162 protein-coding genes, 1 pseudogene and 1 riboswitch (1 of these 164 only partly in view) are annotated in these 181533 nt (G+C 66.3%); of the genes and pseudogenes, 54 read left to right on the top strand and 109 right to left on the bottom strand.

Features of this window, described 5'->3' with window-relative positions; genetic code table 11:
* Positions 1–668, top strand: a 668-nt coding sequence (locus tag WKB88_RS13645; RefSeq protein ID WP_341395079.1) for an HNH endonuclease signature motif containing protein, incomplete at its 5' end; no start/stop codon positions are given.
* 266 nt (positions 669–934) lie between these two features.
* On the opposite strand, the gene WKB88_RS13640 is transcribed toward WKB88_RS13645, so the two are convergent.
* The 8 genes from WKB88_RS13640 to WKB88_RS13605 all read right to left on the bottom strand — a co-directional run bounded on the left by WKB88_RS13640 (position 935) and on the right by WKB88_RS13605 (position 9918).
* Entirely contained in the window at positions 935–1486 is a 552-nt protein-coding gene (locus WKB88_RS13640) for a MarR family winged helix-turn-helix transcriptional regulator (RefSeq protein WP_341395078.1), read from the bottom strand.
* Between the two features lie 11 nt (positions 1487–1497).
* Entirely contained in the window at positions 1498–3249 is a 1752-nt protein-coding gene (locus WKB88_RS13635; protein ID WP_341395077.1) for an AMP-binding protein, read from the bottom strand.
* On the bottom strand, positions 3246–4178 hold the full coding sequence (locus WKB88_RS13630) for an enoyl-CoA hydratase/isomerase family protein (protein WP_341395076.1): 933 nt from the start codon (positions 4176–4178) through the stop codon (positions 3246–3248). The genes WKB88_RS13635 and WKB88_RS13630 overlap by 4 nt, the downstream gene beginning before the upstream one ends.
* An 8-nt stretch (positions 4179–4186) precedes the next feature.
* Complete coding sequence (locus WKB88_RS13625) at positions 4187–5728, bottom strand: aldehyde dehydrogenase family protein (RefSeq protein WP_445818923.1); 1542 nt, start codon at positions 5726–5728, stop codon at positions 4187–4189.
* A 105-nt stretch (positions 5729–5833) separates the two neighbouring features.
* Positions 5834–6610, bottom strand: coding sequence for an enoyl-CoA hydratase (locus tag WKB88_RS13620; RefSeq protein WP_341395075.1), 777 nt, complete (start codon positions 6608–6610; stop codon positions 5834–5836).
* Positions 6607–7665, bottom strand: coding sequence for a 3-hydroxyisobutyrate dehydrogenase (gene mmsB, locus WKB88_RS13615; RefSeq protein WP_341395074.1), 1059 nt, complete (start codon positions 7663–7665; stop codon positions 6607–6609). The genes WKB88_RS13620 and mmsB overlap by 4 nt, the downstream gene beginning before the upstream one ends.
* Positions 7662–8780 carry an enoyl-CoA hydratase/isomerase family protein gene (locus WKB88_RS13610; protein ID WP_341395073.1) on the bottom strand — a complete coding sequence of 373 codons (1119 nt, stop codon included), beginning with the start codon at positions 8778–8780 and terminating at the stop codon, positions 7662–7664. Before WKB88_RS13610 ends, mmsB begins: the two co-directional genes overlap by 4 nt.
* Before the next feature lies 1 nt (position 8781).
* Positions 8782–9918 (bottom strand): acyl-CoA dehydrogenase family protein, encoded by a 1137-nt coding sequence (locus tag WKB88_RS13605; RefSeq protein WP_341395072.1) that lies wholly within the window; start codon positions 9916–9918, stop codon positions 8782–8784.
* Positions 9919–10171: 253 nt separating this feature from the next.
* On the opposite strand from WKB88_RS13605, the gene WKB88_RS13600 reads away from it, so the two are divergent.
* Together WKB88_RS13600 and WKB88_RS13595 are read left to right on the top strand one after the other, a co-directional pair.
* Positions 10172–11257, top strand: a complete 1086-nt coding sequence (locus WKB88_RS13600; RefSeq protein ID WP_341395071.1) for a YeeE/YedE family protein — start codon at positions 10172–10174, stop codon at positions 11255–11257.
* Positions 11258–11405: 148 nt separating this feature from the next.
* On the top strand, positions 11406–11633 hold the full coding sequence (locus WKB88_RS13595) for a sulfurtransferase TusA family protein (RefSeq protein ID WP_341395070.1): 228 nt from the start codon (positions 11406–11408) through the stop codon (positions 11631–11633).
* A 57-nt stretch (positions 11634–11690) separates the two neighbouring features.
* On the opposite strand, the gene WKB88_RS18240 is transcribed toward WKB88_RS13595, so the two are convergent.
* Positions 11691–11885: a hypothetical protein gene (locus WKB88_RS18240; protein ID WP_445818922.1), complete on the bottom strand. Its 195-nt coding sequence runs from the start codon at positions 11883–11885 to the stop codon at positions 11691–11693.
* A 130-nt stretch (positions 11886–12015) separates the two neighbouring features.
* Between WKB88_RS18240 and WKB88_RS13590 the strand changes: the two are divergent.
* Positions 12016–13602, top strand: a pseudogene (locus tag WKB88_RS13590) (acyl-CoA synthetase); the annotation flags it as partial.
* Between the two features lie 135 nt (positions 13603–13737).
* Here the strand turns inward: WKB88_RS13590 and WKB88_RS13585 are convergent.
* Positions 13738–14715, bottom strand: coding sequence for a helix-turn-helix transcriptional regulator (locus WKB88_RS13585; RefSeq protein ID WP_341395068.1), 978 nt, complete (start codon positions 14713–14715; stop codon positions 13738–13740).
* 106 nt (positions 14716–14821) lie between these two features.
* Between WKB88_RS13585 and WKB88_RS13580 the strand changes: the two genes are divergently transcribed.
* Complete coding sequence (locus WKB88_RS13580; RefSeq protein WP_341395067.1) at positions 14822–15247, top strand: VOC family protein; 426 nt, start codon at positions 14822–14824, stop codon at positions 15245–15247.
* Here the strand turns inward: WKB88_RS13580 and WKB88_RS13575 are convergent.
* On the bottom strand, positions 15244–16176 hold the full coding sequence (locus WKB88_RS13575) for an AlkA N-terminal domain-containing protein (protein ID WP_341395066.1): 933 nt from the start codon (positions 16174–16176) through the stop codon (positions 15244–15246). The two genes, WKB88_RS13580 and WKB88_RS13575, sit on opposite strands and share 4 nt — an antisense overlap.
* 149 nt (positions 16177–16325) lie before the next feature.
* Here WKB88_RS13575 and WKB88_RS13570 point away from each other — a divergent pair, with 149 nt between their 5' ends.
* Positions 16326–17330 carry an aldo/keto reductase family protein gene (locus WKB88_RS13570; protein ID WP_341395065.1) on the top strand — a complete coding sequence of 335 codons (1005 nt, stop codon included), beginning with the start codon at positions 16326–16328 and terminating at the stop codon, positions 17328–17330.
* A 56-nt stretch (positions 17331–17386) separates the two neighbouring features.
* On the opposite strand, the gene WKB88_RS13565 is transcribed toward WKB88_RS13570, so the two are convergent.
* The 8 genes from WKB88_RS13565 to WKB88_RS13530 form a co-directional block, all read right to left on the bottom strand.
* Positions 17387–18301, bottom strand: a complete 915-nt coding sequence (locus WKB88_RS13565; protein ID WP_341395064.1) for an ROK family protein — start codon at positions 18299–18301, stop codon at positions 17387–17389.
* On the bottom strand, positions 18298–21042 hold the full coding sequence (locus tag WKB88_RS13560) for a glycoside hydrolase family 2 protein (protein WP_341395063.1): 2745 nt from the start codon (positions 21040–21042) through the stop codon (positions 18298–18300). The genes WKB88_RS13565 and WKB88_RS13560 overlap by 4 nt, the downstream gene beginning before the upstream one ends.
* Positions 21043–21189: 147 nt before the next feature.
* On the bottom strand, positions 21190–21981 hold the full coding sequence (locus tag WKB88_RS13555; RefSeq protein ID WP_341395062.1) for an ABC transporter ATP-binding protein: 792 nt from the start codon (positions 21979–21981) through the stop codon (positions 21190–21192).
* Positions 21978–22802, bottom strand: coding sequence for an ABC transporter ATP-binding protein (locus tag WKB88_RS13550; protein WP_341395101.1), 825 nt, complete (start codon positions 22800–22802; stop codon positions 21978–21980). The genes WKB88_RS13555 and WKB88_RS13550 overlap by 4 nt, the downstream gene beginning before the upstream one ends.
* Before the next feature lie 110 nt (positions 22803–22912).
* Positions 22913–23872, bottom strand: a complete 960-nt coding sequence (locus tag WKB88_RS13545; RefSeq protein WP_341395061.1) for an ABC transporter permease — start codon at positions 23870–23872, stop codon at positions 22913–22915.
* Positions 23873–23882: 10 nt separating this feature from the next.
* Positions 23883–24872: an ABC transporter permease gene (locus WKB88_RS13540; protein WP_341395060.1), complete on the bottom strand. Its 990-nt coding sequence runs from the start codon at positions 24870–24872 to the stop codon at positions 23883–23885.
* A 77-nt stretch (positions 24873–24949) separates the two neighbouring features.
* Positions 24950–26656: an ABC transporter substrate-binding protein gene (locus tag WKB88_RS13535; RefSeq protein ID WP_341395059.1), complete on the bottom strand. Its 1707-nt coding sequence runs from the start codon at positions 26654–26656 to the stop codon at positions 24950–24952.
* Between the two features lie 168 nt (positions 26657–26824).
* Entirely contained in the window at positions 26825–29041 is a 2217-nt protein-coding gene (locus tag WKB88_RS13530) for an alpha-galactosidase (RefSeq protein ID WP_341395058.1), read from the bottom strand.
* 90 nt (positions 29042–29131) lie between these two features.
* Here WKB88_RS13530 and WKB88_RS13525 point away from each other — a divergent pair, with 90 nt between their 5' ends.
* From WKB88_RS13525 to WKB88_RS13505, 5 genes are all read left to right on the top strand, one after another.
* A complete protein-coding gene (locus tag WKB88_RS13525; protein WP_341395057.1) occupies positions 29132–29761 on the top strand; it encodes an SGNH/GDSL hydrolase family protein in 630 nt (209 codons plus the stop codon).
* A 48-nt stretch (positions 29762–29809) separates the two neighbouring features.
* Positions 29810–31021: an ROK family transcriptional regulator gene (locus tag WKB88_RS13520; RefSeq protein ID WP_341395056.1), complete on the top strand. Its 1212-nt coding sequence runs from the start codon at positions 29810–29812 to the stop codon at positions 31019–31021.
* Positions 31022–31096: 75 nt separating this feature from the next.
* Entirely contained in the window at positions 31097–31918 is an 822-nt protein-coding gene (locus WKB88_RS13515) for an SDR family oxidoreductase (RefSeq protein WP_341395055.1), read from the top strand.
* Between the two features lie 20 nt (positions 31919–31938).
* Complete coding sequence (locus WKB88_RS13510; RefSeq protein WP_341395054.1) at positions 31939–32463, top strand: NUDIX hydrolase; 525 nt, start codon at positions 31939–31941, stop codon at positions 32461–32463.
* A 193-nt stretch (positions 32464–32656) separates the two neighbouring features.
* The gene (locus WKB88_RS13505) at positions 32657–33112 is read left to right on the top strand and encodes a hypothetical protein (RefSeq protein ID WP_341395053.1); all 456 of its coding nucleotides are present in this window, start codon (positions 32657–32659) and stop codon (positions 33110–33112) included.
* A gap of 115 nt (positions 33113–33227) precedes the next feature.
* On the opposite strand, the gene bsh is transcribed toward WKB88_RS13505, so the two are convergent.
* On the bottom strand, positions 33228–34175 hold the full coding sequence (bsh, locus tag WKB88_RS13500) for a choloylglycine hydrolase (RefSeq protein ID WP_341395052.1): 948 nt from the start codon (positions 34173–34175) through the stop codon (positions 33228–33230).
* Between the two features lie 217 nt (positions 34176–34392).
* The gene (locus tag WKB88_RS13495; RefSeq protein ID WP_341395051.1) at positions 34393–35709 is read right to left on the bottom strand and encodes an MFS transporter; all 1317 of its coding nucleotides are present in this window, start codon (positions 35707–35709) and stop codon (positions 34393–34395) included.
* A 142-nt stretch (positions 35710–35851) separates the two neighbouring features.
* On the opposite strand from WKB88_RS13495, the gene WKB88_RS13490 reads away from it, so the two are divergent.
* On the top strand, positions 35852–36190 hold the full coding sequence (locus WKB88_RS13490; RefSeq protein ID WP_341395050.1) for an L-rhamnose mutarotase: 339 nt from the start codon (positions 35852–35854) through the stop codon (positions 36188–36190).
* A gap of 17 nt (positions 36191–36207) precedes the next feature.
* Here WKB88_RS13490 and WKB88_RS13485 read toward each other — a convergent pair whose 3' ends face one another.
* Positions 36208–37239 (bottom strand): NAD(P)-dependent alcohol dehydrogenase, encoded by a 1032-nt coding sequence (locus WKB88_RS13485; RefSeq protein WP_341395049.1) that lies wholly within the window; start codon positions 37237–37239, stop codon positions 36208–36210.
* Between the two features lie 123 nt (positions 37240–37362).
* Between WKB88_RS13485 and WKB88_RS13480 the strand changes: the two genes are divergently transcribed.
* Positions 37363–37962, top strand: coding sequence for a TetR/AcrR family transcriptional regulator (locus WKB88_RS13480; RefSeq protein WP_341395048.1), 600 nt, complete (start codon positions 37363–37365; stop codon positions 37960–37962).
* Between the two features lie 75 nt (positions 37963–38037).
* On the opposite strand, the gene WKB88_RS13475 is transcribed toward WKB88_RS13480, so the two are convergent.
* Entirely contained in the window at positions 38038–39519 is a 1482-nt protein-coding gene (locus WKB88_RS13475; protein ID WP_341395047.1) for an MFS transporter, read from the bottom strand.
* 57 nt (positions 39520–39576) lie between these two features.
* On the opposite strand from WKB88_RS13475, the gene WKB88_RS13470 reads away from it, so the two are divergent.
* Positions 39577–40170: a TetR family transcriptional regulator gene (locus WKB88_RS13470; RefSeq protein ID WP_341395046.1), complete on the top strand. Its 594-nt coding sequence runs from the start codon at positions 39577–39579 to the stop codon at positions 40168–40170.
* Between the two features lie 100 nt (positions 40171–40270).
* The gene (locus tag WKB88_RS13465; protein WP_341395045.1) at positions 40271–41104 is read left to right on the top strand and encodes an SDR family NAD(P)-dependent oxidoreductase; all 834 of its coding nucleotides are present in this window, start codon (positions 40271–40273) and stop codon (positions 41102–41104) included.
* Here WKB88_RS13465 and WKB88_RS13460 read toward each other — a convergent pair.
* From WKB88_RS13460 to rhaI, 3 genes are read right to left on the bottom strand one after another with little or no spacing between them, the layout of a single operon-like run.
* A complete protein-coding gene (locus tag WKB88_RS13460; protein ID WP_341395044.1) occupies positions 41032–42537 on the bottom strand; it encodes a rhamnulokinase in 1506 nt (501 codons plus the stop codon). The genes WKB88_RS13465 and WKB88_RS13460 overlap by 73 nt on opposite strands.
* Entirely contained in the window at positions 42534–44570 is a 2037-nt protein-coding gene (locus WKB88_RS13455; protein WP_341395043.1) for a bifunctional aldolase/short-chain dehydrogenase, read from the bottom strand. The genes WKB88_RS13460 and WKB88_RS13455 overlap by 4 nt, the downstream gene beginning before the upstream one ends.
* A gap of 4 nt (positions 44571–44574) precedes the next feature.
* Entirely contained in the window at positions 44575–45741 is a 1167-nt protein-coding gene (gene rhaI, locus WKB88_RS13450) for an L-rhamnose isomerase (protein ID WP_341395042.1), read from the bottom strand.
* 291 nt (positions 45742–46032) lie between these two features.
* Here rhaI and WKB88_RS13445 point away from each other — a divergent pair, with 291 nt between their 5' ends.
* The 3 genes from WKB88_RS13445 to WKB88_RS13435 all read left to right on the top strand — a co-directional run bounded on the left by WKB88_RS13445 (position 46033) and on the right by WKB88_RS13435 (position 48626).
* A complete protein-coding gene (locus WKB88_RS13445) occupies positions 46033–47052 on the top strand; it encodes a LacI family DNA-binding transcriptional regulator (protein ID WP_341395041.1) in 1020 nt (339 codons plus the stop codon).
* A gap of 181 nt (positions 47053–47233) precedes the next feature.
* Positions 47234–47584, top strand: a complete 351-nt coding sequence (locus tag WKB88_RS13440; RefSeq protein WP_341395040.1) for a UBP-type zinc finger domain-containing protein — start codon at positions 47234–47236, stop codon at positions 47582–47584.
* 232 nt (positions 47585–47816) lie between these two features.
* The gene (locus WKB88_RS13435; RefSeq protein WP_341395039.1) at positions 47817–48626 is read left to right on the top strand and encodes an SDR family oxidoreductase; all 810 of its coding nucleotides are present in this window, start codon (positions 47817–47819) and stop codon (positions 48624–48626) included.
* Between the two features lie 60 nt (positions 48627–48686).
* Here WKB88_RS13435 and WKB88_RS13430 read toward each other — a convergent pair whose 3' ends face one another.
* Positions 48687–49784: a lysylphosphatidylglycerol synthase transmembrane domain-containing protein gene (locus WKB88_RS13430; RefSeq protein WP_341395038.1), complete on the bottom strand. Its 1098-nt coding sequence runs from the start codon at positions 49782–49784 to the stop codon at positions 48687–48689.
* A 170-nt stretch (positions 49785–49954) separates the two neighbouring features.
* Between WKB88_RS13430 and WKB88_RS13425 the strand changes: the two genes are divergently transcribed.
* The 5 genes from WKB88_RS13425 to WKB88_RS13405 are packed head-to-tail and all read left to right on the top strand — an operon-like array spanning position 49955 to position 53185.
* Positions 49955–51100, top strand: a complete 1146-nt coding sequence (locus WKB88_RS13425) for an ABC transporter permease (RefSeq protein ID WP_341395037.1) — start codon at positions 49955–49957, stop codon at positions 51098–51100.
* A complete protein-coding gene (locus tag WKB88_RS13420) occupies positions 51097–51795 on the top strand; it encodes an ABC transporter ATP-binding protein (RefSeq protein ID WP_341395036.1) in 699 nt (232 codons plus the stop codon). Before WKB88_RS13425 ends, WKB88_RS13420 begins: the two co-directional genes overlap by 4 nt.
* A gap of 21 nt (positions 51796–51816) precedes the next feature.
* Positions 51817–52422 carry a TetR/AcrR family transcriptional regulator gene (locus tag WKB88_RS13415; RefSeq protein WP_341395035.1) on the top strand — a complete coding sequence of 202 codons (606 nt, stop codon included), beginning with the start codon at positions 51817–51819 and terminating at the stop codon, positions 52420–52422.
* Positions 52419–52865: a DUF3054 domain-containing protein gene (locus WKB88_RS13410; RefSeq protein WP_341395034.1), complete on the top strand. Its 447-nt coding sequence runs from the start codon at positions 52419–52421 to the stop codon at positions 52863–52865. The genes WKB88_RS13415 and WKB88_RS13410 overlap by 4 nt, the downstream gene beginning before the upstream one ends.
* A 38-nt stretch (positions 52866–52903) precedes the next feature.
* On the top strand, positions 52904–53185 hold the full coding sequence (locus WKB88_RS13405) for an Lrp/AsnC family transcriptional regulator (RefSeq protein ID WP_229965623.1): 282 nt from the start codon (positions 52904–52906) through the stop codon (positions 53183–53185).
* 365 nt (positions 53186–53550) lie between these two features.
* Here the strand turns inward: WKB88_RS13405 and trpD are convergent, their stop codons facing one another.
* A complete protein-coding gene (gene trpD / locus WKB88_RS13400; RefSeq protein WP_341395033.1) occupies positions 53551–54597 on the bottom strand; it encodes an anthranilate phosphoribosyltransferase in 1047 nt (348 codons plus the stop codon).
* Positions 54598–54756: 159 nt separating this feature from the next.
* Here trpD and ctaE point away from each other — a divergent pair, with 159 nt between their 5' ends.
* The 4 genes from ctaE to qcrB all read left to right on the top strand — a co-directional run bounded on the left by ctaE (position 54757) and on the right by qcrB (position 59076).
* Positions 54757–55395 carry an aa3-type cytochrome oxidase subunit III gene (gene ctaE / locus WKB88_RS13395; RefSeq protein WP_229965621.1) on the top strand — a complete coding sequence of 213 codons (639 nt, stop codon included), beginning with the start codon at positions 54757–54759 and terminating at the stop codon, positions 55393–55395.
* Positions 55396–55475: 80 nt separating this feature from the next.
* On the top strand, positions 55476–56270 hold the full coding sequence (gene qcrC, locus WKB88_RS13390; protein ID WP_341395032.1) for a cytochrome bc1 complex diheme cytochrome c subunit: 795 nt from the start codon (positions 55476–55478) through the stop codon (positions 56268–56270).
* Between the two features lie 86 nt (positions 56271–56356).
* On the top strand, positions 56357–57388 hold the full coding sequence (qcrA, locus tag WKB88_RS13385; RefSeq protein ID WP_341395031.1) for a cytochrome bc1 complex Rieske iron-sulfur subunit: 1032 nt from the start codon (positions 56357–56359) through the stop codon (positions 57386–57388).
* 2 nt (positions 57389–57390) lie between these two features.
* Positions 57391–59076 carry a cytochrome bc1 complex cytochrome b subunit gene (gene qcrB / locus WKB88_RS13380; protein ID WP_341395030.1) on the top strand — a complete coding sequence of 562 codons (1686 nt, stop codon included), beginning with the start codon at positions 57391–57393 and terminating at the stop codon, positions 59074–59076.
* 178 nt (positions 59077–59254) lie between these two features.
* Here the strand turns inward: qcrB and WKB88_RS13375 are convergent, their stop codons facing one another.
* The 7 genes from WKB88_RS13375 to WKB88_RS13345 all read right to left on the bottom strand — a co-directional run bounded on the left by WKB88_RS13375 (position 59255) and on the right by WKB88_RS13345 (position 66211).
* On the bottom strand, positions 59255–59818 hold the full coding sequence (locus WKB88_RS13375; RefSeq protein WP_341395029.1) for a hypothetical protein: 564 nt from the start codon (positions 59816–59818) through the stop codon (positions 59255–59257).
* Between the two features lie 124 nt (positions 59819–59942).
* A complete protein-coding gene (locus WKB88_RS13370) occupies positions 59943–60686 on the bottom strand; it encodes a GntR family transcriptional regulator (protein ID WP_341395028.1) in 744 nt (247 codons plus the stop codon).
* Positions 60687–61021: 335 nt separating this feature from the next.
* Positions 61022–61423 carry a cytochrome c oxidase subunit 4 gene (locus WKB88_RS13365; RefSeq protein WP_341395027.1) on the bottom strand — a complete coding sequence of 134 codons (402 nt, stop codon included), beginning with the start codon at positions 61421–61423 and terminating at the stop codon, positions 61022–61024.
* A complete protein-coding gene (gene ctaD / locus WKB88_RS13360; RefSeq protein ID WP_341395026.1) occupies positions 61420–63141 on the bottom strand; it encodes an aa3-type cytochrome oxidase subunit I in 1722 nt (573 codons plus the stop codon). Before ctaD ends, WKB88_RS13365 begins: the two co-directional genes overlap by 4 nt.
* Positions 63142–63151: 10 nt before the next feature.
* On the bottom strand, positions 63152–64006 hold the full coding sequence (ctaC, locus tag WKB88_RS13355; RefSeq protein WP_341395025.1) for an aa3-type cytochrome oxidase subunit II: 855 nt from the start codon (positions 64004–64006) through the stop codon (positions 63152–63154).
* A gap of 215 nt (positions 64007–64221) precedes the next feature.
* Complete coding sequence (locus WKB88_RS13350) at positions 64222–64623, bottom strand: HesB/IscA family protein (RefSeq protein ID WP_341395024.1); 402 nt, start codon at positions 64621–64623, stop codon at positions 64222–64224.
* Positions 64624–64804: 181 nt separating this feature from the next.
* Positions 64805–66211: a dipeptidase gene (locus WKB88_RS13345; protein WP_341395023.1), complete on the bottom strand. Its 1407-nt coding sequence runs from the start codon at positions 66209–66211 to the stop codon at positions 64805–64807.
* 61 nt (positions 66212–66272) lie between these two features.
* Here WKB88_RS13345 and WKB88_RS13340 point away from each other — a divergent pair, with 61 nt between their 5' ends.
* Positions 66273–66872, top strand: a complete 600-nt coding sequence (locus WKB88_RS13340; RefSeq protein WP_341395022.1) for a DUF3043 domain-containing protein — start codon at positions 66273–66275, stop codon at positions 66870–66872.
* Between the two features lie 138 nt (positions 66873–67010).
* Here WKB88_RS13340 and WKB88_RS13335 read toward each other — a convergent pair whose 3' ends face one another.
* Complete coding sequence (locus WKB88_RS13335) at positions 67011–68081, bottom strand: quinone-dependent dihydroorotate dehydrogenase (protein WP_341395021.1); 1071 nt, start codon at positions 68079–68081, stop codon at positions 67011–67013.
* 183 nt (positions 68082–68264) lie between these two features.
* On the opposite strand from WKB88_RS13335, the gene WKB88_RS13330 reads away from it, so the two are divergent.
* Positions 68265–69338, top strand: a complete 1074-nt coding sequence (locus tag WKB88_RS13330; protein ID WP_341395020.1) for an alpha/beta hydrolase — start codon at positions 68265–68267, stop codon at positions 69336–69338.
* Positions 69339–69368: 30 nt separating this feature from the next.
* Here the strand turns inward: WKB88_RS13330 and WKB88_RS13325 are convergent, their stop codons facing one another.
* The 9 genes from WKB88_RS13325 to WKB88_RS13285 all read right to left on the bottom strand — a co-directional run bounded on the left by WKB88_RS13325 (position 69369) and on the right by WKB88_RS13285 (position 79250).
* Entirely contained in the window at positions 69369–70124 is a 756-nt protein-coding gene (locus WKB88_RS13325; protein ID WP_341395019.1) for a class I SAM-dependent methyltransferase, read from the bottom strand.
* A gap of 134 nt (positions 70125–70258) precedes the next feature.
* A complete protein-coding gene (locus WKB88_RS13320; RefSeq protein ID WP_445818921.1) occupies positions 70259–71122 on the bottom strand; it encodes an isoprenyl transferase in 864 nt (287 codons plus the stop codon).
* Positions 71071–71823, bottom strand: a complete 753-nt coding sequence (gene recO, locus WKB88_RS13315) for a DNA repair protein RecO (RefSeq protein ID WP_341395017.1) — start codon at positions 71821–71823, stop codon at positions 71071–71073. Before recO ends, WKB88_RS13320 begins: the two co-directional genes overlap by 52 nt.
* A gap of 87 nt (positions 71824–71910) precedes the next feature.
* On the bottom strand, positions 71911–73653 hold the full coding sequence (leuA, locus tag WKB88_RS13310) for a 2-isopropylmalate synthase (RefSeq protein WP_341395016.1): 1743 nt from the start codon (positions 73651–73653) through the stop codon (positions 71911–71913).
* A 166-nt stretch (positions 73654–73819) separates the two neighbouring features.
* Positions 73820–75352 carry an LCP family protein gene (locus WKB88_RS13305; protein WP_341395015.1) on the bottom strand — a complete coding sequence of 511 codons (1533 nt, stop codon included), beginning with the start codon at positions 75350–75352 and terminating at the stop codon, positions 73820–73822.
* 125 nt (positions 75353–75477) lie between these two features.
* A complete protein-coding gene (era, locus tag WKB88_RS13300; RefSeq protein WP_341395014.1) occupies positions 75478–76407 on the bottom strand; it encodes a GTPase Era in 930 nt (309 codons plus the stop codon).
* The gene (locus WKB88_RS13295; protein WP_341395013.1) at positions 76400–77737 is read right to left on the bottom strand and encodes a hemolysin family protein; all 1338 of its coding nucleotides are present in this window, start codon (positions 77735–77737) and stop codon (positions 76400–76402) included. The genes era and WKB88_RS13295 overlap by 8 nt, the downstream gene beginning before the upstream one ends.
* Positions 77734–78207 (bottom strand): rRNA maturation RNase YbeY, encoded by a 474-nt coding sequence (ybeY, locus tag WKB88_RS13290; protein WP_341395012.1) that lies wholly within the window; start codon positions 78205–78207, stop codon positions 77734–77736. The genes WKB88_RS13295 and ybeY overlap by 4 nt, the downstream gene beginning before the upstream one ends.
* Complete coding sequence (locus WKB88_RS13285) at positions 78204–79250, bottom strand: PhoH family protein (protein ID WP_341395011.1); 1047 nt, start codon at positions 79248–79250, stop codon at positions 78204–78206. Before WKB88_RS13285 ends, ybeY begins: the two co-directional genes overlap by 4 nt.
* A gap of 327 nt (positions 79251–79577) precedes the next feature.
* On the opposite strand from WKB88_RS13285, the gene WKB88_RS13280 reads away from it, so the two are divergent.
* A complete protein-coding gene (locus tag WKB88_RS13280) occupies positions 79578–80519 on the top strand; it encodes a GerMN domain-containing protein (RefSeq protein ID WP_341395010.1) in 942 nt (313 codons plus the stop codon).
* Between the two features lie 34 nt (positions 80520–80553).
* Here WKB88_RS13280 and WKB88_RS13275 read toward each other — a convergent pair whose 3' ends face one another.
* The 3 genes from WKB88_RS13275 to hrcA all read right to left on the bottom strand — a co-directional run bounded on the left by WKB88_RS13275 (position 80554) and on the right by hrcA (position 83612).
* A complete protein-coding gene (locus WKB88_RS13275; RefSeq protein ID WP_341395009.1) occupies positions 80554–81318 on the bottom strand; it encodes a 16S rRNA (uracil(1498)-N(3))-methyltransferase in 765 nt (254 codons plus the stop codon).
* Between the two features lie 2 nt (positions 81319–81320).
* The gene (gene dnaJ / locus WKB88_RS13270) at positions 81321–82463 is read right to left on the bottom strand and encodes a molecular chaperone DnaJ (RefSeq protein ID WP_341395008.1); all 1143 of its coding nucleotides are present in this window, start codon (positions 82461–82463) and stop codon (positions 81321–81323) included.
* 135 nt (positions 82464–82598) lie between these two features.
* Positions 82599–83612: a heat-inducible transcriptional repressor HrcA gene (hrcA, locus tag WKB88_RS13265; RefSeq protein WP_341395007.1), complete on the bottom strand. Its 1014-nt coding sequence runs from the start codon at positions 83610–83612 to the stop codon at positions 82599–82601.
* Between the two features lie 190 nt (positions 83613–83802).
* Between hrcA and WKB88_RS13260 the strand changes: the two genes are divergently transcribed.
* Both WKB88_RS13260 and WKB88_RS13255 read left to right on the top strand, forming a co-directional pair.
* Positions 83803–84645, top strand: a complete 843-nt coding sequence (locus WKB88_RS13260) for a DUF3097 domain-containing protein (protein WP_341395006.1) — start codon at positions 83803–83805, stop codon at positions 84643–84645.
* Between the two features lie 123 nt (positions 84646–84768).
* A complete protein-coding gene (locus WKB88_RS13255) occupies positions 84769–85188 on the top strand; it encodes a DUF4870 domain-containing protein (protein WP_341395100.1) in 420 nt (139 codons plus the stop codon).
* A 121-nt stretch (positions 85189–85309) separates the two neighbouring features.
* Here the strand turns inward: WKB88_RS13255 and hemW are convergent, their stop codons facing one another.
* Both hemW and lepA read right to left on the bottom strand, forming a co-directional pair.
* Entirely contained in the window at positions 85310–86542 is a 1233-nt protein-coding gene (gene hemW, locus WKB88_RS13250; protein ID WP_341395005.1) for a radical SAM family heme chaperone HemW, read from the bottom strand.
* Positions 86539–88392, bottom strand: coding sequence for a translation elongation factor 4 (lepA, locus tag WKB88_RS13245; RefSeq protein WP_341395004.1), 1854 nt, complete (start codon positions 88390–88392; stop codon positions 86539–86541). Before lepA ends, hemW begins: the two co-directional genes overlap by 4 nt.
* A 176-nt stretch (positions 88393–88568) precedes the next feature.
* On the opposite strand from lepA, the gene WKB88_RS13240 reads away from it, so the two are divergent.
* Complete coding sequence (locus tag WKB88_RS13240; protein ID WP_341395003.1) at positions 88569–89231, top strand: type II toxin-antitoxin system PemK/MazF family toxin; 663 nt, start codon at positions 88569–88571, stop codon at positions 89229–89231.
* A 218-nt stretch (positions 89232–89449) separates the two neighbouring features.
* Positions 89450–89710: a 30S ribosomal protein S20 gene (gene rpsT, locus WKB88_RS13235; protein ID WP_341395002.1), complete on the top strand. Its 261-nt coding sequence runs from the start codon at positions 89450–89452 to the stop codon at positions 89708–89710.
* Between the two features lie 167 nt (positions 89711–89877).
* On the opposite strand, the gene holA is transcribed toward rpsT, so the two are convergent.
* Entirely contained in the window at positions 89878–90915 is a 1038-nt protein-coding gene (holA, locus tag WKB88_RS13230) for a DNA polymerase III subunit delta (protein WP_445818920.1), read from the bottom strand.
* A gap of 219 nt (positions 90916–91134) precedes the next feature.
* Here holA and WKB88_RS13225 point away from each other — a divergent pair, with 219 nt between their 5' ends.
* Positions 91135–91782 (top strand): hypothetical protein, encoded by a 648-nt coding sequence (locus WKB88_RS13225; protein WP_341395001.1) that lies wholly within the window; start codon positions 91135–91137, stop codon positions 91780–91782.
* Between the two features lie 134 nt (positions 91783–91916).
* On the opposite strand, the gene WKB88_RS13220 is transcribed toward WKB88_RS13225, so the two are convergent.
* The 5 genes from WKB88_RS13220 to WKB88_RS13200 all read right to left on the bottom strand — a co-directional run bounded on the left by WKB88_RS13220 (position 91917) and on the right by WKB88_RS13200 (position 100357).
* On the bottom strand, positions 91917–94724 hold the full coding sequence (locus tag WKB88_RS13220; RefSeq protein WP_341395000.1) for a ComEC/Rec2 family competence protein: 2808 nt from the start codon (positions 94722–94724) through the stop codon (positions 91917–91919).
* Positions 94725–94737: 13 nt separating this feature from the next.
* Entirely contained in the window at positions 94738–95721 is a 984-nt protein-coding gene (locus WKB88_RS13215; protein WP_341394999.1) for a helix-hairpin-helix domain-containing protein, read from the bottom strand.
* A gap of 155 nt (positions 95722–95876) precedes the next feature.
* Positions 95877–96899 carry a DegV family protein gene (locus WKB88_RS13210; protein ID WP_341394998.1) on the bottom strand — a complete coding sequence of 341 codons (1023 nt, stop codon included), beginning with the start codon at positions 96897–96899 and terminating at the stop codon, positions 95877–95879.
* A 61-nt stretch (positions 96900–96960) separates the two neighbouring features.
* Positions 96961–99459, bottom strand: a complete 2499-nt coding sequence (gene leuS, locus WKB88_RS13205; protein WP_445818919.1) for a leucine--tRNA ligase — start codon at positions 99457–99459, stop codon at positions 96961–96963.
* A gap of 193 nt (positions 99460–99652) precedes the next feature.
* The gene (locus WKB88_RS13200) at positions 99653–100357 is read right to left on the bottom strand and encodes a GNAT family N-acetyltransferase (protein ID WP_341394996.1); all 705 of its coding nucleotides are present in this window, start codon (positions 100355–100357) and stop codon (positions 99653–99655) included.
* Between the two features lie 145 nt (positions 100358–100502).
* Here WKB88_RS13200 and WKB88_RS13195 point away from each other — a divergent pair, with 145 nt between their 5' ends.
* The gene (locus WKB88_RS13195; RefSeq protein WP_341394995.1) at positions 100503–101522 is read left to right on the top strand and encodes an RNA polymerase sigma factor; all 1020 of its coding nucleotides are present in this window, start codon (positions 100503–100505) and stop codon (positions 101520–101522) included.
* A 103-nt stretch (positions 101523–101625) separates the two neighbouring features.
* On the opposite strand, the gene glpK is transcribed toward WKB88_RS13195, so the two are convergent.
* Positions 101626–103146, bottom strand: coding sequence for a glycerol kinase GlpK (glpK, locus tag WKB88_RS13190; RefSeq protein ID WP_341394994.1), 1521 nt, complete (start codon positions 103144–103146; stop codon positions 101626–101628).
* A 65-nt stretch (positions 103147–103211) separates the two neighbouring features.
* Positions 103212–103949, bottom strand: a complete 738-nt coding sequence (locus WKB88_RS13185) for an MIP/aquaporin family protein (RefSeq protein WP_341395098.1) — start codon at positions 103947–103949, stop codon at positions 103212–103214.
* Positions 103950–104233: 284 nt separating this feature from the next.
* Here WKB88_RS13185 and WKB88_RS13180 point away from each other — a divergent pair, with 284 nt between their 5' ends.
* Genes WKB88_RS13180 through WKB88_RS13170 form a run of 3 tightly spaced genes read left to right on the top strand, consistent with a single transcriptional unit; the run spans position 104234 to position 107111 of the window.
* Entirely contained in the window at positions 104234–105070 is an 837-nt protein-coding gene (locus WKB88_RS13180) for an aldo/keto reductase (protein WP_341394993.1), read from the top strand.
* Positions 105070–106008, top strand: a complete 939-nt coding sequence (locus WKB88_RS13175) for an alpha/beta fold hydrolase (RefSeq protein ID WP_341394992.1) — start codon at positions 105070–105072, stop codon at positions 106006–106008. The genes WKB88_RS13180 and WKB88_RS13175 overlap by 1 nt, the downstream gene beginning before the upstream one ends.
* Before the next feature lie 2 nt (positions 106009–106010).
* Positions 106011–107111, top strand: coding sequence for a glycosyltransferase family 4 protein (locus WKB88_RS13170; protein ID WP_341395097.1), 1101 nt, complete (start codon positions 106011–106013; stop codon positions 107109–107111).
* Here the strand turns inward: WKB88_RS13170 and WKB88_RS13165 are convergent.
* Both WKB88_RS13165 and WKB88_RS13160 read right to left on the bottom strand, forming a co-directional pair.
* Complete coding sequence (locus WKB88_RS13165; RefSeq protein ID WP_341394991.1) at positions 107095–108114, bottom strand: NADP-dependent oxidoreductase; 1020 nt, start codon at positions 108112–108114, stop codon at positions 107095–107097. The two genes, WKB88_RS13170 and WKB88_RS13165, sit on opposite strands and share 17 nt — an antisense overlap.
* 59 nt (positions 108115–108173) lie before the next feature.
* Positions 108174–108605, bottom strand: a complete 432-nt coding sequence (locus tag WKB88_RS13160) for a MarR family winged helix-turn-helix transcriptional regulator (RefSeq protein ID WP_341394990.1) — start codon at positions 108603–108605, stop codon at positions 108174–108176.
* A gap of 152 nt (positions 108606–108757) precedes the next feature.
* Between WKB88_RS13160 and WKB88_RS13155 the strand changes: the two genes are divergently transcribed.
* Entirely contained in the window at positions 108758–109183 is a 426-nt protein-coding gene (locus tag WKB88_RS13155; protein ID WP_341394989.1) for an Hsp20/alpha crystallin family protein, read from the top strand.
* A 34-nt stretch (positions 109184–109217) separates the two neighbouring features.
* On the opposite strand, the gene WKB88_RS13150 is transcribed toward WKB88_RS13155, so the two are convergent.
* The 13 genes from WKB88_RS13150 to pyrR all read right to left on the bottom strand — a co-directional run bounded on the left by WKB88_RS13150 (position 109218) and on the right by pyrR (position 124438).
* Positions 109218–111416 (bottom strand): primosomal protein N', encoded by a 2199-nt coding sequence (locus WKB88_RS13150; protein WP_341394988.1) that lies wholly within the window; start codon positions 111414–111416, stop codon positions 109218–109220.
* A 7-nt stretch (positions 111417–111423) separates the two neighbouring features.
* Complete coding sequence (metK, locus tag WKB88_RS13145) at positions 111424–112656, bottom strand: methionine adenosyltransferase (protein WP_341394987.1); 1233 nt, start codon at positions 112654–112656, stop codon at positions 111424–111426.
* Positions 112657–112740: 84 nt separating this feature from the next.
* On the bottom strand, positions 112741–114087 hold the full coding sequence (locus WKB88_RS13140) for a bifunctional phosphopantothenoylcysteine decarboxylase/phosphopantothenate synthase (protein ID WP_341394986.1): 1347 nt from the start codon (positions 114085–114087) through the stop codon (positions 112741–112743).
* Between the two features lie 91 nt (positions 114088–114178).
* On the bottom strand, positions 114179–114439 hold the full coding sequence (gene rpoZ / locus WKB88_RS13135) for a DNA-directed RNA polymerase subunit omega (RefSeq protein ID WP_152217989.1): 261 nt from the start codon (positions 114437–114439) through the stop codon (positions 114179–114181).
* A gap of 39 nt (positions 114440–114478) precedes the next feature.
* On the bottom strand, positions 114479–115060 hold the full coding sequence (gene gmk, locus WKB88_RS13130) for a guanylate kinase (protein WP_341394985.1): 582 nt from the start codon (positions 115058–115060) through the stop codon (positions 114479–114481).
* Between the two features lie 52 nt (positions 115061–115112).
* On the bottom strand, positions 115113–115430 hold the full coding sequence (mihF, locus tag WKB88_RS13125) for an integration host factor, actinobacterial type (RefSeq protein WP_152217987.1): 318 nt from the start codon (positions 115428–115430) through the stop codon (positions 115113–115115).
* Between the two features lie 186 nt (positions 115431–115616).
* Positions 115617–116501 (bottom strand): orotidine-5'-phosphate decarboxylase, encoded by an 885-nt coding sequence (pyrF, locus tag WKB88_RS13120; protein WP_341394984.1) that lies wholly within the window; start codon positions 116499–116501, stop codon positions 115617–115619.
* Entirely contained in the window at positions 116494–119790 is a 3297-nt protein-coding gene (gene carB, locus WKB88_RS13115; RefSeq protein WP_341394983.1) for a carbamoyl-phosphate synthase large subunit, read from the bottom strand. The genes pyrF and carB overlap by 8 nt, the downstream gene beginning before the upstream one ends.
* Positions 119790–120941, bottom strand: a complete 1152-nt coding sequence (carA, locus tag WKB88_RS13110; protein ID WP_341395096.1) for a glutamine-hydrolyzing carbamoyl-phosphate synthase small subunit — start codon at positions 120939–120941, stop codon at positions 119790–119792. Before carA ends, carB begins: the two co-directional genes overlap by 1 nt.
* Positions 120942–120979: 38 nt before the next feature.
* Positions 120980–121498, bottom strand: a complete 519-nt coding sequence (locus WKB88_RS13105; protein ID WP_341394982.1) for a PH-like domain-containing protein — start codon at positions 121496–121498, stop codon at positions 120980–120982.
* Complete coding sequence (locus WKB88_RS13100) at positions 121486–122865, bottom strand: dihydroorotase (RefSeq protein WP_341394981.1); 1380 nt, start codon at positions 122863–122865, stop codon at positions 121486–121488. The genes WKB88_RS13105 and WKB88_RS13100 overlap by 13 nt, the downstream gene beginning before the upstream one ends.
* Positions 122862–123860: an aspartate carbamoyltransferase catalytic subunit gene (locus tag WKB88_RS13095; RefSeq protein WP_341394980.1), complete on the bottom strand. Its 999-nt coding sequence runs from the start codon at positions 123858–123860 to the stop codon at positions 122862–122864. The genes WKB88_RS13100 and WKB88_RS13095 overlap by 4 nt, the downstream gene beginning before the upstream one ends.
* The gene (gene pyrR, locus WKB88_RS13090) at positions 123857–124438 is read right to left on the bottom strand and encodes a bifunctional pyr operon transcriptional regulator/uracil phosphoribosyltransferase PyrR (RefSeq protein WP_341394979.1); all 582 of its coding nucleotides are present in this window, start codon (positions 124436–124438) and stop codon (positions 123857–123859) included. Before pyrR ends, WKB88_RS13095 begins: the two co-directional genes overlap by 4 nt.
* 201 nt (positions 124439–124639) lie before the next feature.
* On the opposite strand from pyrR, the gene WKB88_RS13085 reads away from it, so the two are divergent.
* Positions 124640–125884, top strand: coding sequence for a PrsW family intramembrane metalloprotease (locus tag WKB88_RS13085; RefSeq protein ID WP_341394978.1), 1245 nt, complete (start codon positions 124640–124642; stop codon positions 125882–125884).
* A gap of 97 nt (positions 125885–125981) precedes the next feature.
* Here the strand turns inward: WKB88_RS13085 and nusB are convergent, their stop codons facing one another.
* The 13 genes from nusB to WKB88_RS13020 all read right to left on the bottom strand — a co-directional run bounded on the left by nusB (position 125982) and on the right by WKB88_RS13020 (position 138610).
* Positions 125982–126392: a transcription antitermination factor NusB gene (nusB, locus tag WKB88_RS13080; protein WP_341394977.1), complete on the bottom strand. Its 411-nt coding sequence runs from the start codon at positions 126390–126392 to the stop codon at positions 125982–125984.
* Positions 126389–126952: an elongation factor P gene (efp, locus tag WKB88_RS13075; RefSeq protein WP_341394976.1), complete on the bottom strand. Its 564-nt coding sequence runs from the start codon at positions 126950–126952 to the stop codon at positions 126389–126391. The genes nusB and efp overlap by 4 nt, the downstream gene beginning before the upstream one ends.
* Before the next feature lie 68 nt (positions 126953–127020).
* Positions 127021–128142 carry a 3-dehydroquinate synthase gene (gene aroB / locus WKB88_RS13070; protein WP_341394975.1) on the bottom strand — a complete coding sequence of 374 codons (1122 nt, stop codon included), beginning with the start codon at positions 128140–128142 and terminating at the stop codon, positions 127021–127023.
* A gap of 4 nt (positions 128143–128146) precedes the next feature.
* Positions 128147–128674 carry a shikimate kinase gene (locus WKB88_RS13065; RefSeq protein ID WP_341394974.1) on the bottom strand — a complete coding sequence of 176 codons (528 nt, stop codon included), beginning with the start codon at positions 128672–128674 and terminating at the stop codon, positions 128147–128149.
* The gene (gene aroC / locus WKB88_RS13060; RefSeq protein ID WP_341394973.1) at positions 128658–129872 is read right to left on the bottom strand and encodes a chorismate synthase; all 1215 of its coding nucleotides are present in this window, start codon (positions 129870–129872) and stop codon (positions 128658–128660) included. The genes WKB88_RS13065 and aroC overlap by 17 nt, the downstream gene beginning before the upstream one ends.
* A gap of 32 nt (positions 129873–129904) precedes the next feature.
* Complete coding sequence (locus WKB88_RS13055) at positions 129905–130801, bottom strand: shikimate dehydrogenase family protein (protein WP_341394972.1); 897 nt, start codon at positions 130799–130801, stop codon at positions 129905–129907.
* Positions 130802–132016, bottom strand: a complete 1215-nt coding sequence (mltG, locus tag WKB88_RS13050; protein WP_341394971.1) for an endolytic transglycosylase MltG — start codon at positions 132014–132016, stop codon at positions 130802–130804.
* Between the two features lie 26 nt (positions 132017–132042).
* Complete coding sequence (ruvX, locus tag WKB88_RS13045) at positions 132043–132624, bottom strand: Holliday junction resolvase RuvX (protein WP_341394970.1); 582 nt, start codon at positions 132622–132624, stop codon at positions 132043–132045.
* 1 nt (position 132625) lies between these two features.
* Positions 132626–135307 (bottom strand): alanine--tRNA ligase, encoded by a 2682-nt coding sequence (gene alaS, locus WKB88_RS13040; protein WP_341394969.1) that lies wholly within the window; start codon positions 135305–135307, stop codon positions 132626–132628.
* Between the two features lie 84 nt (positions 135308–135391).
* Entirely contained in the window at positions 135392–135646 is a 255-nt protein-coding gene (locus WKB88_RS13035) for a hypothetical protein (protein ID WP_341394968.1), read from the bottom strand.
* A 28-nt stretch (positions 135647–135674) separates the two neighbouring features.
* Positions 135675–136046 carry a DUF948 domain-containing protein gene (locus WKB88_RS13030; RefSeq protein ID WP_341394967.1) on the bottom strand — a complete coding sequence of 124 codons (372 nt, stop codon included), beginning with the start codon at positions 136044–136046 and terminating at the stop codon, positions 135675–135677.
* Positions 136047–136278: 232 nt separating this feature from the next.
* Complete coding sequence (rpsD, locus tag WKB88_RS13025) at positions 136279–136905, bottom strand: 30S ribosomal protein S4 (RefSeq protein WP_104054795.1); 627 nt, start codon at positions 136903–136905, stop codon at positions 136279–136281.
* A 262-nt stretch (positions 136906–137167) separates the two neighbouring features.
* On the bottom strand, positions 137168–138610 hold the full coding sequence (locus WKB88_RS13020; protein ID WP_341394966.1) for a replication-associated recombination protein A: 1443 nt from the start codon (positions 138608–138610) through the stop codon (positions 137168–137170).
* 76 nt (positions 138611–138686) lie between these two features.
* Between WKB88_RS13020 and WKB88_RS13015 the strand changes: the two genes are divergently transcribed.
* The gene (locus WKB88_RS13015; protein ID WP_341394965.1) at positions 138687–139322 is read left to right on the top strand and encodes an acVLRF1 family peptidyl-tRNA hydrolase; all 636 of its coding nucleotides are present in this window, start codon (positions 138687–138689) and stop codon (positions 139320–139322) included.
* Between the two features lie 40 nt (positions 139323–139362).
* Here the strand turns inward: WKB88_RS13015 and WKB88_RS13010 are convergent, their stop codons facing one another.
* Both WKB88_RS13010 and WKB88_RS13005 read right to left on the bottom strand, forming a co-directional pair.
* The gene (locus WKB88_RS13010) at positions 139363–140436 is read right to left on the bottom strand and encodes a nitronate monooxygenase (protein WP_341394964.1); all 1074 of its coding nucleotides are present in this window, start codon (positions 140434–140436) and stop codon (positions 139363–139365) included.
* Positions 140437–140454: 18 nt separating this feature from the next.
* On the bottom strand, positions 140455–141291 hold the full coding sequence (locus tag WKB88_RS13005) for a PhzF family phenazine biosynthesis protein (protein ID WP_341394963.1): 837 nt from the start codon (positions 141289–141291) through the stop codon (positions 140455–140457).
* Positions 141292–141396: 105 nt separating this feature from the next.
* A riboswitch (SAM riboswitch) is annotated at positions 141397–141518 on the top strand.
* Positions 141519–141579: 61 nt separating this feature from the next.
* On the opposite strand from WKB88_RS13005, the gene WKB88_RS13000 reads away from it, so the two are divergent.
* Together WKB88_RS13000 and WKB88_RS12995 are read left to right on the top strand one after the other, a co-directional pair.
* A complete protein-coding gene (locus WKB88_RS13000) occupies positions 141580–142086 on the top strand; it encodes a flavin reductase family protein (protein ID WP_341394962.1) in 507 nt (168 codons plus the stop codon).
* 511 nt (positions 142087–142597) lie between these two features.
* Positions 142598–142966, top strand: a complete 369-nt coding sequence (locus WKB88_RS12995) for a hypothetical protein (protein ID WP_341394961.1) — start codon at positions 142598–142600, stop codon at positions 142964–142966.
* Positions 142967–143092: 126 nt separating this feature from the next.
* Here WKB88_RS12995 and aspS read toward each other — a convergent pair whose 3' ends face one another.
* A complete protein-coding gene (gene aspS, locus WKB88_RS12990) occupies positions 143093–144898 on the bottom strand; it encodes an aspartate--tRNA ligase (protein WP_341394960.1) in 1806 nt (601 codons plus the stop codon).
* Positions 144899–145063: 165 nt separating this feature from the next.
* Between aspS and WKB88_RS12985 the strand changes: the two genes are divergently transcribed.
* The gene (locus WKB88_RS12985) at positions 145064–146338 is read left to right on the top strand and encodes an APC family permease (RefSeq protein WP_341394959.1); all 1275 of its coding nucleotides are present in this window, start codon (positions 145064–145066) and stop codon (positions 146336–146338) included.
* Here the strand turns inward: WKB88_RS12985 and WKB88_RS12980 are convergent.
* Positions 146335–147357 (bottom strand): adenosine deaminase, encoded by a 1023-nt coding sequence (locus WKB88_RS12980; RefSeq protein ID WP_341394958.1) that lies wholly within the window; start codon positions 147355–147357, stop codon positions 146335–146337. The genes WKB88_RS12985 and WKB88_RS12980 overlap by 4 nt on opposite strands.
* 189 nt (positions 147358–147546) lie before the next feature.
* Here WKB88_RS12980 and WKB88_RS12975 point away from each other — a divergent pair, with 189 nt between their 5' ends.
* Positions 147547–148935 carry a histidine kinase gene (locus WKB88_RS12975; protein WP_341394957.1) on the top strand — a complete coding sequence of 463 codons (1389 nt, stop codon included), beginning with the start codon at positions 147547–147549 and terminating at the stop codon, positions 148933–148935.
* Positions 148932–149720, top strand: a complete 789-nt coding sequence (locus WKB88_RS12970) for a response regulator transcription factor (protein ID WP_341394956.1) — start codon at positions 148932–148934, stop codon at positions 149718–149720. The genes WKB88_RS12975 and WKB88_RS12970 overlap by 4 nt, the downstream gene beginning before the upstream one ends.
* Here WKB88_RS12970 and hisS read toward each other — a convergent pair.
* Positions 149689–151047 carry a histidine--tRNA ligase gene (hisS, locus tag WKB88_RS12965; RefSeq protein ID WP_341394955.1) on the bottom strand — a complete coding sequence of 453 codons (1359 nt, stop codon included), beginning with the start codon at positions 151045–151047 and terminating at the stop codon, positions 149689–149691. The genes WKB88_RS12970 and hisS overlap by 32 nt on opposite strands.
* 242 nt (positions 151048–151289) lie before the next feature.
* On the opposite strand from hisS, the gene WKB88_RS12960 reads away from it, so the two are divergent.
* The 3 genes from WKB88_RS12960 to WKB88_RS12950 all read left to right on the top strand — a co-directional run bounded on the left by WKB88_RS12960 (position 151290) and on the right by WKB88_RS12950 (position 154329).
* Positions 151290–152105 carry a peptidylprolyl isomerase gene (locus WKB88_RS12960; RefSeq protein WP_341394954.1) on the top strand — a complete coding sequence of 272 codons (816 nt, stop codon included), beginning with the start codon at positions 151290–151292 and terminating at the stop codon, positions 152103–152105.
* A gap of 52 nt (positions 152106–152157) precedes the next feature.
* On the top strand, positions 152158–153594 hold the full coding sequence (locus tag WKB88_RS12955; protein ID WP_341394953.1) for a DUF349 domain-containing protein: 1437 nt from the start codon (positions 152158–152160) through the stop codon (positions 153592–153594).
* 93 nt (positions 153595–153687) lie between these two features.
* Positions 153688–154329 (top strand): hypothetical protein, encoded by a 642-nt coding sequence (locus WKB88_RS12950; RefSeq protein WP_341394952.1) that lies wholly within the window; start codon positions 153688–153690, stop codon positions 154327–154329.
* Here WKB88_RS12950 and WKB88_RS12945 read toward each other — a convergent pair.
* The 9 genes from WKB88_RS12945 to pdxT form a co-directional block, all read right to left on the bottom strand.
* Positions 154314–156485, bottom strand: a complete 2172-nt coding sequence (locus tag WKB88_RS12945) for a RelA/SpoT family protein (RefSeq protein WP_341395095.1) — start codon at positions 156483–156485, stop codon at positions 154314–154316. The genes WKB88_RS12950 and WKB88_RS12945 overlap by 16 nt on opposite strands.
* Before the next feature lie 511 nt (positions 156486–156996).
* Positions 156997–158049 (bottom strand): protein translocase subunit SecF, encoded by a 1053-nt coding sequence (secF, locus tag WKB88_RS12940; RefSeq protein WP_445818918.1) that lies wholly within the window; start codon positions 158047–158049, stop codon positions 156997–156999.
* Positions 158050–158051: 2 nt separating this feature from the next.
* A complete protein-coding gene (gene secD, locus WKB88_RS12935) occupies positions 158052–159767 on the bottom strand; it encodes a protein translocase subunit SecD (protein WP_341394951.1) in 1716 nt (571 codons plus the stop codon).
* Positions 159768–159858: 91 nt separating this feature from the next.
* Entirely contained in the window at positions 159859–160341 is a 483-nt protein-coding gene (gene yajC, locus WKB88_RS12930) for a preprotein translocase subunit YajC (RefSeq protein WP_341395093.1), read from the bottom strand.
* A gap of 306 nt (positions 160342–160647) precedes the next feature.
* Positions 160648–161730, bottom strand: coding sequence for a Holliday junction branch migration DNA helicase RuvB (gene ruvB, locus WKB88_RS12925; protein ID WP_341395092.1), 1083 nt, complete (start codon positions 161728–161730; stop codon positions 160648–160650).
* A 10-nt stretch (positions 161731–161740) separates the two neighbouring features.
* Positions 161741–162370: a Holliday junction branch migration protein RuvA gene (ruvA, locus tag WKB88_RS12920; RefSeq protein WP_341394950.1), complete on the bottom strand. Its 630-nt coding sequence runs from the start codon at positions 162368–162370 to the stop codon at positions 161741–161743.
* Positions 162371–162491: 121 nt separating this feature from the next.
* Positions 162492–163097 carry a crossover junction endodeoxyribonuclease RuvC gene (gene ruvC / locus WKB88_RS12915; protein ID WP_341394949.1) on the bottom strand — a complete coding sequence of 202 codons (606 nt, stop codon included), beginning with the start codon at positions 163095–163097 and terminating at the stop codon, positions 162492–162494.
* Positions 163098–163100: 3 nt separating this feature from the next.
* Positions 163101–163856: a YebC/PmpR family DNA-binding transcriptional regulator gene (locus WKB88_RS12910; RefSeq protein ID WP_341394948.1), complete on the bottom strand. Its 756-nt coding sequence runs from the start codon at positions 163854–163856 to the stop codon at positions 163101–163103.
* A 3-nt stretch (positions 163857–163859) separates the two neighbouring features.
* Positions 163860–164570, bottom strand: a complete 711-nt coding sequence (gene pdxT, locus WKB88_RS12905; protein ID WP_341394947.1) for a pyridoxal 5'-phosphate synthase glutaminase subunit PdxT — start codon at positions 164568–164570, stop codon at positions 163860–163862.
* An 81-nt stretch (positions 164571–164651) separates the two neighbouring features.
* On the opposite strand from pdxT, the gene WKB88_RS12900 reads away from it, so the two are divergent.
* On the top strand, positions 164652–165923 hold the full coding sequence (locus WKB88_RS12900) for a MurT ligase domain-containing protein (RefSeq protein ID WP_341394946.1): 1272 nt from the start codon (positions 164652–164654) through the stop codon (positions 165921–165923).
* Entirely contained in the window at positions 165920–166684 is a 765-nt protein-coding gene (locus WKB88_RS12895; protein ID WP_341394945.1) for a type 1 glutamine amidotransferase, read from the top strand. Before WKB88_RS12900 ends, WKB88_RS12895 begins: the two co-directional genes overlap by 4 nt.
* Positions 166685–166690: 6 nt before the next feature.
* Here WKB88_RS12895 and WKB88_RS12890 read toward each other — a convergent pair whose 3' ends face one another.
* The gene (locus WKB88_RS12890) at positions 166691–167947 is read right to left on the bottom strand and encodes a CapA family protein (RefSeq protein ID WP_341394944.1); all 1257 of its coding nucleotides are present in this window, start codon (positions 167945–167947) and stop codon (positions 166691–166693) included.
* Positions 167948–168049: 102 nt separating this feature from the next.
* On the opposite strand from WKB88_RS12890, the gene WKB88_RS12885 reads away from it, so the two are divergent.
* Complete coding sequence (locus tag WKB88_RS12885) at positions 168050–170071, top strand: M3 family metallopeptidase (RefSeq protein WP_341394943.1); 2022 nt, start codon at positions 168050–168052, stop codon at positions 170069–170071.
* Between the two features lie 6 nt (positions 170072–170077).
* On the top strand, positions 170078–170920 hold the full coding sequence (locus WKB88_RS12880; RefSeq protein ID WP_341394942.1) for a GNAT family N-acetyltransferase: 843 nt from the start codon (positions 170078–170080) through the stop codon (positions 170918–170920).
* Between the two features lie 50 nt (positions 170921–170970).
* On the opposite strand, the gene pdxS is transcribed toward WKB88_RS12880, so the two are convergent.
* From pdxS to WKB88_RS12840, 8 genes are all read right to left on the bottom strand, one after another.
* Entirely contained in the window at positions 170971–171912 is a 942-nt protein-coding gene (gene pdxS / locus WKB88_RS12875) for a pyridoxal 5'-phosphate synthase lyase subunit PdxS (protein WP_341394941.1), read from the bottom strand.
* A 148-nt stretch (positions 171913–172060) separates the two neighbouring features.
* Complete coding sequence (gene pgsA / locus WKB88_RS12870) at positions 172061–172663, bottom strand: phosphatidylinositol phosphate synthase (protein WP_341394940.1); 603 nt, start codon at positions 172661–172663, stop codon at positions 172061–172063.
* 3 nt (positions 172664–172666) lie between these two features.
* A complete protein-coding gene (locus WKB88_RS12865; protein WP_341394939.1) occupies positions 172667–173278 on the bottom strand; it encodes an HIT family protein in 612 nt (203 codons plus the stop codon).
* Positions 173279–173318: 40 nt separating this feature from the next.
* On the bottom strand, positions 173319–175331 hold the full coding sequence (gene thrS / locus WKB88_RS12860; RefSeq protein WP_341394938.1) for a threonine--tRNA ligase: 2013 nt from the start codon (positions 175329–175331) through the stop codon (positions 173319–173321).
* A 77-nt stretch (positions 175332–175408) separates the two neighbouring features.
* A complete protein-coding gene (locus WKB88_RS12855) occupies positions 175409–178876 on the bottom strand; it encodes a DNA polymerase III subunit alpha (protein ID WP_341394937.1) in 3468 nt (1155 codons plus the stop codon).
* Positions 178877–178884: 8 nt separating this feature from the next.
* Complete coding sequence (locus tag WKB88_RS12850; RefSeq protein ID WP_341394936.1) at positions 178885–179196, bottom strand: DUF6504 family protein; 312 nt, start codon at positions 179194–179196, stop codon at positions 178885–178887.
* A gap of 184 nt (positions 179197–179380) precedes the next feature.
* On the bottom strand, positions 179381–181120 hold the full coding sequence (locus WKB88_RS12845) for an MDR family MFS transporter (RefSeq protein ID WP_341394935.1): 1740 nt from the start codon (positions 181118–181120) through the stop codon (positions 179381–179383).
* 131 nt (positions 181121–181251) lie between these two features.
* A protein-coding gene (locus WKB88_RS12840; RefSeq protein WP_341394934.1) for a DUF2087 domain-containing protein crosses the window boundary here: on the bottom strand, positions 181252–181533 show its 3' portion. 285 nt of this gene lie beyond the right edge of the window; only the last 282 of its 567 coding nucleotides appear in the window; the start codon falls outside the window, past its right edge; it ends in the stop codon at positions 181252–181254.

The raw sequence follows: 181533 nt of genomic DNA, 5'->3' as shown, positions 1-181533 counted from the left end.
GCTCCCGGGCCCGGACCGAGATCCTGGTCCTGATCAGCGCCGAAACCCTCCTGGGCGCCGACGACCAGCCCGCGGAACTGCACGGCTACGGACCCATCAGCCCCGAAACGGCACGGCGGATGGCCCGTGAAGCGGCGAAGTGGACACCGGTGGAACGGAACCCGGACACCGAGGAAGTCCTGCGGGTGGGTAAGCGGCGGAAAGTACCGGACGGGTTAAAGCAGTTGCTGCGGGTCCGGGACGGGACGTGCCGGTTCCCGGGCTGCCGGACCAATGCGGTGATCTCCGAAATCGACCACACCAAACCCTGGGCGCAGGGCGGCGCCACCGATCACGACAACCTGGAGCATTTATGCCGGCGGCACCACATGTTCAAAACCAAAGGATTCTGGAAAGCCTGCCAGCCCAGCCCCGGAATCATTGAGTGGACCTCGCCGGGAGGACGAAAGTACCGCACCGAACCACGCCTCGCCCTGGCCCGGGACACAGCACCAGCCCCAGCCCCGACCACCCAGGCGCCCCTGGAACCTGCAGCTGTCACGGCGGAAAACGGGACGGAGAGTGCGGCATGTACTGCGCATGTTGCGGGGTCGGGGGCGGAGCATGCCGCAGGTGCTGTGGGTTTCGGCGACCCGGACGACTACGGAGACGACCCACCACCCTTCTAGACACAGCCAACCGCTCATGGTCATCACATAATGACCACTGTTTAGGCGGGCCCAGTTCGGGTCGTGCCCGACTTTCCTGCCAGCCCTTGGCGTGCGGAGTCTGATGAGTATCTGAACCCATCACTCCTGTCCCAGGCCCGAGCCCGGGTGGTGCCAATCCCGGTGGCATCATTCGGTCCCGGGGCCCGAGCCCGGGTGGGCTGCCTGAACCCGCGGCCCAAACCCGGGTGGCCCAACCCGGATGACACAAACCCGGGTGGCCTGCATCAATCGGAGAAATCCCCGGCATCACGACGGAACCGGGTCAGAATTTCCGTTAGCTCGGCCAAGTCATTCGGTGCAAACCCGGAGCGGGAAAAAACTTCGCTATTCAAAGCCGACGCGGCAAGGGGGACAAGCTTCCGACCTGCCGGAGTGATCTCCACCAAAACAGTACGACCATCAGAGGGATGCTTCCGGCGCTCCACCAGACCCGCCTGCTCCAGACGGTCCACAGCATTGGTCACTGACGTCGGATGCACCTGAAGCCGCGCACCGGCTTTAGCCATCGGCAAGGCACCGCTGGCCGTGAAGCTCAGCAGAGCCAGAAGCTCGAACCGGGCGAATGTCAGGCTAAAGGGCTTGAGTACATTCTCCACTCGCGTCAGCAGGATCTGATGGGTCCGCATCACCGCGGTGACAGCCGCCATGCCCGCGGCCGCGTCACCCCATCCATGTTCTTCCCAGTGTCTGCGGGCTTCCGCGATGGGATCCTGGGGTAGGGGCTGTGAGCCCTGGCACTCCGGCTTCCCGGACTCCGACTTGGAAGCCCCGGGCATCGGCACAGACGTCACCGGCGCAGCTCCGGAAATTCATCGTCCCGAAACTCTACGCGATCTCCTACCGGTCTGCTGTTCCCCCCGGCGTCCGCCTCGGTCTCCAGAGCCCGCAGCTGCACCCTGCGGATTTTGCCGGACATGGTCTTGGGCAACTCATGGAATTCCAGCCGCCGCACCCGCAGGTACGGAGCCAAATGCTCCCGTGCATAGGTCAGGATGGACAGCGCTGTCTCGCGGTTCGGTTCCCATCCCTCGGCTAGAGCAACATAGGCCTTGGGAACTGCGAGCCTCAGCTCGTCGGGAGCGGGCACGACGGCGGCCTCAGCCACCGCAGGGTGTTCGATCAGGACACTCTCGAGTTCAAACGGACTGATCTTGTAGTCGGAAGCCTTGAAGACGTCGTCGGTGCGGCCGATATAGGTGATGTAACCGGCCTCGTCCCGCACCGCTATGTCGCCGGTATGGAAGTAGCCGCCGTCCATGGCTGCCTTCGTACGCTCGGGATCGCCGCGGTAGCCGGTCATCAGGTTCAGCGGCCGGCGGGACAGATCCAGGCAAATCTCGCCTTCGTCAGCGCTCAGACCGGTTGCCGGATCAATCAGAACCACCGGAACTCCGGGCAGCGGACGGCCCATCGATCCCGGATGCAGCTCAGCACCGGGGGTGTTCCCCACCAGAGCCGTAGTTTCCGTCTGCCCGAAACCGTCACGGATGGACAGCCCCCACGCGGACTCGACCTTGGAAATCACTTCCGGATTCAGCGGTTCGCCGGCACCGATGAGTTCCCGCAGCAGGGCAGGCCGTTCCCCGAGGTTGGACTGGATCATCATCCGCCACACAGTCGGGGGCGCACACAGACTGGTGACACCCGCCCGATGCAGCTGCTCCAACAAAGCCTCGGGCCGGAACCGTGCGTAGTTGTAGATGAAGACTGTCGCCTCCGCATTCCACGGAGCAAAGAAACTGCTCCAGGCGTGCTTGGCCCAACCCGGAGAACTGATGTTCAGGTGGACGTCCCCCGGCTGCAGGCCGAGAAAGTACATCGTGGAAAGGTGCCCCACCGGATAGGACACCTGGGTGTGTTCCACCAGCTTCGGCCGGTTGGTGGTGCCGGACGTGAAATAGAACAGCAGCGGATCAGCGGCATCGGTGACCGTCTGCTGCTGCACCGGATCACTCGCATACGCGTCCGCATAGTCCAGCCATCCGGTAGCCGGCTGCACGTCTGAGCCGCCCGGTGAGCCGCCCGGTTGGCCGCCGACCAGAATCCTGCCGTAGCCGCCGGGTACGTCGTCGAACTTTCCGGCATCGGCTGCATTGGCGATAACCCACCGGGCGCCTCCGCGGCTGATCCGGTCGGCAAGGTCCGCACTGCCGGCAGCGGAAGCAGTGGGCATAATGACGGCGCCGAGCTTCATGGCGGCGAGCATGCTCTCCCAGAGTTCCACTTGGTTGCCGAGCATCAGCATCACGGGATCTCCCCGGTTGACTCCACAGGCAGCAAGCCAGGCGGCGACCTGGTCGGAACGGTGCACCATGTCGTCGAAGCTGTACTTCCGCTCCGATCCGTCCTCTTCCACGATCCACAGGGCGCAGGCATCATTGCCGCGCGCCATGGCGTCGAAATAGTCCACCGCCCAGTTGAACCGGCCGTCCAGCCGGGGCCAGGTGAAGGTGTCCACCGCTTTCTCGTAGCTGCCGGCGAGGGCAAGCAGCTCATCGCGGGCGGCACGGAACATAGTAGTGGCGCTGTCCTGGTTCATTGTTCCTCTTTCGAATCATGCGCCCTGCGGGCTGTGCTCGAACCGCGCGCAGCGTCGGCGCTGCGCGGGCTGACGGGGCCGGTCCAGGTGAAGGCCGGCTCTGCCTTCGCAAGAAAGGCGCGGACACCGATAACGGGATCCGCAGCTGCAGCCATTTCCTGCTGCCAGCGGTAGCTGGCCTGTTCCAAGCTGCGCTGCTCCTCGCTGGCCTGTTCCTCGCTGTGCTGCTCCACGCTGGCCGAGGCATCGGCAGCATTACCGGAATCCACAGAGGCAATGATGTCGACGAGTTCCTTCATGGCCTGCAGCGAAAGCTGGGACCGTCCGGCAAGGCGCCGGGCGAAGGACGCGACGTCGGTCCAGAAGTCCGCCTGCGGAATGACCCGTTCCACGAGTCCCAGGCGCAGTGCCTGCTCGGCGGGAACAAAATCCCCGCTGAACAGCAGATATTTTGCAGCCCCGGGCCCTGCAAGCCGAACCAGCCGCTTGATCCCGGACAGCGGATAAACAATGCCGATCTTGGCCGGAGTGATGCCGAAGACGGCACGGTCGGAAGCGAGGCGGAAATCGCAGGCTCCCGCGACCTGCCAGGCACCGCCGAGGCAGTACCCGTCGACGGCGGCAATCACCGGTTTGGGGAAGGCCGCTATCGCTTCCTCCCCCGCCGTGACGTCACCGCCGTCGTGCAGTCCGTTGTCCGGATTGTGCAGGATGGCCCGCAGGTCGGAAATGTCCGCACCGGCGGAAAAATCCTCCCCGTCGCCGCGGATAATCACCACCTTGACGCTGTCGTCATGCTCCAGCGGTGCGAGTACGACGGCGAACTCCCGCCACATCGCAGCGGTCAGCGTGTTGCGGCGCCCGGGATTGGCCAGCAGCACAGTTGCCACCGGACCGTCCCGGGTGACCTTGAGGGACCCTTTGCTCATTTGCGGCCTCAGCCGCGCAGCTTGACGTTAATCTGCTTTGTCTGGGTGAACCCCGCGAGCATGCCCTCCAGCGACACCTCCCGGCCGATACCGCTTTGCTTGTAGCCGCCGTAGGACTGCCCCACCACCTGGCCTCCGCCCTGGTTCACCTGCACCCAGCCGGCGTCCACGCGGTGCGCAGTGTTCAGCGCATTGTCCAGGTTATGCGACCACACGTAGGCGGCCAGTCCGTAGTGGGACTCGTTCGCCATGCGGATGACGTCCTCGGTGTCCCGCCACGGAATGGCAACCAGGACCGGGCCGAAAATCTCCTCCTGCGCCAGCCGGAAATCGTTCCGGCCGCCGCCGAACACCGTCGGCAGATGGAAGTAGCCCTCCGTCAGCGGACCCTCCTCCGGAACGGAGCCGCCGAGGATCGTGGCCATGGAACCGCGGCCCTCCTCAAGATAACCGCTGATGGAGGAGAACTGGCTGTTGTTAATGACAGCACCCATGTCGGTGGCCTCATCCAGCGGGTCGCCCACGGTCAGGGCACCGAGCTTTGCCGAGAGCCGTTCGAGGACCTCGTCGTAAATGTCCTCGTGCAGGAACAGCCGGGAACCGGCAGTGCAGCTCTGGCCCTGCCGGGTGAACCGGGAAGCGAGCAGCAGTCCGTCAATCAGTTCCTCGTCGACTGCGTCCGGGAAGACAATCGAAGGATTCTTTCCGCCCAGCTCCAGGGACACGTGGGCCAGCCGCTCTCCGGCGGTGCGGGCGACACCGCGGCCAACTTCCGTGGATCCGGTGAAGGAGACCTTGTCAACGCCGGGGTGCTCGGCCAGGGCAGCACCAATGACGCTTCCCCGCCCGGTCAGGGCATTGACGGTTCCAGCCGGCAGGTGCTTTCCGCAGATTTCGGCCAGCAGCAGGATGGTCAGCGGCGCGTCGTCGGCCGCCTTCAAGATGACGGTGTTGCCCGCGGCCAGGGCTGCCGGAAGCTTGAACCCGGCAATCATAAGCGGCGAGTTCCAGGGCAGGATGCACGCCACCACGCCAAGCGGTTCCAGCCGCGTGTACTGCAGCTGCCCCTCGCCGGCGGGCAGGGTCACGCCCTTGGCCTCACCGGCAATTCCGGCGAAGTACCGGAACAGGGAGACCAGCGTGGTGACTTCAGGCCGCGCCTGGGTGCGCAGAGCGTTCCCGGTATCCAGGGCCGTGAGCCGCGCGAAGTCTTCGGCACGGGCTTCGATCTCGTCGGCGATGAGGGACAGCGCCCGGGAGCGGACGGTGAAGTGGGCGCTGCGCCAGCCGGGAAATGCAGCCCGGGCAGCGGAAACGGCGCGGTCCACGTCTTCGGGACCGCCTGCCGGGACCCGTGCAATGACGGTTTCCCGGCGTGCCGGATTCATGACGTCCCGCCACTGCCCCGACGCAGCCTGAACCGGCTCGCCGCTGATCCACATTGGCTGGTCGACCCCGGACAGGAAGGAACTGTAATCGGAACGCTCTGCGCTGCTGTCGGCGCTGTCAGCGCTGCGCTCCGCTTCCGAGGGAATGTTGAGCTGGGTCATGATGCCTCGTTTTCTCGGTCGTCGTACTCGGATTGCTCGGGTGGTGCGGTGCTGCTGGGGTGGTGCGGTGCTGCTGGGGTGGCGCGGGATTCTTGGTGTCCAGGCTCAGCGGTGCTTGAAATCGGGCTTGCGCTTCTCGATGAAGGCCGCCATGCCTTCCTTCTGGTCCTCCAGACCAAAGACGGAATGGAAAACCCGGCGCTCGAACCGGATGCCGGATTCCAGCGTGGTTTCGAAGGCGGCGTTGACGAGTTCCTTGCCGAGCATTGCTACCGGGGCGGACATGGAGGCGATGGTCTCTGCGGTGGAACGGGCGTCGGCGAGCAGATCGGCAGCAGGCACAACACGTGCCACCATGCCTGCCCTTTCGGCTTCCTCGGCACCGATGGTCCGGCCGGTGAGGATCATTTCCATGGCCTTGGCCTTGCCCACTGCACGGGTCAACCGCTGTGAGCCGCCGATTCCGGGTATGACCCCGAGCTTGATTTCCGGCTGCCCGAACGTAGCCGTATCGGAGGCAATGATGAAGTCGCACAGCAACGCCAGTTCACAGCCGCCGCCCAGGGCGTGGCCGGAGACGGCTGCAATCACCGGGGTACGTACGGCAGCGAGGGTGTCCCAGCCGCGGAACCAGTTGCCGAGATACATGTCCATATACGATTTTTCGGACATTTCCTTGATATCGGCTCCGGCAGCGAAGGCCCGTTCGGAACCGGTAATGATGATGGCTCCGATTTCCGGATCGCTGTCCAGCTCCGTTGCTGCCGAGACCACATCCTGCATCAGCCCGTAGTTCAGCGCATTCAGTGCTTTGGGGCGGTTCAGCGTGATGATGCCAACCCGTCCGCTGCGCTCCAGGAGGATGTTCTCGTACTCGCTCATACTGCTCCGCTCTGTTCTGCCGGCAGCTGTCCTGCCGGCTGTGTCTGTCCTGCCGGCTGTTCCGCCGGGTAGTGTCCGTCCGTGGGGTGCCGGTGCTGTCCGGCATCTGCTTCCGAGGCCGAGGTAGCGGCCCGGATGGAACTGATGACGGAGGAAAAGTCCTGTCCTCCGCCGCCGGACGCCGTGAGGTCCCGGTAGATTTCTCCCGCCCGCCGCCCCAGTTCCGCGCGGACTCCGGTGGAATCCAAGGCGTCCGCGGCAAGGCCCAGGTCCTTGGCCATCAGCGCCGCGGCAAAGCCGGGCTGGTAGTCCCGGTTGGCGGGACTGGCAGGAACCGGGCCGGGAACCGGACAGTTGGTGGTTAGAGCCCAGCACTGCCCTGATGCGGCGGAGGCGACGTCGAACAGCGCCTCGTGGGTCAGGCCCAGTTCTTCCCCAAGTACAAAGGCCTCGCTGACCGCAATCATGGAGACGCCGAGGATCATGTTGTTGCAGATCTTGGCTGCCTGTCCCGCCCCGGCATCGCCGCAGTGCACCACGCGTCCGCCCATGATTTCGAGCAGGGGCAGCGCTGCCGCGAAATCATCCGCGGCCCCGCCGGCCATGAAGGTCAGGGTGCCCGCTTCGGCGCCCACCACGCCCCCGGAGACGGGAGCATCCAGTCCGCGGTGCCCGGTCTCGAGCATCAGTGCATGGGCTGTGCGGGCATCGTCAACGGAGATGGTCGAGCACTCCAGGAACAGGGCATCCGGCGCAGCGGCCGCGAGCAGTCCCAAAGCGTCACCGTCACCGGACAGGACATTGAGCACATGCTGGCCGGTGGGCAGCATGGTGATGACGACGTCGGCCTCCGCCACGGCCTGATCTGCAGTGGCCGCCATGCGGATGCCCTTGGCTGCGGCCCGCTCCGCTGCAGCGGGAACCGGGTCGAAGCCGCTCACCGGGTACCCGGCGGCCACCAGATTCGCAGCCATCGGCCCGCCCATGTTGCCCAGCCCAATGAAGCCGACCCTGGTGTCCCGGCCCGGGCCTTGCTGCTGCGGTTCCTGCGTCATATCTGCTCCTGGCTGGTAGTGAAAACGTCGCGCCGGCCCTGGACGGGTTCGAAGTACGCGTCCACGTCGGCCTGGCGCACATCCTCAAGGGCGGCCGGCTGCCAGCGCGGCTCACGGTCCTTGTCGATCACCTGTGCCCGGACGCCCTCGGCGAAGTCGGGTGCGGCAAGGGCATGCAGGGAGACGCGGTACTCCTGCACCAGGACGCTGACCAGGTCCGGAAGCTCGCGCGCCCGGCGCAGCGACTGCAGCGTCACTTTCAACGCGGTCGGGGATTTGGCGCTGATCGATCCGGCGGCGGAGTTGGCGTCCGTCTCCCCGGAACGGAGCAGGGCATCAATGATGGTTTCGACGTCGTCGTGGCCGTAGCACTCGTCGATCCAGTGCTGCGCAGCCGCCAGCGGGGCCTCCGGAGCCTCCTGCGCAAAGTCCTGCAGGACCTCCCCGGCCGGCCTTTCCGCGAGCGCGGCGGCCAGGTCCTCCAAGCGGCTGCTGTCCATGTACAGGTCCGCCAGCCCCAGGAGCAGTGCATCCGGGCCGGTCATCATTCCGGCGGTGAGGGCGGCATGCGTGCCCAGCTCTCCGGGGGCACGGGAGAGCAGGTAGGTGCCGCCGACGTCGGGAACAAAACCAATGCCGGTTTCCGGCATGCCCACCTTTGTGCGCTCGGTGACGATCCGGTGGCTGCCGTGGGCGGAAACGCCGACGCCGCCGCCCAGGACAATTCCGTCCATCAGCGCCACATAGGGCTTGGGATAGCTGCTGATGCGGGCGTTGAGTTCGTATTCCTCTGCCCAGAACCGGGCGGATTCAGCGCCGCCGTTGCCCGCGTCCCGGTAGATGGCCACGATGTCACCCCCGGCGCAGAGTCCGCGCTCGCCGGCGCCGGACAGCAGGACGGTCGCCACGGCGTCGTCGTGCTCCCACTGGTCCAGTGCTCCGCGGATCAGGGCAACCATGCTGGCCGTGAGCGCGTTGATGGCCCGCGGGCGGTTCAGGATGATCCGGCCCAGGTGACCGCTGCGTTCAATCAGGACCTCGGGCTCGGCGTTCTCCGCCGGCGCCGGAGAGGTCGCCGCTGCCAGAGACTGCTCGGGTGCGCTGCTTTTCGTCATCTCAGGCCTCCGCCAGCGTCCGGCCCACAATGAGCTGCATGATTTCGTTGGAGCCTTCCAGTATTTGGTGGACCCTCAGGTCCCGGACAATCTTTTCCAGGCCGTACTCCGAGAGGTAGCCGTAGCCGCCGTGCAGCTGCAGCGCCTCGTTCGCCACCGCGAAACCGTTGTCGGTGGCCACCCGCTTGGCAGTGGCGCAGAGCGTGACGACGTCGGGCGCCCCCCGGTCCAGCGCATCCGCGGCCCGCCGGAGCATCGTCCGGGCTACTTGGAGCTTCATTTCCATGTCGGCGAGCCGGAAAAGGAGCGAGGACTGCTCAATGAGCGGCTTGCCGAAAGCGGTGCGCTGCTTCAGATGCGCCACGGTCTGGTCCAGGGCAGCCTGTGCACCGCCCAGCGAGCACGCTCCCATGTTCAGGCGTCCGCCGTTCAGGCCCTTCATGGCAATCCCGAAACCGGAGCCCTCCTCCCCCAGCCGGTTAGACACGGGAACCCGCAGGTCGGTGAAGATTACCTGGCCCGTGGGCTGCGCATTCCAGCCCATCTTGCGCTCGGCAGGGCCAAAGGACAGTCCCGGGGTGTCCGCCGGAACAACAATGGCGCTGATGCCCCGGGCACCGGCACCACTGGTGCGTGCCATGACGATGTAATACGCGGAGCTGCCGGCGCCGGAGATGAACTGCTTGACGCCGTTCAGTACGTAATGGTCGCCGTCCCGTTCAGCCTTGGTCGTCAGGGCCGCGGCGTCGGAGCCTGCGCCCGGCTCGGTGAGGCAATAGCTGCCCAGCGACTGCATGGAAGCGAGTTCGGGAACCCAGCGCGCACGCTGGTCCTCGGTACCGAAGGAGTCGATCATCCAAACCACCATGTTGTGGATGGAAATGTAGGCCGCGATGGACGGATCCGCCTTGGACAGTTCCTCAAAGATCACGACGGCGTCGGTGCGTGAAAGGCCGGCACCGCCGTGTTCCTCCGCCGCGTAGATTCCGCCCATGCCGAGCTCACCGGCCTGCGCCAGGACGTCCACCGGAAAGTGCTTGGTTTCATCCCATTTGGCGGCGTTGGGCGCCAGGGCCCCGGCGGCGAAGTCCCGCACCATGTCCCTGATTGCTTGTTGATCTTCCGTGAGTTCGAACATGCCCCGCCCTTCATTGGTACCGTGGACGCCAATTTACTTGGACTACCTAGTAATTGCTAGGGGCAGGCTGGGAGAGATTTTATTCCCTTTGCGTCACCGGGCTTCACTACTCTTCACGCGGCGCCACATTCTTTGCCCGGCTTCACCCCGGACCAATAGCGTTGATGTCTCCCGGCTTACCCGCCCTCCTGGATTTCCGCCCTTATCCATCGCGGATTTTCCACCCTTACTCACCCCGGAAGGGGACACTTCCATGCTTATTTCCGGCCTCTTTGTCGGCATGGCGCTTGGCTTCGTGATGCAGCGCGGACGTTTTTGCGTCACGGGTGCCTTCCGCGACATCTGGGTGACCCGCAATACGCGGTGGCTCACCGCGTTCATGGTGGTTGTTGCCGTACAGAGCATCGGAGTTTTCGCTCTCGATGCGGCCGGTGTCATTTCCCTGGAATCGGGACCGTTCCCGTGGCTTGCCACGGTAGTGGGCGGTTTAATCTTCGGGTTTGCCATTGTCCTGGCCGGAGGCTGCGCCACCGGAACGTATTACCGTGCCGGTGAAGGGCTGGTGGGCAGCTGGCTGGCCCTGATCACGTACGCCCTGTTTGCCGCCGTGATGAAAACCGGACCGCTGTCCGGGTTCACCTCATCCATGCGGTCGGTCACCGTGGAGCAGAGCACCTTCCACTCGGTCCTGAATGTCTCGCCGTGGGTGTTCGTGGCCATCCTGACGGGGGCGGTGGCCCTGGCGGTACGCCATCACCTGAGCAAGCCGAAGTTCACCATGGCAACCCCGCCGGCCTCGAAGTCCGGGCTGGCACATCTGTTGTTTGAGAAGCCCTGGAATGCCTTCGCCACGGCGGTGGTCATCGGTTTGATCGCCATCATCGCGTGGCCGCTGAGCTGGGCCACCGGCCGCGAAGCGGGCCTGGGCATCACCACGCCGTCCTCTAACGCGGTTAACTACCTGGTGACCGGGGATCCGGAACTGGTCGACTGGGGTGTCTTCCTCGTCCTCGGAATTCTCGTGGGTTCCTTCATCGCGGCGAAGGGCAGCGGTGAATTCCGGATCCGCATTCCCGACGCGCCCACCGTCCTCAAGAGCCTTGGCGGCGGCGCAATGATGGGCGTCGGTGCCGCGCTTGCCGGCGGCTGCACCATCGGAAATGCCATGGTCGAGACGGCCCAGTTCAGCTTCCAGGGCTGGACCGCCCTGGTATGCATGATCCTGGGTACGGGCCTTGCCGCGAGGATGACCATCATGAAGCGCCGTCCTGCGTCTTCCGGGAGCAGCGGAGCAGCCGGTGCCGCCGGGGCTTCCGCTGCCGCCGGCGTCCGCAGCTAGGTTCGCAACACCGGACTTATTAAAATTCCGAGCCCCTTCCCGATCCGCAGGCATCCCTGCCTGCATCCCCGGCATCCCCGCCGGCATCCCGCCCAAAACCCTCCTCAAAACCCTCCTCAAGAATCCCTTCCCGAAAGGAAGAATCCACATGGCACAGGTAACCCTTGAAACCAACGGGCAGGTCTGCCCCTTCCCCCTGGTCGAAGCCAAGGACGCAATGACTACGCTGGCAGCCGGCGATGAATTGGTCATCCACTTCGACTGCACCCAGGCCACTGACGCCATTCCGCGCTGGGCTGCCGAAAGCGGCTACCCGGTCACCGACTTTTCCAAAATTGGTCCGGCGGAATGGTCCATCACGGTACAGAAAGCCTAAGGACGGCCCGGCTCAGGGGTGCTTCCCCTGAGCCTCCGGGTGGGACAGACTGTGGGCCTACAGATCCGCGCTCACCACGTGCAGCAGCGGAAAACGTCTACCCCGGGGGTTCCGCGTGTCCGCTCCACTGTCTTCCACGTCCGGCAAGTCAGCGTTTGGCAACCTAGAGTCCGGCAAGTCAGCTCCCGGCAACTTAGAGTCCGGCAAGTCAGCTCCCGGCAACTTAGAGTCCGGCAAGACGGCGCCCGGCACGTTAGAGTCCGGCAAGTCAGCTCCCGGCAACTTAGAGTCCGGCAAGACGGCGCCCGGCACGTTAGAGTCCGGCGCCACGCCTGCCGGTGCCGCACCCTCCGTCAGCACACCTTCCGGCAGCCAAGCCCGCAGCCAGACACTCGGAGACCTGCCGCGACGCAGCGCACAGCGGTATCCGCGCCGCACGGCCCTCGTTGACGGAAGCACCCGGCTGACTTTCGCGGAATTCGAGCAGGCCGTGGCCGCAGCAGCATCCGCCCTGCACGGCAGCGGCATAAAGCCCGGTGACCGCCTGGCACTGCTGTGCCGCAATACCTGGCAGTTTGCAGTCCTGGCCTTCGCAACCGCACGGGCCGGCGTGGTGCTGGTTCCCATCAACTTCATGCTCGGACCGGACGAGGTTGCCTACGTCCTGGATCACAGCGGCGCCAGCGCCTTCGTTGTTCAGGACGCCCTCGTTCCGGTAGCCGAGGCCGCCATGGCCGCCGCCGAAACGGACGCCGTCGTCGTGCGTTCCTGCGTCTGCAGCGGGACAGACGCTCCGCCGGCCGGGTGGACCGATGTGCAGGACTGGTTCGAGTTCGACAGCGCCGGTCCTGACGCTCTCCCGGGTGGCGCCCACGTGGGCGACGACGATCCGGTGCGCCTCATGTACACCTCAGGCACGGAGTCCCGCCCCAAAGGTGCCCTGATGTCCAGCCGGTCGCTGCTGTGGGAGTACGTCTCGGCCGTGGTGGACGGTGACATGAGTTCCGACGACGTCGACCTGCACACCCTTCCGCTGTACCACTGCGCCCAGTTGGACTGCTTCCTCGGACCGGACATTTATCTGGGGGCCACCAGCATCATCCTGCCAGCACCGGATCCCGCCGCCATCCTGGCAACCATTGAGCGGGAGAAAGTCACTAAGTTTTTTGCCCCGCCCACGGTGTGGATTTCCCTCCTGCGTTCGCCGCACTTTGACGCCGCTGATCTCTCCTCCCTGCGCAAGGGCTATTACGGAGCGTCCGCCATGCCGGTGCAGGTCCTCAAGGAACTGCAGCAGCGCCTGCCCGGCGTCCGCTTCTGGAACTTTTACGGGCAAACAGAGATGGCTCCGGTGGCCACCATCCTGGGCCCGGAGGACCAATTGATGCACGCCGGTTCAGCCGGCCGGCCCTCCCTGAACGTGGAAACCGCAGTGGTCGGCGAAGACGGCAGTCCGCTTCCGGCCGGGAGCGTGGGTGAGATCGTGCACCGCAGCCCGCATGCAACCCTGGGCTACTACCGGGACCCCGAGCGCACAGCCGACGCGTTTGCGGGCGGCTGGTTCCATTCCGGGGACCTGGGGTACTTCGACGACGAAGGGTACCTCACCGTGGTGGACCGCAAGAAGGACATGATCAAAACCGGCGGGGAAAACGTTGCCAGCCGGGAGGTGGAGGAAGCGGTTTACCTGCTTGACGGCGTGGCCGAGGCGGCGGTGTTCGGCGTTCCCCATCCGCACTGGGTGGAGGCGGTGGCCGTTGTGGTGGTTCCGAAGTCCGGAGCCGCATTGACGCCGGAAGCAGTGATGGCCCACACACGGGGACTGCTGGCGGGCTATAAGACGCCCAAATATGTGGTCATCGCCGACTCCCTGCCCAAGAATCCCAGCGGAAAGATCGTCAAGCGGCAGCTCCGGGAGGAGCACAGCGGGCTCGGCCAGCCGGCCACGTCCAACCCGGCGGGGGTTTAGGGAAGGGCCAGCGGGGTTAGGGAAGCGCCAGCGGGGGTTTAGGAAAGGGCCAGCGGGGGTTTAGGGAAGAGCCAGCGGGGGTTTAGGGAAGGGCAGCGGGGTTTGGGAACGTGTGGGCTCTGGGACGTGCGGGGTCTAGAGACCAGGCCGGGTGCCGGCAGCAGCTGCCGCGAAACGGTCCGCCAGCCGGCTGAATGCTGCTGTCAGCTCGGGCGGGGACTCGACGTAGATGTCGGCGTCGAACCGCCCGAGGGACGCGGCGAGCGCCTCCCAGGACCAGGATCCGGACGTCAGCCGGCACCGGTCCGCACCCAGGGGTTCAACGCTCCCGTCCCCGGCAAACGGCAGCACCTCGTGGGCCGGAAGCAACAGAATGACGGTGCCCCGGCACGGCCAGGCGTTTTCCTCAGCTGACCCGCGAAACCTTGCCCGGACAAAATCATGCACGTTGCCGCCGGGAACCGTGCGTTCGGCAAAGCGCGGACCGGTAGGGACATGAGGAGTGATCCGGTCAGCCCGGAAGATCCGCCAGTTCCCGCGCTCGAGGTCCCAGGCGACGAGATACCAGCGTCCGCGGGAGGCCACCAGGTGGTGCGGTTCCACCCGCCGGCGGTGCAGTGGACCTGCATGCTCCGCATAGTCGAACCGCAGCACCTCGCGTGCACGGATGGAAGCGGACAGGGCCAGCAGGACCCCCGGCGCTGCCTGCGCGGTTCCCTCCCGACGGGCGGGAAGGGTGGTGAAACGGAGCGAGTCGAGGCGGCGACGCAGGCGGGTAGGCATTACCTGGCTAATTGTCGCCAGCGCACGGCCGGCTGCTTCCTCAATGCCCGCACCCGTAGACGTTGCGCTCCGCAGCGCGACCGCCAGCGCGATCACCTGGTCATCGTCGAAAAGAAGCGGCGGGAGCTCGGCTCCGGCATCGAGCCGGTAGCCGCCGTGCGGTCCCTTCACCGCCCGGATGGCATACCCCAGTTCCCGGAGCCGGTCCACGTCACGGCGGACAGTGCGGTGGCTGATATCCAGACGCTCGGCCAGGACCTCGCCGGGCCACTCGCGGCGCGCCTGCAGGAGGGAGAGCAGCATCAGCAGGCGCGAAGTTGTCGACGGCATGTTTTTGATACTAGGCGGAATAGAGGACGGAAATAGACCTCTACTGGGAGAAGAGTGGCTGTTGCCGGAGAAATTCCCCGGCCTGCAAGCACTCAGGAGAACAACCATGAGCGTCACCACCACTCCCCATCTCAATTTCCGCGGCGAAGCCCGGGAGGCCCTCGAGTTTTACACTTCCGTGTTCGGCGGGCAGCTCCTGGTCATCAGCAACCAGGATGCCGGCAGCACGGAACGCCCGGAGGAGGCGGACCAGGTTAAGTTCGGCCAGGTGACCGGCGTAAACGGGTTCCGGGTCATGGCCTACGATGTGCCGGCAAGCGTCCCCCTCGACCGGGGCGACAAGCCCTTCTTCGTGTCGGTGCGGGCCGATTCGGAGCAGGAGGTTTCGGAACTCTGGGACCGCCTGGCGGAAGGATCAACCATCATGGCCGACCTCGCGCCGTCCGCGTTCTCCCCCGCCTACGGAATGCTGGCGGACCGTTTCGGCGTCGTCTGGGTACTGGACGTTGCCGTGGCCTACAACCCGGCCTAGGCAGCCTGCCACAGGTGCATCGCCGCGTAGGAGCGCCACGGCGCCCAGTCCCCCGCGCGGTCGGCAAGGACCCGGTGTGCTGCCGCTTTGCCGATGCCTTCCTCCAACACCCCTGCCGCCTTCGCACCCGCAACAAGGGCAACGTCTCCGGTGAGCCACGCATCTGAATCGCCGAGTACGCGCATGGCTATGTAGGCCGCGGTCCAGGGGCCGATCCGCGGACGGGAAAGCAGCCGGGCACGCAGAGTGTCCGAATCCGACCCCGCCTGCACATCCAGTTCCCCGCTCGCCAGGTCCCGTGCCGCAGCGATTACGGCACGGACTGCCTGTCCGGGCAGCCGGAGCGGACGGTCCGGGTCCGGCTGCCCGCCCGGGACGGGCTCCGGCACCCGGGCGAGGATGTCAGCCGGTGCGGGAAACAGGCGGTCCAGGCCGGGGAATGCGGAAGCGAAGGGAGCCCCGGCCTCCGTCGTGAGGCGGCTGAGGTGGGTCCGGGCGGCAGCCACGGAGATTTGCTGGCCCACGAGCGCGCGCACCACCAGTTCGTGCGGATCAACGGCTCCGGGGACCCGGATCCCCGGGGTGCGCTCCACCAGCGGGGCAAGCGCGGGATCGGCCGACAGTGCGGTGTCGACGGCGGAGGGATCGGCGCCGAGGTCCAGCAGGCGCCGCACCCGCTGCAGTGCGTGCTCGGCATCGGCGGGCGAGGCCAGTTCCAGCTGCACGCTCAGCTCCCAGCCTCCGCCGGCGGCAGCAGCAGCGATGCTGATTGCTCCCGGCCCGTGCGGAAGCGAAAGCGTGCGGGCATACCGCAGTTCTTTCGGGTCGCTGAGCTCCGCGGCCTCCACCCCGCGTACCGCGCGGACCGCCAGGAACCGGAAGATCCCCGGCGCGTCAAAGGGTTGCCGGACGGGCAGGTTGATTATCACCGCTCCAGTACAGCATGGCGGAAAGATCTGCCTGACCGGCTTAGTCCTGCAGACACTGCGTAGCGAACACAGGATCCGAAACCTTTGACCGAGTTGCAAAGCTGCCTTAGTTTTGCTCGTACACGTCATTCGAAGAGAGAGCGCAGCAGATGGAACACAGGTACCTCGGCAACAGCGGACTTAAAATCTCCGAAATCATTTACGGCAACTGGCTGACCCACGGCTCCCAGGTGGAGAACGACGTCGCTGCCTCCTGTGTGCGGGCGGCGCTCGACGCCGGCATCAGCACTTTCGACACCGCCGACGCTTACGCCAACACCATTGCGGAGGGAGTCCTGGGCGCGGCGCTGAAGAATGAACGCCGCGAGTCCCTGGAGATTCTCACCAAGGTGTACTGGCCCACCGGTCCGGGCGGCCACAATGACTCCGGCCTGTCCCGCAAGCACATCATGGAGTCCATCAACGGCTCCCTGCAGCGGCTGCAGACTGATTACGTCGACCTGTACCAGGCCCACCGGTACGACTACGAGACGCCGCTGGAGGAAACGATGCAGGCGTTCGCCGACGTCGTGCGCCAGGGCAAGGCCCTGTACATCGGCGTCAGCGAATGGAACGCCGAGCAGCTCCGCGCCGGCCAGGACCTTGCCCGGCAGCTCGGCTTCGCGCTGATTTCCAACCAGCCGCAGTACAACATGCTGTGGCGGGTCATCGAAGCCGACGTCGTGCCGGCCTCCGAGGAACTGGGCATCTCCCAGATCGTCTTCTCCCCGATGGCGCAGGGAGTGCTCAGCGGCAAGTACAAGCCCGGCGCCGAGCTTCCCGAAGGCAGCCGTGCCACGGACGCCAAGGGCGGGGCGAAGATGATCGGCCGCTGGATGGATGACGAGGTCCTGGCCGGGGTGCAGAAGCTTCAGCCCATTGCCGACGAGACGGGCCTGACCATGGGGCAGCTGGCTGTTGCCTGGGTTCTGCAGAACCCGAACGTGGCCGGGGCCATCATCGGTGCCTCCCGGCCGGAGCAGGTCACTTCCAACGTGCTGGCCGCCGGCGTTGAACTCAAGCCGGACGTGCTGGCCCGCATCGACGAGGCCGTGGGCGGACTTGCGGAACGGGATCCGGCGAAGACCCAGTCGCCGGAGTCCCGTCCGTCCTAGCTGCTAAATCCTGCTCACTACTCTGAGGGCCGGGTCTTTGATTCCAGACCCGGCCCTCAGACTGCGCTCAGCGGAGCCCTGTTTCCTGCCAGATCATGGGCAAGATACAGGGCTCCGTGCACGCCGGCCAGATCCGCGAGCGCCGGACTGCAGATGTAGCCGCTGTCGGGACGGGTCAGCGGATGCCCTTCCAGAGCCCCGCCCACGACTTCCGCAAGCTGCTCCCGGGAGGCCTGCAGCAGGCCGGGAAGCTTCAGGACGCCGCCTCCGAGGATGATGCGGTCGGGAGCAACGGTGTAGGTAACTGCAGCCAGCAGCTGGGCCAGATAGAAGCCCAGCAGGGGCACGGCTTCCCGCTGCAGGGCGCCGAGCTGTTCCCCGGGGCGGCCCCAGCGGGCGCGGACGGCCGGTCCGGATGCCAGTCCTTCGAGGCAATCACCGTGGAACGGACAGGTTCCGGGGAAGTCATCGCCGGGATAGCGGCGCACCGGCAGATGCCCCATTTCAGGATGGCTGCGCTGCAGGAACGGAACTCCGTCGGCAGCGAAACCCGCGCCAACCCCCGTTCCGACCGTCACGTAGGCCACGTTCCGCAGACCCGCTCCCGCCCCCGACCGCTGCTCCCCCACGGCGGAGCCGGTCACGTCGGTAACCACCTGGAGCGGCATGGCATCCCCCAGGCCCAGGGCACGGGGAATGTCGGTGTTGCGCCATCCCGCTTTGGGAGTGGACGTGATCCACCCGTAGGACGGCGAGGAGCTGTCCACGTTGACCGGGCCAAACGCGGCCAGGCCGACGGCCTCCAGCACACCTGCCGAGGCGTAGCCGTCCAGGAAGGACCGCACCGCGCCCAGGGTCTCAGCCGGAGAGGTAGTGGGAATCCGAAGCCGGTCCACAATGGTGCCGGGTGCGCCGGTCTCGGCAACGGCGCAGATGACTTTAGTACCCCCGGTCTCGATCCCGGCGATCACAGCGGCCGTCCCAGGGAGCCCGCCGGCACTGCCGCACCCGCATCCGCTGCCGCACCCGCATCCACATCCGCACCGGCACCGTGGGCGACCCCGTCCGGCTCCGGGGCGCTGTCTCCGATGCTGCGCAGCACCGGCCAGGCACCTGCCGACGGCGGCGCAGTGAGCAGCGCCCCGCCATCGCGCCGCGAGACGGTGAAGGTTACCGATTCTCCGGGCAGGAGGGTGCGCATCATGTCATCGACCTGCAGCAGCGAAGCCGGAACATCCAGGTCAGCGGCCAGCCGGTCGGCAAAGAGGCAGAGATCGCGCAGCAGCGTTTCAGCGCGGACCGTCACCTGCAGCGCACCCCCGGAGAGCTCCACCGAGGACTCAAAGCGCGGAGTTTTCGTGTCGAAGGCCGCATCCGGCACAAAGAACCACAGAGCGCGCTGCTCCTGTCCGGCAGAACCATAGTCGGCCACCAGGAACTCTTCTCCCCCGTTCCCGGAAGACGCCAGCACGGAGTCAAGCTGCACTCGGGACGTTGAATCGGCAGCCGTCTCCAGCCGATAGTGTCCGCTCGCCACTTCGGTGCCGTCGACACGCAGCCGCCGGACGCGTATCTCGGCCTGCCAGGGCCCGGTGCCGTCATTGACGGCCACGAGTTCCAGTCCGCCGGTTCCGGCGGGATCGTCAGTGCCTCCCGGGGTTACGGGCACAATGGTCACCAGTTCCGGAGCGAAAGAACGCCGCAGCCCGTAGAACACCGGCTTTTCGATTCCGGCGCCGTCCACAGCGGACCAGCTGAGTACGGGCCAGCAGTCGTTCAGCTGCCAGATCACCACGCCGGCGCAGCGCTCGCGGGAGCGCAGCCATTCCGCACCCGCGCTCTGCGACCGGGCCTGGACCACCTGGGTCAGGTAATGCCAGTCCTCCGCCGTGTCCGGAGTACCGAAGTAGGGCTCCAACCCGCGGGCGAGCTTTTCCATGCCGCGGTCGGCACGCATATGGTGGGCCACCTGCGGGTTGTCCGGCAGCAGCTCCCCCTCCGTCACCGCGGCCCGCAGCGTGCTCCATGCCGGAGGTGCGCACCAGCCCATTTCGGAGACAAAGGCCGGGTCGACGTCGCGGTAGTGGGTGTAGTCCTGGTCATTCCAGACGGTCCAGATGTGCACCGGACCGCTGGCCGGATCGTTGGGATGGATGTCAAGGGACCCTGACCAGGGGCTGTTCGGCAAGTAGGGCCGGCCGGGGTCCACCCGGTCGATGACGCCGGGGAGGATCTCAGTGTAAAACCTTGCACCCCACGGCCGGCCCTGCAGGATCTCCCGCCATCCCCAGTCGTAGTCGCCCCAGACACACTCGTTGCCGCCGCACCACAGCACCAGGCTCGGGTGTGCCGCCAGCCGGGCCACGGCCTGTTCGGCTTCCAGGGTAACGCTGGCCACCATCTCCGGTGATTCGTCATAGGCGCTGCAGGCGAAGAGGAAATCGTGCCAGACCATCAGGCCGCGTTCATCGCAGCCGTCCATGAAGGCCTCGGTGGAGAAATAGCCGCCGCCCCAGACGCGCAGCAGGTTGGCGCCGCCGTCGACCGCCTGGTCCAGCCGCCGGCCGAGCCGCTCATCCGTCACTTCGGCAATGAACGGGTCCTCCGGGATCCAGTTGTAGCCGCGGATCCGCACCCGCCGGCCGTTGACCACAATCGCCCACCCGGTGCCGCCCCCGGCTGGGCTCTCATCAATCTGAACGGTGCGCAGGCCCACCCGCCGGCTGTCGGTGGCCAGCACGCCGCCGTCGTCGTGCACCACCTCGACGCTGAGCCCGTACAGGGGCTGCGCGCCGAGTCCCGCCGGCCACCACAGGCGCGGTTCCGTGACTGTCAGTTCAAGTGACGTGTCGCCGGCCGAGTTCACCGGGGCGGCGGAGCGCGCCACTTCCTTGCCGTCGGGATCCGTCAGCACTGCGGCAAGCGTCAGCCCGGACGGTGCGGTGCCCGGAAGAATGACCGGAAGGTCAATTCCGACAGTGACCCGCACATGCGCCGGAGCAGCGTCGCCGCTGCCGTCCGCAGATTCAGCGCCGGCGAGTTCGACGGCGGGACGCACCGACTCGATCCTGGCCCGGGACCAGGTCTCCAGCCGGATGGGCTGCCAGATTCCGGCTGTAATGTAGTGCGGTCCCCAGTCCCAGCCGAAGTTGCAGGCACTCTTGCGGACGTAGGCGTAGGGCTCGTCGTAGGGCCGCGGAAGTTCGCCGACCGCGCGCTCGCATTCGTGTGCCGCATCCCAGGCGGAGCCGAAAGTAATCGCCAGGACATTCTCGCCGACAACCAGGCGGTCGCTGACATCCCAGCGCCAGCCGACATGCTGGTCCGAGGTGCGGGCGATTTCCTGTCCGTTCAGGCGGACGACGGCGAACGTGTCCAGCCCTTCCGCCACCAGGTCCGTCCGGGGCTCCGGCGATCCGGCCGTTTCCGGGGTTCCGGGCATTTCGGGGGTGCCGGGCCAGGTGAAGGTGCGGCTGTATGTCCAGGTGGAGTGCCCGATCCAGTACTGGTCCAGCTCACCGAAGCCGGTATCCGGATCCTCGAGCAGGCCCGCCGCCATCAGGTCGGTGTGGACCTGTCCGGGCACGGTGGCTGCCAGCGGCGTTCCGCGGCGGGCATAGGCGGGGGTGTCCTCGGGGCCGTCCTGCCAGATCAGGTCCCACGGACCGCTGAGGTCCAGGGATGCGTGGTGGGCGGTGCGGGAGGGTGTCATGGTCGAAGCTCCAAACGGTGTTCAGGGATGGGGTGCAGAGGGCCGGATCAGGCGGGCAGAGGGCCGGCCGACTCAGGCGTTCAGGGGCCCGGCCGACTCAGGCGTTCAGGGGGCCGGCCGGATCAGGCAGGCAGAGGGCTGACCGAATCAGGCGTTCAGGCGTTTTTCCGGGTTGGGTGCCGCTTCAGCCAGCAGCTGTGTGTACTCGTGCCGGGGATTGAGGATGACGTCGTCCGCGGGTCCCCCCTCGACAATTTCGCCTTTGAACATCACCAGGATGTCGTCCGAGAAGTGCCGTGCGGTTGCCAGGTCGTGCGTGATGTAGAAGACGCCCAGGTTCTCTTCGCGCTGCAGGTCCGCCAGCAGATTCAGGACGCCGAGCCGGATGGAGACATCCAGCATCGACACCGGTTCATCAGCCACCAGGATGCGCGGTTCAGGTGCCAGGGCCCGGGCGATCGCAATGCGCTGGCGCTGTCCGCCCGAGAGCTCATGCGGTTTGCGCTCCGCCATATCCGGCTCGAGCCGTACCCGTTCCAGCAGGCGGTGCACGCCGGCCATGACCTCCTCGCGGCCTGACGCCTTGCCGTGCAGGATCAAGGGTCGCCCCAGATGGTGGGCAATGGTGTGATACGGGTTCAGTGACGCAAAAGGGTCCTGGAAAACCATCTGGACGTCGCTGCGGTACTGCTTCAGCCCCGCACCGCGGCGGACAACGGGGGTTCCGTCCAGAACGATCTGTCCCGATGTCGGTTTTTCCAGCTGCATCAGCAGTTTTGCGAGCGTTGACTTGCCGCTGCCGCTTTGGCCGACCAGGGCCACGGTGCGTCCGGTTTCGATCGAAAAGCTGACGTGGTTGACGGCGGTAAGCACCCGGGAGTGCCGCCCGTCCCGCAGCCGGTATTCCTTGACCAGGTCCCGGACTTCGAGGACGCTCATCGCTGCACTCCGCTCTCATGGTCGGTGACGGTTCCGCGGACAAAGCCGCCGCGTTCGCCGGTAAGGCTTGGAAAGGACGCCAGCAGCGTGCGCGTGTAATCGTGCTGCGGATTGGTGTAGAGCTCCACGGCATCACCAAGTTCCACGATCTCGCCTTCACGCATCACCGCTATGCGGTCGCTGATTTCCAGCAGCAGCGGCAGGTCATGGGTGATGAAAATGACGGCGAAGCCCAGCTCTTCCCGCAGCCGGGTGATCTCGCGCAGGATTTCCCGCTGGACCACGACGTCCAGGGCGGTGGTCGGCTCGTCCATGATCATCACCTGCGGATCCAGCGCCATTGCCATGGCAATCATGACGCGCTGGCGCATCCCGCCGGACAGCTCATGCGGATAGGACAGAAGCCGCGAGCGGTCCACGCCCACGCGTTCGAGCAGTTCCGCGCATTTCTCCCGGCGGTCCTTTTTGGACATGTCAGGCCGATGCGTGGTGAAGATGTCTTCCATCTGTGCCCGGATGGAGATGACCGGGTTCAGGGAGTTCATGGCCCCCTGGAAGACCATCGAGATCTTGTCCCAGCGAAAGGCCCGGAGCTCCTCGCCCGACAGTTCTGCCAGATCGATGCTGTAGCCCTCCCGCGAATGGAAGGACGCGCCGCCTCCGGTGATGACGGCCGGAGGCTTCAGGAGACGGTTGATTCCGTAGGCGAGGGTGGATTTGCCGCATCCGCTTTCGCCGGCGAGGCCCAGGATTTCGCCCCGTCCGAGGGTCAGGGTCACGTTCCGTACGGCGCGGACGGTCCGTTCACCCTGGTATTCAATGCTGAAGTCCTCGACCGTGAGGACCGGGTGGCTGCGGGCTTCCGCGGCACGGACAGTGCGGGTGGCGGGTCCTGGCCGGGTTTCCGCTATATTCACGGGCTGGTCGATGCTCACAGGGCACCCTCCTTGTCAGCCAGGCGGAGCTGGGCCTTGGAAACGTTCCACTTGCGGCGGGTGGCCCGCGTTTGGGCCCGGAGCTTGGGATTGATGATCTCGTCGATCGAGAAGTTGATCAGCGAGAGGGCTGCCCCGAACGCCGCGATCAGCAGTCCCGGCGGCACGAACCACCACCAGGCCCCGAGCCGCAGGGCCAGCCCGTTCTGGGCGTAAAACAGCATGGTGCCCCAAGTGAAGGAACCGGATGCGCCGAGGCCGAGGAAGGACAGGCCCGCTTCGCCCAGGATCGCGAAGATGACGGCGAAAACAGCTTGGGACGCCAGCAGCGGAATCAGGTTGGGCAGAATTTCGACGCCCAGGATCCGCCAGGACTTTTCACCGGAGACCCGGGCGGCAGCAACGTAGTCGCGGTTGCGGACGCTGAGGGTGAACCCGCGCAGCACACGGGCCGAACCGGCCCATCCGGTGATGGCGAGGACCACTGCCACCAGGTAAATGCTTTTGTCCGGGACGTAGCTGGAGATGATGATGACGAGGGGAAGGCCCGGGATCACCAGCATGACGTTGCTGAACAGCGAGAATGATTCATCCAGCCATCCGCCGGCGTAGGCACCGACAATTCCGAAAATTGCGGACAGCAGTACTGTGAGCACGCCTACGATCAGCCCGATGGTCAGGGATCCGCGGGTCGCATACGCCAGTTGGGCGAAAACGTCCTGCCCGGTCTGCGTGGTGCCCAGGATAAAACCGTCGCCGGGACCGGAGAGGCCGATGTTGTTGACCCTGGACGGGTCGCCCACCAGCATCGGTCCGAAGAGCCCGAATGCTGTGATGGCACCGGCGATAATCAGCCCGGCGGCAAGCTTGGGTGTCATGGGAGGGAAGGCCCGCTTGGGCCGGGTACTGCGTGCCGCGGCAGCTGCGACGTCAGGATCCTGCGTGGTGCTGGTCATGGCCGGCCTTTCAGCTTCGCGCCCGGGTGCGGGGATCAATGATGGTGTAGAGCAGGTCGACGAGCAGATTTGCTCCAAGCACCGAGAGGGTAATGACGAGGAAGACGCCCTGCATCAGGGAGTAGTCGTTGCTGCTGACGGCGTTCAGCAGCGCCGAGCCAATGCCCGGGTAGGAGAACACTGCTTCGGTGACGATGGATCCGGCAACCACGAACCCCAGGGAGATCGCGAAGCCCGCCACTGACGGCAGGACCGCGTTCCGCGCCGCGTACGCCGTCATGATCCGCCGCGGGCGCAGTCCTTTGGCTTCGGCGGTGAGGATGTAGTCATCGGAGAGGGTGGAGACCATCATGTTGCGCATTCCCAGCATCCAGCCGCCCACCGAGGAGATCACGATGGTCAGGGCCGGCAGCGTGCCGTAGTAAATCAGGCTGCCGATGAACTCCCAGGACCATCCGGGCGAGGTGGTGTAGACGTTGTAGCCGCCGTTGAGGGGGAACAGCTGCCAGGTGCTGCCCAGCAGGAACAGCAGGATCAGGGCCAGCCAGAAGTAGGGCACGGACTGGAACATGGTGGTGACGGGAATGAAATTATCCAGCCACGAACCGCGCTTCCAGCCGGCCAGCATTCCCAGGCCGACGCCGATGACAAAGGAAATGAGCGTGGCGATGCCGATCAGCCCGATCGTCCAGGGCAGCGTCTGCCCGATGACGTCGGCAACCGAGGCGGGGAAGTACGCCACCGAGACGCCCAGGTCCAGGGAGAAAATCTTGCCCAGGTACTCGAAGTACTGCACGGGCAGGGAAGCCTGGGAGTTGGTGCCGAGGAGCAGCTCGATGGCTTCCCGGGCTTCAGGGCTCACCGGGCCCCGCTGGGCGAGTTTGGTCAGCATCATGTCCACGGGATTTCCGGGCATCAGGCGGGGAAGGAAGAAGTTCAGGGTGAGGGCGGCCCAGAAAGCCACCAGGTAGAACCCGATCTTTTGAAGGATGTATCGCATTACCACTACTTTCTGCAGCAGGAAGGGAGGGTCCGTGCTGTTGCCGGTCCTGTCAGGGACCGGCAACAGCCCGAGGGTTACTTCTGCGCAGGAGTGAGGTTCTTCAGAACAATTCCGTTGTCCCAGGCCTTCCAGGAGGCGGGAAGAGCGTAGGTGTCCTCTTCACTGGGCCAGCCGGTGGCCCGGTCGGTGTTGAACTCCGACAGCATGGAGTTCACGTAGATCGGGATGTAGGGCAGGTCCGTGGCGATCTGCTCCTGGATGAGTGCGTACTGCTCTTTCTGGGCTGCCTCGTCGTTGGTGGCCCGGGCTACGGAGATGGCCTCGTTGACAACCGGGTTGTCGTAACGGGCCGCATTGCCGGCAATGGCGGATTCGCCGACAGGCGTAGTGTTCTGGACGTTGTACCACTTCTCGTACGTGAAGTACGGGTTGTTGGACGGCTGCAGTCCAATCGAGTCCAGCGAGAGCTGGAACTGTCCCAGCGTCTGGTTGCTGTTCCACTCGTTGTAGGTCACCTGGGTGGGCTTCAGTTCAATGCCAACCTCGGCCAGCTGCTGGGTCAGGGCATCATTGATGGAGATGTAGTCGCTCCAGCCGGAAACGGTTTGAATGCTCAGGCTCAGGCGCTCGCCGTCCTTGGTGCGAATTCCGTCGCTGCCCTTGGCCCATCCCGCTGCCTCGAGGACCTTCTCGGCTTCGGACGCGTTGGCGCTTTGCGGCACTTCCTTCAGTTCAGGATTGGAGATCCATTTGGCGTCGCGCTCGGGCAGCACCATGACGGGAGATGCCGGCTCAGCGAAGCCGCCCCCTGCCAGCTGGTTCAGCTGTTCCCGGTCCATGGCAAGGTGGATCGCCTGACGGACGGCTTGGTCGGTCTGCGGCCCCTCGCATCCCAGGGCCTCATTGGCGCAGGTAAAGATGGACGTCATCATTGCCGGAGTGTTCACGTAGGAGAGGTTTTCATTGTCCTTCAGGATGGTTTCCAGACCCGGCAGGAAGGAGCTCATCCAGTCAATCTGCCCGTCCAGGAGGGCACCGGTTGCGGCGTCGGCCGACTCGAGGGCGATGTACCGCACTTCCTGGATTTCGGGTTTCCCCTCTTCCCAGTACTGATCGTTCTTTTCCATCAGATAGCTCTGCGCCGTAAAGTCCTTGACCTTGTACGGCCCGGTTCCCACCGGATCCGAGTTGATCTCCGTGATCGGATCGGCCACGTCCTTCCAAATGTGCTCCGGCACGATGCCGCGGTTGCCCAGCACGCTGGGCTCCTGCATGAATGAATTCTCCGGGAACGTCAGGACAACGGTGTTCGTGTCTGTTGCCTCTGCGGTGGCCGAGAGCCCCGTCGTGTTCAGCTCGGGGGTTTCACTGACCAGGTTGAAGGTGAACGCGACGTCCTCGGCCGTGAAGTCTTCGCCGTCGGACCACTTCACTCCTTCGCGGGTGGTGATGGTCAGCTCGGTGCCCGCCTCGTTCCACTCGTAGGCTGTGCCCAGGAGCGGGGTCGGATCTTCCTCGACCGCGGCGTTGAACCAGAACAGCGGTTCAAACACGACGCCCAGGGTTGGCTGCAGGGCTGTGGTAGAGAACGGATTGAAGTTCTCCGTGATGGTGCCGGTGGAGCCGTTGAACACCGTGATGGAGGAGACCGCGTCATCAGCGGATCCTCCGCCGCCGGAGGCGCAGCCGGTCAGGACCAGAGCCGTGGAGCCCACGATGGCAGCGGCAGCCAGCCCCAGCCGTTTCCGCGCCGGACGCCTGCCTGAAAATTTGAAGGACATCGTTGTACCTTTCGAGATTCGGACGGCCGGTGCGCCGCCGGGATGTGAGGTTCACCACAAACTGAACCGCTGGGTACTTTCTTAGGCGACTTTATTAGGCGAGTCAAGGAACTCCCGGCGATTGCTCGGTTTATTTCCTTGCCGTTGATTTATTTGCCGCAGCCTTATCTACTGGCCGCCGCCCGCTGAGCCGCTGGCGACGGCCTCCAGGTGGACCAGCACGGCCTGTTCCGGAAAAAGCGCCGGTACTTGGATTCCCGCTTCTCCGAGGACGCGTCCGCTGAGCACCGTCCCGTCTCCCTGCTGCCAGGGCGGCGCTCCGCTGCCGGGCAGCGGGCCCGGCCCGATCTGCCGGAGCCGGTACCGGAGGCCGTGATCCAGGCCCGGGAGCCGCACGGCGCCGGGCGGCCAGGTGACGGGCCGGGACAGCAGGGACAGGGCGAACACCGCCTCGGTGCGGTCCGGGCCGATTACCCCGGCAATGGACAGTTCGTCTCCCGGATGATCGCTGCGGACGGTACGTCCGCTGTGCAGCAGGGGTCGAAGCTGCTTGTGGACGCGGACCCAGGCTGCCAGTTCCGCGAGATCCGCTTCCGGCAGGTCATTGATGTTCCACTCGATGCCAAAGTGGCCGAACATTGCCGCCACGGCACGGAAGGAGAGTCCGTGGGTGCGCCCGGTTGTGTGCGAGCGCGGGCTTCCCACATGGGAGCCGGTCAGTTCCGGGGGAACCAGTTGGGCGGTCCAGCGCATAATTCCCAGCCGTTCCAGCGGGTCAATGCAGTCACTGGCCCAAATCCGGTCTGTCCGTTCCAGGATTCCCAGATCCACCCGCGCTCCCCCGGAGGAGCAGGATTCGATTTCCAGTCCCGGATGCTCACGCTTCAGGTCGTCGATCAGCCGGTAGACGGCTTCCGTCTGCAGGTGCACCTGCGGAGCGCCGGTGGAAGCGGAACCGGCATCCACCAGGTCCCGGTTGTGGTCCCATTTGAGGTAATCGAGCCGGTACTCCCGGACGAGGGCACTGATGCACCCGAAGATGTAGTCGTACGCCTGAGGCACGGCGAGGTTCAACACCTGCTGGCGGCGCGCCTCCATGGGCATCCTGCCCCCGGTCTGGAGGATCCATTCCGGGTGTGCCCGGGCCAGGTCGGAGTCCGGGTTCACCATTTCCGGTTCAACCCACAGGCCGAACTGCAGGCCCAGTTCCCGTACCCGTGCAACCAGGGGATGCAGTCCCTGCGGCCATACATCGGTATCCACCGTCCAGTCCCCCAGCCCGGCGCTGTCACTGCGCCTGCCGCGGAACCACCCGTCGTCGAGCACATAGCGTTCGACGCCCACCCGGGCGGCCCGCTCAGCGAGTTCCAGCAGCGGCGGCAGCCGGTGGTCGAAGTACACGGCTTCCCACACGTTCAGGGTTACCGGGCGTGGAGCAGCCGGATGGTGGGGGCGTGAGCGCAGCCAGTCATGAAAGCGTGCCGCCTGGGCGTCCAGCCCGTCCCCGTAGGCGAAGTACAGCCACGGGGTGGCATAGCGTTCCCCTGCCGCGAGACTGATCTCCCCGGGCAGGAGCAGTTCTCCCCCGGCCAGCACCGTCCGCCCGCTTGCCGTCCGCTCCAGGTAGGAGACGTGGTTTCCGCTGAAGCCCACGTGCAGGCCCCAGGTGTCGCCGCTGCGGAAGCCGAATCCGCGGGTTCCCGCGGTCAGGACAGTTGCTGCGTCGGCTCCGGTGCGGCCCCGCCGGGATTCACGCAGGTGCGTGCCGACGGTCAGCGCGCGGCGCTGCGGAACCCGCTCCTTGGCCCATCTGCCGGCGAGGTCCAGGACCTCAGCCGCCACCGGGGGCACCGGCAGGGCAAGGACCAGCTGCTCGAGCTCATACTCATCGGAGTGCAGGTTAGTGACGGCCGCCTTCGCCCTGAGCATTCCGGACGGGGTCAGCCGGAGTTCGATCTCCAGGGCAAGGCCGGCATCCGGATCAGAACCGCGGGCAGTCAGGCGTCCTCCGGCCGCGTGCTCCCTTCCACCCGGGCCGTCGCCGCGCACGGTGTTCTGTTCCGGGCCGTCGCCGTGCACCACCTCGTATTCCATCCCGCCGAAGGCCGGAGACCAGGAACGGCCGCCGCTGCGGTGTCCCCGCAGGCCGGGAGCTCCCATCCACCCGGAGGCGTGTTCGGGCACGACGCTGAGCCGCACCGGCTGGTCCGTGGTGTTATCCGGCAGCGGCACCATTTCAAGCGCCAGTGCGCCAAGCTCCGCCGTCGAACATTCACCGAGGTCCGCGCCCCAGTGAATGACGGCGGGCAGGCCGTCGGCCGGACAGTCGAGGACAACGCTGACGCCGTTGGCGCGGAAGTGGACAATGCGGGAGGAAGCAGGCATGGGCGCTCATTTCGGTGCGGGATAGGCAAGGGTTAGTTTGAAGACTAAAGTAAGTGATCTGAGTTACACCACCATCCCGAGGAGAAACCCATGACAGCTGCGACACCGCTTTTTGAAGGGCGCCGCCTGGTGTTTGCGGGCGACAGCGTCACCGACTGCGGCAGGCGTGAAGGGGCCGGAGGCGGCATGGGAGACGGTTATGTCCGCAGCTTGGCCGAAAGTGCACATCTTTCCGGGACGGCCGTTGTTAACCGCGGCGTCGGCGGTGACCGCGTTGAGGACCTCGCAAGGCGCTGGGATGCCGATGTACTTGGTGAATCCCCGCACGCCGTGTCCGTCATGATCGGAATCAATGACACATGGCGGCGATACGACGCCGGCCAGGAAACGGATCAAGCCACTTTCCTGGCCAGGTACCGGGCGTTGCTGGAGCGGCTGGCACCGGACACCGAACTGGTGCTCATGGAACCGTTCCTGCTGCCCGTGAATGCCGAACAGCAGGCCTGGCGGCAGGACCTCGACCCCAAAATTGCCTGCGTCCGCCGGCTCGCCAAGGAATTCGGGGCGGTGCTTGTCCGCACCGACGAGATCCTGACTGCACTGGTTGCGGCAGGTGCGCCGCCCGAGTCCCTGGCCCGCGACGGCGTTCATCCCACGCCTCAGGGCCATGCGGCGATTGCCGGTGCCTGGCTGGAAGCGGTGTTCGCCCCTAGAGGGTAACGGCCGCTGCCGCGCCGTTTGTCCATCCGCCCGACAAAGGACCAGACCGTGAACCAAACCCGCCCCCGTGAATCATCACGCGGGAAAATCCTCGACCTTATCCGGGTTTCCGGACCGGTCAGCCGCGTGGAACTCGCCGACATGACCGGCCTGACGCAGGCCACCATCTCCACGGCAGTACGTTCCCTGCTCAATGACGGCGTGGTCCTCGAGGCCGGACGCGGCGAGTCCACCGGAGGTAAGCCGCGGATGCTCCTGGAGCTGAACCCCGTCTCCAGGCTGGGACTTGGCGTTCACATCGGGCAGGACTACATCACCTATGTGGTGGCGGACCTGAGCGGGCGCGTGGTCGGCCGCCGCCGGGTCAGCGGGCCCGGTGATGCGTCACCCATGGCTGTAGTCAGCCGCATCACCGAAGACATTGAGCGCCTGTTTGACGCGCTGTCCGTGGACCGCAGGACCGTGGTCGGAATGGGGCTTGCCGCGCCCGGGCCCCTGGACCGCACAGCCGGAGCCATGATTGGTGCGCCGTCGTTCCGGGAGTGGACCGACTTCCCGCTGCGGCGGGCCCTGTCCACGACCACCGGGCTGCACTGCGAGTTCGACAATGACGCCACCGCCGCTGCCATCGGGGAATTCTGGCTCGGAGCCACGGCCGGCTACACCAGCTACGCCTCGGTGTACATGGGCTCCGGGATCGGCGCCGGGATTGTCATGGACGGCACCATCTATCAGGGCGTCAGTTCCAATGTCGGGGAAATCGGACATGTCAGTGTTGATGCCAACGGGCTCCCCTGCCCCTGCGGAAACATCGGCTGCCTGGAACTGTACGCAAGCCCGCAGGTAGTTGTTGCCCAGGCTGCGGACGCCGTCGCCCGCGGTGAACTCGTGCTGCCGCTGACCGGAATAGTCTCCGAGGATTTCGCCGCCGTGGGTACCGCAGCGAACGACGGCGACCCGGTTGCTCTGCGACTGATCGCCCGGTCGGCCGAGTACGTGGCAAGCGCCGTTATTTCCATGGTCAATCTGCTGGACCTGCAGCTCATCGTCCTCGCCGGCAGCGCTTTCTCCACCGCCGGATCCTTTTACGTCGACACTATTTCCTCCGCCCTGGACAAGCGTGCCATGGCCCGTGCCATCCACCCGGTGGAGGTGCGCATGTCCGTCAACGGCAACGATGCCGCCGCACTCGGCGCTGCCACGCTGGTGCTGCAGGACCGTCTCTCACCGCGGACACTGCGATCGGTGTCCATTGCCTGAACCTGCACGGGCGGACCGGCGTTCAAAAAGTGCTGCCCTGCCCGTACACACGCCTCACATCCCGGAGGAACACACATGAGCTTGCCCTTGGCCACTCCCCTTCCGCTGGCCGGCCGGACCGCCGTCATTACCGGCGTCAGCCGCAGGAAGGGCATCGGCTATGCCGTTGCCTCCCGGCTGGCACGTCTGGGCGCCAACCTGTACCTGGCCCACTACTCGCCCCACGACGCTGAACAGCCGTGGGGCGCAGACCCGGTTGACGACGTCGTCGCTGCGCTGCGCGAACAACTGGCGGACGGAGCGCGGCTGGCCCACGGGAGCACCGATCTGATGGCGGCCGACGGCGCCGCCGGGGTCATCGACGCCGCCGTGGCTGCCCTGGGGCACCTGGACATCCTGATCTGCAATCACGCCCGCAGCGGCGGTGACGGTCCGCTGGCGGAGATGACCGCGGAAAAACTGGATGAGCACTGGCAGGTTAATACGCGTTCAACGCTGCTGCTGACCCGAAGCTTCGCCATGCAGCACGACGGACGAACCGGCGGCAGGGTCATCTGGATGACGTCCGGCCAGATCAACGGCGGGGTGATGGAGAACGAAATCGCCTATGCCGCCTCTAAAGCTGCCCTCGCCGGCATCACCCCGTCGGTGGCGGCCGACCTGATCCGCAGCGGAATTGTCCTCAATACCGTGAACCCGGGTCCCGTGAACACCGGATATCTGGACCTGGATACTGCCGACCGGCCTCCCGAGGTTCTGGCGGAGGTCCTGTCCCGCTTTCCCGGCGGACGGTTCGGCGAACCGGACGATCCGGCGCGCCTGATTGCCTGGCTCGTGAGCGATGAGGGCCGGTGGATGGTCGGCCAGGTGCTGACCAGCGACGGCGGTTTCCGCTGAGCGCCTGAGCGGCTGGCGCAATGAGTGACGGGGACGAGTGGTGGGACATCGTGGACGCCGGGGGGACACCGACCGGTGCCGTCTTCCGCAGGGGTGCGCCGCAGTGGCCGGCCGGAGGTTTCCACCTGATTGCAGCGGTCTGTGTGCAGCGCGAAGACGGAACGGTTCTGCTGACCCGGCGTGCCGCCGGCAAGGAGTTCGCCTTCGGATGGGAATTTCCGGGCGGCAGTGCGCTGGCCGGCGAGTCGAGCCGTAATGCGGCGAGCAGGGAACTGCGGGAGGAGACGGGACTGGATGCGGAGCCGTCGGGGCTGGAGTTGATCGGGAGATTCACTGAGACCTCGGCCCTCCTGGATTTCTACGTCGCGCGCGCGGGACCCGCCTTGGAAGTGACGCTGCAGGCCAGCGAGGTCATGGCTACCGAGTGGGTGGCACCGGAGGAGGTCGTTCGGCGTCTGGCCGCGGGTGCCATGGCCGCGCCCTGGGCGGCTCGCCTGAACTGTCTGTGGCCGTCAATCAGGCATGCGCTCACTAGGACGCCCTGAACGGTAGGGAGCCCTGAACGATATGGCGCACTGAACGATAGGGAGCCCTTAACGATACGGCGCCCTGAACGATATGGCGCACTGAACATCCCCGGGCAAGGGGAAGGAGCACTTCCGTTGAACCTTTCCCGCCGGTGCCGTGTGTGCCACTATGAGCCCCACAACACTTTGGCTGGTGCAAGGGGGGGACGCGATGTTGAAAAACCGGGGTGCCGTGGCCGCCGTTCTTCTCACACTGCTTGTCGGAGCCTGCTCGGCAGGCACCCCGGCAGAGCCTTCCACTGACGGCCTTCCGTCATACGCCTCGCTGGAGGAAACCCGGCAGGCTGTGTCCGGGCAGCTCGACTGCCGGGAGAATCCGCCCCCGCCCACGGCCGACATGGGAAGCAACGGGCAAATACCCGCCGAATCAGTGAAGTGCACCCAAACCGTGGAAATCTTCCACTTTGACACCCCTGATGCGCGGGACGAGGCCTACACGCTGATGGCCGGCGCCGGGGAATCCGAAGGCTCCGTCTACTTCGCGGAGGGCAAAAACTGGTTTGTTGTCGACTACTCCGAGGTGGGAGTTGGCTCAGCAGATCCCGAACCGCTGGACCTCTCAGCTTTGTCCGAACCCCTCGGCACCCGGTTCACCGAGGTGAAGTGAGGTGAAGTGAGGTGAAGTGAGGTGAAGTGAGGGCCGCACACTTGCCGTGAGTGAACCCGCCGTTAAGCAAACCCGCCGTGAGCCCGCCGTCAAGCGTACTGGCCGTGCTGCACGGCTAGACAACCACCAGGTCCGTTCCGCTCGGCTCATGGTCGGCCATGGCAACGCTGCGGACCGCCGGGTCGTCGTACGTGTTCCAGTAGTAGGTCATGGTCCGGGACGAGTAGAGCCCGGTGTAGGTGGTCTTCTCAAACTCGCCCGAGCCCATGGCCGCACTTCCCTCAACCATGGCGACCCCCTGCAGGGTGTGGAACGCGCGGCTGACGTTCTCCTCTTCGGTCGTCTTGGGCGGGTAGTGCGCATGGACGTACGCTGCCCGTACAAACCGGGACGGCGAGTAGTAGTCGCCGGGGATGCCCCGCATGAGCGACCCGGAACCGAACGGGGTCAGGTGCGCCTGGTTGAGCACTACCTCCTCCGGGAAGTCAGGCGAGGTGTTCAGGTAGTTGCGCAGGTTCTCGTGGTGCCAGCCGAAACCGGGCTGGTTGGCCAGGACGTCAACGTCGTCGTGGAAGACATGCATGCCGTCGGCCGTGTACTCCACAACGATCGAGCGCGTCGAGTCGCCGATTAACCAGTGCAGCAGCGAGCTGGGGTACTTCTCGTTGATCGGCCTGTCGACAATCACAACATCAGCGAGCGCTGCCTCGACCTCGTCAACGGTGGAGAACTGGGAGGCCACCCAGAGCGGAAACTCGAACGCGGCGACGTTCGTCGCGCCCTCGACAGGTGCCGGAGCGTACTGCGCGTACCCCGGGAAGTTCAGGCCGCCCACGGCCAGGCCTGCGTCATTGCCGCAGTCGAAGTAGAGGGGGGTGTCCTCTTCCACGATGCCCATGCCGATAACGGCGTACTGAATCTTCGGCACCGCTCCGAAGGGCGACTTGGTGGCGTACCCGGTGGGCGTCAGCACCACCCGTTCCCCGAAGTCGGACGTCCAGTCGAGGTTGCGGGCGAAATAGAGGTTGCCGCTGCCGTCCGTGAACCTGATGCCTGTGCACATATTGATGCTCCCTGGTTAGGCGGAGTGCTGGAGGACCTTCCCCTGTCCGCAGACCCCCGAAGTGACACTGCCGGCGGGCTGCCGGGGAGGTTACGGTACCGGCCGCCGGCCCGGTAACCTCCCTGCCCCTTTCAGGTTAGGCGCGGACCCGGGCCGGGCGGCAGTACCTTCTCACCAAATCGGGCTGCGCGGACGCATACAACTCCTAGGAGGCGTTCTAGGAGGCGACGCGCACCGGCTCCCCGGCGGCTTCCACAGGTGCTCCGTAACGCTCAACCTCGATCTCCTGCAGCGATTTGCCCTGCGTGTCGGGAGCGAAGGCCACACCCACGACGGCGGCGACCAGGAGCAGCGCGATCATGGTCAGGCCCAGCGGAACGAACCCCACGGTGGCCAGCATGGTCGGGAAGAAGAAGCTGAGGATACCGGTGGCCGTGCGGGCTGCGAAGAACAGGACGCCCTGGGCTCCGGCCCGGTAGCGGGTGGCGAACAGCTCGCTCGCCCACAGCCCGTAGAAGGCCTGCGCGCCGATACCGGCCGAAACGCCCCACAGGACCACGAAGGCACCGAGCACCAGGGGAACCGGCGGTGCGAAGACGAGCAGTACCCAGGCAATGATGCCCAGCGCGGCACCGATGCCGTACAGGAGCCGGCGGCTGTAGCGGTCCGCGAGACGCATGAAGCCGAAGTACGTGGCCAGCACGGTGAAACCCCAGAGGACCACCTGCAGCATGTTGGCCTGAACGCCGTCCAGCCCGCCAACCGCTTCATAGATCCGCGGCATGAAAATGCCCATGGCTCCGGCTACGGTGTTCCAGAACGCGTAGACGCCAAACAGGAAGAGCAGCGCCTTGACATTGATCCGGTTGGTAAAGAGTTCCGAGTACTTGATCCGGGGCCGGCGTCCGGTAGCGGAAGTGCGCTTGGCCTCCGCCTTTTCCTCGGTCCACAAGACGGATTCCTTCAGGCCCTGGCGGATGTACCAGGTCACGAAGGCCACCACAAACAGGTGCAGGAAAATCAGCCGGCTGCCGAGCAGTCCCAGCGGACCCACCAGGACGGCAAGGGCGAACCCGATAACCGGGCCCATGGACCACGCCAGCTGGGCGGTGCCCACATGGGCGGCCCGCTTGTCGGCCGGTGCCTCCTCGGCAATGTAGGTCCATGACGCCGGAACGCCGGCGCCCACTGCAATGCCCGTCATGACAAACGCGGCAAGCAGCATCCAGAAGTTGCCGGCAAAGGCGGCCAGGAGGACGCCCGCCATGTAGAGCATGAGGTCATAGGTGTAGATGAATTTGCGGCCGTACCGGTCACAGAGCGGGCCGCCGATGGCCGCGCCGATAGCTGCACCGAAGGCATTGGCGCTCAGTGCGGCCAGCAGTCCGGTGAGGTAGTTGTCGATACCCAGATATTCCTGCCACAGGGACAGGCTGGAGGCGATGGCAATGATTGACCCCGCCTCGATGTAGTTGGACATCGCCACCGAGATCGTGGCCTTCCAACCCTTGGTTTCCTTGCTGCCGATACGCACGCCGTTGTGTCTCCTGATCTCTGCGGTCCGCCGGTGTTTTCAGTCCGGGCGAACGTCTTTGGAACGTTTCATTAAAACGATTCAATGTTAGACTCGACACAGACTACAACACCCCCGACGGAAGCTGAAACCGGCGTACGTCATGACTTCGGAGGCTTATATGCAGCGGGTTTGCTTCACTCTTCAGGTCCGTCAGGACTGCCTGGACGAGTACCGGAGACGCCACTCGGAGGTGTGGCCCGAGATGCAGCAGGCCCTGCGGGAAACCGGCTGGCACAACTACAGCCTCTTCCTCAAGCCGGACGGCCTGCTGATCGGCTATCTCGAAACCGAGGATTTTGCTGCTGCCCAGGCCGCCATGGAGGAGCGCGAGATCAATGCGGCATGGCAGGCCTCCATGGGAGACCTTTTTGAGCCCATGGACGGCCGGCGCCCGGATGAGGCCATGGTGGCACTGCCGGAAGTTTTCCACCTCGACTAGGAATACGGCAGCGACGCTCAGATTTGCGTCATATCCACCACGAAGCGGAACCGGACGTCATTTCCTTCGAGCCTGGCGAGGGCAGTGTTAATGTCCCGTGCCGGCAGCACTTCCACATCCGCGGTGATTCCGTGCCGGCTGCAAAAGTCGAGCATGGCCTGCGTTCCCGCAGTACCGCCACTGCCGGCAGAGGCAATACTCTTCCGGCCGATGAGCAATGCCAGTGGATCGAACTGCATGGACCCGAGCGCGCCGAGGGCGCAGAGCGTGCCGTCAAGTGCCAGCGCACGGACGTAGGGGGTGAGGTCATGGGGAGCGGAGGCGGTGTCAATGATGAGATCGAAGCGGTTTGACTGAGCCTGCATGGCGGCCGGCTCTTTCGACACGACCACCTCGTCGACCCCCAGCCGCTTTGCCCCCGCAGCTTTTTCCTCCGAGGTGGTGAACAGGACCACGCTGGCACCGAGGGCATGTGCGAACTTCACCGCGAGGTGGCCCAGGCCGCCAAGGCCAACGATTCCCACCGTTCTGCCAGGTCCTGCCTTCCAGCGGACAAGAGGTTCCCATACGGTGATTCCGGCGCACATCAGCGGAGCGACTCCGGCGGGATCGAGGTTTCCGGGAAGCGGATAAACGAACTTTTCCGTGGCGATGTATTCCCGGGCAAAGCCGCCCTGAGTCGCGGATCCGTCGACGCGGTCGGTGCCGCCGTAGGTCAGGGTGGGGAATTGCTCGCAATAGTTTTCCTGGCCGGCGGTGCACATGATGCAACTGCCGCAGGAGTCCACGATATTGCCGACGGCCACCTGGTCCCCCCTGCGGAACCGGGTGACGTCCGGTCCCACGGCACGGACAATTCCGACAAACTCGTGGCCGGCGACCAGGGGTTTGTTTCCGTGGCGGTGAATCTCATTGAGGTCCGAATGGCAAACCCCGCAGAAAGTCACATCGATGGCGACATCCCTGCTGCGGAGGTCCCTCCGTTCGATAATCCCGGTCGTCAGGGGCTCATTGTCTGCAGCAGCGACGAGTGCAGTCGTTTTTCTCATGGGGTTTCTTTCCGCCGTGTAGGAGTGATGGGTATCAAGAAACAAACTAGTTAGTTACTCGATGGAGCGACGCTACTCCGGGCGCACAGGAAAAGCAACCAACTAGTTTGTTACGGTGGAAGAATGAAGCCAGGAGACGCAACCCGCGAACGGATCCTCACTGCCGCGGGCGAGGAGTTCGCAGCATACGGAATTGCCGGCGCCCGGGTGGACAGGATCGCGGCGAATGCCCGGGCGAACAAAGCTCAGCTCTACGCGTTCTACGGCAGCAAGGATGCCTTGTTTGAAACGGTCTTCAAGGCGTCCCTGGACGGCATAGTGAACGCCGTTCCCATAGACGGGGAGGACCTTCCCGGATATGCGGTGCGGCTCTACGACGAATACCTCGAGCACCCCGAGCTCGTTCGCCTCGCGACCTGGGCCCGGCTGGAACGGCGACCCACCGGGCACCTCACCGCCCACACGGACCGACTCGATGCGGACAAGCTTGCCGCCATCGCGAAAGCCCAGGATGCCGGATACATCGACGAGTACTTCACGCCGTTCGAGGTCCTGACCACGGTCATCGCAATCTCCATGACCTGGTCCCCTGCCAGCACCACCTTCACCGCGGCGAAGTCCGATGAGGCCGCGGACCATCAACGCCGCCGCGAGGTCCTCAGCAGAATCGTCCGCAGGACTTTCACACCGGCGTCCCGGGCGGGCACAAAAGCCGGCGGTTAACCACGCACGGACCGGCTCCCGCGAAAGCAGGAACCGGTCCGCGATGTGCGATCCGTTGCGTATCAGTCAGGCAATCTAGCCGAGGTGGGGAACGGCGGGAACGTCCATCAGATCCTTCTTGGACAGGCGGATCATGAAGAAACTGATCGGAGCTGCCAGGGCAATGGCGGCACCGGCCCACATAAACGCCGAGGAATAACCGCTGACGAGGGCTTCAAGCTGCGTGAGCGGCAGGACTTCCCTGTTGCTGAGGTAACCCGACACTGCTGCCGTGTAAATCGCAGTGAACAGTGCGGTACCGATGGAGCCGCCGATCTGCTGGGTCGCCGAAACAGCGGCACTGGCCACACCGGCGTCGTGCTCGTCGATGCCGGCCAGCGCAACGTTCTGCAGCGGCACAAAAATCATGGCGAGCCCGAAGCCCAGCAGGACCAGTCCCGGCAGGACTTCCAGGGCGTAGTTTCCCTCCACCGTAATAAAGGAGAGCCAGAAGAGGCCGACGGCGCCCACCACCGGGCCCAGCGTCATCGGCAGGCGCACCCCTGTACGCGGCAGGAATTTGGACAGCACGCCCGCACCGGCGGTGATGGCTACTGTCATGGGCAGCGACGCCAGGCCGGACTTCAGCGGCGAGTAGCCCAGCACAATCTGGAAGTAGAACACCAGGAACAGGATGCCGCCCAGCAGTGCGGCACCGGTCAGGGTGGAGACCAGGAAGGCGCCGCCGCGGACCCGGTTGGTCAGGACGCGCAGCGGAAGCAGCGGGTTGGACACCTTGGATTCCACCAGGACAAACAGGGCAAGAATAAGGGCACCGGCGGCCAGGAAGCCAAGCGTCTGGGCGCGGGCCCAGCCGTTTTCAGCCTGGGCAAAGCCGTAGACCAGCGCGGCGAGGCCGGCAACCACCAGGATGGCTCCGGGCAGGTCGTAGCGGGTGTTGCCGTGCGCCTTGCTTTCCCGGATCAGGGGCAGGCCGGCCGCAATGGCAACGACGGCGATTGGCACATTCACCAGCAGGCACCAGTTCCAGGACGCGTACTGGGTCAGGACGCCGCCGAGCAGCAGCCCGATTGCCGCACCGCCACCGCCGATCGCGCCGTACACGGCAAACGCCTTGATGCGGTCCTTGCCCGAGGGAAAGGTGATGGTCAGGATAGCGAGCGAGGCCGGGGCCAGCAGCGCGGCGAAGGCACCCTGCAGTCCGCGGGCAGCCAGGAGGACCTCGGTGCTTTCAGCGAATCCGCCCAGCGCGGAGGCTACGGCGAAGCCGAGCATTCCCACCATGAACGTACGCTTGCGGCCCCAGTAGTCCGCAATGCGGCCGCCGAGCAGCAGCAGCGACCCGAAGGCCAGGGCGTAAATGGTGACGACCCAGGTGCGGTCGCCGTCGGACATGCCGAGCTCGCGCTGCGCATCGGGCAGGGCGATGTTGACGATGGTTCCGTCCAGGACCACCATCAGCTGGGCCAGGGCCAGGACGCCGAGGAGCATCCAGCGGTGCGGATGGGCGGAATGGTCGACGGCCGGAGGCAGTCCGGCAGTGGTCGTACGGTCCATGTAGGGGAAAACCTTCTTCAAAACGAACTAGTTGGTTGGCTTAGCTAGACTACAGGTATGAGAACCGACGGCGAAGCCACCAGAGCCAGGATCCTTGCGGCGGCCAGGACCGAGTTTGCCCGCTACGGCCTCGCCGGTTCACGCGTGGACCGGATTGCCGCGGAGGCGAAGGCCAGCAAGGAGCGTCTTTACGCGTATTTCGGTGATAAGAAGGCTTTGTTTGCCGCGGTCCTCGCCCTGAACCTGCAGGAGACCACGGATCGGATCCCGCGCGATGCCCTGGACCTGCCGGGCTTCGTGGGCGCCATGTTCGATCATGCGACGCAGAATCCCGACCACCTGCGCATGCTCGACTGGGCCCGGCTGGAAAATGAACCCGGGCTGGCTCCCCGAACGCCCTGCGGCAGGCCCGGGCCGGCAACCGAAGATGTTGTCCGGGCCCAGGAGCAGGGCATCATCGATTCCCGGTGGGACCCGGAGGACCTGATAACCCTGCTCCTGTCCCTGGCCACCGCCTGGGCGCAGTCCCCCGAAACGCTGTTCACGGGCGAACCCGAAGCGAAGGATGAGTTCAGGAGCCGGCGCCGGAACGCGGCCATTGCCGCAGCCTGCCGGCTGCTGGAGCCCAAGGGCCCGGGCCTGGGGAAGTAATCCCGCGACTCCGGAGAGCACACTGATTGGCGGATCTGCTGTCCGGGGCAATACTGGGAGGGTCTTCGCACCAGCCCCGTCCCCGCCCGAGAGGCCGCCAGTGTCAGAGCGAACCATTGTCATTACCGGAGCCAGCGACGGCATCGGGGCCGCAGCCGCGCGGAGCCTGCGCAGCCTGGGCAACCGCATCGTCGTCGTCGGGCGGTCCCCGGAAAAAACCGCTGCCGTGGCCCGGGAACTGGACAGCGACTACCTGCTGTCCGACTTTTCACGCCTTGACGACGTCCGGGCCCTGGCAGCGGATCTGCGGGAACGGTACCCGCGCATCGACGTCCTGGTGAACAATGCCGGAGGCATTATGCGCGGGCGCGAAGAAACGGTTGACGGGCACGAAAAGACACTGCAGGTCAATCATTTGGCACCGTTCCTGCTCACCAACCTGCTGCTGGACCGGCTGGCGGAGTCCCGGGCCAGCGTCATCAACACTTCCAGCGTTGCCAACAGCCTCTTTGCGCACTTTGACATCAACGACTTGGAGGCGCGCAGGAAGTACACACCGAATCTCGCCTACGGCAACACCAAACTGGCAAACATCCTGTTCACGCGCGAACTGGACGCGAGGTACCGGGCCGACGGAATTTCCGCTGCCGCCTTCCATCCCGGGGCTGTGGCCTCATCCTTCGCCGCAGGTTCCACAAGCGTGATGCGGCTGCTCTACCGCACGGCCCTGAACCGGTTCCTGATTTCGCCGGAACAAGGGGCGCAGACGCTGGTCTGGCTGGCCACTTCGGAACCGGGAACGGACTGGCAGCCGGGCAAGTACTACTACAAGTGCAAAATCTCCACGGCCAACAAGGATGCTTATGACGCCGCGCTGTCTGCCCGGCTCTGGGATGAAAGCGCACGGATGGTGGGACTGCCCGCCGGACGGTAGGTAACGGTCGGTGAACTCTGCGCCGCGAGCCTGCGCAGATCCGCCAGGGACCCGGAAACGGCGCCGGCCGCCCGCGCCTGCACCAGCACGTTGCCCAGCGCCGTCGCCTCAACGGGCCCGGCGATCACCGGCAGCCCCGTGGCATCGGCCGTGAGCTGGCACAGCAGCGTGTTCTGCGAGCCGCCGCCCACAATGTGCACGACGTCGATGCGCTGCCCCGACAGTTCCGCCGCCAGGGCCAGGGTGCGGGCATAGGCGTCAGCCAGGGAATCCAGAATGCAGCGGGTCACCGCGGCGGGGTCCTCCGGCAGGACGAAGCCGCCCGCGGCGGCCGCAGCGCGGATACGCCCGGGCATGTTCCCCGGTGCAATGAACTCATCGGCATCCACGTCGATCAGCGGCCCGCCCGGGGGCAGCAGCGCTGCCGACGCCAGCAGGTCCGGGAGCTCCGGTTCCGGGCCCGCCGCGGACCACTCACGCATGGATTCGCTGAGCAGCCACAGCCCGCCGACATTGCGCAGGTACCGGATGGTGCCGTCCACGCCCCGTTCATTGGTGAAGTTGGCCCTGCGGCTGGCCTCGCTGAGCACGGGCGCCGTCAGTTCGATTCCCGCCAGGGACCAGGTGCCCGAGGAGATATACGCGAAACCGGGCTCCAGAGCGGGGACAGCGGCCACCGCCGATGCGGTGTCGTGCGAGCCGACCGCCACCACCGGCGTTCCGGCGGGCAGGCCGGTCCGCTCGGCCACGGCCGGCAGCAGGACGCCCACGGTCCGGCCCGGGGCGATCAGCTCGGGAAACAAGTCCTCCGGCAGTCCCAGCGCGGCCGGGAAAGCGGCGGCCCACTCCCCCGCCGCCGCGTCAAACAAGCCCGTGGTGGAGGCGTTGGTTTCCTCGGTGCACCGGGATCCGGTCAGCCGGAAGGCCAGCAGGTCCGGAATCAGCAGCGCCTGTTTGCCGGCCAGGTCCGGCTCGCAGGCCAGCTGGTACAGCGTGTTAAACGGAAGGTACTGCAGGCCGGTGGTTGCATACAGCCGGGCTTCATCCAGGACCGCGTGGACCCGCGGCACGGCGGCGGCAGTCCGGCCGTCGCGGTAGCTGTGCGGCAGCGCCGCCATCACGCCGTCGGCGTCGATCAGTCCGTAGTCCACCGCCCAGGTGTCGATCCCGATGCTGACTATTGTTTCCGACTCCTCGGCGGCGCGCGCGGCGGCCCGCGTGAGTCCGTTGAGCACCTCCTCGAAGATTCCGGGCAGGTCCCAGCGCAGCGCGCCGTCGATCTCCCGGACCCCGTTGGGAAACCGGTGCACGGTTTCCAGTGCGACTCCGCCGGGCCCAATCCGACCGAGGATAACCCGGCCGGACGAGGCCCCGATGTCGACGGCGGCAAACACGCCGGCCCCGGCCTGCGTGTCCGGCGTGTCCGCGCTCATCGCAGGAAGGCCGCCGCTACGCCGGCGTCAACCGGAATGTGCAGGCCGGTGGTGTGCGAGAGGTCCTCGCCGGTCAGGACCGCCACCGCATTGGCCACGTTCTCCGGCAGCACTTCACGCTTGAGCAGGGTGCGCTGGGCGTAGAACTTGCCCAGTTCCTCCTCGGGCACCCCGTACACGGCCGCGCGCTTGGCGCCCCAGCCGCCGGCAAAGATGCCCGAGCCGCGGACCACGCCGTCGGGGTTGATGCCGTTGACCTTCACGCCGTACTCCCCCAGTTCCGCGGCCAGCAGGCGCACCTGGTGCGCCTGGTCGGCCTTGGTGGCGGAGTAGGCGATGTTGTTGGGTCCGGCGAAGACCGAGTTCTTGGAGGAGATGTAGATGATGTCCCCGCCCATGTCCTGGTCGATCAGCACCTTGGCCGCGGCCTTGGAGACAAAGAAGGAGCCCTTGGCCATGACGTTGTGCTGCAGGTCCCAGTCCTTTTCGCTGGTTTCCAGCAGCGGCTTGGAGATCGACAGGCCGGCGTTGTTGACCACCAGGTCAAGTCCGCCGAAGGCCAGCACGGTCGCGTCGATCGCAGCCTGCACCTGCGCTTCGTCCGTCACGTCCGCCTGCACCCCGACGGCGGTGTCGGGGCCGCCGAGTTCCGCCGCCACGGCCCGGGCGTTCTCCAGGTTGAGGTCGGCGATGACCACGCATGCCCCTTCTGCAGCGAGCCGGGTGGCGATGGCCTTGCCGATGCCCGAGGCCGCACCGGTCACCAGCGCGATGCGGGTGGCATGGGACTTCGGCTTGGGCATGCGTGCCAGCTTGGCTTCCTCCAGCGCCCAGTACTCAATCCGGAATTTCTCCGACTCCTCGATCGGAGCGTAGGTGGAGATGGCTTCGGCCCCGCGCATGACATTGATGGCATTGATGTAGAATTCGCCGGCTACGCGGGCGGTCTGCTTGTTTGCACCGTAGGTGAACATGCCGACGCCGGGGATGAGGACGACGGCGGGATCCGCGCCGCGCATCGCCGGGGAGTCTTCGCTGCGGTGGCGCTCGTAGTAGGCCCGGTAGTCGGCGCGGTACTGTTCGTGCAGTTCCTTCAGCCGGGCGACACTGTCCTCGACAGAGGCATCCGCGGGCAGGTCAAGGATCAGCGGCTTGACCTTGGTGCGCAGGAAGTGGTCCGGGCAGGAAGTGCCCAGTGCGCCCAGGCGGGGGTGTTCGGCGCGTGCCAGGAAGTCCAGGACGACGGCGTCGTCGGTGAAGTGCCCCACCTGCGGTTTATCGGTGGAGGCCAGTCCCCGGATCACCGGTGCCAGGGCGGCGGCCTTGGCACGGCGGTCGGCTTCGCTCAGAGGTGCGTAGCCCGGCAGCAGGGCGCCAAAGGGATCCTTCCGGCCGTTGGCTGCCATGTACGCCTCGGCGGTTTCGATGATCCAGAGCGAATTGGCCTCGGCCTCTTCGGACGTGGCGCCCCAGGCGGTGATGCCGTGGCCGCCCAGGATGGTGCCGATGGCCTGCGGGTTCGCTTCCTTGATGGCGGCGATGTCCAGGCCCAGCTGGAAGCCCGGGCGGCGCCAGGGCACCCAGACAACCCTGGAACCAAAGATTTTCTGCGTCAGGGCTTCTCCGTCGGCAGCCGTGGCGACGGCGATGCCGGAGTCCGGGTGCAGGTGGTCCACGTGGGCTGCGTCAACCAGGCCGTGCATGGCGGTGTCGATCGACGGTGCGGCGCCGCCCCTGCCGTGGAGGCAGTAGTCGAAAGCAGCCACCATCTCATCTTCGCGGTCCACCCCGGGGTAGGTGTTCACCATGGCGCGCATGCGGTCCAGCCGCAGCACGGCCAGGCCGGATTCCTTCAGGGTGCCGAGGTCTCCGCCGGAGCCCTTGACCCAGAGCAGTTCAACGTTCTCCCCGGTGACGGGGTCCCGGTCAAAGCCCTTGGCGGAGGTGTTGCCGCCGGCGTAGTTGGTGTTGCGCTTATCCGCGCCGAGACGGTTCGAGCGGGCAATCAGCGCGCTGACGGTTTCGTTGGTCATCTGTTTATGCTCCCCATCCGGCCTGCTGGCCGCCCTGGCGTTCAGTGTTGATTTTGTCCTGGTAGCCGCTGGCCGCGTAGGCGGCCAGCGGGTCGGCAGGCAGTCCGCGGGATTCGCGCCACTGCGCAAGGCCCGGGCGGACGTCGGTGTAGAAGGCGTCCATGAAGACGGCGTTGGCGCCCAGCACATCTCCGGCAGTCTGCGCGGCGTCGAGCGCCTCGGCATCGACCAGCAGAGCCCGCGCCATCATTTCCTGGACATTGAGCACGGACCGGATCTGTCCCGGAATCTTCTCTTCGAGGTTGTGGCACTGGTCCAGCATCAGGGAGACTCCCGATTCAGGGCCGAAGCCTCCGCCGCGAACAACTTCAAACAGGATCCGGAAGAGCTGGAACGGGTCGGCCGAGCCGACAATCAGGTCATCATCCGCATAGAAGCGGGAGTTGAAGTCGAAGGAGCCAAGCTTGCCCAGCCGCAGCAGCTGGGCCACGATGAACTCGATGTTGGTGCCCGGCGCGTGGTGGCCGGTGTCCAGGCAGACCAGCGCCTTCTCGCCCAGGGCGAGGGTGTGGGCGTAGGAGGTTCCCCAGTCGGGAACATCGGTGTGGTAGAACGCCGGCTCGAAGAACTTGTATTCGAGGACCATGCGCTGGTTCTCGCCGAGGCGGTCGTAGACCTTTCGCAGCGACTCCCCCAGCCAGTCCTGGCGGGAGCGCATGTTGCCCTGGCCCGGATAGTTGGTGCCGTCGGCAAGCCAGATCTTCAGGTCCTGCGACCCGGTCTGGTGCATGACATCGATGCACTCGTACATGTGGTCAACGGCCTTTTGCCGGACGGCGGGGTTGCTGTGCGTAAGGCTGCCGAACTTGTACTCGTCGTCCTGGAACGTATTGCTGTTGACCGTTCCGAGGGCGATGTTGTGTTCCTTGGCATAGGCGCCCAGCTCCGCGTAGTCGTCAACCTTGTCCCACGGGATGTGCAGGGCAACGGCGGGGGCGAGCCCGGTCAATTCGTTGACCTTCGCGGCATCGGCGATCTTTTCCTGGATTGTGCGCGGCGTGCCCGGGGTTGCGAAGACCTTGAAACGGGTGCCGGAATTTCCGTAGGCCCATGAGGGGACCTCGATTCCCAGGCCCTCCAGGGCGGGAAGGATGTCTGTCAGTGACGTCATTGGCTGTACTCCAAGCTGGCGGAAGGTGGAAAGCGATCCCTGCGGCCGCCGTCGTTCCCGGACCGCCACCGGACCCGCGGTGCAGCACCCGAAGGTGCTGAATGCAAAGGCGCTGGGCCCGCAGGCCCACGGTGTGTTGAATCGTTGTGCTGAATGGCTGTGCTGAATGGCTGTGCTGAACCGACCTGTCGGATCGCTGATCCGTTGAATCGTTTCATTTATACGATTCAAACCTAGGGTTTTCGCGATACGCTGTCAAGACAGGTGCCGACACAAACATTGGGGGTCACAGTGGCAGCGAGCATAAAAGAGGTGGCCGCGCGCGCCGGCGTGGCCGTGGGAACAGTCTCAAACGTCCTCAACCATCCGGACCGGGTGTCCCCGCCCACCTTGGAGCGGGTCATGAACGCCGTGGACGCGCTGGGCTTCGTCCGCAACGACGCCGCACGGCAGCTGCGCGCGGGCCAGAGCCGGACGATCGGAATGATCGTCCTTGATTCCTCCAACCCGTTCTTCGCCGCCGTCGCCCGCGCCGCGGAGAATGAGGCCACCCGGCACGGCGCGGACATCATCCTCGGCAACAGCGGCAGCGACCCCGAGCGTGAAGCCCGCTACGTGACGCTGTTCGAGGAGCAGCGGGTGCAGGGCGTGCTGATCTCGCCCTCCGGCGACATCAGCAGCCGGCTCCGCTCGCTGCGGGACCGCGGAGTGGCCGCCGTCCTCGTGGACAGCGAATCCGAGCCTGCGGTCCACAGTTCCGTCTCGGTGGATGACACTGCGGGCGGCTTCATGGCCGCGGAACATCTGCTGGAGACCGGACGGCGCCGGTTGGCGTTTGTGGGCGGCTCTCCCGGCATCCGCCAGGTCGCCGACCGGCTGGCCGGGGCCCGCAGCGCCGTCGACCGCGTTCCCGGTGCCCGCCTCGAAGTCCTCCAGGCCGCGGATATGACCGTCCTCGCGGGACGGGCCGTCGGCCAGGACCTTGTGGAACGGGGACGGAGTGAACTGCCCGAGGCCATCTTCTGCGCCAATGACCTCCTGGCAGTCGGCGTCCTGCAGTCCCTGCTGCTGATCAACGGCCTGCGGGTGCCGCAGGACGTGGCGCTGATGGGCTACGACGACATTGATTTTGCCCAGTCCACAGTGGTGCCCCTGTCTTCCATCCGCCAGCCCGCCGAGGAGATCGGCCGCACCGCCGTGCAGCTTCTGCAGGAACAACTCGGTGACACCCCGTCCCCGCCCCGGCAGGTGAGATTCACGCCCGAACTGGTGGCGCGCCAGAGCACCGGACCTTCAGCGGCCTCGGCCTAACCCGGCCCGGCTGGCTTCCCCAGCCAGCCCTCCTCCCTGGCTTCCCCAGCCAGCCCTCCTCCCTGGCTTCCCCCTCCAGCTCTCCCGCCTGACGCCCCGGCCAGCCGGAAGGCCTGTTCGGGCACCGGGCCGCTGGATACCCTGAAAGATCGGGGTGGCCCGCCGCAGGGAGTGAGGATCCATGTACGACTCAACCGGCATCAACGTTTCCGTTCCGCCGTCCGGTCCCGGCTGCGTGGAGTGCACAGCCGAAGGCAGCTGGTGGTTTCATTTGCGCCGCTGCGCCGAATGCGGCCACATCGGCTGCTGTGACTCGTCTCCGAACCGGCACGCCACAGCCCATGAAGCGTCAACCGGCCATCCCGTCATCCGCAGCTACGAACCGGGCGAGAACTGGTTCTGGGACTACCGGAGCGGATCGGTCTTCGCCGGCCCGGAACTGGCTCCGCCCCAATCACATCCCCTCAACCAGAGCGTCCCGGGGCCGGCCGGCCACGTTCCGCCGGACTGGGAAGCCAGACTGGCAGGCTGACCGGCAGGCATGCAGGCTGGCAGGCTGGCAGGCTGGCAGGCTGACCGGAACGCGGCGCGCCGGCACCCGGGCAGACTCCGCACCGGCACGGACACCGGGGCAGGCACCGCAGACACCTGCATCGGCGCCGGAACAGACGCTGGCAGCCCCCGCCGGCCGGCGGGGGCTGCCCCGTGGATACCCGAACCGGACGACGCTACCGCGACCGATGTTTACAGCGTAAGCTGGAGTCATGACTCGTACATATGTTGTTACCGGATCAGGATCGGGAATCGGCGCCGCTACTGCCGAACTGCTGCGCGAACGCGGCTATAACGTGGTGGGCGTGGACCTGCGCGGCGCCGAGGTCGAAGCCGACCTCAGCACGCCGGAGGGCCGGCGCGCAGCCGCAGACAAGGCCCGCGAACTGGCCAACGGCCGGATCGATGCAGTCATCGCCTGCGCCGGCATTTCAGCACCGGCTCCGATCACCGTCGCCGTGAATTACTTCGGAGTAACGGAATTCCTGGAACTTCTGGCGCCGGACCTGGCCAAGAGCGACGCTCCCCGCGCCGCCGTCGTCAGCTCCATGGCGTCCCTGCAGCCGAACTCACCTGAACTGGTGGAAGCAATGCTCGCCGGCGACGAAGCCCGTGCACTGGAAATCGGCGCTGCGCTTGCCGAGCAGGGACCGCGCGTCGGATACCTCAACTACCCCTCCTCCAAGCGCGCCCTCAGCCGCTGGGTTCGCCGCGCCAGCATCAGCGACCAGTGGGCAGGGGCCGGCATTCCGCTGAACGCCGTCGCTCCGGGCACCGTCCTCTCCGCGATGACCAAGGACCTGCTGTCCACGCCGGAAGGCCGCCAGATGGTGGACTCCTCGGTGCCGATGCCGCTGAACGGACACTCCGAGCCCGTGGTCATTGCCCGGCTGCTGGCCTGGCTGACGAGCGAGGAAAACACCCACACCACCGGCCAGACCATCTACACCGACGGCGGGGCCGACGCCACGCTGCGCGGTGATGACATCTGGGGCGGAGCCGGCCAGAGCCTTCCGGCCTAGCGAAACAGGAAGTCTGAACCAAGAACTGCAGAGCAGTTTGAACTAAGAACTGCGAAGCAACTATGAAGCACGGCGGCGGCCCCGGGACCCAGGTTCCGGGGCCGCCTTTCGTGCCGCCGTCCGCCCGGCCGCCGTCCGCCGGAGGATTCCCAGCCGCAGCGACACATAGGCCAGGCCGCCCAGCGGTATCGGCAGCCAAAACTGCGCAATCCGCCAGGACAGGACGCCCAGAACCGCCACATGGCCGGGTGCACCGAATGCCGTGAGCATGGGCACCAGGATCCCCTCGACAAGACCAAGGCCGCCCGGCGTGAGCGGCGCCAGCGCCGCCAGGTTGGCCAGCGAGTAGGCCAGGAGCAGTTCTCCCGGATTGAGGACATGTCCGTACGCGGCAACAAACAGCCAGAGACAGGCGGCGCTCAGCAGGTACCGCATGGCAGCAAGGAGCACTGCTGCACCCAGCCGGCGCGGTTCGGTGCGGAACAGGTGCACCTCCGCGGCGATCGTCCGCACAAACTGCTCCGCGGAATCCTGCTTAACTACCCGCACGGCGCGCGCTGCTGCCCGCGCCGCACGGACGGCCGCATCCAGATGCCGGTCCAGGACGATCAGCGCGATCAGCGAAAGCCCCAACAGCACCAGCACAACAGCCCCGGCAACGCTGAGGTACCTGCCGCCGGCGCCGCCGCCGTGCCCGGCCAGCAGCCCGGCGGCAAAAAGTGCTGCCAGCACCAGGTTTGAGCCCACCACTTGGATGGTGGCGGCGCTCAGGGCGTTTTGCGACTGCACTCCGCACCGCGTCAGCAGCCGGAACCTGACCGCAGCCGCAGTCGCGCCGCCGCCCGGCACCGTGTTGTTGACGGCCAGGTCACACAGGTCGATGCGCAGCAGAGTAAAAAAGCCGGGACGACGATCGCCCAGGAGTACGGCGCGCGTCAGCAGGCTGTAGCTGGCCTGTGACGCAGCCTGAAGGGCCAGGGCAAACAACACGAGCACCGGCGGCAGCCGCAGCAGCGCGGTAAACACGTTGCCCGATCCCACCAACTGGGGCAGGACTATGTATTCGATAACCAGCACGACGGCGAGCAGGGCCGCCACCCACCGGAGCAGCCGGGAGCCGCGAATCCGGCCCCAGGCCGAACGCAGGTGCAAGGTCATGCTCCAAGGACAGCAGAACCGCCGGAGTTGGGCCAGAGGAACGCCGGCGGATCACCCGGCCGGCGCGAAGGCGGTTTCGACTTGCACCGAAGGGCGTCTTCCTGACACGATGTTGGCATGATGCTGACAAGGTGTTGGCATATGTATCCCACAACTCCTGGAGATTCCCCATGTTTCTAGCGCTGCGCGAACTGCGCTTCGCCCGGGCGCGGTTTGGCTTGATGGGCGGCGTCATCGCCCTGATCGCCATACTGATGGTCCTGCTGTCAGGCCTGTCGTCCGGACTGGTCAATGACGGCGTTTCCGGCTTGAAGGCCATGCCTGCCACGGCTTTCGCCTTCAACGAGGGCACCAAGACCGACAACGCGTTTTCCCGAAGCGTTGTCGATGAATCCCAGGCCGAAGCGTGGCGCGGCCAGCCCGGCGTCGAGGATGTCGCCCTCATGGGTGCCACCATGATGAACGGTGCCACCGGTGACGGCACCCAGGTGGACCTCTCACTCTTCGGCGTCGAATCCGATTCCTTCCTGGCCCCGGAGATCGGTGAAGGCCGCGCTTCCTCGGCCCCCCATGAAATTGTTGTCTCCAGCACCGGAGCCGACGAAGGCCTGGAACTGGGCTCGGTCGTTACCCTGGACCGGATCGGCACGGAGCTGACCGTCGTCGGCTATACCCCCGGCCAGGCAACCTTCGGGCACGTCACCATTGCCTACCTTCCGCTTCCGACCTGGCAGTACATCGCAGCCGGCGATGCGGCACCGGGAATGCCCTCTGCCGCCGACGTCGCCGCCGAGCACCGTGACACGGCCAGCACCGTGGCACTTCTGGCCGAGGACGGCGCAGACATCGACTTCGCCGCCGGCGACGAAGCCGCAGGCACCGTCACCTCCTCGCTCAAAGAATCCTTCAACGCCTCGCCCGGATACTCTGCCGAAACACTGACGCTGCAGATGATTCAGGTGTTCCTCTACGCCATCTGCGCGCTGGTTGTCGGCGCGTTCTTCACGGTGTGGACCGTCCAGCGAAAGCACGAACTGGCGGTTCTGCGCGCCATCGGCGCCTCCACGGCCTATCTGCTGCGCGACGGCCTGGCGCAGGCCGCAGTGATCCTCATCGGCTTCACCGCCCTGGGCGTACTGGCGGGCCTGGGAATGGGATCCGCCCTCTCCGGCACAGCGATGCCGTTCGCCCTGGAGGCAGCCCCGATCGGCCTTGCCACGGCCCTGACGATCCTCCTGGGCCTCATCGGCGCGGCGGCCGCCATCATACGTATTTCCCGGGTTGACCCCCTGGCTGCACTTGGAGGACAGCGATGAGCACCACAACCGAAACCCCGACGGACACCGCCCTCGGACTCGTCATCGAAGGCGCCAGCCTGGCACTGGGCGACGGAGACAGCACGGTACAGGCCCTGGACAATGTATCCCTCACCGTCCGCCCCGGAGAACTTGTTGCCGTGGTCGGCCCCTCGGGCGCCGGCAAATCCAGCCTGCTGGCGGCAGCCGGCGCTCTCACCTCCCCGGACAGCGGAACCGTTGCGGTCAACGGCACGGACCTGGCGACCCTGAACAGCGCCGCACGCGCCCGCTTCCGCCTGCGCAACATCGGATTCGTGTTTCAGTCAGGCAACCTGATTCCGGCACTGACCGCCGCGGAGCAGCTGGAACTGGTGCACCGCCTGGCCCACGGCAAGGAGCGCTTCGATCCACGGGAGCTGCTCGCGGCGGTGGGCATGGACCATAAGCTGAAGAGCCGGCCGGACCAGCTTTCCGGCGGAGAACGCCAGCGGGTGGGCATTGCCCGCGCCCTGGTCACGAGGCCGCGCCTGCTGCTCGTCGACGAGCCAACAGCCGCACTCGACCGGCAGCGCAGCCAGGACGTGGTGGCACTGCTGGCGCGGGAAACAGCCGAGCGCGGCGTTGCTACAGTTATGGTGACGCACGATCACGACGTACTGCACCACTGCCACCGGGTAGTGGAGATGGTCGACGGACGGCTCATCAACCCGTAACCGCAGCGAACAGGAGGGCTTGTGCCCCGCATTACCGCCCCAACGGTCGCAGAACACCGCGCGGCCCAGCAACGGGCGCTTCTGGATGCGGCACGGACTCTGCTGGCCCAGACGGGCGAGGCCCCCAGCATGGCCGAAGTGGCCGCACTGGCCGGCCTCGCCCGCCCGAGCGCCTATCAGTATTACAAGTCGCGCCAGGACCTGCTCCACGCCCTGGTGCTGGACGTCTTTCCGCGGTGGGCGCAGCGGGTCGAGGAGGCCATGCGTGCCGAACCCGAACCAGCCGACCGGATTCTCGCCTACGTGCTGACCAACATTGCCCTGGTTGCAGAAGGCGAGCACGCCGTCGGCAATGCCCTGGCCGCCGTTGCCCCCAGCGAGGAACTCAACACGCAGAGCGCGATGATGCATTCGCAGCTGCTGGATCCGCTGGTGGGCACCCTCCAGGAAATGGGTTCCCCGGACCCGGCCGCCACTGCCGAGCTGATCAACGGGATTGTCCACACAGCTACCAAACTGCTGGAGGGCGACAGAACGCAGGCAGACGTCGAGGCACGCGTCACCGAACTCCTGGAACCCTACGTACGGGAGCACCGCCGCGGCACTCCCGGAGAGCAGCACTCATGACCGCCCTGCACAGCACCCCTCCCCGCACCGGACGCAGCCTCTGGCTGTTCCTGGCACTCGACGTCGTCCTCATCATCCTGTTTGCCGCCCTGGGGCGCGACACCCATGAGCACGGTCTGGACCCGGCGGGGATCCTCATCACCGCTTCACCGTTCCTTGCCGCCTGCCTGGGCGGCTGGGCACTTCTTGGCCGGCGGCTCTCCCCCGCCTCGCTGTGGCCCGCCGGTGTCCTTCTGTGGGTCTTAACCGCGGGAGCCGGGCTGGGAATCCGCGCCCTGGCCGGCGGCGGTGTGGCCCCCAGCTTTGCGCTGGTGACGTTCTGCGTCCTGGCCGCCTTCCTGCTGCTCCCCCGGACCGCGGCAGCACTGGCCGGCCGGGCCCGCCGGTCCGCCGCGGTCCGCCGGGCCGTCGCCCCGTCCGATAGGCTCGACACCAGGGCGTAATGTCTCCGCCCCATGGCAGCACCACGAAAGGGCCCATCATGATCACCGCTTTTGTACTCATCCAGACCGACTCGGCACGCATCCCCGAATGCGCCGAGGAGATCTCTGAGATAGAAGGCATCAGCGAGGTCTACTCCGTGACCGGTGAGTGGGATCTCATTGCCATTGCGCGGGTGCGCCGCCACGAAGACCTGGCCGATGCCATCGCCAACCGCCTCTCCAAGGTGGAGGGCGTCATCGGAACCACCACGCAGATCGCGTTCCGGGCCTACTCGCAGCATGACCTGGACGCCGCGTTCTCCCTGGGGTTTGACAGCTGACAGCAGCCGAGCCGCCCGCAACTCACCCGCAACTGCCGGACTGATCCAGCCGCTTTTATCACGGTTTTGCAACATTCAGGTTAAGAAGCTATAACTTTTCCGATCGGGTTTTTACGGTTTTTGCGGCATTCCGGGCCCCGGGACTGTCGCTCAAACGTCCCCGGAAACAAAAAATGAGGCCGTCCCGGATCGGGAACGCGGCCTCATTTTTCTGCCCTTTTTACCCGGATTTACCCCAGACTCACCCCGGAACCGCCCCGGATTCACCCCGGTCTCACCCCGGATTCACCCCGGCACCCTGATTTGCCTGCCTGCTTCTGCGGGCCTGCTTCTGCAGCCTGCGGGGCGGGCTTAAGCGCCCCGGTTCAGTGCGTGACCTCGATCCAGCGGTCCAGCGCTGCCTGGGCGCTGCCGCCGTCAATGGCAGCTTCCGCACGGACGATTCCTGCGGCAAGACGCTTGGTAAGGCTGCCTGCGGCATCGGTATCGAGCGCCACCAGGGCGGCAGCGGCGTTGAGGACCACCGCGTCGCGCACCGGACCGCGGTCACCGGCCAGCACACTGCGAACCACCGCGGCGTTGGCAGCGGCGTCTCCGCCCCTCAGATCCTCCAGAGTGGCCCGGGGTATCCCGAGGTCCAACGGATCCACTGTTGACGTCTCCACGGCCCCGTCACGGACCTCCCAGACGGTGGACACGCCCGTCGTCGTCATCTCATCGAGCCCGTCCTCGCCCCGGAACACCAGGGCGCGCACGCCGCGCGCAGCCAGGACGCCGGCAATGAGCGGAGCCAGCCGGGCATCGGCAACGCCGATGGCGGAGGCGGCCGGGCGGGCCGGATTGGTCAGCGGGCCCATGAAGTTGAAGGCGGTGGGCACGCCCATCTCGCGCCGGGGGACAGCTGCGTGGCGCATGGACGGGTGGAACACCTGGGCAAAGCAGAACGTGATTCCTGCGGTGAGCGCGGCCTCGGCCACGCGGTCAACGGTCAGGTCCAGCCGTACTCCGAGAGCTTCGATGACATCAGCCGAACCGGAGGCCGACGACGACGCACGGTTGCCGTGCTTAACCACCTTGGCGCCGGCGCCGGCGCAGACAAGCGCAGCCATTGAGGAGATATTGACTGTGTTGTGGCGGTCGCCTCCGGTCCCCACGATGTCCAGCGTCTCCCCGGGGATCTCGATGGGCCTGGCATTTTCCAGCATGGCCTCCACCAGGCCGGTCAGCTCCTCCACGGTCTCCCCCTTGGCCCGCAGCGCCACCAGGAAGCCCGCCACCTGGGCATCGGAGGCCTCTCCGGCCATGATCGTGTTCATGGCCCAGCGGGTCTGGTCCGCGCGCAGGTCCTGACGCGAAATCAGGGCGTGGAGAAGCTGCGGCCAGGCGTGTTCGGAGCTCGGATTCGTAGTCACATCCCCTAGGTTATCTACGTTTCGTAGAAAATACTGATTTGTTTCTGGAGAGCCAGTTCCGCGCCGTTACTGGGATCTGCGGGGTTTCGGCACTATTTAGACTCGCCGCCCGTCTATATCTGTTGGAGAACTGGAGCGTTTTACGTCCATAATGTCTATGTGACAACAGCGACCCATGCCCCCAGTACCCCGGCTCACCCCACGCTGAACCGCCCCAACATGGTTTCCGTCGGAACCGTAGTGTGGCTGGCCAGCGAACTGATGTTTTTCGCCGCCCTTTTTGCCATGTATTTCACTCTTCGCTCCACCTCGAGCGACCTGTGGGCCATGGAGACGGAGAAGCTCAACGTTCCGTTTGCGTTCGCGAACACGGTGATCCTTGTTCTTAGTTCCGTTACCTGCCAGTTCGGCGTCTTCGCCGCAGAACGCCTCCAGCCGCGCCGCACGGGAGGACTGTTCCAAGTCTCCCGCTGGGGCATGGTCGAGTGGTTCCTCCTCACCTTCGTCATGGGCGCGGTGTTCGTATCCGTCCAGGCCTACGAATACGCGATGCTCGTTACTGAAGGAGTTTCGCTTTCCTCGAACTCCTACGGTTCGGCCTTCTACCTGACCACCGGCTTCCACGGCCTCCACGTCACCGGTGGGCTGATCGCGTTCCTGTTCATCATTGGACGGGCCTACGCAGCGAAGCGCTTCGGCCACTTTGAAGCTACCTCCGCGATCGTGACGTCGTACTACTGGCACTTCGTGGACGTAGTCTGGATTGCCCTGTTCGTCATCATCTACTTCCTCAAGTAACACCTGCTTGAGCCGGCAACCCTTAAGAAACCCAAAGTGGCACCAGCACACCAAAGACCACACAAGTTAGGAACCACCAAGTGAAGGCACTATCGCAAAGGCGACGTCATCCCCTAGCAGCAGTTGCGCTGCTGCTGCTGGGACTCCTCGTTACAGGTGGGCTCTACGCAGCAGTCAGCGGCGCCAACGAGGCCAAGGCTGCGAGCAGCACCGCCTACACGGCTGATGACGAAAACCAGGGCGAGAAGCTCTTCATCGCCAACTGCGCCACCTGCCACGGCATGGACGCTTCCGGATCCGCCAACGGCCCCTCCCTTGTAGGTGTGGGCGCAGCCTCCGTCGACTTCCAGGTCGGCACCGGCCGTATGCCGATGGCAATGCAGGGCCCGCAGGCGCAGCAGAAGCCCGTTCAGTTCACCGAGGAACAGACCAGCCAGCTTGCTGCCTACGTCGCCAGCCTCGGCGCCGGTCCCGCTGTTCCGGACGCCGAGACGGTCAATGCCGCCGCAGGCAACGCTGCCGAAGGCGGCGAGCTCTTCCGCGTCAACTGCGCCATGTGCCACAACGCCGCCGGCGCCGGCGGCGCCCTGACCGAGGGCAAGTTCGCTCCGTCCCTCGAAGGCGTCTCGGAGAAGCACATCTACGAAGCCATGGTCACCGGCCCGCAGAACATGCCGGTCTTCAACGACGCCAACATCTCCCCGGAAGACAAGCAGAGCATCATCGCCTTCCTCAAGAACATCGAAGCCAACGGCTCCCCGGGCGGTGCGGAACTCGGCTCGCTGGGCCCCGTGTCCGAAGGCCTGTTCATCTGGACGGCCGGCCTTGGCCTTGTCATCGCTTTCACCATTTGGTTGACCGCCCGGTCTTCCTAGACATCACCCGCGCTCACCTCTCGGGGTGACATCACAGTTACACATAGGTCTATAAATGCAGTTTCAAGAGAAGGATGAGGGGGATCATGGGCGACCATAGTCACGGCAGTCCGAACACCTCGGGCACCGTCGCTACGGCTGGCCAGGGCGACGAAGAGAAGTTCCGGAATCCCGGTCTTCCTCCGCACCGTCCTCGCCTGGCCGATACGAATCCCCACGCTGAGAAGCGGGCCGAACGGCAGGTGGCGGCACTGTTCGTCATCTCCATCATCGGTACGCTCGTGTTCTTTGTCGGCTACTTCGGCATCAAGCTCGAAGGCGGCCACACCATTGCCGACATCAGGGTGCAGAACCTGCTCCTGGGGCTCGGCACCGCATTTGCGATGCTCGGCATCGGCGTCGGCATTGTCCACTGGGCCAAGACGCTCATGCCGGACCACGAAGTCATTGAGGAACGGCATGAAATCCGTCCCGAAGAGGACCGTGCCGTCGCTGAGAAGATGCTCGGGGACATTGTCGAGGAAACCGGGATCAAGCGCCGGCCGCTGATCCGCAACACCCTCCTCGGCGCCATGGTCCTGGCACCGCTTCCCGCCATCGCCATCTTCCGCGACCTGGGTCCGCTGCCCGGCAACGTTCTGCGCCACACCATGTGGGACGAAGGCGTACACCTGACGCGCGATCCCAGCGGCACCCGGATCAAGGCCTCCGACGTCACCCTCGGTTCGGCGTTCCACGTCATCCCCGAGGGCCTGAACGAAGCCGAGAACATGCTGGAGGAGAAGGCCAAGGCCGTCGTCCTGCTCATGCGCCTGGACCCGGATTCCCTGAACGCCTCCCCCGGCCGCGAAGACTGGGGCGTGGACGGCATTGTCGCGTACTCCAAGATCTGCACACACGTCGGTTGCCCGGTTGCGCTGTACGAACAGCACACCCACCATCTGCTGTGCCCGTGCCACCAGTCCACCTTCGACCTGACGCAGGAATGCAAGGTCATCTTCGGACCGGCTGTCCGCCCGCTGCCGCAGCTGCCCATCGCAGTTGACAGCGACGGCTACCTCGTCGCCCAGAGCGATTTCCATGAACCCGTTGGACCGAGCTACTGGGAGCGTGGCTAACCATGAGTGTTCCCTCTGCTACCCCTTACGAGGCCAAAACCCGTTTGGGCCGCGTCACCAACTTCGTCGACTCCCGGGTCGGCGGCTCTGCCATGGTCAAGGAGTTCGGCCGCAAGGTCTTTCCCGACCACTGGTCATTCATGTTCGGCGAAGTGGCGCTGTACTGCTTCGTCATCCTGCTGCTGTCCGGAACGTTCCTGACGTTCTTCTTCGACCCGTCGATGGCGCACACCACGTACAACGGCAGCTATGTCCCGCTCAAGGGCGTGGGCATGTCCGTGGCGTACGAGTCCTCCCTGAACATCTCCTTCGATGTCCGCGGCGGCCTCTTCATGCGCCAGGTGCACCACTGGTCCGCGCTGCTGTTCGTTGCAGCCGTATCCGTGCACATGCTCCGTGTGTTCTTCACCGGCGCCTTCCGCAAGCCCCGCGAGCTGAACTGGGTGGTGGGCGGCGTCCTGCTGATCCTGTCCCTCGCAGCCGGCTTCACCGGCTACTCCCTCCCCGATGACCTGCTTTCCGGCAACGGCCTGCGGATTATCGACGGCGTGATCAAGTCTGTTCCGGTTGTCGGAACGTACATCAGCTTCTTCCTCTTCGGCGGAGAATTCCCCGGAATGGATATCGTCGGCCGCCTGTACATGCTGCACATCCTGCTGGTGCCGGCCCTGATCCTGCTGATGATTGCCATCCACCTCTTCATGGTGGTTGTTCACAAGCACACCCAGTTCCGCGGCCCCGGCCGTACGAACAACAACGTTGTGGGCTACCCGGTTGGTCCGGTCTACGCTGCCAAGGCCGGTGGATTCTTCTTCATCGTCTTCGGCATCATCGCTGTCATCGCCGGCCTGTTCACGATCAACCCGATCTGGAACTACGGACCGTACGACCCCTCCCCCGTTTCCGCCGGTACCCAGCCTGACTGGTACATCGGCTGGGTTGACGGCGCCCTGCGCCTGATGCCGGGCTGGATCGGGAACATCCCGATGGAATGGAACATTCCGTTCCCGTGGGGCACCAACACGCTCTCCATGAACGTGCTGTTCCCCGCCCTGATTCCCGCCGGCATTGTCTTCACCCTGCTGTTCGCCTGGCCGTGGATCGAAGCCTGGCTGACCAAGGACAAGGCAGTCCACAACCTCCTGGACCGCCCGCGGAACGCCCCGTTCCGCACCGGCGTCGGCGTAGCCGGCATCATCTTCTACTGCGTCATGTGGGCTGCAGCCAGCTCCGACCTCATCGCCACGCACTTCATGGTGTCGCTGAACGACGTGACCTACTGGCTGCGCTTCCTGGTCATCTTCGGCCCGCTGATCGGCTTCGCCGTCGCTCGCCGCATTGCCCTGGCCCTGCAGCGCAAGGACCGCGAGATTGTGCTCCACGGCGTGGAGAGCGGACGCATCGTCCGTCTTCCGCACGGTGAGTACATCGAGGTCCACGAGCCCGTTGACGAGTACAAGCGCTACAAGCTCGTCGACTTCGAGTCCCCCGAGGTGTCCCCGGCCCAGCCGGACGCCCGCGGCAAGATCTCCGGCAAGGAGAAACTGCGCGGACGACTGTCGCGGTTCTTCTTCGAGGACCGGGTCGCCCCGGTGACTCCGAGAGAGCTTGAAGCAGCGCACCACCACGAGTCCCCCGCTGAAATTGAAGCGGAAGCGGAAGACCAGGCTTCGATCACGAACCGGTAGTCCTCCGCGGACAGCATGACGGATATACCAAAGGGAGCCGGTCAGCATTTGCTGACCGGCTCCCTTTGCGTTGAGGCCATGTGCTGAGTCCGCGGGCCTGGTCCGGGTCTTGGCCCAAGCCTCGGCTCGGGTCTTGGTTCAGACCTCGATTCAGGCCCCTCGTCAGGCCCCTCGCCGGCTAGTCCAGGACAAAGGGCTTCTTCGCCGGAAGCGGGTGCCGCCGCTTCCACTTGCCCGGCTCCGTGAAGGCCGAAGATCCGATGCTCAGCTTCGTGAAGTCCAGATTCGCGTCGCGCAGCACCACCAGCATGCCCTTGACTGCCTTGGGGACGTCCGGGACCAGGCAGAAGATGTTCAGCTTGCCGGGGACGAATTCACTCTCCTCGACCGATCCCAGCCCCCGCCACGAGAAGTAGGACGCCAGTGCGGTGCTGGCCTTGTACTCGAGGTAGCGGTCCCGTTCCGTGCCTTCGGCGGATTTCAGGGCGTACTGGGCCACGACCCAGTGCTGTTCCTCCGGAGCCAGCTCCGTGTAGCCCAGCTCGGCGGACTTGGCGGCAAAGGCAGCGAACTTCTTTTCAGCTGCGGCTTCATCGATATCGGCAACAACACTGCTGGTTCCCATGTACCCGACGGGTCCCTGGTTGATCATGAACTCTTTGGACTCGGCGTCGTACATCGCTTCGCGGAAGTGCAGGACCCCCTTGCCGTCCCGGTGATACATCACGGTGATGTTGTTCATAGTGCAGAAGCCTTCCTGGCTGGGTAACGCGGTTTGTGGGGTTCAACCTGGTCGAAAAGGAATAAGGACATGCGGGCTTCGCCGGCAGCAGCGGAACTGCCGCTCCGCAGGCGCCTGTACGGCGTCAGGAGCCCGTATGCCTGCCCGGGTGGTAGGAACGCGGCGTCCGCATGCCGGGCCGCTGCAGGGGCACCCAGAGCTTGTACCGGTCCGCACGGTAGTAAGACACGGAATAGTCCACCATCGAACGGGCCACGTACGCATGCCGCTGGATCTTCAGCAGCGGAGCACCGAGCTCGACGTTGAGCAGGCGGGCGGTCGACGCCGACGCGGCGGTTGCCTCGATGGTGTCCTCCCCCCACTCGATCAGCATGCCGTAACGCTCACTAAGCACGCGGTAGAGGGAGGTGGGCGGCTCTTCATCGAGCATTCCGGGAACATGCGAGGCCGGAATGAAGTTCTCGTCAACGCTCATCGGCTCGCCGTCGGCCAGGAGCTGGCGGCGGAACCGGATGACCGGCTGGCCGGGGTCGATCTGCAGCTCCCGTGCCACGAGATGGGACGCGCCAATCTGTTCAAAGCTGAGGACGCGGGCATCCGGCACCATGCCGCGCCGGTGCATTTCCTCGCTGTAGGACGTCAGTTTCACCTGCAGGTCCATCTTGGGACGTGCAACGAAGGTTCCCAGTCCCACCACGCGTTCGAGCACTTCGTCGGCGACCAGTGCATCGATGGCCTGCCGCACCGTCATCCGTGCCACGCCGAAGTGATCGGCCAGCACCCGCTCCGAGGGGATGGCAGTGCCGGCAGCAGCGTGCTGATCCACGAACCGCCGGAGGATGTCCTGCAGCTGCTGGTGTTTGGACACCTCCGACAGAGGGTCGAGCAGCTCAGGGAAGTTCTTGAAGGCCTGGTGCACTAGATACGCCGATTTCCGGAGTCCGCTGCCCTGCTCATACGGTTCCTTTCCTCGGCGATGGTGCTCCCTCAAGGATAACGGCCGCGGACCCGGGCCAGTAACGGCGCTGCGTGTGCTCAGTGCCGGTTGAATCAGTGCAGGTTGAATCGCTCCGTGCAGGTTAAATCAGTGCAGGTTAAACCAGTACAGGTTAAATCAGGGCCTGTTAAACAAACAGAGGACCCGCTCTCTCGAGCGGATCCTCTGTTGAATCCAGGCCATGCCCGGAAGGAAAGTGCCGGAGCCTAGTGTGCGTGGGCTCCGCGGCTGTATTCGAATACCCAGCCGACCAGGGCGATCAGTGACAGGCCTGCACTGATGTACAGGACCCACCAGCCAACGGCCATGCCCAGGAATCCGCCGGCGGCGGAGAGGCCGAGCAGCAGGGGCCACCAGCTCCAGGGGCTGAAGAAGCCCTGCTCACCGGAACCCTCGTGGATTTCGGCGTCGAGCCGGTCTTCCGGACGGGGGCCGATGCGCTTGCCCGTGAAGCCGATGTAAAAGGCGATCATGGCCGACATGCCGGCTGTCAGGAACAGTGCCAGATAGCCCACCGGTTCCATCCACTCGACGAGGTAGCCGTAGACGACGCCGACAACCAGGAAGAACGGCGCCATGTAAGCGAAGAGCTTAGTCTCTACCTTCAATTGACTTTCTCCTTACGGTCACCGGGTCCGAAGACCTTGCCGGCGGCCGACGTGTCGGTCACCGTCTGCTGCAGTTCAGGGTGGTGCAGGTCCAGTGCCGGGCGCTCCGAACGGATGCGCGGCAGGGACGTGAAGTTGTGGCGCGGAGGCGGGCACGAGGTGGCCCACTCCAGCGATCCGCCGAAGCCCCAGGGATCGTCAACTTCAACCTTCTTGCCGTGGCGCCAGGTGATGTACACGTTCCAGAAGAACGGAATCATGGAGGCGCCCAGGAGGAAGGAACCCACGGTGGAGAACTGGTTCATCAGTGTGAAGTTGTCCTCCGGCAGGTAGTCGGCGTAGCGGCGCGGCATGCCAAGCACGCCCAGCCAGTGCTGGATCAGGAACGTTGCGTGGAAGCCGACAAACAGCATCCAGAAGTGGATCTTGCCCAGGCGCTCGTTGAGCATCTTGCCGGTCCACTTCGGCCACCAGAAGTAGAAGCCTGCGAACATCGCGAAGACAACGGTTCCGAAGACCACGTAGTGGAAGTGGGCAACCACGAAGTACGTGTCGGAGACGTGGAAGTCGAGCGGCGGCGAGGCCAGGATGATGCCGGTGAGTCCGCCGAACAGGAAGGTGATCAGGAAGCCGATGCTCCAGAGCATGGGCGTCTCGAACGTAATCGAGCCCCGCCACATGGTGCCTATCCAGTTGAAGAACTTCACGCCGGTTGGCACCGCGATCAGCATCGTCATGAAGGAGAAGAACGGCAGCATGACTGCGCCGGTGACGTACATGTGGTGTGCCCACACGGTGACGGAAAGCGCTGCAATGGCGATCGTGGCGTACACCAGACCCTTGTAACCGAAGATCGGCTTGCGGCTGAAGACCGGGAAGATCTCGGAGACAATGCCGAAGAACGGCAGGGCGATGATGTAAACCTCGGGGTGTCCGAAGAACCAGAACAGGTGCTGCCAGAGGATTGCTCCCCCGCGTTCCGGGTCGAAGATGTGGGCTCCGAAGCGCCGGTCCGCACCCAGTGCGAACAGGGCGGCTGCCAGCGGCGGGAACGCCATCAGGATGAGGATACCGGTCACCAGGGTGTTCCAGGTGAAGATCGGCATGCGCCACATGGTCATGCCCGGGGCACGCATGCAGATGATCGTGGTGATGAAGTTGACCGCACCCAGGATGGTTCCGAAGCCCGAGAGGGCAAGGCCGAACACCCACAAGTCTCCGCCCACGCCCGGAGAGAACGTGGTGTTGGACAGCGGGGCATAGGCGAACCAGCCGAAGGAGGCGGCACCCTGCGGGGTGATGAAGCCGGCAACGGCGATGGTGCTGCCGAAGAGGAAGAACCAGAAGGCCAGGGCGTTCAGGCGGGGGAAGGCAACGTCGGGGGCGCCGATCTGAAGCGGCATCATGACGTTGGCAAAGCCGGAGAACAGCGGCGTTGCGAACATCAGCAGCATCACCGTGCCGTGCATGGTGAAGAGCTGGTTGTACTGCTCCTTGGTCTGCAGGATCTGCATACCGGGTTCAAACAGTTCCGCGCGGATGACCAGGGCCATCACGCCTGCGAGACAGAAGAAAATGAATGACGCGATCAGGTACATGAACCCGATCGTCTTGTGGTCAGTGGAGGTGATCCAACTGACGATGATGCGTCCCTTGGAGACGGGGACGACGCGCGGTGCAACTTGAGTATCTTCCGAAGTGTATTCGAGAGTAGTCACAGCTTTCCTCCTACCTCCTTACTTCGCTTGATTCTGAGTTGTACACGCGGTCGTACTCGGAGCCGACCTGGCCGTCGGGCAGGGTTGCCAGGTACTCGTCGTACTCGGCCTCCGAAACTACCTTGACGTTGAAGAGCATTTCCGAGTGGTACTCGCCGCAGAGCTCGGCGCACTTACCTTCGTAGGTGCCCTCGATGCCGGGAGTGATGTTGATGTAGTTGGTGCGGCCCGGGTAAAGGTCCATCTTCTGCAGGAAGGCGGGAACCCAGAAGGAGTGCTGCACGTCGCGGGAGTTCAGCTGGAGCTCAACCGTCTGGTTGACCGGCAGGTAGAGTGTCGGCATTTCCGACTCTGCCTTCTCCGTGCCGTCCAGGTTCACCTGGACATTGAGGTCGTACTTGTCCTCATTGACATAGTTGAAGTCCCAGGACCACTGCTTACCGCGGACGTCGACGACGACGTCGGGGTCATCTACGCGCTCACTGATGGCGCGGATGTCCTGGTCGGTGAAGTAGAACAACACCAGGACCATGAACAACGGGATCGCCGTGTAGAAGATCTCCAAGGGAAGGTTGTAGCTCATCTGCCGCGGGTAGCCGGTTTCGTTCTTCCGGCGGCGGTAGGCGACGATGCACCAAATGATCAGTGCCCAGGTGAGCACACCAACTGCCAGTGCCGCGATCCATGAATTGACCCAAAGGTCCATGATTCGGCCGGTGTGGTTGGTCATGTCGCGTTCCGTGGGCAACCAGCCTCTTTGGACTTCTGACGAACAACCCGATAAAAACAACGCGCCGGCCGACGTTACGGCTGAGATCTTTAAGATCCTGGCGCGTCGGCTGCTGGTTCGGTCCTGCGAACTCACAGACGGCCCTTCCTCTTGTTACGTGCAAGTGCGGCACAGCAGGCAGACAAAATCCCCCGACTGCGCACGATCAGTTTTACTACTACGTGTAGAGCTTACCCGCACGCGTGGCCATCCAGTGACAGACCGCACCGCGTTGGACGCAAAATACCGTGTATTACGGCACCTGCGGCCGCGGGCTCCCCGTTAGTGAAACGGGGTACCCGTGGCGAAGCTTAGTGGAACGAGTCGCCGCAGGCGCACGATCCGCCGGCGTTGGGGTTGTCGATGGTGAACCCCTGCTTGGAGATGGTGTCCTCGAAGTCGATGGACGCACCGGACAGGTACGGCACGCTCATCTTGTCCACGATGACCTCAACGCCGTCGAAGTCCCGGACGGCGTCGCCGTCGAGGACCCGCTCGTCGAAGTACAGCTGGTAGATCAGGCCCGAGCAGCCGCCGGGCTGGACAGCCACGCGAAGCCGCAGGTCGGTCCGGCCTTCCTGCTCCAACAGGCTGCGCACCTTGCCGGCGGCAACATCGGAGAGGGCAACTTCATGGGTCGGCAGCTCCGTTTCCGGGGCAGCGGCGGCTGCCGCATCCACGCTGGTGCCGGTTTCGCTGGTGGAAGTACTCATTGCTTCTCTCTTTCTTCACGTGGTCCGTGCACGGAAGGGCAGTTGCGCTCCCCCGGGCTCCGGGCCAGTTCATTCTCCATGGTACGTCGGTGCATGCACACAGAGGCAACGCGGCCGGGCCGGAAAAGATTTCCGAACCCGGCCGCGCCGTGCTGCCTACGCCCCTTTCGGGCCGTGCTGCCTACAAGCCTTCGCGGGCCAGCTTGGCCAGCAGCAGCGCTTCGGCCAGCACCGCGTTGCGGAAGTCACCGAGATCCAGGGACTCGTTGGCGCTGTGGGCCCGTGAATCGGGGTCCTCGACGCCGGTGATCAGGATCTGCGCAGCGGGGAACAGTTCGGTGAGGTCGGCAATGAACGGAATGGATCCGCCCATTCCGGACTCCACCGGCTCCACCCCGTCCCAGGCCTCCCGCAGCGCCCACAGGGCGGTCCGCGCGGCAGCAGCCGAGGTGTCCGTGGCGAACGCCTGCCCCTGCTCCCCCGGCGTGAACGTCACCTTCGCACCGAACGGTGCATGGGACTGCACATGACGCTCGACGGCAGCCATGGCCTCGGCCGGGCTCTGCCCCGGGGCAAGCCGCAGGCTGAACTTGGCGCGCGCCTTGGGCTGGATGGTGTTCGAGGACAGTGCCACCGTCGGAACGTCGATGCCGATGATGGACAGGGCCGGCTTGGTCCACAACCGCGAGGCAATCGATCCGGTGCCCGCCAACTGCACGCCGTCGAGCACCGAGGAATCCTCGCGGAAGTCCGCCTCGACGTATTCCACGGCTGCCGTGTCCGAGGAGACGAGGCCCTCAATGGCGACGTCTCCGGCGTCGTCGTGGAAGGTGGCGATCAGGCGAGCCAGCAGCGTGGGCGCATCCAGCACCGGGCCGCCGAACATTCCCGAATGGACGGCGTGGTCCAGGACCTGCACCTCGACCGTGCCGTCCACCAGTCCGCGCAGACTGGTGGTCAGCGCCGGAACGCCCACCTTCCAGTTTCCCGAATCCGCCACGACGATGACGTCGGCTTCGAGCAGGCTGCGGTAGGTTTCCAGGAACGTGCGGAAGGTGGGCGAGCCGGCCTCTTCCTCGCCCTCGATGAACAGGGTGATGCCGACGCCGGAGTCCTCCCCCAGCACCTCGTCAAGCGCGCGGAGGGCTCCGATGTGCGCCATGATCCCGGCTTTGTCATCCGCGGCACCGCGTCCGTAAAGGCGGCCGTTGCGCTCAGTGGCGGTGAAGGGCTCGGACTCCCACAGCGCCAGGTCTCCCGGCGGCTGGACATCGTGGTGCGCGTAGAGCAGCACGGTGGGCTTGCCGTCCCGTGCTGGACGGCGGGCGACGACGGCGGGCCCGCCCGGTTTGCCGTTGTTGTCAACGCGCAGGATCTGCACGTCGGACAGCCCGGCACCGCGGATCAGCGACGCCACGGCCGCGGCGCTCTCGTTGAGGCGCTCCGGGTCAAACGAATCCCAGGCAATGCCGGGAATGGACACGAGCGACTTCAGCTGCTCAACAGTGCGGGGAAAATCAGCGGCCACGGCGGAGCGGAGTGCGTCGATGTCCACTGATGAAGAAGAAGATTCTGGATTCACAGTCATAACAAAACAGTACATGCGGGCCCCCGGTCCGCCGGTGCCGCCGTCAAGGTATCCTAGAGGGGTGTTCGGACGAAAGAATGAAGCGCCCACCGCGCAGGAAACTGTGGACCAGGCTGCTGCGGCAGCCCAGACCAGCTCAGCCCGCACGGCCGCGGGGAAGGGAGCACCCACGCCCAGGCGCCGGGACCAGGTGGCTGCGCGCCAGCGCCCGCTGGTTCCCACCGACCGCAAAGCGGCGAAAAACGCGAACCGCGAGGCCCTGCGTGAAGAGCGCCTGAAGACCCGCGCAGCACTGGATACCGGAGACGAGCGCTACCTTCCCCTGCGCGACAAGGGACCGCAGCGCCGGTTCATCCGCGACGTAGTGGACTCCCGCTGGAACCTGGGCGAGTTTGTCATGATCGCAGCCCTCGTCTTCGTGGTGGTCAGCTTCATCCAGAACCTCACCGTGCAGAGCATTGTCATGCTGGCTTTCTGGGTCCTGATCCTGGCCGTCATCCTCGATTCCTTTATCCTGCGCGCCCTCCTCCGCCGCCGCCTGACCGAGAAGTTCGGCGGCCCCAACTCCGGCGACGTTTGGTACGGCGTATCCCGTGCGCTTCAGCTGCGCCGTTTCCGCCTGCCCAAGGCTTTGGTCAAGCGCGGCGAAAAGCCCGAATAACCGCATTCTTTACCAGATGATGAAGGGCCGCTCCGAAGAGCGGCCCTTCATTTTTGCGTCCGTGTCCTGAGGCCGGTTCAGCAGGCAGGGCTCATCCGGCAGGTGTGACTATCAGCAGGTGTAACTAGGAGCCAGTCGCTATTTCAGCAGCCGGGCCAGGCGGCGGTTGATGCGCGCGGCCCAGAACGGCCCCTGGTACAGGAAGGCGGTGTACCCCTGCACCAGGGTTGCGCCGGCCTTGAGCCGCTCGTGCACGTCGCGGGCTGATTCGACGCCGCCAACAGAAATGATCGCCGGTCCCCCGTCGCCCAGGCCGGCACGCAGCCGCTTCAGCACTTCCAGGGAACGGCGGCGCAGGGGAGCTCCGCTCAGACCGCCCACTCCGCAGGCAATCACCTTTTCCGGGTCGGTCACCAGGCCTTCGCGGGTGATGGTCGTGTTGGTTGCAATCACGCCGTCGAGTCCGAGGTCCAGCGCCAGGCGGGCGACGTCGTCGACGTCGTCATCGCTGAGGTCGGGCGCAATCTTTACCAGCAGCGGCACATGCCGTCCGGCCGCTTCGTCGGCGGCGGCTCCGACGGCCGAGAGCAGCGGGCGCAGGGACTCAATGCTCTGGAGCCGGCGCAGTCCGGGCGTATTGGGTGAGGAAACGTTCACCACGAGGTAATCCGCCTGCGGTGCCAGTTCGCGGGTGCTGATCAGGTAATCGTTCACCGCGTCGGCCAGGTCCACGGACTTGGTTTTGCCGATGTTGATGCCGATCACCGGCCGGTGGCTCCCGTAGGCCGCGGCCAGGGCCTTGCGGGCGGCGGCCACACGGGGAGCCACGGCAGCAGCGCCGTCGTTGTTGAAGCCCATCCGGTTAATGACGGCGCGGTCCTCCACGAGACGGAAGAGCCGCGGCTTGGGGTTCCCCGGCTGCGCCCGCCCCGTCACTGTTCCCACTTCCACGTGGCCAAAGCCCATATTGGTCAGGGCCACAATGCCGGATCCTTCCTTGTCGAATCCGGCGGCCAGGCCGAACGGAGACGGGAAGTCCAGGCCGAAGGCCCGGACCCGAAGGTCCGGTGAGGGACGCATCAGCCGGCGCATCAACGCACCGGCGGGGGTCCCTGCGGAAAGCTTGATCAGGTCAAAGCCAATTCGGTGTGCCTTTTCGGGGTCCATGCCGGCAAAGACGGCACGAAAGAAGGCGGGGTAGACGCGCATGGTTTTATGCTTGCACTGCCGCGGGCCTCCGCCAAATCCGATGGACGACTTCGCTGCTCCGCATCGAGCTGTGCCGGTTCCCGCGCAGCCGGCCCGCGCCTGTCCGGTTCGCTGCTGTCCGGTTCGGTGCTGTCCGGTTCGCTGCTGTCCGGTTCGCTGCAGAAGGGCGGCTACTCTCGATGTATGGGTAGCTATACAGGCACGGGGACCGGCGGCATGCAGTGGAAACCGGACATCCTCGGCGACGGTTACCAGTGTCTGACCCTGGATCTGGGGGAAGATGACGAGGGGCCCGTGGTGGCCACGCTGGTGTCCTACACTCCCGAACCTCCGGCTCCGCCCACCTTCTCCGGCCGGGTGCGGCAGATGCTGCACGGTCTCCGGGCACCCGTGGCAGCGGAGCCGGTTCACGCCGTCCTCTATATCCACGGCTGGAGCGACTACTTCTTCCAGACGGAGCTGGCCCACTTCTGGAGCGGCCTCGGTGCCGCCTTTTATGCACTGGACCTGCGCAAGTACGGCCGGAGCCTGCTGCCGGGCCAGTCCGAAGGCTTCACTCTGGACCTGCAGGAGTACGACGCCGACATTGAGGCTGCGCTGGCAGCCCTGACGGCACACATCAGGGAACACCGCGGTCCGGACACCCCGGTGCGGATATCCCTGATGGCGCACTCCACCGGCGGTCTGGTGGCCTCACTGTGGGCGCACCGGAACCCCGGCCGCATCGAAGCCCTGATCCTGAACAGCCCGTGGCTGGAGCTGCGCGGCTCCTGGATGGTGCGCAACGCAACGGCCTCACTGCTGGAACCGCTCGCCCGGCTGCGGCCCAAGGCCCGGCTGAAGGTCCCCGAAATGGACTACTACTGGCGCAGCATCAGCCGTGAAGCGGACGGCGAATGGGATCCGGACCCGGAGCTGAAACCGCCGGGGAGCTGGCCGATCCGGGCCGGGTGGATCACCGCGGTGCTCAGCGGCCACGCCCAGGTGGCGCGCGGCCTGGATATTCGGGTGCCCATCCTGCTGATGGCCTCAACCAGCTCGGTCATGGCCGGACTCTGGAACGAGAACATGAAAACCGCGGACACCATCCTGGACGTGAACCTGATGGTGCAGCGCGGGCTGCTGCTGGGTCCGCAGGTCACCGTATACCGGTTCGAAAACGCTCTGCACGATGTCCTGCTGTCGGCGGGACCGGTGCGGCGCCGGGTCTATGGAAAGCTCGAGCAGTGGGCGAGGGCCTTCATGCTGAAAAGCTAGCTGCCCGGCCCTGCACCGAATGAACGCCGGTCAGTCACGCACGCCAACGGCGGCGTCGTGCAGGACGAAGGTTGCAAACCCCAGCTCGCGCCGTGCACCGCTCAGCCAGGCGTCGCGATTCTCACGTGCAGCGGCGAATGCCTGGTCACGATCCTCGGTCGTCGAGGCCTCCCGCACGGCCCAGTCGACGAGTGATCCGGTCCAGCTGAACTGGTAGTCGTCCCACTCAGCCAACGTGCTGACGTGCCCGTACGACGGCTCGAACCCGTGCTCATGGAAGGCTCGCACGAGGCCGGCAAGGTCGGGATAGGCGTCGGCGGAAACCCCAAGCGCTGCCAGCGCAGAAGCCGACGGGGTGCCCTCCCAGATGCTGTCGCCGATCAGCGCCTGGCCACCGGGGCGCAGGTGCCGCCGGACAGCGCCCAGCATGTCCTCCAGCCGGCCGAAGGCGTGGCTCGCACCGACACACAGCACCACGTCGAAGACCCCGTCGTTCCAGGTGGCGGCATCCGTCTCGATCCAGCGCACCCGGTCGCTCAGCTTGCGCTCGTCGGCACGCCGGGCGGCAGAGGCCGGGACCATCTGGTCGATCCCTACGCCGGTGGTTCTGGGGTGGGTGAGTAGCAGCTCCTGCAGCCACTCCCCCTCGCCGCACCCGAGGTCAACGGCGCGGGCGCTCTCGCCCGGGCTCAGCCAGCTGACCAGTTCGCGCAGCCGCCCGGGCGCCACCGGCGCCGCGATTGGATGGCGCAGGTGGGCAATGTCGAACATCTCGGAGCGCTCCATCTCAGCGACGCTACAGGATTCAGCCGTGGCCGAGAGACACCCCGGAGTGAGGCGCGCGGTTCCCGCTCCCCCCTCCGCCCCCGGCGTCGAGCTGTTCGGCGCGGGTCTGGACAGACGCCGCGGCCTCGGCCCAGCTAGGCCGGGGAGGCCTGGTCCACCGCTCCCCCGTACCGCCGGTCGCGCCGTGCGTAGATCTCCACGGCTTCCCAGAGCGTGCGACGGTCCACGTCGGGCCACAGGGTGTTCATGAAGACCATCTCCGCGTACGCGGACTGCCAGAGCATGAAGTTGGACAGCCGCTGTTCGCCGGAGGTCCGCAGGAAGAGATCCACGTCCGGCAGGTCCGGTTCGTCCAGGTATTTCTGGATGGTTTTTTCCGTTATGGATCCCGGGCGCAGCTTGCCGCGGGCGACGTCGGCGGCGATGGCGGACACTGCGTCCGTGATCTCGGCCCGCCCCCCGTAGTTCACGCACATGTTCAGGGTGCACACGGTGTTGTCCCGGGTGGCTTCTTCGGCAATCTCCAGTTCCTTGACCACCGACTGCCAGAGCCGCGGGCGGCGGCCGGACCAGCGGATGCGGACGCCCCACTCGCTGAGCTGGTCGCGCTGGCGGCGCAGCACGTCCCGGCTGAACCCCATCAGGAAGCGGACCTCTTCCGGGGAACGCTTCCAGTTCTCCGTGGAGAAGGCATAAACGGAGACGTGCCTGATCCCCATCTCGACCGCGCCGGCCATGACGTCCAGGAGTGCGGCTTCACCGGCACGGTGGCCTTCGGTGCGGGGCAGTCCGCGCTGGTTGGCCCAGCGTCCGTTGCCGTCCATGACGATGGCAACGTGTTGCGGCACCAGGTCGGCGGGAACCGGCGGCGGCACTGCCCCGGAGGGGTGCGGCGCAGGACGGGCTGCCGGAGGGGAACCTACGGAAGGGGACTTTGAACGCAAGCTTAGACACGCTCCACATGTTGAAGTGATTTGACGACCCGTTCCAGGTGCCATTGAAGGTAGCTGCCCACCAGGCCGGCCGATTCCCGCCGCGGCTGCTGCCCGGCGTCGTCGGCGGTTTTCCAGTCGCCGGAGAGCAGGGCTGCCAGGAGAACCATGGTCTCGGGCGAGGGCGAGGCTGCACCCGGGGGACGGCATGCCGAACAAACCGCACCGCCCAGGGCCGGGGAAAACGCCGAATGCGGTCCCGGAGCCCCGCAGCGGGCGCACGCCGTGAAGCTCGGCGCCCAGCCTGCGGTGGCCAGGGCGCGCAGCAGGTACGAGTCCAGGATCAGCTCCGGAGCGTGGGCTCCGCGGTTCAGGGCCGCCAGTGCGCCGATCACCAGGTGGTAGTGGGCATTGGCCGATTCGCCGTCGACGTCGGTGAGCCGCTCCGCGGTCTCCGCAATGGCTGCGGCCGCGGTGTAGCGGGCATAATCCGACACGATTCCGTGCCCGTAGGCGCCCAGGGTCGTGGCCTGGGTAACGATGTCCAGGTTCCGCCCCGAGGAGAGCATCAGATCCGCCACCATGAACGGCTCCAGCCGGGCACCGAACTTGCTCGAAGTTCGGCGCACCCCCTTGGCCACGGCGCGCACCTGTCCATGGCTGCGTGTCAGCAGCACCAGGATACGGTCCGCCTCACCCAGCTTGTGGGTGCGCAGGATGACGCCCTCGTCCCGATAGGTCCGGGAAGCAAATGATTTTCCTGCCACCGTCTTATTTTCCCACGTTCGGCCGGAAGTGCGGCGCACCCGGGCACCGAAGGTGTCCGGGTGCGCCCGCCGCGGCGGTATTCCGGATCAGGACCGGTCGCGGATTGCCCGGTTCACCGCGGAAATCACGGCCTTGAGCGCCGACATGGTGGTGTTGGAATCAATCCCTACGCCCCAGAGCACCCGCTCCCCCACGGCCAGTTCCACGTACGCGGCCGCAGCGGCGTTTCCGCTCGCGGAGAGGGCATGCTCGGTGTAGTCCAGCAGCCGGACGTCGATGCCGTCTTCGCCCAGGATTTCCAGCAGCGCGGCGATGGGGCCGGTGCCGGTCGCCGTGCGCTTCTGCTGGACGCCGCCGTTCATCAGCGATGCGGTCAGCTTGAAGGTGCCGTCCTCGGCGGTGTCCGCGTTCACCGAGGTGAGTGCGTAGTGTCCCCACGGTTCGCCGCCGGACTCCGGCGTGTTCGGCAGGTACTCGTCCTGGAAGACCTTCCACAGCTCGGCACCGGTAACCTCGCCGCCGGCGGTGTCGGTCCTGCGCTGGACGACGCCGGAAAACTCGATCTGGGCGCGCCGCGGCAGGTCCATGTTGTGCTCGTTCTTGAGCAGGTAGGCCACGCCGCCCTTGCCGGACTGGCTGTTGACCCTGATGACGGCTTCGTAGCTGCGGCCGATGTCCTTGGGGTCGATGGGCAGGTACGGAACTGCCCAGGGAATGTCGTCCACGGTGGTGCCGGCAGCAGCGGCGTCCTTCTCCATGGACTCGAAGCCCTTCTTGATGGCGTCCTGGTGCGATCCGGAGAACGCGGTGAACACCAGGTCCCCGCCGTAGGGGGAACGCTCGGGAACGGGCAGCTGGTTGCAGTATTCGACGGTGCGGCGGACGTGGTCAATGTCCGAGAAATCGATCTCCGGGTCCACGCCCTGGCTGAACATGTTCATGCCGAGGGTGACCAGGTCCACGTTCCCGGTCCGTTCCCCGTTGCCGAAGAGGCAGCCCTCAATGCGGTCGGCGCCGGCCAGGTAGCCCAGTTCGGCGGCGGCGACGCCGGTTCCCCGGTCATTGTGCGGGTGCAGGGAGAGGATGATGGAGTCCCGGTTGGCGAGGTTGCGGTGCATCCACTCGATGGAGTCGGCGTACACGTTGGGGGTGGCCATCTCCACCGTTGCCGGCAGGTTCAGGATCATCTGCCGGTCCGGAGAGGCGTCCAGCACCCCGGCGACGGCGTTGGAGATGCGCAGGGCGAAGTCCAGTTCCGTGCCGGTGTAGGACTCGGGCGAGTACTCGTAGGTCACCTCGACCCCGCGCAGCTGCTCCTCATACTTTCTGCACAGCCGGGCGCCCGAGAGCGCGATGTCCACGATGCCGTCCTGGTCGGTGTTGAAGACGACCTTGCGCTGCAGCACCGAGGTGGAGTTGTACAGGTGCACGATGGCCCGGTCCGCTCCTTCGAGCGAGTCATAGGTGCGCTCGATCAGGTGCTCGCGGGACTGGGTGAGCACCTGGATGGTGACGTCGTCCGGGATCCGGTCGCCTTCGATCAGCTGGCGGACGAAGTCGAAATCGAGCTGGGAGGCGGAGGGGAACCCGACCTCGATTTCCTTGTAGCCCATCTTCACCAGCAGATCGAACATTTTGTGCTTGCGCTCAGGACTCATGGGATCGATCAGGGCCTGGTTGCCGTCCCGCAGGTCCACCGCGCACCAGCGCGGCGCCTTGGTGATGAGCTTGTCCGGCCACGTCCGGTCCGGGAGTTCAAAACTGATCTGGTCCTGGAAGGGAACGTACTTGGAGATGGGCATTCCCGAGGGCTGCTGTGCATTTCGCATGTCTGGTGGGGCCTTTTCTAGGAGTTCAGAAGAGCGGCCGGGCAACACAAACTCCGCAGCGAGGGGCGGCCTATTTGGTGGTTATGGCCCCGCCGCGGCAGCTAAGGAGAAGAAGCTCTGCGCGCACGTGACCACCCTAACAGCAGCCTGTGGGGCTGCCCAATTGTTAATTGCCAAACGCCGTCTGGCACGTAACCTGGGCCGCGGTCTGGCCGCTCAGTCCGCCCACGTCGCCGGCGTCGGGCATGGTGGTCCCGGTGGTGAAGTCCTCTCCCACCTGCACGCTCACGCCGTTGACCAGGTTGCTGGCCATGACCTGCACGGCCGGAACGCCGAGTGCTGCGGCCACCTGTTCGGCCATTTCAAGGTAACCGGGGCCATGGAAAATCTGGGTCGCCGGGCTGGAGTCGTCGATCCGGCCGGCGGCATCCGCCAGCGCGTAGCCCTGCGAGAGCAGGTGGGCGGCCAGGACCTGGTCACGCGATTCCGTGCCGGCGTCCGCGGTGCTGCCGGTGGCATCGAGGATCCGGACCGGAATGGTCGCGGGGTCAAACAGCGGTGCTTCCTCCGCCGGGACGGACGGGGTGCCGTCAGCGGGGGCCGTAGCGTCCGGCTCCGGTTCGGGAGCAGGCTCCGTAATGTCCCGGTCCTCCACCAGAGCGGTAAAGAGCGGCTCGGAGACTGCTTCGTCCAGGACCAGCCGGTTGTTGTCGTATTCGTACGGCACCACCGGGGCGGTAACAAAGGCCACCCGGCTGAGGTCAACATCCTTCAGCCGGCCGGCGAGGGCAATCAGCGACGTCGGGTTGGTCAGTTCCTTATCGACGGTCAGGTTCCGGGTGACCGTCTCGGCGATGGAATAGAGCTTGGGCAGGTTATTGAGCGTGCCCTCGTCCTGGACCTTCCGGACCATGGAGGCCAGGAAACTCTGCTGCGCCCGGATTCGGCCCTCATCGCCGCCGTTGCCGAAACCGTGGCGGGTCCGCAGGAAGGCCAGGGCCTGGTCGCCCTGCACGCTGCTGACGCCGGCGGGAAGGCTCAGTCCGGAGAGTTCGTCCTCCACCGGCTGGTTAACACAGACCTCAACGCCGCCCAGGGTGTTGGAGAGTTCCTTCACCGCGTCAAAGTCGGCCATCATGAAGTGGTCGATGCTCAGGCCCGTGAGCTCGTTGATGGCGGCCACGGTGCAGCCCGGCCCGCCGTTGCCCAGGGCGCCGTTGATCTGCGCGAGGTCCATGGCCGGGTAGGTGGTTCCGGTTTCCGGATCGGTGCAGGCAGGCAGCGGGACCAGCAGGTCGCGGGGGAAACTGACCACCGTGACGTGGGACCGGTCCGCTGACATGTTGGCCAGCATCATGACGTCGGAGTTGTTGCTTTCCTGGCCGTCGCGGTTATCCGTACCCAAGATCAGGATCTGCAGCGGATCCGTGTTGGAGTCCACCGGCGGCGCTGACTCCTGACCGGAGCCGAGGTTCAGCGGTTTGGTGTCCAGGTTGTTCTGCAGGCGGATAACCTGCACACCCACAAAGACCAGACCCGAAACCAGGGTCAGGGACAGAATCATGGCCGCGGCCCGCAGCACGGCGTGCGGAGCGCCGCGGCGCCCCAGATGCCGGCCGCCGGGGTTTTGCGATCCGGAGGCTCCGGACACTGAGTTTCCGGAGGGACCGGCACCCGTTACGGCACGGCGAGATGACATGAGCCGGTCCCCTTCAATGATTCGTGTTCTGATTCGTGGTCAACGACGGTGACTTGCACCTGAATGTTCAAAGTGTACGCGGCGACCCTGAAAAGAAAATTCAGGGTACCCGCATTCCGCCGGGGTTAGAAGCCCAGCTTCACCAGCTGCTTGGGATCCCGCTGCCAGTCCTTCGCGATCTTGACGTGCAGGTCAAGGTAGATGCGGGTGCCAAGGAGCGCTTCGATGGCCAGCCGTGCATTGGTGCCGACTTCCCGCAGCCGGGCGCCGCCCTTGCCGATGATGATGGCCTTCTGGGAAGACCTTTCCACGTACAGGTTTACCCGGATGTCCAGCAGCTGGTTGTCTTCGGAACGTCCCTCGCGGGGAACAATCTCGTCCACCACAACGGCCAGGGAGTGGGGAAGCTCATCGCGGACGCCTTCCAGCGCGGCTTCACGGATCAGTTCGGCGACCATGACCGCTTCCGGCTCATCGGTCAGTTCGCCGTCCGGGTATAGCGGCGGCGAGGACGGCATGTAGCCGGAGAGGACCTCGGCGACGGTGTCCACCTGGAAACCGTCCGCTGCGGATACCGGCACGATGTCGGCCCATCCGGCCTCGCCCAGGACCTCATTGCCCAGGGCCGTCACAGCCATGAGCTGCTTGGCCAGGGCCGCCCGGTCCACGAGGTCGGTCTTGGTAACCAGCGCCACCACCGGCTTTTTCTTCAGCGCAGCAAGCTGCTTTGCGATGTACCGGTCGCCGGGGCCCACTGCTTCATTGGCCGGGAGGCAGAAACCGATGGCATCCACCTCGGAGAGGGTGTCGGCCACCAGGTCGTTCAGCCGCTTGCCCAGCAGCGTCCGGGGCCGGTGCAGTCCCGGAGTGTCCACGAGGATCAGCTGGGAGTCCTCGCGGTGCACAATCCCGCGGATGGTGTGGCGCGTGGTCTGGGGCTTGGAGGAGGTGATGGCCACCTTCTGGCCCACCAGGGCGTTGGTCAGCGTGGATTTTCCGGCGTTGGGCCGGCCCACGAGCGAGACAAAGCCGGCGCGGAATTGTGGATCAGTCATTGCGGGGTACCAATTCTGTTGAATGGACGCGGGAGGGTTCCCTGCCGTCGTCGTATTGTGCGTCTGTGTCAGCGTCGCGGTGCTGTTTCCAGGCGATGATGTGGGACACGCGGTTGCGGCGGCCTTCCAGGCGCTCGGCATGGAGCACGACGCCGTCGACCACCACCTCGCTGCCGACAATCGGCACGCGGCCCAGGGCCTTGGCCAGCAGGCCGCCCACGGTGTCCACCTCGTCGTCCTCGAGGTCGACGTCGAACAGTTCGCCGAGATCATCAATGCCGGCGCGGGAACTGATGCGGTAGCGTCCCCCGCCGAGGTTCTCGATCTCCGGGCGCTCGGAGTCGTACTCGTCGACGATCTCGCCCACGATCTCTTCGATCAGGTCCTCCAGGGTGACCAGGCCGGCGGTTCCGCCGTATTCGTCGATCACCACCGCCACATGGGTGGATTCGCGCTGCAGCTCCTGCAGCAGTTCGCTGACCGCCTTGGATTCGGGAACGTACCGCACGCCGCGCGCAAACTCCTCCACACGGCGGACCGTGGCCTCTGAAGGATTGGAGTGCATCTGCGCGGCCACGTCCTTCAGGTAGAGGATGCCCAGAATCTGGTCGGCGCTGTCCTCAATCACGGGAACGCGGGAGTAGCCGGAGCGCAGGAACAGGGACATCGCCTGCCGCAGGTTGGACCCGGCGTCGATGCAGACCATGTCGGTGCGGGGCACCATCACGGAACGGACCTTCGTGTCTCCCAGTTCGAAGACGGAGTGGATGAGCTCGGCCTCCGTATTTTCGATCATGTCCGCTTCGGACGCACGGTCCAGCAGTTCACGGAATTCCTCCTCCGTGAAGAAGGCGGCATCGGGCCCCTGCGTGCCCGGCGCGACGGCGGTGCCCAGGCGGACGAGCCAGCCCGGCACCGGCCCCAGCACCACGCGCAGGAACCGTACCATTCCGGCGGTCAGGACGACGACGCCGGTGACGTGCTTGCGGCCGATCTGGCGGGGCGAAACGCCCACCAGTACGAAACCGATTCCGGCCATCACCACCGTGGCGAGCAGACCGGCCAGCCAGATGTTGTCCAGGAGCATCTGGAACAGCGTTGCCACGGAGACGGCCGTGGCCATTTCGAACCAGACACGCCAGAACCGCAGTGCGTGCATGTGCGCCACGGGGTGCTGCAGGATTCTGCGCAGCGGCTTGCCGGCCTTGCCGTGCAGCAGTGCCTCGGCCTCGTGCCGCGGCAGGTAGCCGTACGCGGATTCAGCGGCTGTGAGCAGCCCGGCCAGGACCATGAAGGCCACGGCCATGAAAATCAGCAGGGCAAAACTCAACTGCGCGTCTCCTTCGGGGCTTCCCGGCCCAGGTAGTAGGAGAGGAGCTCGCGCTGCAGTCCGAACATTTCCCGTTCTTCTTCGGGTTCGGCGTGGTCATAGCCGAGCAGGTGCAGCACGCCGTGCGTGGTCAGCAGCAGCAGCTCCTCCTGCATGCTGTGCCCTGCCGTCTCCGCCTGTTCGGCGGCGACCTGCGGACACAGCACGATATCGCCGAGGACTCCCGCCGGCGTCACGCGTCCGGGGACGCCGGGGCGCAGTTCATCCATCGGGAAGGAGAGGACGTCGGTGGCCCCGGGGATGTCCATCCATTCAATGTGCAGCTTCTCCATGGCTTCCTCGTCCACCAAAATAATGGAGAGTTCCGCTTCCGGATGCACGTACAGATTTTCCAGCAGGTACCGTCCCAGCAGGGAGAGTTCCTCTTCATCCACCGCGACGGCCGACTCGTTGTTAACCTCGATGCTCATTTGGCGTTCCCCCGCCCCGAGGTGCGGCGGTTTCCGGCGGCAGCATCACTGCTGCGCCTGGACTCGTCCCATTCGCTGTAAGCGGTGACAATGCTGCTGACCAGGGAATGCCGGACCACGTCCGAGGCGTGAAGTTCAGAGAAGGACACGTCGTCGATGTCGCCGAGGATGTCGTGGACGATCCGCAGGCCGGAGGCCGTCCCGCCGGGGAGGTCCACCTGGGTGACGTCGCCCGTCACCACCATCTTGGAGCCGAACCCCAGCCGGGTCAGGAACATCTTCATCTGCTCGGGGGTGGTGTTCTGCGCTTCGTCCAGGATGATGAAGGCGTCGTTGAGGGTACGTCCGCGCATGTACGCCAGCGGAGCCACTTCGATGGTTCCGGCGGCCATCAGCCGCGGAATCGAGTCCGGGTCCATCATGTCGTGCAGCGCGTCGTAAAGCGGGCGCAGGTAAGGATCGATCTTGTCGCTGAGCGTTCCGGGCAGGAAGCCCAGGCGCTCTCCGGCCTCAACCGCGGGGCGGGTCAGGATGATCCTGCTGACTTCCTTCTGCTGCAGCGCCTGGACCGCCTTCGCCATGGCGAGGTAGGTCTTGCCGGTGCCGGCCGGCCCGATCCCGAACACGATGGTGTTCCGGTCGATCGCATCAACGTAGTTCTTCTGGTTCAGCGTCTTGGGACGGATGGTGCGGCCGCGGGTGGACAGGATGTTCTGGGTGAGGACTTCCGCCGGACGCGACGCACTCTGGTCCCTGAGCATGGTGATGAGCTGTTCCAGGAGCTGCGGGGTGACCTTGGTCTGGCTGCGTGCCAGTGTCCGTACCTCGGTGACCAGCCGGTGGGTACGCTCCACCGCGGGTGCCGGACCGGAGATCGAAAGCTCATTGCCCCGCACGTGCAGGCTGACTTCCGGATAAGCGGCCTCGATGATTTTGAGTGCCTCGTCATTGGCACCCAGTGACTGGACCATGTGTTCAGTGGAATCAAAGACAATGGTCTGCTGATCCAGCCCGATGGTGCCAATTCCTGAGGATTCAGTCATATATTCGGCCTTCGCAGGCCTTTCATCGCCCCTTTTGGAGAGTGTGTTGTTTGCAGAATGTTGTGAACGAGCATGCGGCCTGCACGTGTTCCTGGCCAGCGTGCCCGCCGGTGTTAAGACAGACAGTCCAATATTACTTGATGCTGCCCCGCTGCGCCCGCCCTGATTTCCGCCTTCGGTGAACCGGAAGGCAGTGCGGCCGGGAACACGCTTCCCCTGCCCGGTATCAATCGGGTCTCAGTCCGGTCGCAGGAAGGTCAAGACCGCGGATCCGGCGTTTGGCATGTGCCAAGCTGGGAAGCGACCGTTTTGCGAAAGGAGGACTGAATGGGATTAAAACGCCGGTTGGCGCAGCCGGGCCGCCGTGGATACCTCGGACTGCTGGCCGTCTCTTCGCTCCTCCTTAGCGGCTGCGGAGTGGTCGCCGCTACCCCCACCACTACGATGCCCATCTCCTTCGGAGATGCTGCGGGGAGCACTGTTGCCGCTCCGCTGAGCGCCCCTCCCCCGGCCGAGGGCAAGCCCGCCCCGGGCCGCATCCCGGTGTACTGGCTGGGCCTGAACGGGTCTGACGTACACCTCTACCGGGAGTTCCAGCCTGCAGAGAAGGACGGCGACCCCATCGGGGAAGCAGTTCTGGCCATGACCTCGGGCGCGCCGTCGGACCCCGACTACTTCAATCCGTGGAAGAAGGCCGGCAGCGTTTCCGCCTCAATCTCGGGCAAGAACGTCATCACCGTGGATATCTCCGAGGATGCTTTTGGAACGTCCATGGATGCAGGAATGGCGCACCGCGCGGTCCAGCAGCTGGTCTACACCGCCACCGCAGCAGCTTCCAACGCCGGGCTCACCACCGTTGGCCACCAGTCCTCAGTAGTGCTGCTGGTGGACGGCAAGGCGGGATACACGGCCTTCGGCCATGAAGTCCTGGAGGGCCCTCAGCAGCGGGACCCGGCACTCATGGCACCCATCTGGATCATCGACCCGCAGGAGGGCGACAGCACGCAGCCCAGCCTCACGGTCCAGGGTACGGCCGTGCCCGAAGGCGGGCAGCTGTCCTGGCGGGTGGAGCCCATCGTTGACGGCCGGCCCGCGGGAGAGGCCGTGGCTCGGGGCTACGCCGAACTCGAGGCCTCCACCGGCGGACCCTCGCTCTTCCGCTTTACCGTTGAGCTGCCCGCCGGCGAGTACAGCGTGAGCGTCTTCCACGGCACGGAGCGTGCCAACGAAGATTCCAAGCGCGTGACCGTCACTTCAGCGGCCCAGTAGCACCGGGCCCCGTCCTACCAGCGGCTGCCCGGCCCTACCAGCGGCCCAGCGCGGAATTCAGGACGGCAAGGGCAGCAGGCCCCGCGGTTGATGAACGCATCACGTGCGGGCCCAGGCGAACAGCCACGGCTCCGCCGCCGCGCAGCAGCTCCACTTCCGAAGCGCTGATTCCGCCCTCCGGCCCCACGACCACCGCAATGCTCAGCGGCCGGTCCCCTGCGCGCCGGCGCGCCTCGGTGACCGCCGGAACCAGGGCGCCGTCGGCCTCCTCATGCAGCACCAGCACCAGGTCAATCCCGGCAAGCCGGCGCGCCAGCGCCTTCGACTCCGCGAGCTCTTCCACCGAAGGCACGGCTGAACGCCGGGACTGCTTGGCGGCGGCGGTGACAATGCCCTGCCATTTCGCCTGCCCCTTGGCGGCCTTGTCCGCACGCCAGCGGACAATGCTGCGCTCGGACTGCCAGGGGATGACCCTGTCCACGCCGAGCTCCGTTGCCGCTTCGACGGCCTGCTCGTCGCGGCCGCCCTTCGCCAGGGCCTGGACCAGTATCAGGGTTTCGGCCGCTCCGTCCTCTTCGGTGACGGCTTCCACGCTAACTTCCAGCCGCGCAGGCGAGGCAGCTGACACAGTTCCAGTTAGCCGCAGCCCCGCGCCGTCCACGATGTCCACCGGCTCGCCCGGGGCGAGGCGTTTCACGGCAACAGCGTGGTGGGCCTCCGGCCCCTCGATTACCAGCACGGATCCGGGCACCGCGGCGCGCACGGCCCCGGGATCACCGAAGAAGATGGGGTTGGTCATGGCTAGAGGTTGCCCAGGCGGTCCCGCAGCCTGGCGAAGACACCGGAACCGCTGCCGGCCAGGCGTCCCTCTGCGTATTCCTCGCCGCGCAGCTGGGCCAGCTTGCGGAGGAGCTCTTCCTGCTCTGCGTCCAGCTTCTGCGGGGTTTCAACGTGCAGATGAACCAGCAGGTCTCCGCGGCCGTAGCCGCGCAGGTGAGTGACGCCAAGCCCTTTGAGGGTGGTGATCTCGCCCGACTGGGTGCCGGCCTTGACGGTGATCTCGCGGTCGCCGTCGAACGTCTCGAAGTTGATCGAGGAGCCCAGGGCGGCTGCGGTCATGGGAACCGTCAGAGTGGCATGCAGGTCATCACCTTCGCGGACGAAGGTGGGATCTGCATTGACCCGGATCTCCACGTACAAATCGCCCTGGGGCCCGCCGGCGGTTCCGGCTTCGCCCTGGCCGCTGAGCTGGATCCGCGTGCCGGTGGCAACTCCGGCGGGGATCTTGATGTTCAGGGTGCGGCGGCTGCGGACGCGGCCCTCGCCGGCGCACTCGTGGCAGGGGTCCGGAATGACCGAGCCGAAGCCCTGGCAGGAGCCGCAGGGAGCGCTGGTCATGACCTGGCCCAGGATGGACCGGACGGCGCGCTGCACCTGGCCGGTGCCGTGGCAGATGTCGCAGGTCCGCGGGGAGGTGCCGGGCTGGCAGCAGCTGCCGTCGCAGGTCGGGCAGGTGACGGCGGTGTCGACGTCGATCTTCTTGTTGGTGCCGAAAACGGCATCCTTGAGGTCGATCCGCACGTTGATCAGGGCGTCCTGGCCGCGGCGGGTGCGCGAGGCCGGTCCCCGGCCGCCGCCCGCTCCGGCTCCGCCGAAGAAGGTGTCGAAAATGTCCTGGAAGCCAAAGCCCTGGCCGCCGAACCCGGCACCGCCGCCGAAGCCGTTGTCGTTGCCGTTTTCATTGCCGGTGGTGTCGTAGATGCGGCGTTTCTGCGGGTCCGCCAGCACCTCGTAGGCGTGGGTCACAGCCTTGAATTCGTCCTGCGCTCCGGGAGCGGAGTTGACGTCCGGGTGCAGCTTTCGGGCCAGCTTCCGGTACGCCTTCTTGATTTCTTCGCCCGTGGCGTCGCGTCCAACGCCCAGGACCTGGTAGTGATCGCTCACTCGTGCACATCGCTTCCTGTAATTGCAGTTTCCGCTTCTGCGGTGTTCTCTTCGCTTCGAAGACTTCCGCCGGTGGCCGGCCGCCCTCCGGCGGGCCGGCCACCGGCGACTGCTGCTGTATTGTCTAACGTTTTTCTAGTTGTTCAGTATCCGGGAAAGGTAGCGGGCCACGGCACGGACAGTCGCCATGGTGTTGGGATAGTCCATGCGGGTTGGACCCAGCACACCCACCTTCGCCGAGGAATCCGGTCCGTAGCCGGTGGCCACCACTGATGCCTCCGACAAGGAACCGTGGGGGTTTTCGCGTCCGATCCGGACGGAAACACCCCGGGCGTCCTGCTCCATTTCGGACAACAACCGAAGCATGACCACTTGTTCCTCAAGTGCCTCGAGGATCGGGCCGATCGTCAGGGGAAAGTCTACGGTGGACCGGGCCAGGTTGGCGGTTCCCGCCATCACCATGCGGTCCTCGCGGTTAATTCCGGCCAGCTGCTCGAGGCAGCGGGCCAGTGCCCCGGCGTTGCGCCGCTTCTGCGCCGGAACCGTTGCCAGGCACTCGGCGAGCTGCCCGGTGATACGCGTCAGCGGGGTCCCGCCCAGCGCGGCGAGGAAATGCTGCCGCAGCTCCAGGAGGTCCTGTTCCGCGACCTGGTCCGGCATCGTGATGACGCGCTGCTCCACCCGGCCGGTGGTTGAGATCAGGACGACCAGCACCTGGGCAGGTGCGAGCAGGACAAACTCGATGTGCCGCACGCGTGCGTTCCCCAGATGCGGATACTGCACAACGGCCACCTGGTTGGTCAGCTGCGACAGCAGGCGGACGGTCCGTTCCATCACGTCGTCGAGGTCTTCGGCGCCCTCCAGCAGGGTCTGGATTGCCCTTCGCTCGGCCGCCGAGAGCGGCTTCACGTCCGAAATCCGGTCGACAAACAGCCGGTAGCCCTTGTCGGTGGGGATGCGGCCGGCTGAAGTGTGGGGAGCAACAATCAGCCCCTCTTCTTCAAGGGCCGCCATGTCGTTGCGGATGGTTGCGCTGGAGACGCCGAGCTGGTGCCTCTCCACGAGGGCCTTGGAGCCAACGGGTTCGCGCGAATGGACATAGTCCTCAACAATGGCCCGGAGCACCTCGAGTCTGCGTGGTTCACTCATGGTTTTCCCTCCCTCGCTGATGGCCGTATGTTCTGTGTGCCCGGAGCGTTCCCGGTTAGCACTCACCATGCCTAAGTGCTAAGTCTAATACGGATCGGGGTCGTTGCTAGCATTGAGTGGCCCGTGCCGCACTGCTGCCGGACGTGCACTTGCCGGCTGCAGCGGACCAACCAAAGCGAGGAAAACACCAGTGTCCAACTTTTCGTGGGGGCCGCAGGACATCAGTGCTCCGGCCCGGAAAACACTTCCCAAAGTCGGAGCCGAGGCGGGCCTGGTGCTCGAAGACGTGCAGAGCGGCTGGGTCGGAGCGGTGGTGCGGGTGGAGAAGTCCGGCGGACTGCATCTGATGGTGCTGGAGGACCGCCGGGGGAAAACCAAGTCCTTCGAACTGGGTTTCGGCTTCCTGCTCGACGGCGAACCGGTGGAAGTGGTGCCCGCCGTCAAGGCCGCGGCACCTGCGTCGCGGCGAACGGCGTCGGGTTCCCTTCGGGTGGACAACGTGCGGGCGCGCACGGCACGGGCGAGCCGCATCTGGGTGGAAGGCAAGCACGACGCCGAACTGGTGGAGAAGGTGTGGGGCGACGACCTCCGTGTGGAGGGCATCGTCGTCGAACCCCTGCACGGGGTGGATGACCTGTACGCTGCCGTGCGGGACTTCAATCCGGGCCCGGGGCGACGGCTGGGAATACTGGTGGACCATCTGGTGGCCGGTTCCAAGGAGTCCCGCATTGCCGCCGAGGCCATGAAACATCCGGGTGCGCGCGGAAACGTGCTCATCGTGGGGCACCCGTACGTGGACGTGTGGCAGGCCATCAAACCGCAGACCATCGGCCTCTCCGCCTGGCCGGTTGTCCCCCGGAACGAAGACTGGAAAACGGGCATCCTCAAAGGCCTGGGCTGGCCGCACCGGGACCACACGGACGTGGCCGTGGGGTGGAAGAAACTGCTGGGCGCAGTCACCTCATACGCCGATCTCGAGCCCTCCCTGCTGGGCCGGGTGGAGGAAGTGATCGACTTCCTGACCGTTCCGTAGCGACCCGCGCACGGCCCCGCGTGCCGGGACGGAGCCCGGTTGCCAGTAACCTAGATGAGATGTAGGGCAGTAAACCGAACCGACCAGGCGTCCAGAGTCACAAAGGAAACAGCAGTGTCGAACATTCGTCAGAACCACCACCCCCAGTCCGACGACCGGGGTTCCGGCGCTCGTCCCGCCTATCAGGGCGCTCCGGCCACTGCCCTGCCCCTGACTGCCTCCGAGGACCGGCAGTGGGCCACGATGGCCCACTTCGGCGGCATCCTGGGGTTCATTCCGTCCCTGATCATTTACCTGGTCTTCCGTGACCGCGGCCCGTTCACCGCGCAGGAATCCAAGGAAGCGCTGAACTTCACCCTCCCTCCCACCATCATTGCCCTGGTGGCCTGGCTGCTGTCCTTCATTCCCGGAATCGGCTGGGTCTTCGCCATCCTGAACGCCCTGCTCTGGGTTGCCATTGCCGTTTCCTCGGTTGTCGCCGGCATCGAGGTCAACCGCGGGCGCCCCTACCGGTACCGGCTGAACCTGCGCCGCATCCAGTAACCCTCCGCAGACACACAAAGGACCCCGGGCCGGCGCTGCTGCCGCCCCGGGGTCCTTTGTTCTGCATTATCCCTGGCTGTTGCCTGGTTAAGCGGTTGCCTTCAGCTCCCGCCGGATCCGTCTAGTCCGGGAGCAGGCGGCGCACGACGGCGTCTGCGAGCAGGCGGCCCTTCGTCGTGAGCAGCACACGGCCGGTGAGTGCAGCCTTCGGGTCCACCAGTCCGTCAGCCATGAGCCCGGCGACGGCGAGCCGGCCGGAGTCCTTCAGCCGGGACAGCTCCAGGCCCTCGGCGAGCCGGGTGCGCAGCATGACATCTTCCACGTACCGGGTTTCGGCGTCGAGCGTCTCGCGTCCCACCGCCGGTGATTCCCCCGCCGCAAGCCGCTGGGCGTAGGCGGTGGGGTGCTTGGCGTTCCACCAGCGCACGCCGCCGGCATGCGAATGCGCGCCGGGGCCGATGCCCCACCAGTCGTCGCTGCGCCAGTAGGCCAGGTTGTGCCGGCACTGGTCGGCGGGGGTCCGGGACCAGTTGCTCACCTCGTACCAGGACAGTCCGGCCGCCGTCATCATTTCGTCGGCCATGAGGTATTTGTCCGCGTGGTCGTCGTCGTCGATCGGCGGCACTTCGCCGCGCCGCATGCGCGCCGCCAGCTTGGTGCCGTCCTCGATGATCAGCGCGTACGCCGAGATGTGGTCCGGTTCGTAGCTCAGCGCCTCGCGGACGGAGACTTCCCAGTCCGCCAGGGACTCCCCCGGCGTGCCGTAGATGAGGTCAACGCTCACCTTCAGGCCGGCGTCGCGCGCCCATTTCACGGCTTCGGGAACGCGCGACGGCGTGTGGGTGCGGTCCAGGACCGCCAGCACGTGCGGAACGGCCGACTGCATGCCGAAGGAGACGCGGGTGAAGCCGGCGTCGGCCAGCAGCTGCAGCGAGGCCGGGGTAACCGAATCGGGGTTGGCCTCGGTGGTGACCTCGGCTCCCGGCTCCAGCCCCCACATGTCCACGGCGGTTTTCAGGATCCCGGCGAGATCCTCCGCGGGCAGCAGGGTGGGGGTGCCGCCGCCGAAAAAGACGGTGCCCATCTTCCGGTCCGGGAGCCCCGAGGCCTTCAGCGCGCGGGCAGCGAAGCGCACTTCCTGCTCCGCCGTGCCACCGTAGGCCGCCTGGGAGGCGCCGCCGCCGAGCTCGGTGGCGGTGTAGGTGTTGAAGTCGCAGTACCCGCAGCGGACGGAGCAGAACGGAATGTGGACGTAGAGCCCGAACTTCCGGTTCTCCGCTCCTTCCCCCGCCTGGGCGGGCAGCAGTCCGTCAGCGGGTGCCGGATCCCCGAGGGGCAGTGCACTGGGTGTCACTTCTTGGATTTGTCCTTGGATTCGTCGGAGGAAAGCGCTGCCACGAAGGCTTCCTGGGGGACCTCAACGCGGCCCACCATCTTCATGCGCTTCTTGCCTTCCTTTTGCTTTTCGAGCAGCTTGCGCTTGCGGCTGATGTCGCCGCCGTAGCACTTGGCCAGCACGTCCTTGCGGATGGCGCGGATGGATTCGCGGGCAATGATGCGGGAGCCGATGGCCGCCTGGATGGGCACCTCGAACTGCTGGCGCGGAATCAGCTCGCGGAGCTTGCCGGTCATCATCACGCCGTAGGAGTACGCCTTGTCCTTATGCGTGATGGAGCTGAACGCATCCACCTGTTCGCCCTGGAGCAGGATGTCCACCTTGACCAGGTCGGCAACCTGTTCGCCGTCGGCCTTCCAGTCCAGCGAGGCGTAGCCGCGGGTCTTGGATTTGAGGATGTCGAAGAAGTCGAAAACAATCTCGGCCAGCGGCAGGCGGTACCGGATTTCCACCCGGTCCTCGGAGAGATAGTCCATGCCGCCCAGGACTCCGCGGCGGGCCTGGCACAGCTCCATGATGGCGCCCACAAACTCGTTCGGCGCCAGGATCGTGGCCGAGACCATCGGCTCGCGGACCTCTTTGATCTTGCCTTCGGGGTACTCGCTGGGGTTGGTCACCGTGACCACCTTCTTGTCCTCGAGCGTCACCTCGTACTCCACGTTGGGTGCGGTGGAGATCAGGTCAAGGTTGTACTCGCGCTCGAGCCGTTCGCGGGTGATTTCCAGGTGCAGCAGGCCCAGGAAACCCACCCGGAAGCCGAAGCCCAGCGCAGCGGACGTCTCGGGTTCGTACACCAGCGCGGCGTCATTGAGCATCAGCTTTTCCAGCGCGTCGCGCAGTACCGGATAGTCGGCGCCGTCGATGGGGTACAGCCCGGAGAACACCATCGGTTTCGGATCGGCGTAGCCTTCGAGGGACTTCTCTGCCGGCTTGGCCAGGTTGGTGACGGTGTCGCCAACCTTGGACAGGCGCACGTCCTTCACACCGGTGATGAGATAGCCGACTTCGCCGACTCCCAGTCCCTTGGAGGGGGTGGGCTCCGGCGAGCTGACCCCGATTTCCAGGAGTTCGTGGCTGGCCCGGGTGGACATCATCTGGATGCGTTCCCGGGGCGAGAGCTTGCCGTCCACCACGCGCACGTACGTAACGACGCCGCGGTAGGTGTCATACACGGAGTCGAAGATCATGGCCCGGGCGGGAGCGTCGGGGTCGCCCACCGGTGCCGGAATCTCGCGGACAATCTGGTCCAGCAGGGCTTCAACGCCCACGCCGGTCTTGCCGGAGACCCTCAGGACGTCCGCCGGATCGCCGCCGATCAGCTTCGCCAGTTCCTCGGCGTACTTCTCGGGCTGCGCTGCCGGAAGGTCGATCTTGTTCAGGACGGGGATGATCGTCAGATCGTTTTCCATCGCCAGGTACAGGTTGGCCAGTGTCTGCGCCTCGATCCCCTGGGCGGCGTCCACCAGGAGCACTGCACCTTCGCAGGCGGCCAGGGAGCGGGAGACCTCGTAGGTGAAGTCAACGTGGCCCGGGGTGTCGATCATGTTCAGGGCGTAGGACTCGCCGTCGAGTTCCCACGGCATGCGAACCGCCTGGGACTTGATGGTGATGCCGCGCTCACGCTCGATATCCATCCGGTCCAGGTACTGGGCCTTCATGTTCCGATGCTCAACGACGCCGGTGGACTGGAGCATGCGGTCGGCCAGGGTGGACTTGCCGTGGTCGATGTGGGCGATGATGCAGAAGTTTCTGATGATCGCCGGATCCGTCGCGGCAGGCACCGGTGAGAAGCGGGCCATAGGTGACACTGTGGCGGTTCCTTTACTGTTCACAGGACTTCACGGCGGCTGCGGGCTCAAGGCCGCAGGCCGGAACCGGTCTGGGCGCGGTTCGTCGGTTTTTCCTGGTGGTTTAACTACTGAATTAACAGTCTCCCACGTTTGCCCGCCCGTGCTGGAACTGCGGAACGTAATAGCGTGGGGACATGTCCTTCTCCAGCCGTTCCCTGCTTTCCCTCGCCCGCTCCGCCCTTCGCCTGCTCTCGCGTGCCGGCACCGGCGGCCCGGGCCCCTCCGCTTCAACCCGTTCCTCTCCCAAATCCTCCCCGGCTCCCAACTCCTCCCCGGCGCGCGGAGGAACACGCTCCAGGCCGAAGGGCCGGACACCGGCACCGGCACCGGCACCGAAGAAGCCGTCGTCGTCGCCGGGGAAAAACCAGGCGTCTGCGAAGTCTCCCTCAGCGGGGAAGGCGTCGTCCTCCTACCCCGGCGACTACCGCGGTAGCGTCACCCCGCTTTACGCTCCGTCGCCTGACGGCTCGCCGGACCCGGGCGAGGTCGTCTGGGCATGGGTTCCCTACGAGGACGACTATTCGCAGGGCAAGGACCGGCCGGTACTGCTGATCGGCCGCAACGGGTCCCGCCTCCTGGCCCTGATGATGACAACCAGGGACCGCAACAACGGCCGGAAGTCGGACCCGGATTATGTGGACGTGGGCACCGGTCCCTGGGACCCGCAGGGCCGGCCGAGTGAAGTGAAGGTCGACCGCGTGCTGCAGCTGGATCCCGCGTCCGTCCGTCGGCAGGGAGCCGTCCTGTCTCCTGCCGCCTTCGAACGGGTCCGGAAGGCTTTTGCGGCCCGGGCCTAAGAATCCCCGGGCCGGGGCGAAAGCCCGACGCCGCCGCGCCGCGGCACCTCAACGGGCGGTTAAGCCCAAGTTCTGCTAACATTTATTGCTGTGTGTCCGCGCAGGTCGACGGGCACTTCAGTTCAGGCGCCATTACGGTATCCCCACGCCGCTCAGTCAATGTCTGGGCTGAAATTCCCTCACCGACCAAGTCCGCAATACAAAGAGAGTTTATATAAGTGGCCAATATTAAGTCCCAGAAGAAGCGCATCCTCACCAACGAGAAGGCGCGCATGCGTAACAACTCGGTGAAGTCCGAGCTGAAGACCGCAATCCGCTCCGTTGACGCTGCCCTGAAGGCCAGCGACAAGGATGCAGCAGTCGCAGCGGTGGCCAACGCCAGCCGCAAGCTGGACAAGGCCGTCAGCAAGGGTGTTATCCACAAGAACAACGCTGCAAACCGCAAGTCGGCCATCTCCAAGAAGGTCAGCGCGCTCTAAGCAGCTGTTTTTGCTTTAGTCTTATCAGTCCGGCCGGTCCCTTCGGGGGCCGGCCGGACTGCTTTAACCAGCGGAAGTTACCAGCGGATGCCCGAAGCCCGCGGGTTGGCGCCGCCCTGCAACCCCACTCCGGGTTAGCGCCTCCCGCCCTTCAAACTCCCCGCGGGTCAGCGCCCCGCGGCAGCGAGGGAAATGACGGTGACCGCGTGCTCGACGGCGTAGACCGGGTCCCGGCCGGCGCCCTTCACCTGCGCGTCAGCTTCGGCCAGCACCTGGACGGCCTTGATCAGGGACTCCTGCGACCAGTGCTGGGCATCCCGGCGGGCCTGGTCCACCTGCCACGGCGCCATCCCCAACTCCTTAGCCATCGAGGCCGACGAGCCGCGCAGGTTCGCCACCTTGGCAACCGCACGCACCTTCATGGCCAGGGCACCGACCAGCGGCACAGGGTCGACGCCGGTGTCGAGCGCGTGCCGCAGCATGGACAGTGCCTGCCCGCCGCGTCCGGCCAAAGCGGCGTCAGCCACCTTGAACGCCGTGGCTTCCACCCGGCCGCCGTAGTACTTCTCGACGAGTTCTTCGCTGATCTCCCCGGTTGAGTCATCGATCAGCTGCCGGCAGGCGGCTGCAAGGTCCGCCAGCTTCGAACCTACGGCAGCCACCAGGGCACGGGAGGCGGACGGATCGATCCGGCGACGCGCAGCCTTGAATTCCACCGCTACGAATTCCAGCTTTTCGGTGTCCTTCTTGAACGGCTGGCAGTCCACCACGGTAGCTCCCGCGCCCTTCACCGCATCCAGCAGCTTCTTGCCGCGGTTACCGCCGCCGTGGTGCATGACCAGCACGGTGTCCGGGGCGGGATCGGCCAGGTAAGCGAGCGTGTCAGTGAGGAAATCCTCATTCATGGTGGCCAGGTTGGAAGCTTCGATGAGTTTGGCCTCGCCGAACAATGACGGGCTGGACTGCAGGGTCAGCTCTCCGGACGCATACGTGGACGCGTCCATACGGACCAGTTCCGTGTCCGGCTGGTTTTGGCGCAGGGTGGTCCGGATCCGTTCCATCGCCCGGCCCGCCAGATAGTCTTCGGGACCGGTGAGCAGCACCACCGGCGCCGGTTCGACCTCGCGCCAGGACACCGTCTTCCCTGCGGACTTTCCCGCGGGCTTGGACGTGCTGCGCTTTGCAGAGGGGACGGCCGGATTCACAGCGAACAGACTCCTGGGATGGAAACAACAAACGGTAAGGCGACTCTCCAACATTACCTGCCGGGGCTCCCCGGATGCCTGCCGGTGATTCTCCCGGCACCTGCTGGCCCTGGCAGGGGATTTTCACCGGCCGGCGGGGCACTACACTCCATACAGGCCGTGTGTCTCCGGACACACGGCCATCTCTGTGTCAGTCTCAAATCGAAGGAACACACCGTAATGAACGCCATGAAGAAATCCCTGACCATGCTGGCCCTGGCAGGGTTGTTGGGCATGACCGCCTGCTCCACGGACGCGACCAAGGAAGCGTCGGCCCCAAGTTCCCCGCCCGCGGCCACGAGTGAGGCGAAGGAATCCGCCACTGCCACCAGCGACCCCAAGAAATCTGCTTCCGCCGCTCCGAGCCAGTCGCCGTCGGCGTCATCGGACGCATCGGACGCATCGGACGCATCGGACGAAGTTGCCGAGTTCGGCGAGGAGTGGACCTACGACGATGGAATCTCAGTGAACATCGCCTACACCGGCGGCAAGACGGCCAGCCAGTATGCCTCCGGGGCAGAGGCAACCGCCAACCAGGTACGGCTGTTTGATGTGAGCGTCACCAACAACAGCAAAGAGGTCTTCGACCCGGCCATGTTCAACGTTGACGTGAATTACGGCGCCGAAGGCACTGCCGCCAAGCGGGTCTTCGACAGCGGCAGCGGTCTCGACGGCCAGTTCCAGGGCAAGGTCCTCCCCGGCGGCACCCAGAAGGTGACCATGGCCTTTGCGGTCCCGATCGATGGCCCGCTGGACCTGCTTGTGACCACGAGCCCGAGCTGGGACCACGACGAAAAGCTGTACTTCGGCGAGGCTGTCCAGCCGTAGCGCTGATCCTCCGTAACACTCACCTCCGTTGCGGAAACCGGGCGGCGCGTGCCTGCAGGCACGTGCCGCCTTTGTTATCTCTCAGAACCGGAGCCATCCGGATCAGGGCCCATCCCGATCGGAGTCCATCCAGATCAGGGCCCATCCAGTTGCCGGATCCGCAGTCCCCTGCCCTCCAGGTCAAGGGTGACTGAGCCGAGCAGGTCGGTGCGAACCACTGCGGTGCCGGCATCCTCCAGTGCCTGGAGGATCACCGGGCCCGGGTGGCCGTAGTCGTTGTCCGCGCCCACGGAGATCAGCGCCAGCTCCGGCCGGAGCTCTTCGATCAGCTGCGTGCCTCCGTTCCGCGCCCCGTGATGCGGCACCTTCAGCACGTCCACTCCTTCGTTCACCAGCCGCGTGTTGCGGGACAGCATCCGGGCCGAGGCATCCTCTTCAATGTCCCCGGTGAGTAAAAGCGTGAAGACGGACCCGGCCGGACCGCTGTCCTGATCAACCGTGATCAGCACAACCGCACTGGCGTCGTTCTCGGTCGCCTGCACCGCGCCCTCCCCTGGCGGCCACAGGACCTCCCATTGGACCGTTCCACTGCGCGAAGCCATTCCTTCGCTAAGCCGCACCGTCTCAGCTCCGGTCTCGTCAAGCACCTCCCGCAGCGGCCCGGCAAGCTGCTGCTCGGCGGTGGAGTACGCGACGCGCTCCACCCGGCGTCCCCTGAGTACGCCGGCGGCTCCGCCGTAGTGGTCAAGATGCGCGTGGGACAGGATGAAAAGGTCTATCGTCTCGACCCCCAGCCGGCGCAGGCACCGGTCAATTGCATCCGGATCGGGGCCCGCATCGATAACGACGGCGCTGTGCGGCCCGGTACTCACCACCAGCCCGTCGCCCTGACCCACATCGCAGGCAGCAGCGACCCACTGGCCAGGTGCCGGCCCGCCGGACCCCAGCCGGTCCCAGGCCGCAACGGCTCCGGAGGGAAGGAGCAGGAGTGCAGCGGCTGCCGCCGCCGTCCTGCGCCACCCCGGCCTTGCCGGGTCGGAGAACAACGACGGTACAGCCGATCCCGGGGCCGTCTGCTGCTTTGGCCGGCCGCCGCTTTCCCGCCGTCCAGCCCCTGCTTCAGGCCTGTCCGGCCCGGACCGCCTTTCTATGCCGCCCCTCTCCAGCCGCCACAGCAGAGTGACTCCTGCAGCTGCGGCGGCAGCCATGAGGACGGCGCCCGGGGCTCCCCCGGGCCACGGCAGCAACGATCCGGGCAGACCGGCGAAGGACCGCGCGACGAATGCCGTCCAGGCTGCTCCGGCACCTGCCGCCAGCAGGAGCGGACCGGCCAGCACCGGGGCAGTGGACGCCAGGACTGCTGCTGCCATTCCGGCAATTGTCACCAGGGGTATGACGGGCGCAACCGCAACGTTCGCAGCCAGTGAGAAGAGCGGGACCTGCGGCTGGAGCAGTACCAGGACCGGAGAGCAGAAGAACTGCGCGGCCAGCGGTACCGCCAGAGCCGCTGCCAGGGGCCACGGCAGGAAGCGGGAAAGCACCTTGGTCAGGCGGGGCCCGAGCAGTATCAACCCGGCCGTGGCCAGGACCGAGAGAATGAATGCGTAGCTGCCGCTGAGCCAGGGGTCCACAGCCAGCAGGACGGCGATTGACAGGCACAGCAGCGATGCCGGCAGCTTTCCCCGTCCGGACAGAATCGCCAGCGTTCCCAGGCTGCCCATGACAGCGGCCCTCAGGACGCTCGCGTCAGGCCGGACCACGAGGACAAATCCGAGCAGCGCCAGGATGCCTGCGGCGGCGGCAGCACTGCGCGGCAGCCGTGCCGCGCGGGCAAGAAGGAAAACGAAGGCCAGGAGAAACCCGCAGTTGGCACCGGACACGGCAACGATATGGGTGAGGCCGGTATTCTTCATGGCCGCTTCCAGCGTCGGGTCAAGCGTGCTGCGGTCCCCGAGTGCCATGCCCGGCAGAAGTCCGGCCGCATCCTTTCCGTAGATGCCCGAGTGTTGGTTCGCGGCAGCTGCAAAGGCAGTGCGGATGCGCGCGGTCTCCCCGACCCAGCCATCAGCCGGCACAACGTGCGGCTCTCCGTTTGCATACAGGACAGCGACCGAACGCTCGCCCGGATCGGCAGCCTGCAGCGGCCCTGACGCACTGAACGTGTCACCCAGGTGGATACTCCCGAAGCCGCTCCCGCCAATGATCAGGACGGTTGCTGCTGAACTGAAGCGCTGCCCTGCACTGGTTGCTTCCTCAAGCACTGCCTCCACCAGATAGCGGGGGGTTCCGCTGAACCCGTCCGCAGCTGCGGCCCGTGCATCGGTCGCTGCCCGGAACTGCCCGGTGATGGTTGCCCCCGCAGCGATGGCGGTACTGACGGGCCCGGCGGTCCGTTCAGTCAGGGACGTTCCGGCACAGACGCACACCAGGGCGGCAGCTGCCGCGGGAACGGCTGTGGCGCGTGCAAGAGTCCTCAGCAGCAAAGGTGCAGCCGGCCGCCGCGGCCGTTGCCGCCCCCGCCGCCGGGCCGAGCCCGGCATAGTGACAACCAGCAGGACGGCCGCTGCTACAGCCAGGGCGACGCCAGCCGTGGTGACTGCACCCCCGTCGCCCCGCACTGCAAGGACGGCGGCACACCAGGCAGCCGCTGCCACCGGAACAAGCCGCAGCTCCAGCAGGGGGTGCAGCTGGATTTCCGGTGGAGTTTCCGTCGCGCGCTCACGTGTCCGCTGCACGATCCGGGCGGCAAACGCCGATCCGGCACGCCTGCGTTCAGCTCCATCGGCTGCGCTACCGCCCGCTCCGGGCGAATCCCGGGGGAAAGGCAGCTGGGCCGGACCGCGAAGTGCGGCCGACGAATACCGGTGCCAGCGGCTGCGGCTGCCGCTGCCGCTGCCGTGCGCTGCTGGGCCCTGAGTCCGGGTGTTCTCCTGCTCAGGCATGGCCGGGCCGCAGTCAGACCGTGATGAGCGGCAGGAGTGCAGCCAGCATGGCTTCGCCGATGCCCGGCACCGCATCAATATCCTCGGGACGTGCAAAGCGTCCGTGTTCACTGCGCCAGGCAATGATTCGTTCGGCGATCACGGGCCCAACCCGGGGCAGTGCATCCAGGTCCTGCACCGAGGCAGTGTTGATGTTGACCAGCGCTTGTGCACCTGATCCCGGGCCCGCCCCGGTACCCGACGCGGCTCCGGAGCCGCCGGCCGCTCCGGTACCCGTGTCTGCGCCCGAGACCGCGCCGGTTCCTGCGCCGCCATCGGCCGGCGCGGGTGCCTGCTCTCCCACCCTGGGCACGATAACCATTGCTCCGTCCTGCAGCGGAGCCGCGAGGTTAACGGCCGTCAGGTCTGCCTCGGGCACTGCTCCCCCGGCGGCCTCCACGGCATCGCCGGCCCGGCTTCCGGACGGAATCCGGACTACGCCGGGACTGGTGACGGCCCCGGCAACATGAACGACCAGAACGGACGGACCTGCCGGCTCGCCGGGAGCACCGGTGCCGCTGCCCTGGTCCGGGCCGGAGTCCCGACTGTTGCCCTGACCCTGGTTGTGGTCCTGATCCTGGATGTGGTCGGAAGGATTATCGTCCCCGGGGTTGGCCCCAACCCCGGTGCCGCTCCCGGATCCGTCTCCCGCCGGGGAAGCCGAGGGAGCGGGATCCAGGTCAACGCTCGTAACCTCCGCCGGCAGCCCCCCGCCCTTGAAAACCACCAGCCCGGCCACCGCGCCCGCCAGCAGACAGACTGCCAGGACAGAAGCACGAAAAGAAATCAGCCAGCGGCGCCTCTGCCGTTCGGGCGGCGCCCCGCCCCACTCGTTATCGGGGGCAGCCCCGTCACCGTATTCTCCGGCAGCCGTCCCTGGTTCCTCAACGGACGCCGGGGTCCGGGAGCGGGAAAGCCGCGGCGCGGACGGGGACGTGTCCCAACGGTGGTCTGCCATGCCAGGAATCTAGCCCCGGGAAGGAGCCCGCGGTGCTGCCGGCGATCCGCCTGAGGGGAAGGCTCCCGGCACAGTGGCATCGGCGTCACCTGTGCAGGACGCCCCTGCGCTTCTGGTCCTGCCGCCTGGGTGTTGGCCCTGCACTCCGGCGGCGGTTATCCGCCTGCCGGCCCGCTTCCCGCGGTGGAATCCGTCCCCGTCCCCGGACGGTCATTCGGGCCGCCCGGAACCTGCGGCGGTGCAGCTGCTTCGCCGGCAACCGCCACCGCCAGGACACCGAGGCCCGCATGGGCGGCCAGCACCGCAGGCAGCGAGCAGATCATCAGTTCCACATCGGGGGAAGCTTCGGCGATGGTCCCGGCCAAGCGCTCGGCCTCGCCTTCGTTGCCGAAGTGATGCACGGCAACGCGCACCCGTCCGGACCGGGCGGCAATGTTCTGCTGCACCAGTTCGGTCAGCCTCAGGAGGGCACGCGGGGCGGAGCGCACCCGCTCCAGCGGCACTATTTTGCCCTCCCGCACCACCAGGATGGGCTTCACGGCAAACAGGGTGCCAAACCAGCCCGCAGCAGCGCTGACACGCCCGCCGCGGCGCAGCTGCTCCAGGCTGGGAACGTAAAAGAGGATGCTGACGGAGCGGGCGGCCGCCCGTGCCGCTTCCGCAACCGACTCCGCCGAACCGCCGTCGCGCGCAGCTTCCGCCGCCGCAACAACGGCAAAACCCAGGCCCATGGCCACGCTGGCGGTATCGATCACGGTAACGGGAATGGAGGCACTCCGGGCGGCGAGCCGGGCTGCATCCACCGTTCCGGAGAGCTGGCCGGACAAATGCAGCGAGACCACCGACGAGCAGCCGGCGGCGGCCAGTTCCGCGTACGCCGCCTCAAACTGCCCCGGCGCGGGGCGCGAGGTCCGCACTTCGGAGCCCTGCGCCAATGCCAAGGCGAGGGCGCCGATCATGCGATCGGTGCCCTCGCCGTAAATCTGGTCGCCGATCATGACCGGCATGGAAACCACCCGCACCAGGTCCGTGACTGCTGCGGAGGCTGCCCAGTTTTCGGGCAGCGCGGCGGCGGAGTCGGTGACCACTCCGACCCGGGGCGCGGGGGCGGCTCCGGCTTCGCGGAGCCGCCCCCGTTTCGCTCGCTGGCTCAGCTTTTCCAGCCAGTCCGCGTTCATCCGTCCCCCGTGCCGCTTACCCGTTGTTGCCTGCCTGGCCTGTTGCCGTCCGTGCGCCAGCCTACGCCGGAACGACGTTGACGAGCTTCGGGGCGCGCACGATGACGGTGCGGATGTCCCGCCCGTCCAATGCCTTCTGCACCGGCGCGGAAGCCAGTGCCAGTTTGCGCAGGTCTTCCTCGCTGATGTCGGCGGGCACCTCGAGGCGGTCGCGGACCTTGCCCTGCACCTGGACGACGGCGGTAACCGTGTCCTGGACGAGCAGCTTTTCGTCCACGGCCGGCCAGCCGGCGTTCGCCACCGAAGCCGGGCGGCCCAGCAGGGACCACAGGTCTTCGGCGGTGTAGGGCGCGAACAGGCTCAGGATGATCGCCACTGTCTCGGCAGCTTCGCGGACCGCGGGGTCCGCTCCGCCGACGCCGGAGTCGATCGCCTTGCGGGTGGCGTTGACCAGTTCCATGGTCCGGGCCACCACCACGTTGAACTTGTTGTTCTCCAGCAGTTCGGTGGCGTCGGCAACGGTGCGGTGCGTCAGCGCGCGCAGCTTCTTGTCGCCGGTGGAGAAGTCCACGCCGGGTTCGCTGGTGACGGCCTGCCCCAGGCGCCAGGCGCGGGCCAGGAACTTCGCGGAGCCCGACGGCGAAACGTCCGCCCAGTCGACGTCGTCCTCCGGCGGGGACGCGAAGATCATGGTCAGGCGCACGGCGTCGACGCCGAACTTGTCCAGCTGCTGACCCAGGTCCACACCGTTGCCCAGGGACTTGGACATGGCCTTGCCGCCGTTGAGGACCTGGCCCTGGTTCAGCAGCGAGCTGAACGGCTCGCTGGTTTCCAGCAGGCCCATGTCGTGGACCACCTTGGTGAAGAAGCGTGCGTAGAGCAGGTGCAGGATGGCGTGCTCCACGCCGCCCACGTACTGGCCGACCGGCATCCAGTTCTTCGCCGCTTCGGGATCAAACGGTCCGTCGGTGTAGTGCGGGGAGACAAAGCGCATGAAGTACCAGGACGAGTCCACGAAGGTGTCCATGGTGTCGGTGTCGCGCTTGGCCGGGCCGTCACACTTTGGGCAGGAGACGTTGACCCAGTCATCCACCGAGGCCAGCGGCGAGGTGCCCTTCGGCGCCAGCGCCTCGCCGCGCAGCCCGGTGGGCAGCGTGACCGGCAGCTGGTCATCGGGAACCGGAACCTCGCCGCAGTTTTCGCAGTGGATGATCGGGATGGGGGTGCCCCAGAACCGCTGGCGGGAGAGCAGCCAGTCGCGCAGCCGGAAGTTCACGAACTTCTCGCCGGTGCCCTGTTCCTCGAGCATCCCGATCGCTGCCGGAATGGCTTCGGACTTCGGCAGGCCGTCCAGTTTCCCGGAATTGATCAGGGTGCCCTCGCCGGTGGTGGCGGTGCCGGACACGGCCGGGTCCTCTTCTCCGGTGTCCAGGACAGCACGGACGGGCAGGTCGAAGGTCTTGGCGAAATCCAGGTCGCGCTGGTCGTGGGCGGGCACGGCCATGATGGCTCCGGTGCCGTAGTCGGCCAGGACGTAGTCCGCGGCCCAGACCGGCAGCTTCTCGCCGTTGAGCGGGTTAACGGCGTAGCGGCCGGTGAACACGCCCGTTTTGACCCGTTCGGTGGACTGGCGCTCGATGTCCGAGAGAGCCTTGACCTGCTCGCGGTAGTCCAGCAGGGCGTCCATGTTTTCGTCGGTGGTCAGCTCCACGGCCAGGGGCGCGTCTGCGGCGACGACGAAGAACGTTGCCCCGGCGAGGGTGTCCGGGCGGGTGGTGAAAACGGTGACCTGCTCGGCCGGCTTGTCGCCGTCGGCTTCGATCTTGAACCGGACGTGCGCGCCTTCGGAGCGGCCGATCCAGTTCTTCTGCATGGCCAGCACGCGCTCGGGCCAGTGACCCTTGAGCTGGTCCATGTCATCCAGCAGGCGGTCGGCGTAATCGGTGATCTTGAAGTACCACTGGTTCAGCGACTTCTTGGTGACCTGCGTGCCGCAGCGTTCGCAGGCGCCGTTGACAACCTGTTCGTTGGCCAGCACGGTCTGGTCCTTGGGGCACCAGTTGACCGGGGAGTTCTTGCGGTACGCCAGGCCTCGCTCGTAGAAGCGCTTGAACAGCCACTGCGTCCAGCGGTAGTACTCGGGATCCGAGGTCTGGATCCGGCGCGACCAGTCAACACTGATGGCGTAGCGCTTGAACGACGCCGCCTGGGTGTCAATGTTGCGGTAGGTCCAGTCGCTGGGGTGCGCGTTGTTCTTAATGGCGGCATTTTCGGCGGGAAGGCCGAAGGAGTCCCAGCCGATCGGGTGCAGCACGTCATAACCCAGCTGGCGCCAGTAACGCGCGACGACGTCGCCCATGGCAAACGCTTCAGCGTGGCCCATGTGCAGGTCGCCGGACGGGTACGGGAACATGTCCAGCACGTAGCGGCGTTCCTTGGAGCCGTCGTCGGCGGGCTTGAACACGCCGAGCTCATCCCAGACCGCCGGCCACTTCTGCTCGATGTCCGCAAAACTGTAGACGGCCTCTTCAGACTCATCCGTCTGTGACTGCGTACTCACTGTTGTCGCCTCTGTCCTCAAAGAAATTTTGTTGATCCGCGGTTCCCGGTCCATGCCGGTTCCGCCGCTTAAAACTCAAGTTCCGTCACGCTCTCCCCCAGACACACAAAAGCCCCTCGACAGGCAAGGGGCTTGGCCGCGCACGGACGGTGCGCGGCTACCTAAGGAGGAGGGAAGCGTTCATCTTTCCACTTTACAACAGCACCGCCCGTACACCAGCCGAACCGCGGGCCGGTGAGGCGGCGGGCGGCGGTTGACGAAGCGCCGGGCGGGCCATTGAGTACAGCAGCGAATCCTCCCGCATGCCGCGGATGAGCTTGTGTGCCGAAAGCCGCCGGAGCAAAACCATGCCGGTCTTTTTGAGAACACGGGCAGACGCGGCGTTGCCGGGGCGGCAGGTCGCGGAAATCCGGTCCAGCCCCAGTACGGTGAAGCCAAAATGTACGACGGCGGCGGCGGCCTCGCTCGCGTAGCCGCGGTTCCAGTGTTCGGCGGCGACCACATAGCCGGTTTCACCGGTGCGGCTTCCCGGGCCGGAGCCATCGCGTTGGACCCGTTCCGCGTCGGCCGTTTCCGGGTCCAGCGTCAGGCCCGCGGAACCGAACGGGGAGCCGCCGTCCTTCAGGGTGAGTGCGAAGGTATAGGCCCTCCGGGGCTCGGTGACTTCCTCGGCCAGGCAGGCGGCGAGGAAATCACGGCTGTCCTGCAGCGTGTTCGGTCCCCATTCCACGAACCCGGTCAACCGCGGATCGGAGGCGAAGCGGTGCACGGCGGCCAGGTCCCCCGAGGTGTACGGGCGCAGGGTCAAACGGGGTGTGTGCAGCTCCAGCGGCTTCTGCAGTTCCAGCGGCGCAGGCAGTTCCAGCGGCGCGGGCTCCAGCGGCTTCGGCAGTTCCATGTGCCGATTCTGCCGCATGGAAGCGCCTTGCGTATCTTTTCGGGGCGTCCGTGCGTCTACCGGATAGGAACATGGCACAGTGTCATGCTTTCAACGAGCCGACCGTGAAGCGCACTGCGCACAGGGTCCCGGAAAAGGGGTAGAGATGACAACTGAGCTGGATACACCGGAGCTGGACGGGCGGCTTCGCGGCGAGCTGCGGCAGGCACGGCGGGACTTCCTCGTGGCCCTTGAACCGGTCCGGGCCTCGGTCTACCGCTACTGCCGCAGCCTCACCTCCAATGTGTGGGACGCCGAGGACCTGCTGCAGGAAACCCTCGCAAAGGCACTGGCCGACGCGTCCCGGCGCCATGAGCCGATTGCGAACACCCAGGCCTGGCTGATCCGTATCGCTACGAACACGTGGCTGGACTCGCTTCGGCGCAGCGGCAGGATGTCCCCTGCGGACTGGACCGATCCGGGCATCGACCTTCCCGACGACACCGCAGCGGACCCCCTGGTTTATGCGGCGGTGGAGGACGCGCTGCGGCAGTTGCTGTTGACGCTGCCGCCGCGGGAGCGGGCCTGTGTGGTCCTCAAGGATGTTTTCTCCTATCCGCTGGCTGAAATAGCCGGCATTCTCGACACCACCGCCGGAGCCGTGAAGAGTGCCCTGCACCGCGGGCGGGCCTCACTGCAGGCAGCGCAGCAGGCCGGGGGCACGGCTGAAGCCGCCGGGCTGGACGCTGCACAGGCCGTCCGGCCCGCCGCCCATGCGGCAGTGCTGCGCCAGCTGGCCGATGCGTTTGCCGCCTATGACATCGACGCAATGGTGCGCCTGTTCCTGGCGACGGGAGGCACCGACGTCGTGGGCAACGTCAGCGAAACCGGGCACGAGCAGATCCGCACCGGATCGATGAACCACACCTTCGGCCCGGACGCCGCTGAACTGTACCGGCCGAGCATCCACTGGTTCGACGGCGAGGAAGTCATCCTCCTGTGGGAGCGTCCGAAGGACGCCCCGGACTCCCCCGAGGTGGTCGCCGACGTCCTGCGGGTCTACTGCGTCGAGGGTGAACCGCTGATCGCCCGGCTTCACTGGTACTTTTTCTGCCCCGAGCTCATCAGTGAGGTTGCCGGCGGCTTGGGCCTGCCGTTCAAGACCAACGGAGTCAGTTACTTCTAACCGGCAGGCGTCAGCGCAGGAAGAGCCCCGGCGGAAATCCGCCGGGGCTCTTCGGTCCTGCTGCTAAACCAGCGGTCCTGCCGCTGGATCATCCGCGAAGAGGTTACAGCACGTCCTCGTCGACCCAGTCGAAGGTCCGGGTGACGGCCTTGGACCACAGGCGCATCTGGCGGTCCCGCTCGCTGTCCTCCATCTGCGGAGTCCAGCGCTTGTCTTCCGCCCACTTGGTGGCCAGCTCGTCCGTGTCATTCCAGTATCCGACGGCCAGGCCTGCGGCATAGGCCGCACCGAGCGCGGTGGTTTCCACGATCTTGGGCCGGACGACGTCGACGCCGAGGATGTCGGCCTGGAACTGCATGAGCGCCTCGTTGGCCACCATGCCGCCGTCAACCCGCAGTTCGGTGAGCGGCACGCCGGAGTCGGCATTGACGGCGTCGAGCACCTCGCGCGTCTGGAAGGCCGTGGCCTCCAGTGCGGCACGGGCGATGTGGTTCTTGTTCACGAAGCGGGTCAGGCCAACAATCGCGCCGCGGGCGTCGGAACGCCAGTGCGGAGCGAAGAGTCCGGAGAAGGCCGGCACAATGTAAACGCCGCCGTTGTCGGTGACCTCGTTGGCGAGGGCTTCGACCTCCGGAGCGCTCTGGATCATGCCCAGGTTGTCGCGGAGCCACTGGACCAGCGAGCCCGTAACGGCAATGGAACCCTCAAGCGCGTAGACCGGCTTGGCGTCGCCGATCTGGTACGCCACGGTGGTGATCAGGCCGTTCTCGGAACGGACAATCTCTTCGCCGGTGTTGAAGATGAGGAAGCAGCCGGTGCCGTACGTGTTCTTGGCGGCGCCCTGCCCGAAGGCGGCCTGGCCGAAGGTGGCTGCCTGCTGGTCACCGAGGATGCCGGCAACCGGCGTTTCGCGGAGCAGCTGCGAGGTGTGCACGGTGCCGTAGACCTCGGAGGAGGACTTGATTTCCGGCATCATGGACAGCGGAACGCCGAAGTCCCTGAGGATGTCTTCGTTCCAGGTCAGGCTGTCCAGGTTCATGAACAGCGTGCGGGACGCGTTGGTGACATCGGTGATGTGCACGCCGCCGTCGGTTCCGCCGGTCAGGTTCCAGACAATCCAGGAGTCGGTGTTGCCGAAGAGCAGGTCTCCGGCTTCGGCACGTTCCCGTGCACCCTCAACGTTGTCCAGGATCCACTTGATCTTGGTGCCGGAGAAGTATGTGGCCAGCGGCAGGCCAACCTGCTCCTTGTACCGGTCCAGGCCGCCGTCCTTGGACAGCTCGTTGACGGTCGGCTGCGTGCGGGTGTCCTGCCACACGATCGCGTTGTACACCGGCTTGCCCGTGGTCTTGTCCCAGACGACGGCGGTCTCGCGCTGGTTGGTAATGCCCACCGCGGCGATGTCGTGGCGCGTCAGGTTCGCCTTCGACAGCGCGGTACCGACAACCTCGCGGACATTGGTCCAGATTTCCTCGGGATCGTGCTCCACCCAGCCGGCCCGCGGGAAAATCTGCTCGTGTTCCTTCTGGCCGGTAGAGACGATGTTGCCGTCGTGGTCAAACACAATGGCGCGGCTGCTCGTGGTCCCCTGGTCAATGGCAATGATGTAGGTCGGATCAGGCATGGTTAACTCCTTTTACTGCTGATGGTTGGGATGGCACGCGGAACAGGCCGCAGGTGCCGGAGAGCTTAGACGACGGGCATGGGGATGCCGTTGAAGACCAGGCCGGCGAGTGAACCGCCGAGGATGGGACCGACAACCGGAACCCAGGAGTAGGACCAGTCGCTCTTGCCCTTGTTGGCAATGGGCAGCAGGGCGTGCACGATGCGGGGGCCGAGGTCACGCGCCGGGTTGATGGCGTAACCGGTGGGTCCGCCGAGGGAGGCGCCGATGGCGACCACCAGCAGGCCAACGGCCAGGGGGCCGAGCTCATTCGGGGTTCCGCCGAACGAGAGAATGACGAAAACCAGAACGAAAGTTCCGATCACTTCAGTGACAACGTTCCACCCGTAGGACCGGATGGTCGGACCGGTGGAGAAAACGCCCAGGATGTTTGCCGCATCCGGCTCGTCGTCGAACTGCTTCTTGTACGCCAGCCAGGCCAGCACGGCGCCGAGCATCGCACCCAGCAGCTGACCCGCCAGGTAGACGAGGACGGACACAAAACTGGTTTCCACGCCGGGAGCCAGGTCTGAACCGTTGAAAATCAATCCGAAAGTCACAGCGGGGTTCAGGTGCGCGCCGGACTGAACCGCCACAAACACACCCGCGAACACGCCGAGACCCCAGCCGAAGTTCACCATGAGGGTTCCGCCCCCATTGCCCTTCGTTTTACTCAGCGCCACGTTCGCCACCACACCGCAACCAAGCAGTATCAGTATTGCCGTTCCCGCCAACTCACTGAGGAATACCTCACCGAGAGTCACCATTGACTTCTCCATCCTTCTGATCAGATTTACCGGCTGATGCTCAACCGGCCTGGAATAACTCTGTCATGACTCTGCCCCCACCCAGGCACGCAGGTACCACGCGCGCGGTATTTCCACTTGCGCAGTATCTCGATCTTGCACTATGCAAGCAAGGACTCCACCATAACCGGGTATACCCGTGCTCCGCGGCGCGCGCCGGGGCCGGCTGGGCCGGGTCGGAACCCCCGCCGAGCCCACGGGCAATTCCGCCGGCGGCGGCCGCACTCGGTAGAGTCTTGAGCATGGAACCGGCCCCCGCACAGACCCTCAATAACGGCGTCCACCTGGACCAGGTGGGCTTCGGCACCTACAAGGTCCCGGCAGCGGACGCCGCCCGGCTCGTTTCCGAGGCGCTCGACGCCGGATACCGGCATATCGATACGGCAGCCCTGTACGGCAATGAAGAAGGCGTGGGCGAGGCCATCCGCACCTTTACGGCCGCCCGCGGCGTGTCCCGGGACGAGATATTTCTCACGTCCAAAGTGTGGAACTCGGACCAGGGCTACGACCGCACGCTGCGTGCTTTCGATGCCTCGATGGACCGGCTGGGCCTGGACATTCTTGACCTGTACCTCATCCACTGGCCCTGTCCGGAGCGCGGCCTGTTTGTGGAAACCTACCGCGCGCTGCAGGAGCTGTACCGCTCCGGCCGCGTCCGGGCCATCGGCGTCTCAAACTTCCAGCCGTCCCACCTGCGGCAGCTGCTGGACGCCGCCGACGTTGTCCCGGCCGTGAACCAGATTGAGCTGCACCCCTGGCTGCAGCAGCGCGAACTGCGTGCCCTGCACGACGAGCTGGACATCCGCACTGTCGCGTGGAGCCCGCTGGGGCGCGGCGCCGTCCTGGCCGATCCGGTCATCGCCGCGGCGGCCGCCGAACTCAAGGTGTCGCCGGCACGGGTCATCCTGCGGTGGCACATGGAACAGGGGAACATCGCCATCCCCAAGGCCAGCTCCCCGGAGCGGATCGCGGAAAACCTGGATCTCTTCTCGTTCGAGCTGACCCCGGACCAGCGGACCGCCATTGCGGGCATGGACCGGAACCAGCGCTCCGGATCGCATCCGGATGAGGTGAACTAATGCGGACCGCAGCCGGAAACAGCAGCACCGACGGCATCAGGCTGCAGCGCCGCGCTGAGGTCCGCACTTTTCCGGTGCGCGGCACGCTCCAGCGCTGCTGGGATTTTCCCGCCCTGCCCGACGGCGACGGCGACGGCGCTTCAGCCGCGCTGCCCCCGATTTTCATGGTCCACGGCTTCCGCGGCGACCACCACGGCCTGCTGCGCATTGTCGAGGCGCTGCCGCGGCACCGCGTCCTGGTTCCCGACCTTCCCGGCTTCGGTTCCGCCGAGCCGCTGCCCGGAACGCACGACGTCGACGCGTACGCCGGCTTTGTGGCGGCCGCGCTGGACGGCGGAGTGCCGGGACTCGGGCCGGACACCGTCCTGCTGGGCCATTCCTTTGGTTCGATCATCGCCTCCCGGGTGGCGGCGGACCAGCCCGGGCTGATCAGTGAACTGGTGCTGGTGAATCCCATCTGCGAACCGGCACTCGAGGGACCCAAAGGCATCACGAGCAAGGCAGCCGAACTGTACTACCTGGCAGCGGCACGCCTGCCGGAGCGCCTGGGCATGGCCCTGCTGCAGCACCCGGTGATCGTGCGCGGCATGAGCATCTTCATGGCCAAGACCCGCGACCCCGGGCTGCGCCGCTGGATCCACGGCCAGCACCGGGCCTACTTCAGTGCTTTCGCCAACCGGAACGTGGTCCTGGACGCCTTCCGGGCCTCCATTTCCTCCACCGTCCGGGACACGGCAGCGCGGCTGGGGATGCCGGTCCTCCTGATTGCCGCCGAGCGCGATGACCTCGGCTCAGTGGCCGGCCAGCGCAGGCTCGCCGCGCTGATCCCGGACGCCGAGCTGCACGTGCTGCCCGGCGTCGGGCACCTGGTGCATTACGAGGCCCCTGCAGAGGCCGCGGCTTTGATCACCGATTTCCTGGCCAGGAGGCACCCGTGAGCCTGCGTATTGCCGTTGACGCCCGGTTCACGCGGACCGACCACCATGACGGAATCAGCCGCTACGGCGCCTCCCTGATCGAGGCAACCGCCCGGCATGCCGAGGTGCTCATGCTCATCTCGGACGAGCGCCAGCTGGCGCTGCTGCCGGATCTGCCCTGGGTGAAGATCAACAGCCCGCTCTCCCCTGCCGAGCTGCTGGTTGCCTTCCGCCTCAACCGGCTGGGCGCCGACGTCGTTGTCTCCCCCATGCAGACGATGGGCAGCTGGGGCCGGAAGTATCCGCTGATCCTGACCCTGCATGACCTGATCTACTACTCCAACCCGACGCCGCCCGGCTTCCTGCCGCTGCCCGTGCGCCTGCTGTGGCGCCTCTATCATCTGGCGTACTGGCCGCAGCGGCTGCTGCTGAACCGGGCCGACGTCGTCGCCACCATCAGCGACACCACGCGTTCCCTGATGGCCCGGCACCGGCTCACGAAGCGGCCGGTGCGCATCGTCGGCAATGCACCACAGCCGGGTGCTCCGGTGCGGAATCCGGCGGACCCGCCGGAAAAGGCCCTGCTCTACATGGGCTCGTTCATGCCCTACAAAAACGTTGAAACCGCGGTGCGCGGAATGGCGCACCTGCCCGGTTACACGCTGCACCTGCTGAGCCGTATTTCCCCGGCCCGGCGCAGTGAACTCCAGGCGCTGGCCCCGGCAGGCACCGGCCTGGTTTTCCACAACGGCGTGAGCGACGAGGAATACGGGGAGCTGCTCCGCTCAGCCACCGCCCTGATCACCCTGTCACGGGCCGAGGGCTACGGACTTCCGATGATCGAGGCCATGGCCGCCGGAACACCGGTGGTCGCCAGCGACATCCCCATTTTCCGGGAAGTTTCCGGCGGCGCGGCCCTGCTGACGGACCCGGACAGTCCCGAGGCGTTCGCCGCCGCTGTCCGGGAACTGTCCGATCCGGACCGCTGGGCCCGGGTTTCGGAGGCCGGCCTGCGCCGGGCCGCCGAATACTCCTGGGAGACCTCGGCCCGCCAGCTGCTGGAGGCCGCCGCAGAGGCGATGCGCCTCCGCGGCGGAACGGCCCCTCCTAGCCCTCGAGCGTGACGATCATCTTGCCCTTGTTGGCGCCCTTCATCAGGTCGATGAAGGCCTGCGGGGCGTTCTCGAGGCCCTCCACGAAGGTCTCGTCATAGCTGACCCTGCCGTCGCGCAGCCAGCCGGACATCAGTTCCGCGAACTCGTCGGCGTACTGGTTGTAGCTGCCGACAATGAAGCCGCGCAGGGTGAGTTCCTTGCCGATGGCCAGTGCCAGGTTCCGGGGCCCGGTGGGCGCATCGGTGGTGTTGTACTGCGAGATGGCGCCGCACATGGCGATCCGTCCGTACTTGTTCAGCACGGCAATCGCGGCTTCGAGGTGCTCGCCGCCCACATTGTCGAAGTAGACGTCGATGCCGTCCTCGCCGGCGGCTTCCTTCAGCTGCGCCTTGACCGGGCCGTCGTGGTAGTTGAACGCGGCGTCAAAGCCGAGGTCAAGCAGGCGCTGGACCTTCTCTGCGGAACCGGCGCTGCCAATGACCTTCTTTGCTCCCAGAGCCTTGGCGATCTGGCCGACCAGGGACCCGACGGCGCCCGCGGCACCGGAAACGAAGACGACGTCGCCTTCCTTGAACTCTGCAACCTTCGTCAGGCCGGCATAGGCGGTCAGGCCGGTCATGCCCAGCACACCCAGGTAGGCCGTGGCAGTAGCCAGCGCGGTGTCGATGATGCGGGCACGCCTGCCGTCGAGGACGGCGTAGTCGCGCCAGCCCAGGCCGTGCAGCACGAAGTCTCCCGCCTTGTGGTTTTCGGAGCGGGATTCAATGACCTCACCGATCGCGCCGCCGTCCAGCGGGGCATCAAGCTGGAAGGGCGGAACGTAGGACTTGACGTCATTCATGCGTCCGCGCATGTAGGGGTCCACGGACATGTAGCGGTTGCGGACCAGGACCTGCCCGTCCTCCAGTTTCTGCACGGGGACTTCAGCGAGCCGGAAGTTCTCCTCGGCGGGCCAGCCTTCGGGGCGGGACACCAGCTGGATTTCGCGGCCGGTCTCGGGATAGTTGGTCATGGAATGCCTTCCTTTGCTGGGCACGGGGCCCGGTGGGGATATGCGGAAAAATGTCGTTCTCAGCGTGCCGCTGCGCGCAGGGCCGCCGTCACCTTCGCGAGGGTTTCCTGCAGCGCGCGCAGTTCTCCGGGCTCAAGTCCGGCGGCTTCGGCAACCCGCTGCGGCAGGTGCAGGGCTTTCTCCTGCAGGGCACGGCCGTTTTCGGTCAGGTGAACCTCGACCCGGCGCTCGTCGGCGGTGGAGCGGCGGCGGTGCAGCAGCCCTGCGGCTTCGAGCCGCTTGAGCAGCGGTGAGAGCGTGCCCGAATCCAGCTCCAGGGACCGCCCGAGATCCCGGACGGTCACGCCGTCGTTCTCCCACAGGACCGTCAGCACCAGGTACTGCGGGTAGGTCAGGCCCAGCTGCTCCAGCAGCGGGCGGTACACGGCCGTGGCCGCCCGGGAGGCCGAGTACAGCGAGAAGCAGACCTGGCGGTGGAGGGAATCGTTCATTCCCCGAACCTAACGCACAATTGAGTTGTGCACAACCAAAGCTCGGCGTTCTGGGTTTTTGAGACGGACCCGACGGCGTCCTAAACTGCTGGTATTCGAGCGCGGCGGCGCTCTCCGGCATGATTCCGCACGGAACAAGGGAGTTGATACCGATGAATTCTCGGTTCGATCCGGCACCGGGATTGGACCTGCCCGACCCGCAGCTTTCCGGCTTTGAAGGGCCTGCGGAAGCCAGCGGCATCCCCGTGGATCTGTACCACGGGGAGGACCACTACATTTTGAACGCCGACCTCCCGGGCCTGGACCCCGGCTCCCTGCATGTCGGCGTCCGGGGACGGGTCCTGACGGTCAGCGGGCACCGTACCCTGCGGGATCTCGCCGGATCGGACTGGCTGGTTCGCGACCGCCGCCGCGGACTCATCGAACGGCAGGTGCTTCTGGGTCCGGAGGTCGACGCCGCCAACATCAGCGCGCAGTACAGCTGCGGCGTCCTCAGCGTCTTCCTGCCGGTGGATCCGGCCCGCCGGCGGCGGAAGATCGACGTCCGGCACGACACCGGGGCAGCCGGGGCGTCCTGACCCCGTTCCTCCGCGCCGGGCCCGCCGGGCCCGTCTACAGGACGTCCGTGCCGTCAACCCGCACATACACCGGATCACCGGTGCGCTTGGCGGACACTGCAGCCTTGGCGGACCGCATTGCTGCGGTCACTGCCGGAGCTGCGGCGTAGGAAAAGAACAGCAGTGTGCGGTAGCGGCCGCCGGTGCCGCCCAGCTGACCGTCGCGGTGCACCGGAACCGGGCCGGGCGGATCCTCCAGGGGCGCCGGCCCCACCACCCGGGTCTCGGCCGGCAGGTCCAGCCGGGGCAGGAAGGCCGCCAGCGCTTCCCGCGACCCGGTAAGTTCGGCGTACCGGACGGCCGGCGGCAGGCCCAGCTCGCCGCGCAGCGCCAGTTCGCGTTCAGCGGCGCCGGCCGGATCCCAGCGCAGCAGGTGCCCGACGGTTGACGTGTCGTCGGCGGTAACCACCACCAGGCCCTTGTCTCCGGCCGGGCGCACCAGGGCCGCGGCACTGAACCACCGCCGCAGGGTCTCCTCCCCCGCCCGCAGCGACTCCCGCGACATCATCGCGTTTCCGTCCAGCAGAATGGCAGCGGCATAGCCGCCTGCCGCCACCGGTTCCGCACCCGGTGTTGCCACCACCAGGGCCGGGGAGTCCGGAACCTCGGACCGTACGTGGTCCCCTGCCGAGGAAATGACCGTCACCGAGGGAAAAGCCCGGCCCAGTTCCTCGGCGGTGCGTCCGGCGCCAGCCGCGGATCCGCGCAGGTGGGTGCCGCCGCAGTTGCCGCAGCTCCACACCGGTTCCGGCCGCCCGCACCAGCGGCAGGCTGGAATGCCGTTCCGGCTGGCCAGCCCCAGCGGGCCGGCGCAGGCGCGGCAGCGTGCCGGCTCGCGGCAGTCCTGGCAGGACAGCGCCGGCGAAAACCCCGTCCGCGCCACCTGCACCAGCACGGGGCCCCGGGTTAGTCCGTCCTGCGCCGCCTTCCACGCGGCATGCGGAATCCGCGCCCGGGCGGCCAGCGGATCCCGTTCCAGGTTGAAGGAATCCACGGTGCTGACGACGCGCGGCGCCAGCGACCGCACAGTACTGCGCTCGGCGGAAATGCTGGCCGCCCATCCGCTGGCGACCAGGCGCTGCGCCTCGGTGCTGCGTGAGTGCGAGGCCAGCAGCAGCGCCGTGTCCTCGGCGGCGGCCCTCAGCAGCAGCACGTCGCGGACGTGCTGGTAGGGCGCCCGCTGTTCGGCATGCAGGTCATCGGCGTCGTCCCACAGCACCGCCAGTCCGAGGTTGCGCACCGGCGCGTAGGCCGCGGACCGGGTCCCGATAACCACCTGCACGTCGCCGTGCAGCACCTGCAGGAAACTGCGGTAGCGGGGGGTGGGGCCGTCGTCGGCGGTGAGGCGGACAAACGACGCCGCACCGATGCGCTCCGCCAGTGCGGCCTCAACGCGGGCAAGGTCCTTTGCATCGGGCACGACGACGACGGCGCCGCGCCCGGAGAGCAGGGTTGCCTTTACTGCAGCGGCGATTTCCGCCGGCCAGGCCCCGGCGCCGTATCCGCCCAGCGACGAAAACACGGCCCGGGGGCTGTGCCCCGCGGCCAGGTGGGTCAGGAACCGCGGCCCGTGCGGATAACGCGTCCAGGGGTTGGGGCCGGAGCCTTCGGGACCGGACAGGACAGTCTCGGGTGACGGCAGCTCGCCCGCGGCTGACTGCTCATCGGAGGGGGCATCGGTGCCGGGGTTTGCAGCCGCAGCCGCTGCTTCCCGGGCCTGCGGCGTAAACTCCTTGTCCACCCGGGCGGCGCGCGGCGGCACCGCCACTCGGAGCACGTCATGGACGGTGCCGGAGTAGCGGGCCGCCACGGCCTCGGCCAGGCGCAGGATCTGCGGCGCGAGGACCGGCTGCGGCGAAACGACCTTTCCCAGCGGCATGAGGCGGGCCGAGGTGTCCGCCTCGGCGCTGCGGGCGGTAATGAAGCCCGACAGCTCCTGCCCGCCGAACCGGACCCGGACGCGCGCGCCGGGGACGGCGTCGGCGTCGAGGTTTGCCGGCACCAGATAGTCGAACGCCCGGTCCAGGTGCGGCAGCGGCGAATCCAGCAGTACCCGTGCGATGGGCAGCTCCGGTGCCGACGGCTGGGTGCCCAGGTTGCGGGACGGGGAGACAAAGCCGTGCAGCAGGGACAGTTGCCCGGTTTCTCCGGCCGGTTCCTGCTGCCCGGCCTTCCCTGCCGGTTCCTGCTGCATGTGCCGGTTAGGCGTTGAAGTAGCGGCGGAGGTCCTCGGCCTTGTCCTTGCGCTCCCAGGTGAACTCCGCATCCTCGCGGCCGAAGTGGCCGTTGGCAGCAGTCTTCTGGTAGATCGGGCGCTTCAGGTCAAGCGAGTTGATGATGCCCAGCGGGCGGAGGTCGAAGACCTCCTGGATGGCATCGGCAATGCGGGCCGGGTCCACGGTTTCGGTGCCGAACGTCTCCACGTAGATTCCCACCGGGTGGGCCATGCCGATCGCGTAGGCGATCTGGATTTCAGCGCGCCGGGCCAGCCCGGCGGCGACGACGTTCTTGGCCACCCAGCGCATGGCGTAGGCGGCGGAGCGGTCCACCTTGGACGGATCCTTGCCGCTGAAGGCGCCGCCGCCGTGGCGGGCGAATCCGCCGTAGGTGTCAACGATGATCTTGCGCCCGGTGAGTCCGGCGTCTCCAACCGGACCGCCGATGACAAAGGGGCCGCCGGGGTTCAGGATGTGCTTGACATTGGAAATGTCGAGCTCGGTGTTGGCCAGGACCGGCTTGATGACATGGGTGACCAGGTCCGCGCGGAGCTGCTCCAGTTCGACGTCGACCGCGTGCTGCGAGGAGATAACCACGGAGTCCACGGAAACCGGCCGGTCGCCGTCGTATCCGATGGTGACCTGCGTCTTGCCGTCGGGGCGGAGGTAGTCCAGGGTTCCATCCTTGCGGACGGCCGTCAGGCGCTCGGACAGCCGGTGTGCCAGCCAGATGGGCGTGGGCATGAGGACGGAGGTCTCATCCGAGGCATAGCCGAACATGATGCCCTGGTCCCCCGCGCCCTGCACGTCATAGGGATCGGCGTTCTTGCCGGCACGGTTCTCCACGGAGTTGAACACTCCCGAGGCGATCTCCGGAGACTGCTGGCCGATGGACACCGAGACGCCGCAGCGGGCGCCGTCGAATCCGTTGGCCGAGGAGTCGTACCCGATGCCGAGGATGGTGTCGCGGACCAGCTGCGGGATCTCCACATAGCCCTCGGTCGTGACCTCCCCGGCCACATGGACCAGGCCGGTGGTGACCAGGGTCTCCACCGCCACGCGGGACTCGGGGTCCACCTTGAGCAGGCCGTCCAGGATTGCGTCACTGATCTGGTCACAGATTTTGTCCGGGTGACCTTCAGTGACGGATTCCGAGGTGAAAAGACGCAGCCCGTCGCGGGCAGCTGAAAGTAGTACTGGAGCATCTGGGAAAGTCACGTGTTTTACTCTACTGGGTCTTGGGCCGGGCCCCGAATGCCGGGGGCGGCCTGTGGACGTGATCCCGCGCCGGCAGGACCCGGCTCAGCGGACGGGAAGCGCCGCGGAGAGCTCCTGCGATATCCGGGCGATAATCCGTCCGGCAATCTCGGTCTTGGTTCCGGTGTAGGTGGGGGCGGGCGCCGTTTCGGAGTCGGCGGGTGAAAGCAAAGTCACTTCCGTAACGTCCTGGCCGAACACCAGGGACACGCCCACCCGGTTGAGCACCAGCAGTTCGCAGCCCTTGCGGGCCAGTTTCTGCCGCCCGTAGTCCAGCACTTCGGCGGTTCCGTCGCCGGTTTCCGCTGCGAATCCGACGATGACCGAGGGAAGGGCTCCGCCGCCGGGCGTTCCCGAAGCGTTCCGCTCCTGCACGGCCTCGGCGAGGATGTCCGGGTTGCGGACGAGGGTGATGACCGGGTCTTCGCCGTCGTCGCGCTTCTTGATTTTGGTGTCGGAGTTCCGGTCCGGCCGGAAGTCGGCCACGGCTGCCGCCATGATGAGCACATCGGATGCAGGCGCCGCGGCGTGCACGGCCTCCCGGAGCTCCAGCGCAGTTTCGACCCGGATCAGTTCCACCCCGTCCGGAGCCGGAACGTCCATGTGCGCGGCGATAAGGCGGACACGCGCGCCGGCCGCGAGGGCGGCGCGGGCCAGGGCGACACCCTGTTTGCCGGAGGACCGGTTGCCGAGGAACCGCACCGGATCCAGCGGTTCGCGGGTGCCTCCGGCCGTGACGGTCACGGTCCTGCCCTCGAGTGCACCGGAAACCCCAAATGCAGCGGAAAGGTCGGAGGAAGGGAGGGCGGTGCCGTCCGCCGCGTTCCCGGCGGCGGGGGCAGGCGCGGTGCCGGCGTCCGGAACCGGAAGGCCGGCGGCGGCCAGGGCAGCCGCAAAGATGTCTTCAGGGTCCGGCAGGCGGCCGGCGCCGGTGTCCTTCCCGGTCAGCCGCCCCACTGCCGGTTCCATCACCAGGACACCCCGGCTGCGCAGCGTCGCCACGTTGGCCCGGGTAGCCGGATGGGACCACATTTCGGTGTGCATGGCGGGAGCAAAAAGGACCGGCCCCCGTGCCATCAGCAGCGTATTGGTGAGCAGGTCATCGGCCTGCCCCGCGGCAGCACGGGCCAGAAGATCGGCGGTGGCCGGTGCCACAACAATTAAGTCCGCCTCGTGGCCGAGACGGACATGGTTGACCTTCTCCACCTCGTCGAAGACCGAACTGGAGACGGTGTTGCCGGACAGGGCCTCCCAGGTGGCCACCCCGACAAACCGGGTGGAGGCTTCGGTGGGAATGACCGACACGTTGTGTCCGGCCTCCGTGAAAAGACGCAGCAGCGACGCGGACTTGTAGGCGGCGATGCCGCCGCCCACACCCAAGACAATGCGCACCGCTGCTGCTCCTGACCCCGGCCGAAGCGGCCGGCTGTTTCGAAAGGGCCGCCCGGTTCAGGACGGCGGTGCCTTTATCCGGCAGGTAAGACTATTCGGCCGATTCGACCGGACGGCTGACGAGCATGCCTTCGTTGATCTCGCGCAGGGCGATGGACAGCGGCTTCTCGTTCAGCTTGGTTTCCACCAGCGGGCCGACGTATTCAAACAGGCCCTCGTGCAGCTGGGAGTAGTAGGCGTTGATCTGGCGTGCGCGCTTTGCGCCGTAGATAACCAGGGCGTACTTCGAGTCTGCAACGTTCAGCAGGTCGTCGATCGGCGGGTTGATGATGCCTTCAGACACAGTAGACACAGATTCTCCAAAATCTTTTGTACGGGATGTTGCGGTGCGTCAGCGCGGGCGCGGACTGATTCCCATGAGTGATACAAGCTCAGCTGCTGCCCGCTGGACGTCATCATTTACCACGGTGTGATCGAACTCGGGCTCGGCAGCAAGTTCCAGTTTAGCGGTTTCCAGCCTTTGCTGCTGCTCTTCGGGCGTTTCGGTGCCGCGTCCGACCAATCGGCGCACCATTTCGTCCCACGACGGCGGGGCCAGGAACACGAAATTGGCCTCCGGCATGGATTCCTTGACCTGGCGTGCCCCCTGCAGATCGATCTCCAGGAGTACCGAGCGGCCCTCCGCCATGGCGGACTCGACGGTGCTGCGCAGCGTGCCGTAGCGGTTGCGGCCGTGGACTACGGCCCACTCGAGCATCTGGCCCTCTTCTACGAGTGAATCGAATTCCTCGGCCGAGACGAAGAAGTAATGCACACCGTTTTCTTCGCCCGGGCGGGGCGGGCGGGTGGTGGCTGAAACGGACAGCCACACCTCCGGATAATTGTCCCGAATGAACGTGGACACCGTGCCTTTGCCAACTGCGGTTGGACCTGCAAGAACTGTCAGCCGCGGTTGCGACACTGGGGACCTCATTTGCTCTCGTTGTGACTCGGCCCCGACGGTGCGGCCGCAGTGAGAGCGGCCCCTAGTCGGACTCCAAATGTTCGATCAGCGCTTTGCGCTGGTGGACGCCCAAACCGCGTACACGGCGGGTTGGTGCGATACCTACGGTAGTCATTATTCCAGCTGCGCGGCGCTCTCCGACGCCAGGCAGTGCCCGGAGCAGATCCACCACCTTCAGGCGGCCTACTGCTTCCTCGGAAGACCGGGACAGAATGACCTCTTCCACGGACAATTCCCCGGTCTTGATTTTGGCCTTGATGTCAGCCCGGACGGATCTGGCTGCGGTGGCCTTCTCCCGGGCCCTGGTGCGCTCGTCTTCGGTCAGTGGCTTGAGGTTCAACAGACCCTCCCGGGCAAGGACTGGCCCGGCACAGCCGCACAAATCACAGCGGCGGTGCTGGGGCGGTGCTGGTGTATGGGGGTACGGTCTGAACCTATCCGCAACCCCGCCGCAATTGCAACGTGCACCGCTACCCGATCCCCTTCCCGCAGAATCCGCGCCCCTGTCCGGGTGAAGCGGCAGGGATCAGGCGGGGCCCAGCTCCCCCAGCGTCCGCCGTGCGGCATCCCTGAGCGCGGCGGGGTCCGGACCTGCCGCCAGGATGCCCCGGCTGGACGTGGCCAGGACGTTGGGCCAGGCCGGCCCGAAGGTGGACCGCAGGTCCGCACCGGTTGCTCCCTGCGCTCCGAGGCCGGGAGCAAGGATGGGCGTGGCGGCTGCAGCGGGGTCCAGGCCCAGCTCCGTCAGGGCGGAACCGACGGTTGCGCCGATCACCAGCCCGGTGGACCCCAGTGCCCCGCCCCGCGCCACGGCACCCGGAGCGCCGCCGGGCTCGCCCAGTTCACGGATGTTTTCGGCCGCGGCTGCCTCCATGATGCGGCCGGCAACGGAGGCGGCCCCGCCCGCATGCTGCACGGACGCGCCTTCCGGATTCGAGGTCAGCGCCAGGACAAACACGCCCCGGCCGGTCGCGGCAGCCAGGTCCAGGGCCGGACGCAGCGACTCGAATCCCAGGTACGGGCTCAGGGTCACGGAGTCCGCCGCCAGGGCGGATCCGTCCCGCAGCCACGCGTCCGCATAGGCGGCCATGGTGGAGCCGATGTCGCCGCGTTTGGCGTCCGCAATGCTGAGCATCCCGGCGTCGGTGCAGGCGGCCAGCACCCGTTCCAGGACGGCGAGTCCCGCGGACCCGTGGCGTTCAAACAGCGCCACCTGCGGCTTGACGGCGGCTGCCTGCTCCCCCACCGCCTCCAGGACGGTGAGGGAGAAGCGCTCCAGGGCCGCGGCGTCGTCGTTCAGTCCCCACGCGGCCAGCAGTGCGGGGTGCGGGTCAATCCCGACGCAGAGCTGGCCGCGGGCGTCCATGGCTGCGCGCAGCCGGGCACCGAAGGGGGGACGCCCCTCAGGCATCGGATGAAGCCTTGAGCTTGGCGGCGTGCTCCTGCAGGGACGTGACGTCCCACTCGTAGGAGCGCATTGCCTCGATCGCCTGGACGGCAGCACCGAACTCGGAGACCGTGGTGACCACCGGGCAGCCGATGGAGGTGGCGGCTGCACGGATTTCATAGCCGTCGCCGCGGGCCTGGCCGCCGGAGGGGGTGTTCACCACCAGGTGGATCTCACCCGCGGTGATCAGGTCGGCCACGGTGCCTTCACCGTTGGGGCCGGTGCCCTCGCTGACCTTGCGCACGGTGGTGGCCTGGATGCCGTTGCGGCGCAGGACCTCGGCAGTGCCGCCCGTGGAGAGGATCTCAAAGCCCAAATCCACCATCAGCTTCACCGGCATAATGATGGAGCGCTTGTCCCGGTTGGCAACCGAGACGAAGATCTTCCCCTCGGTCGGCAGTGCGGAATTGGCCGCTGCCTGGGACTTCGCAAACGCCGTGTCGAAGTACTTGTCGATTCCCATGACTTCGCCCGTGGAGCGCATTTCCGGGCCGAGCAGCGAATCCACCACGGTGCCCTCGGGAGTGCGGAAGCGGCTGAACGGCAGCACGGCTTCCTTCACGGCCACCGGGGCGTCCAGCGGCAGCACCGAGCCGTCACCCGCGGCAAACAGCTTGCCGGCGGCGCGCAGCTGCGCAATGGTCATGCCGGTGCCGATCAGGGCAGCGGCCTTGGCCAGCTGCACGCCGGTGGCCTTGGACACGAACGGCACCGTCCTGGAGGCGCGCGGGTTGGCTTCGATCACGTACAGGATGTCCGAGGCGAGGGCGAACTGGATGTTGATCAGGCCGCGCACGCCGACGCCGGACGCGATAACCCGGGTGGCCTCCCGGACGCGGTCGACGACGTCGGTGCCCAGGGTGATCGGCGGCAGGACGCACGCGGAGTCACCGGAATGGATGCCGGCTTCCTCGATGTGCTCCATGATGCCGCCCACGTACAGGTCGGTGCCGTCGAAGAGTGCATCGACGTCGATCTCGATGGCGTCTTCCAGGAACCGGTCCACCAGCACCGGATGGTCCGGGGTGATCTCCGTGGCGTTGGCGATGTAGCGCGAGAGGTTCGCCTCGTCGTAGACGATTTCCATGCCGCGGCCGCCGAGCACGTAGGACGGGCGGACCAGCACGGGGTAGCCGATTTCGTCGGCGATCTTCTTGGCGTCGTCGAAGGAGACGGCGGTGCCGTTCTTCGGGGCGATCAGCCCGCCCTCGTCCAGCACCCGCTGGAAGGCGCCGCGGTGTTCGGCCAGGTCAATGGCTTCCGGCGAGGTGCCCAGGATCGGGACCCCCGAGTCGGCCAGGGCCTGTGCCAGTTTCAGCGGGGTCTGGCCGCCGAGCTGGACGAAGACGCCGAGGACTCCCCCGGTGCGCTGCTCCGCGGCGATGACTTCCAGGACATCTTCGAGGGTCAGCGGTTCGAAGTAGAGGCGGTCGGAGATGTCGTAGTCGGTGGAGACCGTCTCCGGGTTGCAGTTGATCATCACGGTCTCGTAGCCCGCTTCGCGCAGGGCCATGGTGGCGTGCACGCAGGAGTAGTCAAACTCGATGCCCTGCCCGATCCGGTTCGGTCCGGAGCCCAGGATGATGATGGACGGCTTCTCGTGCTGCGCCACCTCGTCCTCCTCGTCGTAGGAGGAGTAGTGGTAGGGGGTGTAGGCGGCGAACTCCGCGGCGCAGGTATCCACGGTCTTGTAGACCGGGCGGATGTTCAGCGCGTGCCGGACACCGCGGATCACGGCCTCGGGCGTGTTGGTCAGCGCGCCGATCTGCTCGTCCGAGAAGCCGTGCCGCTTGGCCAGTCGCAGGATCTCCCCGTTCACGGTGCCGGCGCCGCGGATTTCTTCGGCCACTTCGTTGATCAGCACGAGCTGGTCCAGGTACCAGGGGTCAATCCCGGTGGCCTCGTAGAGGTCCTCGACTGACGCCCCGCCGAGCAGCGCCTGCTGGACCTGCTTGAGCCGGTCCGTCGTCGGCCGCTTGGCCGCTTCGATCAGGGCCGGCACGGCGTCGGCGTCCACCGGCGCGAAGGACAGCGAGGCACCCTTCTGTTCCAGGGAGCGCAGGGCCTTCTGCAGGGCCTCGGTGAAGTTGCGCCCGATGGCCATGGCTTCGCCGACGGACTTCATGGTGGTGGTCAGGGTGGGATCGGCGGCCGGGAACTTCTCGAAGGCAAACCGCGGGACCTTGACCACTACGTAGTCCAGGGTGGGCTCGAAGGACGCCGGGGTCTGCTTGGTGATGTCGTTCGGAATTTCGTCCAGCGTGTAGCCCAGCGCCAGTTTGGTGGCGATCTTGGCAATGGCGAAGCCGGTGGCCTTGGACGCCAGCGCGGAGGAGCGGGAGACGCGCGGATTCATCTCAATGACGACGACGCGGCCGGTGTCCGGCTCAATGGCGAACTGGATGTTGCAGCCGCCGGTGTCCACGCCCACCTCGCGGATCACGGCGATCGCGATGTTGCGCAGGTTCTGGTACTCGCGGTCCGTCAGTGTCATGGCCGGGGCCACGGTGATCGAGTCGCCGGTGTGCACGCCCACCGGGTCGAAGTTCTCGATCGAGCAGACGACCACCACGTTGTCGTTGCGGTCCCGCATCATTTCCAGCTCGTATTCCTTCCAGCCGAGGATGCTCTCTTCGAGCAGCACCTCGGAGGTGGGGCTGTACTGGATGCCGGCGCCGGCAATGCGGCGAAGGTCCTTCTCGTTGTAGGCCAGGCCGGAGCCGAGGCCGCCCATGGTGAAGGAGGGGCGCACCACCATCGGGTAGCCCAGTTCTTCGGCGGCGGCGAAGGCCTCGTCCATGCTGTGCACAATGATGGACTTGGCGGATTCGGCGCCGCAGCGCTCGACAACGCCCTTGAACTTTTCGCGGTCCTCGCCGAGTTCGATGGCGGCAATGTTGGCGCCGATCAGCTCCACGTTGTACTTGTCCAGGACGCCGTTCTTGTCCAGGGCGATGGCGGTGTTCAGCGCCGTCTGGCCGCCCATGGTGGGCAGGATCGCGTCGGGGCGTTCCTTGGCGATGATCTTCTCCACCACCTCGGGGGTGATGGGTTCCACGTAGGTGGCGTCGGCGAACTCGGGATCGGTCATGATGGTGGCCGGGTTGGAGTTCACCAGGATGACCCGCAGGCCCTCCTCGCGCAGCACGCGCAGCGCCTGGGTGCCGGAGTAGTCGAATTCCGCGGCCTGGCCGATCACGATCGGACCGGAGCCGATGACCAGGACGGACTTGAGGTCGGTTCTGCGGGGCATTAGAGGGATTCCTTGATCTTGCTGGCGTCGGTCGAGCTGGAGTCCATGAGGTCCACGAAACGGTCGAAAAGGTACGCGGAGTCATGCGGGCCGGCGGCGGCTTCGGGATGGTACTGGACCGAGAACGCCGGGATGTCGAGGCAGGCGAGGCCTTCCACGACGTCGTCATTCAGGGACACGTGGCTGACTTCCACGCGCCCGTAGCGGGCCTCGGGTGCGGTAACCGGGCCGTCCAGCGGGGCGTCGACGGCGAAGCCGTGGTTCTGGCTGGTGATTTCCACCTTGCCGGTGCGGCGGTCCATCACCGGCTGGTTGATGCCGCGGTGGCCGTAGCGCAGCTTGTAGGTGCCGAAGCCCAGGGCGCGGCCGAGGATCTGGTTGCCGAAGCAGATGCCGAAGAACGGTATCCCGGTGTCCAGCACGTCCCGCAGCAGGTTTACCTGCACGTCGGCGGTGGCGGGGTCGCCCGGACCGTTGGACATGAACACGCCGTCGGGATTCAGCGCGGTGACGTCCGCGAGGGTGGCGGACGCGGGCAGGACATGCACGCGCACGCCGCGCTCGGCGAAGCGGACCGGAGTCATGGACTTGATGCCCAGGTCCAGGGCGGCCACGGTGAAGCGCGGCTCGCCCTCCCAGCCGTGGTCCTTCGGCTCAATGACGTAGGACGCCTCCACGCTGACCTCTTCGGCCAGGCGGGCGCCGGCCATGGACTCCTGGGCCAGCACGTCTGCCAGCAGTTCGGAATCGGGGCGGTCCGCCGCGGCACCGGAGAAAATGCCGGCCTTCATGGCGCCGCGCTCACGCAGGTGCCGGGTCACGGCCCGGGTATCGACGCCGGAAATGCCGACGACGCCCTGCGCCGCGAGCTCTTCGTCCAGGGTGCGCTCCGAGCGCCAGCTCGACGGACGCCGGGCGGCATCCCGGACAATGTAGCCGGCCACCCAGATGCGGCGGGACTCGGCGTCGTCGGTGTTCACGCCCGTATTGCCGATGTGCGGCGCGGTCTGCACCACCAGCTGGCGGGCATAGGAGGGATCGGTGATCGTTTCCTGGTAGCCGGTCATGCCGGTGGCAAAGACTGCCTCGCCCAGGGCAGTGCCCTCGGCGCCGTAGCTGCGGCCGCGGAACGTGCGTCCGTCTTCAAGCATCAGGACGGCTGCGGTCGGGGTGGGTGTGGGCTGCACGGTCACAGGTGTTCCTCGCTTGTTTCCGCCGGTTCGGCCGGCAGGAGTTCGGTGATGGCTGATACCAGGGGTGTTTTGTCTTCGGCGGAGCGGGTGCGGAACCCGGTGTCCACGGCGGTGGAGCCGAGCTTCCAGGTCACGATGACCAGGCCTTCCTTTTCCACGAATTTTCCGGCCATGCCGCGTTCCAGGCGGACGGCTTCCAGGTCCGCCCCGGGGATCCAGACGTCGGGGGCGCCGCTGCGGACCAGGAGCAGGCCCTCGTCAAAGACTGCGGCCGTGGCGTTGGACTTTACGCCCAGTCCGTAGACGGCAATCCGGTCCAGCCAGTCGCCGGCGGTGGTGGTGCAGACGTACTGGCCCAGGGCCTGGAACCGGGGTTCCTCCAGGCCGTCGGGCATCGGGACGGGCCGCGGAACGCCCTGCTGGCGTTGCCGGCGTCCGCGCCAGCCCAGGGCAAACAGGCCCAGGAGCACAATAACCAGGGCAAGCGTGCCCAGGGCGAACATCAGGCGATCCATGCGGACTCCTCTGTGGAAACGGGGTGAGGTGTGTTCAGGACGCCATCCAGGACCGTGGGGTGGCCGGCGAAGAAGGTCGCCTGCACCACGCCGGGCAGTTCCAGGCCGGCAAACGGTGAGTTGCGTCCCTTTGAGGCCATCTTATTCGGGTCCACCGTGCGTCGCGCAGACGGGTTCACCAATATGACGTTGGCCGGTTCACCGGCCGCCAGCGGCCGTCCCTGGGATTCGAGCGCCCCGATGGCCGCCGGAGTGATCGACGTCACGCGGGCAAAGCCCTCCCAGTCCATCAGTCCGGTGTCGATCATGGCGTGCTGGACCACCGACAGGGCGGTTTCCAGGCCGGTCATGCCCATCGCCGCCTGCGCCCACTCGCACTCCTTGTGCTCGGACGGATGCGGCGCGTGGTCGGTGCCGACAATGTCGATCGTGCCGTCCGCGAGGCCGTTGCGGAGGGCCTCGACGTCGGCGGCGGTGCGCAGCGGCGGGTTGACCTTGTAGACCGGGTCATAGCTGCGGACCAGGTCATCGGTGAGCAGCAGGTGGTGCGGGGTGGCTTCGGCGGTCACGTTGATGCCGCGTTCCTTGGCCCAGCGGATGATTTCCACGGACCCGGCGGTGGACACATGGCACACGTGCAGCCGGGACCGGGTGTGCTGTGCCAGCAGCACGTCGCGGGCAATGATCGATTCCTCCGCCACGGCCGGCCAGCCGGCCAGGCCCAGGACGGCGCTGACGTCGCCCTCGTTCATCTGCGCGCCTTCGGTCAGCCGCGGTTCCTGGGCGTGCTGGGCAATCACGCCGTCGAACGCCTTGACGTACTCCAGCGCCCGGCGCATCAGCACCGGGTCCGAGACGCACTTGCCGTCGTCGGAGAAGACCCGCACGCGGGCCCGGGAATCGGCCATGGCTCCGAGTTCAGCGAGCCGTTCGCCTTCCAGTCCGACGGTCACGGCGCCAACCGGGCGCACGTCCACCCAGCCGGACCGGCGGCCCAGGCTGTAGACCTGTTCCACCACTCCGGCCGTGTCCGCCACGGGGTTGGAGTTGGCCATGGCGTGCACTGCGGTGAATCCGCCCAGGGCGGCGGCGCGGGTTCCCGTCTCCACGGTCTCGGCGTCCTCACGGCCCGGCTCGCGCAGATGGGTGTGCAGGTCGACCATGCCGGGCAGGACAACCAGGCCCGCGGCCTCGATGACGACGGCGTCCTCCGGCGCGTCGAGGTCCGGCCCGACGGCGGCGATCAGGCCGCCGCGGATCAGCAGGTCGGCGGTCTCCCGGCCGAGGAGGGAGGCGCCGCGGATCAGGTAGGTTCCGGCAGCGGTTGCAGGGATGTTCGGTGCGGCGGTTGAGTCGCTGGGGGTCACAGTGCTAACTCCTGGGTGGCGGTGCCGGCCGGGGAGTTGTCACCGGACAGCAGAAGGTACAGGGCGGCCATGCGGACGGAAACTCCGTTGCTGACCTGTTCAAGGATGGTGGCCCGCGGCGAATCGGCGGCGCGGGAGGAAATTTCGAGGCCGCGGTTCATCGGGCCCGGATGCAGCAGGATGGTGTCTTTGAGGCCGAGCGTGTCCAGGCGGTCCAGGCGGACGTCGTCGAACCCCCACCGGCGCGAGTATTCACGCACGGAGGGGAAGAACGCCGACTGCATCCGCTCCCCCTGCACGCGCAGCATCATGACCGCGTCCGGACCTGATTCCAGCGCGTCGTCGAGGTCGTAGCTGACCTCGCACGGCCAGGACTCGACGCCGAACGGCAGCAGCGTGGGCGGTGCCACCAGCGTGACGGTGGCGCCCAGCGTCCGCAGCAGCCACAGGTCGGACCGCGCCACCCGGGAATGCAGGACGTCGCCGACAATCACCACGTGCATGCCGCTGAGATCGGTTCCGGTGGAGGCCGTGCCGTGCAGGCGGGCCCAGTGGCGGCGCATGGTGAACGCATCCAGCAGCGCCTGGGTGGGATGCTCGTGCGTGCCGTCGCCGGCGTTCAGCACTGAAGCATCAATCCAGCCGGAACCGGCCAGCCGCGCCGGGGCACCGGAGGAACCGTGCCGGATGACGACGGCGTCCGCACCGATGGCGGCCAGCGTCTGGGCGGTGTCCTTCAGCGACTCGCCCTTGGACACGGAGGATCCCTTGGCGGAAAAGTTGATGACGTCCGCGGAAAGCCGCTTGGCGGCGGCTTCGAAGGAGATCCGGGTCCGGGTGGAATCTTCGAAAAAGAGGTTGACGACGGTCCGGCCGCGCAGGGCGGGCAGCTTTTTGACTTCGCGCTGGGACACGGCCGCCATTTGTTCGGCGGTGTCCAGGATGGCCAGGGCGTCGGTGCGGCTGAGGTCGCGGGTGGAGAGCAGATGCTTCACAGAGCGCCCTCGATGACCACTTCATCAACCGCCGGCACGTCCGTCTCGCGCAGATGCACCCGGACTTTTTCCACGATCGCGGTGGGCAGGTTTTTGCCCACATGGTCTGCCCGGATGGGCAGTTCCCGGTGACCACGGTCCACCAGGACGGCGAGCCGGACAACCCGCGGGCGGCCCAGGTCCACTAGCGCATCGAGTGCGGCGCGGATGGTCCGGCCGGAGTACAGGACGTCATCAACGAGGACCACCACTTTGTCGTCTATTCCGGACAGCGGAACTTCGGTGGCGTGGGGTGTGCGGGTGGGCTGGCGGGCCAGGTCGTCACGGAACATGGTGACGTCGAGCTGCCCGGTGATGGCGGCGGGATCCACGGAGGGATCGGCGGCTGCAATCTTGTCGGCAAGCCGGCGGGCGAGCGGGTAGCCCCGGCGCGGAATCCCCATAAGAACGAGGTCTGCGGAGCCTTTGTTGGCTTCCAGGATTTCGTGGGCAATCCGGGTAAGCGCGCGGTCAATGTCAGCTGAAGCCAGAACGGTGCGTGCGGGTGCGGGTGCGCCCGGCGGGTTGGACAAGTCCATATTCTGCCTCCTCCTTCCCCGCCTCACAGGACGGAATTTAAAGGGTGAATGCGGTTTCAAGCTACCACAGCCGCGGCTGCCGGCTTCCTCTGTGACGCCGGCCCTGCGGACAACTTCGGGTCTTTTCTATCCCCAGTCCGGCCTCCTTTGTCCCGCAGCCCGCTTTTGCTCATAGTGTTGCCCTATGACAGGCGCAGCTTCATGAGCGGATACCTCCCCGACAACCGTGCCGGCCGAGACGGGGCCGTGCCCTGGAGCCCGCCTCCGGGCGAACCCCGGCCCGCCCGCCTCCAGCCGCCGGGACACGGCCCCGTGCCGGTGCAGCCGCTCTGGACCGCCCAGCCGCACGGACGCACGGGTACCGCCGCAACCGTGCTGCTGATTATCGGCTCCTCCGTCGCCCTGCTGCTGGTGGCCTGGTTCCTGTGGTGGCAGCTGGGAACGGTTGCCTTCCTCCTCTGCGGGATCCTTGCGCTGGTGCCGCTGGGCATCTGCCTGCTGGGACTGCGCTGGGTGGACCGCTGGGAACCCGAACCCCGCTCGGCGCTCCTCTTTGCCTTCCTGTGGGGTGCCGGAATTTCAGTGGGCATCACGCTGCTTGCCGGACCCTATGTGGCGCAGGCGCTGTACCTGATGCTGCCGGGGCTGGCGCCGGAGTTTGTGGGCCCGGTCCTGGAAGCGCCGCTCGTTGAGGAAACCGCCAAGGGGCTCGGGGTCCTGATTCTGGTACTGGTGCGCCGGAGCCACTTTGACGGCCCGGTGGACGGGATTGTTTACGCCGGCACCGTCGCGGCGGGCTTCGCCTTTACCGAGAACATCCTGTACTTCGGCTCCGCCCTGATTTCCAGCGGGGGGCTCGGGGTGGAACTGGGCTTCGTGTTTGTGCTTCGCGGGCTGTTTTCGCCGTTCGCCCACGTGCTGTTCACCTCAGCCATAGGTCTTGGACTGGGGATTGCCGTCCGGCGCGGCGGCGCCCTGCGCATCACCGCCGGTTTCCTGCTGGGCCTGGCGGCGGCAATCCTGGGGCACATGTTCTGGAACGGCGGAACGGCGCTGGTCTCCGGCGGCTTCTTTGTCTTCTATTTCGTGCTGCAGGTGCCGTTGTTTGCCCTGGCGGTGGCCGGCGTCGTCCTGCTGCGCCGGGCGGAGCAGCGGCTGACCCGGGCCCGGCTGGGCGAATACGCCGCCGCCGGCTGGTTCACGCCCCAGGAAGTCCTCATGCTGTCCACCCGTGCCGGACGGCACCAGGCGCTGGCCTGGGCGGGGCGCTTCGGTGCCCGGAGCACCATGAAGACCTTCATCCGGGAAGCCACCAGGCTGGCACTGACCCGCCAGCAGATCGCGGCGGGCCGGAATCTGGCCGCCAACCGGGCCGCGGAGCAGACACTCCTGCAGGCCCTGACGCGCACGCGCGGCGCGATGCTGGCCCGGGCCGGGGTTGCCTGACGGCCGGCTGATGCCGCCGAACGCAAAAGCCCGCCCGCTGCCGCGGATGCGCGGCAGGGGACGGGCCGGGGTGCGAACTAGGCCTGCAGGCGGTTTTTCAGGCCAGCAGGGACGGCTTGAGCTGGTGAAGCCGGCTCAGCAGTCCGTTCACGAATGACGGCGATTCGTCGGTGGACAGGGTCTTGGCGAGCTCAACGGCCTCGCTGATCGCCACCTTGTCCGGTACGTCGTCGTTGTAGAGCAGTTCCCAGGCGCCGATCCGCAGGATGATGCGGTCCACGGAGGGCATGCGTTCCAGCGGCCAGCCCTGGGAGTACGTGCCCAGGAACTCGTCGATGGTCTCCTGCATGGAAACCACACCCTCCACCAGTTCAAGCGTGTAGGGGTTGATCGTCTGATCGGTCTGTTCCCGGCGGGCCTTGATCATGTCAAAGACCGATGCTGTACGCTGCTCAGCCTCAAACAGAACTTCCAGTGCCCGGGTCCGGGCTTTAGTGCGTGCACTCACTCGTTAACGCGTCCCAAATAATCGCCGGTGCGGGTATCTACCTTGACCTTGGTGCCCTGTTCCAGGAACAGCGGAACCTGGATTTCGTAGCCGGTCTCCACTGTGGCGGGCTTGGTGCCGCCGGTGGAGCGGTCGCCCTGCAGGCCCGGCTCCGTGTAGGTGATCTCCAGGACCACTGACGGCGGCAGCTCAATGTACAGCGGCGAACCCTCGTGGATGGCAATGGTCACCATCATGGATTCGAGCATGAAATTGGACATTTCGCCCACGATGGAGCCCGGCACGGTCAGCTGGTCGTAGTCCGAGGTGTCCATGAAGACGTAGTCGTCGCCATCCTGGTACAGGTACTGGTAATCACGGCGGTCAACGCTGGCAGTTTCGATCTTGATGCCGGCGTTGAACGTCTTGTCGACAACCTTGCCCGAACGCACGTTGCGCATCTTGGTACGGACAAACGCACCACCCTTGCCCGGCTTCACGTGCTGGAACTCGATGATGCTCCAAAGGTTGCCTTCAAGCTTCAGCACGGTGCCGTTCTTGATGTCGTTGGTCGTCGCCACAGTTTCTCTTTCGTTGATTCGCCTGGTTTCGTTTTAAGTCCGTCGACCATTCTACCTGCTCCGGGCAGCTACAGGCTGAGGCGGATGCCGCCCTGCGGCTCGGAGGCAATCTCCTGGTAGGCCGCGAACAGCAGCGAGGTGTCGGGAACCTCGAGCATGGAGGGCTTGGCCAGGCCGTCCAGGACCACGAATCGCAGCAGGTCACCGCGGGATTTCTTGTCCCGGCGCATGCCGTCCAGCAGGGCGGACCAGCGATCCTTGCGGTAAGTGACGGGCAGTCCCAGCGAGGTGAGGATTTCCTTGTGCCGGTCCGCCGTGGCGTCGTCGAGGCGGCCGACCATGCGGCCCAGTTCGGCGGCGAAAACCAGGCCCACGGATACTGCCGCGCCGTGGCGCCACTGGTAGCGCTCGGCCAGTTCAATGGAGTGGCCCAGGGTGTGGCCGTAGTTGAGGAATTCCCGGCGTCCCGCTTCGCGCAGGTCCGAGGACACAATTTCGGCCTTGACCGAGATGGAGCGTTCCACCAGTTCGCGCACGACGTCGGAGCCGCCGTCGCCCACGGCCTCGGGATTGGCCTCCACCAGGTCCAGGATCGCGGGGTCGGCGATGAAACCGCACTTGATGACTTCGGCCATGCCGCTGAGCAGCTCATTTTTGGGCAGGGTGCCCAGGGCATCGAGGTCGGCCAGCACGCCGGCGGGCGGATGGAAGGCGCCCACGAGGTTCTTGCCTTCGGCGGTGTTGATGCCGGTCTTGCCGCCCACTGCCGCATCCACCATGCCCAGCAGCGAGGTGGGAACGTGAACCACCTTGATGCCGCGCAGCCAGGTGGCCGCCACAAACCCGGCCAGGTCGGTGACGGCGCCGCCGCCCACTGCCACGATCGCATCGGAGCGCGTGAAGTCGTTCTGCCCCAGGACCTGCCAGCAGAAGGAAGCAACCTGGATGTGCTTGCCCTCTTCGGCATCAGGGATTTCCGCCGTGACGGCGGTGAGTCCGGTGGCGGCCAGTTCGTCGCGCACAGTGTCACCGGTGGCCCGGAGCGCACGCGGATGGATGACCAGGACCCGGCGGACCCGCTCCCCCAGCATGGCGGGCAGGCGGTCCAGCAGTCCGTTGCCGATCACGACGTCGTAATTGCTTGCGGGGCTTTCGCCGGTCACCGGGATGACGGTGGGATCGGAGGCCATGGGGTTAAGCTCCTTCGTTGAGGATTGTCGTCAGGCGGTCGATGATGGCCGTGACGCTGAGTCCCCTGGTGTCTATGGTGATGTCGGCCAGGGATTCGTAAACGGGGCGCCGGGCTTTTGCCAGTTCCTGCCAGCGGCGCACGGGGTCGCCGGCCAGCAGGGGGCGGTTGCCGGAGCGGGTGATGCGGGGCAGGACGGTTTGCAGATCGGTGTCCAAAAAGACCACGGTGGCGCCGCGCAGCAGCTGCTGCGTACCGGTGTCCAGCACGGCTCCGCCGCCCAGGGAAATGACGGTGCGGGACGGTTCGGCCAGGGCGGCAGCGACAGTGCGCGCTTCAACCTCCCGGAAGTAGCATTCCCCGCGTGCGGCAAAGAGTTCAGGGATCGGTCCGTGGCGCTCGGTGATGAGCTGGTCCGTGTCAATGAACTTCAGCTGGCGGCGGGACGCGAACTCGCGTCCCACCACCGACTTGCCGGCTGCCATGAAGCCGATCAGGACAATGTGGCGGCAGGTTTCAGTCTGTCCGGTCACTGGTGCCAGCCGATTCCAGGGCACCGGGGATGCTCTGGAGGTAGGACCGCAGGTTCCGGGCCGTCTCGGCCACGGAATCACCGCCGAACTTCTCGGTGACGGCTTCGGCCAGCACCAGGGCGACCATTGCCTCGGCCACGACGCCGGCGGCCGGCACGGCGCAGACGTCCGAGCGCTGGTGGTGGGCACGGGCGGGCTCTCCGGTGCTGATGTCCACTGTCTGCAGGGCATGCGGCACGGTGGCAATGGGTTTCATGGCAGCGCGGACCCGCAGGACTTCGCCGATGCTCATGCCGCCCTCGATGCCGCCGGCCCGGTTTCCGGACCGGACCGCCCGTCCCTCGGAATCCTGGAGGATCTCATCGTGTGCTGCCGAGCCGCGGCGTGCGGCGGTCAGGAAGCCGTCACCGATCTCCACGCCCTTGATGGCCTGGATGCCCATCAGGGCTCCGGCGATGCGGGCGTCGAGCCGGCGGTCCCAGTGGGTGTAGCTGCCCAGTCCCGGCGGCAGTCCGTAGGCCACGACTTCCACCACGCCGCCCAGGGTTTCGCCGTCCTTGTGGGCGGCATCCACCTCGGCGACCATGGCGGCGGAAACGTCGGGGTTGAAGCAGCGCATGGGGTCCGCGTCCAGGGCGGCGACGTCGCCGGCACCGGGAATCGCCGAACCTTCGGGGCTGCCCACGCCGGCAATGCTGACGGTGTGGGAGACGAGTTCCACGCCCAGGGACTTCAGGAAAGAGGAGGCCACCGCCCCGAGCGCGACGCGGGCCGCGGTTTCCCGCGCACTGGCGCGCTCCAGAACGGGACGGGCTTCATCAAACCCGTACTTCTGCATGCCGGTAAAGTCGGCGTGTCCGGGACGCGGGCGGGTCAGCGGAGCGTTGCGGGCGGATTCGGCGAGCAGGGCGGGATCCACCGGGTCCGGCGACATGACCTGCTGCCACTTGGGCCACTCGGTGTTGCCCACTTCAATGGCTACCGGTCCGCCCTGGGTCAGTCCGTGCCGGACTCCCCCGAGGATCCGGACGGCGTCCTGTTCAAACTTCATCCGGGCGCCGCGGCCGTAACCGAGACGGCGGCGCGCCAGCGCCTCCTGGATCATGGCAGTATTCACTTCGACGCCTGCAGGGACGCCCTCAACTATTCCTACCAGTGCAGGCCCATGGGACTCACCGGCGGTCAACCAACGCAACATGGTTTCAATACTGCCATGTCCCGTACCCGGCTTCAGCGCCGCGGTGCCCCGACAGCGTCACACATCACGTTTGTGACGGCGTTCTCTTCACGGAACGCCCCGCCGGTAAACAGGCGCACCTGTTCAACCGCCTGGTACAGCAGCATTTCCAGCCCGGGGACAATCCGTCCGCCACGGGCAGCCCAGACGTCGGCGATCCGGCTGGGCCAGGGATCGTAGGCAACATCAAGGAGGACCGCACCGGGAGCGGCTGCCCCGGCGGGCGCCGCGGCCAGCTGGTCGGCGAGGGCATCGGCACCGTGCGGGGGAAGCGTGGAGATGACGACGTCGGCCTCCGCGCATGCCGCTGCCGCCTCGTGCCAGGGGCGCAGCCGCACCTCTGTTCCGGTGCGGCGTCCGACCTCGGCCACCGGCGGAAGTCCGTCCGGCCCTGCGGTGAACCGGCGGGCACAGACCGAAACGGATGCGGCGTTGAGCCGTGCCGCGGCTGCGACGGCGGCGCAGGCTGTGCCGCCGGCACCGAGGATGACCACGTTCGGGTTGGCCTGGGCACCGGCATGGAGCAGCGCCTTAACGATGCCGGTCACATCGGTGTTGTGCCCGGTGAGGACTACGCCGCCGTCCGTGTAGTCGAAGGTCACCGTGTTCAGGACCTGCAGGTCTGCGGCCGTGGACGTGAGACGGTCCATGGCGGGGAGCAGTGCGGCCTTCAGCGGCATGGTCACCGACAGGCCGGCCCACCGGGGCTGCCCGGCATCCGTCCGCCGGAGGGACGCGGCAAAGGCTGCCGCGTCCTCTTCGGGGACGTCGATCCTGTCGTACGCACACTCAAACCCGAGGTACCCGTACGCGGCACGGTGCAGCAGCGGCGATTTGGAGTGGCCGATCGGATGCCCCAGCACGGCTGCCCGCAGCGGGCTAGCCGTCAACTACCCGCACCTGCCCGGTTCCTGCTTGCCGCACCATTCCTGGTACTGGAGCACGTACTTCGCATGCTCCGCCAGCGTGGAGGAGAACTCGGTCTGGCCAGTGTCCAGGTTGACCGTCACCCAGTAGTAGTACGGCACGTCGGCGGGATTTGCGGCCGCGTCGATGGCTTCCTTGCTGGGGGAACCGATCGGGCCGACGGGCAGTCCGGGGTTAGCGTACGTGTTGTACGGATTGGACTTGTCCGCCTTTTCCTCCGGCGTCAGGTCATAGCTCTTGCGGTTCAGTCCGTACGTCACCGTGGCGTCGGACTGGATCAGGCCGCTGGTTTCCACGTTGTCCGCCCGCAGCCGGTTCTGGATGGAGCCGGCCACCGTTGCATAGTCGGCTTCGCCGGCCTCGGCCTGGATAATGCTGGCCTTGGTCAGGATGCGGTACTGCTCGGCCGGGTCGGTGATGCCGGCTTCCTCGAGCGTGGCAAAGGTGTTGTCGACCATTTCGGTCACGATGGACGTTGCGTCCTGCTCCAGCGGGAAGCGGTACTCGCCCGGGTGCAGGTAGCCCTCAAGGCTTACGGCCGCGGGCGGCAGTCCGAAGGCCGCGGGGTCCTTGGCGAGAGCCTCGAACTCGGTCCGGGGAATTCCGGTCGACTCGGTGAGGATGTCAAACACTTCGTTCTGGCGCAGGTCGCGGGCAATGGCGGCGTAGTGCACCGCGGCGCCCTGTTCGCCCAGCAGCGCATCCAGAGCCGCAGAGGAGGACATCTGCTGCTTCATTTCGTAGGATCCGGGCTGGATTTCCCGTCCGGCGGACTCCTCCGCAAACGCGTTGACGAACTCCTTGGAGGTAGCGACGATGTCCGCCGTTTCCAGCTTGGTCCCGATCACCATCGGTCCGTCGCCTTCAGCCACCGTGAAACTGACGCTTCCGGTTCCGGCTCCTTCATAGTCCTTGATCTCGTTCATCCCGAGCAGGTCGCGGAGGAACATGGTCAGTCCGAAAACCACGCCGGCAAAAAAGACCAACACGACGAGCATCACGATGGTGCGGCGGCGCCGGCGGCGCTGCTTCTCCCTCGACGGGCGCAGGCTGCGGCGCGTCCCCTGTTCCTCGTCGAAGAACTCCTCCACGGGCGGCTTGCCCTCAGGGAGGGCGGCATACTGCTCGTCGCCCCGGCCGTGGTGGGCTGTCGGCTCATAGTCCGGCTTAGCCCCCATGGGCGGGAAATCCGGATACCTGTGGCTCACAGCGCGGCCCCGTTTCCGCGCTTATTGTCCTGGGAAATGATTGACTCCTGTGTCGGGGCCGGCAGGGCGCCTGTCTGGCGCTGCTGCCGGCATGATGTGACTGGCTCCCCCACATCGCGTCCAAGTGAACGCTGCATGTCAATAGCCTGCTGCAAAATAGCTACAGCGGCTGCTTGATCCACCACTCTACGGTGATCTTTGCTGTTCAAGCCAGCCTCGTGCAGGTTACGGTGCGCACTCACCGTTGTGAGCCGCTCGTCCACAAGGCAAACGGGAATGCTGATTCCGCCGCGGTCCAGTTCCGCAAGCAGCAGGTCGGCGTAGTCCCGGGCCATCTGCGTGGAAGCGGTTTCGGTGCCCCGCATGCTGCGCGGCAGGCCAACAAAGATCTGGACCGCGCTGCGGTCTGCCGCTTCACGCGCGAGGACCCGGATGTCGCTGTTCTTTTTCGCGTCGCGTTTGAGGGTCTTGACGGGCATGGCCAGCATTCCGTCCGGATCGCTCACGGCCAGGCCCACCCGGGCCAGGCCGACGTCTACCCCCAACTTAACCCCGCGGGGGTAGTCCTGCGGCTCCATGTCAGCCCCGATTGGCAACTGCGGCTTGGATTGCAGTGAGTGCCTCGCCGAGCTTCGAGGCGTCCGAGCCGCCGCCCTGGGCGACGTCGTCCTTGCCGCCGCCGCCGCCGCCGAGTACTCCGGCGGCCAGCTTCACCAGCGCACCTGCCTTGACTCCTGCGGCGCGGGCTTCCTCGTTGGTGGCAACAATCACCACGGGACGGGAATTGGAGACACCGGCAACTGCGACGACGGCGGCTCCGCTTCCCAGCCGCGACCGCAGATCCAGCGCGAGGGTGCGGAGGTCATCGGCACCCGCTCCCGATCCGGCGTCGTGGGCAAGAACACGAACGCCGTCGACGTCCACGGCCTTGCCCACCAGTGCAGCGGCCGACGCGGCCAGCTGCTCGCGGCGCAGCCGTTCGAGTTCCTTTTCGGTTGCCTTCAGCTTGGCCAGCGTGGCGGCCAGGCGGTCCGGCAGCTGCACGGAGGGAACCTTGAGCATTTCGGAGAGTTCGTTGACCAGGGCACGCTCTGCGGCCAGGTGGCGGAAGGCATCCATGCCCACGAACGCTTCGACCCGGCGGTTGCCCGAGCCGACGGACTGCTCCCCCAGCAGGGTGAGGCTGCCGATGCGGGACGTGGATTCGACGTGCGTGCCGCCGCAGAGTTCGCGGGACCAGTCGCCGTTCATTTCGACGACGCGCACCGTGTCGCCGTAGGCTTCGCCGAACAGCGCGGTGGCGCCCAGGGCTTTCGCTTCCGCCAGGGACATGACCTTGGTCTCGACCCGGTAGTTGCTGCGGATGGCCAGGTTGGACACCTCTTCGATTTCCGACTTTGCGGCATCGGAGAGGCCCTCGCCCCAAGAGAAGTCAAAGCGCAGGTAGCCGGCCTTGTTGAAGGAGCCGCGCTGCAGCGCTTCCGGGCCGAGGATCTGGTGCAGTGCGGCGTGCACGATGTGCGTGCCGGAGTGCGCCTGCTCGGCCTCGTGGCGGCGCTGGGCGTCAACGGCGGCCAGCACTGCCGAACCCTCGGCGATTTCGCCTTCGCGGACGATCGCCTTGTGCACGCTCAGGCCCTTGACCGGACGCTGGACGTCCTGCACTTCCAGGACAAAGCCGTCGCCGGTGATCAGGCCGGTGTCGGCAGCCTGGCCGCCGGCTTCCGCGTAGAACGGCGTCTCGTTCAGCACCAGGGAGATTTCCGATCCCTGGCCGGCGTGCGGGACGCGCGAGCCGCCGGAGATGATGCCGCGGACGGAGGATTCACTGGTCAGCTCGTCGTACCCGGTAAAGACGGTGGAGCCGGCTGCCAGCAGCTCGTTGAAGACCGAGACGTCGTTGTGGCCGTGCTTCTTGCCGCGGGCATCGGCCTGGGCGCGCTGGCGCTGCTCGAGCATGAGCGAACGGAAACCGGCCTCATCAACTTTCAGCCCGGCTTCTTCAGCCATTTCCAGCGTGAGGTCAATGGGGAACCCGTACGTGTCGTGCAGGGTGAAGGCGTCTTCGCCGGAGAGCGGCTTGCCGGCACTCTTGGACTCCTTGACGGCTTCCTCGAGGCGCTCGGTTCCGGAGGCGATGGTGCGCAGGAACGCCTTTTCCTCGGCATAGGCGATCCGGCTGATGCGGGCGAAATCCGTCTCGACCTCGGGGTAGGTGCCCTTCATGGCGTCGCGGGAGACCGGCAGCAGTTCGGGCAGGACGGCGGTTTCCACTCCCAGCAGGCGCATACTGCGGACCGCGCGGCGGATCAGGCGGCGCAGCACGTAGCCGCGGCCTTCATTGGAGGGGCTCACGCCGTCGGCGATGAGCAGCAGGGCGGAACGGACGTGGTCGGCGACCACGCGCATGCGGACGTCGTCGGTGTGGTGCGGGTCGGAGGGGTCCTCGGCGGAGGTGTATTCCTTGCCGGAGAGTTCCGAGGCCTTGTCCAGCACCGGGCGGACCTGGTCCGTCTCGTACATGTTCTCCACGCCCTGGAGAATCATGGCCAGGCGTTCCAGGCCCAGGCCGGTGTCGATGTTCTTCTGCGGCAGCTCGCCAAGGATTTCGAAGCTGTCCTTGCCGGTGCCTTCGCCGCGCTGGTACTGCATGAACACGAGGTTCCAGATCTCAACGTACCGGTCGTCATCGGCTGCCGGACCGCCGTCGACGCCGTAGGCCGGTCCGCGGTCGTAGAAGATCTCGGAGCAGGGGCCGGCGGGGCCGGGCTGGCCGGTGGACCAGTAGTTGTCCTTCTTGCCGAACTTCTGGATGCGGCCGGCGGGAACGCCGATCTTGTCGCGCCAGATGGCCAGGGCTTCGTCGTCGTCCTCGTAGACGGTGATCCACAGCTTCTCGGGCGGAAGTCCGAAACCGCCGTCGGCAACGGGCTTGGTCAGCAGCTCCCAGGCGAAGCCGATGGCTTCTTCCTTGAAGTAGTCACCGAAGGAGAAGTTTCCGGCCATCTGGAAGAACGTGCCGTGGCGGGCGGTCTTGCCGACTTCTTCGATGTCCGCGGTGCGGATGCACTTCTGCACGCTGGTGGCGCGCTTGTACGGGGCCTTCTCGCGGGCCGTGAGGTAAGGAATGAAAGGCACCATGCCGGCCACGGTGAAGAGCAGCGACGGATCATTGGTGACGAGGGACGCGGAGGGAACCACCGTGTGGCCCTTGTCGCTGAAGAAATCCAGCCAGCGGCGTGCAATCTCGTGGGACTTCATGGTGCTTTTTACCCTTCCGGTAATTCAGGCGTTTCGCTCAGTTGAGGCTGCCGGCACGAGGTGCCGGATGGCCGGTTGTGGATGTCAGCGGCGTACGGCAGCCATGGTCTCGGCAACGGTGTCGCCGGTGTCCATGCCCAGGGCGGTGCGCAGCTCGCCCTCACGTTCGCTCATGCCGTCGCGGAACGCGTCGGCGAAGTTCTGCAGGGCGTCGGCGGCGGTGCCGACGGCCTGGTTGAGTCCGGCGGGACCCAGGGTGTTCCTGGCGTCCGAGAACCGGCGGACGGCGATGACGCCGATGGTGACGCCGATGGACATCCAAAAGACTCGCTTGATCATGGGTTTCGCTCCTGTGCTGGTGGCGGGGTTAGCGGCTGCGGCGGCCGCGGCTCTTGCTGCGGGAGGAAAGGGCCGAACGGACTCCGTAGCTGAACGCTGAGACCTTGATCAGCGGCGACCCGACAGTGGCGGCCACCAGCGAGGACAGGGCGGAGATGTTGGCGGTTGCGTCAGAGACGTTCGAGGAAATGCCGTCCACCTTCTGCAGCTGCAGGTTGGTGGTGGACACCGTGGTGGTGACTTCCTCGATCAGCGGAGTGGTTTCGTCGCTGATGTTCCGGATGGCTCCGCGCAGCTCGTCAAAGACCTTGCCCAGCTTCCAGATCGGGACGGCCAGCAGCACTACCAGCACCGCGAACACACCGGCAGCAATCAGACCGGCAATATCTCCACCCGACATGGCACTCCTCTTGGGGTTGAAAAACTAAGACTTTCCGCTATGTACCTTACCTACTCCGCGGCCGCAGCACTTACTTGTGCCCCCGGGCACAGGCGAAGCCGGCGGCCGGCGGAACGGCAGCGGCGGGACGGGCAGCGGCGGCCCGACCCTAGGGCAAGCGGCAGGTGCCGCTTAACCAAACAGCCCGCGGCTTGGGCCGCGGGCTGTTCGAAAAATCGAGAAAGACTCGAGATTAGCGTGCGTAGTATTCCACGACGAGCTGCTCTTCGCAGGTCACGGGAACTTCCGAGCGCTTCGGGCGGCGCACGAGGCGTGCCTGCAGCTTGTCCAGGGAAACATCCAGGTAACCCGGAACGGCGGGCAGGACGTCGCGGTGGGCGCCGGCAGCGGCAACCTGGAACGGCGTCATGGTCTCGCTGCGCTGGTGCACATGGATGAGCTGGCCTTCGGAAACGCGGAACGACGGGCGGTCCACGCGGGCGCCGTCAACCATGATGTGACGGTGCACAACAAGCTGGCGGGCCTGGGCGATCGTGCGGGCAAAGCCGGCGCGCAGCACGAGGGCGTCAAGACGCATCTCGAGCAGCTCGATCAGGTTTTCACCGGTCAGACCGGCGGTGCGGCGGGCTTCCTCGAAGACACGGGTCATCTGTGCTTCACGGATGCCGTACTGGGCGCGCAGACGCTGCTTTTCACGCAGGCGTACCGCGTAGTCGCTGTCCTGCTTGCGACGTGCGCGGCCGTGCTCACCCGGCGGGTAAGGACGACGCTCGAAGTACTTGGCTGCCTTGGGGGTCAAAGCAATGCCGAGGGCGCGCGAAGCGCGGGCCTGACGGCGTGCACGTGTGTTGTTAGCCACGTTCACCTTTCACTGTTTTGGCGGTTTGGCCACCGCAGCCCTGGTTCTCACCGGGATACCGTGATGACTGATACGTAAGTACTGGCCTCCATTAGGGAGAGCTCGGGCCAACCGCTGCCTTCTGCTACAGACACGGCACCGGGCACAGCTCCCCGCTTACAGCGGGGAAGGGGGTCCGGCGTCGCGCTTGCCAGTCAACCATCAATCCTAGCACGGGGACGGACGCAGTTCCTTCCGGCGGCTCCCCCGGAGACTCCCCCGGCTACTTCCCGCGGATGATCCCGCGCAGCCGCTGAAGCCGCGCCGTGATGTCCCGTTCCACGCCGTTGCCGGTGGGCTCGTAGTAGTTGCGGCCCACCAGGTCATCCGGCGGGTACTGCTGCCGGGCAACGCCGTGCGGTTCGTCGTGAGAGTAGACGTAGCCCTTGCCGTGCCCGAGCTGCTTGGCTCCGGGATAGTGGGCGTCGCGCAGATGGGCGGGAATGCCCTGCCCGCGTCCGGCGCGGACATCGGCGATGGCGGCATTGATGCCGTTGTAGGCGGCGTTGGATTTGGGGGCGGTTGCAATATGCACCACGGCCTCGGCCAGGATAATCCGCCCTTCGGGCATGCCGATCAGCTGGACCGCCTGCGCTGCGGCCACCGCGGTCTGCAGGGCCGTGGGATCAGCCATGCCCACGTCTTCGGCGGCCGAAATCACCAGCCGCCGGGCAATGAACCGCGGGTCCTCCCCTGCCTCGACCATCTTGGCGAGGTAGTGCAGGGCAGCATCGACGTCCGAGCCGCGCAGGGATTTGATGAAGGCGCTGGTGACGTCATAGTGCTGGTCTCCCGCGCGATCATAGCGCAGGGCTGCCACGTCCAGCGCCTTTTCCGCGTCGCTGAGCGTGACCACCGGGGTCTCCTCGCCGTCGGCCCGTTCGGAGTAGGCGACGCCCGCGGCCGCTTCCAGCGCAGTGAGTCCGCGCCGCGCGTCGCCCGCTGCCAGGCGCACCAGGTGTTCCAGCGCCTCTTCGGTCAGCGTTACGCGTCCGGCCAGCCCGCGCTCGTCCTCCACGGCGCGCTGGAGCAGCGAGGCTATGTCCTGTTCGGTCAGCGGTTTCAGCGTCAGCAGCAGGGACCGGGACAGCAGCGGCGAAACCACCGAAAAGGACGGGTTTTCGGTGGTGGCGGCCACCAGCACCACCCAGCGGTTCTCCACGCCGGGCAGCAGCGCATCCTGCTGGGCCTTGTTGAACCGGTGGATTTCGTCCAGGAACAGCACGGTGGTGATGCGGTGCAGGTCGCGGTTGGTCAGGGCGTCCTCCATCACCCGGCGGACATCCTTCACGCCGGCGGTGATGGCGGACAGTTCCACGAATTTGCGTCCGGAACCGCGTGCAACGACATGGGCGAGCGTGGTTTTACCCGTGCCCGGAGGTCCCCAGAGCATGACCGACGACGGGCCGGCGGGGCCGCGGTCGTCGGCCGATTCGGCCAGGGTGCGCAGCGGGGATCCCGGGCCGAGCAGGTGCTGCTGTCCCACGACTTCGTCCAGCGTCCGCGGCCGCATCCGCACTGCCAGGGGGCTGCGCGGACGCTTCCGGCCGTCATCGCCCGCGGCGGAGTCCGACCCGCCGTCGTCGTACCGGTTGTCCGTGCCGGTGCCGCTGCCGCTGTCACTGTCGGTGTAGCTGTCACTGTCGCTGCTGAACAAATCACTCACATCCCAAGGCTACTCGTGCCGTAGCGTGGAGAAGGCCCGGCAACCGCCGGCTCAGCCGCACCGGAAGAATCGTCGAATGCCCGCCACCCGAACCACGTATGTATCACCCGAGCGGCTGCCCGGCTGGCTGGACCGGTTTGCAGCAGGCAACGGAGAGCTGGCGCTGACCCCCGAGCACGGCGGGCTGCACCTCGCGGCCGCCAACGGCACCGAGGCGGAAATCCTGGCCCCCTGGCCGGACGACGGCAGGCCGGGGCGGGGCACCAACGACGTCGAACGCCTGGTGTCACTGGCCGGCCAGTCCCGCACCCTCGGCATTGTGCTGCTGCGCCGCGGCGGATATGCGGCGGGCGTGGCCCGCGACGGACTGCTGCTCGCGTCCAAGGCCGGCACCCGGTACGTCCAGTCCCGCACCGCAGCAGGCGGCGGCTCACAGCAGCGCTTCGCACGTCGGCGCAGCAACCAGGCTGATGCCCTCGTGCAGACCGCTGCCGAACAGGCAGCCCGGATCTTCACCGACCAGCAGCCCGAGTACCTGGTATTTGGCGGCGACCGCGCACTGACCGAGCTGCTGGCGAACGAGCGGATTTTCCAGCCGTGGAGCGGCTTGGCCCGGCTGCGTCCCCTGGACGTGCAGGATCCCAAGCTGGCCGTGCTGGCCAGGGCCGCAAAGGACGCGGCCTCTGTTTTCATCCGGATTACGGTGCCCTAGCGGTCCGAACTGCCGTGCAGCTTCAGTCCCCCGGGCAGTTTCAGTACTCCCGGTCCCCGACCCCGGCGAGCCGGCGGACAATGATCCCGGCGGCATCCCCGCTCACCTGCCGGTAGCCGGTGCCGGCCCACAGGCTGACCCCGTCGGGGTTGCCCTCCGCTGCTGCGGCGGCCCGCAGCGGTCCGGTGATCTGGTTGATGTACGGGTACGCATCGGGCGCGTCCGGGTAAGTGCGCATGAATTCGTTGGTCAGTCCCCGGGCCGGCCGACCCGAAAAGGCCCGGGTCAGTGACGTTTCCTGCCAGCGGGAGCCGAGCGCCGCTTCCCGCAGCGCCAGGCGGTGCACCGGACTGGTCCCCGCTTCAGGGCTGAGCAGCAGGAGCGTTCCCACCTGCACCGCCGTTGCCCCGCAGGCCAGCGCCGCGGCGGCGTCCGACGGAGCAGCTATCCCGCCGGCGGCGACCAGCGGCAGGTCGGATACTTCCGCGATTCCGCGCAGGAGTTCGTCCAGCGGCACGTCGCCGGGCGCTTTGGCGCTGTCCAGGGTGCCGCGGTGGCCTCCCGCCCCGGGTCCCTGGACGCACAGAACCCGGGCTCCGGCCCCGGCTGCTGCCCGGGCTTCATCCGGGTCCGTCACCGTGATGACGGTGCAGATGTCCCGGCCGGCGAGCTCGGCCAGCACGGCAGCATCCGGCAGCCCAAATGTGAAGGACACGACCGCCGGCTGCTCCTGCAGGACCAGATCCAGTTTGGCCGGCCAGCCGTCGTCGTCGTCCGGGTTCGGGTGTCCGGGCTCCAGCCCGGTGCCGGCCGCCAGCCGGTCCCGGAAAGCCAGCGCCGCGGCAAGCTTTCTGTCTGCCTCGGCAGCGGCGCAGGTATTGGCGGCGTAGGTATTGGCATGGTCCGGCACAAAGAGGTTCACACCGAACCCGGCACCGGTCAGGCTGCGGGTCCGGAGAATCTGCTCACGGACAGCGTCGGCGCTCTTGTAGCCGGCCGCCAGGAATCCGAGTCCCCCGGCGCTGCTGACCGCAGCCGCCAGTTCAGGAGTGGATACGCCTCCCGCCATCGGCGCGCCGAGGACGGGAAGCGGCAGGGAGTGCAGATTGAACATGCGGGTCCTCAGCAGGTTTTACAGGGTGACGGTGCCGTCGATGGATGTGACCGTGGATCCGCCCACCCAGATTTTGCCGTCGCGCGTGAAAACGCGGACCCGGCCGTCGCGCCTGACCGCCGTACCCTGCCTGACGATGTACCGCTCCGGTGCCAGCTCAGCGCCAATCAGCCACTGCGCCAGGCCGGCGTTAAGGCTTCCGGTGACGGGATCTTCGGTGATGCCGAGCCCGGGCACAAAGGCGCGGACCTCGTAGTCGGTTTCAGCGTCCGCAGGCTGCGCGCCGATGACACCCACGCGCAGGCTTCCCATGACAACCGGATCCGGCTTCAGTGCCAGCACCGCTGCGGCATCCGGGAGCAGCAGTCCCAGCCAGCCGGGTCCGTTGTCGATCCAATTGGAGGCAAGGATCTGGGTGCGGTCCAGGTTCAGGGCCTTCAGCGCCTGGTCAAGGACCTCGTCTTCAAGCGGTCCCGAGCGCAGCAGCGGCGGTGCGGCGAAAGCGGCAATGCCGGCATTGGCGTGCAGCGTCACGAGGCCGATTCCGCATTCCTGCACGACGACGTCGGGATAGCGCCGCTTGTTCCCGGCCTCCAGCCACGCGTGGCAGGTTCCCAGCGTGGGGTGCCCGGCAAAGGGAATCTCGCCGCCCGGGGTGAAGATGCGGACCCGGTAGTCAGCCCCGTCCCTGGTGGGCGGCAGCACGAACGTGGTTTCCGACAAGTTGGTCCACCGCGCAAAAGACTCCATGTCGGAGTCCGAAAGGCCTTCGGCTTCCAGAACCACGGCAAGGGGATTGCCCAGATACGGTTCACTGCCAAAGACGTCCACCTGTTTAAACCACCGCTGTTTCATAGCCAAACTCTATCCCCTGGCTGCCGGGAGTTTTATGAAGCGGAGTTTTACGAAGTAAGGCATCCGTTTGCAACCCTGCATCGGCCGCGCCTACCTTGGGAGAAGAATCAAGAGTTCCAGCCACGGGCCCTGGCCGGCTGGACGGCAACCCTCTCGCCGTAGCGGGGTGCTCCAGGTGACGATTCGGCCGCCCGGCGAGACTCTCCCGGCTGCGGCAAGTACCGCGCTGGTGGCGCCGCGGCCGTAATGGCCGCCGGCACCGCGCTTAAGGCAGAGGATCTTTCCACCATGTCCCTTGTTAGCGACCTTCAGCCGGCAGCCCTGCGCCGCGCCTTTTCACGTTTCCCGTCCGGCATTGCCGCTTTGTGCGCGGTGGTCGACGGAGAGCCGCAGGGAATTGTTGCCTCGTCCTTTACCGTGGGCGTGTCCATGGACCCGCCCCTGGTCCTGTTTGCCGTACAGAACACGTCCCGCACCTGGCCGGTGCTCCGGCCGGCAACGCGGATCGGCGTATCCATCCTGGGCTCCGAACACGAGGGAATCTGCAAACAGATCGCATCCAAAACCGGCGACCGTTTCGCCGGGCTTGACCTGCACACCGACGAGTCCGGTGCCCTGTTCCTGGACCGTGCCGCCCTGTGGCTGGAGTGCTCAGTGGAGAACGAGGTGCCCGCGGGCGACCACACAGTGGTGCTGCTGCGGGTTCACGGCCACACCTCCCACGACGACGCCCATGAGCCGCTGGTCTTCCACGGGTCGGCGTTCCGGCAGCTCAGCGTCCCTGAATTCGCCTGACCGGAAAGCGCCGCCGGGAACTGGAAATTGGAAGCCGCGTCAATTCATTTTCCGCGGCACATTCCTTGCCGGCACGGTCTCCGTTACCAAACCTTTACATCATGCCATGGACGGACTATTGTTCTTCGGATTACTTCGAAAGGAAGTAGCGGAGATGAGCACAAACAGAAATGTCCACGGCACATCACACAAAAAGGGAAAGCCCGGCAGCCGGCCGGGTTTGCCGCTTTCACGGAAGGCTTTGCTTCCGGCAGCAGTACTGGGCCTTGTACTGGCAGGGTGCACCGCGCAGGAGGAGCCGGAGGCCGCTTCCAGTAAGCCGGCCTCGCCCTCAGCCTCTGCCGAGGAGCCGGCCCGGCCGTCCTCTTCAGCCGGCGAGCCCGGCACAAACGGCCTCAGTCTGGAGATCGCGCCGAATGCCACCCAGGCACCCGGCACAGAGGCCTCGCCGAATGCCGCCCAGACACCGGATGATCCAGCTGTGCAGGCTCTGTTCCGGGCGGACAATCCCGTGAGCGTGGAAACTTTCTTTCAGCAGCAGCCGCAGTGGCGTCCCGCCAACGCTAGCGTCGTGCTGGAGGAATCCGGCAGCGGAACCGGCACCTTCGAGCTGCCCGCTATGGAACCGGGGACCAGCTTCACCTCTTATCTCACCTGCAACCAGCCGGGGGCCTACGACATCGAGGTTCTGGACGATGAGTCGGACCACCTTTCCACCGTCGGCAGTGACCACTGCAATGTCCCGATGCTGATGGGTTTCGAACATGTCATCATGCCGGGTGAAAATCCGGCGTCCATCACAGTAGACGGACCGGACGGGGATTACTGGCTTGTTGTCTACCATTTGCCGTCCCCCGTTACGGCGCCCGCCGCGGGTTAAGCAAACTGTCAGCACATTTCATCGGCCGGCACATTTCATCAAAAATAAACGTACCCGCCAGAAACAAAAGTGCCCGGCCGCATCAGCGGCCGGGCACTTTCATCGTTTATGAATCTTCCGAAAAAACTAGGCGTCGTCCTTCGCGGAGTCATCCTTCTTCGGCTCGGGCTTCTTGGCCTCAGGCCTGAAGTCGACACCGGCTTCCTTGCGCTGCTGGGCGGTGATCGGAGCCGGAGCGGCCGTCAGCGGGTCATAGCCGTTGCCGGTCTTCGGGAAGGCAATGACGTCGCGGATGGACTCGGTGCCGGCCAGCAGGGCCACCACGCGGTCCCAGCCGAAGGCGATGCCGCCGTGGGGCGGAGCACCGTACTTGAAGCCTTCGAGCAGGAAGCCGAACTTCTCCTGCGCGTCCTCCTGCGAGAGGCCCATGACCTTGAAGACACGTTCCTGCACGTCGCGCTGGTGGATACGGATGGAACCGCCGCCAATTTCGTTGCCGTTGCAGACAATGTCGTACGCGTAGGCCAGAGCGGATCCCGGGTCGGTGTCGAACGTGTCCATGAATTCCGGCTTGGGCGACGTGAAGGCGTGGTGGACAGCGGTCCAGGCGCCGCCGCCCACGGCAACGTCACCGGCTGCAACGGCCTCGGAGGCCGGCTCGAACATGGGTGCGTCGACAACCCAGACGAAGGCCCAGTCGTTCGGGTCGATCAGGCCGGTGCGGTGGCCGATCTCAACACGTGCGGCGCCGAGCAGCGCACGGGCCGTGGTGGTCTCGCCGGCGGCGAAGAAGATGCAGTCGCCGGGCTTGGCGCCCACCTTTTCCGCGAGGTTCTCCCGCTCGAAGTCGGTCAGGTTCTTGGCCACGGGTCCGGTCAGCGTGCCGTCCTCCTGGACGAGCACGTAGGCCAGGCCGCGGGCGCCGCGCTGCTTGGCCCATTCCTGCCAGGCGTCCAGGGTGCGGCGGGGCTGCGAGGCGCCGCCGGGCATGACCACGGCACCCACGTAGGGGGCCTGGAAGACGCGGAACGTGGTGTCCTTGAAGAAGTCCGTCAGCTCGGTCAGCTCCAGGCCGAACCGCAGGTCCGGCTTGTCGGAACCGAAGCGCGCCATGGCGTCGGCATAGGTCATGCGCTGGATCGGCGTCGGGATCTCGACGTCGATCAGCTTCCAGAGCGAGGTCACGATCTGCTCGCCGAGGGCGATGATGTCGTCTTCCTCGACGAAGCTGGCCTCGATGTCCAGCTGGGTGAACTCCGGCTGGCGGTCCGCGCGGAAATCTTCATCGCGGTAGCAGCGGGCAATCTGGTAGTACTTCTCGAAGCCGCCCACCTGCAGGAGCTGCTTGAACAGCTGCGGGGACTGCGGCAGCGCGTACCAGGAACCCGGGGCAAGACGTGCGGGAACCACGAAGTCGCGGGCACCCTCGGGGGTGGAACGGGTCAGCGTGGGGGTTTCGATCTCCACGAAGCCTTCGTCATGCAGCAGGTTGCGCGCAATGCGGTTGGCCTCGGAGCGCAGGCGCATGTTCCGGGACGGCGCCGGGCGGCGCAGATCGAGGTAGCGGTGTTTCAGGCGGGCTTCCTCGCCCACTTCAACGTGCTCGTCAATCTGGAACGGCAGCGGGTCGGAAGTGTTCAGGACAACAACCTTGTCCGCGATCACTTCCACCTCACCGGTGGCCAGCGAGGGGTTTTCGTTGCCCTCGGGGCGCTTCTGCACGGTGCCGGTGATCTGCAGGACGTATTCATTGCGCAGGCTGTGGAAGACGTCCTCTTCGCGAACGACCACCTGGGCGAATCCGGATGCATCGCGGAGGTCCAGGAAGGCAACCCCTCCGTGGTCCCGGCGTCGGGCCACCCAGCCAGCGAGAGTGACGGTCTGTCCAATATGCTCGGCCCTCAGGGAACCAAGGGCATGAGTGCGCAGCACAGCAGTCCTTTCAAGATTGCTTGCGGAAAACACTGTTCCCGCTCATTGTGAATACAAGGTCTCTTCATGAGTTTACCGGTGTTCACATCCTTTCCCAGCCAAGGGCACCGCCGGGCAGCCGCAGGCTGCGCAGGCACCGCCCCGCCCGACCGATCGGAGGGACGCGTGTCCGGGAGCTCCTCAGGGAAACAGCCGCTCGGCGGTTTTGACGCGGTGACCGTGGGAGTTGGCTGCATGGTCGGGGGCGGCATCTTCATCGTCCTGCCGCCGGTTGCGCAGGCGGCGGGCTTCGCCCTCCCGGCCGCACTGGCCCTGGCGGCGCTGGTTGCCTACTGCTCGGCGGCGTCAACGTTCCTGCTGAGCGCCGGACTGCGCAACTCGGGGCACCGCAACGAAGGCGGCACCACCCGTTCGGCCGCACGGGTCCTCCTGGGACCTTACATGGGCTTCTTCACCGGATGGACGCTGCTGTGTGCGCTGGTGCCGGCGGCTGCGGTGCTCGCCCTGGCCTTTGGTCTCTACACAGTGCCGGAGCATGCCCGGGCGGCGGCCGTTGGCGCCGCGGCCGCGGCCACTGCCCTGAACCTCTTCGGCCTGCAGCGCGGCACCTGGGTGATCCGTTTCATCTTGGCCTTCGTCCTTGGGGTACTGGGATTCGGGGTTGTGGTCGCGTTCAACGAAGCGGGCGGGCAGCCTCCGCAGCCCGGTGTCCTCGAGGATACGACGCCGACGGCGGGACTGCTGCAGGGGGCGGGATTCGCCTACTTCGCGTTTGCCGGATACGCCCGGCTGGCCGCCATGGGCTTCCGGGTCCGGGAGCCGGACCGTCTCATTCCCCGCGTGCTTCCGGCCGCTGTCCTTCTCGCCCTGGGCCTGTACATCCTGGTGGGGCAGTCGCTGCTTGCCTGGTTCTCCGGGCCCGGAGCCCTGGCCCTGGCCCCCGCTCCGCTGCGCGAACCGGTGGCTGCGGTGGGGCTGGGCATCGGCACGGGAGCGGTGGCGATCGCCGCCGGGGCAGCGGCCCTGTCGGGCGCATGGGTGCTGGTTGAAGGAACTGCCCGGACAGCCGAGGCCATGGCGGGCGACGGCGACCTTCCCCGGGTCTTCGGCCGCACCGGAGGCCCCCGGCAGGTGCCCTGGCCCGCTGCCGCGGCGGCAGGCGCCGCCGTCGTCGTCCTGGTACTGACCACGTCGCTGACAACTCTGCTGGGCCTGGCCTGCTTTGGCCTGCTCCTGCATGCCGCCATCACCAACCTGTGCGGCTACGCCCTGGAACAGCGCCGCTGGTACACGCCCCGGGCCGTGAACCTGGCCGGCCTGGCCGGCGCACTGGTGACGGCACTGAGCCTGCCGCCGCCGGCCATCCTGCCCATGCTGATCATCCTGGCGTTCGGGCTCGTGGTGCGGCTGACGGTGCGCCGCAGCCGCACGGGGAGCTAGGAACGCGCCTTGTCCTGCGCGCTCCGCCAGGAGCGGATCTCATCCAGCAGTTCCGCGCGGCGGGCCGGCGGGGCGAAGGACGCCTCCACGGAATTGACCGCCAGTTCCTGAAGCTGGTCCACGGACAGGTCAAAGGTGGACTGCAGCAGCTGGAAGTTGTCGTCAACGTAGCCGCCGAAGTAGGCCGGGTCATCCGAATTCACCGATACGTTGAGCCCGCGGGCCAGCATCTGCGGCAGCGGATGATCGGCGAGGGTGTCCACCGAACGCAGCCGGACGTTGGAAAACGGGCAGATGGTCAGGGGAATACGGTCCCGCACCAGCCGGTCCACGAGCTCGGAATCATCCAGGCAGCGGACACCATGGTCTATCCGGTCCACCAGCAGCAGGTCCAGAGCCTGCTCAATGTAATGTGAGGGTCCTTCTTCCCCGGCGTGGGCCACGCACTTCAGGCCCGCTTCCCGGGCCATCCGGTACAGCTCGATGAAGCCCTCCGGCGGGTTACCCAGTTCCGCCGAATCCAGTCCGATTCCGACGATGGGTGCGTTCAGCGCCAGGAGCTGCCGGAGTACATCTTCGGCTTCCTCCACCGGACGGTCCCGCAGGAACGCGGCGATCAGTTCCGAGGAAACACCGAATTCCTCCAGACTGCCCGCCAGCGCGCCGGCAACGCCGTTGATGCACGTGGAAAGGGGAACACCGCGCAGCAGGTGCGCCTGAGGGTCAACCATCATTTCCACGTGCCGCACCCCCGCCGCGGCAGCCCGGCGCAGGTAGGCGCGGGTCATGTCGGCAAAGTCGGCCTCGGTCCGCAGCACTTCCATGTTGGCGTAGTACAGGTCCAGGAAGGACTGAAGGTCCGTGAACTCGTACCTGGCCCGCAGCTCGGCGAGGTCCGCATAGGGCAGGGTGATGCCGTTGCGGGCGGCCAGCTCGAAGATGAGCTCCGGTTCCAGGGTTCCTTCAATGTGCAGGTGGAGTTCGGCGCAGGGCAGCTGGGCGGCGGGGGAAGTCGACATGCTTTTAAGCCTAGATGATCCCCGGGGACTGCTGAGGACGGAAACCCGGCGGAGGTGCGGGCTCATCCCCCATCCCCCATCCCATCCCTCCATCCCCCACCCCCCATCCCGGAGCAGGCGGCTCATCCTTTGGGAGGACGGAGGGCCGGCTGCGGTGCGGACTCCCGGAACGGTCGCTACGCTGGGTTCATGCTGCCTCCCCCGTCGCCTGACACCGCCAAGGGTCCGGCGGCAGCTACCGGTCAGGCCGGCGGCGCAGGCCCGGCCTCCGGCGCCCTTGATTCCTGGGGCAGCGGAATCTGGCCCACCGGGGTTGCCACTGCCGCCGCCTATTTCGCGGCGGGACTCCTGCTCAAGGCCGCCGGCGTGAACTCCGCCGACCTGTTTCCCCCGGTGGTTCAGGCACCCGGCCAGCTCTGGGTTGTCATCCTGCTGGTCGGCTGCGCCGGAACCCTGTTTCGGCGCCGCCATGTGCCCCTCATGCTGGCTGTCACCGGCAGCGCAATCGTTGCGGGCGTGCTGACCGGTTCAGGGCTGATCAACTACCTGCTGATCTTCGAGTTCTTCTATTCGGGGATCCTGTTCGGCTCTCCCCGGCTCAGCCGTGCACTGGAAAAGGCTTCCCTCGCCACGGCAGCCGTCCTGATCGCCGGGACCAGCGCAGTGTACCGGGACTGGTCCTTTGTCCTTTTCGGTGTTGTCCAGGCGGCCGCCATCTGCCTCATCCCGCTGTGGTGGGCCGGGACGCTGCGCCGGCAGGCCGACCGCGCCGAGCAGGAAAGGATCCGTGCCGATACCGAACGCCTGAACGCGGAACGCGCGGCGGAAATGGCCGAGCTGTTCCTGCAGGTGGCGCTGGCCTCGGAACGCGCTGCGATGGCCCGCGAACTCCACGACGCGATCGCCGGCCGGCTGTCCGCCGTGGCGCTGCAGTCCGCTGCCGCCCTTGCTGCCGAAGACCGGGAGCTGGACCGGCAGGTGCTGGCGCAGGTGCGCAGCGAAAGCGTGCACGCGCTCCAGGAGATGCGCGCCATGATCGACCTCCTGGAATCCCGCGGCAGCGCACCATCGGCCGGAGGCACCGCTCCCGGGTCCACAGCCGGGTCCGCAGAACGGATGCCGATGGCGGGCGGACTGGAGCAGCTGCAGACGCTGACCGAATCCGCGCGGCTGGCGGGCAACCCCGCGACCCTGGCGGTAGACGCCGGGCCGGGGCTTCCGGTTCTTGTGCAGAGCAGCATTTTTCGGATCGTGCAGGAGTCCCTGACCAACGCCGTCAAGCACGCGCCGGGCGAACCGGTGCACGTTGCAGTGCAGCAAAGAGCCGGGGAAATACTGCTGACCGTCAGCAACAGCCTGCCCGCCGAAGCGTCCGGCGCCGGCGCCGGCGCCGGCCTTTCCGGTGCGGACCCCGCCGGAACCGCGGCCAGGGCCGGCAACGGCACGGGCCTGCGGAACATGGCACTGCGGACCGCGCAGCTCTCGGGAACATTTCATGCCGGCCGGACTGCCGGGCCCGCCGGTACCCCCGCAACCTGGCAGGTGCAGGTCCGCCTGCCCTCGGAAGGACACCAGTGACCCCGTCATCCGATCCCACGGGCCCCTCCGGCCCGCCGCCGAACGCACCGCTGCGGATCCTGCTGGCTGACGATCACGCCGCCATCCGAACCGGTCTGCGCATGATCCTGGAAACGGTGGGCGGCTTCCACATTGTGGGAGAAGCCGCGGACGGCGGCACGGCCGTGTCAATGGCCCGCGCACTGCGGCCGGACGTGACACTCATGGATATCCGGATGCCGGGAACCGACGGGATCACCGCGACCACACGGATCGTCACCGAGTCCCTTTCAGCCGTACTGGTCCTGACCACCTTCGACCTCGACGACTACGTGTTCGGTGCGCTGCGGGCCGGCGCTGCCGGTTTCCTGCTGAAATCAGCGGAGCCGGGCGAACTGGTGCGGGCGGTGCGCTCCGTGGCCGACGGCGACAGCGTCCTCTCGCCCGAAGTGACGGGAACGCTGATCGCCGCCTATGTCGACGGCGCGGGTCCCGCAGACCGGGAAACCCGGAGTGCCGCTGCCCCGGCGGGCGCCGGGCACCCGGGGGCGTCCGGCGACTCCGCCGTCCTGCCGGCCGAGGCGCTGACGGCACGCGAAGAGGCTGTCCTGGCGTGCCTGGGCGAGGGTCTGTCCAACCAGCAGATCGCCCGCCGCCTGGCCATAGCCGAGACCACCGTCAAGACCCACGTGTCCCGGGTCCTGGCGAAACTGGGCGTACAGTCCCGGGTCCAGGCGGCCATCGCGTTCCGCGGATATGACTCCCCACGGAGGGTTACGCCGAGGGAGCTGCCTCCACCGCGGTGACCTGAGGAAGAAGGTCTTCGGCCGGCGGCGTCCACGTCTGCGGATCAGCCGGGACCTGGTTTCCGGAGCGGATGTCCTTCACTTCGTGGCTGCCGTCTTCGCCGGTGAACCAGACAAACGGAATGCCGCGCCGGTCCGCATACTTGATCTGCTTGCCGAACTTCTCGGCCTTAGCGGCAACTTCCACGGAAATCCCGCGGCCCCGCAGTTCTCCTGCGATGTCCTGCGCCGCAGACCAGGAATCGTCATTGGCCAGGGCCACCAGGACGGCCGTGGGCACGCTGCGGCTGGCTTCGGCAAAGTTCTGGCTCAGGATGCGCATGACCAGGCGGGTCACGCCGATGGAAAGCCCGACGCCGGGGAAGGTCCGGCTGCCCTTGGACGCCAGGGAATCGTAGCGCCCGCCGGAGCAGATCGATCCGAGCGATTCGTGGCCCACCAGCACTGTTTCATACACGGTGCCGGTGTAGTAATCCAGGCCGCGGGCGATGCTCAAGTCCGCCACAACGCGGCCCGGAGCCCGCTTCACGGCCTCGGCGATGACCTGGGACAGCTCGTCCAGGCCTTCTTCCAGCAGGTCGTTGGACACGCCCAGTGCCCTGACCTGCTCCACGAAGGACATGTCCCCGGTACGGATGGCAGCCAGCTTCAGGGCAGCGTCAGCCTGCTCGGCTGTCGCGCCCAGTTCCTCCTGCAGCAGCTCCGATACCCGGGCGGCACCGATCTTTTCCAGCTTGTCGATGCTGCGCAGCACGCCGGCGGTGTCCTGCAGGCCAATGCCCCGGTAGAACCCCTCGGCCAGCTTGCGGTTGTTGACGCGGATGGTGAAGTCCGGGATGGGCAGCGCGCCGAGGGCTTCGGCAATCACCAGCGCCAGTTCGACGTCGTACCTGAACGGCAGGTCGCCGTCGCCGACGACGTCGATGTCCGCCTGGGTGAACTCGCGGGCCCGGCCTTCCTGCGGCCGTTCGCCGCGCCATACCTTCTGGATCTGGTAGCGGCGGAAGGGGAAGGCCAGGTGCCCGGCGTTCTCCACTACGTACCGGGCAAAGGGAACGGTGAGGTCGAAGTGCAGCGCCAGCTGGTTCGGGTCCTCCTTGGCGGAGCCCTCCCCTTCTTCGGCCTGCAGCCGGCTCAGTGCGTAAACTTCCTTGTCGATTTCGCCCTTGCGCAGCAGCTGTCCCACGGTTTCCACGGCACGCGTTTCAATGTTGGTAAAGCCGTGCAGTTCAAAGGTGCGCCGCAGGACGTCCAGGACGTGGAGTTCGACAAGGCGCTCCTGCGGTAGCCATTCGGGGAAACCGGACAGTGAGGCCTTGCGTGCCATGCGGGCGAGCTCCTTCTAAGGATGTGGGCAGTCTGCTGCAGGGAAATCGCCTGCCGGCGTGCCTAAACTAAGTGCGGCACTCATTTTAGGTCTTCCGCGTTCGCCTTGGCGAACCGGGCGCACCGCCGCCGCCGTGCCGCCGTGCCGGCGCAGCCGGTGTCCGCCGGTGTCCGCCGGTGTCCGTAAGTATGATGCGCCAGTCCGTATGATCCGACAGTCCGTACGTTCCGACAGGAGAATCCGTGGCCGCGACCCGCCAAGACCGCGAAACACGCCGGCGCATCGCCAGGATCAAAGCCCGGCGTGACCTGGCGCAGGCCCAGGCCAAACGCCGGGCACGGGACAACCTCTTCGCCGGTGCCGCAGCCGCCCTGGTTCTCGCCCTTGCCCTGGCACTCCAGGTTGCGTGGTTCTCCTCCAATCCGACCCCCGAGGAGACCCGGCTCATCGAACGGCAGGCGTCCGCCGCGGAGTCTTCCGCCGACCCTGCGGACCGGCCCGCTGCCGAGTCCGGGGTAACCCCGGGCCCGGTCCCGGACAAGTCGCTCGCCGAAGGACGCGTCTTTTCCGGAACGCTGGCCACCAGCGCCGGGGACCTCGGGGTTGAGCTCGACGGCAGCGCGGCCCCGCAGGCGGCGGCAGTGTTTAAGTCACTGGCCGATTCCGGGTTCTTTGCCGGGAAAACCTGCCACCGCCTGACCACGGCGGAGACCATGGGCATCCTGCAGTGCGGTTCGCAGAAAGGCGACGGCGCCGGAGACCCCGCCTACCAGTGGGGCCCGGTTGAAAACACGCCGTCCGACGGCGTCTATCCGGCCGGGACGGTGGCGGTGGCGCGGGCGGATACCACGGACAGCCACGGCACACAGTTCTTCCTTGTTTACAAGGACTCGATTCTTCCGCAGGATGCGGGCGGCTACACGATCATGGGTAAGCTAACCTCAGGGCTGGATGTTCTGGAAGCGGTCGCCGCGCAGGGAGCTGTGAAAGACGGTGCAGAAAGCCAGGACGGCCAGCCGAAAACCCCGGTGACGATAGACTCGTTTACCCTGAAGTAAATGGCAGCGCGGGCTCGCACACTGCCAAACCTCGAGTGAAAGACTTTTAGCGGTGACAGACAGTCAGAAATCCGACGAAACAGTTTCCAGGCCCGTCCCGGAGGCTCCCGACACGCAACGGCCCGCAGCGCCCAGCCCGGCGGCTTTCGCTGCCCGGCGTCCGGCACCTGCAGCCGGCAGCCCGGCACAGGCAGCACCCAAGCCCGTAGTTGCGGCTCCGCCGGTGCATTCGACATCGCTTGAGGAAGCTGCCCGCTTTGCCCGGGTCGAGGAGGACGGCCACGTTTTCCTCGTCGTCAACGGGGAGGAATTCCCGGTTGGCCAGTATCCGGACGCCAGCCGCGACGAGGCCCTGGCCTATTTCGTGCGCAAGTACGACGACGTCGCCAGCCAGCTTGCACTGCTGGAAGCCCGGGTACAGGCCAAGGCGCCCACCACGGACATGCTCAAGACCCTGAAGCACCTCGGCGAGCAGGTGGCCGAGCGCAAGATGGTCGGGGATGTGCTGGCCCTCGATGCGCAGATCGAAGCACTGCGGACGAGCATCAAGGAAGCCGAGGCCGCAGAGCGCGCCGAAGCTGAAGCCGTCAAGGCCCGCGAGCTTGCCGCACGTGAAGCGATTGTGGCCGAGGCCGAGGAAATCGCTGCCAAGGATCCCGCCACCATTCAGTGGAAGACCAGCAGCAACCGGATGAACGAGCTGTTCGAGGCCTGGAAGGCGGCGCAGAAGAACGGGCCGCGCCTGGGCCGCAGCAACGAAGACAGCCTGTGGAAGCGGTTCCGTTCCGCCCGCACCGTCTTTGACCGCCACCGCCGCGCCTACTTCTCCCAGCTGGACAGCGAGAATACGGCGGCCAAGCGGGCCAAGGAAGCGCTCATCGTGCGTGCCGAAGAACTGGCCACGTCCACCGACTGGGGCAACACCGCTGCCGAGTACCGTCAGCTGATGGATGAGTGGAAGGCCTCCAAGCGTGCCAGCCGCAAGGATGATGACGCCCTGTGGGCGCGTTTCCGCGCCGCCCAGGACACGTTCTTTGCCGCCCGCCAGGCCGCCAACGAGGTCATCGACGAAGAGTTCGCCGCCAACCTGACGGTCAAGGAGGAACTGCTGAAGGAAGCGCAGGGCATCCTTCCCGTCCGTGACCTTGCCGCAGCCCGCAAGGCGCTGAACTCCATCCGTGACCGCTGGGAGGAAGCCGGCAAGGTTCCCCGTGCGGACATGGGTCGCATGGAAGCCGGTATCCGCAAGGTGGAGGAAGCCGTCAAGGCGGCCGAGGACGAGCACTGGCAGAAGAGCAACCCGGAAACCAAGGCACGCACCAACAGTGCCCTGAGCCAGCTCGAAGCGACCATCGCTTCCCTCGAGGAAGATCTGGCCGCGGCCGAGAAGGCCGGCAACGCCAAGAAGATCGCGGACGCCCGCGAAGCCCTCGAAGCGCGCCAGCAGTGGCTGGCCATGCTGCAGAAATCCGCTCAGGACTTCTCCTAGCACCGGCACACAGCAGAGGCCCTGCCCGCCCCGTTTTCCACAACGGGCCGGCAGGGCCTTTTGTTTTGCCCGGGCCCGGGCCAGGCTTGATCCATGGCGGCAACACTGTTCCCCTATCCCGGTGTGCTGCCGACAGTCACTTCGACCGGCGGCGCAATTTTTTCGGCGGGAGGGGATTTCTCCGGCGTCGAGCTGCAGGCCATGGCCGCCGACGGGCTGCTGAAAAGGGTGTACGCCGAAACGTATGTCCGGTGGGACATTGAACCCGATCCGGTCTGCCGGGCCCTGGCGGCGGGAAACTGCCTGACGGAGCGGCTGGTGGAGCGGACCATGCTGGGGCGGCTAACCGCCGCCTGGATCTACGGCTGTGCGCCGGCGCCGCGGCAGCTGCAGCTGCTGATCGACCACGGCCGCCGGACCACCGCGCTGCCGCCCTTCAGCACCGCCGTCCTGCACGAGGTGCAGCTGGACCCGGCGGAGGGCATGGAGATCGCCGGTGTTACCGTGACCACTCCCCTGCGAACAGCAACGGACATAGCCCGGCACTGCCCGGAGGGGCCCGCAGTCCGCGCGCTGCTGGCCATCGCGGCGGATCCGGTACTGCGCTGCCCGCTCGGGTTTGTCCGCAGCAAGCTGGAGTCGGCCAGCCGGCTGCCGGGGAAATCGACGGCCCTGCAACGGATCGATGCCGCCCTGCTGCTCGCGGCAGCCGGTGCGGGTCAGACCCGGCGCTGAGATCCGGTGGTGCGGTACACGTCAAACACGCCGTCGATCTTCCGCACGGCGCTCAGGATGTGGTCCAGATACTTGGGATCGCCCATCTCGAACACGAACTTGGACATGGCGACCCGGTCGCTGGAGGTGTTGACGCTGGCCGAAAGGATGTTCACATGGTTCTCCGAAAGCACCCGTGTGACGTCTGAAAGCAGGCTCTTGCGGTCCAGTGCCTCCACCTGGATTTCCACCAGGAAAACCGAGGACTGTGTCGGGGCCCAGTCAACCGGGACAATGCGGTCCGGCTGGTCCCGCAGTTCCGAGACGTTGCGGCAGTCGCTGCGGTGCACCGAGACGCCGGAGCCGCGGGTGACAAAGCCGATGATGGGATCCGGCGGGACCGGGGTGCAGCAGCGGGCCAGCTTGACCCAGACATCGCCCACGCCGCGCACCGTGACGCCCGAATCGGAGAACTTGGGCCGGCGGGCGGCCGTCGAAACCGGCGTTTCCGCCAGGTCCTCTTCAGCGCCCTGGTGTCCGCCCATGAGCGACACCAGGTGCTCGATCACGTTCTGCGCCGAGGTGTGCCCGTCGCCGACCGCTGCGTAAAGCGCCGAAATGTCCTGGTGGTGCAGCTCCTGGGCCACCGCCACAAGGGCGTCATGGGTCATCAGGCGCTGGAGCGGCAGGTTCTGCTTCCGCATGCCGCGGGTCAGGAGATCCTTGCCCTTGTCGATGGCCTCTTCGCGGCGTTCCTTGGTGAACCACTGGCGGATCTTGTTCCGGGCGCGAGGGCTCTTGACGAAGCCCTGCCAGTCCTGGCTCGGCCCGGCGCCTTCCGCCTTGGAGGTGAAGATTTCCACCCAGTCACCGTGCTCGAGCTCGCTGTTCAGCGGCACCAGCTTTCCGTTGACGCGGGCGCCGATGGTGCGGTGGCCCACCTCGGTGTGGACGGCATAGGCAAAGTCCACCGGCGTAGATCCCGCCGGAAGTGCCATGACCTCACCCTTGGGAGTGAAGACGAAGACTTCCCGGGCATTGATCTCAAAACGCAGCGAATCCAGGAACTCGTCCGGATCCGATGTTTCCTGCTGCCAGTCAACCAGCGACCGCAGCCAGCCCATGTCATTGTTTTCCGAGCCGGCCGGTGTCTTGGAGCCGTCCTTGTACTTCCAGTGGGCAGCCACGCCGTATTCTGCCCGGCGGTGCATGTCATGCGTGCGGATCTGGATTTCCACCGGCTTGCCGCCCGGGCCGATCACCGTGGTGTGCAGCGACTGGTACATGTTGAACTTCGGCATCGCGATGTAGTCCTTGAACCGCCCCGGAAGGGGGTTCCAGCGCGCATGAAGGGCGCCGAGCGTTGCGTAGCAGTCGCGGACCGAGTCCACCAGGACGCGCACGCCCATCAGGTCGTGGATGTCGTCGAAGTCTTTGCCCCGGACAATCATCTTCTGGTAGATGGAGTAGTAGTGCTTGGGGCGGCCGGTGATGGTGGCCTTGATCTTCACCGCGTGCAGGTCATCGGCGATCTGCGTCCGGACGGTGGAGAGATACTTCTCGCGTTCGGGAGTGCGGTCGCCAACCATGCGGACGATCTCGTCGTACACCTTCGGATGCAGCGCCGCAAAGGAGAGATCCTCCAGCTCCCACTTAATGGTGTTCATGCCGAGGCGGTGGGCGAGCGGGGCGAAAATCTCCAGGGTCTCGCGCGCCTTGCGGGCCGAGGACTCCTGCGAGACAAAACGCCAGGTGCGGGCGTTGTGCAGCCGGTCGGCGAGCTTGATGACCAGGACGCGGATGTCCTTGGCCATGGCCACAACCATTTTGCGCACTGTTTCGGACTGCGCCGCGTCGCCGAACGTCACCTTGTCCAGCTTGGTAACGCCGTCCACGAGCATTGCCACTTCGGGGCCGAATTCACGCCGCAGCTCATCGAGGGTGTAGCTGGTGTCTTCCACCGTGTCGTGCAGCAGCGCGGCGGCAAGGGTGGTTCCGGTCATGCCAAGCTCGGCAAGGATGGTGGCGACGGCCACCGGGTGCGTGATGTAGGGATCGCCGCTCTTGCGCTTCTGCCCGTCGTGGCTGCGTTCGGCTACCAGATAGGCACGCTGGATAAGGTCCAGGTCCTCTTTGGGATTGTTGACGCGGACGGTGCGCAGCAGCGGCTCGAGCATGGGCGAGTAGCCGGGGCTGCTGCGGCCGGCCAGCCGCGCCAGCCGCGCCCGCGTGGAGGTGCGTCGGCCAGCGGCCGGACGGGCACTCCGATCTCCGGCAGGGACGACGGCGGGGGGTGCGGCAGCGTCCGGGGCCTTCTCCACGGCCTTTCCCGGTTGGGGCTGGCGCGCCGTTTTGGCGGTCCGGCCCGGCCGGGGCGCAGCGGGAACCGGAGCTCCGGGGGCTGCCGCGGCAGGTATTCCCGGGGCCCTTCCTGCGCCGGCCTTGTCGGCCGGTGTCGCGCTCTCGCCCACTGCTGCCCTCTCTGTGACGTGTTCGACCTTGTCCACCCTAAACGCTTCCGTTCACGCACGTGAACGGGCGCCCGGCGAACCGGTCTTCCGTTCAAGTCTATGCCTGTGCCGGTCGACGGTTAAACCACCGGTTCCGCAGCCCGGCCCGCGTCAGGGCGAACCCCGTGCAGGCCGGCCTGCGGAACCGATTGTTCCGGGCCCTGATGCCGGTTGCTAATCAGCTTCCGGCGGAAACCGCCGTTGCTCCCGAGGGAGTTCCGGCGCCGGCCGCGGCACCGGCTTCCTTGGCTTCCTGTGCCCGGCGTTCCTTCACGCGCTTGGCCTGCCGGACAATCTCCGGCTCGTTGCGGCGCAGCCAGGCGTACATCGGAGCCGCAATGAAGACGGTGGCCACGGTGCCGAGAATGATGCCGATGAACAGCGCGAGGGACAAGTCCTTCAGCGTGCCTGCTCCCAGCAGGAAGGCACCGATGAACAGCACGGAGGCAACCGGAAGAACCGCGACCACCGAGGTGTTGATGGACCGGACCAGGGTCTGGTTCACGGCCAGGTTCACCTGCTCCATGAACGTGCGCTTGGTGCTCTTGTCCAGGTTCTTGGTGTTTTCCCGCACCTTGTCGAAAACCACCACCGTGTCATACAGCGAGTAGCTGAGCACCGTGAGGAACCCGATAATGGCCGACGGCGTGACTTCGAATCCGCTGAGCGAATACAGGCCGGCGGTGGTCACCATGACCACAAGCAGCGCGGTGATGGCGGCAACGGACATTTTCCAGGTCCGGAAGTACAGTGCCATAAGCACAGCGGCCAGGGCCACGAAGACCACCAGGCCGATCAGTGCCTGCCGGCTGACGTCCTCGCCCCAGCGGGGGCCGATGAACGTGGAGGTAACCTGCTCCTCTTCGACTCCGTAGGCCTCGGCCAGGTTGTTCTTGACCTCCAGCGTCTGGTCATCGCTGAGCTGCTCGGTCTGCACGCGCATGGTGCCGGGGGCAATGTTGATGATGCGCGCTTCGCTGGCGATCTCCCCCACTGCCTCCTCGCCGGTGCTGACTTCAGTGTTGGCTGCGCCGGAAACGGTGAACTCGGAACCGCCGCGGAAATCGATGCCGAGGTTGAAGCCGCCCTTGACCACGGGGATCAGGATGGAGAGGAGGACGGCGACGGCGGCGATCAGGAACCAGAGTTTGGCCTTGGGCACAAACGGGTAGGAGCGCTTGCCGGTGTAAAGCTCGTTGCCGAACGTGGCAAATCTGGGCAGCTTGCTCATTCCTAGCCCTCCTTCTCTGTGCTGCGGCCGGAGCCGGCCAGTGATTCCTGCTTTTCGGCCTGGCGGCGTTCGGCAATGGTCATGCGTCGCTCTGCTTCCCTGGTGGCAGCCTTGTTCTTGGCCCGCACCGGTGCCTCACCGGGTTCGCGGATGCGTCCGGCGCCGCGGTACAGCGGCACCGCACCCAGCCGGGTCGTATCCAGGCCGGACCACTTGTGGCCCTCGCCGAAGAACTTTGTCCTCGCCAGCAGCACCATGGTGGGATGCGTGAACATGAACACCACAATGAGGTCGGCAAGCGCGGTCAGGCCCAGGGTGAAGGCGAAGCCGCGCACGTTGCCGACGGCAACGAAGTAGAGCACGACGGCGGCCAGCACGTTGACTGCCTTGGAGGCCAGGACGGTACGCTTGGCTCGCTTCCAGCCGTTGTCCACGGCGGCAACCAGGCCGCGGCCGTCGCGCAGCTCATCGCGTATTCGTTCAAAGTAAACGATGAAGGAGTCGGCGGTCTGGCCGATGGCGACGATCAAACCGGCAACGCCGGCCAGGGAGAGCCGGTAGTTCTGCGACCAGCCCAGCAGGCAGATGGCCAGGTAGGTCAGTACGCCTGCGACCACCAGCGAGATGATGGTGACAAATCCGAGGGCGCGGTACTGGAACAGCGAGTAGACCGCCACCAGTGCCAGGCCGATCAGGCCGGCAATGACGCCCATCCGGAGCTGGTCGGTGCCCAGCGTTGCGGACACCTGCTGTTCGCTCTGGATGTCGAAGCTGATAGGCAGTGCCCCGTACTTCAGCTGCTCTGACAGGGCCTTTGCGGATTCCTGCGTGAACTGCCCGGTGATGCGGGGCTCGCCGTCGGTGATGACGCCCTGCACGGTGGGAGCGGAGATGACCTGTCCGTCCAGCACAATGGCGAACTGGTTGTGCGGGTCCCCCTGCTGGAAGGCGAAGAGACGCTCGGTGACGTCCCGGAAGACCTCGGTGCCTTCGCTGTTGAACTTGATGTTGACGCCCCATTCGTTGATGGAGGCGCCCTGTCCGCTCTGGGACAGGCCGAAGGTGGCGGTGTCGATATTGGTTCCGGGCACTTCGACCGGCCCGAGGATGTACTTGGCGCCGGCCGAGGGCTCGCAGGCAATCATCGGCTGGTCCGCCGGTGCGGATTCCACCGAGGCCTCAAGCGTGGCCGGGTCCAGGCAGTCCGTGCTCTCGAACTCGCGGTACAGCTCCGGGGTGATCCAGTTGTCGTCGGAGGCGTTGGCAGGCTCGGCGGCGGGGGCCGGAAGCTGCTCGTCGGGGACCGGCTGCTCCGCAGGGGACGCTGCACCCACGGTCAGGACCGGACGGAACTCCATCGCGGCCGAGGCCTGGATCAGTTCGCGGGTTTCCGCCGAGGGAACGCCGGGAAGCGAAACCACGACGTTGCGCCCGGACTGGGTGGTGATCTCGGCTTCGGAGACTCCGCTGCCGTCCACGCGCTGGCGGATGATTTCCACGGCCTGGTCCAGCTGTTCCTGGGTGATCTCAGCGCCGCCCTGCACCTGCGGGGCGAGGATCATTTCTGTTCCGCCCTCGAGGTCCAGGGCAAGTTTGGGGGTCCAGCTGGCGTTGCTCCACATGGAGCCGCCGCCGAGCAAAAGGGCCAGAGCAGCAAAAATGACGCCCAACCAGAGGAGCGTCTTTCTTGCGGCCGAGCCGGGGCCGGTACGAGGCATAGAGGATAGTCCTTACAGGGGTGAGACACCGGGGGCGTAGTCGACCCCGGCCAGCCTGCGGAGAGTCTCCCTCCGCAGGCCCGTGGAGAGTCTAGTTCTCTTTCTTGTTTTCGCGGTTCAGGCGATCAAGCGTTTCCTCGGGAGTCTCCTCGGCGCGGGCCACTGACTCGTCGCGGCGCAGGTCATCGCCGGCGGGTGCGGCGTCGTCACTGCGGTCGGCGGAGGTAATCGAGGAGGCGTCGTCCGGAACAACCGGGGCCTCTTCGTTAGCGGCGGGTTCCGTGGTGACGACCTTGGTCAGCGCCTGCAGGTGAACGGTGGCGGTGTTCCCGGGCGAAAGCTCCAGGACGGCCTTGTTTTCTTCGTTGTTGATCGACAGGATCGTTCCGAACAGACCGAACTGGGTCATGACTTCGGTTCCGGGAACCATCTGGGTCCGCTGCTCCTGGACCGTCTTCTGCGTCTTCTTCTGCTTGCGGAACATCATGAAGATGAACAGCGCCAGCAGGATCGGCAGGAGGAGGCTAGAGAACGAGAAGCCGCCGGGGGCCTGTTCCGAGGTGGTTTGGGCCATGACGTTTAAGAACACAGAGTGGTTCCGTTTCTGTTGGAAATTGATGTGCAGGTGTCTCCGGAACGGCAGGCGCCTGCTTCGGCGCCGCCGTGATCCGCTGGTGCAACAGTGATCCGTTGGTGCAACGGGCGCAGAAGCCCGCCCAACGAATGACCAGTCTAAAGGTAAAACGTTCGCCGCGGCGGAAAAGTTGCAGAAGATGCTGTACTTTTCCCGTACCTTCCCTGCTAATTCTCCCTCCCGCCGGCGGCGCCCTCAAGTCCGTCCGGACTAGGCTCCGTCGTTCTAGGCTCCGTCGTTCAAAGCTCAGTCGCCGGAGGAGGTGTCCGCGGAGGACGTGTTGGTGCCGGGACCGGAAAACATGTTCTCCGGAAGGCCGGCGGCAACGTTGTCGGGCATCTGCAGGCCCAGATGCTCCCACGCGGCACGCGTGGCAACGCGTCCGCGCGGGGTCCGGCCCAGCAGGCCTTCGCGGACCAGGTACGGTTCGGCAACGGTTTCCACGGTTTCAGGCTCTTCGCCGACGGCGATGGCAAGGGTGGACAGGCCAACCGGCCCGCCGTTGAACTTGGTGACCAGGGCCCGCAGCACGGAACGGTCCAGCCGGTCCAGGCCGCGGGAATCAACCTCGTACATGTCCAGGGCGGCTGAAGCGGTGCGCGCGTCAATCTGGTCCACGCCGTGCACCAGCGCCCAGTCGCGGACCCGGCGCAGCAGCCGGTTGGCGATGCGGGGAGTTCCGCGGGAGCGTCCCGCGACTTCGGCAAACCCGGCGGAATTGACCTTCATGTCCATCAGCATTGCGGAGCGCCGCAGCACAAGTTCCAGTTCTCCGGTGGAATAGAACTCCAGATGCCCGGTGAAGCCGAAGCGGTCGCGCAGCGGACCAGGCAGCAGGCCGGCCCGCGTGGTGGCTCCCACCAGGGTGAAGGGCGGCAGGTCCAGCGGGATGGCCGTGGCGCCGGCGCCCTTGCCCACGATGATGTCCACCCGGAAGTCTTCCATGGCCATGTAGAGCATTTCCTCCGCGGGGCGGGACATGCGGTGGATTTCGTCGAGGAACAGCACCTCCCCCTCGGTGAGTGAAGAAAGGATCGCGGCCAGGTCGCCGGCATGCTGGATCGCCGGCCCGGATGAAATGCGCAGCGGTGCGTTCATTTCGGCAGCGATAATCATCGACAAGGTGGTCTTGCCCAGTCCGGGAGGGCCCGAAAGCAGCACGTGGTCGGCGCTGCGGCCCCGGAGCCGCGAGGCTTCCAGCACCAGCGACAACTGCTCACGCACCCGTTTCTGACCCACAAAGTCGTCGAGCTTCTTCGGCCGCAGGGCTGCCTCGATGGCTTTGTCATCGGGGTCCCCGGTGGGGGCAACCAGTCCGTCTCCGGGCAGTGCCGGCACCTCAGCCCACCTGCTGGCGGGGAGCCCGTGCCCGTGCACCGTCGGTGCCCAGGCGGCGGAGGGTCAGCTTCAGGATTTCGCCCACGTTGCCGGCGGCCGCCACATCGGGGGCTTCGGCAACGGCGGCGTCGATGGCCGCGGTCGCGTCCTTTTCCGTCCAGCCCAGGCCGGTCATCGCAGCCAGGACCTGGTCCTGCCAGCGTGCTGCGCCGGGGGCATCCGCAGTGCCCAGCGGCACCAGTTTGTCGGCCAGCTCCAGCACGATCCTGCGGGCTCCCTTGGGACCGATGCCCGAGACCTTGCTGAAGGCCTTGTCATCACCGGAGGAGGCCGCCACCCGGATGGCTTCGGGGGTGTGGACGGCAAGGACGGCCAGGGCAATGCGGGGACCCACCCCGCTGACGCTCAGCAGCGTCTCGAAGACTTCCCGCTGGTAGGCGTCGGTGAAGCCGTACAGGGTCATCGAGTCCTCGCGGACAATCATGGCGGTCTGGATCACCGCTTCGCGGCCCGGGTGCAGGGAACCCAGCGTCTGCGGCGTGGCCTGCACCAGCATTCCCAGGCCGTTCACATCGATCACTGCCGAATGCAGGCCAACGTGCGTTACTGTCCCGCGCAGGGATGCGATCATGACGAAACTCCAGAGGCTGTGTAGAACATATCTACGAATACCCTACTGTGTGCTGCGGCGGTTGCCCGGTTCCGGCGCGCTGCCGCGGCCCAACCGGCGGTTCCGAAGGCCGGTCCCGGGGTCAGCGCCGGGCACGGGCCTCGGCCTCGGCCCACAGCCGCTGTGCAGGGGTCAGTCCGGCCGTCGGGGGCCTGCGCACCGCGCGGGCGCCGGAGGCGGAGCCCGCCGTCGTCTGCCCGGGGCCGGCAACTGAGCGCCGCCAGGCGTGGGTGATGGCCAGTGCCAGCGCGTCTGCGGCATCGGCCGGTTTGGGAGCCTCGTCCAGGCGCAGGATCTTGGTGACCATTTTTCCCACCGCGTCCTTATTGGCTCCGCCGGACCCGGTGACCGCGGCCTTGACCTCGGTGGGAGTGTGCAGCGCTACGGGAATGCCCCGCCGCGCGGCGGCGGCGATGACAACGCCGGAGGCCTGGGCAGTGCCCATCACCGTGCTGACATTGAGCTGGCTGAAGACGCGCTCCACGGCAAGGACATCCGGTTTATGCGTGTCCAGCCACAGGTCAATGGCGTTGGAGATGACAAGCAGCCTGCCGTCCAGGGCGGTTCCCGCCTCGGTGCCGACCACGCCCACAGCCACCAGGGTGGCGCGGCGGTTGCGTTCGACGTCCACCACTCCCAGACCGCACCGGGTCAGGCCCGGGTCGACACCCAGGACGCGCAGGCTCACTTATCAGTCGTCTTCGAGCTGGGCGAAGACCTCTGCGGGGATGTCGGCATTGGAGTAGACGTTCTGGACGTCGTCCAGGTCTTCCACCGCGTCCACAAGCTTCAGGAACTTCCGGGCGCTGTCCGCGTCCAGCTCCACGTGCATGGACGGCAGGAATTCGGCTTCGTCGCTCTCGTACTCGATGCCGGCATCCTCCAGCGCGGCGACAACGGCACGCAGGTCCGCCGCTTCCGAGATGATCTCGAAATTGTCTCCGGATTCCTTGACCTCGTCGGCGCCTGCGTCTAGCACGGCCATCAGGAGGTCGTCCTCGGTGAGGTCCTTCTTGGGCAGGGTGACGACGCCCTTGCGGGTGAACATGTAGGCCACCGAGCCGGGATCGCCCATGTTGCCGCCGTTGCGGGTGACCGCAAGGCGAACTTCCGAGGCGGCACGGTTCTTGTTGTCCGTCAGGCATTCGATCAGCAGGGCGGTGCCCTGCGGGCCGTAGCCTTCGTACATGATGGTCTGGTAATCGACGGCTTCGCCCAGGAGGCCGGCACCGCGCTTGACGGCGCGGTTGATGTTGTCGATGGGGACCGAGGTCTTTTTCGCCTTGGCGACGGCGAGTTCAAGGCCGGGGTTTCCGGCCATGTCTGCGCCTCCGGCGCGGGCCGCAACTTCGATGTTCTTGATCAGCTTGGCGAACGACTTTGCACGCTTGGCGTCAATGACTGCCTTCTTGTGCTTAGTGGTTGCCCATTTAGAGTGGCCCGACATGCTCTACGCTTCTCCTCTGATCATCTGGATAAAAAGTTCGTGAACGCGGCTCTCCCCCGTTACCTCCGGATGGAACGAGGTGGCCAGCAGATTTCCCGAACGCACTGCCACAATTCTAGCGACGAAATCGTCAGCAGACGCATGACCCCGCTCCCGCGGCGGAACCCGGGCCAGCACTTCCACTGAATCACCAACCTTTTCCACCCACGGCGCACGGATAAAGACGGCGTGGACCGGCGGGGACTGCCCGGCCGGGTCTGCGGACGGCAGGGTCGCAAGGCCGCGGAACTCCAGGAGGGTTTCGAAGGACTCCCGCTGGCGGCCGAAGGCATTGCGCCGGACCTCGATATCCAGCCCGCCCAGCGTCTGCTGGGGCGCCCCCGAAAGGTCGCGGGCCGGATCAGAAAGATGGTCCGCCAGCAGGATCATTCCGGCGCAGGAGCCGTACACCGGCAACCCGGCCCGGATCCGCTCCTGCAGCGGGGCATAAACGCCAAAGGCCCGCATGAGCTTGTCCATGGTGGTGGATTCCCCGCCGGGCAGCACCAGCCCGTCCAGGCCGGCGAGCTCCCCGGGGCGGCGCACGGGAACAGCGGCCGCTCCCGCCGCTTCCAGGCTTGCCGCGTGTTCGCGGACACCGCCCTGCAGCGCCAGGACACCGACCCGCAGGGGACGCCCGGGCGGGCGGAAAGGAGACGCGCCGGCTTCAGTCATCAGGCCAGTCTACGATGCAGCATCCCTGCGGCCGCGCACCGGCAAGGGCCGCGGGGGCTCCTTACGATATATTCATAAACCATGAGTTCTTTCTCCGTCCTGACAGGCAAGCTGGTCCGCAGTGCCTCCAAACTGCGCGGCGGCGGCTCCGCACTGCCCGGCCTGGTGGTGGAGAAAATCGATCCCGATTTCATCCGCCGCACGCTGGCCGACCTTCCGCTGGGCGTCGCCGTGGTTTCGGGCACCAACGGGAAAACAACCACCACCAAAATGGTGGTGGAACTGCTCGAATCCCAGGGCCTGAAGGTGTTCACCAACCGCACCGGCAGCAATTTCACCCGCGGCGTCGCCGCGGCCCTGCTCGGCGAGGTGGACTGGCGCGGCCGCCTCGATGCCGACGTCGCGGTCCTGGAGCTGGACGAAGCGCACGCCGTGCACTTCGTGAAGCTGATCCAGCCGCGGTATTCGCTGCTGCTGAATGTGCTCCGTGACCAGCTGGACCGTTTCGGTGAGATCGACAAGACCACCCGGCTGCTCGAGGCCATTGCCAAGGCCACCACCGGCACCGTGGTCCTAAACCGCGAGGATCCGCGCGTCGCCTCGATTGCCGCTTCCCTGGACAAGCAGGAAGTGCGCTACTTCGGGCTGGACGCGTCCCTGCGCAGCACCTTCCCGAACGACGACGAGATGCGCGGTTCCAGGGCGGAGGCGCTGGCAGCGGTGCTGCCGGCCGACGTCGTGCTCGAACGCGTGGCCGAAACCGACGCCGACTTCCGCGTCGACGACACCGTGGTGACCACGGGGCTGAAGCTGCGCGGGGTCTACAACATCTTCAACGCTGCGGCCGCACTGGCCCTGGCCCGCGTCATCGCCGGGCCTTCGGCCAACAGCGACGCCCTGTTTACGGCGCTGTCCAACGTGGAGCCGGCGTTCGGGCGCGGCGAGTCCCTGGTGGTCAACGGGCAGCCGCTGGAGCTGGTGCTGGTGAAGAATCCCAGCGGCTTCCGGCTCGGACTGAAGTCCTTTGCCGCCCACGGCTACTCGACCATGATCGCCATCAACGACAACTATGCCGACGGGCGCGACATGTCCTGGCTGTGGGACGTCGACTTCGAGACGCTGGCCGAAAACGGCGTGAACATGGTCACCGGCGCGCGCGCCTACGACATGGCGCTGCGGCTGAAGTACGACGACGTTCCGGTGGCGGACATCAACCCGGACATCACCGATGCGCTGAAGGCCTTCATCTCCGGCTCCGGCCAGCGTCCCATGCGCATTTTCTGCACCTACACGGCCATGCTGGCCGTGCGGCGCGAACTATCCAAGATCACGACAGTAGAGGTGGTCTCATGAGCGAGGACCGAATCGCAGCCGGCAACCGGAGCATCAACATCCTCCAGCTGTACCCGCGGGAAATGAACATTTACGGCGACTGGGGCAACGTCCTGGTCCTGAAACAGCGCCTGAAATGGAACGGCTACACCGCAAACGTCCTGGAATACAACGTGGGTGATGATTTTCCCGCCGACGTCGATCTCCTGGTGGGAGGCGGCGGACAGGACAGCGGGCAGGTGGTCATCCAGGAGGACCTCCAGTCGCTGGCCCCCACGCTGCGGGCCCTGGCTGAGGATGACGTTCCGATGCTGGCGATCTGCGGGCTGTACCAGCTGTTCGGCCGGTTCTTCAAGACACACACCGGCACGGTCATTCCGGGCATCGGGCTGCTGGACCTGGAAACGCACGGCGGAACGGAGCGGCTGATCGGCAACGTGCTCTCCGTCAGCGAGGAGTTCGGCGAGATCCACGGCTACGAGAACCATTCCGGCCAGACCTTCCTGGGCCCGGGCGTGAAGCCGCTGGCCGAGGTCCGCAAGGGCGAGGGCAACAACTCCAAGGACAACTACGAGGGCGCCCGCTACCGCAACGTGGTCGCCAGCTACCTGCACGGTTCATTGCTGCCCAAGAACCCGGCCATTGCCGATTTCCTGATTCAGCAGGCCGTGACGCGCAAGTTCGGCAGCTTCGAGCCCGCTCCCCCCTCCCCCGGCGACCTGGACGAGCTGGCCCGGCTCTCCGAGCTGGCCCGGCAGCACGCCGGCCAGCGCCCCCGCTAGCCGCACTTACTTCTCGGCGCTCACCAGCCACTCGCGGGCGCCGGCTTCGGCCGCGCCCATCGACTCGACCACCTCGATGGTGCGCGCCCGGACCGCGGCCTGCTGGGCCTCGGGGGCGCAGGCGCCCTGCGGCAGGTCAGCCGCGACGGAGCACCAGCGGTAAGGGTCCCGGACGATTACCGACGGCGCCCAGGCCAGGTCCGTGACGCTCCAGGCGCCGCCGTCGTCCTGGCCGAACTGGGCGCGCAGGATCAGTCCCTCGTTGTTTACGTCGTACCAGGGCGAGAGCTCAGTGACGGAGTTGCCCAGCCCGTACGCGATCCAGGTGCCGTTGTAGTTTTCGATCGGCAGCACGGAGTGGCTGTGGTGCCCGTAGATGAAGTCGAACTCGCCGCTGTCGGCCAGGGCGTGCGCCGTTTCCATCTGCTGGGCGTTGGGCGCCGAGGCATATTCGTCGCCGGCATGGACGGCGCCCACCACAACGTCGGCGCCCGCGGCCCGCGCAGCCTGTGCCCGGGCTATCATGTCCGCCGGATCCAGCAGGTCCACCTGCCAGTCAAACTCGGCGGTCATTCCGTTCAGCCCGTAGGTTGCTTCGATCACCGACACCTTCGCCGCCGGGGTCTGCAGGATCATCGGTACCGCCGCTTCAGCTTCCGAGGCGTAGGAACCGGTGTGAGCCAGTCCGAGGGCGTCCAGCTCGGCCAGCGTGCGGTTCAGTCCCTCGGTCCCGGCATCCACCGTGTGGTTGCTGGCCGTGGTGCAGGCGTCGTATCCCGCGTCCCTGGCGGCAGAGAGGATCTGGGGCGGTACATTGAAGAGCGGATATCCGGTGTACGGCCCCTCCGCGGCCGCCACCGGCGTCTCCATGTGGCAGATGCCCGCGTCGGCGCGGTCCAGGTAAGCGCGCTTGCCTTCCAGGAGCGGCCCGAAGTCCATCGGCACCCGCCCCGACACCGCGGCGTCGGCTTCGGCCTGGGTCCACAGCTGCGGATGCACCAGCAGGTCACCGGCCACCATCAGGGAAAAACACCGTACGGCGGCACACCCCGGGCCCAGTCCCGGAGTCGGCTCGGGAACCGGCTGCGCAGAAGCAGCCGACGACGGCCCGGACGTATTTTCCGGGACCGGAAGCTCAGCCGCGCGCGGTGACATGGACGCCGTGGGCTCCGCATCCGGGCCGGATTCCGGGGAGCAGCCCGCCGCACCGGCTGCAAGCGCCAGTGCCAGGACCGCCGTGAATCCGAACCTGCGTGCACCCATGATTGTTACCGTCCGTCCTTTCGCCGCCCGGTGCAGCTGCGCCAAGCCTACGACGGCGTTTCTGTTGTTCGCCTCACTTTGCATGTGCGAGTCTTGACGCTTATGAGTAACCCTTTCCTGAGTACCAGTCCGCTGCCTTACCAGCTGCCGCCGTTTGAACAGATCAGCCCGGATGACTACCTGCCGGCCTTCAAGGCGGGTTTCGAGGAACACCTTGCCGAAATCGACGCCATTACCAGGGATCCGCAGGCCCCGGATTTCGGCAACACGATCGCCGCGATGGAGCTTGCCGGACAGACACTGGCGCGGACGGCCTACGCCTTTTTCACCCTGACCGCAGCGGATGCCACGGACCAGGTTCAGGCCATCCAGCAGGAAGTGGGCCCGCAGCTGGCTGCCCACGAGGACAGCATCCATTTGAACAAGGCCCTCTGGGCGCGGGTTGAAGCCGTTTCGGTGGAAGGGCTCGACGCCGAGTCCGCCCGGCTGGTGGACGAGTACCGCCGCAGTTTCATCCGCGCCGGAGCCCGGCTCGACGACGACGGCCAGGCGCGCATGCGCGAACTGAATTCCCGGTTGTCCGTCCTGGGGACCGACTACGCCCAGAAGCTGCTTCGGGACACCAACGCTTCGGCGCTGCTGCTGACCGATGCGGCCGACCTGGACGGCCTGTCCGCAGATGACATTGCCTCTGCCGCCGCAGCCGCCGCAGAGGCCGGTTCCGAGGGCAGCTACCTGCTCCCGCTGATCCTGCCGACCTCGCAGCCGGCTCTGGCCTCGCTGACCAGCAGGGAAACGCGCCGGCGCCTCCTTGAGGCTTCGCTGAACCGCGGCTTCCGCGCCAATGACGACAACACGCTCGCCATCGCCGCCGAAATGGCGGCGCTCCGGGCCGAGCGCGCTGCCCTGCTGGGGTTCGCCAGCCACGCGGAGTTCGCCACCGACAACCAGACCGCTCCGTCCCTGGATGCCATCCACGCCATGCTCGGAAAGCTGGCGCCGCCGGCGGTCCGCAACGCCAACGCCGAAGCTGAACTGCTGCGGGCCGCCGCCCGCCGGGACGGCATCGAAGAGCTGGCCGCCTGGGACTGGTCCTATTACTCGGAGCAGGTACGGCGCGAAAAGTTCAGCGTGGACCGCTCCGCGCTGCGCCCGTACTTCGAACTGGAGCGCGTCCTGGCGGACGGTGTCTTCTACGCCGCCAACCGGCTCTACGGCATTAGCTTCACGGAGCGTCCGGATCTGTCCGGTTACCATCCGGACGTACGCGTCTGGGAAGTGAAAAACGAGGACGGCTCGGCCCTGGGCCTGTTCCTGGGTGACTACTACACCCGCGACACCAAGGCCGGCGGCGCCTGGATGAATTCCCTCGTGCACCAGTCCGCCCTGCTGGGAACCCAGGCGGTGGTCATCAATAACCTGAACATTCCCAAGCCGCCGGCCGGTGAACCGACCCTGCTGTCCTTCGACGAGGTGGTGACCGCGTTCCATGAATTCGGCCACGCCCTGCACGGCTTGTTCTCCGATGTCACCTATCCGCAGTTCTCGGGCACCGCTGTGCCCCGGGACTTTGTCGAGTACCCCTCGCAGGTCAACGAGATGTGGATGCTGTGGCCGGAGGTGGTGGCCAACTTCGCCAGGCACCACGTCACCGGCGAGCCGCTGCCCGGGGAGATTATTGACCGGATCGAAGCTGCGTCAACCTGGGGCGAGGGGTTCGGCACCACCGAATACCTCGGCGCCGCCCTGCTGGACCTGGCCTGGCACGAACTCTCCCCCGGGGAGGCAGTCGCCGACCCGCAGCAGTTCGAGGCCGATGCCCTGGCCCTGGCGGGTGTGGCCCTGGACCTGGTGCCGCCGCGGTACCGGACCGGCTATTTCAAGCACATTTTTGCCGGCGGCTACGCAGCCGCGTACTACGCCTACATCTGGAGCGAGGTCCTGGACGCGGACACGGTGGAGTGGTTCAAGGACAACGGCGGACTCACCCGCGAAAACGGAGAGCGGTTCCGGCGCGAGCTGCTCTCCCGGGGCAACAGCATCGATCCGCTTGAGGCCTTCCGGAACTTCCGCGGCCGCGAAGCGGCGATCGAACCGCTGCTCCACCGCCGCGGGCTGGACTGATCCTTCATGGTCACTATTGCCGCATGCCAGGAGCTTCACCAGGACTGGCTGAAGAGCCTGGCCGGCGCCACCGGGGGCCGGACCTTCTCCACGCATGAATCGGAATGGGTCTGGCTGCCGGCACGCCGGCAGCTGGTGCTGCTGTATCCGCAGCGGATCGCTCCGGCCGGGATCCGGCCGGGCCTGGCCGAGGGCATGCGGCTGGGCGCCCAGAGCGTGTCCGTGTGGCTGAACAACGCGGTGAGCTACGCTCCGCTGGAAGCGTTCGGCTTCCGGCGGGGCCCGCAGCCGATGTGGATGAGCGCCCCCGTTTCCGCACCAATGCAGTACAGCGCAGCACCTGCTGCCGTCGACCCCGAGCCTGCAGAAGTCTCAGGCCCCGACGCCGAGGAGCTGGCAGCCGGACGGGGCCATCCCCGCACCGGCTGGCATGTGACCACCCGCAGTGAAGGAACGCTCACCGGCCGGGCGTGGGTGTTTGTCCCCTCGCAGCAGGCACAGCAGGAACAGCGCCGGCTCAGGGAAGAAGCAGAACAGCGAAGGCAGCGGGACCGTACGGCCGCAGCCGCGGATCGCCCGGCAGCGGGGCGGGCAGCTCCGGAGGAACCGCCCGCCCGCAGAAAGCCGGCGTCCGGTTCGCTCGGCGGCGTTTTCGGTTTGGCCGTGGGGCCCTCCAGCCGGCGCCGGGGTTACGGAACGGCACTGCTGAGCCGGGCCGCCGCCGTCGCAGCCGCCGCCGGTGCGGACCGGCTGGCCATCAACGCCGCTCCCCTGGGCGCCGAGCTGTGTGCAGCACGGGGCTTTGAGCTGATTGGCCGCGGCCAGCAGCTCACGCTCGACCTGCGCTGATTCCCTGCCGCGGCGGGGAATCAGCGCGGGTCGGAGCGCAGGTTCCGCTCTTACCAGCCGCGCTCGGACAACCGGTGCGGCTGCGGGAGTTCGTCCACGTTGATGCCCACCATGGCTTCGCCCAGTCCGCGTGATGCCTTGGCAACTTCATCGGCGTCGTCAAAGAAGGTCGTAGCCTTCACGATGGCCGCGGCACGCTGGGCGGGGTTTCCGGACTTGAAGATTCCCGATCCCACAAACACACCGTCGGCGCCAAGCTGCATCATCATGGCGGCGTCCGCCGGCGTGGCAATGCCGCCGGCGGTGAAAAGCACCACCGGCAGTTTCCCGGCAGCAGCAACCTCCTTCACGAGCTCGTACGGAGCCTGCAGTTCCTTGGCCGCGACGTAGAGCTCGTCCTCGGGCAGGGAGGACAGGCGAGCCACTTCGGAGCGGATGGCACGCATGTGCATGGTTGCGTTGGAGACATCGCCCGTGCCGGCTTCGCCCTTGGAACGGATCATGGCGGCACCTTCGTTGATGCGGCGCAGCGCTTCGCCCAGATTGGTGGCACCGCAGACAAACGGGACGGTGAACTTCCACTTGTCGATGTGGTTGGTGTAGTCGGCCGGGGTCAGCACCTCGGACTCATCGATGTAGTCGACGCCGAGTGACTGGAGGACCTGGGCTTCCACGAAGTGGCCGATCCGGGCCTTGGCCATGACCGGGATGGACACGGCGTCGATAATGCTGTCGATCATGTCGGGGTCGCTCATGCGGGATACCCCGCCCTGGGCGCGGATGTCTGCGGGGACCCGCTCAAGGGCCATGACCGCCACGGCTCCGGCGTCTTCGGCAATCCGGGCCTGCTCGGCGGTCACCACATCCATGATCACCCCGCCCTTAAGCATTTCGGCAATGCCTCGCTTGACCCGGCTGCTGCCGGTCACGGGAGAGGGGGAACCGGCGGATACACCGGACACGGAGGTGGGCTGGGAATCAGGGGTATTCATGAAAAAGCTCTCATCGTCGCGGGGGTTCAGGAACTGTACCGTCCCAGCGTAGACGGCTTGCCCCCGGAAAGCCGAAGGCCCGGCACCGGTTTACTTCCGGTGTCGGGCCTTATGACCATAATTTGCAGCGGCCGGGGCGCCGCTGCGCTCAGGTGGCCTGCCGGTGAACGGTGCGCATCCGCTGCGCAATGGTCACGCAGCTGGCCGCGGACAACGCCGCCAGCACCACGAGCAGCAGCACTTCGGGGACGCCCAGTCCCACCAGACCGGTGGCAACCAGCAGGGACACCAGCCGTTCGGCGCGTTCGGCGATTCCGACGTTGGCAGTGAACCCGAGGGATTCCGCCTTGGCGCGGATGTAGGAGACCAGCATCCCCAGGACCAGGCAGATGATGGCGGCGATGCCGATCGCGTCGTTGCCGCCGCCGGTGAAGAACCAGATGCTGACGCCGGCAAACAGGGCGCCGTCGGCAAAGCGGTCCAGGGTGGAGTCCAGGAAACCGCCCCATTTTCCGGTGCGTTCCTGCTGGCGTGCCATGATGCCGTCAATAACATCGGAGAAGATAAACGCCGTGATGAACAGGGTTCCCCAGAACAGCTCGCCCAGCGGGTAGAACACCAGCCCGCCGACCATCACGCCCAGGGTGCCAAGGATGGTCACGGCGTCGGGGGTGACGCCCCGTTTCAGCAGCCAGGCGGCCAGCGGCGTGAACAGGCCCGTGAAGAAGCCCCGCGCGTATTTATTCAGCACCGCTCAGTCCTCGCTTGCTGCGGAGTCGGCGGCCTGCGGCCAGGCGTCGGCCACCTGCCGGCGGACGTCGCCCAGTGTCTGGGTGATGGCCTTGGTCTGGGCAATGATCGGCAGGAAGTTCCCGTCTCCGCCCCAGCGCGGCACAATGTGCTGGTGCAGGTGGGCGGCAATTCCCGCTCCCCCGGTGACGCCCTGGTTCATGCCGAGGTTGAAACCGCTGGGGTTGGACACCTTCCGCAGCACGCGCATGGCGGTCTGCGTCAGGGAGGCAATTTCAGCTGTTTCCTGCTCGTCAATGTCCGTGTAGTCCGGAACGTGCCGGTACGGGCAGACGAGCAGGTGCCCGGCGTTGTACGGGAACAGGTTCAGGATGACAAAGGCATGCCTGCCGCGGTGCACGATCAGGGACTCTTCGTCCGTCCGTGAAGGTGCCGCGCAGAACGGGCAGTTGTGCTCCGAGGAAACCTGTTCCTGTCCGCCCTTGATGTAGGCGAGGCGGTGCGGGGTCCACAGGCGTGCAAAGGAATCCGGCACCCCGGGAAGCTCGAAAGAATCCGTAACGCCGGCATCTCCCGGATAGGGACTGCCGCCGTCATCCTGGCTGCTGCTTTCCATCTGCACTCCTGCGCTCCCCGCCCGTCCTGTTCAGTTCCGCTTACTTGTCCCGGTTGCGCACAGCTTCGACAATCCGCTTCACTGCTTCTTCAACCGGCACGCCGTTGTCCTGGCTGCCGTCGCGGAAGCGGAAGGACACGGCGCCGGCATCGGCGTCGTCGCCCCCGGCAATCAGGACAAACGGGATCTTGTCCTTGGACGCGGTGCGGATCTTCTTCGGGAAGCGGTCGGTGCCGGTGTCCACCTGGGCGCGGATGCCTTCGGCCTTGAGCTTGTCGACCACGTCGAACATGTAGTCGTTGAAAGCCTCGGCCACGGGGATACCGACCACCTGGACCGGTGCCAGCCAGGCCGGGAACGCGCCGGCGTAGTGCTCGGTGAGCACGGCCATGAAGCGTTCCACGGAACCGAACAGGGCACGGTGGATCATGACCGGACGCTGGCGGGTGCCGTCGGCGGCCTGGTATTCCAGTTCAAAGCGCTCGGGCAGGTTGAAGTCCAGCTGGATGGTGGACATCTGCCAGGTGCGGCCGATGGCGTCGCGCGCCTGGACGGAAATCTTCGGGCCGTAGAAGGCGGCGCCGCCCGGATCCGGAACCAGGTCCAGGCCGGAAGCTTCGGCAACCTCGGCCAGGGTGGCGGTGGCTTCTTCCCAGACCTCGTCGGAACCGACGTACTTTTCGGGGTCCTTGGTGGAGAGTTCCAGGTAGAAGTCGTCCAGGCCGTAGTCCTTGAGCAGGTCCAGCACAAACTGCAGCGTGCTGGTCAGCTCGTCCTTCATCTGCTCGCGGGTGCAGTAGATGTGGGCGTCGTCCTGGGTCATGCCCCGCACGCGCGTCAGGCCGTGGATCACGCCGGACTTCTCGTAGCGGTACACGGAACCGAATTCGAACAGCCGCAGCGGCAGTTCGCGGTAGGACCGTCCGCGGGAGCGGAAGATCAGGTTGTGCATGGGGCAGTTCATCGGCTTCAGGTAGTAGTCCTGGCCGGGCTTGATGACCGCGCCGGTTTCCGGATCAGTGACCTCGTCCACGTGCATGGGAGGGAACATGCCGTCGCGGTACCAGTCCAGGTGGCCGGAAACCTCGTACAGGTGGCCCTTGGTGATGTGCGGGGTGTAGACGAACTCGTAGCCGGCCTCGGTGTGGCGCTGGCGGGAGTAGTCCTCCATGGCCTTGCGGATGATGCCGCCCTTGGGGTGGAACACCGGCAGGCCCGAACCCAGCTCGTCCGGGAAGGAGAACAGGTCCAGTTCGGTGCCCAGCTTGCGGTGGTCGCGGCGCTCGGCCTCGGCCAGGCGCTCCTGGTAGGCCTTCAGTGCATCCTTGGTGGGCCAGGCGGTGCCGTAGATGCGCTGCAGCTGCTGGTTCTTCTGGTCGCCGAGCCAGTAGGCAGCGGCGGAGCGGGTGAGGGCGAAGGCGTTGGAGATCAGCTTGGTGTTCGGCAGGTGCGGGCCGCGGCACAGGTCGCACCAGACCGTGTCGCCGGACTTGCGGTCCACGTTGTCGTAAATGGTGATCTCGCCGGCGCCGACCTCGATGTTCGCGCCTTCGCCGGCTTCCTCGGCGCCGTCCTTCGTGCCCAGCAGTTCCAGCTTGTACGGCTCGTTGGCCATGGCTTCGCGGGCTTCTTCTTCGGTGACCACGCGGCGGGCGAATTTCTGGTTCGAGTTGATGATCTTCTGCATCATCTTCTCGAGGGTCTTCAGGTCCTCCGGGGTGAACGGCTCGGCGACGTCGAAGTCGAAGTAGAAGCCGTCCTTGATGTACGGGCCGATGCCGAGCTTGGCATCCGGGCGCAGCTGCTGCACGGCTTGGGCCATAACGTGCGCGGTGGAGTGGCGCAGGACATTGAGCCCGTCTTCGGAGTCAATGGTGACGGACTCCACGGAATCACCCTCGGAGAGCTCTGTGTCGAGGTCCTTCAGGACCCCGCCAACGCGCATGACGACGACGTCGCGGCGGTCAAAGAACAGCTGAGCACCTGTGGTGCCAGTATCCACCGTGGTCTCTTCGCCGTCGACGATGAGGGTGAACTTCTCTGGCACTGACACGGTTGTCTCCTAGATTTCGTTGTACGGCGTCCTGGACCGGTCAGGACGTGACCGGCTCCTTCTGCGCCCCTTCGATGTTATCCGCTGGAGTTGGGCCCCACCAACCTGCCGCGCTGGAGGCGGGGCAGGGAGGCCGTGTCGTTAAGGTCCCATGCCTCCAGCGCCTGCATGCTGATGCCGCGCGGTCCGGTGCGGCGGGTCAGGCCGCGGACGAGCATCAGCTGGGTGCCGAAGAGCAGCGGGCCGGTCTTTTCCTGGGCTTCGGTGAAGAAGGTGCAGTCCACGCAGCCGGTGCCGTCGTCAAGGCTGATGAACACCACCCGCCGCCCGCCGCGCATCGGCGGTGTTTGGGTGGCCACCCTGATGCCGGCCACCAGCACCTCGGATCCGTTGCGCAGATCCATCAGCTCCCGGGCCTTGGTCACCCCAAGGTCCGTGAGCAGCGGGCCGTAGCTGTCGATCAGGTGGGCGCTGACGTCCACTGACAGGAGGTCCAGTTCGGTGCGCACCTTCTCGCGCAGCGTGGGTTCGGGCAGGTCCGGCTGCAGGTTCTCCAGTTCGGTGTCCCCCAGCGGCAGTGCCAGCTGGCCGGGGATGGGGTCGTACTTCCGCCCGGCAGGACGGGGCGGTGACGTATCCAGATGGTGCAGCAAATCCGCGCGGGAGGCTGCCGAGCCGGTGTCCCTGGCGAGGGAATCAAAGGCTCCCAGGGAGGCCAGGCGGATCAGGGTTCTGCGTCCAACCCGGGCGCGGGCCCGCAGGTCAGCCAGTGAATCATAGGGTTGGCCGGCGGTGATGCGCCGCAGTTCCGCTGCGGACAGCCCGTAAATTCCGGCAAGGCTCAGCCGGATTCCCAGTTTTTCCGGCCGGGCCGGATGCCCGGGCGACGCCGGGACCGCCGGCACCCGCTCCACCCGGTACTGTTCACCGCTGCGGTTGATGTCCAGCGGCAGGATGGGGATACCCATCCGCCGGGCCTCGGCCACCAGCAGCCGGCGCGGATACATGCCCGGATCGTGTTCGAAGATGCCGGCCAGGAATGCCTCGGGGTGATGGGCCTTCAGCCAGGCGGACTGGTAGGTGGGAACGGCAAAAGCGGCTCCGTGCGCCTTGCAGAAACCAAAGCTGCCAAAGGCCTTCAGCGTGTCCCAGACCTTGTCGATGACCTCCGCCGAATACCCGCGCTTACCTGCTTCGGTCCGGAAGTAGTCCTCCACGGATCCTTCGGCGTCTTCATTTCCCAGCAGCCGGCGCAGTTCATCCGCTTTGGCCAGGCCGCAGCCGGTAAACACGTCGAAGGTACGCAGCACCTGCTCATGGAACACCGTCACCCCGTGCGTTTCCGCCAGGACCGGGCGCAGGGCTTCGTGCGGATACACCTCCGGCGAGAAGCCGTGCCGGTGCTCCAGGAACGGACGGACCATGTCGGATTTCATCGGTCCCGGGCGGAACAGGGAGATGTCGATGATCAGGTCATTAAACTCGCGCGGGGCGAGCTTGCCGATCAGTTCCCGCTGACCCGGGGACTCAATCTGGAAACAGCCCAGCGTGTGCGTGCTGCAGATCAGGTCATAGGTGGGTTTGTCGTCCAGCGGCACGGCGTCGAGGTTTATGGAGCCGTCCTCGTGCACATAGTCCGGGCCCAGTCCGTCGGGTCCGGGCGGATGGGCGCCGGCGGCAACGGTGTCCGCCTTGGACGGATGCAGCCGCCGGACCTCCTGCAGGGCGTAGGCCATGGCACTTTGCATCCGCACGCCCAGCACATCGAGCTTGAGCATGCCCATGGGGTCCATATCGTGTTTGTCGAACTGGGACATGGGCAGGCCCAGGCCGGATGGCTGCACCGGAGTGCGGTCCAGCAGGGAGGCGTCTCCCAGGATCACTCCGCACGGATGCATCGAAATGTGCCGGGGCAGCCGGTCCAGGCGTTCGGTCAGGTCCACCAGCAAATCCAGCTGCCGGTTGCCTTCCACCCGTTCGGCCACCTCCCGCAGCTCGGGCTTTTCCGCGAGCGCCTCCCGGAATTTCCGGGCCGAAAAGCGCCACAGCTGTTTGGCCACTGCCCCGATGTCCTCCTCGGCCAGACCCAGCGCCATGCCGGCGTCGCGCACCGCACCGCGGGCACGGTAGCCGTTCTGCATGCTCATCAGCGTCACCCGTTCAGCGCCGAAGCGTTCGAAGATGCGGTGGTAAACCTTGTGCCGCTGCGCGCTTTCGACGTCAATGTCGATGTCCGGCAGTGTTGAGCGGTCCTGCGAGAGGAAACGCTCGAAGATCAGGTCATGGGCCAGCGGATTGACGTGGCTGACTCCCAGCAGATAATTCACCAGCGAGGAGGCTCCGGATCCCCGGGCCGCGGCGCGCACCCCCATGCCGGTGATCATCGAGGAAACCTCTGCGACGGTCAGGAAATAGGAGGCAAAGCCAAGTCGCTCGATGATGCCCAGCTCATGGGCCAGCCGGGTCCGCATCCGCGCTTCCGCGGAGCCGCCGAGCTCCCGGGACGGAAACCTGCGCCCGATTCCCGCTTCGCAGCGGCGCACCAGCTCGGCCATGGGGGCGCTGGTGATGCCGATGACCGAGGCTTCCGGGACCACCGGCTGCTTCCATCCCATGTCCGCCTGCGGATCCATCCGGCAGGTATCGGCGAGCGCCTCGGTGTCGCGGAGCAGACGCGCCGCCCCTGCACCCCCGTAACCGGCCTCGGCGCTGATTTCCCGGGCCAGCGCCTTCATCTGATCCGCGCTTTTCAGCCAGCCCTGCCCGTTGGGCTGCAGGTCCCCGAGCCGGGCCATGGACGTCAGCGCGCGGGCGGCGTCAAGGACATCGGCGGTGGCGGCGCCGTCGGCATCGACATAGCGAACGGCGTTGGTCAGGATGGCCGGCAGCCGCATTTCATCGGCCAGCCGGAACATGCGGACAGCATGGGCGAGGCTGAGGTTTCCTCCCGGCGCGCTGAGGTGGGTTACCACCTCCACGGCGAGCGCCGTGCGGGGCAGCACCTCCTGCCAGCGGGAGAAGAGCGTGCGGGCGACGGCGTAGCTGCGGCTGCGCATGGCGATTCCGACGTCGGAATAGGGGCCTACCAGCACGGTCAGGACCGGGCCGGGTCCCCCGCTGTCCCCCGCGCCGTCCCCCGCCGCGCGGGCGGCCAGCTGCTGCAGCGTGACACCGACCGGCTTGCTGCCCCTGCGTGCCGCTGATGCGGATGTGCCCGCGTGAGCGTCGGAAATCAGCCGGCACAACGCTCGGTACCCCGCACCGCCGCGGTGTCCGTGGGCCAGGACCACCACCCGCCCGGTCACGGCGGGGCTGCCGTCTCTGTCCGGCTCGCCGAGCACCGCCAGGTCCACTCCCACAACGGGATCGATTCCGGCGTCCATGCAGGCCCGCAGATGCTTGACGGTTCCGTACAGCCCGTCCCGGTCGGTGCAGGCCAGGGCGTCGGCGCCGTCGGCGGCGGCGGCCGCGGCGAGGTCCTGCGGCCAGGACACTCCGTAATGGGCGCTGAAGGCGCTGGCGGTGTGCAGATGGGTAAAGCTCATGGGATGGCTTAGGCACTTTCCCGCAAGGCGTCATGGATGCGGATCAGGCGCCAGCGGCCGGTGGAGATGTCATGGGAGATGTCCAGGGTCCGCAGCGGCGAGCTGGAGTTCAGCCGGGCCTGGATGCGCCAGATCTCCGAATCCACCAGCCCCGCGCCGTGTCCGCGCTCGGCCCGCGGTTCTTCGTCCCACCAGTTCCGGCGTTCATACCAGCGCACCGGATCAGCGGCCACCTTGTACGTGCGCCCCTTCCAGGACAACCGCAGCGGCTGTCCGCCCGGAGAACACACCACCTCTACTGCTTCACTGAAGACACCCACTTCAGTTCCCTCTCCCGCCGATGCGGACTGCAGAGTTGAGCCTGCATCCATGATCAGCCCGCTGCACCGCAGCGGATTGCAGACTCCGGACACCACCTGTCCGGATCAATTACCAGATCACCATCTTCGAACACATGTTCGAATAACACCAGTGTACGGTGCCCTCCTGACAAACGCCGCCGGTTCATTTCGCCGCCGTCCCCGGCTGCACCCGCGCAGTCTCGGAGAGCGGAATCTGCTTGATGAAAAGGGCCAGGACCAAGCCCGCGCCCAGGGCCGGAATGCCCAGCAGGAAAATCGGAGGCAGGGCCTCGCCGAAGGCCCGGGCAATAAACTCCCGCACCGGCTCCGGCAGCGTCTTCAGTTCCGCAGGGCTGATGGAGTTCACCCCGTTGCGGAGTACCCCGGCGGCCTGCACCGGGGCGTCCTCGGCCACCTGGTCATTGAGCCGCCTGATGAAGACCGATCCGAACACAGCGATTCCCAGCGAGCCGCCCATCTGGCGGAAATAGTTCGCGGAGGAAACACCGGCGCCCATGTCCCGGCCCGGAACACTGTTCTGCACAATCAGCACCAGGTTCTGCATCAGCGCACCGATGCCCAGCCCCAGCACAAACATGCCCGCGGCGGTGAACCAGTACGGCGTGGTGTTGGAGATCCGGGAGAGCAGCAGCAGCCCAACGATCATGACGGCCGCACCCAGGACGGGATAGATCTTGTACTTTCCGGTCCGGGAAATCAGCTGCCCCGTGCCGATGGACGTAATCAGCAGGCCCGCCGTCATGGGCAGCATCATCAGCCCTGACATAGTGGCCGAAGCGCCGTTGACCATTTGCAGGAAGGTGGGCAGGTAGGAAATGCTGCCGAACATCGCCAGCCCCACGGACAGGCCCACCAGGGTGCAGACCAGGAAGTTGCGGTTGCCGAACAGCCGCAGCGGCAGGATCGGCTCGGCGGCCCGCAGTTCCACCGGGATGAACGCAGCCACCCCGACGGCGGCCAGCGCCCCCAGTCCCAGAATGGTCGGGGACGTCCAGGCATAGGTGGTTCCGCCCCAGCTGGTCAGCATGACCAGGGCCGCGCTGGTCACGGCCAAAAGGGCCGCGCCGGAATAGTCCAGTTTGGGCCGCGGTCCGGTGCGCGCGGGAAGGTGCAGCGATGTGATGATAACCGCCAGTGCCACCGCTCCCAGGGGAAGGTTGATGTAGAACACCCACCGCCACGACCAGTATTCGGTCAGGTAGCCGCCGATCAGCGGGCCGCTGACTGACGCCACTCCAAACGCGGCACCGATCAGCCCCATGTACCTCCCGCGGTCACGGGCGGATACCACGTCTCCGATGATGGCCTGGGCACCGATGATCAGCCCGCCGCCGCCCACGCCCTGCAGCGCACGGTAACCGATCAGCTCCGCCATGCTGTGGGCCTGTCCGGACAGCGCGGATCCGGCCAGGAACACGGCTATGGCAAAGACGAAGATATTCTTGCGTCCCAGCAGGTCCCCCAGCTTGCCGTAGATCGGCAGACCGATTGTGGACGTCAGCAGGTAGGCGGTGATGACCCAGGACAGGTGGTCAAGCCCCTGCAGGTCCCCCACGATCGTGGGCAAAGCCGTTGCCACGATGGTCTGGTCCAGCGACGAAATCAGGACGGCCAGGATCAGCCCGGTGAAAACCAGCGCCATTTGACGCCGGGAATGCGGTGACGGGGCTTCTTGGCTGTGCCTGGCCGGAGGATGCCCGCCGGTGCCGGAAGCCGGGGAAGGGTCCACCGGGGTTTCCGGGTGTATCGGCCCGGCCTGCGGATGGAGGACGGCCGGCGGTGCACTGAGCCGGTACGACGACGCCGGTGATCCCAGATCCGTTGCTGCACGGGCACCGGGATGGGTGGCTTCTGCGCCGTGGGCGGTGAACTTGGCGGCCATGAACGCCTCCCTGTGAAGCCGTCGCCTGCTGCGCTCCGAAGCCGGCGCAGTCCCCGCGGCTCCTTCCATCAGACGCCCGCTCCGGCAAGGGAGTCAACGGTTGTGCCCCTGCTCCGACTGCAGTCCGCCTACTAGGCGAATTCCCACCCGTCCGCCGGCCGCGGAGCGGACAGCCAGTAGCGCGAACCCTCAGGGTTGCGGGAGACGATGCCTTCATCCACCAGATAGCGGCGGATGGCGGCGGGGTCATCGGAATATTCTGCAAGCCGCTCGGTGATGGCGCGTTCGTTGAGTACGGGCAGCTCTCCGGGCGGTGCGGGGACGGACTCAAAGACGTGCCCGGCAATGAAGTGGAGAAGCTCCAGCCGGTCCGCCTGCCGCCGCGGATAGGCCGAGATTTTTCCCTTCACAAG

Source organism: Arthrobacter sp. G119Y2 (assembly GCF_038069765.1).
Taxonomy (GTDB): Bacteria; Actinomycetota; Actinomycetes; order Actinomycetales; family Micrococcaceae; genus Arthrobacter_B.
Note: the sequence above shows the minus strand (reverse complement) of the source record. Positions and strands in the feature narration are given on the sequence as shown.

Bases quoted from the DNA above. Each gene is read 5' to 3' on its own strand.
- WKB88_RS13005 (WP_341394963.1), bottom strand. From the start codon at position 141,291: ATGAAACAGCGGTGGTTTAAACAGGTGGACGTCTTTGGCAGTGAACCG.
- WKB88_RS13505 (WP_341395053.1), top strand. From the start codon at position 32,657: ATGTTGAAAAACCGGGGTGCCGTGGCCGCCGTTCTTCTCACACTGCTT.
- WKB88_RS13275 (WP_341395009.1), bottom strand. From the start codon at position 81,318: ATGACCAACCCCATCTTCTTCGGTGATCCCGGGGCCGTGCGCGCCGCG.
- WKB88_RS13015 (WP_341394965.1), top strand. From the start codon at position 138,687: ATGCCCGCCACCCGAACCACGTATGTATCACCCGAGCGGCTGCCCGGC.
- WKB88_RS12980 (WP_341394958.1), bottom strand. From the start codon at position 147,357: ATGTCGACTTCCCCCGCCGCCCAGCTGCCCTGCGCCGAACTCCACCTG.
- WKB88_RS13435 (WP_341395039.1), top strand. From the start codon at position 47,817: ATGACTCGTACATATGTTGTTACCGGATCAGGATCGGGAATCGGCGCC.
- WKB88_RS13640 (WP_341395078.1), bottom strand. From the start codon at position 1,486: ATGCCCGGGGCTTCCAAGTCGGAGTCCGGGAAGCCGGAGTGCCAGGGC.
- WKB88_RS12890 (WP_341394944.1), bottom strand. From the start codon at position 167,947: ATGGGTGCACGCAGGTTCGGATTCACGGCGGTCCTGGCACTGGCGCTT.
- mmsB (WP_341395074.1), bottom strand. From the start codon at position 7,665: ATGACGCAGGAACCGCAGCAGCAAGGCCCGGGCCGGGACACCAGGGTC.
- WKB88_RS13570 (WP_341395065.1), top strand. From the start codon at position 16,326: ATGGAACACAGGTACCTCGGCAACAGCGGACTTAAAATCTCCGAAATC.
- WKB88_RS13515 (WP_341395055.1), top strand. From the start codon at position 31,097: ATGAGCTTGCCCTTGGCCACTCCCCTTCCGCTGGCCGGCCGGACCGCC.
- hisS (WP_341394955.1), bottom strand. From the start codon at position 151,047: ATGGCACGCAAGGCCTCACTGTCCGGTTTCCCCGAATGGCTACCGCAG.
- WKB88_RS13155 (WP_341394989.1), top strand. From the start codon at position 108,758: ATGAATTCTCGGTTCGATCCGGCACCGGGATTGGACCTGCCCGACCCG.
- WKB88_RS13425 (WP_341395037.1), top strand. From the start codon at position 49,955: ATGTTTCTAGCGCTGCGCGAACTGCGCTTCGCCCGGGCGCGGTTTGGC.
- WKB88_RS12945 (WP_341395095.1), bottom strand. From the start codon at position 156,485: ATGCTCGAGCCGCTGCTGCGCACCGTCCGCGTCAACAATCCCAAAGAG.
- WKB88_RS13630 (WP_341395076.1), bottom strand. From the start codon at position 4,178: ATGAGCAAAGGGTCCCTCAAGGTCACCCGGGACGGTCCGGTGGCAACT.
- WKB88_RS13195 (WP_341394995.1), top strand. From the start codon at position 100,503: ATGACAACTGAGCTGGATACACCGGAGCTGGACGGGCGGCTTCGCGGC.
- WKB88_RS13285 (WP_341395011.1), bottom strand. From the start codon at position 79,250: ATGACTGAATCCTCAGGAATTGGCACCATCGGGCTGGATCAGCAGACC.
- ruvA (WP_341394950.1), bottom strand. From the start codon at position 162,370: ATGATCGCATCCCTGCGCGGGACAGTAACGCACGTTGGCCTGCATTCG.
- WKB88_RS12885 (WP_341394943.1), top strand. From the start codon at position 168,050: ATGAGTAACCCTTTCCTGAGTACCAGTCCGCTGCCTTACCAGCTGCCG.
- WKB88_RS13480 (WP_341395048.1), top strand. From the start codon at position 37,363: ATGAAGCCAGGAGACGCAACCCGCGAACGGATCCTCACTGCCGCGGGC.
- pyrR (WP_341394979.1), bottom strand. From the start codon at position 124,438: ATGGACTTGTCCAACCCGCCGGGCGCACCCGCACCCGCACGCACCGTT.
- WKB88_RS13375 (WP_341395029.1), bottom strand. From the start codon at position 59,818: ATGAACAACATCACCGTGATGTATCACCGGGACGGCAAGGGGGTCCTG.
- aroB (WP_341394975.1), bottom strand. From the start codon at position 128,142: ATGGCCTCCGATCCCACCGTCATCCCGGTGACCGGCGAAAGCCCCGCA.
- ruvX (WP_341394970.1), bottom strand. From the start codon at position 132,624: ATGGAGCCGCAGGACTACCCCCGCGGGGTTAAGTTGGGGGTAGACGTC.
- WKB88_RS13160 (WP_341394990.1), bottom strand. From the start codon at position 108,605: ATGAACGATTCCCTCCACCGCCAGGTCTGCTTCTCGCTGTACTCGGCC.
- mltG (WP_341394971.1), bottom strand. From the start codon at position 132,016: ATGGGGGCTAAGCCGGACTATGAGCCGACAGCCCACCACGGCCGGGGC.
- carB (WP_341394983.1), bottom strand. From the start codon at position 119,790: ATGCCCCGCAGAACCGACCTCAAGTCCGTCCTGGTCATCGGCTCCGGT.
- WKB88_RS13620 (WP_341395075.1), bottom strand. From the start codon at position 6,610: ATGAGCGAGTACGAGAACATCCTCCTGGAGCGCAGCGGACGGGTTGGC.
- WKB88_RS13105 (WP_341394982.1), bottom strand. From the start codon at position 121,498: ATGGATCGCCTGATGTTCGCCCTGGGCACGCTTGCCCTGGTTATTGTG.
- WKB88_RS13470 (WP_341395046.1), top strand. From the start codon at position 39,577: ATGAGAACCGACGGCGAAGCCACCAGAGCCAGGATCCTTGCGGCGGCC.
- WKB88_RS13000 (WP_341394962.1), top strand. From the start codon at position 141,580: ATGTCCCTTGTTAGCGACCTTCAGCCGGCAGCCCTGCGCCGCGCCTTT.
- WKB88_RS13600 (WP_341395071.1), top strand. From the start codon at position 10,172: ATGCTTATTTCCGGCCTCTTTGTCGGCATGGCGCTTGGCTTCGTGATG.
- WKB88_RS13345 (WP_341395023.1), bottom strand. From the start codon at position 66,211: ATGACTGTGAATCCAGAATCTTCTTCTTCATCAGTGGACATCGACGCA.
- WKB88_RS13440 (WP_341395040.1), top strand. From the start codon at position 47,234: ATGTACGACTCAACCGGCATCAACGTTTCCGTTCCGCCGTCCGGTCCC.
- WKB88_RS13225 (WP_341395001.1), top strand. From the start codon at position 91,135: ATGAACGCCATGAAGAAATCCCTGACCATGCTGGCCCTGGCAGGGTTG.
- glpK (WP_341394994.1), bottom strand. From the start codon at position 103,146: ATGCCTGATCCGACCTACATCATTGCCATTGACCAGGGGACCACGAGC.
- carA (WP_341395096.1), bottom strand. From the start codon at position 120,941: ATGCTTGAAGACGGACGCACGTTCCGCGGCCGCAGCTACGGCGCCGAG.
- WKB88_RS13625 (WP_445818923.1), bottom strand. From the start codon at position 5,728: ATGACCCAGCTCAACATTCCCTCGGAAGCGGAGCGCAGCGCTGACAGC.
- WKB88_RS12975 (WP_341394957.1), top strand. From the start codon at position 147,547: ATGCTGCCTCCCCCGTCGCCTGACACCGCCAAGGGTCCGGCGGCAGCT.
- qcrB (WP_341395030.1), top strand. From the start codon at position 57,391: ATGAGTGTTCCCTCTGCTACCCCTTACGAGGCCAAAACCCGTTTGGGC.
- WKB88_RS13280 (WP_341395010.1), top strand. From the start codon at position 79,578: ATGGGATTAAAACGCCGGTTGGCGCAGCCGGGCCGCCGTGGATACCTC.
- WKB88_RS12845 (WP_341394935.1), bottom strand. From the start codon at position 181,120: ATGGCCGCCAAGTTCACCGCCCACGGCGCAGAAGCCACCCATCCCGGT.
- WKB88_RS13240 (WP_341395003.1), top strand. From the start codon at position 88,569: ATGTCCTTCTCCAGCCGTTCCCTGCTTTCCCTCGCCCGCTCCGCCCTT.
- WKB88_RS13560 (WP_341395063.1), bottom strand. From the start codon at position 21,042: ATGACACCCTCCCGCACCGCCCACCACGCATCCCTGGACCTCAGCGGT.
- era (WP_341395014.1), bottom strand. From the start codon at position 76,407: ATGACTGATCCACAATTCCGCGCCGGCTTTGTCTCGCTCGTGGGCCGG.
- WKB88_RS13545 (WP_341395061.1), bottom strand. From the start codon at position 23,872: ATGACCAGCACCACGCAGGATCCTGACGTCGCAGCTGCCGCGGCACGC.
- WKB88_RS13530 (WP_341395058.1), bottom strand. From the start codon at position 29,041: ATGCCTGCTTCCTCCCGCATTGTCCACTTCCGCGCCAACGGCGTCAGC.
- WKB88_RS13525 (WP_341395057.1), top strand. From the start codon at position 29,132: ATGACAGCTGCGACACCGCTTTTTGAAGGGCGCCGCCTGGTGTTTGCG.
- WKB88_RS13485 (WP_341395049.1), bottom strand. From the start codon at position 37,239: ATGAGAAAAACGACTGCACTCGTCGCTGCTGCAGACAATGAGCCCCTG.
- WKB88_RS13035 (WP_341394968.1), bottom strand. From the start codon at position 135,646: ATGATCAAGCGAGTCTTTTGGATGTCCATCGGCGTCACCATCGGCGTC.
- WKB88_RS13200 (WP_341394996.1), bottom strand. From the start codon at position 100,357: ATGGAACTGCCGAAGCCGCTGGAGCCCGCGCCGCTGGAACTGCCTGCG.
- WKB88_RS13475 (WP_341395047.1), bottom strand. From the start codon at position 39,519: ATGGACCGTACGACCACTGCCGGACTGCCTCCGGCCGTCGACCATTCC.
- WKB88_RS13610 (WP_341395073.1), bottom strand. From the start codon at position 8,780: ATGACGAAAAGCAGCGCACCCGAGCAGTCTCTGGCAGCGGCGACCTCT.
- WKB88_RS12900 (WP_341394946.1), top strand. From the start codon at position 164,652: ATGAGTTCTTTCTCCGTCCTGACAGGCAAGCTGGTCCGCAGTGCCTCC.
- WKB88_RS13490 (WP_341395050.1), top strand. From the start codon at position 35,852: ATGACTTCGGAGGCTTATATGCAGCGGGTTTGCTTCACTCTTCAGGTC.
- WKB88_RS13535 (WP_341395059.1), bottom strand. From the start codon at position 26,656: ATGTCCTTCAAATTTTCAGGCAGGCGTCCGGCGCGGAAACGGCTGGGG.
- WKB88_RS13180 (WP_341394993.1), top strand. From the start codon at position 104,234: ATGGAACCGGCCCCCGCACAGACCCTCAATAACGGCGTCCACCTGGAC.
- yajC (WP_341395093.1), bottom strand. From the start codon at position 160,341: ATGGCCCAAACCACCTCGGAACAGGCCCCCGGCGGCTTCTCGTTCTCT.
- WKB88_RS13085 (WP_341394978.1), top strand. From the start codon at position 124,640: ATGAGCGGATACCTCCCCGACAACCGTGCCGGCCGAGACGGGGCCGTG.
- WKB88_RS13605 (WP_341395072.1), bottom strand. From the start codon at position 9,918: ATGTTCGAACTCACGGAAGATCAACAAGCAATCAGGGACATGGTGCGG.
- WKB88_RS13510 (WP_341395054.1), top strand. From the start codon at position 31,939: ATGAGTGACGGGGACGAGTGGTGGGACATCGTGGACGCCGGGGGGACA.
- WKB88_RS13165 (WP_341394991.1), bottom strand. From the start codon at position 108,114: ATGACCAACTATCCCGAGACCGGCCGCGAAATCCAGCTGGTGTCCCGC.
- WKB88_RS13325 (WP_341395019.1), bottom strand. From the start codon at position 70,124: ATGGAGCGCTCCGAGATGTTCGACATTGCCCACCTGCGCCATCCAATC.
- WKB88_RS13335 (WP_341395021.1), bottom strand. From the start codon at position 68,081: ATGCGCGTCTACCCCGCCTTCTTTCGTGCCGTCTTTGCCGGCATGGAC.
- WKB88_RS13305 (WP_341395015.1), bottom strand. From the start codon at position 75,352: ATGTCATCTCGCCGTGCCGTAACGGGTGCCGGTCCCTCCGGAAACTCA.
- pdxT (WP_341394947.1), bottom strand. From the start codon at position 164,570: ATGACTGAAGCCGGCGCGTCTCCTTTCCGCCCGCCCGGGCGTCCCCTG.
- WKB88_RS13320 (WP_445818921.1), bottom strand. From the start codon at position 71,122: ATGGCACCTGGAACGGGTCGTCAAATCACTTCAACATGTGGAGCGTGT.
- alaS (WP_341394969.1), bottom strand. From the start codon at position 135,307: ATGAAGTCCCACGAGATTGCACGCCGCTGGCTGGATTTCTTCAGCGAC.
- WKB88_RS13455 (WP_341395043.1), bottom strand. From the start codon at position 44,570: ATGACCAACGAAACCGTCAGCGCGCTGATTGCCCGCTCGAACCGTCTC.
- rhaI (WP_341395042.1), bottom strand. From the start codon at position 45,741: ATGACGTCACTGACAGACATCCTTCCCGCCCTGGAGGGCCTGGGAATC.
- qcrA (WP_341395031.1), top strand. From the start codon at position 56,357: ATGGGCGACCATAGTCACGGCAGTCCGAACACCTCGGGCACCGTCGCT.
- WKB88_RS12880 (WP_341394942.1), top strand. From the start codon at position 170,078: ATGGTCACTATTGCCGCATGCCAGGAGCTTCACCAGGACTGGCTGAAG.
- WKB88_RS13030 (WP_341394967.1), bottom strand. From the start codon at position 136,046: ATGTCGGGTGGAGATATTGCCGGTCTGATTGCTGCCGGTGTGTTCGCG.
- WKB88_RS13210 (WP_341394998.1), bottom strand. From the start codon at position 96,899: ATGAACGCGGACTGGCTGGAAAAGCTGAGCCAGCGAGCGAAACGGGGG.
- leuA (WP_341395016.1), bottom strand. From the start codon at position 73,653: ATGCGAAATGCACAGCAGCCCTCGGGAATGCCCATCTCCAAGTACGTT.
- pyrF (WP_341394984.1), bottom strand. From the start codon at position 116,501: ATGCCTGAGGGGCGTCCCCCCTTCGGTGCCCGGCTGCGCGCAGCCATG.
- WKB88_RS13350 (WP_341395024.1), bottom strand. From the start codon at position 64,623: ATGAGTACTTCCACCAGCGAAACCGGCACCAGCGTGGATGCGGCAGCC.
- WKB88_RS12855 (WP_341394937.1), bottom strand. From the start codon at position 178,876: ATGAGCTTTACCCATCTGCACACCGCCAGCGCCTTCAGCGCCCATTAC.
- WKB88_RS12865 (WP_341394939.1), bottom strand. From the start codon at position 173,278: ATGGAAAGCAGCAGCCAGGATGACGGCGGCAGTCCCTATCCGGGAGAT.
- ybeY (WP_341395012.1), bottom strand. From the start codon at position 78,207: ATGAGCATCGAGGTTAACAACGAGTCGGCCGTCGCGGTGGATGAAGAG.
- secF (WP_445818918.1), bottom strand. From the start codon at position 158,049: ATGAGCAAGCTGCCCAGATTTGCCACGTTCGGCAACGAGCTTTACACC.
- hrcA (WP_341395007.1), bottom strand. From the start codon at position 83,612: ATGAGTGAACCACGCAGACTCGAGGTGCTCCGGGCCATTGTTGAGGAC.
- WKB88_RS13595 (WP_341395070.1), top strand. From the start codon at position 11,406: ATGGCACAGGTAACCCTTGAAACCAACGGGCAGGTCTGCCCCTTCCCC.
- WKB88_RS13010 (WP_341394964.1), bottom strand. From the start codon at position 140,436: ATGTTCAATCTGCACTCCCTGCCGCTTCCCGTCCTCGGCGCGCCGATG.
- WKB88_RS13175 (WP_341394992.1), top strand. From the start codon at position 105,070: ATGCGGACCGCAGCCGGAAACAGCAGCACCGACGGCATCAGGCTGCAG.
- WKB88_RS13405 (WP_229965623.1), top strand. From the start codon at position 52,904: ATGATCACCGCTTTTGTACTCATCCAGACCGACTCGGCACGCATCCCC.
- WKB88_RS13150 (WP_341394988.1), bottom strand. From the start codon at position 111,416: ATGCAGCAGGAACCGGCAGGGAAGGCCGGGCAGCAGGAACCGGCCGGA.
- WKB88_RS13540 (WP_341395060.1), bottom strand. From the start codon at position 24,872: ATGCGATACATCCTTCAAAAGATCGGGTTCTACCTGGTGGCTTTCTGG.
- WKB88_RS13555 (WP_341395062.1), bottom strand. From the start codon at position 21,981: ATGAGCGTCCTCGAAGTCCGGGACCTGGTCAAGGAATACCGGCTGCGG.
- WKB88_RS13460 (WP_341395044.1), bottom strand. From the start codon at position 42,537: ATGAGCGCGGACACGCCGGACACGCAGGCCGGGGCCGGCGTGTTTGCC.
- gmk (WP_341394985.1), bottom strand. From the start codon at position 115,060: ATGAGGTCCCCAGTGTCGCAACCGCGGCTGACAGTTCTTGCAGGTCCA.
- WKB88_RS13430 (WP_341395038.1), bottom strand. From the start codon at position 49,784: ATGACCTTGCACCTGCGTTCGGCCTGGGGCCGGATTCGCGGCTCCCGG.
- WKB88_RS13220 (WP_341395000.1), bottom strand. From the start codon at position 94,724: ATGCCTGAGCAGGAGAACACCCGGACTCAGGGCCCAGCAGCGCACGGC.
- WKB88_RS13635 (WP_341395077.1), bottom strand. From the start codon at position 3,249: ATGAACCAGGACAGCGCCACTACTATGTTCCGTGCCGCCCGCGATGAG.
- WKB88_RS13410 (WP_341395034.1), top strand. From the start codon at position 52,419: ATGACCGCCCTGCACAGCACCCCTCCCCGCACCGGACGCAGCCTCTGG.
- WKB88_RS13420 (WP_341395036.1), top strand. From the start codon at position 51,097: ATGAGCACCACAACCGAAACCCCGACGGACACCGCCCTCGGACTCGTC.
- WKB88_RS13215 (WP_341394999.1), bottom strand. From the start codon at position 95,721: ATGGCAGACCACCGTTGGGACACGTCCCCGTCCGCGCCGCGGCTTTCC.
- aroC (WP_341394973.1), bottom strand. From the start codon at position 129,872: ATGTTGCGTTGGTTGACCGCCGGTGAGTCCCATGGGCCTGCACTGGTA.
- WKB88_RS12895 (WP_341394945.1), top strand. From the start codon at position 165,920: ATGAGCGAGGACCGAATCGCAGCCGGCAACCGGAGCATCAACATCCTC.
- WKB88_RS13330 (WP_341395020.1), top strand. From the start codon at position 68,265: ATGGGTAGCTATACAGGCACGGGGACCGGCGGCATGCAGTGGAAACCG.
- WKB88_RS13585 (WP_341395068.1), bottom strand. From the start codon at position 14,715: ATGCCGTCGACAACTTCGCGCCTGCTGATGCTGCTCTCCCTCCTGCAG.
- WKB88_RS12950 (WP_341394952.1), top strand. From the start codon at position 153,688: ATGGCGGCAACACTGTTCCCCTATCCCGGTGTGCTGCCGACAGTCACT.
- bsh (WP_341395052.1), bottom strand. From the start codon at position 34,175: ATGTGCACAGGCATCAGGTTCACGGACGGCAGCGGCAACCTCTATTTC.
- pdxS (WP_341394941.1), bottom strand. From the start codon at position 171,912: ATGAATACCCCTGATTCCCAGCCCACCTCCGTGTCCGGTGTATCCGCC.
- WKB88_RS12910 (WP_341394948.1), bottom strand. From the start codon at position 163,856: ATGTCGGGCCACTCTAAATGGGCAACCACTAAGCACAAGAAGGCAGTC.
- WKB88_RS13580 (WP_341395067.1), top strand. From the start codon at position 14,822: ATGAGCGTCACCACCACTCCCCATCTCAATTTCCGCGGCGAAGCCCGG.
- secD (WP_341394951.1), bottom strand. From the start codon at position 159,767: ATGCCTCGTACCGGCCCCGGCTCGGCCGCAAGAAAGACGCTCCTCTGG.